This window comes from Leyella stercorea, assembly GCF_021531655.1.
This window is the reverse complement of the sequence record NZ_JADYUF010000001.1, coordinates 1-213,701: the sequence shown is the minus strand read 5'-3', so window position 1 is coordinate 213,701 and position 213,701 is coordinate 1. Positions and strand designations below refer to the sequence as shown.

Annotated in this window: 170 protein-coding genes and 2 pseudogenes; 86 read left to right on the top strand and 86 right to left on the bottom strand. The window is 46.4% G+C overall.

Annotated elements, in window-relative coordinates; translation table 11 throughout:
- The first annotated feature begins 170 nt into the window (after positions 1–170).
- The 4 genes from I6E49_RS00860 to I6E49_RS00845 all read left to right on the top strand — a co-directional run bounded on the left by I6E49_RS00860 (position 171) and on the right by I6E49_RS00845 (position 6,074).
- Positions 171–2,006, top strand: a complete 1,836-nt coding sequence (locus I6E49_RS00860; RefSeq protein WP_235399819.1) for an SLC13 family permease — start codon at positions 171–173, stop codon at positions 2,004–2,006.
- A gap of 60 nt (positions 2,007–2,066) precedes the next feature.
- On the top strand, positions 2,067–2,984 hold the full coding sequence (gene metA, locus I6E49_RS00855) for a homoserine O-acetyltransferase MetA (RefSeq protein ID WP_235399820.1): 918 nt from the start codon (positions 2,067–2,069) through the stop codon (positions 2,982–2,984).
- A gap of 104 nt (positions 2,985–3,088) precedes the next feature.
- A complete protein-coding gene (locus I6E49_RS00850; protein ID WP_235399821.1) occupies positions 3,089–5,038 on the top strand; it encodes a peptidase U32 family protein in 1,950 nt (649 codons plus the stop codon).
- Positions 5,039–5,081: 43 nt separating this feature from the next.
- Complete coding sequence (locus I6E49_RS00845; protein ID WP_235399822.1) at positions 5,082–6,074, top strand: zinc ribbon domain-containing protein; 993 nt, start codon at positions 5,082–5,084, stop codon at positions 6,072–6,074.
- 11 nt (positions 6,075–6,085) lie between these two features.
- Here the strand turns inward: I6E49_RS00845 and I6E49_RS00840 are convergent, their stop codons facing one another.
- The 7 genes from I6E49_RS00840 to I6E49_RS00810 form a co-directional block, all read right to left on the bottom strand.
- Complete coding sequence (locus tag I6E49_RS00840) at positions 6,086–6,538, bottom strand: YqaA family protein (protein ID WP_235399823.1); 453 nt, start codon at positions 6,536–6,538, stop codon at positions 6,086–6,088.
- Complete coding sequence (locus I6E49_RS00835) at positions 6,523–7,455, bottom strand: hypothetical protein (RefSeq protein WP_235399824.1); 933 nt, start codon at positions 7,453–7,455, stop codon at positions 6,523–6,525. Before I6E49_RS00835 ends, I6E49_RS00840 begins: the two co-directional genes overlap by 16 nt.
- A gap of 130 nt (positions 7,456–7,585) precedes the next feature.
- Positions 7,586–8,854, bottom strand: a complete 1,269-nt coding sequence (gene purD, locus I6E49_RS00830; RefSeq protein WP_235399825.1) for a phosphoribosylamine--glycine ligase — start codon at positions 8,852–8,854, stop codon at positions 7,586–7,588.
- Positions 8,855–8,995: 141 nt separating this feature from the next.
- On the bottom strand, positions 8,996–11,218 hold the full coding sequence (locus I6E49_RS00825) for a S9 family peptidase (RefSeq protein WP_235399826.1): 2,223 nt from the start codon (positions 11,216–11,218) through the stop codon (positions 8,996–8,998).
- Positions 11,208–12,728: a THUMP domain-containing protein gene (locus I6E49_RS00820; protein ID WP_235399827.1), complete on the bottom strand. Its 1,521-nt coding sequence runs from the start codon at positions 12,726–12,728 to the stop codon at positions 11,208–11,210. The genes I6E49_RS00825 and I6E49_RS00820 overlap by 11 nt, the downstream gene beginning before the upstream one ends.
- Positions 12,729–12,786: 58 nt before the next feature.
- The gene (locus tag I6E49_RS00815) at positions 12,787–13,698 is read right to left on the bottom strand and encodes a serine O-acetyltransferase (RefSeq protein WP_235399828.1); all 912 of its coding nucleotides are present in this window, start codon (positions 13,696–13,698) and stop codon (positions 12,787–12,789) included.
- Positions 13,699–13,922: 224 nt separating this feature from the next.
- Positions 13,923–17,474, bottom strand: a complete 3,552-nt coding sequence (locus I6E49_RS00810) for a sensor histidine kinase (protein WP_235399829.1) — start codon at positions 17,472–17,474, stop codon at positions 13,923–13,925.
- A gap of 201 nt (positions 17,475–17,675) precedes the next feature.
- Here I6E49_RS00810 and yihA (I6E49_RS00805) point away from each other — a divergent pair, with 201 nt between their 5' ends.
- The 8 genes from yihA (I6E49_RS00805) (at position 17,676) to lpdA (I6E49_RS00770) (ending at position 27,053) form a co-directional block, all read left to right on the top strand.
- Positions 17,676–18,284 carry a ribosome biogenesis GTP-binding protein YihA/YsxC gene (yihA, locus tag I6E49_RS00805; RefSeq protein WP_235399830.1) on the top strand — a complete coding sequence of 203 codons (609 nt, stop codon included), beginning with the start codon at positions 17,676–17,678 and terminating at the stop codon, positions 18,282–18,284.
- Between the two features lie 6 nt (positions 18,285–18,290).
- Positions 18,291–20,066, top strand: coding sequence for an ABC-F family ATP-binding cassette domain-containing protein (locus tag I6E49_RS00800; protein WP_235399831.1), 1,776 nt, complete (start codon positions 18,291–18,293; stop codon positions 20,064–20,066).
- A gap of 117 nt (positions 20,067–20,183) precedes the next feature.
- A complete protein-coding gene (locus I6E49_RS00795) occupies positions 20,184–21,188 on the top strand; it encodes a lipoate--protein ligase (protein ID WP_235399832.1) in 1,005 nt (334 codons plus the stop codon).
- A 24-nt stretch (positions 21,189–21,212) separates the two neighbouring features.
- The gene (gene gcvT / locus I6E49_RS00790) at positions 21,213–22,301 is read left to right on the top strand and encodes a glycine cleavage system aminomethyltransferase GcvT (RefSeq protein WP_235399833.1); all 1,089 of its coding nucleotides are present in this window, start codon (positions 21,213–21,215) and stop codon (positions 22,299–22,301) included.
- A gap of 52 nt (positions 22,302–22,353) precedes the next feature.
- Complete coding sequence (gene gcvH, locus I6E49_RS00785; protein ID WP_235399834.1) at positions 22,354–22,734, top strand: glycine cleavage system protein GcvH; 381 nt, start codon at positions 22,354–22,356, stop codon at positions 22,732–22,734.
- A 153-nt stretch (positions 22,735–22,887) separates the two neighbouring features.
- Positions 22,888–24,216, top strand: a complete 1,329-nt coding sequence (gene gcvPA / locus I6E49_RS00780) for an aminomethyl-transferring glycine dehydrogenase subunit GcvPA (RefSeq protein ID WP_235399835.1) — start codon at positions 22,888–22,890, stop codon at positions 24,214–24,216.
- On the top strand, positions 24,213–25,667 hold the full coding sequence (gene gcvPB, locus I6E49_RS00775; RefSeq protein WP_235399836.1) for an aminomethyl-transferring glycine dehydrogenase subunit GcvPB: 1,455 nt from the start codon (positions 24,213–24,215) through the stop codon (positions 25,665–25,667). The genes gcvPA (I6E49_RS00780) and gcvPB (I6E49_RS00775) overlap by 4 nt, the downstream gene beginning before the upstream one ends.
- Positions 25,668–25,688: 21 nt before the next feature.
- A complete protein-coding gene (gene lpdA / locus I6E49_RS00770) occupies positions 25,689–27,053 on the top strand; it encodes a dihydrolipoyl dehydrogenase (RefSeq protein ID WP_235399837.1) in 1,365 nt (454 codons plus the stop codon).
- A 303-nt stretch (positions 27,054–27,356) separates the two neighbouring features.
- Here lpdA (I6E49_RS00770) and hisC (I6E49_RS00765) read toward each other — a convergent pair whose 3' ends face one another.
- From hisC (I6E49_RS00765) to hisG (I6E49_RS00755), 3 genes are all read right to left on the bottom strand, one after another.
- Positions 27,357–28,394, bottom strand: coding sequence for a histidinol-phosphate transaminase (gene hisC, locus I6E49_RS00765; protein ID WP_235399838.1), 1,038 nt, complete (start codon positions 28,392–28,394; stop codon positions 27,357–27,359).
- Between the two features lie 4 nt (positions 28,395–28,398).
- Positions 28,399–29,691, bottom strand: coding sequence for a histidinol dehydrogenase (gene hisD, locus I6E49_RS00760; RefSeq protein ID WP_235399839.1), 1,293 nt, complete (start codon positions 29,689–29,691; stop codon positions 28,399–28,401).
- A 66-nt stretch (positions 29,692–29,757) separates the two neighbouring features.
- Positions 29,758–30,609, bottom strand: coding sequence for an ATP phosphoribosyltransferase (gene hisG, locus I6E49_RS00755; protein ID WP_235399840.1), 852 nt, complete (start codon positions 30,607–30,609; stop codon positions 29,758–29,760).
- Positions 30,610–30,716: 107 nt separating this feature from the next.
- Here hisG (I6E49_RS00755) and I6E49_RS00750 point away from each other — a divergent pair, with 107 nt between their 5' ends.
- From I6E49_RS00750 to I6E49_RS00720, 7 genes are all read left to right on the top strand, one after another.
- The gene (locus I6E49_RS00750) at positions 30,717–31,910 is read left to right on the top strand and encodes a transglycosylase SLT domain-containing protein (RefSeq protein ID WP_235399841.1); all 1,194 of its coding nucleotides are present in this window, start codon (positions 30,717–30,719) and stop codon (positions 31,908–31,910) included.
- Positions 31,911–32,024: 114 nt separating this feature from the next.
- Positions 32,025–32,846, top strand: a complete 822-nt coding sequence (gene panB / locus I6E49_RS00745; RefSeq protein ID WP_235399842.1) for a 3-methyl-2-oxobutanoate hydroxymethyltransferase — start codon at positions 32,025–32,027, stop codon at positions 32,844–32,846.
- Positions 32,846–34,042, top strand: a complete 1,197-nt coding sequence (locus I6E49_RS00740) for an MFS transporter (RefSeq protein WP_235399843.1) — start codon at positions 32,846–32,848, stop codon at positions 34,040–34,042. The genes panB (I6E49_RS00745) and I6E49_RS00740 overlap by 1 nt, the downstream gene beginning before the upstream one ends.
- A gap of 60 nt (positions 34,043–34,102) precedes the next feature.
- Positions 34,103–34,435, top strand: a complete 333-nt coding sequence (locus I6E49_RS00735; protein ID WP_235399844.1) for a cupin domain-containing protein — start codon at positions 34,103–34,105, stop codon at positions 34,433–34,435.
- Positions 34,436–34,472: 37 nt separating this feature from the next.
- Positions 34,473–35,825 (top strand): MATE family efflux transporter, encoded by a 1,353-nt coding sequence (locus tag I6E49_RS00730; RefSeq protein ID WP_235399845.1) that lies wholly within the window; start codon positions 34,473–34,475, stop codon positions 35,823–35,825.
- Between the two features lie 197 nt (positions 35,826–36,022).
- The gene (locus I6E49_RS00725; protein ID WP_235399846.1) at positions 36,023–36,313 is read left to right on the top strand and encodes an HU family DNA-binding protein; all 291 of its coding nucleotides are present in this window, start codon (positions 36,023–36,025) and stop codon (positions 36,311–36,313) included.
- Positions 36,314–36,588: 275 nt separating this feature from the next.
- Entirely contained in the window at positions 36,589–38,163 is a 1,575-nt protein-coding gene (locus I6E49_RS00720) for an Rne/Rng family ribonuclease (protein ID WP_235399847.1), read from the top strand.
- Positions 38,164–38,459: 296 nt separating this feature from the next.
- On the opposite strand, the gene I6E49_RS14525 is transcribed toward I6E49_RS00720, so the two are convergent.
- The 8 genes from I6E49_RS14525 to I6E49_RS00680 form a co-directional block, all read right to left on the bottom strand.
- Positions 38,460–42,743 (bottom strand): translocation/assembly module TamB domain-containing protein, encoded by a 4,284-nt coding sequence (locus I6E49_RS14525; RefSeq protein ID WP_235399848.1) that lies wholly within the window; start codon positions 42,741–42,743, stop codon positions 38,460–38,462.
- Positions 42,744–43,028: 285 nt separating this feature from the next.
- Positions 43,029–44,189 carry a galactokinase gene (galK, locus tag I6E49_RS00710; protein ID WP_235399849.1) on the bottom strand — a complete coding sequence of 387 codons (1,161 nt, stop codon included), beginning with the start codon at positions 44,187–44,189 and terminating at the stop codon, positions 43,029–43,031.
- Positions 44,190–44,277: 88 nt separating this feature from the next.
- A complete protein-coding gene (locus I6E49_RS00705; protein ID WP_235399850.1) occupies positions 44,278–45,579 on the bottom strand; it encodes an MFS transporter in 1,302 nt (433 codons plus the stop codon).
- A gap of 47 nt (positions 45,580–45,626) precedes the next feature.
- Positions 45,627–46,718, bottom strand: coding sequence for an aldose epimerase family protein (locus I6E49_RS00700; protein ID WP_235393324.1), 1,092 nt, complete (start codon positions 46,716–46,718; stop codon positions 45,627–45,629).
- 425 nt (positions 46,719–47,143) lie between these two features.
- A complete protein-coding gene (locus I6E49_RS00695) occupies positions 47,144–48,439 on the bottom strand; it encodes a bifunctional folylpolyglutamate synthase/dihydrofolate synthase (RefSeq protein WP_235399851.1) in 1,296 nt (431 codons plus the stop codon).
- 94 nt (positions 48,440–48,533) lie between these two features.
- A complete protein-coding gene (gene dnaJ, locus I6E49_RS00690; protein ID WP_235399852.1) occupies positions 48,534–49,706 on the bottom strand; it encodes a molecular chaperone DnaJ in 1,173 nt (390 codons plus the stop codon).
- A 28-nt stretch (positions 49,707–49,734) separates the two neighbouring features.
- The gene (locus I6E49_RS00685) at positions 49,735–50,319 is read right to left on the bottom strand and encodes a nucleotide exchange factor GrpE (protein ID WP_235399853.1); all 585 of its coding nucleotides are present in this window, start codon (positions 50,317–50,319) and stop codon (positions 49,735–49,737) included.
- A 197-nt stretch (positions 50,320–50,516) separates the two neighbouring features.
- Positions 50,517–52,133: an ABC-F family ATP-binding cassette domain-containing protein gene (locus I6E49_RS00680; protein WP_235399854.1), complete on the bottom strand. Its 1,617-nt coding sequence runs from the start codon at positions 52,131–52,133 to the stop codon at positions 50,517–50,519.
- A gap of 225 nt (positions 52,134–52,358) precedes the next feature.
- On the opposite strand from I6E49_RS00680, the gene I6E49_RS00675 reads away from it, so the two are divergent.
- The 4 genes from I6E49_RS00675 to I6E49_RS00660 all read left to right on the top strand — a co-directional run bounded on the left by I6E49_RS00675 (position 52,359) and on the right by I6E49_RS00660 (position 57,793).
- Positions 52,359–53,282 (top strand): RluA family pseudouridine synthase, encoded by a 924-nt coding sequence (locus I6E49_RS00675; protein WP_235399855.1) that lies wholly within the window; start codon positions 52,359–52,361, stop codon positions 53,280–53,282.
- Positions 53,283–53,349: 67 nt separating this feature from the next.
- Positions 53,350–54,066: a DnaJ domain-containing protein gene (locus tag I6E49_RS00670; protein ID WP_235399856.1), complete on the top strand. Its 717-nt coding sequence runs from the start codon at positions 53,350–53,352 to the stop codon at positions 54,064–54,066.
- A gap of 124 nt (positions 54,067–54,190) precedes the next feature.
- Positions 54,191–56,518 (top strand): TonB-dependent receptor, encoded by a 2,328-nt coding sequence (locus I6E49_RS00665; protein WP_235399857.1) that lies wholly within the window; start codon positions 54,191–54,193, stop codon positions 56,516–56,518.
- Between the two features lie 51 nt (positions 56,519–56,569).
- Entirely contained in the window at positions 56,570–57,793 is a 1,224-nt protein-coding gene (locus tag I6E49_RS00660; RefSeq protein ID WP_235399858.1) for a DUF5103 domain-containing protein, read from the top strand.
- Positions 57,794–57,906: 113 nt separating this feature from the next.
- Here I6E49_RS00660 and I6E49_RS00655 read toward each other — a convergent pair whose 3' ends face one another.
- Complete coding sequence (locus I6E49_RS00655; RefSeq protein WP_235399859.1) at positions 57,907–58,713, bottom strand: DUF4738 domain-containing protein; 807 nt, start codon at positions 58,711–58,713, stop codon at positions 57,907–57,909.
- A gap of 186 nt (positions 58,714–58,899) precedes the next feature.
- Here I6E49_RS00655 and I6E49_RS00650 point away from each other — a divergent pair, with 186 nt between their 5' ends.
- Complete coding sequence (locus tag I6E49_RS00650; protein ID WP_235399860.1) at positions 58,900–59,817, top strand: ComEA family DNA-binding protein; 918 nt, start codon at positions 58,900–58,902, stop codon at positions 59,815–59,817.
- 13 nt (positions 59,818–59,830) lie between these two features.
- On the opposite strand, the gene I6E49_RS00645 is transcribed toward I6E49_RS00650, so the two are convergent.
- Positions 59,831–60,457, bottom strand: coding sequence for a TetR/AcrR family transcriptional regulator (locus I6E49_RS00645; protein WP_235399861.1), 627 nt, complete (start codon positions 60,455–60,457; stop codon positions 59,831–59,833).
- 203 nt (positions 60,458–60,660) lie between these two features.
- Between I6E49_RS00645 and I6E49_RS00640 the strand changes: the two genes are divergently transcribed.
- The 3 genes from I6E49_RS00640 to I6E49_RS00630 all read left to right on the top strand — a co-directional run bounded on the left by I6E49_RS00640 (position 60,661) and on the right by I6E49_RS00630 (position 64,485).
- Entirely contained in the window at positions 60,661–62,949 is a 2,289-nt protein-coding gene (locus I6E49_RS00640) for an NADP-dependent malic enzyme (RefSeq protein ID WP_235399862.1), read from the top strand.
- Between the two features lie 94 nt (positions 62,950–63,043).
- The gene (ispE, locus tag I6E49_RS00635; RefSeq protein WP_235399863.1) at positions 63,044–63,889 is read left to right on the top strand and encodes a 4-(cytidine 5'-diphospho)-2-C-methyl-D-erythritol kinase; all 846 of its coding nucleotides are present in this window, start codon (positions 63,044–63,046) and stop codon (positions 63,887–63,889) included.
- Positions 63,890–63,948: 59 nt separating this feature from the next.
- Entirely contained in the window at positions 63,949–64,485 is a 537-nt protein-coding gene (locus tag I6E49_RS00630) for an NUDIX hydrolase (RefSeq protein WP_235399865.1), read from the top strand.
- On the opposite strand, the gene I6E49_RS00625 is transcribed toward I6E49_RS00630, so the two are convergent.
- Both I6E49_RS00625 and I6E49_RS00620 read right to left on the bottom strand, forming a co-directional pair.
- The gene (locus tag I6E49_RS00625) at positions 64,478–65,074 is read right to left on the bottom strand and encodes a hypothetical protein (RefSeq protein WP_235399867.1); all 597 of its coding nucleotides are present in this window, start codon (positions 65,072–65,074) and stop codon (positions 64,478–64,480) included. The genes I6E49_RS00630 and I6E49_RS00625 overlap by 8 nt on opposite strands.
- 7 nt (positions 65,075–65,081) lie before the next feature.
- The gene (locus I6E49_RS00620) at positions 65,082–65,804 is read right to left on the bottom strand and encodes a DUF5932 domain-containing protein (protein ID WP_235399871.1); all 723 of its coding nucleotides are present in this window, start codon (positions 65,802–65,804) and stop codon (positions 65,082–65,084) included.
- Between the two features lie 199 nt (positions 65,805–66,003).
- Between I6E49_RS00620 and I6E49_RS00615 the strand changes: the two genes are divergently transcribed.
- The 5 genes from I6E49_RS00615 to I6E49_RS00595 all read left to right on the top strand — a co-directional run bounded on the left by I6E49_RS00615 (position 66,004) and on the right by I6E49_RS00595 (position 75,448).
- A complete protein-coding gene (locus tag I6E49_RS00615) occupies positions 66,004–68,250 on the top strand; it encodes an inorganic phosphate transporter (protein WP_235399874.1) in 2,247 nt (748 codons plus the stop codon).
- A 289-nt stretch (positions 68,251–68,539) separates the two neighbouring features.
- Positions 68,540–69,403, top strand: a complete 864-nt coding sequence (locus I6E49_RS00610; protein WP_235399877.1) for an ATPase — start codon at positions 68,540–68,542, stop codon at positions 69,401–69,403.
- A gap of 171 nt (positions 69,404–69,574) precedes the next feature.
- Positions 69,575–72,295: a pyruvate, phosphate dikinase gene (gene ppdK / locus I6E49_RS00605; RefSeq protein ID WP_235399881.1), complete on the top strand. Its 2,721-nt coding sequence runs from the start codon at positions 69,575–69,577 to the stop codon at positions 72,293–72,295.
- A 754-nt stretch (positions 72,296–73,049) separates the two neighbouring features.
- On the top strand, positions 73,050–73,784 hold the full coding sequence (locus I6E49_RS00600) for an NUDIX domain-containing protein (RefSeq protein WP_235399889.1): 735 nt from the start codon (positions 73,050–73,052) through the stop codon (positions 73,782–73,784).
- A 41-nt stretch (positions 73,785–73,825) separates the two neighbouring features.
- Positions 73,826–75,448, top strand: coding sequence for an A1S_2505 family phage non-structural protein (locus tag I6E49_RS00595; protein WP_235399893.1), 1,623 nt, complete (start codon positions 73,826–73,828; stop codon positions 75,446–75,448).
- Positions 75,449–75,731: 283 nt separating this feature from the next.
- On the opposite strand, the gene I6E49_RS00590 is transcribed toward I6E49_RS00595, so the two are convergent.
- Entirely contained in the window at positions 75,732–76,826 is a 1,095-nt protein-coding gene (locus tag I6E49_RS00590; protein WP_235399899.1) for a hypothetical protein, read from the bottom strand.
- Between the two features lie 172 nt (positions 76,827–76,998).
- Between I6E49_RS00590 and I6E49_RS00585 the strand changes: the two genes are divergently transcribed.
- The 3 genes from I6E49_RS00585 to I6E49_RS00575 all read left to right on the top strand — a co-directional run bounded on the left by I6E49_RS00585 (position 76,999) and on the right by I6E49_RS00575 (position 80,479).
- On the top strand, positions 76,999–78,033 hold the full coding sequence (locus I6E49_RS00585; protein ID WP_235399903.1) for an alcohol dehydrogenase: 1,035 nt from the start codon (positions 76,999–77,001) through the stop codon (positions 78,031–78,033).
- A 33-nt stretch (positions 78,034–78,066) separates the two neighbouring features.
- Positions 78,067–79,086, top strand: coding sequence for an aminodeoxychorismate synthase component I (locus tag I6E49_RS00580; protein ID WP_235399906.1), 1,020 nt, complete (start codon positions 78,067–78,069; stop codon positions 79,084–79,086).
- A gap of 61 nt (positions 79,087–79,147) precedes the next feature.
- Positions 79,148–80,479 carry a S28 family serine protease gene (locus tag I6E49_RS00575; RefSeq protein ID WP_235399911.1) on the top strand — a complete coding sequence of 444 codons (1,332 nt, stop codon included), beginning with the start codon at positions 79,148–79,150 and terminating at the stop codon, positions 80,477–80,479.
- Between the two features lie 105 nt (positions 80,480–80,584).
- Here the strand turns inward: I6E49_RS00575 and I6E49_RS00570 are convergent.
- The 4 genes and pseudogenes from I6E49_RS00570 to infC (I6E49_RS00555) form a co-directional block, all read right to left on the bottom strand.
- Positions 80,585–80,962 (bottom strand): annotated as a pseudogene (locus I6E49_RS00570) (inositol-3-phosphate synthase); the annotation flags it as partial.
- A gap of 508 nt (positions 80,963–81,470) precedes the next feature.
- The gene (gene rplT / locus I6E49_RS00565; protein ID WP_004370905.1) at positions 81,471–81,815 is read right to left on the bottom strand and encodes a 50S ribosomal protein L20; all 345 of its coding nucleotides are present in this window, start codon (positions 81,813–81,815) and stop codon (positions 81,471–81,473) included.
- A 36-nt stretch (positions 81,816–81,851) separates the two neighbouring features.
- The gene (gene rpmI / locus I6E49_RS00560) at positions 81,852–82,049 is read right to left on the bottom strand and encodes a 50S ribosomal protein L35 (protein WP_106812251.1); all 198 of its coding nucleotides are present in this window, start codon (positions 82,047–82,049) and stop codon (positions 81,852–81,854) included.
- A gap of 100 nt (positions 82,050–82,149) precedes the next feature.
- Positions 82,150–82,833: a translation initiation factor IF-3 gene (infC, locus tag I6E49_RS00555; protein WP_235399920.1), complete on the bottom strand. Its 684-nt coding sequence runs from the start codon at positions 82,831–82,833 to the stop codon at positions 82,150–82,152.
- 166 nt (positions 82,834–82,999) lie between these two features.
- Between infC (I6E49_RS00555) and I6E49_RS00550 the strand changes: the two genes are divergently transcribed.
- The gene (locus tag I6E49_RS00550) at positions 83,000–83,335 is read left to right on the top strand and encodes a DUF4491 family protein (protein WP_235399924.1); all 336 of its coding nucleotides are present in this window, start codon (positions 83,000–83,002) and stop codon (positions 83,333–83,335) included.
- Positions 83,325–83,795, top strand: a complete 471-nt coding sequence (gene rlmH / locus I6E49_RS00545; RefSeq protein WP_235399928.1) for a 23S rRNA (pseudouridine(1915)-N(3))-methyltransferase RlmH — start codon at positions 83,325–83,327, stop codon at positions 83,793–83,795. Before I6E49_RS00550 ends, rlmH (I6E49_RS00545) begins: the two co-directional genes overlap by 11 nt.
- Positions 83,796–84,200: 405 nt before the next feature.
- On the opposite strand, the gene I6E49_RS00540 is transcribed toward rlmH (I6E49_RS00545), so the two are convergent.
- The 13 genes from I6E49_RS00540 to I6E49_RS00480 all read right to left on the bottom strand — a co-directional run bounded on the left by I6E49_RS00540 (position 84,201) and on the right by I6E49_RS00480 (position 95,553).
- Positions 84,201–84,893 (bottom strand): LrgB family protein, encoded by a 693-nt coding sequence (locus I6E49_RS00540; protein WP_235399939.1) that lies wholly within the window; start codon positions 84,891–84,893, stop codon positions 84,201–84,203.
- An 88-nt stretch (positions 84,894–84,981) separates the two neighbouring features.
- Positions 84,982–85,347 carry a CidA/LrgA family protein gene (locus I6E49_RS00535; protein WP_235399959.1) on the bottom strand — a complete coding sequence of 122 codons (366 nt, stop codon included), beginning with the start codon at positions 85,345–85,347 and terminating at the stop codon, positions 84,982–84,984.
- Positions 85,348–85,665: 318 nt separating this feature from the next.
- Positions 85,666–86,640: a F0F1 ATP synthase subunit gamma gene (locus I6E49_RS00530; protein ID WP_235399941.1), complete on the bottom strand. Its 975-nt coding sequence runs from the start codon at positions 86,638–86,640 to the stop codon at positions 85,666–85,668.
- Between the two features lie 6 nt (positions 86,641–86,646).
- Positions 86,647–88,233, bottom strand: a complete 1,587-nt coding sequence (atpA, locus tag I6E49_RS00525; protein WP_235399942.1) for a F0F1 ATP synthase subunit alpha — start codon at positions 88,231–88,233, stop codon at positions 86,647–86,649.
- Positions 88,234–88,253: 20 nt separating this feature from the next.
- The gene (locus I6E49_RS00520; protein ID WP_235399943.1) at positions 88,254–88,787 is read right to left on the bottom strand and encodes a F0F1 ATP synthase subunit delta; all 534 of its coding nucleotides are present in this window, start codon (positions 88,785–88,787) and stop codon (positions 88,254–88,256) included.
- 9 nt (positions 88,788–88,796) lie between these two features.
- On the bottom strand, positions 88,797–89,315 hold the full coding sequence (gene atpF / locus I6E49_RS00515) for a F0F1 ATP synthase subunit B (protein ID WP_235399944.1): 519 nt from the start codon (positions 89,313–89,315) through the stop codon (positions 88,797–88,799).
- Positions 89,316–89,366: 51 nt separating this feature from the next.
- Positions 89,367–89,609, bottom strand: coding sequence for an ATP synthase F0 subunit C (gene atpE / locus I6E49_RS00510; protein WP_094879854.1), 243 nt, complete (start codon positions 89,607–89,609; stop codon positions 89,367–89,369).
- Positions 89,610–89,658: 49 nt separating this feature from the next.
- Entirely contained in the window at positions 89,659–90,714 is a 1,056-nt protein-coding gene (atpB, locus tag I6E49_RS00505; protein ID WP_235399945.1) for a F0F1 ATP synthase subunit A, read from the bottom strand.
- A 6-nt stretch (positions 90,715–90,720) separates the two neighbouring features.
- The gene (locus I6E49_RS00500; protein WP_235399946.1) at positions 90,721–91,149 is read right to left on the bottom strand and encodes a hypothetical protein; all 429 of its coding nucleotides are present in this window, start codon (positions 91,147–91,149) and stop codon (positions 90,721–90,723) included.
- A 15-nt stretch (positions 91,150–91,164) separates the two neighbouring features.
- Positions 91,165–91,407 (bottom strand): ATP synthase F1 subunit epsilon, encoded by a 243-nt coding sequence (gene atpC, locus I6E49_RS00495; protein WP_235399947.1) that lies wholly within the window; start codon positions 91,405–91,407, stop codon positions 91,165–91,167.
- A gap of 29 nt (positions 91,408–91,436) precedes the next feature.
- Positions 91,437–92,963, bottom strand: coding sequence for a F0F1 ATP synthase subunit beta (atpD, locus tag I6E49_RS00490; protein ID WP_106812507.1), 1,527 nt, complete (start codon positions 92,961–92,963; stop codon positions 91,437–91,439).
- A 129-nt stretch (positions 92,964–93,092) separates the two neighbouring features.
- Positions 93,093–94,070, bottom strand: a complete 978-nt coding sequence (gene pfkA, locus I6E49_RS00485; RefSeq protein ID WP_235399948.1) for a 6-phosphofructokinase — start codon at positions 94,068–94,070, stop codon at positions 93,093–93,095.
- A gap of 109 nt (positions 94,071–94,179) precedes the next feature.
- The gene (locus I6E49_RS00480) at positions 94,180–95,553 is read right to left on the bottom strand and encodes an SLC13 family permease (RefSeq protein WP_235399949.1); all 1,374 of its coding nucleotides are present in this window, start codon (positions 95,551–95,553) and stop codon (positions 94,180–94,182) included.
- A 209-nt stretch (positions 95,554–95,762) separates the two neighbouring features.
- Between I6E49_RS00480 and nudC (I6E49_RS00475) the strand changes: the two genes are divergently transcribed.
- The 4 genes from nudC (I6E49_RS00475) to I6E49_RS00460 all read left to right on the top strand — a co-directional run bounded on the left by nudC (I6E49_RS00475) (position 95,763) and on the right by I6E49_RS00460 (position 99,782).
- Positions 95,763–96,542 carry an NAD(+) diphosphatase gene (gene nudC, locus I6E49_RS00475; RefSeq protein ID WP_235399950.1) on the top strand — a complete coding sequence of 260 codons (780 nt, stop codon included), beginning with the start codon at positions 95,763–95,765 and terminating at the stop codon, positions 96,540–96,542.
- 96 nt (positions 96,543–96,638) lie between these two features.
- Positions 96,639–97,622, top strand: coding sequence for a Gfo/Idh/MocA family protein (locus I6E49_RS00470; protein ID WP_235399951.1), 984 nt, complete (start codon positions 96,639–96,641; stop codon positions 97,620–97,622).
- A gap of 55 nt (positions 97,623–97,677) precedes the next feature.
- On the top strand, positions 97,678–98,790 hold the full coding sequence (locus tag I6E49_RS00465; RefSeq protein ID WP_235399952.1) for a DUF4421 domain-containing protein: 1,113 nt from the start codon (positions 97,678–97,680) through the stop codon (positions 98,788–98,790).
- Entirely contained in the window at positions 98,787–99,782 is a 996-nt protein-coding gene (locus tag I6E49_RS00460; protein ID WP_235399953.1) for an N-acetylmuramoyl-L-alanine amidase-like domain-containing protein, read from the top strand. The genes I6E49_RS00465 and I6E49_RS00460 overlap by 4 nt, the downstream gene beginning before the upstream one ends.
- Before the next feature lie 6 nt (positions 99,783–99,788).
- Here the strand turns inward: I6E49_RS00460 and queG (I6E49_RS00455) are convergent, their stop codons facing one another.
- From queG (I6E49_RS00455) to I6E49_RS00445, 3 genes are read right to left on the bottom strand one after another with little or no spacing between them, the layout of a single operon-like run.
- Complete coding sequence (gene queG, locus I6E49_RS00455; RefSeq protein WP_235399954.1) at positions 99,789–100,715, bottom strand: tRNA epoxyqueuosine(34) reductase QueG; 927 nt, start codon at positions 100,713–100,715, stop codon at positions 99,789–99,791.
- A gap of 31 nt (positions 100,716–100,746) precedes the next feature.
- Positions 100,747–101,358 (bottom strand): polysaccharide deacetylase family protein, encoded by a 612-nt coding sequence (locus I6E49_RS00450; RefSeq protein WP_235399955.1) that lies wholly within the window; start codon positions 101,356–101,358, stop codon positions 100,747–100,749.
- The gene (locus I6E49_RS00445) at positions 101,355–104,687 is read right to left on the bottom strand and encodes a glycosyltransferase family 117 protein (RefSeq protein WP_235399956.1); all 3,333 of its coding nucleotides are present in this window, start codon (positions 104,685–104,687) and stop codon (positions 101,355–101,357) included. Before I6E49_RS00445 ends, I6E49_RS00450 begins: the two co-directional genes overlap by 4 nt.
- 181 nt (positions 104,688–104,868) lie before the next feature.
- Between I6E49_RS00445 and I6E49_RS00440 the strand changes: the two genes are divergently transcribed.
- Positions 104,869–105,945, top strand: coding sequence for an SPOR domain-containing protein (locus tag I6E49_RS00440; RefSeq protein WP_235399957.1), 1,077 nt, complete (start codon positions 104,869–104,871; stop codon positions 105,943–105,945).
- A 2-nt stretch (positions 105,946–105,947) separates the two neighbouring features.
- Positions 105,948–106,481, top strand: coding sequence for an FHA domain-containing protein (locus I6E49_RS00435; protein ID WP_235399958.1), 534 nt, complete (start codon positions 105,948–105,950; stop codon positions 106,479–106,481).
- Between the two features lie 739 nt (positions 106,482–107,220).
- Here the strand turns inward: I6E49_RS00435 and I6E49_RS00430 are convergent.
- Together I6E49_RS00430 and I6E49_RS00425 are read right to left on the bottom strand one after the other, a co-directional pair.
- Positions 107,221–107,754, bottom strand: coding sequence for an FHA domain-containing protein (locus I6E49_RS00430; RefSeq protein WP_235399958.1), 534 nt, complete (start codon positions 107,752–107,754; stop codon positions 107,221–107,223).
- A 2-nt stretch (positions 107,755–107,756) separates the two neighbouring features.
- On the bottom strand, positions 107,757–108,833 hold the full coding sequence (locus tag I6E49_RS00425; RefSeq protein WP_235399957.1) for an SPOR domain-containing protein: 1,077 nt from the start codon (positions 108,831–108,833) through the stop codon (positions 107,757–107,759).
- 181 nt (positions 108,834–109,014) lie between these two features.
- On the opposite strand from I6E49_RS00425, the gene I6E49_RS00420 reads away from it, so the two are divergent.
- The 3 genes from I6E49_RS00420 to queG (I6E49_RS00410) are packed head-to-tail and all read left to right on the top strand — an operon-like array spanning position 109,015 to position 113,913.
- On the top strand, positions 109,015–112,347 hold the full coding sequence (locus I6E49_RS00420; RefSeq protein WP_235399956.1) for a glycosyltransferase family 117 protein: 3,333 nt from the start codon (positions 109,015–109,017) through the stop codon (positions 112,345–112,347).
- Positions 112,344–112,955 carry a polysaccharide deacetylase family protein gene (locus tag I6E49_RS00415; protein WP_235399955.1) on the top strand — a complete coding sequence of 204 codons (612 nt, stop codon included), beginning with the start codon at positions 112,344–112,346 and terminating at the stop codon, positions 112,953–112,955. Before I6E49_RS00420 ends, I6E49_RS00415 begins: the two co-directional genes overlap by 4 nt.
- Positions 112,956–112,986: 31 nt before the next feature.
- Complete coding sequence (gene queG / locus I6E49_RS00410; protein WP_235399954.1) at positions 112,987–113,913, top strand: tRNA epoxyqueuosine(34) reductase QueG; 927 nt, start codon at positions 112,987–112,989, stop codon at positions 113,911–113,913.
- 6 nt (positions 113,914–113,919) lie between these two features.
- Here the strand turns inward: queG (I6E49_RS00410) and I6E49_RS00405 are convergent, their stop codons facing one another.
- The 4 genes from I6E49_RS00405 to nudC (I6E49_RS00390) form a co-directional block, all read right to left on the bottom strand.
- On the bottom strand, positions 113,920–114,915 hold the full coding sequence (locus I6E49_RS00405) for an N-acetylmuramoyl-L-alanine amidase-like domain-containing protein (RefSeq protein ID WP_235399953.1): 996 nt from the start codon (positions 114,913–114,915) through the stop codon (positions 113,920–113,922).
- Positions 114,912–116,024, bottom strand: coding sequence for a DUF4421 domain-containing protein (locus I6E49_RS00400; protein ID WP_235399952.1), 1,113 nt, complete (start codon positions 116,022–116,024; stop codon positions 114,912–114,914). The genes I6E49_RS00405 and I6E49_RS00400 overlap by 4 nt, the downstream gene beginning before the upstream one ends.
- Positions 116,025–116,079: 55 nt before the next feature.
- A complete protein-coding gene (locus tag I6E49_RS00395; protein ID WP_235399951.1) occupies positions 116,080–117,063 on the bottom strand; it encodes a Gfo/Idh/MocA family protein in 984 nt (327 codons plus the stop codon).
- A gap of 96 nt (positions 117,064–117,159) precedes the next feature.
- A complete protein-coding gene (nudC, locus tag I6E49_RS00390; protein ID WP_235399950.1) occupies positions 117,160–117,939 on the bottom strand; it encodes an NAD(+) diphosphatase in 780 nt (259 codons plus the stop codon).
- A gap of 209 nt (positions 117,940–118,148) precedes the next feature.
- Between nudC (I6E49_RS00390) and I6E49_RS00385 the strand changes: the two genes are divergently transcribed.
- From I6E49_RS00385 to I6E49_RS00325, 13 genes are all read left to right on the top strand, one after another.
- Complete coding sequence (locus I6E49_RS00385; RefSeq protein ID WP_235399949.1) at positions 118,149–119,522, top strand: SLC13 family permease; 1,374 nt, start codon at positions 118,149–118,151, stop codon at positions 119,520–119,522.
- A 109-nt stretch (positions 119,523–119,631) separates the two neighbouring features.
- Positions 119,632–120,609, top strand: coding sequence for a 6-phosphofructokinase (gene pfkA / locus I6E49_RS00380; protein ID WP_235399948.1), 978 nt, complete (start codon positions 119,632–119,634; stop codon positions 120,607–120,609).
- Between the two features lie 129 nt (positions 120,610–120,738).
- The gene (gene atpD, locus I6E49_RS00375; protein WP_106812507.1) at positions 120,739–122,265 is read left to right on the top strand and encodes a F0F1 ATP synthase subunit beta; all 1,527 of its coding nucleotides are present in this window, start codon (positions 120,739–120,741) and stop codon (positions 122,263–122,265) included.
- A 29-nt stretch (positions 122,266–122,294) separates the two neighbouring features.
- Positions 122,295–122,537, top strand: a complete 243-nt coding sequence (gene atpC / locus I6E49_RS00370; protein ID WP_235399947.1) for an ATP synthase F1 subunit epsilon — start codon at positions 122,295–122,297, stop codon at positions 122,535–122,537.
- A 15-nt stretch (positions 122,538–122,552) separates the two neighbouring features.
- A complete protein-coding gene (locus tag I6E49_RS00365) occupies positions 122,553–122,981 on the top strand; it encodes a hypothetical protein (protein WP_235399946.1) in 429 nt (142 codons plus the stop codon).
- A 6-nt stretch (positions 122,982–122,987) separates the two neighbouring features.
- Positions 122,988–124,043, top strand: coding sequence for a F0F1 ATP synthase subunit A (atpB, locus tag I6E49_RS00360; RefSeq protein ID WP_235399945.1), 1,056 nt, complete (start codon positions 122,988–122,990; stop codon positions 124,041–124,043).
- A gap of 49 nt (positions 124,044–124,092) precedes the next feature.
- Positions 124,093–124,335 (top strand): ATP synthase F0 subunit C, encoded by a 243-nt coding sequence (gene atpE / locus I6E49_RS00355; RefSeq protein ID WP_094879854.1) that lies wholly within the window; start codon positions 124,093–124,095, stop codon positions 124,333–124,335.
- 51 nt (positions 124,336–124,386) lie between these two features.
- The gene (atpF, locus tag I6E49_RS00350; protein ID WP_235399944.1) at positions 124,387–124,905 is read left to right on the top strand and encodes a F0F1 ATP synthase subunit B; all 519 of its coding nucleotides are present in this window, start codon (positions 124,387–124,389) and stop codon (positions 124,903–124,905) included.
- A 9-nt stretch (positions 124,906–124,914) separates the two neighbouring features.
- Positions 124,915–125,448 (top strand): F0F1 ATP synthase subunit delta, encoded by a 534-nt coding sequence (locus I6E49_RS00345; RefSeq protein WP_235399943.1) that lies wholly within the window; start codon positions 124,915–124,917, stop codon positions 125,446–125,448.
- Positions 125,449–125,468: 20 nt separating this feature from the next.
- Positions 125,469–127,055, top strand: coding sequence for a F0F1 ATP synthase subunit alpha (atpA, locus tag I6E49_RS00340; protein WP_235399942.1), 1,587 nt, complete (start codon positions 125,469–125,471; stop codon positions 127,053–127,055).
- Positions 127,056–127,061: 6 nt separating this feature from the next.
- Positions 127,062–128,036 (top strand): F0F1 ATP synthase subunit gamma, encoded by a 975-nt coding sequence (locus I6E49_RS00335; protein WP_235399941.1) that lies wholly within the window; start codon positions 127,062–127,064, stop codon positions 128,034–128,036.
- Positions 128,037–128,354: 318 nt separating this feature from the next.
- On the top strand, positions 128,355–128,720 hold the full coding sequence (locus tag I6E49_RS00330; protein ID WP_235399959.1) for a CidA/LrgA family protein: 366 nt from the start codon (positions 128,355–128,357) through the stop codon (positions 128,718–128,720).
- An 88-nt stretch (positions 128,721–128,808) separates the two neighbouring features.
- Entirely contained in the window at positions 128,809–129,501 is a 693-nt protein-coding gene (locus tag I6E49_RS00325; protein ID WP_235399939.1) for an LrgB family protein, read from the top strand.
- A gap of 405 nt (positions 129,502–129,906) precedes the next feature.
- On the opposite strand, the gene rlmH (I6E49_RS00320) is transcribed toward I6E49_RS00325, so the two are convergent.
- Together rlmH (I6E49_RS00320) and I6E49_RS00315 are read right to left on the bottom strand one after the other, a co-directional pair.
- Positions 129,907–130,377 carry a 23S rRNA (pseudouridine(1915)-N(3))-methyltransferase RlmH gene (gene rlmH / locus I6E49_RS00320; protein WP_235399928.1) on the bottom strand — a complete coding sequence of 157 codons (471 nt, stop codon included), beginning with the start codon at positions 130,375–130,377 and terminating at the stop codon, positions 129,907–129,909.
- On the bottom strand, positions 130,367–130,702 hold the full coding sequence (locus I6E49_RS00315; protein WP_235399924.1) for a DUF4491 family protein: 336 nt from the start codon (positions 130,700–130,702) through the stop codon (positions 130,367–130,369). The genes rlmH (I6E49_RS00320) and I6E49_RS00315 overlap by 11 nt, the downstream gene beginning before the upstream one ends.
- Positions 130,703–130,868: 166 nt before the next feature.
- On the opposite strand from I6E49_RS00315, the gene infC (I6E49_RS00310) reads away from it, so the two are divergent.
- The 4 genes and pseudogenes from infC (I6E49_RS00310) to I6E49_RS00295 form a co-directional block, all read left to right on the top strand.
- Positions 130,869–131,552, top strand: a complete 684-nt coding sequence (infC, locus tag I6E49_RS00310; RefSeq protein WP_235399920.1) for a translation initiation factor IF-3 — start codon at positions 130,869–130,871, stop codon at positions 131,550–131,552.
- A gap of 100 nt (positions 131,553–131,652) precedes the next feature.
- The gene (gene rpmI / locus I6E49_RS00305; RefSeq protein WP_106812251.1) at positions 131,653–131,850 is read left to right on the top strand and encodes a 50S ribosomal protein L35; all 198 of its coding nucleotides are present in this window, start codon (positions 131,653–131,655) and stop codon (positions 131,848–131,850) included.
- Positions 131,851–131,886: 36 nt separating this feature from the next.
- Positions 131,887–132,231 (top strand): 50S ribosomal protein L20, encoded by a 345-nt coding sequence (gene rplT / locus I6E49_RS00300; protein WP_004370905.1) that lies wholly within the window; start codon positions 131,887–131,889, stop codon positions 132,229–132,231.
- Positions 132,232–132,739: 508 nt separating this feature from the next.
- Positions 132,740–133,117: pseudogene (locus I6E49_RS00295) on the top strand (inositol-3-phosphate synthase); the annotation flags it as partial.
- A gap of 105 nt (positions 133,118–133,222) precedes the next feature.
- Here the strand turns inward: I6E49_RS00295 and I6E49_RS00290 are convergent.
- The 3 genes from I6E49_RS00290 to I6E49_RS00280 all read right to left on the bottom strand — a co-directional run bounded on the left by I6E49_RS00290 (position 133,223) and on the right by I6E49_RS00280 (position 136,703).
- Complete coding sequence (locus I6E49_RS00290; RefSeq protein WP_235399911.1) at positions 133,223–134,554, bottom strand: S28 family serine protease; 1,332 nt, start codon at positions 134,552–134,554, stop codon at positions 133,223–133,225.
- 61 nt (positions 134,555–134,615) lie between these two features.
- Positions 134,616–135,635, bottom strand: a complete 1,020-nt coding sequence (locus I6E49_RS00285) for an aminodeoxychorismate synthase component I (RefSeq protein ID WP_235399906.1) — start codon at positions 135,633–135,635, stop codon at positions 134,616–134,618.
- Positions 135,636–135,668: 33 nt separating this feature from the next.
- Positions 135,669–136,703: an alcohol dehydrogenase gene (locus I6E49_RS00280; protein ID WP_235399903.1), complete on the bottom strand. Its 1,035-nt coding sequence runs from the start codon at positions 136,701–136,703 to the stop codon at positions 135,669–135,671.
- 172 nt (positions 136,704–136,875) lie between these two features.
- Between I6E49_RS00280 and I6E49_RS00275 the strand changes: the two genes are divergently transcribed.
- On the top strand, positions 136,876–137,970 hold the full coding sequence (locus I6E49_RS00275) for a hypothetical protein (RefSeq protein WP_235399899.1): 1,095 nt from the start codon (positions 136,876–136,878) through the stop codon (positions 137,968–137,970).
- A gap of 283 nt (positions 137,971–138,253) precedes the next feature.
- On the opposite strand, the gene I6E49_RS00270 is transcribed toward I6E49_RS00275, so the two are convergent.
- The 5 genes from I6E49_RS00270 to I6E49_RS00250 form a co-directional block, all read right to left on the bottom strand.
- Positions 138,254–139,876: an A1S_2505 family phage non-structural protein gene (locus tag I6E49_RS00270; protein WP_235399893.1), complete on the bottom strand. Its 1,623-nt coding sequence runs from the start codon at positions 139,874–139,876 to the stop codon at positions 138,254–138,256.
- 41 nt (positions 139,877–139,917) lie between these two features.
- A complete protein-coding gene (locus I6E49_RS00265) occupies positions 139,918–140,652 on the bottom strand; it encodes an NUDIX domain-containing protein (protein ID WP_235399889.1) in 735 nt (244 codons plus the stop codon).
- A 754-nt stretch (positions 140,653–141,406) separates the two neighbouring features.
- Positions 141,407–144,127: a pyruvate, phosphate dikinase gene (ppdK, locus tag I6E49_RS00260; protein WP_235399881.1), complete on the bottom strand. Its 2,721-nt coding sequence runs from the start codon at positions 144,125–144,127 to the stop codon at positions 141,407–141,409.
- A 171-nt stretch (positions 144,128–144,298) separates the two neighbouring features.
- On the bottom strand, positions 144,299–145,162 hold the full coding sequence (locus tag I6E49_RS00255) for an ATPase (RefSeq protein WP_235399877.1): 864 nt from the start codon (positions 145,160–145,162) through the stop codon (positions 144,299–144,301).
- 289 nt (positions 145,163–145,451) lie between these two features.
- Positions 145,452–147,698 (bottom strand): inorganic phosphate transporter, encoded by a 2,247-nt coding sequence (locus I6E49_RS00250; RefSeq protein ID WP_235399874.1) that lies wholly within the window; start codon positions 147,696–147,698, stop codon positions 145,452–145,454.
- A 199-nt stretch (positions 147,699–147,897) separates the two neighbouring features.
- Between I6E49_RS00250 and I6E49_RS00245 the strand changes: the two genes are divergently transcribed.
- Both I6E49_RS00245 and I6E49_RS00240 read left to right on the top strand, forming a co-directional pair.
- Positions 147,898–148,620, top strand: a complete 723-nt coding sequence (locus I6E49_RS00245) for a DUF5932 domain-containing protein (protein ID WP_235399871.1) — start codon at positions 147,898–147,900, stop codon at positions 148,618–148,620.
- Positions 148,621–148,627: 7 nt separating this feature from the next.
- Entirely contained in the window at positions 148,628–149,224 is a 597-nt protein-coding gene (locus I6E49_RS00240) for a hypothetical protein (RefSeq protein WP_235399867.1), read from the top strand.
- Here I6E49_RS00240 and I6E49_RS00235 read toward each other — a convergent pair.
- The 3 genes from I6E49_RS00235 to I6E49_RS00225 all read right to left on the bottom strand — a co-directional run bounded on the left by I6E49_RS00235 (position 149,217) and on the right by I6E49_RS00225 (position 153,041).
- The gene (locus I6E49_RS00235; RefSeq protein WP_235399865.1) at positions 149,217–149,753 is read right to left on the bottom strand and encodes an NUDIX hydrolase; all 537 of its coding nucleotides are present in this window, start codon (positions 149,751–149,753) and stop codon (positions 149,217–149,219) included. The two genes, I6E49_RS00240 and I6E49_RS00235, sit on opposite strands and share 8 nt — an antisense overlap.
- A gap of 59 nt (positions 149,754–149,812) precedes the next feature.
- Positions 149,813–150,658: a 4-(cytidine 5'-diphospho)-2-C-methyl-D-erythritol kinase gene (gene ispE, locus I6E49_RS00230; RefSeq protein WP_235399863.1), complete on the bottom strand. Its 846-nt coding sequence runs from the start codon at positions 150,656–150,658 to the stop codon at positions 149,813–149,815.
- Between the two features lie 94 nt (positions 150,659–150,752).
- The gene (locus I6E49_RS00225; protein WP_235399862.1) at positions 150,753–153,041 is read right to left on the bottom strand and encodes an NADP-dependent malic enzyme; all 2,289 of its coding nucleotides are present in this window, start codon (positions 153,039–153,041) and stop codon (positions 150,753–150,755) included.
- 203 nt (positions 153,042–153,244) lie between these two features.
- On the opposite strand from I6E49_RS00225, the gene I6E49_RS00220 reads away from it, so the two are divergent.
- On the top strand, positions 153,245–153,871 hold the full coding sequence (locus tag I6E49_RS00220; protein ID WP_235399861.1) for a TetR/AcrR family transcriptional regulator: 627 nt from the start codon (positions 153,245–153,247) through the stop codon (positions 153,869–153,871).
- A 13-nt stretch (positions 153,872–153,884) separates the two neighbouring features.
- Here the strand turns inward: I6E49_RS00220 and I6E49_RS00215 are convergent, their stop codons facing one another.
- Positions 153,885–154,802: a ComEA family DNA-binding protein gene (locus I6E49_RS00215; protein ID WP_235399860.1), complete on the bottom strand. Its 918-nt coding sequence runs from the start codon at positions 154,800–154,802 to the stop codon at positions 153,885–153,887.
- A gap of 186 nt (positions 154,803–154,988) precedes the next feature.
- Between I6E49_RS00215 and I6E49_RS00210 the strand changes: the two genes are divergently transcribed.
- Positions 154,989–155,795: a DUF4738 domain-containing protein gene (locus tag I6E49_RS00210; protein ID WP_235399859.1), complete on the top strand. Its 807-nt coding sequence runs from the start codon at positions 154,989–154,991 to the stop codon at positions 155,793–155,795.
- A gap of 113 nt (positions 155,796–155,908) precedes the next feature.
- On the opposite strand, the gene I6E49_RS00205 is transcribed toward I6E49_RS00210, so the two are convergent.
- From I6E49_RS00205 to I6E49_RS00190, 4 genes are all read right to left on the bottom strand, one after another.
- A complete protein-coding gene (locus tag I6E49_RS00205) occupies positions 155,909–157,132 on the bottom strand; it encodes a DUF5103 domain-containing protein (protein ID WP_235399858.1) in 1,224 nt (407 codons plus the stop codon).
- 51 nt (positions 157,133–157,183) lie between these two features.
- Complete coding sequence (locus tag I6E49_RS00200) at positions 157,184–159,511, bottom strand: TonB-dependent receptor (RefSeq protein ID WP_235399857.1); 2,328 nt, start codon at positions 159,509–159,511, stop codon at positions 157,184–157,186.
- 124 nt (positions 159,512–159,635) lie between these two features.
- Positions 159,636–160,352, bottom strand: a complete 717-nt coding sequence (locus I6E49_RS00195) for a DnaJ domain-containing protein (RefSeq protein ID WP_235399856.1) — start codon at positions 160,350–160,352, stop codon at positions 159,636–159,638.
- Positions 160,353–160,419: 67 nt separating this feature from the next.
- Positions 160,420–161,343, bottom strand: a complete 924-nt coding sequence (locus I6E49_RS00190) for an RluA family pseudouridine synthase (protein ID WP_235399855.1) — start codon at positions 161,341–161,343, stop codon at positions 160,420–160,422.
- Between the two features lie 225 nt (positions 161,344–161,568).
- Between I6E49_RS00190 and I6E49_RS00185 the strand changes: the two genes are divergently transcribed.
- From I6E49_RS00185 to I6E49_RS14520, 8 genes are all read left to right on the top strand, one after another.
- Positions 161,569–163,185: an ABC-F family ATP-binding cassette domain-containing protein gene (locus I6E49_RS00185; protein WP_235399854.1), complete on the top strand. Its 1,617-nt coding sequence runs from the start codon at positions 161,569–161,571 to the stop codon at positions 163,183–163,185.
- Positions 163,186–163,382: 197 nt separating this feature from the next.
- Positions 163,383–163,967: a nucleotide exchange factor GrpE gene (locus tag I6E49_RS00180; RefSeq protein ID WP_235399853.1), complete on the top strand. Its 585-nt coding sequence runs from the start codon at positions 163,383–163,385 to the stop codon at positions 163,965–163,967.
- A 28-nt stretch (positions 163,968–163,995) separates the two neighbouring features.
- The gene (gene dnaJ / locus I6E49_RS00175; protein ID WP_235399852.1) at positions 163,996–165,168 is read left to right on the top strand and encodes a molecular chaperone DnaJ; all 1,173 of its coding nucleotides are present in this window, start codon (positions 163,996–163,998) and stop codon (positions 165,166–165,168) included.
- Between the two features lie 94 nt (positions 165,169–165,262).
- Positions 165,263–166,558 (top strand): bifunctional folylpolyglutamate synthase/dihydrofolate synthase, encoded by a 1,296-nt coding sequence (locus I6E49_RS00170; protein WP_235399851.1) that lies wholly within the window; start codon positions 165,263–165,265, stop codon positions 166,556–166,558.
- Between the two features lie 425 nt (positions 166,559–166,983).
- Positions 166,984–168,075 carry an aldose epimerase family protein gene (locus I6E49_RS00165; RefSeq protein WP_235393324.1) on the top strand — a complete coding sequence of 364 codons (1,092 nt, stop codon included), beginning with the start codon at positions 166,984–166,986 and terminating at the stop codon, positions 168,073–168,075.
- Between the two features lie 47 nt (positions 168,076–168,122).
- Positions 168,123–169,424, top strand: a complete 1,302-nt coding sequence (locus tag I6E49_RS00160; RefSeq protein ID WP_235399850.1) for an MFS transporter — start codon at positions 168,123–168,125, stop codon at positions 169,422–169,424.
- 88 nt (positions 169,425–169,512) lie between these two features.
- A complete protein-coding gene (gene galK, locus I6E49_RS00155; RefSeq protein WP_235399849.1) occupies positions 169,513–170,673 on the top strand; it encodes a galactokinase in 1,161 nt (386 codons plus the stop codon).
- A gap of 285 nt (positions 170,674–170,958) precedes the next feature.
- Complete coding sequence (locus I6E49_RS14520) at positions 170,959–175,242, top strand: translocation/assembly module TamB domain-containing protein (protein WP_235399848.1); 4,284 nt, start codon at positions 170,959–170,961, stop codon at positions 175,240–175,242.
- 296 nt (positions 175,243–175,538) lie between these two features.
- On the opposite strand, the gene I6E49_RS00145 is transcribed toward I6E49_RS14520, so the two are convergent.
- The 7 genes from I6E49_RS00145 to I6E49_RS00115 all read right to left on the bottom strand — a co-directional run bounded on the left by I6E49_RS00145 (position 175,539) and on the right by I6E49_RS00115 (position 182,985).
- Positions 175,539–177,113: an Rne/Rng family ribonuclease gene (locus tag I6E49_RS00145; RefSeq protein WP_235399847.1), complete on the bottom strand. Its 1,575-nt coding sequence runs from the start codon at positions 177,111–177,113 to the stop codon at positions 175,539–175,541.
- 275 nt (positions 177,114–177,388) lie between these two features.
- Positions 177,389–177,679: an HU family DNA-binding protein gene (locus I6E49_RS00140; protein ID WP_235399846.1), complete on the bottom strand. Its 291-nt coding sequence runs from the start codon at positions 177,677–177,679 to the stop codon at positions 177,389–177,391.
- Between the two features lie 197 nt (positions 177,680–177,876).
- Positions 177,877–179,229, bottom strand: coding sequence for an MATE family efflux transporter (locus I6E49_RS00135; RefSeq protein WP_235399845.1), 1,353 nt, complete (start codon positions 179,227–179,229; stop codon positions 177,877–177,879).
- Between the two features lie 37 nt (positions 179,230–179,266).
- Positions 179,267–179,599, bottom strand: coding sequence for a cupin domain-containing protein (locus I6E49_RS00130; protein ID WP_235399844.1), 333 nt, complete (start codon positions 179,597–179,599; stop codon positions 179,267–179,269).
- Between the two features lie 60 nt (positions 179,600–179,659).
- Positions 179,660–180,856: an MFS transporter gene (locus I6E49_RS00125; protein ID WP_235399843.1), complete on the bottom strand. Its 1,197-nt coding sequence runs from the start codon at positions 180,854–180,856 to the stop codon at positions 179,660–179,662.
- Entirely contained in the window at positions 180,856–181,677 is an 822-nt protein-coding gene (gene panB, locus I6E49_RS00120) for a 3-methyl-2-oxobutanoate hydroxymethyltransferase (RefSeq protein WP_235399842.1), read from the bottom strand. The genes I6E49_RS00125 and panB (I6E49_RS00120) overlap by 1 nt, the downstream gene beginning before the upstream one ends.
- A 114-nt stretch (positions 181,678–181,791) precedes the next feature.
- Positions 181,792–182,985 carry a transglycosylase SLT domain-containing protein gene (locus I6E49_RS00115; RefSeq protein WP_235399841.1) on the bottom strand — a complete coding sequence of 398 codons (1,194 nt, stop codon included), beginning with the start codon at positions 182,983–182,985 and terminating at the stop codon, positions 181,792–181,794.
- 107 nt (positions 182,986–183,092) lie between these two features.
- Here I6E49_RS00115 and hisG (I6E49_RS00110) point away from each other — a divergent pair, with 107 nt between their 5' ends.
- The 3 genes from hisG (I6E49_RS00110) to hisC (I6E49_RS00100) all read left to right on the top strand — a co-directional run bounded on the left by hisG (I6E49_RS00110) (position 183,093) and on the right by hisC (I6E49_RS00100) (position 186,345).
- Positions 183,093–183,944, top strand: a complete 852-nt coding sequence (hisG, locus tag I6E49_RS00110; RefSeq protein WP_235399840.1) for an ATP phosphoribosyltransferase — start codon at positions 183,093–183,095, stop codon at positions 183,942–183,944.
- Positions 183,945–184,010: 66 nt separating this feature from the next.
- The gene (hisD, locus tag I6E49_RS00105) at positions 184,011–185,303 is read left to right on the top strand and encodes a histidinol dehydrogenase (RefSeq protein ID WP_235399839.1); all 1,293 of its coding nucleotides are present in this window, start codon (positions 184,011–184,013) and stop codon (positions 185,301–185,303) included.
- 4 nt (positions 185,304–185,307) lie between these two features.
- Positions 185,308–186,345 carry a histidinol-phosphate transaminase gene (gene hisC, locus I6E49_RS00100; protein WP_235399838.1) on the top strand — a complete coding sequence of 346 codons (1,038 nt, stop codon included), beginning with the start codon at positions 185,308–185,310 and terminating at the stop codon, positions 186,343–186,345.
- 303 nt (positions 186,346–186,648) lie between these two features.
- Here the strand turns inward: hisC (I6E49_RS00100) and lpdA (I6E49_RS00095) are convergent, their stop codons facing one another.
- From lpdA (I6E49_RS00095) to yihA (I6E49_RS00060), 8 genes are all read right to left on the bottom strand, one after another.
- Positions 186,649–188,013, bottom strand: a complete 1,365-nt coding sequence (lpdA, locus tag I6E49_RS00095; protein WP_235399837.1) for a dihydrolipoyl dehydrogenase — start codon at positions 188,011–188,013, stop codon at positions 186,649–186,651.
- 21 nt (positions 188,014–188,034) lie between these two features.
- On the bottom strand, positions 188,035–189,489 hold the full coding sequence (gene gcvPB / locus I6E49_RS00090; protein ID WP_235399836.1) for an aminomethyl-transferring glycine dehydrogenase subunit GcvPB: 1,455 nt from the start codon (positions 189,487–189,489) through the stop codon (positions 188,035–188,037).
- Positions 189,486–190,814: an aminomethyl-transferring glycine dehydrogenase subunit GcvPA gene (gene gcvPA / locus I6E49_RS00085; RefSeq protein WP_235399835.1), complete on the bottom strand. Its 1,329-nt coding sequence runs from the start codon at positions 190,812–190,814 to the stop codon at positions 189,486–189,488. The genes gcvPB (I6E49_RS00090) and gcvPA (I6E49_RS00085) overlap by 4 nt, the downstream gene beginning before the upstream one ends.
- Positions 190,815–190,967: 153 nt before the next feature.
- A complete protein-coding gene (gcvH, locus tag I6E49_RS00080; protein ID WP_235399834.1) occupies positions 190,968–191,348 on the bottom strand; it encodes a glycine cleavage system protein GcvH in 381 nt (126 codons plus the stop codon).
- Positions 191,349–191,400: 52 nt separating this feature from the next.
- Positions 191,401–192,489, bottom strand: a complete 1,089-nt coding sequence (gene gcvT, locus I6E49_RS00075; RefSeq protein ID WP_235399833.1) for a glycine cleavage system aminomethyltransferase GcvT — start codon at positions 192,487–192,489, stop codon at positions 191,401–191,403.
- 24 nt (positions 192,490–192,513) lie between these two features.
- The gene (locus I6E49_RS00070) at positions 192,514–193,518 is read right to left on the bottom strand and encodes a lipoate--protein ligase (protein WP_235399832.1); all 1,005 of its coding nucleotides are present in this window, start codon (positions 193,516–193,518) and stop codon (positions 192,514–192,516) included.
- Positions 193,519–193,635: 117 nt separating this feature from the next.
- Positions 193,636–195,411 carry an ABC-F family ATP-binding cassette domain-containing protein gene (locus tag I6E49_RS00065; RefSeq protein ID WP_235399831.1) on the bottom strand — a complete coding sequence of 592 codons (1,776 nt, stop codon included), beginning with the start codon at positions 195,409–195,411 and terminating at the stop codon, positions 193,636–193,638.
- 6 nt (positions 195,412–195,417) lie between these two features.
- A complete protein-coding gene (gene yihA / locus I6E49_RS00060) occupies positions 195,418–196,026 on the bottom strand; it encodes a ribosome biogenesis GTP-binding protein YihA/YsxC (RefSeq protein WP_235399830.1) in 609 nt (202 codons plus the stop codon).
- A 201-nt stretch (positions 196,027–196,227) separates the two neighbouring features.
- On the opposite strand from yihA (I6E49_RS00060), the gene I6E49_RS00055 reads away from it, so the two are divergent.
- The 7 genes from I6E49_RS00055 to I6E49_RS00025 all read left to right on the top strand — a co-directional run bounded on the left by I6E49_RS00055 (position 196,228) and on the right by I6E49_RS00025 (position 207,616).
- The gene (locus I6E49_RS00055) at positions 196,228–199,779 is read left to right on the top strand and encodes a sensor histidine kinase (RefSeq protein ID WP_235399829.1); all 3,552 of its coding nucleotides are present in this window, start codon (positions 196,228–196,230) and stop codon (positions 199,777–199,779) included.
- A gap of 224 nt (positions 199,780–200,003) precedes the next feature.
- On the top strand, positions 200,004–200,915 hold the full coding sequence (locus I6E49_RS00050; RefSeq protein ID WP_235399828.1) for a serine O-acetyltransferase: 912 nt from the start codon (positions 200,004–200,006) through the stop codon (positions 200,913–200,915).
- A gap of 58 nt (positions 200,916–200,973) precedes the next feature.
- The gene (locus I6E49_RS00045) at positions 200,974–202,494 is read left to right on the top strand and encodes a THUMP domain-containing protein (RefSeq protein WP_235399827.1); all 1,521 of its coding nucleotides are present in this window, start codon (positions 200,974–200,976) and stop codon (positions 202,492–202,494) included.
- The gene (locus tag I6E49_RS00040; protein WP_235399826.1) at positions 202,484–204,706 is read left to right on the top strand and encodes a S9 family peptidase; all 2,223 of its coding nucleotides are present in this window, start codon (positions 202,484–202,486) and stop codon (positions 204,704–204,706) included. Before I6E49_RS00045 ends, I6E49_RS00040 begins: the two co-directional genes overlap by 11 nt.
- A gap of 141 nt (positions 204,707–204,847) precedes the next feature.
- Positions 204,848–206,116 (top strand): phosphoribosylamine--glycine ligase, encoded by a 1,269-nt coding sequence (gene purD, locus I6E49_RS00035; RefSeq protein ID WP_235399825.1) that lies wholly within the window; start codon positions 204,848–204,850, stop codon positions 206,114–206,116.
- Positions 206,117–206,246: 130 nt separating this feature from the next.
- Positions 206,247–207,179, top strand: coding sequence for a hypothetical protein (locus tag I6E49_RS00030; RefSeq protein WP_235399824.1), 933 nt, complete (start codon positions 206,247–206,249; stop codon positions 207,177–207,179).
- Positions 207,164–207,616: a YqaA family protein gene (locus tag I6E49_RS00025; protein WP_235399823.1), complete on the top strand. Its 453-nt coding sequence runs from the start codon at positions 207,164–207,166 to the stop codon at positions 207,614–207,616. Before I6E49_RS00030 ends, I6E49_RS00025 begins: the two co-directional genes overlap by 16 nt.
- An 11-nt stretch (positions 207,617–207,627) precedes the next feature.
- Here the strand turns inward: I6E49_RS00025 and I6E49_RS00020 are convergent, their stop codons facing one another.
- The 4 genes from I6E49_RS00020 to I6E49_RS00005 form a co-directional block, all read right to left on the bottom strand.
- The gene (locus I6E49_RS00020) at positions 207,628–208,620 is read right to left on the bottom strand and encodes a zinc ribbon domain-containing protein (protein ID WP_235399822.1); all 993 of its coding nucleotides are present in this window, start codon (positions 208,618–208,620) and stop codon (positions 207,628–207,630) included.
- A 43-nt stretch (positions 208,621–208,663) separates the two neighbouring features.
- The gene (locus I6E49_RS00015; protein WP_235399821.1) at positions 208,664–210,613 is read right to left on the bottom strand and encodes a peptidase U32 family protein; all 1,950 of its coding nucleotides are present in this window, start codon (positions 210,611–210,613) and stop codon (positions 208,664–208,666) included.
- Positions 210,614–210,717: 104 nt separating this feature from the next.
- Complete coding sequence (metA, locus tag I6E49_RS00010) at positions 210,718–211,635, bottom strand: homoserine O-acetyltransferase MetA (RefSeq protein ID WP_235399820.1); 918 nt, start codon at positions 211,633–211,635, stop codon at positions 210,718–210,720.
- Positions 211,636–211,695: 60 nt separating this feature from the next.
- Positions 211,696–213,531 carry an SLC13 family permease gene (locus tag I6E49_RS00005; RefSeq protein WP_235399819.1) on the bottom strand — a complete coding sequence of 612 codons (1,836 nt, stop codon included), beginning with the start codon at positions 213,529–213,531 and terminating at the stop codon, positions 211,696–211,698.
- Between the last annotated feature and the right edge of the window lie 170 nt (positions 213,532–213,701).

Sequence of the window (213,701 nt, the reverse complement as noted above, 5' to 3'; positions counted from 1 at the left end):
CCTTGGCGTCTGTGGGTACGAACTTATTCGTGAATTATTCATATTTGTAAAATTAATTTTGAACAGTTACTTATTACTTTAGAATGGGATAATAAAAAACGCTTTCTTTTTTGTGTTTTCTTCGATTTGCGTTATCTTTGTAAACAAAAAGAAAAGATACAAAAGATCACATGACAACAACCATTATTATCTTAGTTCTTTCGGCTGTGTTCTTCGCCATGGGCAAAGTTCGTTCCGACCTCGTCGCATTGTGCGCCCTCGTCGCCCTACTGCTCACCGGAATACTCACTCCGCAGGAAGCCCTATCGGGATTCTCCAACTCGGTGGTGATAATGATGGTGGGACTGTTTGTTGTAGGAGGCGGCATCGTACAGACCGGACTCGCCAAGAAAGCTTCAGGTAAGTTGATGACATTGGCTGGCGACAACGAACTCTGCCTGTTTCTACTGTTGATGGTAGTGACAGCCGTGATTGGTGCTTTCGTAAGCAATACCGGAACCGTAGCCCTTATGATGCCTATAGTGGTTAGTCTGGCACAAAAAGCCAAGATGCGCGCCAGCCGTCTGCTTATGCCACTTGCCTTTGCCAGCAGTATGGGCGGTATGCTCACACTCATAGGTACCCCACCCAACCTTGTTATTCAGGAAACTCTGACCGAGAACGGTTTTGAGCCACTGAAGTTCTTCAGTTTTTTACCTGTAGGCATTGTGTGCATCATAGTAGGTATTGTAGTACTGCTACCCTTGAGCAAGCGGTTTCTCAATGGTGGTAAGCATCGTCAAGAGGACGAAGCTGGCAAGAAACGCGCCAAGTCGCTTGATGACCTTATGGAAGAATATAACCTGAAAGACAATCTGTCGGTATTTACTGTGGGAAAACTATCGATAGCCAACAACAAGACACTTGCAGAACTTGACATACACCATCGATACGGTCTTACAATACTTGAAGTACGTCGCATCAAACAGCCCCATTCCCCTTTGATGAAGGAAGTTGAGCAACGCCTTGCAGGTCCTGACACCAAGCTTGCTGAAGGCGACATAGTATACGTAAGTGGCGACCCCGAACAAGCTATGAGATTTGCTGTCGATATGAAACTCGGCAAGACAAGCGAGGAACTTGCTTTCTATGATATTGGTATTGCAGAAATAGTACTTATGCACAACTCCCGTTTGTGCGGAAAGACACTGAAGGAGACCGGTTTACGCCGATTGTATAACGTAAATGCTCTTGGCGTGCGTCGTGGTGAAAACTATATCACCGAAGGACTTGCAGACATGAGATTCCGTCAAGGTGACATAATTCTCATACAAGGCAAATGGAAGAACATCTCGCGTATAGCCGACGTCGCCGACGGCATAGTGGTGATGGGACAGCCATTGGAGGAGGCTTCTCGCGTGACTCTCGACTACAAGGCTCCACTTGCAGCTGCCATAATGCTGCTTATGATAATGACTATGGTGTTCGACTTCATCCCTGTAGCACCTGTCACAGCTGTTATGGTGGCTGGTCTGCTGATGGTCATTACTGGTTGTATACGCTCGGTAGAGGCAGCCTATAAAACGATAAATTGGGAGAGTATAGTGCTCATCGCTGCCATGTTGCCAATGTCGGTGGCTCTGGAAAAGACGGGAGCATCGGCAATGGTTGCAAGTCTGCTGGCCGACAACCTCGGACAGGCAAGCCCTTATGCCCTACTCGCCGGTGTCTACTTCACCACATCGCTTTTGACAATGTTCATCAGTAATACTGCTACTGCTGTTCTCATGTCTCCCATAGCCCTTACCTCGGCAGCAGCAATAGGCGTCAGTCCCTATCCCTTACTCTTTGCCGTAACATTAGGAGCGAGTATGTGCTTTGCATCGCCGTTCTCTACACCACCCAATGCACTCGTTATGCAGGCTGGCGGCTACTCGTTTATGGACTACATCAAGGTGGGACTGCCGCTGCAAATCATCATGGGACTGGTGATGATAGTAGTGTTGCCGCTGATTTTCCCGTTCTAAATCAAAATGAAGTGCAAATAATTGCGTAACTTTGCACGACGATATAAAATACAATAATATATGCCATTAAGATTACCAGATAAACTCCCCGCTATCGAACTCCTCAAGCAGGAGAACATATTCGTGATGGACAATTCGCGGGCCACGAGTCAGGATATTCGACCGCTTCGCATTGTAATACTCAATCTCATGCCGCTGAAGATAACGACCGAGACCGATCTCGTGCGTTTGCTTTCAAACACTCCGCTGCAGATGGAGATATACTTTATGAAGCTGAAGAGCCACACATCGAAAAACACTCCTATAGAACACATGATGTTGTTCTACAAAGACTTCGATGTACTCAAGAATGAGAAGTTTGACGGAATGATTATCACAGGTGCGCCTATAGAGCATCTGGAATTTGAAGACGTGGGCTATTGGGACGAAATAACGCGGGTTTTCGAGTGGGCAGACACGCACGTTACAAGTACTATGTACATTTGTTGGGCTGCACAAGCAGGACTTTACTATCATTATGGCGTCCCCAAACATCAACTGCCTAAGAAGAAGTTCGGCGTGTTCCGCCAATTTCCACTTACTCCGCAAATTCCGTTGTTCCGCGGATTCGACGACTCTTTCAATATGCCACACAGCCGCCACACAGAGGTACGACGCGAAGACATAGTGAAGCACCCTGAACTTAACATCATAGCAGAATCGCCCGAGAGTGGCGTTAGCATGGTAATGGCACGTGGCGGACGACAGATATTCGTCACTGGACACATGGAATACTCACCCTATACTCTCGATAGCGAGTACAGAAGAGATATGGGCAAACGCGACGATGTGGAAATGCCTAAAAACTACTACATCGGCGACGACCCGAGCCAGAAACCACATGTGACATGGAGGGCTCACGCCAATCTGCTGTTCAGCAACTGGATTAACTATTATATATATCAGGAAACTCCGTATAATATTGAGGAGATTGAATAAAACATAATAATCAAGTCTTACATTATAAGGCAAAAACAATAGCCCTGCTACTACTCCCCTCTCTACATGGTAGGGACTGTGGACAGGGCTTTTTACCATACTTTATGAATCAAAACAACAACTCTCTCCCTCGTCCAATTGAACTTCTTGCCCCTGCCAAGAATCTTGAGCAAGGCATTATCGCCATTGATCATGGGGCAGATGCCGTGTACATAGGAGCCAATGAATTCGGAGCACGACAAGCTGCAGGCAATAGTATAGATGACATTGCCGAACTTGCCAGATATGCCCACAAGTTCGGAGCACGTGTGTACGTGACAGTCAACACCATCGTCTACGAGCACGAACTGCCAAATGCCAAACAGCTGTTGCGGCATATCGTAAAGGCAGGTGTTGACGCTATTCTTGTACAGGATATGGCTGTGGTGGAGATGATGAGCGAGATAGCCTCAGAACCGGAAATGAAAGGACTGCATATGCCCGAACTGCATGCAAGCACACAGACCGACAATAGAACTGCCGAGAAGGCTGCATGGCTCACAAGCGTAGGGTTCAGTCGTGTAGTGCTGGCTCGTGAACTGTCGCTTGATGAAATACGCGAAGTACATAAAGCTGTACCACAGACCGAGCTTGAAGTGTTTGTGCATGGTGCCTTGTGCGTGAGCTATTCGGGAGCATGCTACGCCTCACACCATTGCTTCGGACGTAGCGCCAACCGTGGCGAATGTGCGCAGTTCTGCCGTCTAGCTTTCGACCTTAAGGACAGCCGAGGAGAAACCATACGCCGTGCAAGCCATCTGCTATCGCTTAAGGACATGATGCAACTTGACCGTCTGGAAGAAATCGTCAAAGCAGGAGCAACATCGCTGAAGATAGAAGGCCGACTGAAGGATGCTGCTTATGTGAAAAACGTGGTAGCAGCCTACAGCCAGCAACTCAACGAGATAATAGAGGCAAATCCAGAAAAGTACCGTCGCAGTTCCTGGGGCAAGGCTGAATATACATTCATACCTAATCTGGACAAGACCTTCAATCGAGGTTTTACTCACTACTTTCTCGATGGCCGACGCGACGACATTTCTTCGTTTGATACTCCGAAGGCAATGGGCGAATACGTAGGCTACGTAAAGGAAATAAGACGTGGCTCGTTCAACGTTGCCGGTACGGCAATGTTTGCCAATGGTGACGGCCTGTGTTTCTTCACACCCGACCGCAAGTTGCATGGTTTCCGTGTGAACCGTGTAGAGAACAACCGTCTCTTTCCGCTCTCAATGCCTGAAGAATTAAAGGCAGGTATGGCTCTCTACCGCAACAACGATATGGTGTTTGAACGGGCTATGCAGAGCAAGACTGCCGAGCGTAAACTGGCGCTCGATATGACAATAAGCGTTGATTGTGGCAAGATTGTACTCGAAGCAGTAGACGAGACAGGACGCAAGGCTTTCACCCCACTCGACGAACCGCTGCAAGATGCCCAGAAGCCACAAACCGACAACATCATACGCCAGCTCGAGAAACTGGGCAACACAATGTTCCGCCCTGGCAATATAAGATTGATGGGTGGCGTGGCAGGATTCTTCATCCCGTCAAGCAAGCTTGCTACGATGCGACGTGAGGTGCTGGCTCAGATTGAAGAACAGCCTATTGATACGGACGAGAATAAAGGCCGACAGAAACAGACTGCCTACGGCATCAACGATAATAATGCTGGTCACAAGCGTTATTTAGAAGCCGAAAAGATTGATGCAGCCAATGTGTCCAACCACCGAGCCGAAGCCTTCTACGAAGAACACGGTGTGAAGCACGCGGCTGCAGCATTTGAATTGACTGACGGAGCACGTTCTGGCGCAAAGACTTACGGTACGCCACGTGCCAACACTCCACTCATGACATGCCGCTACTGTCTGCGCTACGCCATGGGTTTCTGCGTAAAACGAGGTGGCAAGCAACCTACATGGAAAGAACCTCTTTTCCTTGAATCGACGGACGGCAGACAGGTACGCCTGACATTCAATTGCGCAAAATGCCAGATGGAAATTTACGCTACAGACTAACTTTTTTGCAGAAGAAAGAGACGAGAAATAAAAAAGCAAAGAAATGACGAGAACCAGATTGATTATAGCAATGATTGTCGGACTGATGACCTTGTCTGGGTGCTACCACACAAAGACAAGGCATCACGATGCGTACACAACAACCAATACTATGGACTATGCAGACAGTTCGTTCTATAGTACTCATCATTACGCTCAGAACTATAACTTCGTGGTGAAGAGCGATACTTTGTCGTTGCTACGCCAGCAGCCAGAGGAGAAACTCAACGGACTGCACACCGACTCTTTCCTCGTAAAAAAAGGCGACCATCTGGTAGTTGTCGACATACGATTGCTTAAGGATGATCCTGCGGACTCTGTATGGATACAACTGGCGCGCGATCAATATACATTCGGATGGATACACGAGAGCCGGCTAATGCCCTCTGTTGTGCCGGACGATCCGATATCTCAATTCATATCTACATTCTCCGACAAGCACCTGCTCGTGTTTCTTATCATTATAAGCGTAATTGCCATAAGCTATCTGACGTATAGCATCAAGCAGAAACACGTAAAGGCAGTACATTTCAACGACATAAACTCGTTCTATCCCACTTTGCTCGCGTTGACCGTGGCAATGGCAGCCACGTTCTATTCAAGTATACAACTGTTTGCACCCGATGTGTGGCGCCATTTCTATTTCCACCCATCGCTCAATCCTTTCTCCTTGCCTCCGATACTCGCCATTTTCATAGCTTCGGTATGGGCAATGATAGTGATGGCAATAGCAACAATAGATGATGTCTATCACAAGTTGCCATTCGCCCACGCCACATTATATATGTGCGGTCTTGGTGCTGTATGTGCTGCTAACTATATCATATTCAGCGTGAGCACACTATATTATATAGGATACGTATTGCTCGTAGCTTATATGGCAATTGGCATACGACGATATGCCAAGAACAATTATTACCCTTATGTCTGTGGCAACTGCGGAGCAAGACTTCGACATAAGGGTGTATGCGACAATTGCGGAGCTATAAACTCCTAATAGATGAGAGGCTAAATAAATAGTGACGCACCAAAAACAAGAACGGCATAACGCAGGAATTTGCCTAAGCTAATGCTGATGAGTGAGATGACTACATTGGCACGCATCAATCCGAGTGCTATCGTTATGGCACTTCCAAGCAATGGCAGAAAGGCAAAGAATCCCATCCATGCACCTCGACCTGCCATAAACCGCTCAGCCTTTTCGATACTCTCAGGGCTGACGTGCAGATAACGCTCAATCCATGCAAGATTGCCCATTCTACCTACACAATAATTAAATACCGAACCCAAGATGTTGCCTATAGTACCATAGACAACGAGCCATACGGGATTCAAGCCTGCTGCCTGTAAAGCCAGCATCACAGCCTCGCTGCTGAAAGGAAAGAAGCTGCCCGCAAGAAATGCGGCAGCAAGCATACCCCAATAGCCCCAATCTATCAGAAAACTCAGAACTGTATCCATACATTACAAACAGTAAGGGCAAGTGTAGCCACAAGCATAAAACAGAAAATGAGATTTGTAATCAGCGAATTGGTAAGCGATATGAAATGACCTATAAGGGGTGAAGCACTCACAATAAGCATAGCAAGGAGGAAGTGCATGTTGGTAGGCTGAAGAATCATGAATATCATAGTGAATATTATCATCACCGAAAAGAAGTCGAACAGCATACGTGTACGTATCTTGTCACGATAGTTGTTGAGACGGAAATTGATCATTCCGACTACGGCTAAAAGAGCAATGAATACTATGGTAACAATTTGCACCAGAGGGATGTCAAGCCATACCGACTGTGAATCAAAGTCAAGAAGTGCTGTAAAATGATCGCCTATCAGAGAAATCTGGTCGGAAAAGGCATAATAGCCAGTTGCAAACCAATACGGAAGCAACAAACCCAACAAAGACGCTACATAGACACGTGCGCAACCATTCATGATGTTCGTTGCCATCAAAACCCATATTACAGGTATAAAAAACAATATCTGTACATAGTAGATGCTGGCAATGCCAAGCATGGCAAAAGCATAGAACACCCTGCCTACCGAGGCACGACTCTGGTAGGTAGTGAAAAGAAACAGATAGAAAGCAATGAAGCACGTCTGTACAATGCCACACTTAATGTCAACAAACAGAAAGTAAGCCATTACAGCCAATACTATGAATGAACACGACACCATACGACTGTAGATGCGTATCAAGGCATTGGAGTTGTTGAGCTCCATCATTAAAAATGCAGAAACGACGAGCAGAGCAAATTGTATCCACATATGCTCACCCAGCAATCCGCCCAACAAACATACGATAAAAGCATACACGCCCGTTGCTGGCAGCGAGATGCGGCTCTCGGCAACACGATTCTGAAATCTCTTTCTTCTCATTCCTTATTATACTATATAAAATAGCTCGTTTATAATAAATAAAAAAGCCCCACCCCATGTCATTATTATTGACACTTTGCACTCTTCATCGCAAGGAAGAAGGGCATGGGGCGAGGCTGAAAAATATTCTTTACAGGTCCTGACCTATATCACGACGGAAGTACTTGCCTTCGTACTCTATCTTCTGAGCCTCGGCAAACGACTTGGCAAGAGCCTCGTCCTTATCCTTACCATATGAACTAACGGCAATAACACGTCCACCATTGGTCACTACGTTGCCATCCTTCATGGCTGTGCCCGAATGGAATACCACAGAACCTTCTATCTTTTCAAGACCATTAATCACGTAGCCTTTCTGATAAGCTTCAGGATAACCACCGCTAACAAGCATTACGCAGACAGCAGCACGTGGGTCGAATTCAATAGAACGCTTGTCAAGGTCGCCAGCGGCAACACCCTCAAAGAGGTCAACAATATCACTCTTAAGGCGCAGCATTACGCTCTCGGTCTCCGGGTCGCCCATTCGGCAGTTGTACTCGATGACCATCGGCTCGCCCTCAACATTGATGAGTCCGAAGAAGATAAAGCCCTTATAGTCGATACCTTCCTCAGCCAAGCCTTCAACGGTAGGACGAATGATGCGCTCGTCAACCTTCTTCATCCATGCCTCATCGGCAAAAGGAACTGGCGTAACGCTACCCATACCTCCGGTATTCAATCCCGTATCGTGCTCGCCAATACGCTTGTAGTCCTTTGCCTCTGGAAGAATCTTGTAGTTCTTGCCATCGGTAAGAACGAATACCGAGCACTCAATACCGCTAAGGAATTCCTCGATGACTACACGTGCTGAAGCATTGCCGAACATACCGCCAAGCATGTCCTTGAGTTCCTTCTTTGCCTCCTCAAGAGTAGGTACGATAAGTACACCCTTACCGGCGCACAGTCCATCGGCCTTGAGTACATAAGGAGCCTTGAGTGTTTCCAAGAACTTGAGTCCCTCTTCGAGTGTAGTACCGTCGAAAGTTTCATACTTGGCTGTGGGGATGTTGTGACGCTTCATAAAGCGCTTGGCAAAATCCTTGCTTCCCTCAAGTACAGCACCTGCCTTAGAAGGGCCTATTACGGGAATGTTTTTGGTACGCTCGTCGTCGCGGAAATTATCATATACTCCCTTTACCAACGGATCTTCCGGGCCAACAACAACCATGTCAATATTATTCTCGACACAGAATTGCTTAAGAGCCTCAAAATCATCAGCTTTGATAGCCACATTCTCTCCTACAGCAGCCGTTCCGGCATTGCCAGGAGCTATGAACAGCTTCTCACACTTGTCGCTCTGTACTATCTTCCATGCAAGGGCGTGCTCACGGCCGCCGCTTCCCAACAAAAGAATTTTCATCTCTATAATGTTTAATTATTTATTATTAATGTTTAATTGGGGTGCCGACTTACAATATAAAATGTTTAGTGTCTAATGTCGATTGTTAGATTAATATTAAACTCTCAACAATTAAAACATTAAACACTAAACATTAGATATTTACTTCAAGAAGTCGAAGAAATACTGACTGATACGCTCGTGCAGATGCGTGCTCTGATGTCCGCGCATGTTGTGCGGCTCGCCCGGATAAACGAAGAAGTCGGGTTGTGTGCCAGCTGCGATACAAGCCTTGAGGAAAGTAAGGCAATGCTGTGGCACAACTGTTACATCGTTGTAGCCGGTAATAATCTGCAGACGGCCTTTGAGGTCTTTGGCCTTATAGAGCAACGAGGTCTTCTTATAGCCTTCAGGATTGGTCTGCGGAGTGTCCATATAGCGCTCGCCGTACATCACCTCATACCAGTGCCAGTCGATAACCGGACCACCGGCTACGCCTACCTTGAACACATCAGGATAGTTGGTCATAAGTGAGATGGTCATGAATCCGCCAAAGCTCCAGCCGTGTACACCGATACGATCGGCGTCTACATAAGGAAGACTCTTAAGATATTCTACACCCTTCATCTGGTCCTTCATCTCTTCCTGACCAAGCTGACGGAATGTAGCCTGCTCAAACTCCTTGCCACGGTTTTCCGATCCTCGGTTGTCAAGGATAAAGAGCAGATAGCCCTTGCTTGCCATATAAGTCTCCCAGCCACGTGAACCGTAATGATAGCTTGCATCAACATTATGAGCATGAGGGCCACCATATACATATATAATAGTAGGATACTTCTTGTTTGGGTCGAAGTTAGTAGGCTTAACCATACGCCAGTAGAGGTCGGTCTGACCGTCGGCTGCCTTCACAGTACCACAGCTGTATTCAGGCACGTTGTATCCCTTCCATGGATCTTCAGCCTTGAAATAGCTCAGACGCTTGCCGTTTTCTGTATTGACAATGGCAATGTTACGAGGAACAGTAGGTGTTGTGTAACGGTCGAATATGTACTTTCCGCTTGTGCTAAGTGTGGCTGTGTGCCATCCCTTGCCGCCCTCGTCCATAAGAGTACGCTTGCCGTTGCGAGTGTCTACGACAAAGATGTTGCGCTGTATCGGGCTAAGCTCGTTAGATGCTATGACAACACTCTTGCGCTTGGCGTTGAAGCCCAGCACCTCAAGTACAACCCACTTGCCTGAAGTGAGCTGCTTGATTTCGAGCGACTCAGTATTGTGAGCCATACGGCTGCCGTGCTTGCCGAGTGTGCAGAGATAGAGATGATTGTAGCCATCCTTCTGGCTCTGCATAAGGAACTTGGTGTTGTCCCACGGCAAGAACATGATAGGATGTTGAGGTTCGACATACTTCTCGTCGGTCTCGCGATAGAGTTCGCCTGTCTTCTCGCCGGTAGTAGCATCATAGCTTACAAGACGGCAGTCGTTCTGGTCGCGGTTGAGTTCGAACATATATATTGTCTTGTCGTCGGGACTCCATGCGATGTTAGTAAAATAACGGTCGGTAGGGTCGCCTGCCTTAAGATACACGGTATTGCCAGTCTTAGTGTCGAATACGCCTACAGTAACCTTGTGCGAGGTCTCACCCGTCATAGGATACTTATCGGGAGCGGCTTTGGCACAGCAAGTCTGTGTCTCGGGATGCTTGAAATAATCAATCTCGGGAATGTCTACCTGCGGATAATCAGTCACCATCGACTGATCCATGCGGTAGAAAGCCAGTTTGGTACCGCTGTTGCTGAAGTAAGTGCCTTTGTGAATGCCGAACTCATCACGGTGAACGCTCTGTCCGTAAACAATCTCACGTGAACCGTCCTTAGACAGCTGCCACTCCTTTGTGCCAAGACGCATGAAGAGGTTGTTGTCACGAAGGACAGCCATAGCCCCGCTCTTATAGTTCATTTCGAGAACATTGTCGTCCTCGCCTATCTCATGGCTGCTTACAAGGCTGTGCTTCTTGAAGTCGACAACATAAATCTTGCTGCCATTGCCCAACACAACTTCCGGGCGGTCGGCATTGGGGAACTGGCCATTGTAGAGCGAACGCACCTTGATGTCCTTGGTGTTAGAAATCCATTGGTTGATTTCATTTACCGAGAACAGCTTAGTCTCCTTGCCGGTCGATTTGTCTACCAGGTAACATTCGGAAGCGTCCTGACGCACAAGCTGGTCGCCCCACCATGTACAATAGCGGTTCTTGGGCACCATGTTGTGGAAGTTCTTGCCACCGAAGTTCAGGTCTTCAAGTGTAAACTCCTTCTGCTGCTGAGCACTCACAGTCAAGGAGGCAAACAGCCCGAATAACAATGTTGACAGATACTTAATCTTCATTATCAAATCTTTTTTTATTGAAACCTTTGCCACCCTTACGGTCGCTCTTAAATCCTTTGCCAAACGACTTTTCGCCATCGCGTCCACGTCCGAAGGCTCTGTCATCGTCGCGACTGCGTCCAAATGACTTGCCTCCACGTTTGCCGAACGACTTGTCGTCTTCACGGTCGAAACGCTTGCCACCGCCACGACGGTCGTCATTGTCCTTGCGGCGCTCCATTGAGCGGAACTTGAACGAGCGGATGTCGGCTTCTGCATTCTCCTCGTCCTCATCAAGACGCTTCTTGAACTCACGGTTCTTCTTGAAACGATGCTTTTCGGCCATCTGTCGCTTTTCCTCTTCGGTCTTTACGATGCCGCCTTCCTGACGGAAATCCTTCATGGTGCCGTCGAAGATGCTATACTTGCGGAACTCGCACTCCAACGATCCGTTGTAAACGGGAATCTTGATAGAAGGCTTCAATCCTATAGCCTCGAAGCACTCCTGGCGATAGCTAAGCACCCAAGCCTCATTACCCATAAAGGCATGCTTCAGTCGCTCGCCAATCATCTTGTAGGTGTTGAGCAGGTTGGGTGTAGAGATACGCTCGCCGTACGGAGGATTGACCACGATGATGCTCTTCTCTGCGGGTTTTGTGAAATCCTTGAAGTCGGCGCAGTCGATAGTAATGTCGTTGGTAAGACCGGCGGCACGCACATTCAAGCGGGCTGTATTGACAGCCTTCATATCGATGTCGTATCCGTAAATATGGTGTGTGAACTCACGTTCCTGAGAGTCGTCGTTGTAGATGGTGTCGAAAAGTTCAGCATCATAATCGGGCCACTTCTCGAATGCAAATTCCTTGCGGAACACGCCCGGACTCATGTTGTGGGCAATAAGGGCAGCCTCTATGGCAAGTGTACCTGAGCCACACATTGGGTCGATGAAGTCGGTCTCGCCTTGCCATCCGGTCATAAGAATCATACCAGCAGCAAGAACCTCATTGAGCGGAGCCTCTACCGACTCCTGGCGATAGCCACGACGATGAAGCGATTCGCCACTTGAATCGAGCGATAATGTGGCAGCAGTCTCGGCAATATGGATGTTGAGACGGATGTCGGGATTGCTTACTGAGATATTAGGACGGGTGCCTGTCTTCTCACGGAACTGGTCGACTATAGCGTCCTTCACCTTATATGTGACGAAACGCGAGTTACGGAACTCCTCAGAGTATACTACAGAGTCAACCGAGAACGTCTTTCCTTTCTCGATGTACTGGCTCCAGTCTATCTTCTTGATTTCTTCATACACATCATCAGCCGAAGCTGCCTTAAACTTGGCGATAGGCTTAAGAATACGTATGGCTGTGTGAAGTTGGAAATTGGCACGATACATCATCTCCTTGTCGCCGGTAAACGAAACCATTCGACGGCCTATTTCCACATTGTTGGCACCCAATTGGGTGAGTTCTTTTGCCAGGACGGGCTCAAGCCCCATAAATGTCTTGGCAATAAGTTCAAATTCATTCATTTTTATCTCGATAATATTTTATTGTTTCTTACAATTGTTATTTATCAGTTTTTGCTTGTCATTTAGTTTGGTTTTCATTGGGTTGTCTGCCATTGGCTACAATATGATTGGGTTTGACATCTTCGGTCACCCACATATTTGCCCCTATTATACAGCCGTCGCCTATGGTGACGCGTCCCAATATTGTGGCATTGGCGTATATTATTACATCGTTGCCGATGATAGGATGGCGTGGTATTCCCTTTATCGGATTGCCATTGCTGTCAAGCGGGAAGCTCTTGGCTCCAAGCGTTACACCCTGGTATATCTTCACATTGTTGCCGATGACACATGTTGCGCCTATCACTACGCCCGTACCATGGTCGATTGTGAAGTATTTGCCTATAGATGCTTGTGGATGGATGTCGATGCCGGTTTCCGAATGTGCCATTTCTGTCAGCATGCGCGGAATCAGCGGCACGCCCAATATGAAAAGTTCGTGGGCGATACGATAGTTTGCAAGAGCCTTGATGATGGGATAACAAGCTATTACTTCGCCTGTATTGCAGGCCGCGGGGTCGCCATTATATGCAGCTACAACATCTGTGCTCAGTATTTCGCGTATGGTTGGCAAGCGTCTGATCATCTCTGTTGCAACCTCCTTGGCATGTTCTTTAAGACTGTCTGTGGGAATATCCGAATCGGTATCCAGAAAACATAGTCCTGCCAGAATCTGTTCTTTCAGAAGCTGGTACAGACGCTCTATGGAAACACCGATATGAAAGGGAAGCGTGTCGGCATTGACACACGAATTTCCATAATATCCAGGAAACAATATCGCTCTCGACAAGGATACGATTTCCTCAAGAATGGCTCCCGAAGGCAACGGACAATTGTCTTTATGTGAATGAAACATCCCCTTGCAAGAGTCGGGAGACGCAAGACATTCTACCATCGAAGCCAAAAATTGTGTCAAGTTCTTGTTAACCATCAGTTGATTTGAGTATAATTTTTATTATAGAAATTATGGTTACAAAATTAGCAATAAAAATCCACATCGACAGCCATTTTCCCGTTTTTTATTGAGCTCACTCTAAATTTGAAGTAATGAGCCACAATAATCCCCTGCCGAATAGGATATTTTTTCCTCGTGAGAGAATAAAAAAAGGCGTTCGTCCGATATTACGGGTGATAAGACCAGAATGTGACATTTTGTCATTTCGTCATTTTGACTTTCTCCAATATTGTTTGCGGAACGAACATCCTTATCACGAGTTTGGCGCCGGCATCATAATAAGCCTGTATTCCGCTTCCACGCATACCTGTAAAGTCGCCTATGTCACGCATAATCTGGCAACATACGAGATAGTCGAAATCGTCGGTATATGGTGTGAATAGTTTATGGCTGTCTGGTCTTGTGGCGCACTTGTCCAATGTCATGGTCAGTATAGCATAGGAATTGCCATAGGATGAGACGGCACAGCCGGGGGCAACGCCGCCATTTTTACGCTTGATTATGGCAAACATATAATTCATCATCGTCAGAATTTCGTCCGCCGAACCTATGCGATACTGTGTGTGTACGGTCTGATTGATAAGGGCCATGTAGAGCATACGATAGTAGAGGGCAAGTTCGCGCAGGGAGACAATCCCTTCGGCTGTCAATTCGCCGTTGTCGAGCACCTGTCTGATTCTTGACGGATAATACATCGTCTCGTGCTTCAGCGACGACAGGCAGTTGTCTACCACGCTATTTGAAACGTACAAACGGTCGCACTCCATGGTCTGACGGCGCAACTGGTCCCTTACGATTTCCAATTGCACTTGCATTTCTTTCTCGCGATTCAAGTCAGACGACACGCTGTTACGTATGGCTTTCACTACGTCATGCAACTCCTTGGGCCGACGGTCGGCCATGCGTTTCGATAGCTTTGTTTCAGTACTTTCAGGCCACAGCGCGTCAATACGATTTAGTTTCTCCTCTGACGGCATTGTATCGTCGAGCAGCACTCGGTTTATATCAGCAATCTTGCCTATGCAGAGCCGATAATACACACGATGACGGTAATAGAGCAGATAGTAAGCGGGGAATATGCTCACAAACATTACTATGAGCATTATCATAGCCACACTTCGGTTGCTTTCTGCCTGCTGCATAGTTCTCACGTACGTTGCGATTGTATTGTCGGCACTACAATCGCGGAACAGCTGGATGTAAACGGCGTTGTTGTACGAATAAAGGCTCCAGTTGCGCAGAGCCAAAGCAGCCACAGCCGTCTCATTACGAACGTCGAGAATAGTACCGTAATCGGCTTTCACACTATCGCGAAACCATTGCAGTTCGGCTGCGATGGCAGGGTAATCGCCGTTGAGCGTCATCAGTCTGTTTCTTCGGGATGCGTTCGGGATGCGTTCGGGATACAGTTTGTTGAGCAGGCAGATGCAGCTGTCGGCAAATATAATAGTACGCTCATACTGCCCATTGATGTTGCAGTTGTAGGCGCTATCGGCATAAGCTCTGGCTTTGGCTTCCATCGCTGTGACATTAGTCAAATGTCCGGTTGAAGCAGCAATTGTAACGCATTGATACACAAGCATTGCGACAATAGTCAATACACGATGTATGCCTTTGGGCAGACGGAAGAAGAAGCGGCTACCCTTCCCTGCTTCGCTCTCTGCCGAAATAGAGCATACGCTGAATATAGAGCTGGTTTTGCGATACTTGTCGATGATGCCTTTGCAGTTGATTAGTCCGAATCCATGTCCGCCTTCCGCCTTTACGTTGCTTGAGTCCTTTATGATTTTTCGGGTGAACAGACCATCCAACTGTTCCTTTGCCATTCCGCTACCGTTGTCGGCTATTGATATTTCCACATAGTCGTCAGTTTCTTCTGCCGAAACCTTCACCTCGCCGCCTTGTGGAGTGTAGCGACGTGCATTTTCGGCAATGGTATTCACCATGAACAAAGTAAGCACGGGGTCGGCTTTCACTACCGTATCGTTATCCTCGACATGGAGAGTTATTCCATGGCGCTTATAGTCGGATGCGTTTCGTCTGATTACGTCGAATATATCCTTTAGCATGAAACTCTTTATGTTAAGCTGCAGTCCGCCTTGCTTCAGGCGTATCCACTTTGTAAGTTGCTGGTTGCACTCGGCGATAGAGTCGACCAGTTGGCCTGCATAAGCGAGATGTTCGTTGCGTGACTCAGGAGTACATTTGCCTGCCGTCAATACGTCAAACTCACGAGTCAACCGATTGATAAGCGGGATTACGCTCGATGCAATCAATATCTTGGTGCGTTGCTCCACGCTTATCTCGCCATAGTGTTCTTTCTGGCTTTTCTTGACATTCGTCTCGTCTTCTATCTCTTCTATTTCCTCCTGTTTCTCCTCATACTTAGCCTCACACTTCTGCTTCCATTCGTCCAAAGGTGCCAGCAAACGGTCGGTAGACACCATTCTGCGTTGCTTGTGACGCTGGTAACCAAAATACGACAGCAGTCCTATGATGATGGCTATCAGCACCATCACAGCCACAATCATAAAGTCGAGCTGGCGTAACGAGACCGATAACTGCTCGGCTCGTGCCTCAAGCTGGCGGTCCTGTCGGGTGCGTTCCTGAAGGTCAAGATATATGTTGCGATTGTAGTCGCTACGGGGCTTGTCGCCCATGGCCGAGCACACTATCGACATTTGTTCGCGTATGGAGGCCACAAGGTCGGGGGCGGCATTTATTGCCGTGTCCTTCTCCAGAGCGTTGGTTAGACAGGCATAAGCCGAGTTGTAGTCGCCTATATTACGATAGGACATAGAAAGCGTACGCCATGCTCCAGCCGTCTGATACACGTCGCCATAAGCCTCGAAAAGCGACAACGCCCGTTGTGCCAGATTGCCAGACAGCAGACTGTCTGGCATTTGGTCGACATTTATAAAGTCGATTTCCTGCATATTGTCGGCTGTCAAGCGCTGTCGGTCGTCGTCATTCTGCAGATGTTCGCTAATGGCCTGCAAGGAATTGGCCTCCCAGTACTGGTACCGATACTGTCGCGACAACAGATAGCACCTCATAAGATTGTCGAATTCGGCTTGTACCACTCGCTCATGAGTCTTGCCCGAAAGTATTCCCCCAGAGCCAACATTGTAATAATAAGCCAGCAGCTGGGCAGTATCTCTCACCACTTCGCCACCTGCATCTATCGCCATCAAGGCTTCGGTAGACAGGCGCAGCTGCCCCAAGTAATAAAGATAAGCCGAATAGACTATGGCATACTCGCTACGGGCATAGACAAGTCGGGCACGCTGGCGCTCGTCAAGCAACTCTTCGTCCTCGTTCAAACGCTTCAGACAACCTTGTGCATGCTGCAGATAATGATAGAAATTCTTGTTTTCCGACCTGCGCTGGCAAAGGCGCATAAGCTGAACGTCACATACGAGCTGTTCTATCTGATTGTCAGTCTGTTCGGGAATGCTTGTAAGAATCTTGAACGCCTTGGCGTATTTCATACGGGCTATCTCTACAAACGCCAGATTGTTCATCGCCTCTGCACGTCCGTCGCCATAATTATGCGAGTGTTCGAATGCGCGTTTGGCGTACACTTGTGTAGAGTCAAGATTTCTGTAGTGATAGCTGTACGAAATATCGTTCAGCCTGTCTACCTCAGCACGATTGCTTGTGTCGTAGCAAGCCACAGCCAGCAAGACAATTATTGCAAATGGCAATATCATCAGAAGATTATGAATATGTTTGTAGGGTATTATCTGCATCTGTGTTAGTTGTTAAAGAGAAGCGTAAGTTGTTATAAACAAGTGTTCTTGACCATGGTCAGTTAATGCAAATTTAACTATAAAAATCGGAAATGACATTGTCTGAATACATAAAAAATACGGTTTCCAATATGTACGCCACGGAAATTGGGCTTTTTTTATTAATTTTGCACGATAGAACACAATAAAGACATTATTATTATGGATATAAAGAAATCGGAATTTACAATATCAGCAGCTACAGTAAGCCAATGTCCTAAGGACACAAAGCCCGAATTCGCCTTCATCGGCCGTTCCAACGTTGGCAAGTCGAGCCTTATCAATATGCTCTGCAATCACAAGGGACTTGCCAAGACTTCGGCCACCCCAGGCAAGACGCTGCTCATCAATCATTTCGTAATCAACAACGACTGGTATCTTGTAGACCTTCCTGGCTACGGATTTGCCAAGCGCTCGAAGACTGTGCAGAAGAAACTCGACCAAATGATAACGTCGTATATCCTTCAGCGTGAACAGCTTATCAATACATTTGTGCTCATAGACATACGCCACGACCCGATGAAGATTGACACCGATTTCATCAACTGGCTGGGCGAAAGCTCTGTGCCATTTGCCATAATCTTCACCAAGGCCGACAAACTCGGACCGGTCAAGGCCAAGCAGAATGCCGCCAAATGGATGAACTCACTCAAAGAGCAATGGGAAGAACTGCCACCTTATTTCATTACAAGTTCGGAGAAGAAGACCGGACGTGACGAGGTGCTTACTTACATCGAGGATATTCTGAAATCACTTAAGGAGGGAGAATAACTGAAAATGACACCATTACTTGACGTTCAAAATGTATCGAAGGCTTTCGGGGCACATGTGCTGTTCGAGAACATCTCGTTTTCGATAGGCGAAGGCCAGCACGTAGGACTCATAGCCAAGAACGGTACGGGCAAGACTACACTCCTCTCGCTCCTCTCGGGCAAGGAATCGGTTGATTCGGGCAGCATCATATATCGCAAGGATATACGTGTGGGATTTCTTGAGCAGCAGCCCAAGTTCGACCCTGAAGAGTCGGTACTCGACGCTTGCTTCAACCACAACGGCGACCCTGACAAGATACTCAAGGCCAAACAGATACTTACGCAGCTGCGCATTACCGACCTCAATCAGCCTATGGGCCAATTGAGCGGCGGACAGCAGAAGCGCATAGCTCTTGCCAATGTGCTCATAACCGAGCCCGACCTGCTCATACTCGACGAGCCGACCAATCACCTCGACCTTGAGATGATAGAATGGCTCGAAGGCTACCTCTCAAGAGGCAACAAGACGCTGCTGATGGTTACGCACGACCGATACTTCCTCGACCGCGTGTGCAACTTGATTCTCGAACTCGACAACCACACCATATATGCCTATCGCGGCAATTTCCGCTACTATATGGAAAAGCGACAGGAGCGTATTGACACCACACGTGCCGAAATAGAACGTGCCAACAATCTGTATCGACGCGAACTGGAATGGATGCGCCGACAGCCTCAGGCACGTGGACACAAGGCCCGTTATCGCGAGGAGGCTTTCTACGACCTTGAAGCCAAGGCAAAGCAGCGCATGGAAGAACGGCAGATGCGACTCAAGTCGAAGAATGTGTACATCGGCTCCAAGATATTCGAGTGCCAATATGTATCTAAGGCTTTCGACGAGAAGGTCATACTGAAAGACTTCTACTACAACTTCCAGCGCTTCGAGAAGATGGGTATCGTAGGCAACAACGGTACAGGAAAATCCACCTTCATCAAGATGCTGCTCGGCGAGACAGAACCCGACAGCGGACAGTTTGACATAGGCGACACGGTAAGGTTCGGCTATTTCTCGCAGGACGGCATGAAGTTCAACGACCAGCAACGCGTAATAGACGTAATATCTGACATAGCCGAATATGTCGACTATGGTGGAGGCAAGCATATCACGGCAGGACAGTTGCTACAACACTTCCTCTTCACCCCCGAGCAGCAATACGACTATGTGTACAAACTGTCGGGTGGCGAGCGCCGAAAGCTCTATCTGTGTACAGTACTGATGCGCAACCCCAACTTCCTCGTACTCGACGAGCCTACCAACGACCTCGACATACAGACGCTGGAGGTGCTGGAGGAGTATCTGCAGGACTTCCCTGGATGCGTCATCATAGTGTCGCACGACCGATTCTTTATGGACAAGATTGTCGACCACCTGCTCGTATTCCGTGGCAACGGCGAGATAAAGGACTTTCCTGGCAATTATACCCAGTTCCGCGAATGGGAGTCGTTAAAGCCCAAGGCCGAAGCAGCCGACAAGCCTAACGCCACCTCAGAGAAGAAGGAGAAAAGAGAGTTTGTAGGCGAGCAACGACGCAAAAAGACGTATAAGGAGAAGTGCGAATTCGAGTGCCTTGAGAAGGAAATTGCGGCACTTGAACAAGAGCAGAAGGCGATAGAAGAAGAACTTTGCAGCGGAACGTTATCGATAGAACTGCTTACCGAGAAAAGCAAACGCCTGCCTATCGTAAAAGAAAACCTCGAAGAAAAGGAAATGAGGTGGCTCGAATTGTCTGAAATAGACTAATCGATGCGCTTTTTTCAGAATTATTAAAAATAAAAGTGCTTAAAGATTAACGCATATAAATATTTTTGTGTAAGTTTGCAGTTGTTACCAATAACCTAACGAGATTACACATTATATATGATATACGTAACTTTAAATAATACCAAACCTAAAAGAAGGCTCACCTTCTATCTTGCCATGGAAGAATACATTGCCCGACATCTCGAAAAGGGCGAGTATTTCTTCATGTGGCAGGTAGACCCGACGGTTATCTTCGGGCGCAACCAACTCATACAAAACGAGGTGAACATAGACTACTGTCGACAGCACAACATACAGACATATCGTCGGAAAAGCGGAGGAGGCTGCGTATATGCTGATATGACCAACATTATGTTCTCCTACATCACCCCCGACGAGAATGTAAGCCTCACATTCAGCAAATATATAAATATGGTGTCAGAAATGCTACGCAAACTCGGAATACCTGCCGAAACAAGCGGACGCAACGACATAATGATAGATGGACGCAAGGTGTCGGGCAACGCTTTCTATCACATACCCGGACGAAGCATAGTGCATGGCACAATGCTCTACGACACCAATATAGAGAATATGGTAGGCGCAATAACACCTTCGTGCGAGAAACTTGTGTCGAAAGGAATACAAAGCGTGCGCCAACACATCACACTCCTCAAGGACCACATAAGCCTTGACATCGAAGAGTTTAAAGACTTCACACGACGCAACCTATGCAATGGCGAAATCGTACTATATGACGACGCAATAGCCCAGATAGCACACATCGAAGAAGAATATCTCACCCCAGAATTCATCTACGGCAATAACCCAAGTTACAACATAATCCGTAGCGGACGTATAGAGGGCGTTGGCGACTTCGTGATAAGCATGGAGATGAAGAACGACGTGATAAAAGACATCGACATCAAGGGCGACTTCTTCCTGGTGGGCGACATCGGGCAACAGATTATAGCCAAACTGCAAGGTACAGCCTACACAGCAGATGCCATAAGCGCAGCCCTGCCACAGCAGCTTGACAACGTGATACTCAATCTGAAGAAGGACGACTTTGTCAGCCTTATAATGAAAAAAACACCAACTGACGTAAAGAAAAAACAATAAACCTTACAAAAATACTAATCTTTTATGGAAAAGAAAACGTGCCTTTATGACAAACATGTAGCTCTCGGAGCCTTGATGCAGCCCTTTGGCGGCTTCATCATGCCAATCCAGTATTCAAACATCGCCGACGAGCACTACGCTGTGCGCCGGCATTGTGGAGTGTTTGACGTCTCGCACATGGGCGAAGTGACCGTAAAGGGCCCTGATGCCGAACGATACGTCAACCACATCTTTACCAACGACGTGCGCGGAGCCGAACCAGGCAAGATTTTCTACGGAATGATGTGCTATGAAAATGGCGGAACAGTAGACGACCTGCTCGTATACAAGATGGCAGAGAACGACTTCTTCCTCGTTATCAATGCTGCCAACATCGACAAGGACGTAGCATGGATGGAAAGCCATCTGGAGGGATACGACGTAGAGTTCAAAAACTGCTCGGAAGACTACGGACAGCTTGCCGTGCAAGGCCCTGAGGCCGAGCAAGTGGTAGAGGAAGTATTGGGTCTGGCATGCAAGGAACTGATATTCTACACCACCAAGACCATCGACGTGGCTGGCGAGACAATCATCATCAGTCGTACAGGCTACACAGGCGAGGACGGATTTGAAATATACGCTTCGCACGCATACATCAACGAGCAATGGGACAAGCTCCTTGCATCGGGACGTTGCAAGCCTTGCGGACTCGGATGTCGCGACACATTGCGCTTTGAGGTAGGACTCCCGCTCTATGGCGACGAACTCTCTAACGAAATATCACCCGTTATGGCAGGATTAAGCATGTTCTGCAAGCTTGACAAACCCGAATTCATCGGCAAGGAGGCTCTTGTAGAGCAGAAGACCAACGGCGTGAGCAAGCGGGTGATAGGCATCGAACTCAGCGACCGTGCCATTCCACGCCATGGCTACAAAATTCTGCACGAAGGCGAAGAGGTCGGCGAGGTTACTACCGGCTATCACACTATTTCTACCGACAAGTCGGTATGTATGGCACTTGTAGATGCACGCTATGCCAAGCTTGGCACAGAGCTTGAGGTGCAAATCCGCAAAAAGACATTCCCTGGCGTAGTAGTGAAAAAGCGCTTCTACGACAAGCATTACAAGAAATAATAGATAATTAGTGAACTAATAACTTATAAATAACTAACAACTAATAACATTTATGGCAAAAGTAATTGAAGGACTCTACTATTCAGAGTCACACGAATATGTAAAGGTAGAAGGCGAATTCGCATATGTAGGCATCACAGATTATGCCCAGAACGCACTCGGCAACGTCGTGTATGTTGACCTTCCCGAAGTAGACGACGAAGTAGAGGCTGACGAGGATTTCGGCGCAGTAGAGAGCGTAAAGGCTGCAAGCGACCTTATCTCACCTGTATCTGGTACTGTAGTTGAGGTGAACGAAGCTCTCGAAGACAAGCCTGAATTGCTCAATGAAGATCCGTTCGAAAACTGGATTATCAAGGTTCAGCTCTCTGATACAGCCGAGCTCGACAACCTTATGGATGCACAGGGCTACGAGGATTTCTGCAAAGCATAAAGAAGTCTGATTTTAAGGAAACAATAATATAGGAAGTCGGGAATTAGGAGAATAGCTAAGCATTTTTCAATCACAATGTTTCAGCCTCCTGATTCCCTGCTTATGATTTATTGGATTTCCGAATATTCAATTACTAAAATCCCCAATCAAACTATGAACTTCAAGTATTTTCCACATACCGAGGAAGAAATAAAGCAGATGCTTGCAAAGGCGGGAATGGAGTCGCTGGACGATCTCTACTCTGACGTGCCCGAACAGATACGTTTCAAGGGAGAGTATGACTTGCCCGAACCCTTGAGCGAAGCAGGCATACGTACATTCTTCGAGAAAATCGGCAACAAAAACCAGCGTCTCACAGTATTTGCCGGAGCAGGATGCTACGACCATTACACTCCGGCTATAGTGCCCAACATCATCTCACGCTCTGAATTTCTCACGAGCTACACCCCTTATCAGGCAGAAATTTCGCAGGGAACACTCCATTATATCTTCGAATATCAGAGTATGATGGCCGAATTGACCGGTATGGACATCTCCAACGCGTCAATGTACGACGGTTCTACCGCTACTGCCGAAGCTGCAATCATGGCTATGGCTTCGACAAAGAAGACTGATACCGTGCTTGTTTCGACCACAGTAGACCCAAAAATCGTAAATGTTGTGAAAACTTACGCCCATTTCCACGGATTTAACGTAGAAATGATTGCCCAAAACGAGGGTGTTACCGACAAGGCACAGATGAGCGAGCGTCTTGACAAAGGTGGCGTGGCAGGCGTAATCGTACAGCAGCCCAACTATTACGGCATCGTGGAAGACTATGCCGGATATGCCGATTCGTGCCACACCAACAAGGCCCTGTTCGTTATCAACAGCGTAGCTGCCGACCTCGCCCTGCTCAAGACTCCAGGCGAATGGGGAGCCGACATTGCAGTAGGCGACGGACAGTCGCTTGGCATTCCTATGGCATTCGGAGGACCGTCTGTTGGCTATATGTGCTGCACCGAGAAGCTTATGCGCAAGATGCCGGGACGCATCGTAGGACAGAGTCTCGACAACCGCGGACAGCGAGTTTTCGTGCTCACTCTCCAGGCACGCGAACAGCACATACGTCGCCAGAAGGCTACTTCAAACATCTGCTCTAACGAGTCGCTCATGGCCCTGTTTGTCACCATATACATGTCGGTAATGGGCAAGGAAGGGCTCAAGGAGGCTGCACAGCTGTCGTACGACGGAGCACACTATCTGCACGACCAACTGATAGCTACAGGCAAGTTTGAGGACAAATACACACAGGGCTTCTTCAACGAGTTCTGTGTACGCTATAAGGGCAATGTCGACAGCCTGCAGAAACGCTTCATCGAATACGGAATCTTGGGCGGAATAAAGGTTGATGAGGACACACTTATGTTTGCCGTAACAGAGAAACGTACAAAGCAAGAAATTGACAAACTCGTAAATATTGTAAAGGAGGAAACGCTATGAACAACCGTCTTTATGGAAATCTGATTTTTGAATTGTCGCATCCCGGCAGACGCGGTTATTCACTACCAAACAACGAGTTTGGACATTATGAATTGCCTGAAGCAATGCGACGCAACGAAGACGCACAATTGCCTGAGTGCGATGAGCTTACCGTAATTCGTCACTACACCAATCTTAGTGCTAACAACTTCGGTGTCAACAACGGATTCTATCCGCTGGGCAGCTGCACAATGAAGTACAACCCCATCATCAATGAAGAGGTGGCTGCCATGCCTCAGTTTGCCGCATTGCACCCACTCCAGTCCGAACAGACATGCCAGGGAGCATTGCAGGTGTACTACGAGATGCAGAAAAGTCTGGCTGCCATCACCGGACTCTCAGAATTCACTCTGAACCCGTTTGCCGGTGCTCATGGCGAGCTTACCGGACTCATGATCATACGTGCCTACCACCAGAGCCGTGGCGACATGAAGCGAACAAAGGTGATTGTGCCTGACTCGGCTCACGGCACCAACCCTGCTTCGGCTGCTGTATGCGGACTGGAGATTGTTGAGGTGAAATCTACAGCCGATGGCGTTGTAGATACCGAAGACCTGCGCGGTCTGCTTGACGACACCGTAGCTGCAATGATGATGACCAATCCTAATACTCTCGGACTTTTCGAGTGCAAGATACCAGAAATTCAGCAGCTCGTACACGAATGTGGCGGACTGATGTATTACGATGGAGCCAATCTCAATCCGATGCTCGGCGTATGTCGCCCGGGCGATATGGGATTCGACGTGATGCACATAAATCTGCACAAGACTTTCTCGACACCTCATGGAGGTGGCGGACCTGGTTCGGGTCCGGTAGGCGTGCGCAAGGGACTGGAGCAGTTCCTGCCCGTGCCTAAGGTGGCTAAGGATGGTGACACATACAAGATTGTAGGTTGCGACGAGGGCAATATACACGTGGGCGAATTCTTCGGCAACTTTGCCGTAATGATGCGTGCTTATGCCTATATCCTCTCGCTCGGCAAGGAGCACATACGCATGGTAGGACCACTCGCAACTCTCAATGCCAACTATGTCAAGGAGTCGCTCAAGGACGTTTATGCACTACCTATCCCCACCGTTTGCAAACACGAGTTTGTATTTGACGGACTCAAGGACAAGTCGACAGGTGTGACAACTATGGACGTGGCAAAGCGCCTGCTCGACTACGGCTACCACGCTCCCACAATCTATTTCCCGCTGCTCTTCCACGAGGCAATGATGATAGAACCTACCGAGAGCGAAAGCAAGGAAACTATCGACGCATTTATCGAAGTGCTGCGACTTATTGCCGACGAAGCCAAGAACAATCCTGAGGAAGTGAAGACGGCTCCACACAATACTCCTGTAGGACGTGTTGACGACGTTCTGGCAGCCAAGCACCCTATACTCACTTGGAAACAGATGAATCAATAGCATTCGTACACAACAATATATATGATACATTCGGATATAATTATCATAGGCTCTGGACCGGGCGGCTATCGTGCCGCCCATCATGCTGCCCTGCACGGGCTCTCGGTCACAATAATTGAGAAATCGGAGGCTGGCGGCACCTGTCTCAACCGTGGTTGCATACCTACCAAGACGCTCTGTCGCAACGCTGAAATAGTAGATATATTGCGTCATGCAGATACCTTCGGCCTTAATGGCGAAGGCTATGCTCTCAACTTCGGCAGAGTGATGCAACGCAAACTGGAGGTTGTAAACCAACTGCGTAGCGGTGTGGAGACGCTCATGCAGACACCCGGCATAACATTTGTGCGAGGTGCAGCCTCGTTTGCCGATGCTCACACAGTTGTAGTTGGCGACGAGCAATACACAGCCGATAACATAATAATAGCCACTGGCAGCGACTCTAAATGCCCACCCATCGAGGGTACTACACTACCGGGAGTTGTCACCTCTACCGAGCTTCTCGACATCGACCACCTGCCCAAACGCCTATGCATAATAGGTGCAGGAGTCATAGGTATGGAATTCGCTTCTGTGTTCAGCAGTTTTGGCAGCAACGTCACGGTGATAGAATTCCTTAAGGAATGTCTGCCTGTTCTTGACTCTGACATAGCCAAGCGTCTGCGCCAGACCATAGGCAAGCGTGGTGTCGAATTCTACATGCAGTCGGCTGTCAAGTGTATAACTCAAACTGAGGGTGAGGAAGGTGCCAAACAACTGACAGTCAACTTCGAAAAGAAGGGCAAACCTGTCAGCATTGATGCCGACGTAGTGCTCATAGCCACAGGTCGTAAGCCGTGCACGGAGGGTCTAGCTTTGGAGAATGCCGGCATAGAATACTCTCCAAAGGGTATCGTTGTCGATGACAACTTCCAAACCAACGTCAGCGGCGTATACGCTATTGGCGATGTAAACGGACGCTGTTTGCTGGCACATGCTGCCACTTTCCAGGGCCTGCACGTGGTAAATAGCATACTCAACCGCCCCAACGACATTCAGTTCGACATCATGCCTTCTGCCATATTCACCAATCCTGAAGCAGCAAGCGTAGGCTTGAGCGAAGACCAGCTGAAGGCCTCACAGCATCCATACGAGTGTCGTAAGGGCTTCTACCGCTCCAACGGCAAGGCGCTCGCCATGAACGAAACTGACGGAATGATAAAACTGCTCATCGACACAGCCGAAAATCAGCGTATCATAGGATGCCACGCCTTTGGCGCACACTCGGCAGATATGGTTCAGGAGATTTCTGCCTTGATGAACAGCGGCACTACATTGCCACAACTTGCCAATATCATACACATCCACCCCACTCTTTCTGAGATTCTACACGATATGGCTTTGTAATAATAAACTATACAAATATTCAAGTAGGAGGTAAATACTAATTATTGGTATTTACCTCCTACTTGAATATACTTAACCTCAGTACTTACGACAAGTACTGTAGTAATCCTATTAAAGTACTGTAGTAAAACCAACGAAGATACTATAGCATCAATAGAAAGTAAGGAATAAAACGTAACAAAACAAAAACTCGTTGCACACCTACAATAGGAGAATATACAACGAGTTTTTTGTAATTACAAATAAATTTTAGCTTTATCTTTACATTTTCATACGGAACATATGTTTCTATCTATATGTTCTTTATGAATATTGTCTCAATGCAGCCAGCAATTCATTATTCTCCTTCTTCGACCCTACCGTTATACGCAGACAGTTATGGCAAAGCTGCACATTGTTGCGATTGCGCACTACGATGCCACGGTCGATGAGGTAAGTGTAGATGTTGGGAGCATCGCTCACCTTGGCGAGGAAGAAATTGGCATCGGTAGGATAAACCTTCTCGCAGATGGGCAGCTGGCTGAACGCCACTACCATTCGCTCACGCTCCACAACGATTGTACGCACCCACTTCTCTACCTCAAAAGCATCCGAAAGACGCTGCAGGGCAAAATTCTGAGTCAGTTCGTTGACATTGTACGGATACTTCACCTTGTTGAACAGCCCGATAATCTCCTTGCTGGCAAACGCCATACCGAGTCGTATGGCTGCACTTCCCCAAGCCTTGCTCATAGTGTTAAGCACAATCATATTAGGGAATTCGGCCAAACGGGTACGCCAGGCACGAGCCTTGGTGAAATCTGAGTAAGCCTCGTCAATTACAACAATGCCCTCAAAGGCCGTAAGAATCTTTTCTATCTCGATAGAGTTAATGAGATTTCCCGTAGGATTGTTGGGCGAGCAAATCCATATAACTTTTGTGCGGTCGTCGCAGGCAGAAAGCATGGTATCGGCAGAGATCTGAAAATGCTCGTCGAGCAACACTTTGCGATACTCCACATCGTTGACATCGGCACAAACCTTATACATGCCATAGGTAGGTTCTATGGCCACCACGTTGTCGATACCAGGCCGACAGAAGCATCGGTAAACAAGGTCGATAGTCTCATCGCTACCGTTGCCCAAGCACATATTATCGGGCGCAATACCCTTGATGCGTTCCAGTTTCTCCTTCACCTTCATCTGCAAAGGGTCAGGATAACGATTGAAGGGCGAGTTGTAAGGACTCTCGTTGGCATCGAGAAAAACATGGGCATCCCTACCCTTGAATTCATCACGGGCGCAACTGTAAGGTGCCAGACTCCAAATGTTGGGTCTGACAAGTTCGCTAAGAGTTTTCATATTTTTAATGAATAGAGTTCAATTTGGTCATGCGCACACTCATGGCGTTACGATGAGCGTCAAGATGTTCGGCGGCAGCCATCACCTCCACGGCTCTACCTATAGAACTGATGCCCTCGGCTGTGAGGTGCTGGAACGTAACCTTACGCATGAAGCTGTCGAGATTGACGCCATTGTATGCCGTAGCATAGCCGTGTGTGGGCAGGGTGTGATTGGTACCGCTGGCATAATCGCCGGCACTCTCGCAAGCATACTCTCCGAGGAAGACGCTGCCAGCATTCACCACCTTGTCAGCCAAGTGCTCATAGTCGGCAGTTGCAATGATGAGGTGTTCGGGGGCATAAACATTGCTTAGGGTGATGGCCTCATCTGTATCTCGCACAAGCACAGCTTTGCTGTTCTGGAGCGTCTGCACAGCTATTTCGCGGCGTGGAAACTTGGCCAGCTGCATTTCTATCTGCTGCTGCACAGCGACTATTTTCTCCTCAGATGTACTGATAAGCAATACCTGCGAATCGATGCCATGTTCTGCCTGCGAGAGAAGGTCGGCAGCCACAAACTCGGCATTGCTCGCTGCATCGGCAATTACGCATACCTCTGAAGGACCAGCGGGCATATCGATTGCTACCTCATGCAACGACACATGCTGTTTGGCTGCCATGACATACTGGTTGCCTGGGCCAAAAATCTTGTACACCTTTGGCACCGACTGCGTACCGTATGCCATTGCACCAATAGCCTGCACACCGCCTATCTTGAACACCTTGTCTACACCCACCACATTGGCGGCTGCCAGAATCGCAGGGTTCACCTTGCCGTCAGTCATAGGAGGCGTGCAGAGTACAATCTCGCTACAACCGGCTATCTTGGCGGGTGTGGCAAGCATCAACACCGTAGAGAAGAGCGGAGCCGTGCCACCCGGTATGTACAATCCTACGCGCTCTATAGGCAACTGCTTTTGCCAGCACACGACTCCAGGCGATGTCTCCACCTTGCAAGCCGTCATCGACTGAGCCTTATGAAACTTGTAAATATTGTCGTGGGCAAGTTTTATGGCATCAAGCAATTCGCTGTCAATGACAGCCATTGCCTCTGCCTTTTCCTCCTCGTTTACCAGCAGTTCACCCAGCATGGCATGATCGAACTTGGCCTCATACTCTATTGCTGCCTCGTCGCCTCTGAGGCGCACATCGTCGAGAATGCCAGCTACGGCACTATTGAGACTCGAAACGTCCAAGTGCGGACGCTGGCAGATTTCTGCCCATTCCAATCGTTCGGGATATTTATATAGCTTCATATTCAATATACGTCAATTATATACGTCGATTATTTTTTTAGATAGATTCTATCAGTCTGGATTCCTCTAGAGAATCATTTTCTCGATAGGCGTAACAAGTATGCCCTGCGCTCCCAAATCCTTAAGTTTGGCTATAATTGACCAGAAGCGCTTCTCGTCGAGAACGGTATGTACAGAACACCACCCTTCTTCGGCTAGAGGAATTACTGTAGGACTCTTGATGCCAGGCAACACCTTGATTATTTCAGGTACGCTCGCCCTTGGCGCATTCATCATCACATACTTCTTGTCCTGTGCCGAACGTACTGCCGAGAAGCGGAAGAGCATTTCGTTGAGTATCTGATGCTTCTCGTCGTCAAGATTCCAGTTGCCTACAAGCAACGCTTCGCTATGGGTGACGATTTCTACCTCACGCAGATTGTTGCTCACCAGCGTGCTACCAGAACTTACAATGTCGAATATGCCATCGGCAAGACCAATACCTGGGCTAATCTCCACGCTGCCCGTAATTACATGTATATCAGCGTTTATTCCGTTTTGGCGCAAGTATTTACTTAAGATGTTAGGATAAGAAGTTGCTATGCGCTTGCCGTTGAACCATTGAGGTCCAGTGTAGTTCACCTCCTTGGAAATGGCGAGCGACAGACGACACTTGCTGAATCCAAGACGTGACAATATCTGAACATTCTCGCCACGCTCCTGATACTCATTCTCTCCTACTATGCCTATGTCGGCAACGCCCGAAGCTACGCTCTGTGGAATGTCGTCGTCACGCAGAAACAGAACCTCAAGAGGAAAGTTGGATGCTTGTACTAAAAGTGTGCGCTTGCTTGTGCTTACCTTAATATCGGCCTCTGCAAGCAAATTCATGGTATCGTCAAACAGACGACCCTTAGATTGGACTGCAATTCTTAACATACTCTGAAAAATTAGATTTCTTACCTTAAAGTGTCGCAAAAGTAACCTATTTTTAGGTATTATGCAAGAATTATTGTACTTTTGTAAGCAAAATAGACGTATATTCTATGCAATTACAATATTTATACATTATTTTGGTCGCAATATGCATTTGCGGATGCAGCGAGAAAAAGAACAAGGAAATGACCCCTTGGGGCGAACCGATTGATGCCGACACTAATGCCATCAGTACCAATCTCTCTATGGACGACATGATGCAGAACGGCGAACTGATAATGCTGACGATGAGCGGTCCTGACACTTATTTCGAATATCACGGACGTGGCATGGGTACTCAGTTTCTGCTGTGCGAGAAGTTTGCCCAGCACTTAGGCGTATCGCTCAGAGTTGAGGTGTGCAAGAGTACCGATGAAATGCTCAGACGACTTAAGGACGGTGAAGCCGACCTCATCGCCTGCCAGATGCCAAAGGCTACAAAAGGTACTATCCCATGCGGATATGCTGTAGATTCGCTGAAGACTTCGTGGCTGACCGGCAAGGATTCGAAGGAATTGGCAGACTCAATCAATCGCTGGTACACACCCAAACTGATAGCACAAATACAGAACGAAGAGCGACTGCGATACTCCACACAGAGCGTACATCGACACACTTACGCTCCTATGCTCAACGCCAAGTCTGGTATAATATCGCAATACGACCATCTCTTCATCAAGTATTCGCCAATAGCACGATGGGATTGGCGACTGCTCGCAGCGCAATGCTATCAAGAGTCGTGCTTCGACCCAAAGGCTTACTCGTGGGCTGGAGCTTGCGGACTGATGCAGATAATGCCTTCTACTGCAGCCGAGCTTGGATTACCGACATCAAAGATTTACGACCCCGAGGAAAATATCTATGCGTCAACACGTTATATAAATAAATTAAACTCTTGCTTCCAAGATGTAAGAGATCCCTTGGAGCGCCAGTCATTTGTACTCGGCAGCTACAACGGTGGGGCGTTTCATATACGCGACGCAATGGCATTGACAAGGAAATACGGCAAAAACCAATATAAATGGTCTGACGTGGCAGAGTTTGTTCTGAAACTCAGCACTCCACAATATTATAATGACCCAGTGGTGAAACACGGATATATGCGCGGACACGAAACCGTGACGTATGTAGCACGCATTCATGACAGATGGCGCCAGTATCGTGGTGCTGTCAGAGGAAACGGAGCAACTAAATTCTTGCCCGGAATCACACCTGGCGGCGACATTCCACACAAAGCAGCAAGAAAACACAGGTTTAAATTGTAGTATTTGAAGCGCAAAAGAAGGTCTGCCGAATTTAATATCGGATAACCTTTGCCCGATTAACAAAAAAAATGTAATTTTGTAAATCGTTTAAAACAAATTATACAAAAAAATAACATGTCTGAATATTTAAGCACAAGCAAGAAGAAGATTACAGCCCCACTGTTTTTTGATATGAAACGCAACGGCGAGAAGATAAGCTGGCTCACCGCTTACGACTATACTTCAGCATCAATAGTTGACGCTGGCGGAGTAGACGCTATACTTGTAGGCGACTCGGCTTCTAACGTTATGGACGGCAATATGACAACGCTGCCCATCACGGTAGACGAAATGATCTATCACGCACGCTCAGTGGCTCGCGCTGTAAGCCACGCTCTCGTAATATGCGACATGCCTTTCGGCAGCTATCAGGTTTCGGAAGAAGACGGTCTGCGCAACGCTATACGCATAATGAAGGAGACCGGTGTAGATGCCGTTAAGATAGAAGGCGGAGCCGAGATTGCCCCGATGATAAAGCGAATGGTTGATGCAGGAATACCCGTGAGCGGACATCTCGGACTCACACCTCAGAGTGTACATAAATTCGGCGGATACGGACTGCGCGCCAAGGATGAAGCCGAGGCAGAGAAACTGATGTCTGACGCCAAAGCTTTGGACGAAGCCGGATGCTTCTGTATCGTACTTGAGAAGGTCCCGGCTGCACTTGCACAGAAGGTGACCGAAAGCGTAAGCTGTGCCACCATAGGCATAGGTGCAGGCAACAACTGCGACGGACAGGTGCTTGTGTACACCGATATGTTAGGCATGGACCCAAACTTCAAGCCAAAGTTTGTAAGAAAATACGCCGATTTGTACAATGTCATGACTACTGCCATCGCCCAGTACGTCAGCGATGTCAAGTCGACCGACTTCCCTAACGAAACTGAATCATATTAATGGACAATACGTACACGCCGACATACCACAAAATGTGGAATCGCGACTTCTCGCTCCTGATAATAGCCGAGTTGCTGCTATGTGTAGCCTGCTATATGACAATACCATTCTTGCCATGCAGGCTATACTGGAACAACTATGTAGATGCAGAATGGGCATGTCTGACAATGGCGGCTTTTGTCGCTGGCATTGTAATCTCCGGATTCTTCGGCAGCTGGCTCATACAACGCTACCGTCGCAACAAGGTTTTTCTTGTATCGACATTCTGTCTAAGCGCTACAATACTCGCTATGTCTACATTTGACGTATCTGTCAACAAACGGATTGACACCACGCAGATAGCATGGCTGATGGCGGCGTGCATTTGGGGAGGCTTTGTGTTTGGTCACGCCAAACGCGTTCTCTCGTGTACATTATTGATAGATAAGACAGAGTCGTGCCACCGCACCGAAGCTAATTATGCAGCTATATGGATATCGCGTCTGGCTGTGGCGGCAGGCCCTATAGCTGCCATACTTATACGCCAAGAGACGCAAGGTACAGTATATTACGCCATCGGAGCCGCTACAGCCCTTGTGGCGGCAATATTGGTAATGATGGTGAAATTTCCATTCCGTGCCCCTGAAGAAGGTACTCACATTATTTCAATCGACCGCTTCTTCCTGCCACAAGGCTGGAACGTTGCTATTGTCATAACACTTATGGGTGCATCACTCGGAATAGTGATGGCCACACATATGAACATCGAATTTCTTTCGTCAATTGCCGTAGGATTCGTAATAGCTATAATACTGCTAAAATATAAGGCTGTACGCACTGGCAAATTTACGTCTGCCGTGGGCAATGCCTGCATTCTCGTGGCTATAGGAGCAATGGCAATACATAACGGAATGCTCGATGACACGCTAAAACCAATGGTATTGGGCTTGGGATACGGAATGACTTGCTCCGAACAGCTATACAAGCTGCTCGACCACAGCAGCCACTGCCAGCGAAGCACCGTAGAAAGTACATACTTCATGGCAAGCGACGGAGGACTGTTTGTAGGTATAGCCATAGGATGGGCTGGCGAGTATGGACTGGGAAGCCAAGCCGCTTACGGTGCTCATCTGGCACTCATGCTGTTTGTTGTGGCCACTTTGATGTGCTGTGTCAACGCCATTGTCAAAAAAGGTCATAAGGACTATCATGCATAATACTAAGCGCCAAACTACAGACGGCGCACTAAAACACATAATAAAAAAGGAGGATATATTATGATTATCAATTTCAAGGAGATTGAAGCCAAGCACGTTGATGGCTTCAAAGGTGGTAAAGGCGACTTCGTAACCAAGCTTGCTGACGACGGAAAGGTGAAGATTATGCTCAATACGCTGCCGGCAGGAAGTTCAATAGGCATACATACACACAACGGCAACTGCGAGGTGATGTACATATTAAAAGGTGAAATAACTTTTATATACGACGATAAGGAAGAGACGGCATATGCAGGCGACGTACACTACTGTCCATGCAACCACACACACACAGCCGAAAACCGTACCAACGAAGACGCAGAGTTCTTTGCTATTGTACCCGAAACGAAGTAGATGCCAACCTGGTACAAACAAGGATAAATCGCAGAAGATGGCTAAATCCAATGAAATAGATATGCTTCACGGACCGCTGTTCCTGAAGATTCTGATGTTCTCACTACCGCTTGCCGCAAGCAGCGTGCTGCAGCAAATCTTCAACTCGGTGGACGTGGCTGTAGTCGGACACTTTGCCAGCAAGCAGGCACTGGCTGCCGTAGGAAGTAACGGTCCGGTAATAAGCCTGCTTATCAATCTTTTTCTTGGCGTGTCTATGGGAGCCAATGTGATTATATCCAACCACATCGGTCAAAACGATACCGACAGCATACAGAAATCAATAAGGACTATTGAGATGGTGTCAGTTGTGAGCGGACTCATACTAATGGTCATTGGAATAGCTGCAGCAAAGCCCATTTTGACACTTATGGGTACTCCTGACGACGTACTTCCAATGGCCATCAAATACCTGCAGATTTATTTTCTTAGTATCCCTTTCTTTCTCGTTTTCAACTTCGGAGCAGCAATACTACGCAGTATGGGCGACACACGACGTCCCTTATATATTCTTGTTGTAGCGGGAGTTGCCAACGCCATACTCAACCTTTTCTTTGTCATTGTACTGAAAATGGGGGTTGAAGGAGTGGCCATAGCTACTGGTATTGCCAATGCAATAAGCGCTATGCTCATTATACATCTGCTGCAAAACGAAAAGGAACCATATAGAATACATATTAGAGACGCTAAGATATATTGGAGCGAACTGAAGAGGATGCTTATCATTGGCATACCAGCCGGACTGCAAGGCATGGTGTTCTCCATATCAAATGTTCTGCTTCAGTCGGCAATAAACAGTCACGGTGCCGATGCAATAGCTGGCTCGGCAGCAGCGTTGAACTTTGAATACTACTGCTATTTTGTGATATGCGCATTCAATGGTGCCGCAATAACATTCATCGGACAGAATTATGGAGCAGGAAATACAGAGCGCGTAAAACGCATATTCTGGATATGTATGGGCATGAGCATTGTGTGTTGCGGGGGGTTGAACGGTCTGTTCACCTGGCAGCACAAATTCTTCCTGTCATTCTTCTCAAGCGATCCTACAGTACAGGCTTATGGCAAAATACGTATGGAGACGGTGCTCGCATTCCAGTTCATAGCCTGCAGCTATGAAATATCAGCCTCTGCCCTGCGAGGTATGGGCAAGTCGATGCAGCCGACAATACTGACTGTTTTCGGCACCTGTCTGCTGCGCATTATATGGGTGTACGCAGTATGTCCCGTATGGACTGGTTTCGGCACAATAATGCTTGTCTATCCCGTATCATGGATAGCTACCGGAATGATGGTGAGCATAGCGTTTTATCTTACGGCAAGAAAACATATGTCGACACGTACAGCCTAAAATCACCCTCCAACAACTACCCTATTTAGTTAATGATATGAAAACAAATGAGTTCGGACTATGAATAAAGCGTCTGAACTCAAAAAAAAGTAGGCAATATATTTTCATATCACACGAAAAACTCGTATCTTTGCACGTCCTTAGAGTAAAGTAAAGGGCTAATTTTATACGTAAAATATAAAAACATATACATTCAAATGACTAAAGCAGATATCATTAACAAAATTGCCGAAAGCACAGGATTACAAAAGAAGGACGTTTCGGTTGTCGTAGAAAGTTTCATGGAGAATATCAAGGACAGCTTGTTGTCAAACAAGGAAAATGTTTACCTGCGTGGATTTGGAAGTTTTATCATTAAGCATCGCGCTGCCAAAACAGCTCGCAATATCTTGAAAAAGACTACAATGAAAATAGGAGCACACGACCAGCCGAGCTTCAAGCCTGCAAAGTGCTTTGTAGAGGAGATGAAGAACGCAACAATGGAATAAGAGAAAACATAAAAAACATTATTCAGTAATATATTAACAATAAAAAATTAAAGTTATGCCAAACGGAAAGAAAAAAAAGGGACACAAGATGGCTACTCACAAGCGTAAAAAAAGATTACGTAAGAACAGACATAAGAGCAAGTAAGCAAGCCTGCCCATAAAGGGTAAGTTCCAAAAAACAATGGGGGCGCGTCAATCACAATGCATACGCAGTGGCTTTGGCGCGCCCCCAATCTTTTAAAGTAAAGTCACCTAAATAATAAACTAAAAGAGAAATGACTAGCGAAGTTGTAATTGACGTTCAACAGAAAGAGATTTCCATAGCCCTGCTTGAAGACAAGCGACTTGTGGAATATCAGACAGAACCACGCTCTGCCTCTTTCTCTGTTGGCAACATCTATATTGCAAAAGTAAAGAAACTTATGCCCGGATTGAACGCCAGTTTCGTGGACGTAGGTTACGAACGTGACGCTTTTCTCCATTATCTTGATTTAGGCAATCAATTCAACTCTTACGAGAAGTATCTCAAGCAAGTACAGAGCGACCGCAAGAAACTCTATCCTTTCGCTAAAGCCACTCGCCTACCCGACCTTAAGAAAGAAGGAAGCGTGCAAAACACATTGAAGGTTGGCGAGGAAGTACTGGTGCAAATCGTAAAAGAACCGATTTCTACCAAAGGTCCACGACTTACTGGCGAACTAAGTTTCGCAGGACGCTATCTCGTACTTATGCCTTTCGGCGACAAGGTTTCTGTATCATCAAAAATCAAAAGCGGCGAAGAACGCGCACGACTGAAACAACTCATCAACAGCATCAAACCAAAGAATTGCGGAGTAATTGTACGCACTGTTGCTGAGGGAAAACGTGTCGCTGAACTTGACGCAGAAATGAAGATTCTCACCAAGCGATGGGAAGACGCACTCATAAAAGTGCAGAAAACACAGAAGCGCCCACAACTGATATTCGAAGAGACAGGACGTGCCGTAGCAATGCTACGCGACTTATTCAACCCCACATACGAAAACATATACGTCAATGACGAGGATGTTTTTCATGAAGTAAAACACTATGTATCACTCATCGCCCCAGAGAAAGCAGGCATAGTGAAATTATATACTGGTACGGTTCCTATCTTCGACAATTTTAATGTTACCAAACAGATTAAGTCAAGCTTTGGTAAAACCGTTAATTATAAGCATGGTGCGTATCTGATTATAGAACATACAGAAGCCCTTCACGTAGTCGACGTAAACAGCGGCAACCGATCACACTCGGACAACGGACAAGAAGCCAATGCCCTTGATGTTAACCTTGGCGCTGCCGACGAATTGGCAAGACAGTTACGATTGCGCGACATGGGAGGTATCATTGTTGTCGACTTCATCGACATGAACCTTGCGGAAGACCGTCAACTTCTCTACGAACGCATGTGCAAGAACATGCAGAAGGACAGAGCCCGACACAACATTCTGCCATTAAGCAAGTTCGGCTTAATGCAGATTACACGCCAGCGTGTACGTCCGGCAATGGACGTAAATGTTGAGGAGGTATGCCCTACATGCTTCGGCAAGGGAAAGATAAAGCCGAGCATTATCTTTACAGATCAGCTTGAGAGTAAGATTGACAGACTTGTCAAGAAGATTGGAGTTAAGACTTTCTACCTGCACGTTCATCCCTATGTAGCGGCTTACATCAACAAAGGCGTATGGTCGCTCAAGAGAAAATGGCAGTTGAAATATGGTCTTGGCGTTCATATCGTTCCTTCACAGAAACTGGCTTTCCTGCAGTACGAATTCTACGACAGCAAGCGACAGTTCATTGATATGAAGGAAGAGATTGAAACCAAATAATTCCATCATCATTAATACCAAATACAATAAAGCCCTGGCTCTATTACGAGAACCAGGGCTTTATTGTTATGGTCATTCATGTTTTGTTTCTTAATTATGTATTACAATAAGCTTGATGCACGCTTCCAGTACCGTTTTCAGTACCGCCTAACTGGTACTGGAGTTTCATATAGGTGGTACTGGAGTTTCACTTGACTGGTACTGGAGTGTTACTTATGTGATACTGACAAATAACTTATATGCATAAATCAGGCATCCCAATTGATGTGATTTTTGCATTCACCATTAGTTCTCCGTCACTTTGCTTCCTTTGCCTTATTACGCTTTCTCCAGAAGAACAAGTCGGAGATACGCTTGAAGTCTTTCTTCATGATAATACCCAAACCTTGAGTATTAAGACTGTTGCGTGTGAAGTAACGGTCGTTGGTCTTGTTGTAGACGTTGATGGCAAGATTACCGTTGGGGAATAGCAAATACTTGATGTCAAAGTCGCCTATAAAGCTGGTTGTAGCATTATCATTGTCGCGATAACCGAACTGCCCGTTGATAAGCAGACGATTGTTAAGCAAACGACCCGACAGCAGTCCTTCGTACTCCGCATTGTTGAAACCCTCAGTTCCGGTAGAGATATTAGCGCCGAAATTCCAGTTGTTGTTGTTTATCACGTTGCTAAGTACGGTATTTATCTGCTGGCTTATAGTACCGCTCAAGAAACTCTGCATCGCAAGTGATGTCTGGCTATACTGAGGCGTACTTCCATCGGCATTGTTATTGTTTTGAGCATAGAAACGTCCGACTGCAAGCAGATACAGCACCTGTTGCTTTTTCTCTTCCTCTGCATTGAGCAGACTATATACCATTTGCTTTACATCATTACTCAGCGATGGCATATCGAGGTCAAAGTCGACTTTGGGAGCGTATGGACTGCCCGTTATGTTCATCACACAGTTGACACGTACATTATTGTTGGTGAACGAGCGGCCGATATTGAGGTCGGCAAGACTCACACTATTCAATACGTACTGTGCCTTAAGGTCGAGTACGGCATTGTAAGGGTCGCCACCAAACGTTATGGTACCGCCCTTGACAAAATCGAAGTCTTTCTTCAGAATATTCTGAATAGTCAATTTATACACTCCATGGTCGACAGTATAATTGCCAAACATCTGGAAAGCACCCTTGTTAAAGTACGATGCCCTGAGCATTCCGTCGCCATTGAGCGTAATATAGTCACCAGTCTGCAGGTCCATCAGCAACTTCAAGGTTACATCCGGATTGCAATTGATTAGGAAGTTAAGGCGGATATTTGTAGAAATATCATCCGTTTCGGCTTCCTTTTCGTCTCTTGCCACATACGAAGAGTCAGAGGCAGCATTGCCATTCTTGGTCCACTTGATGAAGTCATTCGAACCGATAGACCCTTGGTCGCTAACATTATACACCAGCATGCTGTTCTTCTCTGGCGTGCCATCAACATCTATTACAACTTCGCCACTCCTACCCTTAATGCTACAATCGCCTGTAAAATAAGCTGTACCATAGAAGGTATTGTCACCAAATGTCTTAGTGTCGTAAGCCAGAAGATTACGTGTCTTTATGTTAAGGTCGTACGACAAGTTGGTGAGATGTTGATGGTGAAGGCTTCCGGTCAGTATGCCTGTATTGCCATTATGATCGTATATTGTATTGCCATTGAATATTATCTCGTCGGGAATGAAAGTCACCGAGTCGCCACGCAGCCAGTATGTAGTGTTGAGAGCTGTCATGCGCATAGAGCCGTTTACAGCAGCTTTTCCTACAAGGTTGATGTTGTTCAGTGGTCCTACTACGTTCACCTTACCATTTATATCGGCATCTACGTTATCCATAAACGAGCCACAGAAGCTTTCCATAAACTCGGCACGTGTTCGATGTGCATCAATGCCAAGGTCGATGTAGTTGTGCTTAGGCGACACATAGCCATTTATGTCAGTATGACGACCGTCTTCGTCCTGTGCCACAGCGTCGATATTGATGTTACCTTCGTCGAAGTCGTAGTCAACATTGGCAAAGAGCGTACCCATTCGTCCTGATTCAAACTTAAAGTCGCTGACCCTAAGGTTGGCTGCCAGTTGCGGTTTGCCACTGAATACTCCTGCCACACGGGCATTGCCCGAAGCCATACCAAAGAAGTCGACCGAATGGAAGTTGACAAGATTAAGGACATAGCTCACATCTATATCGTTGAGCGTTACAAGCAACGAGTCTTCGTAGTTGTTAGTCGCAGTTCCATCTATGGCAAGCATCTGGTTGCCATGGCTTATCGAGAAGCCGTTCACCTCAAGATGGTTCTTGCTATACACTATTGTGGATGGAGCCACGTGCCAGGTAGTGTCGCCTATCGTAGCACGTGAAGGCAGGACATCTACATAAGCAGTTGACACACCATCAATGTTCTTGGCGAAAACAGTACTGGCATTTATAACGCCCTTGAGAGGGTGACGTTCATTATTGCCGAAACTCAACGACGTATTCAGATGATTGTCTGAAGCCCCTGCACTAAGTTGCAATGACATATACTTGCCCTTGTCAGCAAGTTTCTTTATACGTATGTCGGCCTTAAGAGTATCGTTAGGCGACTCAATGTTCACAAAAGCATCGCTAAAACGGTTGCCATCGTATGCAAACGATGGTACGTCACACCACAAGTCTATCTTCTCGTGTTTGTCATTAAGCTCACCGCTGATATTAAGCGGGCTGTAAATCTCGAGCGGAATACCGAGCAGATACTTCATCCAATCCGTATTTGAAATGGAAGCGTTAATAGTGAAATCGTTAACTTCCTTTTGTGGTTGACGCGTTAGTCCAGGAATAGTAGGCAACTTAGCAGCCACCATATTCAATACACTACGGGCAATAGTATTGTAATTGAAGTGTCCATTGATATTAACCTGTCCAAAGTCGCTATTGAGATTGAGAAAGTGATTGTCGCCATCAAATCCTGTCCTTACAGTTACGTTTCGCAATCCATACTCGGTTTTTGGCGAAAGCATTGAAAAATCACGAATCTCTACTGTACCGTCTGCATCGTTGACGCTGCTGCCATTTATATCGCATGAAATATTGGCAGCAAAAGCCGTCGACTGCCACTTTTGTGTTAGATGCAATGAATTGGGAGCAAAACGACCTACTGATACATTTGCCTTAAGCAATGGTGTCTCGCTTGCAATATTCAATTGCCCGGAAGCTGAAATCTGTGCATTAGGATCGTCAATCTCCACCCTTCCCTCTACAACCTTGAAGCGATAGGATGCATCAAGATTGATGTCGCGGTATTTGTATCCGTTATAGTCAAAGTTATAAACACGACCTATGGCAGACATATTATCCTCCGACTGACCATGTATGTTTATGTTAGCTGAGAGATGGCCGAGTTTGTTGTCATCTGCCAGCTTTCCAACATTAAAATCGACTGTTTCTATATGCCCTGTGATACTATTCTTACACTTATCCACAGCTGCTCTTATGTTGCCGAGCGAAGTAGACACACGGACATTGGCAGCCAACTTATTGTGCTCGCCTCCTATATAACCGGTCAAGCTGACATCTCCTATACGCGATATTATGGCAGGAACATCCTTGCCAATTGCAGTAGACACAACTGAAGCTATGGCAGCATGATTGGCGCTGAACTGGTGAACATCAGCAAACCAAGCAGCATCGGCAGGATAATTCTTTATGCCACCGTCAGCCAGCAGATGGAAATCATCATCGTTGGTACCAAGTTCCAGACGCGTCACATTGAGCGATGACCCGGTACCATAAAAATCAGCAGCAAGTGTCATGCACTGCTTAATATCTGACAATTTCGGCACAAAGCCAGCGAAATCAGCAAAACTGATGCTTGGCGCTTCAATACTGCCTTTGAATTGTATAGTAGGCATCTCTATCTTGCCATTCTTCTGACTGAAAGAGCATGTTATATTCTCTGATTGAACAAGTGTTGCTGGCAGCTCAAGTCGGAAATTGCTGACGCTTGCTCCAGTAGGACCGTATACGGCATGCAGTGAGAGCGACTTCATCCTAAATCCACATCGTTCGTCAAAAGCTATGCGCTTCACTTTAACGTTGAGCGAGTCGTCGGTGATGCGGTTTACTATAATATGAGCGCTTATATTGCGAGCATTAATATTCTCGGGCGAGAACTTACGTGAATTGTTGACATGCGAAAGCACACGATAGCGCATAGCACCATTGCGAATGATAAGAGAATTGATTTGCAGGTCAAGCGGTGTCTTCTGTTTTGTCGAGTCCTTAGAAGCAAGCGAATCCACTACAAACTGGAAATTAGGCTTTGATGCAGGTGTCGTTTTATAAAGATTTGCCTGGAGTCCGAAGAACTGTGCTGACGTTACATCAATCTGCCCCTTAGCAAGTGCCAAGAGATTTATCTTCACCGATATTCGCGATACACGCAGCATCTGCTTGCCTTGTTGGTCCTGCATCTCGGAATCATCAATAATAAGGCGGTTGATGAAACCGAGATCTACCCGACCTACACTTACATGAGTGTCGAATTTCTCGCATAGAACATTAGCCACACATTCTCCTATATACGTCTGTACAACGGGTATGTGCAGCAAAACAATGACAGAAGTGTAGAGACCTATTAAGGTCCATATAGTTATATTTATTATGCGTTTGAACACGTGAAAATCCTATGGTTTGTTCTTAGTCAAATATATTTACAAAATTACAGAAAATCATTGGATTTGACAAATAAATGATTTGAAAACAAACAATAGAAAAATCCCTCTGTTTGTCATCAGACAATCAGAGGGATAAATATAGGTTAATCATTATGGCTGTATCGACCTCTTACTTGATTAGCAAACCTTGTGTGAACCGTCGCTGATAACAACGTCAATCACCTTAGGCTCCTTGCCGTACTTGGCAGAGTACTTAGCCTTGGCATCAGCGATGAACTTATCGTAAAGTTCCTCCTTAACGAGGTTGATGGTGCAGCCACCAAAGCCACCACCCATGATACGGCTACCAGTAACTCCATTTTCCTTGGCAATGTCGTTGAGGAAGTCGAGCTCCTCGCAAGAAACTTCATACTCCTTGCTCAGACCCTCATGAGTCTCATACATCTTCTTGCCTACAGTCTCGTAGTCGCCAGCGTTGAGTGCGTCACAAACAGCAAGTACACGGTCTTTCTCGCCAAGCACAAAGTGAGCACGCTTGTAGTCTTCCTCGCCTACTTCAGCCTTAACCTCCTCAAGCTGCTCCCATGTGCAGTCGCGCAGAGTGTCAAATTTAGCTTCAGGATGCTTTGCAGCGATGTGCTTTACAACATTCTCGCAGCTGTTGCGACGGTCGTTGTAAGGAGAGCCGGCAAGTTCGTGCTTAACACAAGAATTGAGCAATACGAGCTTATAGCCTACAGGACGGAATGGGAAGTATTCAAACTCACGGCTGTTGCAGTCGAGACGCATGAGGCAACCCTCTTTTCCGAATACACTTGCAAACTGGTCCATGATACCACAGTTAACGCCACAATAGTTGTGCTCTGTAGCCTGACCTGCAAGCGCCATATCCCACTTGCTCACCTTATTGTCACCAAACAAGTCGTTCAAAGCAAATGCAAAGCAGCTCTCAAGAGCAGCCGATGAAGACATACCGGCCCCAAGGGGAACATCACCGGCAAATGCAGTATTAAAACCCTTAACGTCAACACCCAACTTGCGCATTTCCTGCACAACACCATAAATATAACGTGCCCAGCTTGCGCGCGGTCCCTGAGGATCGTCAACCTTGAACTCTACGCGGTCCTTAAGGTCGATAGAGTAACACATAATTGTGTTTGTACCATTCGGACGAAGTTCTGCCATAATACCCTTGTCCACTGCACCAGGGAATACAAATCCGCCATTATAGTCAGTGTGCTCACCAATGAGGTTTATACGACCTGGTGACTGATAAATATTTCCAGTCTTACCGTCAAAATGCTTGATAAAGCGGCTTCTTACAAATTCGATATCCATAATAAATTGTGTTTTTAGTTAATATTGAGATTAAAATATTGGGCTTGCCGTCAAGACTGAAACCTTGAAATGCAAGCCCATATAATTATTATTCTACAGGAATGTCTGTATTAACGTTCTTTGAGCCCCAAAGTGCGAAATAGAAGATATATGCTGCACTAAGCAATACAACGATGAAGCTGGTGATGTAACTGTGAGTAAAGTCAACAACCTTAGCCTGAACACCGATCATTACAGCAAAACCTACAACCATCATCATGAATGCGCCAGAAGCCTTTGCTGTGTACTTGCCAAGACCCTCTGTTGCAAGGTTGAAGATACCACCCCACATTACTGAAGCACACAAACCGATGAGCAGGAAAGCGAAGATACCAGCCGGAACCTCACCCCATACAAAGCTCATAGTTGTATAGTCAATACCAGGACATCTAACTGTCATAGATGTAGGAAGAACCATACCCACAGCAACAAGAACCATAGCTACAAAGCTTACAGTAGCAATCATTGCCTTTGGCGATACCTTACCACCAATTACGCCACCAACGAAACGGCCGATGAGCATAAAGATAAAGTAAACAGCAGCAAGAGTACCGCAATAACCAGCATCCATACCCATACCTGGGTTAACAGCATCCTTTGCAGATGTAAGATATCCAAGTATATAAGTAGGAGGGCCTACCTCTACTGCACCATAAACAGCAATAGCAAGCATTCCCAACTTGAAGTGACGGAATGAATAGCAGCTATACTTGTCGTTCACATCCTTTACAGTATTGCTTGAAGCATGCTGAGGCTCCTGAATCTTGGTGAAGAAGATTACAACAAGAGCAAAGATGAAGATGGCAAGAGCGATGAAAAGTGCAGGAGCAGCATCGGCAACCTTAGCCTTCGATGCGTCGCCGATAAGGCTACCCATAAGCATGTATACACATACAGCAGCTGCTGAGTTGAATACACCACCAATCTGGATAAGCTGGTTACCTGTACTACCACCACCACCGAGAAGGTTAAGCATCGGGTTTACTACTGTATTAAGCATACACATGCAAAGACCCGAGATGAAAGCACCGATAAGGTAAACAACGAAGCCCATTGAACCGCTGACCCACTGGATAAGCAGACCGATAACACCTACTACGAGAGCAGCAAGTGCTGTCTTCTTATAACCAATCTTGTCGATAAGCATACCTGCAGGAACACCCATAAGAAGGTAAGCGCCAAAGTTGCCATAGTTGCCAACCTGTGCCAAGCTCTCAGGCACCTGGAAAGCATTTTTCAATATGATGGCCATTGGTGAACAGAGGTTTGTCACAAAGGCAATCATTGCAAAGAGAAATATCATTGCAAAAATAGCAATAATACTGCCTTGTTTTTTTTTGGAATTTTCCATTGTTTTGTTTGTTGTTTTAGTTATGTTATGATTTATTTAGATTATTGTTATAAAGAAACTCCAAACTTATAGATTGTCTTCTGTGTGTACTCCTCACCAGGATTAAGCACTACAGACGGGAAGTAAGGACGATTGGGACTGTCGGGGAAATGCTGTGCCTCGAAGCAGATAGCACTACGACGCGGGAATGTAGCTCCATTCTGTCCCTTGTAGCCGTCGGCCCAGTTGTCTGTATAAACCTGCACTCCAGGTTCTGTTGTATAAACTTCCATTGTTCGGCCACTCACTGGTTCCTTGATTTTTGCAGCAAAGCTCAACTCACCTTCTTCAGCCTTGTTAAGTACAAAGCAATGGTCGTAGCCTGCGCCATTCTTTATCTGCTCATCGTCAGCATCAATATCCTGGCCTACTGGTTTCGGCGAACGGAAATCGAACGGAGTTCCCTTAACCATGCGAATTTCACCAGTTGGTATTGATGTATCGTCAATAGGCAGATAGAAGTCGGCATTGATCTCGCACTCGAGATTGTCAATGGCAGGTGTCGGGTTGGCAATGCCAGCAAGTGAGAAGAATCCATGGCTTGTAAGGTTAATCACGGTCTTCTTGTTTGTCTTTGCCATATACTCTATTACAAGCTCGTTGTCGTCGGTGAACGAATATTCTACAGTCACCTTCACCTCTCCCGAGAAGCCTTCTTCGCCATAGGGGCTTGTGTACTTCAGCACCAATGTCTGTGCGTTCATCTGTAATGCTTCCCAAACCTTGGCATTGTAGCCTTTCTTGCCGCCATGCAGACAGTTAGGACCATTGTTGATGGGGAGATGATATACCTTGCCGTTGAGCTGGAACTGTCCTTTGCAGATTCTGTTGCCGTAGCGTCCAACAAGTGTTGAAAGATAAGGCTCGGGCGAATTGATTACATCCTGAATGTTGTCATGGCCCTGGATAACATTGGCGTGTTTTCCATTCTTATCCGGCACCATAATAGCAACGATTGCTCCACCATAGTTGGTTATAGCAACTTCATTGCCCTGACTGTTCTTGAGTATATAAAGATCAGTTTGCTTACCGCCGATAGTAGTCTGAAAGTCACTTCTTTTCAGACCACAGATGTTTTCTGTCTCTGTAGTGTTATTCATAATTCAAGTTTTTAGTTTGTTAACGTTGTTGCAAAGTAACCAAAAAAAAACGTATTGCCCAAGGGAAAGGCACAAAAAAGTCAACAAACGTTCGTTAAAAACAATTAATTGCAACTCTTCCTTATGATTAAATGACTGAAGTGTAAAAATGTCAATATATTTAAAGCTATAATTTCTATTATAAATCCAATCGTTCCTCCTTCATTAGCTCTTCGCTACATCTCCGTTATGCATTCGTTATACGTCCGTTATGTCTTCGTTTTGCCTTCGTTATGTTTTCGCTCCGCTAACGAAGGATGATCGAGTTCACTACGGAGGATGATCGAGTTCACTACGGAGAATGAACGAAGCACGAACGAAGGCATAACGGAGATGTAGCAAAGTAAAATACCTAAAGAATAACAAAACAAAGCAGGACTCCTACCCTACTTGTTTTGCTGCAAATGCTCCAGGAAATCAGCAACAACATAGCTGCTGCCTCCTACGAAGATGAAATCCTTCGGGTCTGCATCCGACAAGGCCGCCTCGTACGCTTCGGCTACGCTACCATAACAATTGCCGTGCAGATTGTGCCGTTTGCCATATTCCTGCACCTTAGTCTCGGGTATAGCCCTGTGTGTGGTGGCTCTGGTGAAGTAGTAAGCAGCATCATTAGGGAGGTGGTTCATCACATGGTCGATATCCTTGTCGTCTACCATTCCGAAGACGATACGACGTGTCTTGCATTCAGGTTGAAGTATCTGCTTGCCCAAATACTGCCATCCCCCTTCATTATGTCCGGTGTCACACACCACAAGTGGTTCATGACATACTGTCTGCCATCGTCCCATAAGACCGGTAAGTCTGCACACCTCCTCAAATCCCTTTTGCACATTGGCTGTAGATAGGTTTATATTCCGTGTGCGAAGCATGTCTACAACGTGTAGTACTGTGTTGGCATTCTTCACTTGATAAGAGCCTCCTAAGGAGCCCTTAAAGTTGCCATAACCAGTTGTGATATAATCTATTCCGCATAATCCGTCAATCTTTGCTGAAACTACGTCAGAAGAGTCTTCTGCAAATACTATTGAGGAATTCCGTTCATATGCCACACGTTCAAAAACGGGACGAGTTTCATCGTTGGCTTCCCCGATAACAACTGGCACGTTATGCTTGATTATTCCTGCTTTCTCTGCCGCAATCTTAGCCAGTGTATCTCCAAGAAACATGGTATGGTCCAGACTGATATTGGTAATGACAGATATAATAGGCGTGATGATATTGGTACAATCGAGGCGTCCACCCAAGCCTACTTCTATAATGGCGATATCCACCTTCTGTTCGGCAAAATACTTGAATGCCAGAGCCGTTGTCAGTTCGAAGAATGAAGGATGCAGAGGTTCGAAGAAATCACGCTCATTCTCTACGAAATCTATTACGTATTGCTCGTCTATACATAGCCCATTGACACGTATGCGCTCACGAAAATCCACAAGATGTGGCGATGTGTAGAGTCCCACCCTATACCCAGCCAACTGCAGAATGGCAGCAAGCGTATGCGAGCACGAACCCTTGCCGTTGGTTCCGGCAATATGTATTGACTTGAAATTTCTATGAGGATGTCCGAAATGCTCATCCAAAGCCAAAGTATTGAACAATCCTTCCTTGTAAGCCGAAGCTCCCACCTTCTCAAATACAGGAGTTGAGTTGAAGAGATATTCAACCGTTTGCTTGTAATCCATTGTGTTTCTTTATTTATAGATACAAAAAAGGATGCACCATAAGTCAACTGGAGCATAGCCCAATCGCATTTGGCACATCCGTTTTTATGATGATTTAGTTAAAGTAATTCTTGAAACGGTCAAAAATAGACTTCTTTGTCTCTTTGTCACCCTTGAAGTTGTCGCTATCGCGGAAGGATTCAATAGCCTTCTTCTCGCTTGACGAGAGTTCCTTAGGAATGTACACGCTGATGTTGACAACCAAGTCGCCAGTACCATTACCATAGCCCTGTACAGATGGTAAGCCCTTGCCACGTAAGCGTAACGTCTTGCCGGGCTGTGTTCCGGCTTCAATCTTTATCTTCACCTTACCTCCGTCAATAGTCGGTACTTCTACTGTTCCACCAAGAACAGCAGTCGGGAAGTCAAGAAGGAGATTGTAAATCACATCGTTTCCGTCACGAACGAAAGTGTCGTTAGGCTCTTCCGTGATATAAACCTGTATGTTGCCATTCACACCATTGTGCTGACCAGCATTTCCCTTACCAGGAACATTGACCACCATACCCTCAGCTACGCCGGCAGGAATCTTTATCTCAACAACTTCCTCGCCTTTTACGATGCCACTACCGCCACATTCCTTACATTTGTTCTTTATAATAGTGCCTTCACCATTACATGTAGGACATTCCGACTGGGTCTGCATCATACCGAGCATTGTTCTGACAGTACGTGTCACTACTCCGCTACCATGGCATGTGGGACAGGTCTCGCTGCCGCTTCCGCCTTCAGCTCCAGTACCATGACAATGCTGACATTGCACATATTTCTTAACCTTGAATTTCTTGGTGACACCAGTTGCTATTTCCTGAAGTGTCAGATTAACCTTTATGCGCAAATCGGCTCCACGATATTGTGGCTTTTGTCTTTGTCCGCCTCCACCGAAGCCTTCAAATCCTCCAAAGCCACCCCCATGTCCGCCAAATACATCGCCAAACATAGAGAAGATGTCGTCCATTGAGAAGCTGCCGCCTCCGCCGAAACCTCCAAAGCCGCTACCACCACCGGGAGCGTCAAAGCCGAACTGGTCATACTGCTGGCGCTTGTTAGCATCATGCAGCACATCATAAGCCTCGGCAGCCTCCTTGAATTTCTCCTCAGCCTCCTTGTCGCCTGGATTCTTGTCTGGATGATACTTTATGGCTATTTTGCGGTAAGCCTTCTTTATCTCGTCATCTGTGGCAGTCTTGCTAACGCCAAGTACTTCGTAATAGTCTCTTTTTGCCATTGCATTAATATTGAAGATTGTTTACTACTTACTGTCCGACAGCCACCTTGGCGTGACGTATCACTTTGTCATTAAGCTTATATCCTGTCTGCAGACAATCTATAACCTTGCCTTTATTGTCGTCGCCCATACCCGGAACCATAGCAACAGCCTCATGATAGTCGACGTTAAAGTCCTGCCCTTCGGTTTCAATTTTCTTTACACCGATTGACTCAAGAACCTTCTTGAACTTGTTGAATATAAGCTGCATGCCATCCCTAACAGCCTGAGCATCGCCGGTATCGGTAGCAAGTGCACGCTCGAAATCGTCCAATACTGGAAGAACAGCGCAAACAGTCTTCTCGCTTCCGTTAAGCAGCAATTCTGCTTTCTCCTTAAGTGTACGCTTCTTGTAATTGTCAAACTCGGCTGCTGTACGCAAATAGCGGTCGCGCAATTGCTCAATCTCTTTTTCGGCTGCCTCAAGTTTGGCATTCACGTCACTGTTTTCTTCTGTCATTTCCTCGTTACGGTCAGTTGTTTCTGCCTCATTGGCACCTTCAGTTGCTGTAGCTTCTACATTTCCGTCCTTAACTTCAATGTCTTTCTCTTCTGTTTTATCGTTATTTTTCATTTCGCTTTTGTTCTTAGTAAAATACGTTTTCTAAAGTACACTACAAAATCCTTGCCAAATTGAAACATATGCACAGAAAAACATACGAGTAGACAAAGATACAGACTGTCACATTAATTATACGTCTGCATAAAGTTGCCTACTCGTATTATATTTCACATATCAGCATGTCTGCGACACACTATATTACTTATACATTATTTATTATACATCTGTGCCTTCAGGGCCTTGATGTCTTCGCTGTATATATAGTCGTCATAATCCATAAGCTTATCGATTGTACCATTCGGTGTAAGCTCGATTATGCGGTTAGCAACAGTCTGGATAAACTCGTGGTCGTGGCTTGAGAAAAGAATGTTTCCCTTGAATCCTACGAGGTTGTTGTTGAAAGCCTGGATACTCTCCAAGTCCAAGTGGTTGGTAGGAGTGTCCAGAATCAGACAGTTGGCATTCTTCAGCTGCATGCGTGCTATCATACATCTCATACGCTCGCCTCCCGAGAGTACGTTCACCTTCTTGAGCACATCTTCGCCAGAGAAGAGCATACGTCCAAGGAATCCCTTCATCACGACCTCATTGCCCGGACCGTACTGTGAGAGCCAGTCTACGAGGTTCTTGTCGCTCTTGAAGAATTCGGTATTGTCAAGTGGCAGGTAGGCAGTTGTTATTGTCACGCCCCACTTGAATGTACCGGCAGCAGCTTCACGATTGCCGTTTATTATCTCAAAGAGAGCTGTCATAGCCTTAGGGTTATGGCTAAGGAACACTACCTTCTCTCCCTTCTCGATGTTGAAGTTAACATTGTCGAACAATACAGTTCCATCCTCGTCAACAGCCTTAAGTCCTTCTACCTCAAGAATCTGATTGCCCGGCTCGCGCTCCATCTGGAAGATGATGCCTGGATATTTACGGCTTGACGGACGGATTTCCTCAACGTTAAGCTTCTCAAGCATTTTCTTACGCGAAGTGGTCTGCTTACTCTTTGCCACATTGGCAGAGAAACGACGAATAAACTCCTCAAGCTCCTTACGCTTCTCTTCAGCCTTCTGGCGCTGGTTCTGCTGCTGACGCAAAGCCAACTGTGAGCTCTCATACCAGAAAGAATAGTTTCCGGCAAATACCGTAACCTTACCAAAGTCGATATCTACAGTCTGTGTACTTACAGCGTCAAGGAAGTGACGGTCGTGACTAACCACAAGCACAGTCTGCTCCACATTGCTAAGATATTCCTCAAGCCACTGTACGGTGTCGAGGTCAAGGTCGTTGGTAGGCTCGTCGAGCAAGAGGTTGTCTGGATTGCCAAAGAGAGCCTTTGCAAGCATGACACGTACCTTCTCATTATTAGAAAGTTCGCTCATCTGCTTCTCGTGCAATGCCTCAGGTATGCCAAGATTGGCAAGCATCTGGGCAGCATTGCTCTCTGCCTCCCAGCCATCCATTTCGGCAAACTTGAGTTCAAGATCAGCAGCACGGTTGCCGTCCTCTTCGGTCATTTCCAACTTTGAGTAAAGCGCCTCACGCTCCTTCATGTTATTCCAAAGTGGCTCATGACCCATAAGAACAGTATCGAGAACACGATATTCGTCAAATTTGAAGTGGTCCTGTTCAAGCACTGAGAGACGCTCGCCTGGGCCAAGTTCTACCGAACCCTTATTAGGCTCCAGATCGCCGCTAATTGCGCGCAGAAGTGTAGATTTGCCGGCGCCATTGGCACCAATAACACCATAAATATTACCTGCTGTAAATTTCAGATTAACATCCTTGTATAATACTCTCTTACCGAACTGTATCGCGAGATTGCTAACTGTTATCATTGACTATTATTTGTAATTAATTGAATTTTAATAAATAACCAAGTATTTGCATGCAAAGTTACTCATTTTTTTTCGTACCGGCAAATTGTATATATATATATTGTACGGGCTCTAAGCATAGAATACAGACTTTAATTAACAGATTTTCGCAAATGAAGTTTTACTCATATTGTTAAGTTGCGAACAAAAATATGTACCTTTGCAACATATAATTCAAATTATTTTATGGCATCAAATAAAAACAACACACGAAATAGTTCTGGTATACAGAGAAGCAACTCTGACAGTACTTTGTACACTTTCAATGGTAGCCAACCAGCCCCTCTGCTTGAATACCTTCTCAATACTATAGGCGAAAGCCGCTCCAAGACCAAGGCCATACTGCAGGGACATGGAATCAGAATCAACGGCAAGGTAGTCACACAGTTTGACACCCCATTGAAGGCCGGCGACACAATAAGCGTTAGCCGCCATAAACGCAAGAGCGATTTCAAGAACAAGTTTGTCAAGATTGTATATGAAGACCGTTGGATTGTAGTAATAGAAAAGAACATAGGCATCCTCTCTATGGCGGCAGGCCACTCTTCGTTAAATGTAAAGTCGGTACTCGACGATTACTTTGCCAAGTCGCACCAGAAATGTCGCGCACATGTGGTACACCGTCTTGACCGCGATACTTCTGGCCTTATGATTTACGCCAAAGACATTGACACCGAACAGATACTTGAGCACAACTGGCACCAGATAGTGTACGACCGCCGCTATGTAGCTGTGACAAGTGGCGAGATGAAGGACGATAACGGCACTATAGCCAATTGGCTTAAGGACAGCAAAGCCTACATCACATATTCATCACCCGTTGACAATGGAGGCAAATATGCGGTGACACACTACCACGTACTCAACCGCACTACTGAGCACACTCTGGTAGAATACAAACTTGAAACTGGCAGAAAGAATCAGATACGTGTACATTCTGCCGACATGGGACATCCTGTCTGTGGTGACATAAAATATGGCAATGGTGACGACCCGTTGCATCGTCTTTGCCTACATGCGTATATGCTGTGTTTCACCCACCCCGTAACGGGCGAACGTATGGACTTTACCACACCTATACCTACCGCATTCCGCAGTCTGTTCAAATAGTAGCATGTGCTTGTAGTCGTGGCATAAAATTTGCATCGGTGAATAATAAAGAAAGGAGATATTCATTATGGCATTTATTGACTACTATAAGATTCTTGGAGTTGACCGCAACATACCTCAAGATCAAGTACGCGAAGCCTATCGCAAGCGTGCCAAATTGTTCCATCCAGACTTGCATCCAAACGACCCTAAGGCAAAGGCAAAGTTCCAGGCTCTGAATGAAGCCTACGACGTAATATCCGACCCTGAAAAGCGTAAGAAATACGATCAGTATGGCGAGAAATGGCGAGAGGCTGACGCTTTTGCACAAAATGGCGGTGCAGCAGGCAATGACAACGGCAGCTACTATTGGAGTTCTAACACAGGAACTGGTGGAGGTTCCCCATTCGAAGGATTCGACTTCTCGGGATTCGGAACTGAGGGAAGTGGTTTCTCAAGTTTCTTTCAAGACCTATTCGGGTCAAAAGCAGGCAGAAGCCGTACTTCACGCTCACGCAGCACAATGCGGCAGAACAGCGGTGAGATGACCGCCAACGTCAACATCGACCTCTATACTGCGCTGCTTGGCGGCGAGGTGATAATCCAACTGGGCAACGGTTCGAAAATCAAGCTTAAGGTTAAACCCGAGACACAGAACGGCACAAAGGTACGTTTGCGTGGCAAAGGCTACGACCGAGGAGACGGCACAATGGGCGACCTCATCATAACTTACAACGTGAAACTGCCTACCAACTTGACAGACAAACAGAAACAATGCCTCATGCAAATGCGCGACTCTATCTAAACGACTGCATTTTTAATAAGGCATTAAGGCAATAATAGTTTTACAAGGACGTTTATTAAGTATGAAAAATAAGAAAATTCTATTCATACTAATAAACGTCCTTGTTTTTTTTGCACCTGCCATTATGCAGGCGCAATCATTCACCCTACACGGACGCGTCATCGACGAGAGCAATAATCCTATAGAATTTGCCACAGTATCATGTGCCAAACAAGGCAAAATGACAATGACATCATTGAAGGGCGAATATACCCTGCAACTTCACTCAGCCGACTCGGTAGAGATACGCTTCTCAATGATTGGCTATCGCACCAAGACGAGAATACTCAGAAAACCACGCGGTAAGCAGACGCTGCAGACCGTTCTTTACAGCAATGTAGGAGAGATAGAAGGAGTGACCGTGACTGGTACAAAAATCCAGACCGGACAGATGCAGCAGCTTAAGAAAGACGATATCAAGAACATGCCGTCAGTTAGCGGCAATGCTGTTGAGGAAATGTTGCAGGGTCAGGCTGGCGTGTCTACTCATAACGAATTGTCTTCGAAGTATAACGTACGAGGCGGTTCGTTCGACGAGAATAGCGTATATATAAATAATGTGGAAATATACCGTCCGTTCCTGGTTAGAAGCGGACAGCAGGAAGGCATCTCTATCATCAATCCCGAGATGGTTGAAAAGATAGAGTTTTCTACAGGAGGATACGAGGTACGATATGGCGACAAAATGTCATCGGCCCTTAATATAACATACCGCCAACCTTCAAGATTAGAAGCGTCAGCCTATGCAAGTCTGCTGGGCGACGGTATTTATGTAGACTACGGCAATAAGAAATTTGCATGGAGCAACAGCGTGAGATACAAGACAACACGCAATCTGCTTGGTTCATTGGACACTAAGGGCGAATACCGCCCCACCTTCGTCGACTACCAGACTTTTCTTACACTCAAGCCCAACAAGCGTTGGGAGATAAACATATTGGGCAATATCTCAAACAACAACTATAACTTCTATCCCGAAGACCGCGAAACCAGATTCGGAACGAGCGAAGACGTAAAGTCTTTTCGCGTATTTTTTGACGGACAGGAGAAAGATGTCTTCCGTACTTATTTCGGCTCGGCTGGATTGACATACAAGATTTGCAACGCAACAAAAGTGTCGCTGATGGCTTCGGCATTCAAGACCCACGAACAGGAACGTTACGACATTCAGGGACAATACTGGCTTACACAAACCGAGACAAGTGAAAATCTCGGTGTCGGCACATTCTTCCAGCACGCTCGCAACTATCTCGATGCTCATGTTGAAAGCCTGAAGATGATGTTCAACACTAAGGCGAAAAAGCACGACATTGAAGCCGCTTTCACCATAAAGAACGAACACATCACCGAGAATTCGGCCGAGTATGAGATGCGCGACTCAAGCAATTACAATATTCCGCACACAGGCAGCGACCTCAAGATGATTTACAGTATGCGTGCCAAAAATTCGCTTAGTGCACGACGCATGGAGGCCTACATCCAGGACACTTATCGCTTTGCCAGCGCAGGCAAGAAGACTCTTTACACTCTCAATTACGGTGTACGCATTGCCCATTGGAGCTACAATAAGGAGACGATATTAAGTCCGCGCGTCTCACTCGGCATAATTCCGGCTTTCAACGAGAATGTAACCATGCGACTTGCTACAGGACTTTACTATCAGTCGCCTTTCTTTAAAGAGATACGCGACACATCTACCGTCAATGGTGTGACATATGCCACACTCAACCGCAAGGCTAAGAGCCAACGCTCCATCCATCTTATTGCCGGTTACGACTATCGTTTCAAGATAAACAACCGACAATTTCGTTTTTCGGCAGAGGCTTACTACAAGATTCTCGGCAATCTTATCCCTTATAGTGTCAACAACGTCAAGGTAGTATACTATGGAGGCAATGAATGTTCCGGACACGCTGCCGGACTTGACATGAAACTCTATGGAGAATTCGTGCCCGGAGCCGACTCGTGGCTGTCGTTCTCGTTGATGGACACAAGTATGAAACTCAACAACAAATCGATACCGCTTCCCACTGACCAGCGGTTTGCCGTAAGCCTGTTCTTTACCGACTATTTCCCCGGAACACAACGTTGGAAGATGTCATTAAAACTGGCTTATGCCGACGGCCTGCCTTTCTCGGCTCCACATCAGGAACTGGAGACCAACTCGTTTCGTGCTCCTGCCTACAAGCGTGTGGATATGGGACTCAGCTACCGGCTTATTGACAACACCTGTCATAACAGCAAGCTTAATCCGCTGCGCAATGTATGGCTGGGCATAGAGTGTCTCAATCTGTTGGGCATAAGCAATGTCAACTCCTACTACTGGGTCACCGACGTCACCGCACAACAATATGCGGTACCCAATTATCTGACTGGTCGTCAGTTGAATTTCAAAGTTTCAGTTGATTTATAATCTATATTTATTTTGACAGATATGTTGTCAAGCATACCCATAAGACTATTAATGGCAGGGCTGGTCGTGTGCTTCAGCACGACAGCCACTGCCCAAAGGGATGTTGTGTTATCCAAAAACATTGCCTCGTTGCAGGTCGTTGCCGGCAATAGGTGGCTTTCTATGCCTATAATCAACATAAAGGACGGCACTCCGATAAATATCCATTTTGACGACCTTACACACGACTATCACAGATATGTCTATAAATTACAGCATTGCGAAGCCGACTGGTCAGCATCAGAAGGCATTTTCGACACTGACTTCTGCGACGGATTTGCCGATGGCGACGTTATTGACAGCTACACAAAGTCGGTCAATACCAATAGCATATACACCCATTACGAACTGTCAATACCCAACGAACGATGCCGGCTGAATATGAGCGGCAACTATAGGCTCGCTGTTTATGACGACAACGATAAGGACACCATTCTATATGCTCATTTTATGGTGGTAGATCCATTTGTAAAAATTGAAGCAAGCGTATCGTCAAATACCGATATTGACGCAAATGCAACCCACCAACAAGTGTCAGGCAGCGTGGACTTTTCAGGATTAAGAATATCCAATCCCGAAAAAGAGCTAACGACAATAATAATGCAAAACGGTGTATGGAGCACAGCCCGTTACAACACCAAGCCTCAGACTGTGCTCTCAAATAAGATGATATTCAGCCACAACCGCGAACTGATTTTCGATGGTGGCAACGAATACCGCAAGTTTGAGATTCTTGACGTTGAGCGTCCTTCTATGGGTGTGGAGTCAATGTATTGGGATGGCACCAATTATTGTGCCGACCTATGGACCGATGAGCCACGACGTAATTATATATACGACGAAGATGCCAACGGACATTTCTACATTCGCAATAGCGACAACGTAGAGAACGACATTGCTTCTGACTATGTCAATGTGAAGTTTGCATTAAGCATCCAAAAGCAGCCTGGTCCGGTTTACATTAATGGAGTATGGACAAGCATTATGGGCAAGCACGGCATTAAGATGGAATACAATGACGATGCAAAACGATATGAAGCGTATGCGCTGTTGAAGCAAGGCTACTATTCATACCGATATATTACAACTACCCTTGACGGTTCTACGGTATTGCCATTGACAGATGAAGGTAATTTCCATCAGACAGAAAATGAATACCAGATACTCGTATATTACCGACAGTTCGGACAAAGGGCTGACCAGCTTGTGGGCTATAAGAATATCAAAACAAGGTAAAAAAAGTAATATATATCAAATGGCAAAGTAATATATATTAAATGGCAAAGTAATATATATTACTTGGTCAAGTATTATTATATTACTTTGCCATCATTCTTTCATTCTTATATTTACTTCTTTATTCTGAAGAAAACCTTACCGTCGTAAGTGACAACAGTTTCTACATAATAGCTTATGGAGGTTTCAGGAATAGCAAGAACAGCAAAGAAATGTATTCCCTCACTATCCGCCTTGTCGAATGTCATATCGCTGAATACAGCCTGACGCAGGAACTGGCTTGGCACTTCATTTTTGAAGCATTCCTTACGCATATCGTTTGAATAAAGCTTATTGGCTCCTTTGTAGACATTAAGATTGACAATATTGTCGTAATATACATTGTCCACCTCTACACCATCCTCATTGCACGAGCTCTTGGCTACCTTATAAGTAGTAGGGTTTACCTGAACGTAGCAATGATACTTGTCATTATTATTAAAGAAAACAGTATCGCGCTTAACAACCTTATTTTGATTGATTGTCAACACCGTCTTGGCAGCAAACATGTCCAAATAAGATTTGTCACTTGTCTTGCACAGCTTTACCTTCTCGCCATTCTGGTTGACAAATATAAACAGGTGGGGCGTCTGCTTCACAATATGATAGCTAATAGTGTTGCCGCCTACAATTATAAACGAGTCCTTCTCGATACGGAAATAAGCTGGCATACTTGTAGAGTCTGGAAAATAGACGGTATCACCCTTTATGCGAAAGACGACATCCTCGTCCTCGTCATCAAGCCATATACCTTGAAGATTCTTCTTTGCTACAAGATCTTCTGCTGCTTCTGATGTTTTGTTATTACGTGAGTTGCATCCTAAAACAAGGAAGAAACCTAAGATGAAACTTAATATTTTTACACTATTGTTTGTAATCATGCTTATTGCCTCTAATGAAGACGGATGTTAATAATTTGCACACAAAGGTAATGCTTTAGCTCAAAACAGCAAAACATTAGGCTTTATTTTATTATAAATCTTTATTCTTTTTGATGATAATCTTGCAACGAACCATTACATTTACTATCTTTGTGCCAAAACTAGTAATACCTTAAACTATATATTATGCATAAATCTGACAGAAGAGGCTTGCTGTTCCTTTTGAGCCTGTTTGTTATCTTTGCCGTTCTTACAGGCTATTTCGCTGATACGGAATACAGCAATGATATTGTCAACAATTCTGCTGACACCACTCTACATAAGAACCCATCACAACATAAGGAAGAAACTGCCGACGCATATGCCGTGCCTACACGCAAAGTAGAAACGTTCTGCTTCGATCCCAATACAGCCGACAGCACACAACTGCTGCGTCTTGGACTACAACCATGGCAGGTTCGCAACATTTACAAATTCCGCGCTCGTGGTGGCGTATACCAATGCAAGGAAGACTTTGCCTACGTCTATGGTCTGACAGCCAAGGACTACAAGCGTTTGGCTCCATACATACACATCTCAAGTGACTATCTTCCAGCCTCGTCATTGACCGAAGTCAGAAATGGCAGGCAGCGTACATACAGCCAAAGAGCCCAATACCATAATCACTCTATTGAATACAACTTTAAGGAGAAAGGGTACACACCCAAGATAAAGGATGGCGAGACATTGAAGATAAACAGCTCAGACACAACCGAACTGAAGAAGATTCCTGGAATAGGCAGCTACTACGCCCGACGCATAGTAGACTACCGCACACGTCTCGGTGGATACGTTTCGAAAGAACAACTGTTAGAAATTGATGATTTTCCTGCCAAGGCTATAGCCTACATAAATATCGACAGCGACAATATCAAGAAAATAAACATTAACAAGAGTTCTCTCGCACAGATCAAGCATCATCCATACATTAATTATTATCAAGCAAGTGCTATCGTCAACTACCGTCGGTTGCATGGTATGATTAAATCCATAAACGAACTGCATCTAATGAAAGAATTCTCACAAGAAGATCTCAAAAGAATAGAACCTTATGTGACATACTAAACCCAGATAGCCCCTACTCGACTATAGACGAGTCAAGCAGAGCAATACCTTCAGCTGTGCATAAGCCACGCAGGAATAGGAACAAAATGTTGTGCAATAAATCTTTCATTCCATATTTTTCATACATTTCAGTCTTCATAGCATACTCCATTGAAGCTGCACCTATCTGCGACACGATGTCAAAATCGACATCCTTACGGAAATGACCCTCACTCACAGCACGCGCAAAAAACTCATTGGCATTGGCATTACGCTTAATGCGTTTCTGGTTGAGATACTCCATCACATGTCCATACTTTGATAGTTCTTGATAGAAAACCGGAGACACGTCACTGACATTTTGCATCTGAAATCTGTAGAACTCGAGGATAATGTCAATTGAACTGTGGCTATTGTCATTGCTGAATTCTATCATATGCTTTTCAAATGCCTCCTCTTGCATACGGACACATTCCAAAAGCAATTCTTCCTTATTGGAAAATATTTCATATAAAGTACGCTTCGATATGCTCAGGCGGCTCGCTATATCATCCATTTTGACAGCCTTGACCCCGCAACGTCTGAACTCACGCATAGCAACATGCATTATTTTGGCAGGCAGCTCCATACGGTAGTTGGTCTGTAAATTGTCTTTATGCATCTGTATGTTTTATCAGTATATTTTTATGTGTATATTTAAAGCGATGCAAAGTTACAAAAACTTTCGATTGGTTCAAAGTTTTCTAAATAAAAACACCAATAAAGTTGTATATTTTCTTGTTTTTAGTTACTTTTGTATCGTATTATAAGTTAATATTAGTAATTTGTAAAAAATGCACATAAAACAATAAAAACAGAATAAAAATGGTAAAAATTACAAAAGAAAACGCTTTGGAATATCACCAAAGCGGTCGTCCTGGCAAGATTGAAGTCAAGCCGACAAAACCTTACCACACCCAAACCGACCTTAGTCTTGCATATTCTCCTGGAGTGGCTTTCCCATGCTTGGAAATCCAGAGCAATCCTGACGATGTGTACAAGTACACCGATAAAGGCAACCTTGTTGCTGTGATATCAAATGGTACTGCAGTACTTGGCCTTGGCGACATTGGTGCCATGAGTGGCAAGCCAGTAATGGAAGGCAAGGGACTTCTGTTTAAGATTTACGGAGGCATCGATGTGTTTGACATAGAGGTCGACGAGAAAGACCCAGAGAAGTTCTGTGAGGCTGTAGAGAAGATCGCTCCTACTTTTGGTGGTATCAACCTTGAGGACATCAAGGCACCAGAATGCTTCTATATTGAAGAACGTCTGAAGAAGACTCTCGACATTCCGGTTATGCACGACGACCAGCATGGTACTGCCATCATATCGGCTGCAGGATTGAAGAATGCTCTTGAAGTTGCTGGCAAGGACATTGCAAATGTGCACATCGTTGTGAATGGTGCAGGTGCTGCCGCCATAAGCTGTACAAAGCTTTATGTGGCTTTGGGCGCGAAGATTGAGAATATCGTAATGCTCGACTCTAAAGGCGTTATCACAGCCGACCGTCCCAACCTTACCACACAGAAGCAGATGTTCGCCACTCACCGAACTGACATCCACACTCTTGAGGAGGCTATCAAAGGTGCCGATGTATTCGTAGGTCTGTCAAAGGGCAACGTGCTTTCGCAGGATATGATACGCTCAATGTCTGATTCGCCTATCGTGTTTGCTCTTGCCAACCCCGTACCAGAAATCAGCTATGAGGACGCTATGGCAAGCCGTCCTGACGTGCTCATGTCAACAGGTCGTAGCGACTATCCCAACCAGATTAACAACGTTATCGGTTTCCCATACATCTTCCGCGGTGCTCTTGACGTTCATGCCAAGGCTATCAACGAGGAGATGAAGATGGCTGCCGTACATGCTATTGCCGACTTGGCTAAGCAGCCTGTTCCCGATATCGTAAATGAGGTTTACCATGTCAACGACCTTAGCTTCGGACCTAAGTATTTCATTCCGAAACCTGTCGACCCGCGTCTTATCACAGAGGTTAGTGCTGCTGTGGCAAAGGCAGCTATCGAAAGTGGAGTTGCAAGAAAGACCATAACCGACTGGGATTCGTACAAGAAGAACCTTATGGAGCTGCTCGGTCAGGAAACCAAGCTCACACGCAATCTGCATGATACAGCACGCATGCACCCACAGCGTGTAGTATTTGCCGAGGGTGCCCATCCTTCAATGATGAAAGCTGCAGTACAGGCCAAGACCGAAGGCTTCTGCTACCCTATTCTATTGGGCAACCCCGACCGCTTGCGCCGTGTTGCAGAGCGTTTGAAGCTTAATCTTGATGGTATTGAGTTGATTGATATGCGTGCCGATCAGGAACAGGGCAGACGTGCTACATATGCCAAACATCTGGCAAAGAAGCGTGCTCGTCAAGGTTACACATTCGAGGAGGCTTATGACAAGATGTACGAGCGCAACTACTTCGGTATGATGATGGTTGAAACTGGCGACGCAGACGCATTCATTACCGGCTTGTATACCAAATACTCAAACACAATCAAGGTGGCAAAGGAGGTTATCGGTATACGTCCCGAATTCAATACATTCGCCACAATGCATATCCTCAACACCAAGAAGGGCGTGTTCTTCCTCTCGGATACACTCATCAACCGCCATCCGGACGAGAACATACTTATCGACATTGCACGTCTTTCGGCCAATACAGTTCAGTTCTTCAACGAGGAGCCACACATTGCTATGATTAGCTACTCTAACTTTGGTACAGACGAAATTGGCAGCCCCGTGAAGGTTCATAACGCTGTAGAAACATTGCAATCACGTTATCCCGATATGGTCATCGATGGTGAGATGCAGGTTAATTTCGCTCTCAACAAGCAGCTTCGTGACGGCAAGTATCCGTTCACACGCCTGAAGGGACTGGATGTAAACACTCTTGTATTCCCCAATATGAGCAGTGCTCAGGGTAGCTACAAATTGTTGCAGGCATTGGATCCTGACGCCGAAATCATCGGTCCGATTCAGATGGGTCTCAACAAGCCTATCCACTTCACCGACTTCGAAAGTTCGGTACGCGACATTGTCAACATCACAGCTGTGGCTGTAATCGATGCTTACGTTGACAAGATAAAGAAAGAAAAATAATATATTTACCAAAAACCTGAGGGGATATGCTTCATGCAATGAATGTGTGAGCACATCCCCTCTTGCATTTATCCCTAAATACACCTTATATAATATGATTGATTTTCCTTGTGCAAAAATAAATCTCGGACTAAATATTGTCGAGAAACGAAACGATGGTTACCACAATCTGCAGACTGTTTTCCTGCCAGTACAGCTTTGTGATGCATTGGAGATAAAGACAATGAGCGAGCTGTTCCCATCAGATACAAATTGCGACCTTAAGGTAAGTGGCGACGGAATATGCTGCAACGAGGCTGACAATCTTGTAGTGAAAGCCTACAATATGCTGGCAGCCGACTATGAAATACCGCGTATTCATACACACCTGTACAAACGAATACCGAGCCAGGCCGGACTCGGAGGAGGTTCGAGCGATGCTGCTTTTATGCTGAAGTTGCTCGACCAGCGTTTTCGCATCAACGCAGGTAATGCCGAACTGGAGAAGTATGCTGCACGCTTGGGTGCTGACTGTCCTTTCTTCATCAATGCCGAACCTGCCTATGCCGAGGGTATTGGCGAGATTCTGTCGCCTGTAGAAATCACTGACAACGCATTAAGCGGCTACACACTTGTGATAGTAAAGCCACAAGTGTCCGTATCTACCAAGGAGGCCTTTGCAGGAATTACTCCACATATGCCCAAGGTGTCGTGCCGTGAAATTGTAGCTATGCCAATAGAAGAATGGAAGGGATTGCTGACCAACGATTTCGAAGATAGCGTATTTGCCCAATATCCCGAATTACAGACCATAAAAAACAAACTATATGAAGCAGGAGCGGCATATGCTCAGATGAGTGGAAGCGGCAGCTCTATTTTCGGAATATTCAAAACTAAGCCTTGCAACGACTCTATTCACAAAACTTTCGTCGGAAGCAAGATCTACATTCTCAGTTTGTAATTAGCTTAAAAGCAATAAGAAAGTTGAAAAACATAAGAGCGAAAGAAGGTTAAGTAAATATGAAAAAGGACAATAGCAATGAATGTTTCCCACACGTAGACGAAAGCGGAAATGTTATAGGCCGAATTTCAAGGGGCGAAGCACACAATGGTTCAAAACTACTTCACCCAGTTGTTCATCTGCATGTCTTCAACCGTTCTAAAGGACTTTATCTGCAAAAGCGTCCTGAATGGAAAGACATACAGCCAGGCAAATGGGACACAGCATGCGGTGGACACGTTGACTATGGCGAGACTATTGATGAGGCTTTACGACGTGAGGTATCTGAAGAACTGGGCATAAAACAATTCACCCCCGTATTCATAAAATCGTACGTATTTGAAAGCCTTGTTGAGAAAGAACTTGTCAATGTGTTTTGCACCATTTACGATGAACCGATACATCCAAGCACAGAAGAACTTGATGGCGGACGTTATTGGTCAGTCAACGAGATAGTCGAGAATATCGGCAACTCGGTATTTACCCCAAACTTCGAGAACGAGTTTGCCAAAGTGTTGCAAAAAGGACTTATCTTTGACAAACTCGATATTAAGTAAATACCCAAACAACCGAGCAGTACAATTCTGCAGCCAATAAATACACAATAACCAATGGTGCTGTCGTAGCTACACCTGATGCGGCAGCACCATAAGCATCTACAAACGATGCGTACCGACCTGTAACCATACCGTAAGTCAACGACATTATGCACACTCCTAGTATGAGCATTATAACGAAACTGTCCAAATAAGAATTAGGCGTAATCGTACCAAGTGCGCTAAGCAATACGGCATGCGGAACAAAAGCAAGCAAGAAAAGCACTATAAACATAGCCACTAATTCCCAAGCCACAACCATCAGAGCCATCCGTTCATAATCTGTTGTTTGCTTATAGGAAACAATAGCTTTGGACAATCCGCCACCCACAAACAGTTCAGTCATCGCACCCGACAATAGAAGCCATACCAATATTGTGGACGACATATTGTCGGCCAAAGTGCTCCAAAACCATCTTACGCTTTCGCCTACAAACATCGAACGTATTGCAAGTTCAGGATAAAGCACTGATGCCACCCATGAACCCATCACCACCGCTATCTGCAAAACGAAAAGTACCAAGCATGTGTAAGCCGATATTATAGTCATCAGCCTTCTACTCATCGGCATAAAGATTCTGCACATCAAGTATTTGAAGCTCAAATGCCTTTACCACAAGCCGGGTGGCATTTATGCCCATTCCTTGATTGCCATTAGGGAACAACTTCTGTACAAGTTCGTTCTGGCGTTTCTCCAGACTCTTAACTCCAAAAGGCATTGTTCGCAGATTGGAGATTTGTTCTTTAGTATAGCCAAGGGCAAGATGTCGCAAAAAGCGCTCGTCATACTCGTCAATCTCATAACGTATCATGGCATCATTGTGCTGCATAACATTACGTACCGACTCGCAGAAGCGTTCAACCACCTTTTCTAAAATAGGCTGGTTGAATACATATTTCTTTCCTTCCAATACTCGTACTATGTCGCTACGGGTGAGCATTTCGCCGCTCTTGAGTATTATACCATTGCATCCGGCATCAATTGCATCAACCCACAAACGCTCATTCAGTATTTCGCCGGTGAAGATAAGCACCTTCATTTCCGGATGCTCGTTTTTCAGTTTACGGCATATTTCCACGCCTACAGTTGTGCTGCCACCAAGTCCTAAGTCAAGCAATACCAAATCGGGCTTGTTCTGACGAAACTGTTTCCAAAATTCTTCTTCCGAATCGGCTGTTGCTATGACGTCTGCCTCAGGCATTTCATTATGCAGAATACCTTCAGTACCTTTAAGTTCTAAAGGCACGTCTTCTACTATGATAACTTTAAATCTTTCCATTGTTATTATTATTGCTTCACTAAATTACGATGTTATTGCCAAAGTACAATACTTTAGCAGAAATTATTAACAGACATTAACTCCAAATAGAATTTGTAACATGATTGTAATATGTGTTTAAACCACGTGTAATATTGCAATTATAATTTTGCAGCGTAAAAAAATACAAAACAAACCCATTCATACTATAAAAAGCAATATGGAAACAATGTATCTCGTTATTGTGGCATTCTTGCTGTGTCTGGCTATATTCGACCTTTTTGTCGGAGTCAGCAACGATGCCGTGAATTTTTTAAACAGTGCAATAGGTGCCAAGGTGGCCAAGTTTCGGACAGTATTAATAGTAGCATCAGCTGGTGTGGCCATAGGTGCAGTTATGTCATCGGGAATGATGGACGTTGCAAGACACGGAATCATGCAACCTTCCAACTTCTCATTCTACGACGTAATGACAATCTTCCTTGCCGTAATGGTTACGGATGTAATTATTCTTGATATCTTCAACTCATTAGGAATGCCTACATCAACAACAGTATCGCTTGTGTTTGAGCTGTTAGGCGGAACATTCATTTTAGCTGCCATCAAGATTGTAGGCGATCCTTCGCTCTCATTCGGTGACCTGCTCAATACAGATAAAGCATTGAGCGTAATCGTTGCTATCTTTGTAAGCGTTGCCATTGCATTCGTCTTCGGTATCGTTGTACAGTGGCTATCACGTATCGTGTTTACATTCAACTATCGCAAGCACTCACGCTGGTCAATAGCAATATTTGGCGGTATCGCCTTCACCGCACTTTCTTACTTCATTTTTCTTAAAGGAATGGGCAAGTCGCGCTTTATCGCTGAAGACACAAGGATGTGGATTGAAAACAACATATCGGCTCTGATTGTATATACATTCATCGGTTCGACTATTATCATGGAGGTGATTCACCTGCTTAAGGTAAATGTATTCAAGTTTATCGTGCTTATGGGTACATTCGCCCTTGCTATGGCTTTTGCCGGCAACGACCTTGTCAACTTCATCGGTGTGCCCCTCGCTGGTCTCGACTCTTATCAGGACTTCGTCGCCAACTCCAACTCCGTAGGTGCCACCAACTATATGATGCACTCGCTTAACGGTTCGGCAAAGACTCCCCCACTCTTCCTGCTTGCAGCTGGTGTCATCATGATTATTGCAATGGCAACATCGAAGAAGGCTCGCAACGTCATCAAGACATCAGTAGACTTGAGTCGTCAAGATGAAGGCGACGAGATGTTCGGTTCGTCACGTGTAGCTCGTGGTGTAGTAAGAATTACACAAGATTCCAGCTCAAGCCTTACCCAAATCCTGCCTGTGGGTCTAAGAAGATGGATCGACTCACGCTTCAACAAGCAGGAGGCTGAACTTAACGACGGGGCAGCATTCGACGTAGTGAGAGCTGCCATCAATCTTGTTCTGGCATCAATGCTTATCACAATCGGAACAAACTATAAATTGCCTCTGTCTACGACTTACGTGACATTTATGGTTGCAATGGGTTCGTCTCTGGCCGACCGTGCCTGGAGCCGCGAAAGCGCAGTATTCCGTGTCACTGGTGTGATAAGCGTAATCGGTGGATGGTTCATTACAGCCGGTGTTGCATTCGCCACTTGTGCCATTGTATGCTTGTTGATGTTCTATGGAGGTGCCTTTGCCAAGATTCTGTTAATGGGACTGGTGATTTTCCTGCTTATCCGCAGCAACAGAAACTATAAGCGCAAGGAGCAGGAGGCAGGCAAGGAGGAGGTATTCCAGCTTATGATGCGCACCCGCGACCCCGAGATTGTTTGGGACTTGCTCAAGAAGCATGTATCTCGCACACAAAGTTTCATGACTCGTTTCACCTTAACCCAGTTCAACGAGATTATCAACGGATTGGAGAGTGAGAGTCCTAAGATATTACGACACGTGCTTTCTAATCTTGACAAGGAAATGGAAATTCTGAAAAAGTACAGACGCCAGGAACTTCTCGCCCTAAAACGCGTACCTACAGATATTGCCATTGAACGTAACACATGGTTCCATTTGGGCATCAACTCATCCGAGCAATACCTATACTGCTTGCGTCGTATGCTCGATCCTATCAAGGAGCATGTTGACAACAACTTCAATCCACTGCCACAGGTTTACGCTGACGAATTCATGGCAGTTCGCAACAGCATAAACGATCTAATGCAGCAAACTGAAGCTCAGATTTCAACAACACGTTTCGAGCACTATCGCGACACATTGGCTATGGCCGACCAATGCAAGGACAACCTTTCAGTAGTGAGAAAGCATCACATTGACCGCATCCAGCAAGCTAAAGACAATAACAACTTGAAAGTATCGCTCGTATATCTGAACGTACTTCAGGAGAGCCAGCAGCTACTTAGCAACATGCGCCATCAGTTGCGTGCCGCAAAGAAATTTATGGAGAACTAATAGAATAATATCCTCAGGAGGGTATGGCTACAAAAAGGTCATACCCTTCTTTCTTTTTATAAAGAAAATCGGACGAACCGATTTTTTGTTGTATCTTTGCAAAAAAAACAAAAAGTGTAAATTATGTCTTCTAATTTTGGTTATTACGTTTTCATTATAGTAGCTATAGTCTTTGGTTTCCTGGTTTTTAAAAAAGTGACCGGTTGCCTTATCAAACTTGTTTTAACGTCAATAGTAGTCATCACTTTGGCTGCGATTTACTATCTATACTTAAAATAAAATAGAAAATATGATACTCATTGTAGACAGTGGAAGCACCAAAACCGACTGGTGCTTCGTATACGACAAATATACTACACATATAATACAGACTAAAGGTATCAATCCAGTTGTACAGTCGCAAGAAGATATCAAGCAAACGATAGAGGACGAATTTGTCAACAAGTCTAGACATAAAGAGATTGATCTACATGACGTACACCATATATATTACTATGGTGCAGGCTGCGTAGCTGATAAAAAATACATTATCGAACAATTGCTGAAGAAAGTCTTCCACAATAATACAACAATAAGTGTAGAAAGCGACATCATGGCAGCATGCCACGCCTTATGCGGAAAAGAGGAAGGTTTGGTTTGCATACTTGGCACAGGCTCCAACTCGTGTCTGTACGACGGGCAGAAAATGACACTACAAACTTCTCCACTTGGCTTTATTCTAGGTGATGAAGGCAGCGGGGCTGCTCTTGGCAAACTAATTGTCAATGCTGTATTCAAGGGATTACTGCCCAAACAACTTTGCAAGAGTTTTACGGAAGAAACACAACTTCAATTGTCTGATATAATAAATAATGTATATAGGCAGCCTGCTCCCAATAGATTTCTGGCATCGCTATCGCAGTTTGCTGCACGACATATCGATGACGACAACATCGAACAACTTGTAATAATGAATTTCGAGCAATTCATCAAGAATAATTTGAGACAATATGTAAGCTATGGAGCGAAACCAGTGATTAATGCCATAGGCAGCATTGCATATTACTATAGCCAACAATTACAAAAGGCTGCAGAAAGTAATGGATATACTGTCGGAAAGATATTGAAAAGCCCGATGAGCGGATTGATAGAATATTACACAATGACATTATGACATTTACAAAAACTATTGAATTTGTTTGCGATAACAGAAACGAACATATAAAAATGCAACATAGACATTACATTTTATGCTAAATTATTTGGAAAATTCCGAAATTGGAATTATCTTTGCAGATAGAAAAAACATAAAAAATAGAATATATAAAACAAACCTAATTAACTTATGAACGAAAAAAGAGTTTATACCTTCGGTAATGGACAGGCCGAAGGTAATGCTTCAATGCGTGAGGTACTCGGTGGTAAGGGCGCGAACCTTGCTGAGATGAACCATATTGGTGTTCCTGTACCTCCTGGTTTTACAATAACAACTGACACTTGCAATGAGTATTATAAGGTAGGTCAGCAGAAGATTGTTGAGTTGCTTGCTGACGAAGTCAATGCTGCAGTCGCTCACACTGAAGAACTGATGAATTGCAAGTTTGGTGATCCTAAAAATCCTCTCTTGGTTTCAGTACGTTCAGGTGCTCGCGCTTCTATGCCGGGTATGATGGACACCATCCTCAACCTTGGTTTGAATGATGAGGTTGCTGCTGGTATGGTAGAGAAAACAGGCAACCCACACTTCGTTTATGATAGCTATCGTCGTTTCGTACAGATGTACGGTGACGTTGTTCTTGGTATGAAGCCTGAGAACAAGGAAGATATTGACCCATTCGAGGCTATCATAGAGAAAGTAAAGGAGGAGCAGGGTGTTGTTCTTGACAAGGACCTCTCTGTAGAGTCACTCAAGAAACTCGTTGAACTCTTCAAGAAGGCTATCAAGGAGCAGACAGGCAACGACTTCCCGACCGATCCAAAGGAGCAGCTTTGGGGTGCTATCTGCGCAGTATTCCGCAGCTGGATGAACGAGCGTGCTATTCTCTATCGTAAGATGGAAGGTATTCCTGACGAGTGGGGAACTGCAGTTTCTGTTATGGCTATGGTATTCGGCAATATGGGCGAGACATCAGCTACGGGTGTTTGCTTCAGCCGTGACGCAGGCAATGGCGAGAACCTCTTCAATGGTGAGTACCTGATTAACGCTCAGGGCGAGGACGTTGTTGCTGGTATCCGCACTCCACAGCAGATTACAAAGATTGGTTCACAGCGCTGGGCTGAGCGTGCAGGAATCTCTGAAGAAGAGCGTGCTGCCAACTATCCTTCTATGGAGGAAGCTATGCCTGAGCTTTACAAGGAACTTGATGCACTTCAGGACAAGCTCGAGAAGCACTATCGCGATATGCAGGATATGGAGTTCACTGTTCAGGAGGGCAAGCTTTGGTTCCTCCAGACACGTAACGGCAAGCGTACAGGTACTGCTATGGTTAAGATTGCTATGGATCTCCTCCACGAGGGTCTGATTGACGAGAAGACAGCTATCCTTCGTTGCGAACCGCAGAAGCTCGACGAGCTCTTGCACCCTGTATTCGACAAGTTGGCTCTCTCTAAGGCTAAGGTTATCACACAGGGTCTTCCTGCTTCTCCTGGTGCCGCTTGCGGTCAGATTGTATTCCATGCTGATGACGCTGAGGAATGGCACGATGATGGCAAGAAGGTAATCATGGTTCGTATCGAAACTTCACCTGAGGACCTCGCTGGTATGTCAGCTGCTGAGGGTATCCTTACAGCTCGTGGCGGTATGACTTCTCACGCTGCTGTTGTTGCTCGTGGTATGGGTAAGTGCTGCGTTTCAGGTGCAGGCTCAATCAACGTCGACTACAAGACTAAGACTGTTGAGATTGAGGGGGTTGTTTACAAGGAGGGCGACTACATCTCATTGAACGGTACTACAGGTCAGGTTTACGCTGGTCAGATTGAGACAAAGGCTGCAGAACTTTCTGGCGATTTCAAGGAGCTTATGGACCTCTGCGACAAGTATACAAAGATGGAAATCCGTACCAATGCCGATACTCCACACGACGCTAAGGTGGCTCGTCAGTTCGGTGCCAAGGGTATCGGTCTGACACGTACAGAGCATATGTTCTTTGACGACCAGAAGATTGTAGCTATGCGTGAGATGATTTTGGCTGACTCTGTAGAGGGTCGCGAAAAAGCTCTTGCCAAACTCCTCCCCTATCAGAAAGCAGACTTCTACGGTATCCTTAAGGCTATGGACGGCTGCCATGTAAACATCCGTTTGCTTGACCCACCTCTCCACGAGTTCGTACCACACGATAAGGCAGGTCAGGAGACTATGGCTAACGAGATGGGCGTAAGCGTATCAGAAATCAAGAAGCGTGTCAACTCACTTGCTGAGAATAACCCAATGCTCGGTCACCGTGGTTGCCGTCTTGGTATTACATTCCCAGAAATCACAGCTATGCAGACACGTGCCATCCTCGGCGCAGCTTGTCAGCTCAAGAAGGAAGGCTTCAACCCACGTCCTGAGATTATGGTTCCGCTCATCGGTACTGTTCAAGAGCTCAAGCAGCAGAAGTCTATTATCCTTGCTACTTCTAAGGAGGTATTCGCAGAGTATGGTGTAGAGGTTGAGTTTGAGGTAGGTACAATGATTGAGATTCCGCGTGCTGCCCTTACAGCTGCTAAGATTGCAGAGGAGGCTCAGTACTTCTCATTCGGTACCAACGACTTGACACAGATGACCTTCGGTTATTCTCGTGACGACATCGCTTCATTCCTCCCTGCATACATGGAGAAGAAGATTTTGAAGGTTGACCCGTTCCAGGTTCTCGATCAGGAAGGTGTTGGCCAGCTCATCAAGATGGCTGTAGAGAATGGTCGTGCTACTCGTCCTAATCTCCGCACTGGTATCTGCGGTGAGCACGGTGGCGAACCTTCATCAGTTAAGTTCTGCGCAAAGGTTGGTATGAACTACGCTTCATGCTCTCCGTTTAGAGTACCTATAGCCAGACTTGCTGCGGCCCAGGCTGCAGTAGAGGAATAATAGCAAATATTTGACTCTCAATAAATTAAGTGGAAAGTCCTTGTAACAGAGGACTTTCCACTTAATTCGTTTTTAGCGCATGTATCACTGAAATGCCACAAATGATGATAGATGTTTTACATATGTTTTACAATTTCCAAGGACATGTTTTACACATGTTTTACAACTTTCAGAATGATTCTAAGAACAATTTAAGCATAAAAGTAAACTGAGTTCTGTTCAAAAAAAACGGTGAGCTGGGCAAAAAGGTATTTGTCTTGGAACATAACAGTCATTTGATTTTGACTGCTATGTTACGAAATCAAATCCGTTTCATTCTAAAATACCACCTAATAGACTGTATTTCAATTAATTTAAAGAGCGATTAGTTCACTTTAACGGGACAGTAGTGAAGAGATATGCAAGAAGGTGCCCGTCTAAAGCTTTACTATGCCAATCGTAACTTTTAGCACAATCCCTACAATGGTAGATTGTTTCAGTTGCGATTGGCTTTATTTGTTTTCTTTGGGGGCTGAGCGTATAATCAAAAATATAGTTATGATTGTCGTCTAAATCCTCTTGATACTTCTCTTTGCAGAAGGTGCTTGCTCAACCATTGTATATAACTTATAGTTGTTGTCAACGAAGACAGTTATGAGGATTAAAAGTTATAGAGTATTAAAAAACGTCCTATTGCGTCATTTTTACGCAAACGGTTTTGCTTGCGTCATTTTTACGCAGTATATTTGCAGCATCAAATTAAAAATCTCATTTTATGTACACATACAAATATCCACATCCTGCTGTTACTACAGATTGTGTTATCTTTGGTTTTGATGGCACAAGTATCAACATACTTCTCATAGAACGTGGTATAGAACCATACAAAGGCACATGGGCCCTGCCAGGTGGCTTTATGAATATGGACGAGACCGTTGAAGAGTGCGCAAAGAGGGAGTTGTATGAAGAAACCAATGTAGAGGATGTCTATTTGGAGCAAATCCATGTGTTCAGTACAGTTGACAGAGACCCTCGTGAGCGTGTGCTCACAGTTGCTTTCTTTGCACTTGTCAGCAAGGACAAGTTTGAGATAATAGCCGGTGACGATGCTAACAAGGCACAGTGGTATGAATGGAATAATCTGCCTCCTCTCGCATTCGACCATGCTGAAATCATAAGAATGGCAAGGGAAAAGCTACAGGAAAAACTTCGCATTTCTCCTATAGCCTTCAAACTCTTGGACAAGATATTTAAGATGGATGAACTGCAACGCATCTATGAGCTCATACATGAGAGGAAATACGACAGACGTAATTTTATGCGTAAAATGGAAGCGTCTGGCTTTCTCACGAAAATGGAGATGGAAGATGAACGTTGTTGTTCAACATCTCCATATATAGAAAAAGCCTCTCCTGCAACGAGGTCTCTCTATGTATATTCGTTTAATGAAATGGCATTCAATGAAGCCAAAGCTTCTAAAGAATGGCGCAAATATCCCTTTGATTTTTAATCATAAATACTTGTCAACATCCTAAAACACTAAGTAAGAATATGAGCAAGAATAGAACAGACAATCCAAATACAGCTTCGGGCAAAATAGATTTCCTCGAAAAAGATGAGATTTTCGTCTTTGGTAGTAACCTTGAAGGTAAACATCTTGGTGGTGCAGCTAAAGCAGCATACAATAAATTTGGAGCCCAATGGGGTGTCGGTGTGGGATTAACTGGCAAGTCGTATGCCATACCAACCATGCAAGGAGGTGTCAAGACAATAAAACCATACGTTGACCAATTTATAGAATATGCCAAGGAACATCAGGATAAGAAGTTCCTCGTTACTCGTATAGGTTGTGGCATCGCAGGTTTTAAGGATGAAGAGATAGCCCCGCTTTTCAAGAAGGCAGCGACCGTCTGTAACATATATCTGCCTAAGGAGTTCTTTAACATAATTGCAGCTCCTTATCTGAAACATTGTTTCTACTATGGCAAAGATATTCCAGAGGATTGCGGAGCCCATGTGGGTCATCAATATGAAGGATATTGGGTTAGATTCCATCTTAATAATGATGATTATCTATTGAATGAAACTCTGTGTTACATAAGAGAAGGACTTGGCGACTTCTGCGCTGATGATGGAGTGCCAATCTCAATGAAGGCTCTTCTTTACAACCGTTTCTGTCATTGGGGATGGTGCGAGACTCCTGACACATTTCGTAGTTGGTACGAAGCCATCGACTATACCAATGTGACAAGAAAAAGCTCTACTACTCAGAAAAAGTCTGGCAATTTGTACTGTCCTATGCTCATGGGGGCTGTGTTGGGTGACATTGTAGGAAGCATATATGAGTTTAACCCTCACAAATCAACCGATCTTGACCTTAAAGACAAGAGGATGGATTACACTGACGACACTATCATGACCATTGCTGTGGCAGACTGGATTCTGAACGACAAGTTGCATACCAAGAAGGGACTTGTGGCTTGTATGCAGAAATGGGGGCGCCGTTATCCTCATCCTATGGGAGCATACGGCAATATGTTCTCACAATGGTTGCGCTCGGACGCTCCCAAGCCCTACAACTCATGGGGTAACGGTTCCGCCATGCGCGTATCGGCGGTAGGTTTCGCATTCGATACACTTGAACTTACAATGAAGATAGCGAAGAAATGTGCAGAAGTGACACACAACCATCCCGAAGGCATCAAGGGAGCACAAGCCACAGCTGCTGCTATTTTTATGGCAAGGACAGGTAGCACTAAGGATGAAATACGTCGCTTTATCAGCGAAACATTCGGCTATGACCTTAACAGAAGTTGCGATGACATACGTCCTACATACGGATTTGATGGCAGTTGTCAAGGAACCGTACCAGAATCCATCATTGCCTTCCTCGATGGCAAGGATTATGAAGATGCACTGCGCCTGTGCATCTCGTTGGGTGGAGATGCAGACACTATGGGAGCCATAACTGGAGCCATAGCTGGAGCTTATTATAATAAATTGCCATATACTCTGTATGAATTTGGCATAAATAAACTGCCAGACGATATCCAAAAAATAATTGGGGATTTTGATAGCAAATATGAGCGTAACGTGTCGTGTAGATGGCGGAATGCAGAGTTTGATGCAACCGAACTTATAAGAAAAGTAAAATCGGGCGAAATATTCATTTAAGTTATATGGACACATATAGTATTCAAAGACCTATATTCGGCATCAGTCGGCATCGTATGGGCATAGATGGAAATGGGATTACTACGCTCGTTGCCTTCATGGGATGCCCATTGATAAGCTTGACGCACGCTTCCAGTACCGTTTTCAGTACCACCTAACAGGTACTGGAGTTTCATATAGGTGGTACTGGAGTTTCACTTAACTGGTACTGGAGTGTTACTCATGTGGTACTGACAAAGAACTTATATGCATACCCTCATAGATATTTTCGAGGGTATATAATTTAATAGTCGTGGTAAGCATTCTCGTGTGAGCGCAAATCTGCAGCATTGGAAAAGGTTGCGCCACATGATCTGCATACATTTTGGCCATTACCGCCTCCAGTTGCTATGCCAAGACCCAATCCCGTCATAGCATCCAGTTGCTCTTTGGTAAAATGTTGATTGTACCATTCAAGCTCCTGTTTGGTAAATACCTTGGAACGAATGAAGTCAAAAAGCATACTCCTCAAGCTTACATTAGAATTGGTACTGCGATTTGTTGTTAACGGTGTGGCACTATAGATATCCAGATTTCCATCATTTTTGTTTATTTGGAAAAGTTTCCATTTAGATGACGGATTTCCAACAGTATTGACTCCGTATGCGATAAGTTTAGAACAAATATAATCTTCTTTCAGCTTTCTTGGATAGTTACCGGAAATGGAATAATTTACTTCATCCATTTCTTCTTTGGAAATTTCTCTGTAATAATACTGGTTTGCATAATTTCTGTTAGTCTGTACTATAATGCCACAATCACCCCTCTTTTGTACGTTGTACGCCATCTCTAAATGGGTTATCCCTGCAGCCTGTGGCAGAAGATCCGTCAGAACATTTTCAAAGCCCGAGGGTCGTCCGAAATATTTATCCTTAGTATCTTCACTTGTTATGACTTTATCAAATCCAGAAGGATATATATAATGCTTATCGTCAACGTCAAATACTATTGCGTCATGCCATCTCTGTCCGTTGAACATCAAATAACCGTATTTGTTTTGTGTACAACCTAACGACAGCAAGTAGTTTTTCATAATTGCTCTTTTCTGGACTATGCTTCCCCTGCCCCAAACTTTTGAAATAAGTTCCTCGACCTCGAAATTCATTAGGCGTATGAACTCTGTTTCTTCACGAGCATTGTCTTTCTTTGCAATTAGTGTATGGAAACCATTTGGGTATGGTTTTTCCAAGGTCAACTTGATTATGCCTTTTGGGGCTACAGCTTTCAAATCAATCTTATCAGGTATTAACATACCCCTTTTGTAGTCCAATCTGATTTGAGCGATTGCTGCTATCGATAAAGATAGTAATAAAACAGCAAATAAGAATCTTTTCTTCATAATTTATATCTAAATTAATAATATTACAAAAGTACAAAATCTTTTTGATGGTGTAGACAAGATTATTATATTTAAAGAATCTTATCCGAAATATCAAGCTAATAAATCTGTATTTGTCTTCGAAAAACACTACCTTTGTACGTAAAACAAATTAAAGAAAACTATAATCATTATGAAAGCATACACATACATTGAGAAAGGTAACTTTGCCTTAATTGAGAAACATAAACCTGAATTGCAAGCCTCTACAGATGCTATAGTACGAGTGTCGCTGAGCAGTATCTGCTCAAGCGACCTCCATATAAAGCATGGCAGCGTACCAAGAGCTGTACCTGGTATTACGGTAGGTCATGAGATGGTGGGCGTTGTAGAAGAGACTGGAAGCGACGTTAAAGGTGTGAAGACAGGCGACCGCGTGACTGTGAACGTAGAGACATTCTGTGGCGAGTGCTTCTATTGCCAACACGGATATGTCAACAACTGCACGTCGCCTCATGGCGGTTGGGCTCTCGGTTGCCGTATAGACGGAGGCCAGACAGAGTATGTACGTGTGCCATTGGCAACACAAGGGTTGAACCGCATTCCTGACAACGTTACTGACGAGCAGGCCCTGTTTGTGGGCGACGTATTGGCAACCGGCTTTTGGGCTGCACGCATAAGTGAGATAACCGAGGAGGATACGGTGCTAATTATTGGTGCAGGCCCTACAGGAATATGCGCTCTGCTCTGCGTCATGCTCAAACAACCAAAGCGCATTGTTGTGTGCGAGCCGTCTGAAGAACGCCGCAATTTTGTCAAGAAGCATTATCCAGAAGTGCTGCTCACTACTCCCGACGAATGTCTGGACTTCGTTAAGGCCAACAGCGACCATAACGGTGCCGATCGTGTACTGGAGGTGGCAGGAGCAAAGACTACATTCGAGTTGGCATGGCAATGCGCTCGTCCTAATGCCATTGTAACGGTCGTTGCTCTCTACGACGAGGCTCAGACGCTTCCATTGCCCAACATGTATGGCAAGAACCTAACATTCAAGACGGGTGGAGTGGACGGATGCGACTGCGAAGAAGTGCTCCGATTTATCGAACAGGGAAAAATTGACACTACCCCACTCATCACCCATCGTTTTCCGTTGAGCCAGATTGAAGAAGCTTACCGTATATTCGAAAACAAGGAAGACGGAGTAATCAAGATTGCTATAAATTGTTGATCCTGACGACTGGGAAAAGAGCCTTACCTTAGTATGAAACAAGAAATTATCAACAGCATAAACATTCTTGCAAAAGAAAACGAACCTTTCCTGTTTGTCATCAGCTACGATGGTGACGATGCTTACGTCAGCCGACTGACAGACATCGACCCACAATTCTGTATGTACGACTTTGAAGGTATCAGCAATATTGCTGGCTGTGACACCAACAACTCCCCTCTCCCATCGACAATTCGCTGGGAGGTTGATACTCCTGCTTACGAGGATTATGCCCATAGCTTCAACATAGTCAAGAGCAATATGCTGGCAGGCAACAGCTATCTGGCTAATCTCACCTGCAGAGTGCCGATTAGGTGCAATCTCTCGATTTATGATATTTTCGCCCATTCCAAAGGCAAATACAAACTACTGCTAAGAGGCGAAAAGAAACAAGGAAAGCGCTTTGTATGCTTCTCGCCCGAGAGTTTTCTGCGTATCAGAAACGGGCGCATATATTCCTACCCGATGAAAGGAACGATTGACGCTTCCTTGCCCAACGCTGGGCAAGAACTGATAAACGACAAGAAGGAGGCAGCCGAACATGCCACTATTGTAGACCTTATCCGCAACGACTTGAGTCGTGTGGCTACAGACGTAAGGGTTGACAAATACCGCTACATTGACACTCTGTACACCAACAAGGGCGATATTCTGCAAACAAGTTCCGAGATAAGCGGACTGCTGCCTGACAACTATAGTGAGCATCTGGGCGAGATTATAGCCGCACAACTTCCTGCCGGATCAATAACCGGTGCTCCCAAAAAGAAAACCATAGAGATAATCAATGAAGCGGAAGTCTATGACCGTGGTTTCTACACAGGTGTGATGGGAATCTTCAGCAACGGTGAACTCAATTCAGCCGTAATGATAAGGTTTGTAGAGGAAGACAAGCAAGGCATAGTATTTAAGGCAGGTGGTGGCATTACAGCCAAGAGCGATTGCCGTAAGGAGTTCGAAGAGGTGCTGCAAAAGATTTATCTGCCCATCGCAGTAGATAAAGTAGCTGGAACGTAATTATCAGACAAAGAAATAATAAAGGCAAAAATGCGAATATTCATTTTAAATGACTACAATTATGAACAAAACTTCATTTAGTGTGAAGTCAGCCCTATGGCTGATACTGTTGCTTCTCTTGCCTTTGCAGATTATAGCTGCAGAACTTGGAGAGGCAGGCAAACGTCTTACTGCGTTGCCAGGAGTAAGTGATGTCGAGTCGTTGAAGAGCAAGCATTTTCAGGAGAAGTACGTGTTCTTCATCAAGCAGCAACTTGATGCCAAGGATTCTGCTAAGGGCAATTTCGAACAGAGAGTGATATTGTGCCATCGCGGATTCAGCCGTCCCACAGTACTGGTTACTGAGGGCTATAATGCCAACTATGGATTGCGCGAAGACTATATTGAGGAACTGTCACAGATATTCAATACAAACATCGTACTGGTGGAATATCGCTACTTCGACAAGTCAATGCCTACACCTTGCAACTGGGACTATCTTACCGTAGAAAACTCGCTCTATGACCTGCATAATGTCAACCAGACACTGCACGCTCTGTACAAAGGAAAATGGATTGCTACGGGAATAAGCAAGGGCGGACAGACCACAATGTTCTATCGCTCTTACTTCCCCGACGACGTTGATATTTCGGTGCCATACGTAGCTCCGCTTAATAGAAGTGTGGAAGACGGCCGACACGAAAAGTTCCTGCAGCACAAGGTATCGACTAAAGAAAATCGTAAAAAAGTGCTCGACTTTCAGTTTCTGCTATTCAAGCGCAAGTCAACACTATTGCCTATGTTCGAAGAATACTGCCACAAACAACATTACACATTCAATGCACCCATAGGCGAGATTTTCGACTTCTCCGTGTTTGAATATGCTTTTGCCTTTTGGCAGTGGGGCTACGACATAAACGAGATTCCCACTATCGAAGCTACAGACAAACAGGTGTTCGACTATTGGATAAATATATGTGATCCTAACTATTTCTCCAATCAGAATGTCTTTATGTCGTTTAACGTTCAGGCTGCAAAAGAACTCGGATATTACGGCTATTACACTAAGCCTTTCAGGAGATTCTTCAAACGTAATCTAAGCATTAAAACTGCCAAGGGCTATCTCAGATACTTGATATTGCCTAAGGGCACGGAGAACACTAAGTTCTCATCATCGCTCTACAAATTCACGGTAGACTATCTCACACACAACGACCCTAAAATGGTTTATATATATGGCGACATCGACCCCTGGACCGCCTCCGGCATATACGGCCTACCATTCACTAAGAGCAAAAAAAATCTGCATGTATATATGCATAAGGGAGGCTCACACCTAACACGTATACTCTCATTCCCCGAGTCTGAGCGACAGGAAATCATCAATCTCATTGACAAGTGGTTGAAAGAATAGCAAAAGTCAAAAAAAAAATAGCAAACGCCATGTAAAGGTAAAGCATAAATCATAAATGCTTAAATCTTTACAGGGCGTAAGTTTTGAATGTGGAATGTGAAATGTTTAGTCTATCTCCTCGTCAGCCTCATAACCTCCCATTTCGCGAATGACATTCTTCAGCGTTGTATATTGCTGATAAAGGTGGTTAACGGGTTCCTCACCCTTAGTATAGTCGTGCATCGGAGCCTTGAGGAAGAAGCTGAGGAAGCGCTGTGTACCGTAAGCACGTGCAGCGAGGTCGCTCAGCATAGTAAGGTCGAGCAGCAATGGAGCGGCAAGAATAGAGTCACGACAGAGGAAGTTTATCTTAATCTGCATAGGATAGCCAATCCATCCGAAGATGTCGATGTTGTCCCATCCCTCCTTGTTGTCGTTACGAGGCGGATAGTAGTTGATGCGTACCTTGTGATAGTACTGTGTGTCCTCGTCCTCGCCATAGCCTAAGCAGTTGACGATAGCGCAATCTTTTAGTCACGAATTTATCATGAATTGACCATGAAGTATTGGGGAAAACATTAGCTTCCCGTGTTGCTTGCTCAGACTATGGCGAGGACGCCATAGCCTCCTACATTACCAAGCAATAGCACCTCCAACATTCGTGAGATTAGCGAAATTCGTGGTGAAAAACTCAACACGAATCGCACGAATCACACGAATTATCCGCATCTAAATTCATGGACGATTCATGATAAATTCGTGACTAAAACGCACCCAACATTCGTGAGATTAGTGAAATTTGTGGTGAAGCAACACAACACGAATCACACGAATTATCCACATCTAAATTCATGGTCAATTCATGATAAATTCGTGACTAAAACGCACCCAACATTCGTGGTGAGATAGCGAGCGTACGCAGACGAAAAAAGGAGACCAAGCCAGTTGAATGACTTAGTCTCCTTTGCCCTATATAGATGGTTATAGGATTCCCTTAATTGTGAGGCGAATTTTACTTCACCTTCTCAACGATGGCCTTGAAAGCCTCAGGGTTGTTGACAGCGAGGTCAGCGAGCACCTTGCGGTTGATCTCGATGCCTGCCTTGTGCAGAGCGCCCATGAGAGTAGAGTAGCTCATGTTCTCAAGACGAGCTGCAGCGTTGATACGCTGGATCCACAGAGCGCGGAAGTTGCGCTTCTTGTTGCGGCGGTCACGATATGCGTATGTGAGACCCTTCTCCCAGGTATTCTTGGCTACTGTCCAAACATTCTTGCGTGCACCATAGTAACCCTTGGTGAGTTTCAGGATTCTTGTTCTCTTTGCTTTAGAAGCAACATGATTGACTGATCTTGGCATAGTTTCTTTTTTCCTTTAAATGTTTGACTAATTAAATTAACGGAGGCAGAGCAAGTCGCGAACCTGCTTCAAGTTTGAACGGTCTACGATAGTCTCACCAAGGAGATTTCTCTTCTGCTTCTTTGTCTTCTTAGTCAGGATGTGACTGTGGAAAGCGTGATGACGCTTGATCTTACCTGTTCCGGTAAAGCGGAATCTCTTCTTTGCACCGGAGTTAGTCTTAACTTTTGGCATTTTTTTGTTTGTTTAAATTGTTATTTATTTATGTGTGGCAACGCATATACCAGGGCGTTACGCACAACGTATCATGTTGTCTTTCTAATATTGGGACGGCTTATTCCTCACCCTTGAGAGCCTTGAGGGCCTCTGCGCTCACCTTGGCGTTGGCAAGGAGTCCGCCGTTTGCCGGCATTGCATTCTCCTCAATGTCCTTGGTGGTCTTGGCTTCTGCCTCACGCTTTTCGCGGTCGAGCTTCTGCTGGCTCTTCTTCACCACGCCTGCCTTCTTCGGAGCGAGATAGAGGAACATCTTCTTGCCGTCGAGCTTAGGCAGCTGCTCTACCTTGGCGTACTCCTCCAGGTCGTTGGCAAAACGCAGCAAGAGAACTTCGCCCTGCTCCTTGAAGAGGATTGAACGGCCACGGAAGAAAACGTATGCACGTACCTTGTTGCCCTCGCTGAGGAACTCCTGCGCATGCTTGAGCTTGAAGTTGTAGTCGTGCTCATCGGTCTGAGGTCCGAAACGGATTTCCTTCACCTCAACCTTCACCTGCTTAGCCTTCATCTCCTTGGCATGTTTCTTCTGCTGATAGAGGAACTTGCTGTAGTCAATGAGACGACAAACCGGGGGCTGGGCATTGGGTGAAATCTCAACAAGGTCTACACCTTGCTCTCTCGCCATGTCCAAAGCATGACGTGTAGGCATAACGGTAGAGTTACCGTCACTTACTATACGTACTTCCCGAACGCGAATCTGCTCGTTCACGCGGTACTGGTTTTTCATTTTGTCATTCTTCATTAAACTATTTTTGATAAAGCTGTATTTAAAAGCGGGTGCAAAGTTACCCTTTTTCAGTCAATCAGCAAAATATTTGTTGTGTTTTTTTGCCTTTCTGCCCCAAAGTTCGGAGTTTTTAATTAATTTTGCATTATCTTCAAGCAATATTCATACATATTTATATAAAATGATGCAATCTATATTTATGGACATTATGCCGTCGCTCCATTTCACGGGCCTTGTGCTGGCGGTCGGCACATTTCTCATCATTGGGCTGTTCCACCCTATCGTCATCAAGATTGAATACCATTTCGGCACTCGCCTGTGGTGGGTGTTCCTGCTTGCAGGCATAGGCTTCATAGCCACAGCCATGATTGTTGCCAATGTCATTATCTCTGCCCTGCTGGGCGTGGTGGGTGCCTCGTGCCTGTGGAGCATAGGCGAGATTATTGAGCAGCGCCAGCGTGTCAAGAAGGGATGGTTTCCGATGAACCCCAAGCGAAAGGAGGAGTATGAAGACTGAACTCATTATGGTGGGCAAGACCGTTGACAAACTCTACACAAAGGGCATCAGCGACTATCAGGAGCGCATAGGCCACTACATACCGTTCAACATCACCGTGATTCCGGCGCTCAAGAACACAAAGAGCCTGTCGGAAGACCAGCAGAAACAGGCCGAGGGCGAGCTCATCCTGCGACTCATCCAGCCGTCGGACACGGTGGTTCTGCTCGACGAGCACGGAGCCGAACGCACAAGCATGGAGATGGCTGCATGGCTGACACGCAAGCAGCAGACAGCACGCCGACTGGTGTTCATCATAGGCGGTCCGTACGGATTCTCAGCCGACGTGTACAGCCGTGCCGACGAGAAGATTTCGCTCTCGCGCATGACGTTCTCTCACCAGATGGTACGCCTGATCTTCACCGAGCAACTCTACCGCGCCTGCACCATCATTCGCGGCGAAAGCTACCACCATGAGTAATAAGGAATCTTGACTTGAAGAATTTTGTTAACCATAGGAGGCTATGGCGTCCTCGCCGTAGCCTAAGCAGTTGACGATAACACATTCTTTAAGTCACGAATTATCCATGAATTATTCATGAATTTTGGGAAAGACATTAGCTTCCCCATTATGCTTGCTCAGACTATGGAGAGGACGCCATAGCCTCCTACATTACCAAGCAATAGCACCTCCAGCATTCGTGTGATTAGTGAAATTCGTGGTGAAGCAAACACAACACGAATCACACGAATAATTCATGGTCAATTCGTGATAATTCGTGACCGATACCCAACGTCGTCTTTTGTCACGAATTAAGCAAGCTGTAGGATGCCATGCCCTACTACAGCTTGTTTCACGTCTTAACAATTCAAAACTCAAAATTCTTCACACTCCCAACAGCGGCAGTATCGACGGGGTGAGAAGCGAGGTGAAGATGCCGTTGAGCGTGAGTCCCAGACTGGCGTAGGCACCATGCACCTGACTGCGGTCCATCGACGTGGCTGTGCCTATGGCGTGGGCTGCCGTTCCCATCGACAGACCCTGTGCCACGGGATTCTTGACACGTGCAAAACCCATTGTGCGATAGCCACATACTGCACACATCAGTCCAACCGAAACCACAACGGCAGCCGTGAGCGACGGAATGCCGCCTACAGCCTTGGTCACCTCCATGGCGATAGGCGTTGTGACCGACTTGGAAGCGAGCGACAGAATCACCTCGCGCGAGGCTCCCAACTCCTTGGCTATCCATACCACGGACACCACGCCCACAACGCAACCTGCCAGTTCGGAAAGAAGAATCGGCGTGAGCTGCTTCTTTATCGTAGACAGCTGCATGTACAAAGGCACACCCAATGCCACTACTGCCGGACGCAACCAGAACTCTATCATATGACCACCCTTGTTGTACGTCTCATAGCTCACTCCCGTCAACTTCAGGAAGGCTATTATGCACACTATCGACACAAGCACGGGGTTCATTATCACCCAACCAGTCATCCGACGCAGCAACTTACCCACAAAGTAAGAGCCGAACGTAAGGGCTATCAGAAAAAAATCGTTTGAGAAATATTCCATTGTTTTCGTTATCCTTTTTTTATATCTATCCCCCCTGGGGACTTCTATCTTAGTTTACTGAATTTTCGCTTGCGAAACTTATATTAGTTTATTCCTTTGTCTCGCCCTTTATCTTGTCCTTCGCCTTGCCGTAGCACTGGTGAACCCATCCCGTCACGGCGAGAACAAGCACGGTAGAGATAACCGAAGCTGCCACAATAGGCACAAACTCAGCCTTGATAATGTCGAAGTAGAGCATCACAGCCACTCCTGGCGGCACAAAGAAGAACCCGATGTTGCTGACAAGGAAGTCGCTTATGCTGCGCACCCACTCAAGGCGTATTATCTTGAGCTGGAGCAAGAGCGTGAGCAGAAGCATGCCGATTATGCTCGACGGCAGAGGGATGTGGGTGAGGTAAATCAAGAGTTCACCCACAGCAAGGCAACCGAAGAGGATTGCCAACTGACGAATCATCATAGTGTTTGGGATTATAAGTGTTGATTATTCCTGTGAAAACTAATGTTATGGACGGCAAAGGTAAGGATTTACGTCCAATGAAGACAATGGAATGCAAATATAATACAGCAGGACACAAATATAGTGATATAAATCAAAAAAAAACACCACTTCTATCATTATCACCCGAAATAACAGATGAACATAAAAACCCGTCGCATAGCTGAAATGAACTATACAACGGGTTCTCTATAATATCTGGCGGAGAGCTGCCCCTGCCCTAAACATCAGTAGGATAATTGTCCCCTGCCCTATTCCTATTGGCTCATTAGCGGTTTAGTTGTTGACGCTACCGCCCACAATATCGAGCAGTTCGTTGGTAATAGCCTGCTGACGGCTCTTGTTGTACTGAAGATTAAGCTCGCGCAGAATCTCGTCGGCATTGTCGGTAGCGGTCTGCATAGCCACCATACGGGCGGCATGCTCGCTTGCGATGCTGTCGAGCAAGGCTGTGTAGAGCATCAAGTGAAGATACTTGGGAATGAGCTGCGAGAGTACTGTGTTCATGTCGGGCTCTACGATGAAGTTGTCGTTGAGCGGACGAACATTCTCCTCCTGCTTCTGCTCCGCAGCCGAAGCGTTCTTCTTGAGATACTCCTGCGCCTCTTTCGAGGTCACGGTAGAGTTGAGGTCGCGAGTGCGGTCGCGCTTCAACTCCTCGGTGATGTCGATAGGCAGGAAGGTCTTACGGGTGAGAATCTGCGAACCGGCACTCTTGAAATGGTGGTAGACCATCTCAACGCGGTCAATCTCGCCGCTTACGAACTTCTGTTCTATCTCGCGGGCTATATCAATACATTGCTTCACGTTAGGCTTTTCGGCAAGACCGGTGAAGTCGCCAGCCACATGAAGCCCCATTTTAGCCGTCTTCTCAGCAACTTTGCGTCCTATCGGGTAGACAACGATGTTGTCCTTGCCCCCCAGACTCTCCGAATACTCGTCAACAATGTGCTGGAGCAGACGGATGACATTGGCATTGAATCCGCCACACAGACTGCTGTTCGACGCGTAAACCACCAAGGCGACACGCTTCACAGGGCGCTCCACGTTGAACACGGTAGAAGCGTCGGCCTCTGAGGCGAGGAATGTCTTGAGGATGTGCTCGAGCATCGTCTCGTAGGGAAGCATGTTCTCAATCATCTGCTGGGCATGATGGAGCTTTGACGAAGCCACCATCTTCATGGCACTCGTAATCTTGCGGGTGCTATTGACGGATGTGAGTCGGTTCTTGATTTCTTTGAGTGACGGCATAAGCTATTACTTTTTAAACTGACCTGCTACGTCAGCCATGGTCTGTTCGAGAACAGCTGTGAGCGAGTCGTCAATCTTACCACTTGCCAGAGCCTCGATAACGTCGGCATGCTGCGAGCGAATCTTGTCGAGGAACGTCTCCTGACACTCGCGCACCTTCTCTACGGGCACGTCGTGCATCAAGCCGTGTGTTCCACAATAGATGATGGCTACCTGCTCGCCTACCGGCATCGGGCTGTACTGCGGCTGGATGAGAAGCTGGTTGTTCTTGCGGCCACGGTCGATGGTCATGGCTGTCACGGCATCCATGTCGCTTGAGAACTTGGAGAATGCCTCAAGCTCACGATACTGAGCCATGTCAATCTTCAGCGTACCGGCAACCTTCTTCATACTCTTGATCTGAGCCGAACCACCTACACGCGATACGGAAATACCTACGTTGACGGCAGGACGGAAACCCTGGTTGAAGAGGTCGCTCTCAAGATAAATCTGTCCGTCGGTGATTGAAATCACGTTGGTCGGGATGTAGGCAGAAACGTCGCCTGCCTGGGTCTCGATGATAGGCAGGGCTGTGAGCGAACCGCCACCCTTGACATGACCCTTCATGCACTCGGGCAGGTCGTTCATCTGCTCGGCTACCTCCTGCTGATCGTTGATACGTGCTGCACGCTCCAACAGACGTGAGTGGAGATAGAACACGTCGCCAGGATATGCCTCACGTCCAGAAGGACGACGCAGAATCAACGATACCTCACGGTAGGCAACAGCCTGCTTCGAAAGGTCATCGTACACAACGAGTGCCGAATAGCCACGGTCGCGGAAGTACTCGCCTATGGCGGCTCCTGCGAACGGTGCGTAATACTGCATGGCAGCCGGGTCGGCAGCTGTAGCCGCTACAATGATTGTGTAGGGCATGGCGCCGTGCTGCTTGAGGTTCTCGACAAGAGCGGCAACGGTAGAAGCCTTCTGGCCGATGGCTACATAGATACAGTATACGGGCTTGCCAGCCTCGTAGAAACTCTTCTGATTGATGATTGTATCGACAGCGATGGCAGTCTTACCTGTCTGACGGTCGCCGATGATAAGCTCACGCTGTCCACGTCCGATAGGAATCATTGAGTCGACCGACTTCAAGCCTGTCTGCAACGGTTCCTTAACGGGCTGGCGATAGATAACGCCCGGAGCCTTGCGGTCGAGCGGCATCTCGAAAGCACCTGTCATGTCAATCTCGCCCTTGCCGTCGATGGCCTGTCCGAGCGGATTGATGACACGTCCGAGCATATTGTCGTTGACACGGATAGAAGCGATGCGCTTGGTACGCTTTACTACCATGCCCTCCTTGATGCCTTCGGTAGAACCCAGAAGCACACAACCCACGTTGTCCTCCTCAAGGTTCATCACGATAGCCATAGTGCCGTTCTCGAACTCGAGAAGCTCGTTGGCCTCGGCGTTGCGGAGTCCGTAGATACGGGCCACACCGTCGCTCACCTCAAGCACAGTACCCACCTCGTCAAACTGCTGGCTGTTGTTGATGCCCTGTAGCTGCTCGAGAAGTACCTGTGACACTTCGCTTGGTTTTATTTTATCTGACATATACTTCTGAAAAAAGTTAATTAATTAAGCTGTGACAGAATGGTGTTGAGCTGCTTCTTTACGCTGGCATCCATACGATAGGTGTCGTACTCGAGCACGAATCCACCTATGATGTTAGGATTTACCTCGGTCTGGAACTCAACCGTACCATTTGTCCTTCCCTCAACCAACTGTCGCATCTTCTTCTCCGTAGCGGAGTCGATGGTGCAGGCAGTCGTTAGTTTAGCACTGATTAGATTGTTATGCTTTCTGTACAGAGTAACAAACGAGTTGGCGATGAATTGCATGATACTCTCACGGTCTTCTTTGAGCACAAGGGCGACAAAACGCTTTGTCAGGTCGCACGATCCTCCGGCTGCAGCCGTGAGGAGCAGACTCTCCTTCTGCTTCTTCGAGAGCATGGGATTATCTATCGTAATCCTCAGCGCAGGCGTCGTGGAGTAGCAATGGGCAAGGCTCTGCATGTCGGCATACACCTTGTCGGCCTCCTTAGCCTCAATGCCCGCCTTGAGCAAGGCGCGTGCATATCTGACCGATATTAATCCTAAATCCATAGCTTATACTTATTTATTATTGGCTGTAACTTCATCAAGCATCTGGTTAATGTAATCCATCTGTGCCTTATCAGTGCCGAGCTTCTGGCGCAAGACCTTCTCCGAAATCTCAACACTCAACGCAGCTACCTGCTGGCGAATCTCGCTGATTGCAGCCTGTTTTTGGCTTTCAATCTCGGCCTTGGCATCGTTGATGATGCGGACACTCTCCTCGCGAGCCTTCTCCTGTGCCTGTGCCACGATAGCCTCACGGGTTGTGGCGGCCTCCTTGAGTATTACGGCCTGCTTCTCCCGTGCTTCCTGAAGCATCGCGTCGCTCTCCTGCTTGATGTTCTCAAGCTGGGCAGCGGCCTTCTGCGCCTTGGACAGGCTCTCGTCGATGTACTTCTTGCGCTTGTCTACCATGATTATGATAGACGGGAAGCCGAACTTGGCGAGCACGAAGAACACCACAAGGAATGCCAAAAGCATCCAAAAGAGGAGTCCAAGGTCAGGAGTCAATATTGATGGCAATGTACTAAAATCCATTTGCAATATTTTACGAACTCTTTGTTGCTATTTACGTAAGAGCGCAACACCTTACTTGATAAGGAAGGCGCAGGCTACGATAGCAAACAATGCACAACCCTCAACGAATGCTGAGGTTAGAATCATGTTGGTCTGAATCTTGCCAGAAGCCTCAGGCTGACGTGCAATAGCGTCCATGGCGCTGCCGCCAATCTTGCCAATACCCAAACCTGCGCCAATTACTGCAATACCTGCTCCGAGACCGCAGCCCAGCTGTGCCAGACCTTCAGCAGCCAAAAGTGATGAAATAATCATAGTTGTTTAATTTTTTTAAGTTGTTATTTTTTTATTGTTTATTCTGTTGTTAAGCCTCTGCCTCCTCTTCCTTCTGAGCCAGACCGATGAACACGGCACTCAACAAGGTGAAGACATAAGCCTGAATGAATGCCACAAGCACTTCAAGACAGTTCATGAAGAGCATCATTATGGCACTTACGAGGTTCAAACCTATACCGTAGCCAACGCCCATCGACCATCCGAGGAAGATGACGCATGTGAAGCTCAGGATGATTGCGTGACCTGCCATCATGTTGGCAAAGAGACGAACCATAAGAGCGAACGGCTTGGTGAAAACGCCGAAGAACTCTATGACTGGCATCAAAGGCACCGGATAAGCCTTGAGGAATACCGGCACATGGGGCCAGAAGATATCTTTCCAATACGCCTTGTTGCCGAAGAGGTTGATGGCAATCATGGTGCAGATGGCAAGGAAGAACGTAACGTTGATGTTGCCCGTAACGTTGGCGCCACCCGGGAATATCGGAAGCAAACCGAGAATGTTTGTCGTGAAGATGAAGAAGAACACCGTGAGCAGGTATGGTGCGAACGGCTTGAAGTGCTTCTCGCCTATCGACGCCTTGATAACGTCGTCGTAGATGGTCATGACGAACATCTCCATCATTCCGACAAATCCGCCAGGAGCCTCACTTCTCTCGTCCTTGCCCTTGTACCAGCGAGCACATGAAAGGAACACGGCTATCAGAATGAACACTACTATCCATATCTGAGCCACGGTCTTGGTGATGCTGAGGTCGAGCGGGCGCACCTTTGAGCCATCGGGCATGTTCTCGTAGATTTTGCCGTGATGCTCTGCGTCGAAGTAATAGTTCTCCGGCAGACTGCTCTCTGTGCAGAACGTCCACTCTCCGGTATTGGAGCTTCTGACGATTATCGGCAACGGAATGCTCAGACTCTTGCCCTCGTAAGAAGCTATGTGCCACTCATACGAGTCGGACAGGTGCTCAAGTACCGTTGTAGGGATGTCGAGCGACTTGCCGTCGTGGCCTGCTTCTCCCGCTGAAGCGAAGGCTGGCATCAATGCCAATACCAAGAGAAGTAATAATGACTTTATCTGTTTCATTATCGTTTATTTATTATCTTTGTCACACTCAATATGCGAATTGGTGACGTGCGAGAAGAATGCTGAATGGTGGAAAATCATCCATAAATAGAAAGCCATAAACACCAGACAGTATTCGAGCATCGCATCGCGACCTACGGCAATGTAGCATCCTACAAGCGTGAAGAGAGCCAACAACATACGGAATCCGGACACGGCCGAAAAGAATGTCGGAAGCATATTCTGATTTGCCACGGCTATCCTTTTCCATATGAAAATGTCGGCAAGCTCCACCACAAGGGCGAACAATGCACTCACTACAAGAGGCGGGACAAGTCCGTCAACATGAGCGAACATCTGCAGGGAAAGAACTGCCAACGACAATACCGCAACAGCCACAACGGTCTGCACAGCATAGCGTCGGCTCAATTTAGCTATCTCTGTATTTTTCAACATGTCAACCGGGTTTCATTAAAGTTCAACACAAACATTGACGCTGTTCTTCTGCACTTCAACGAAACCGCCCATTGCCTTCACCTCATGCTCGCCTTCAGAGTCAAAAAAAGCAATACGTCCGCTGTTGAGTGTAGAGATTATAGGAGCGTGATTGGGGAGTATCTCAAACTCGCCGCTTGCACCCGGCACGACAACACGGTCGACCGTTCCTACAAACTCCACCTTCTCTGGAGAGACGATTCTTAAACTCAAACTCATAGTTTACAAGTATTTAGTGTGTAAGCAGATTATCCCTTAGCTGCCTCAAGAAGCTTCTTGCCCTTGGCAATAGCGTCCTCGATAGTACCAACGTTTAGGAATGCCTGCTCTGGCAGGTCGTCTACCTCGCCGTCGAGAATCATGTTGAAGCCCTTGATGGTGTCTTCGATTGATACCATCACACCCTTTACACCGGTGAACTGCTCGGCAACGGCAAACGGCTGAGAGAGGAAACGCTGCACACGACGTGCACGGTTCACAGTCAGCTTGTCCTCGTCTGAGAGTTCGTCCATACCAAGGATGGCGATGATGTCCTGAAGTTCCTTATAGCGCTGGAGAATCTGCTTGACGCGCTGTGCACACTCGTAGTGCTCCTTACCCACAATCAGCGGGTCGAGAATACGTGAGGTTGAGCCCAGCGGGTCAACGGCAGGATAGATACCAAGCTCGGTAATCTTACGCGAAAGCTCGGTAGTTGCGTCGAGGTGGGTAAAGGTTGTAGCCGGAGCAGGGTCGGTCAAGTCGTCGGCAGGCACATATACAGCCTGTACTGATGTGATAGAACCCTTCTTGGTAGAGGTAATACGCTCCTGCATCTGTCCCATCTCACTTGCCAGAGTAGGCTGATAACCTACGGCTGAAGGCATACGGCCGAGAAGAGCCGAAACCTCCGAACCGGCCTGGGTGAAACGGAAGATATTATCAATAAAGAACATGATGTCGGCAGCTTCGCCGTCCTTGCCTCCGTGGTCGCGGAACTCCTCGGCTACGGTCAGACCAGACAATGCTACAGAAGCACGTGCTCCAGGCGGCTCATTCATCTGTCCGTAGACAAGTGTTGCCTGACTCTTCTTAAGCTCCTCGGGGTCTACAAGCGAGAGGTCCCACTTGCCTTCCTCCATTGCCTTCTTGAACTTCTCGCCGTAGCGGATAACGCCCGACTCAAGCATATCGCGGATAAGGTCGTTACCCTCACGAGTACGCTCGCCGACTCCGGCAAATACCGAGTAGCCGTTGTGTCCCTTGGCAATGTTGTTGATAAGCTCCATGATGAGCACGGTCTTGCCTACACCGGCACCGCCGAACAGACCAATCTTACCACCCTTCATGTAAGGCTCCAATAGGTCAATCACCTTGATACCAGTTGCGAGCATTTCCTTGTGAGTGGAAAGGTCCTCAAACTTAGGAGCCTCACGATGGATAGGATAAGCGCCCTCCATATTGAGCGTACTCATACCATCGATAGGCTGACCGATGACATTCATCATACGGCCCTTGATCTGTTCACCTGCTGGCATCATGATAGCGTTGCCGGTAGGAACAACCTCCAGGCCACGCTGCAATCCGTCAGTATTGTCCATTGCGACGCAGCGAACGGTGTCTTCACCAATATGCTGCTGCACCTCAATGATAAGCTCCTGTCCGTTAGGACGCTTCAGCTTCAGAGCTTCGTGGATTTTAGGCAACACCTCTTCAGGATTCTTGCCGGCTGTATCGAAGTAAACGTCGATAACCGGACCAATAATCTGCGAGATGCGCCCGTTGATTTGTGACATAGTATATTTGATTTTGATTTTAAATTCTGATGCAAATATAACAACTATATTTTATACGAAAGAATATTTAATCTTTATTGTACTTTTTCTTTCCAAATATGCCATTTTTGTAGTGTAAATCGACCACTTTTAGATGCTCAGTTCGTCGAGCACCTTGATGAGCTTGCGGTCGAACGGCTTGTCACTACGAATGGCTTCGCTCAGGGGTACGTACACTATCTCGTTGTTGCGCACACCAATCATCACGTTGCGCTGGCCCTGTAGTATTGCCTCGATGGCACCTACACCAGTACGGGAAGCAAGGATACGGTCGTGAGCGCTTGGACGTCCGCCACGCTGCAAGTGTCCGAGAATAGACACACGTACATCGTACTGCGGGAACTCGTTCTTCACGCGCTCGGCATAATACATGGCGCCACACTTCGGGCTTTCCGAAACGATTACGATGCAGCTCTTCTTCGACTTACGGATGCCACGCTCCATGAAGCGTGCCAACTGGTCAACGTCGGTAGAGTCTTCAGGAATAATGGCTGCCTCGGCACCACTTGCAATGGCAGAGTTCTGTGCGAGGAAACCAGCATCACGTCCCATCACCTCAATAAAGAAAATACGCTCATGGCTCTGGGCTGTGTCGCGGATGCGGTCAACACATTCTACGATGGTATTCATAGTAGTGTCGTAACCAATGGTTGAATCTGTACCATAGAGGTCGTTGTCGATAGTGCCCGGCAAGCCAATGCAGCAGATGTCATACTTTTTGGCAAACTCCATAGCACCAGTCAACGAACCGTTACCACCGATAACAACCAAAGCATCAATACCATGAGCCTTAATCTGCTCATAAGCCTTCTCCTTGCCCTCATCGGTAGTAAATTCCTTGCAACGTGCTGTCTTAAGGATTGTACCACCCGACATAATTATACCACTAACGTTTTCGGTTGTAAAATCCTCAATATCGCCATTTATAAGACCATCGTAACCACGATAGATACCTTTTATATTAAATCCATTGCATATACCCGCACGAGTCACGGCACGAATTGCAGCATTCATTCCCGGGGCATCGCCACCGGAAGTCAAGATTCCAATTGTCTGAATTTTAGCCATACGATTTTTTTGTATTTAAGATTATTAAATTTTCCGTTAAAGTATTAGGGTGTTTTTTTATGGGGTGTTAATAGGGTATTTATATAAGAGCATTCATAATGTAAGGGCATTATACCAGCAGCCACAAACAAACCATACCTGCTATAGACGCAACGAACGAAACCCAACCCACATTGACGAAGTACCAATTGAGCTTTATGCGTTCCATCTTCATCAGGGCAAGTCCGCTCATAGATCCTATACACAGAATGTTGCCTCCCATAGCAGCCGCATATGCTACAATCTTCCAATAGGCTCCATTCTGTCCATAAAGCGCAAGATTACTGCCCGTTTCGGCAACATCGTGCAACGAAACCATAGACATAAGTGTTGCGAAATTGTCCAATACGCTACCTACAATCTGAGTGGCAAAACCCACTACCAGCATATTGTCGGCAATACCACCCATAAAAGCATCCACTCTGTTCAGGAATCCCGTCTCGCGTACCACTCCAAGCGCAAGCATAATGCCCAGTACGAACAGTATCATCTGAATTACGCCATATTGTAGCACTCGCGGCACACGACGCTGTATCATCTGGTCGGCATTCATCAGCTTGCGATTCATCAGTTCGTTGACAATCCACAATAGCGACAGTACGCACATCGCACCAAGGAACGGACTAAGCTTAGTAATGTTATGGAATGTAGGAATAAACCACAATCCGCCAATCCCGACAAACAGCATCAAGGCTCTCTGCCACAGGTTAAGATTGGTATCATCGCCACGATAAGGCATCGTAATCCATTCGGTCTCAATACGTCGCGGCAAGCCACGTTGCAGCCAAAGTATCGGGAAGAGCCATGCTATAAGACACGGCAGAGCCATCGTCAAAGAATAGTTGGTAGCTGTTACTGCGCCGATATTCCAAAGCACGAGCCCCGTAGGGTCGCCTATAACCGTAAGTGCACCACCACAATTTGCCGACAAAACAATGGCACATCCGAAGATGACACGCTGCCTCTGTCTGCTCACAATGGCATGCATAATGGTAAGCATCATAACAGTCGCCGTAAGGTTGTCGAGGTTTGCCGAAATCAAGAATGTAATTGCCGACAAGGTCCAAAGCATCCTCTTGCCGCTACGCGTACGCAGCATCTGTGAGATAAAGTCGAAGCATCCGTTGTTCTGCAATATCTCCACTATCGTCATAGTAGAAAGCAAGAAGAGAACAATCTCAGACGCTCTGCCCACATATTTCAAGAAAAGATTCTGAAAAATATACTGCTTTACGGCAGCCGACGAAGCCGGTGCGCCATCCAAGAACGAAGCGTAGTCCTTGGCGTGCTGTCCCATAACAAAATCCGATCCATAACAAATGTAAAGTATCCAGCCAAGCGTCCCTACAAAGATGGCAACCGCAGCTTTGTTTACATTGGTAAATTTCTCTGTCGCTATCAAGAAATAGCCAATTAGTATTATTGTTATGATGACAAGAGTCATAAGCTGTATATTAGATTTATCGGTTGCAAAGGTACAAAAATATCTGAACTGCACAAGTTTTAAATCTAAAAAATAAAAATAGTTAACAGAGATTTGATTCAAATGCAATAAGCCTCTATCTTTTAATAAAATATAGGTCATGTTTTTATTCTTAATATAAAAAAATAAGTACCTTTGTATTTAAAATATAACCTTTTTAAAACATTACTATGTACTACTGGTTTGTATTCAACAATAAAGGGGAGCTTCTCCTACAAAAATGTGCGGATGGTACTTTTACCATCCCGTATTGCGAGCAAGCACCCGTCACGACCACTCACAATACTCATATTATGGACATTTCGCCTATGGACAGCGGGCAGAAGGTGAAAGCCTTGCAGATAGACGATGTGCAGACTTGTACAGACGGCACATTCGAATTGTGCGGTCTCCGACAGTCGTTCTACAAACTTTCGCATCCTCTTTATCTGAAAGCCGGCAAATGCCATGAGCTGCTCTACTGGGACCGCAACACGCAATATTGTGGCGTATGCGGGTCGCCTATGGTGATGGATACAGACATTTCAAAGAAATGCCCTAATTGCGGCAAGACCATTTGGCCCCAACTGGCTACTGCCATAATCGTACTCATAAACCGTGGCGACGACCTGCTGTTGGTACACGCCAAAAACTTCAAGACCGACTTCTACGGATGTATTGCCGGATTTGTAGAGACTGGCGAATCGCTCGAAGAGGCAGTAAGACGTGAGGTATGGGAAGAGGCGTCCATCTCAATAAAAAATCTGAGATACTTCAAGTCGCAGCCATGGCCCTACCCTTGCGGCCTCATGGTTGGCTTCTTTGCCGAATACGACGGAGGCGGCCTTAAGTTACAGGAGTCGGAATTGTCGCGCGGCAACTGGTTTAACAAGAACAATCTGCCTACAATTCCCGAAAAACTCAGCCTTGCAAGAATGCTGATTGACAAATGGCTGGAAGAACACGAGTGAATTTTGAATGTTGAGTGTTGAATTATAGGAGGCTATGGCGTCCTCGCCGTAGCCTGAGCAGTTGACAATAATGAGTTTTGATTTAGTTATTAAGATATGAAACAAATAGGATGGGGATTTATCGGATGCGGCGAGGTGACCGAGAAGAAATCCGGACCGGCATTCAACGAGGTGCCTGGCTCAAGCGTGGTGGCAGTAATGAGCCGTAATGAAGCAAAGGCAAAGTCGTACGCCAAACGCCATAATATAAAAAAGTGGTACACAGACCCACAGGAACTTATCGACGACCCTAACGTAAATGCCGTATATATAGCCACTCCGCCTTCAAGCCACGCTACATTTGCAATAATGGCAATGAAGGCTGGCAAACCCGTGTATATAGAAAAACCATTAGCTGCAAGCTATGAAGACTGCGCCCGCATCAACCGCATAAGCGAGATTACGGGTGTGCCGTGCTTTGTGGCTTACTATAGACGTTATCTGCCTTATTTTCAGAAGGTAAAGAACATTATCAATTCAGGAACTATAGGCACAATCGTAAATGTCCAGATACGTTTCTCTGTTCCGCCAAGAGACCTTGACTATCAGGATGCCCACAACCTGCCGTGGCGACTACAACCGGACATTGCCGGAGGAGGCTACTTCTACGACCTGGCTCCTCATCAGCTCGATCTCTTGCAGGATATATTCGGAGTCATCACACGAGCTCACGGATATTGCTCCAACAGAGCACATCTGTACAAGGCAGAGGACTCCATAAGTGCCAGTTTCTTCTTCGAGAACGGATTGCCAGGCAGCGGTTCATGGTGCTTCGTAGGCCATCAAAGCGCCAAGGAAGACCGTATAGAGGTTATTGGCGACAAAGGCATGTTGTCGTTTTCGGTTTACGACTACGCCCCTATACAACTGGTGACAAGTGCAGGCCGGACAAACATCGTCGTGCCTAATCCTTCTTACGTACAGCTACCTATCATTCGCTCTGTAATTGAACACCTCCAAGGCTTGGGAGTGTGCCAATGCACAAGCGTGAGCGCCACACCAGTCAATTGGGTGATGGACAGAATTCTGGGTAAGCTATAAGCGAAACCGTTGTAGAGAGCGAGAAAACCACATAACAATCTTATAGGATTTGTATTTGAAAAGAACCATAACAATATTGTTGTCCGTATGTGTTTCGGGAATGTCTGCCAAGGCTCAAACTGCGGCAGACACCATTAGTGCGCCTCAAAAATACCGTCACAACACTTTTTTCCGTGTAGTAGGCCGAACCCTGGGTAGGTTTATGAGGAATTTCAGCGAAGTAGACACGTGCTATATCGAACCTCAAAAGTTCAACTACACAGCTATGCTACAAAACACCAACACTTATGAGATTTACCGCATAGCGTCGACTATGGGTAACGACTTCACCTTCGCCCCGCTCCCGACCTTCAAACTCGGACCGTACTTAGGTTGGCGATGGGTTTTCCTGGGCTACACATTCGACTTGAAGAACATCAACAGCGGAGACAAGCGAACCGAACTTGACCTCTCTATCTATAGTTCACAACTTGGCGTAGACCTGTTCTATCGTAAGACGGGCAACGACTACAAGATTTCGAAAGCCCAACTTGATAGCGAAGGCAAGGTGAACACACGTACGTTAAACGGCACGAATTACGACGGTATCAACGTGAGTATCAAGGGATTCAACATGTATTACATCTTCAATCACAAGCGATTCTCCTACCCTGCCGCCTTCAGCCAATCGACAATACAACGCAAGTCGTGCGGTTCTGCCTTGTGCGGCATAGGCTACACCCGCCACTCGCTAAGCATAGACTGGGAGAAACTGTACGACATCGTTGCCGAAAACCTTGGCGAGGAGACTGCCAAGCGCTACATGGACCCCGAATTGAAATTCAAGAAGATTAAATATACCGATGTTTCGTTGTCGGGTGGATACGGCTACAACTGGGTATTTGCCCGCAACTGGCTGGCGGCTGCCTCGTTGTCGTTGGCTCTGGGCTACAAAAGTTCGTCGAGCGACACCAATCACTCTACATTCACACTCAAGGACTTCTCTTTCCACAACTTCAATATCGACGGAGTGGGACGCTTCGGAATTGTATGGAACAATATGCGATGGTACTATGGTGCCAACGCCATAATCCACACGTACAACTACCATAAGCCGAAGTTCTCGACCAACAATATATTCGGTAGCCTTAACATTTATGTAGGAGTTAACTTTGGAAGAATGAAATGAAAAATCACTTTATCATGACAACAGCTTTTCTATCACTTGCCGTGGCATTACTCGCCCAATGCGGCAGCCCTTCGGCCAACAAAAAGAATCCACAAATACAGCATAACGCTGACACACAGCAGATTACACAACAGCAGAAGCTTTCAACGGCATATAAAGAAGCCCCCAGGTCCTCGTCTTACACCGACGACTCTGTCTCTATCACCTATTATAATGAGACGGAAGACAAGGCAAGGATTGGGCAAATCGTCAATAAATACGCACAACATACAGCCAATCCTGACCTTATAATCGCTATAGCCCGCCAACTGCGTGGCATTCCGTATGTGGCAAAGACGCTTGAGGTGAACAAGCAGGAGAAGCTTGTGATAAATCTTAGCCAACTCGACTGTACCACTTATGTGGAGAACGTTCTTGCCATATATCTTTGCATCAAAAACGGCAAGACCGCATTCGACGACTACGCTCATTACTTGCGTATGGTGAGATACCAGAACGGAGAGGTGAGCTATCCTGCCCGCCAGCATTATTTTACCGACTGGATCTACGAGAACACCCAGAAGGGATTCGTCCAAGAGATACAGTCGCCCAACCCTCCATTCACAGCAATACAGACCCTGCGTATCGACTTCATGAGCACACACGCTTCGCTTTATCCTATGCTGAAGAACAATCCGCAAATGATAGAACGGATAGCCAAGACCGAGCAACTCCTCTCCGGCAAGAAGTTCAGCTACATTCCCAAATCAGCCATCCACAACACCAAGTTGCTGCGCTCGTCCATACACGATGGCGACATCATCGCTATAACTACATCCAAGGCTGGGCTCGACACTTCGCACATAGGTATAGCCGTGTGGCACAAAGACGGGCTACACATGCTCAACGCATCGCAAATACACAAGAAGGTTGTTGAAGAGCCTATGACACTCTACCAATATATGCAGAAACATCCGTCGCAGACCGGAATAAGAATAGTAAGGATAAAGTAGACTGCTCTACTCCTTGTCAAGGGCCGTGTGGATATTTCGCATAAGCCCCGAATATTTGGCTCGTTTCACGGCACTCCCCTTAAACAAATGACGATAGTCGTCCTCAGTTAGCGACAGCCAGTCCTCACGCTTCATGTCAAGCAGGTCTTGCGATGGCTGAAGTTCGGGAGTAGTGTTGGGTTGCGCAAAACGGTTCCACGGACAGGCCTTCTGACAGCAGTCGCAGCCATATATCGTATCGCCCATTTTTTCGGACAAGTCGGAGGGAATGTCGCCACGGTTCTCTATTGTCTGATAGCTCAGGCACAAGCGGGCGTCAAAATCCGACCTTCCCTCCCCCATCGTCAGAGCGTGCGACGGACAAGCGTCGATACATGCGTGGCAATTGCCGCAACGCGGCTTCATCTCCTCATCATACTCCAATTCTACGGGCAGGAACAGCTCACCCAAGAAGAACATACTACCGGCATGAGGTATTATCAGCTGGTGGTTTCGTCCGGTCCATCCAAGCCCAGCCTTCACAGCCCAATAGCGTTCGAGCACGGGAGCCGAATCGCAAAACGCTCTATACTCCTCAAATCCAAGCCGTTCGGCAAGCATGCGCAATTTTCCCTTCACCACATCATGATAGTCTTTGCCAAGTGCATAGGCAGCAAACTGCGGTTCGCCTTCGGGCAGAGTATGCGACGGCGCATAGTTCAACGCAACAGACACAATACTCTTGAGTCCGTCCATCAACAGCCGTGGGTCGAAACGCTTGTCGGGATAATTCTCAAGATAATTCATCGTAGCATGCTCGCCATTGTCAATCCATTTGCGGTACGAATCCACAACATCCTTGTCCACAGCCGCGGCCTTGGCTATGCCACAAGCAAAAAAGCCGAGGTTCTTTGCCTCGGCTTTTATTTTAAGAGATAATTGTCGTTTGTCCATTATCTTTAATTACGTTTTTGTTTCCACGACTTCAGTCGAAAGTCTTAAACTCATACCCCTGCTCCTTAAGCCATTTGAGCGACTTCGGAAGTGCGGTACGCAGCTTGTCGATACTCTTTACCGAATCATGGAAAGTAATGATTGAACCATTACGGGCATATCGCCTTACATTATTGAACACGTCGTCCGCACTAAGCCACTTGGAATAGTCACGTGTCACGAGGTCCCACATCACGATGCGATACTTGCAACGCAACCAGATGTACTGGCTGTAGCTCATAGCGCCATGTGGCGGACGGAAGAGGTGGGCGCCTATAAGGTCGTTGGCACGCTCCACATCGTCAATATATGTCTTGGCAAAATGCTTGAAGCCTCCAAGATGATGATAGGTATGATTGCCCACTTGATGGCCCTCCGCAACAATACTTCTGTAGAGGTCGGGATACTTGCGCACATTGTCTCCTACCATGAAGAAAGTGGCGTGTATCCCAAACTCTTTCAATGTTTGCAGAATGAACGGCGTCGACTCAGGTATAGGTCCGTCGTCAAACGTGAGATATACCGAACGTTCGTTGCGGTTCATTCTCCAGGTTGCACCTGGAAACAACCAACGCAACCATATTGAAGGCTGTTCAATTATCATCGCGATTCAAAAGGTTGTCCGCCCTTGGCCTGATAGACGGCATAGATGGCATTGGCAGTCTTGAGCCATTCGTTAGCCATTTTCGCGTCCACAAGCTGGGCTATATCCGAAATACCCTGCATATAATAGAGCTGGCGCATTACATCTGTCTGACACATGTCGAAGCGCGAGCCTTCCTGCGATACATAGTAGTCGGCATATTGCTTGGCGTTGTTCCAAACCTGTCGCAATATGCGGGCTGCATCAGCCTTGCATCCTATCAGAGCATAGGCACGAGCCAGATCTGCCGAACCCGAAACAAAAGTATTGGGCACATTATATTCAGGTATTGACTTCTCCGCCTTGCGCAGCACCTTCAGAGCCTTGTCGTTCTTGCCCTCCCGAATGAGTGCGAGAGCCAGCTGTGCAAAGAGATTGCGATGGGTGTAGCACATACGCATTACGGTCTCGTCAATATAGAGTCCCTTCTTGTCCAAGCCGCCGAACTTATATCGGTTCATTACATTATTATATGTCTTCTCGGTGTCGAAGTTCTTTGCACCCGGCTTGTTGGTGGTGAACGGAGTGATGCGGTAAGCCAGACCCTCCTGCACGAAGTTGTCGCCAAGGTTCATGTAGTTGTCCGAACCTACGGTTGCCGCAACATACAGCGGACGTGTCCAGTTGCATTGTGCGAGCATCTCGAGCATCATGAGGTCGTTCTTGTACAGAGCGCGCTTGCCTGCGAGCGAGATTACCATACGGTCGGGTATAGTGTCGCTTGCCATCATCATTCCGCTCTTCTTTACAGCCTCCTTGTCGATGGTCAGATAGAGTGTGTCGGTCGGAATGACGTGCATTTCCTTGTTCTTAGTACGAACCCAGTTATTCAGTACGTTTTTCAACTCGAATGGGTTTTCGCCAAATTGCTCCTTTGCCTCAGCCGGATGTTCTTTATAGAAATCCATTATCTGCTGCTTGAGCGACGGATCCACCTGCACATAGTCGTTGGTTCCCGAACAGAAGTCAAGGCGCGGCCAAGTGATAGGCACAGAAGGCGAATCGTAAGCCGGACGCTTCATCTGGTCGATATACCAGTCGGTCTGCAGATAAGAGAGGTTGCATACGCGGGCATCTGTACGGAATCCTTCGGTCTCCTGGTTATACCACAATGGGAACGTGTCGTTGTCGCCATTGGTGAAGATTATCGGGTAGCCCTTGTCCTGGAGCGTCATCAGATAGTTCTGTCCGAAGTCGCGACAAGTGTAGCGTCCGCTGCGGTCGTGGTCGTCCCAAGTCTGCGAAGCCATCTGTACGGGCACAAGCAGACAGGCTACGCCAAGCACGCTGGCAAGAGCCACATCGTTGGTCTTAAGCTTCTTCTTGAGCATATCGTACAACGCCAATACACCAAGTCCACACCAGATGGCATAAGCATAGAACGAACCTGCATAAGCATAGTCGCGCTCACGAGGCTGCTGCGGAGTCTGGTTCAGATAGAGCACAATGGCAAGACCCGTCATAAAGAAGAGGAAGAACACTACCCAGAACTGACGTATGCCTCGTTGTCCGCGCCATGCCTGCCAGAAGAGTCCGATAAGACCCAGCAACAGAGGCAGACAATAGAACACGTTGTGTCCCTTGTTCTCCTTCAACTCCTGCGGCAGCTTGCTCTGGTCGCCAAGCATCCAGTTGTCGATAAACGAGATGCCCGTTATCCAGTTGCCGTGCTCGGGTTCGCCGCTACCCTGCAGGTCGTTCTGTCTTCCTGCGAAGTTCCACATGAAGTAGCGCCAGTACATGAAGTTGCATTGGTAAGAGAGGAAGAAGCGTATGTTGTCCCATTGTGTAGGCATCTTCACGGTCACCTGCTCGCCACAGCGGTCGTAAGGCACGTTTGTACCCGTGACGCCACCCAGCCAATTCTCATAAGCCTGAGCGTGAGCCGACGAATGCATACGCGGGAACAGCATGTTCTGTGCGTAAACGAGCTTGTCCTTGTGCGAAACGACGAAGTACGAATCCTTCTCATTTTCAGATGCCTTCTCCTTACGTTGCCAGATGGCAGCACCTTCCTTATGCTTGGGGATGCACATGTTGCCCTCTACGTCAAATGCCACCTGCGAGGTGTAAGCCTGGCCATAAAGCAACGGAGAGTCGCCATACTGGTCGCGGCTCAGATACGAACCGAGGGTGAACACATCCTCAGGCGAGTTCTGGTCCATCGGCGGGTTGGCAGCCGAACGGATTACGATAACAGCATAGCTCGAATAGCCGATCATCAGCATAAGCATGCACAGCAAGGCAGTATTCTTGAAGCGTGCCGACACTACGGGCACAAGCTGCTTGTCCGCCTTCTTGCGATAGTTCAGTCCGAAGTATATGGCTACAAGAATGACGATGCCTACCAAGGCTGCGCCCCATCCCATACCACGGAACGGAATGCCCAACATACCTACAGCGAGTGTGAACGATATGTTCTGACGCTTGAAGTTGCGGTCGGTATACGACTCGTATATAGCCCATATCACGATGGCAACAAGCAGGATGATGTATATTATCTCACCCGTATTGAACGGACAGCCCAACTGGTTGACAAACAGCAGTTCAAACCATCCTGCCACATTAATGATGCCCGGCACTACGCCATACAGCACACCTGCCACAATAACGAACGAGACAAGCAGAGCCAGCAACGAGCCCTTCAGCTCGATATGCGGATAGCGACGATAGCAATATACCAATACTATAGCCGGAATACAGAGCAAGTTCAAGAGGTGAACGCCTATCGACAGACCCGTCATATACGCTATAAGCACAAGCCAGCGGTCGCTATGAGGCTCGTCGGCATGGTCTTCCCATTTCAGGATGAGCCAGAACACGATGGCAGTAAATGCCGACGAATAGGCATAAACCTCGCCCTCCACAGCCGAGAACCAGAATGTATCGGAGAAGGTGTAGATGAGAGCGCCTACAAGTCCTGATGCCTCAATGGCAATAAGCTTGCCCGTTGTCATCTCGCTCCAGTCCTTCAATATCAGCTTGCGCGCCAAATGAGTGATACTCCAGAACAGGAAAAGAATGGTAGTAGCACTCAGCAAAGCGCTCATAGTATTTACCATTTTAGCCACCTGCGTCGGGTCGCTCGCAAACTGCGAGAACAAGTTGGCCGTGAGCATAAAGAAAGGTGCTCCAGGCGGGTGACCTACTTCCAGCTTATAGCCGGTTGTAATGAACTCAGGACAGTCCCAGAAGCTGGCTGTCGGTTCAATCGTCGAGCAATATACGAAAGCAGCCACCAGGAAGGTAAGCCACCCCAATACATTGTTCACTAATTTGTACTGTTTCATTTAATAATGAGAAATATAAAAAATTAAACGTGTATTATCACTACAATCGCATTCCAAGATGCAAAGATAATATTTTTTCGCCATAACATATTATATTATCACCAACTTTATCATTTTATATTTTGCTTTACAGTTTTTTATTTGTATTTTTGTACATTGAAACAAAATCAGCCAACGTATTATGACAGAATTGGAAAGACATATAGCTAAATTGTTGTTGGACAACGACTGCGTCATTGTCCCCGGATTCGGAGGCTTTATGGCACACCATATCGCCGCATCATACGATGAGAAGAACCACATATTCCTGCCTCCGACAAGAACTGTCGGATTCAATCCCCGACTCACCATGAACGATTCGGTACTGGCGCAGGACTATGTCAACTGCTACGACTTGAGCTATCCCGAAGCCCTGAAGCGCATAGAAAGCGAGGTGGACGAATTCCGTCAGATGATAATGAGCGAGGATGGCGGCCACGAACTCTGCGGCATCGGGCGGCTCTACGTATTGGACAACGGCGAATACGACTTCATCCCTAACGACAACGGCATAACGACTCCTGCCACATACGGCTTCCAGGCATTCGAGCTTGACACCTTGCCCGCCGACGAGTCGCAACCGGCAAGCACACAAGCCGCCTCCGTAGCCGGCATCCGCAGGAGCGAACCCTCGCCGTTCGCAGCCTACAACCCTATGGCCGAGAGCGCCGTTCCTGCTCAGACACATACTACCGAAGAGGCCGACCAGGAGCAACAGACCGACTCGCCCAACATTCCGGTCAAGATGCTGCGCCACATGGCAGCAGCCTGCATCGTGCTGTTCATCATGCTTTCCATCCCCTCACGACTGGGCGATGCAAGCACAGGAACAGTAAGCCATAGCGCCATCGACACCAACTGGCTATACGAGATAATGCCCAAGGAGATGACAAGCGGCAAGCCCGAGAGCCTCGTCCCTTCAGGGCAAAGCACACAAGCCGAGGCCATCACGCCGACAGACGAGCCAAGCGCCCTGCCATACTACACTATAGTACTCGCAAGCCGCGTCTCGATAAGTAACGCCCAACAGTATGTAGACCACCTGCACAAGCAGGGAATGACCGAGGCAAGAGTATGCCACAACAACGGATTCACAAAAGTAATATACAGGAAATTCGCCAGCAGAGCAGAGGCCAACAACGCCTTGAACAAGCTCAAGACCGACAAATCATTTGCCGACTGCTGGATAACAGAAATAAAACAGAACGACAAACATTAAGAATGAAAAGAGTAAGATGCCCTAAATGTGACAACTACATCACATTCGACGAAAAGAAATATACCGACGGACAGTCGCTCGTGTTCCAATGCCCACAATGCGGCAAGCAGTTCGGCATACGCATTGGCGTTTCCAAGCTGCGCAAGACACAGAAGGAGGACACGCCCGAAGAGAATGCCGAGGGCAACGAATACGGCTATATAACAGTCATAGAGAACGTCTTCCACTACAAGCAGGTCATACCCCTTCAAATGGGCGTCAACACCATAGGACGCTACATGAAGAACAGCGGCGTCAACTGCGCCATCGAGACCAACGACCCGAGCATCGACATCAACCATTGTACAATAACCGTCAGCCGTGACAAGAACGGCAGCCTGAAGTACATCCTCAAAGACGGCCCGAGCTATACCGGAACATTCGTAGACAACGTTATCCTGGGCGACCGCGAACAAAGACGCATCGAAGACGGCACATTGTTCACCATAGGCGCAACAAGCATCATACTACATGCGCCCTCTACCAGTCAGGAGTAGAAAACATAATAAACTGGACCAAGGAGAATATGGAAGAAACAATGGCAGACAGAGCGAAGAACGCTTGACAAGCCTTCATTTCTGTGCCATATATGAAACTGCTAACTTTGTAGATGACGGAATGTAAATGGGCATGCAAGGACGGAAATGGGCATGCAAGGACGGGCTGAACCAAAGGTCGCCGGCGCGAAGCGGAAAGGCAAAGCCCAATGACCTCCATAGGAGAGTGTGTCATAACTCAATTATGCGGGCTGAAAGCCCAATAAGCACATAGGAGGGCGTGTCAAAAGTCACAGCAGTACGCCCCGAAGGGGCAGAAGCTCATAGCCCAGGGCAACACCCTGGGTAAAAGTATCGCAAATCATAATGCGCCCTGTAAGGGCAAAAGCGTTAATTATCAATGCTTTTGCCCTTACAGGGCGTTTTTGCTATTTTCAATCCGTACACCCAAGGCGCTGCCTTGGGCTATGTGCTTATTGGGCTTTCAGCCCGCATAATTGAGTTATGACACACTCTCCTATGGAGGTCATTGGGCTTTGCCTTTCCGCTTCGCGCCGGCGACCTTTGGTTCAGCCCGTCCTTGCATGCCCATTTCCGTCCTTGCATGCCCATTTACATTCCGTCATCTACAAAGTTAGCAGTTTCATATATGGCACAGAAATGAAGGCTTGTCAAGCGTTCTTCGCTCTGTCTGCCATTGTTTCTTCCATATTCTCCTTGGTCCAGTTTATTATGTTTTCTACTCCTGACTGGTAGAGGGCGCATGTAGTATGATGCTTGTTGCGCCTATGGTGAACAATGTGCCGTCTTCGATGCGTCTTTGTTCGCGGTCGCCCAGGATAACGTTGTCTACGAATGTTCCGGTATAGCTCGGGCCGTCTTTGAGGATGTACTTCAGGCTGCCGTTCTTGTCACGGCTGACGGTTATTGTACAATGGTTGATGTCGATGCTCGGGTCGTTGGTCTCGATGGCGCAGTTGACGCCGCTGTTCTTCATGTAGCGTCCTATGGTGTTGACGCCCATTTGAAGGGGTATGACCTGCTTGTAGTGGAAGACGTTCTCTATGACTGTTATATAGCCGTATTCGTTGCCCTCGGCATTCTCTTCGGGCGTGTCCTCCTTCTGTGTCTTGCGCAGCTTGGAAACGCCAATGCGTATGCCGAACTGCTTGCCGCATTGTGGGCATTGGAACACGAGCGACTGTCCGTCGGTATATTTCTTTTCGTCGAATGTGATGTAGTTGTCACATTTAGGGCATCTTACTCTTTTCATTCTTAATGTTTGTCGTTCTGTTTTATTTCTGTTATCCAGCAGTCGGCAAATGATTTGTCGGTCTTGAGCTTGTTCAAGGCGTTGTTGGCCTCTGCTCTGCTGGCGAATTTCCTGTATATTACTTTTGTGAATCCGTTGTTGTGGCATACTCTTGCCTCGGTCATTCCCTGCTTGTGCAGGTGGTCTACATACTGTTGGGCGTTACTTATCGAGACGCGGCTTGCGAGTACTATAGTGTAGTATGGCAGGGCGCTTGGCTCGTCTGTCGGCGTGATGGCCTCGGCTTGTGTGCTTTGCCCTGAAGGGACGAGGCTCTCGGGCTTGCCGCTTGTCATCTCCTTGGGCATTATCTCGTATAGCCAGTTGGTGTCGATGGCGCTATGGCTTACTGTTCCTGTGCTTGCATCGCCCAGTCGTGAGGGGATGGAAAGCATGATGAACAGCACGATGCAGGCTGCTGCCATGTGGCGCAGCATCTTGACCGGAATGTTGGGCGAGTCGGTCTGTTGCTCCTGGTCGGCCTCTTCGGTAGTATGTGTCTGAGCAGGAACGGCGCTCTCGGCCATAGGGTTGTAGGCTGCGAACGGCGAGGGTTCGCTCCTGCGGATGCCGGCTACGGAGGCGGCTTGTGTGCTTGCCGGTTGCGACTCGTCGGCGGGCAAGGTGTCAAGCTCGAATGCCTGGAAGCCGTATGTGGCAGGAGTCGTTATGCCGTTGTCGTTAGGGATGAAGTCGTATTCGCCGTTGTCCAATACGTAGAGCCGCCCGATGCCGCAGAGTTCGTGGCCGCCATCCTCGCTCATTATCATCTGACGGAATTCGTCCACCTCGCTTTCTATGCGCTTCAGGGCTTCGGGATAGCTCAAGTCGTAGCAGTTGACATAGTCCTGCGCCAGTACCGAATCGTTCATGGTGAGTCGGGGATTGAATCCGACAGTTCTTGTCGGAGGCAGGAATATGTGGTTCTTCTCATCGTATGATGCGGCGATATGGTGTGCCATAAAGCCTCCGAATCCGGGGACAATGACGCAGTCGTTGTCCAACAACAATTTAGCTATATGTCTTTCCAATTCTGTCATAATACGTTGGCTGATTTTGTTTCAATGTACAAAAATACAAATAAAAAACTGTAAAGCAAAATATAAAATGATAAAGTTGGTGATAATATAATATGTTATGGCGAAAAAATATTATCTTTGCATCTTGGAATGCGATTGTAGTGATAATACACGTTTAATTTTTTATATTTCTCATTATTAAATGAAACAGTACAAATTAGTGAACAATGTATTGGGGTGGCTTACCTTCCTGGTGGCTGCTTTCGTATATTGCTCGACGATTGAACCGACAGCCAGCTTCTGGGACTGTCCTGAGTTCATTACAACCGGCTATAAGCTGGAAGTAGGTCACCCGCCTGGAGCACCTTTCTTTATGCTCACGGCCAACTTGTTCTCGCAGTTTGCGAGCGACCCGACGCAGGTGGCTAAAATGGTAAATACTATGAGCGCTTTGCTGAGTGCTACTACCATTCTTTTCCTGTTCTGGAGTATCACTCATTTGGCGCGCAAGCTGATATTGAAGGACTGGAGCGAGATGACAACGGGCAAGCTTATTGCCATTGAGGCATCAGGACTTGTAGGCGCTCTCATCTACACCTTCTCCGATACATTCTGGTTCTCGGCTGTGGAGGGCGAGGTTTATGCCTATTCGTCGGCATTTACTGCCATCGTGTTCTGGCTCATCCTGAAATGGGAAGACCATGCCGACGAGCCTCATAGCGACCGCTGGCTTGTGCTTATAGCGTATATGACGGGTCTGTCGATAGGCGTTCACCTCTTGAACTTGCTCTGTATTCCGGCTATAGTATTGGTATATTGCTATCGTCGCTATCCGCATATCGAGCTGAAGGGCTCGTTGCTGGCTCTGCTTGTCTCGTTCGTTATTGTGGCAGGTGTGCTGTATGGCGTAGTGCCGGGCATCATTAATGTGGCAGGATGGTTTGAACTGCTGTTTGTCAACCAGTTGGGCTGTCCGTTCAATACGGGTGAGATAATATACATCATCCTGCTTGTTGCCATCGTGATATGGGCTATATACGAGTCGTATACCGACCGCAACTTCAAGCGTCAGAACATATCGTTCACACTCGCTGTAGGTATGTTGGGCATTCCGTTCCGTGGTATGGGATGGGGCGCAGCCTTGGTAGGCATCGTCATTCTTGTAGCCATATACTTCGGACTGAACTATCGCAAGAAGGCGGACAAGCAGCTTGTGCCCGTAGTGTCGGCACGCTTCAAGAATACTGCCTTGCTGTGCATGCTTATGCTGATGATCGGCTATTCGAGCTATGCTGTTATCGTAATCCGTTCGGCTGCCAACCCGCCGATGGACCAGAACTCGCCTGAGGATGTGTTCACCCTCGGTTCGTATCTGAGCCGCGACCAGTATGGCGACTCTCCGTTGCTTTATGGCCAGGCTTACACCTCGCAGGTGGCATTTGACGTAGAGGGCAACATGTGCATCCCCAAGCATAAGGAAGGTGCTGCCATCTGGCAACGTAAGGAGAAGGCATCTGAAAATGAGAAGGATTCGTACTTCGTCGTTTCGCACAAGGACAAGCTCGTTTACGCACAGAACATGCTGTTCCCGCGTATGCATTCGTCGGCTCACGCTCAGGCTTATGAGAATTGGCTGGGTGGCGTCACGGGTACAAACGTGCCTTACGACCGCTGTGGCGAGCAGGTGACCGTGAAGATGCCTACACAATGGGACAACATACGCTTCTTCCTCTCTTACCAATGCAACTTCATGTACTGGCGCTACTTCATGTGGAACTTCGCAGGAAGACAGAACGACCTGCAGGGTAGCGGCGAACCCGAGCACGGCAACTGGATAACGGGCATCTCGTTTATCGACAACTGGATGCTTGGCGACCAGAGCAAGCTGCCGCAGGAGTTGAAGGAGAACAAGGGACACAACGTGTTCTATTGTCTGCCTCTGTTGCTGGGTCTTATCGGACTCTTCTGGCAGGCATGGCGCGGACAACGAGGCATACGTCAGTTCTGGGTAGTGTTCTTCCTCTTCTTTATGACGGGTCTTGCCATTGTGCTCTATCTGAACCAGACTCCGCAGCAGCCTCGTGAGCGCGACTATGCTTATGCAGGTTCGTTCTATGCTTATGCCATCTGGTGTGGACTTGGTGTATTGGCGTTGTACGATATGCTCAAGAAGAAGCTTAAGACCAACGATGTGGCTCTTGCCAGCGTGCTTGGCGTAGCCTGTCTGCTTGTGCCCGTACAGATGGCTTCGCAGACTTGGGACGACCACGACCGCAGCGGACGCTACACTTGTCGCGACTTCGGACAGAACTATCTGATGACGCTCCAGGACAAGGGCTACCCGATAATCTTCACCAATGGCGACAACGACACGTTCCCATTGTGGTATAACCAGGAGACCGAAGGATTCCGTACAGATGCCCGCGTATGCAACCTCTCTTATCTGCAGACCGACTGGTATATCGACCAGATGAAGCGTCCGGCTTACGATTCGCCTTCTGTGCCTATCACTTGGCCGCGCCTTGACTTCTGTTCGGGAACCAACGACTATGTGCAGGTGGATCCGTCGCTCAAGCAGCAGATAATGGATTTCTATAAAGAACATCCGGCTGAGGCAAAGGAGCAATTTGGCGAAAACCCATTCGAGTTGAAAAACGTACTGAATAACTGGGTTCGTACTAAGAACAAGGAAATGCACGTCATTCCGACCGACACACTCTATCTGACCATCGACAAGGAGGCTGTAAAGAAGAGCGGAATGATGATGGCAAGCGACACTATACCCGACCGTATGGTAATCTCGCTCGCAGGCAAGCGCGCTCTGTACAAGAACGACCTCATGATGCTCGAGATGCTCGCACAATGCAACTGGACACGTCCGCTGTATGTTGCGGCAACCGTAGGTTCGGACAACTACATGAACCTTGGCGACAACTTCGTGCAGGAGGGTCTGGCTTACCGCATCACTCCGTTCACCACCAACAAGCCGGGTGCAAAGAACTTCGACACCGAGAAGACATATAATAATGTAATGAACCGATATAAGTTCGGCGGCTTGGACAAGAAGGGACTCTATATTGACGAGACCGTAATGCGTATGTGCTACACCCATCGCAATCTCTTTGCACAGCTGGCTCTCGCACTCATTCGGGAGGGCAAGAACGACAAGGCTCTGAAGGTGCTGCGCAAGGCGGAGAAGTCAATACCTGAATATAATGTGCCCAATACTTTTGTTTCGGGTTCGGCAGATCTGGCTCGTGCCTATGCTCTGATAGGATGCAAGGCTGATGCAGCCCGCATATTGCGACAGGTTTGGAACAACGCCAAGCAATATGCCGACTACTATGTATCGCAGGAAGGCTCGCGCTTCGACATGTGTCAGACAGATGTAATGCGCCAGCTCTATTATATGCAGGGTATTTCGGATATAGCCCAGCTTGTGGACGCGAAAATGGCTAACGAATGGCTCAAGACTGCCAATGCCATCTATGCCGTCTATCAGGCCAAGGGCGGACAACCTTTTGAATCGCGATGATAATTGAACAGCCTTCAATATGGTTGCGTTGGTTGTTTCCAGGTGCAACCTGGAGAATGAACCGCAACGAACGTTCGGTATATCTCACGTTTGACGACGGACCTATACCTGAGTCGACGCCGTTCATTCTGCAAACATTGAAAGAGTTTGGGATACACGCCACTTTCTTCATGGTAGGAGACAATGTGCGCAAGTATCCCGACCTCTACAGAAGTATTGTTGCGGAGGGCCATCAAGTGGGCAATCATACCTATCATCATCTTGGAGGCTTCAAGCATTTTGCCAAGACATATATTGACGATGTGGAGCGTGCCAACGACCTTATAGGCGCCCACCTCTTCCGTCCGCCACATGGCGCTATGAGCTACAGCCAGTACATCTGGTTGCGTTGCAAGTATCGCATCGTGATGTGGGACCTCGTGACACGTGACTATTCCAAGTGGCTTAGTGCGGACGACGTGTTCAATAATGTAAGGCGATATGCCCGTAATGGTTCAATCATTACTTTCCATGATTCGGTAAAGAGTATCGACAAGCTGCGTACCGCACTTCCGAAGTCGCTCAAATGGCTTAAGGAGCAGGGGTATGAGTTTAAGACTTTCGACTGAAGTCGTGGAAACAAAAACGTAATTAAAGATAATGGACAAACGACAATTATCTCTTAAAATAAAAGCCGAGGCAAAGAACCTCGGCTTTTTTGCTTGTGGCATAGCCAAGGCCGCGGCTGTGGACAAGGATGTTGTGGATTCGTACCGCAAATGGATTGACAATGGCGAGCATGCTACGATGAATTATCTTGAGAATTATCCCGACAAGCGTTTCGACCCACGGCTGTTGATGGACGGACTCAAGAGTATTGTGTCTGTTGCGTTGAACTATGCGCCGTCGCATACTCTGCCCGAAGGCGAACCGCAGTTTGCTGCCTATGCACTTGGCAAAGACTATCATGATGTGGTGAAGGGAAAATTGCGCATGCTTGCCGAACGGCTTGGATTTGAGGAGTATAGAGCGTTTTGCGATTCGGCTCCCGTGCTCGAACGCTATTGGGCTGTGAAGGCTGGGCTTGGATGGACCGGACGAAACCACCAGCTGATAATACCTCATGCCGGTAGTATGTTCTTCTTGGGTGAGCTGTTCCTGCCCGTAGAATTGGAGTATGATGAGGAGATGAAGCCGCGTTGCGGCAATTGCCACGCATGTATCGACGCTTGTCCGTCGCACGCTCTGACGATGGGGGAGGGAAGGTCGGATTTTGACGCCCGCTTGTGCCTGAGCTATCAGACAATAGAGAACCGTGGCGACATTCCCTCCGACTTGTCCGAAAAAATGGGCGATACGATATATGGCTGCGACTGCTGTCAGAAGGCCTGTCCGTGGAACCGTTTTGCGCAACCCAACACTACTCCCGAACTTCAGCCATCGCAAGACCTGCTTGACATGAAGCGTGAGGACTGGCTGTCGCTAACTGAGGACGACTATCGTCATTTGTTTAAGGGGAGTGCCGTGAAACGAGCCAAATATTCGGGGCTTATGCGAAATATCCACACGGCCCTTGACAAGGAGTAGAGCAGTCTACTTTATCCTTACTATTCTTATTCCGGTCTGCGACGGATGTTTCTGCATATATTGGTAGAGTGTCATAGGCTCTTCAACAACCTTCTTGTGTATTTGCGATGCGTTGAGCATGTGTAGCCCGTCTTTGTGCCACACGGCTATACCTATGTGCGAAGTGTCGAGCCCAGCCTTGGATGTAGTTATAGCGATGATGTCGCCATCGTGTATGGACGAGCGCAGCAACTTGGTGTTGTGGATGGCTGATTTGGGAATGTAGCTGAACTTCTTGCCGGAGAGGAGTTGCTCGGTCTTGGCTATCCGTTCTATCATTTGCGGATTGTTCTTCAGCATAGGATAAAGCGAAGCGTGTGTGCTCATGAAGTCGATACGCAGGGTCTGTATTGCTGTGAATGGAGGGTTGGGCGACTGTATCTCTTGGACGAATCCCTTCTGGGTGTTCTCGTAGATCCAGTCGGTAAAATAATGCTGGCGGGCAGGATAGCTCACCTCTCCGTTCTGGTATCTCACCATACGCAAGTAATGAGCGTAGTCGTCGAATGCGGTCTTGCCGTTTTTGATGCAAAGATATATGGCAAGAACGTTCTCCACATAAGTGGTACAGTCGAGTTGGCTAAGATTTATCACAAGCTTCTCCTGCTTGTTCACCTCAAGCGTCTTTGCCACATACGGAATGCCACGCAGTTGGCGGGCTATAGCGATTATAAGGTCAGGATTGGCTGTATGTTGTGCGTATTTATTGACGATTTGCCCAATCCTTGCCTTGTCTTCCGTCTCATTATAATAGGTGATAGAGACAGAGTCGTCGGTGTAAGACGAGGACCTGGGGGCTTCTTTATATGCCGTTGAAAGCTTCTGCTGTTGTGTAATCTGCTGTGTGTCAGCGTTATGCTGTATTTGTGGATTCTTTTTGTTGGCCGAAGGGCTGCCGCATTGGGCGAGTAATGCCACGGCAAGTGATAGAAAAGCTGTTGTCATGATAAAGTGATTTTTCATTTCATTCTTCCAAAGTTAACTCCTACATAAATGTTAAGGCTACCGAATATATTGTTGGTCGAGAACTTCGGCTTATGGTAGTTGTACGTGTGGATTATGGCGTTGGCACCATAGTACCATCGCATATTGTTCCATACAATTCCGAAGCGTCCCACTCCGTCGATATTGAAGTTGTGGAAAGAGAAGTCCTTGAGTGTGAATGTAGAGTGATTGGTGTCGCTCGACGAACTTTTGTAGCCCAGAGCCAACGACAACGAGGCAGCCGCCAGCCAGTTGCGGGCAAATACCCAGTTGTAGCCGTATCCACCCGACAACGAAACATCGGTATATTTAATCTTCTTGAATTTCAATTCGGGGTCCATGTAGCGCTTGGCAGTCTCCTCGCCAAGGTTTTCGGCAACGATGTCGTACAGTTTCTCCCAGTCTATGCTTAGCGAGTGGCGGGTGTAGCCTATGCCGCACAAGGCAGAACCGCACGACTTGCGTTGTATTGTCGATTGGCTGAAGGCGGCAGGGTAGGAGAATCGCTTGTGATTGAAGATGTAATACATGTTGAATCCCTTGATACTCACGTTGATACCGTCGTAATTCGTGCCGTTTAACGTACGTGTGTTCACCTTGCCTTCGCTATCAAGTTGGGCTTTCGAAATCTTGTAGTCGTTGCCCGTCTTACGATAGAACAGGTCTACGCCAAGTTGTGAACTATAGATAGAGAGGTCAAGTTCGGTTCGCTTGTCTCCGCTGTTGATGTTCTTCAAGTCGAATGTGTAGCCCAGGAAAACCCATCGCCAACCTAAGTACGGTCCGAGTTTGAAGGTCGGGAGCGGGGCGAAGGTGAAGTCGTTACCCATAGTCGACGCTATGCGGTAAATCTCATAAGTGTTGGTGTTTTGTAGCATAGCTGTGTAGTTGAACTTTTGAGGTTCGATATAGCACGTGTCTACTTCGCTGAAATTCCTCATAAACCTACCCAGGGTTCGGCCTACTACACGGAAAAAAGTGTTGTGACGGTATTTTTGAGGCGCACTAATGGTGTCTGCCGCAGTTTGAGCCTTGGCAGACATTCCCGAAACACATACGGACAACAATATTGTTATGGTTCTTTTCAAATACAAATCCTATAAGATTGTTATGTGGTTTTCTCGCTCTCTACAACGGTTTCGCTTATAGCTTACCCAGAATTCTGTCCATCACCCAATTGACTGGTGTGGCGCTCACGCTTGTGCATTGGCACACTCCCAAGCCTTGGAGGTGTTCAATTACAGAGCGAATGATAGGTAGCTGTACGTAAGAAGGATTAGGCACGACGATGTTTGTCCGGCCTGCACTTGTCACCAGTTGTATAGGGGCGTAGTCGTAAACCGAAAACGACAACATGCCTTTGTCGCCAATAACCTCTATACGGTCTTCCTTGGCGCTTTGATGGCCTACGAAGCACCATGAACCGCTGCCTGGCAATCCGTTCTCGAAGAAGAAACTGGCACTTATGGAGTCCTCTGCCTTGTACAGATGTGCTCTGTTGGAGCAATATCCGTGAGCTCGTGTGATGACTCCGAATATATCCTGCAAGAGATCGAGCTGATGAGGAGCCAGGTCGTAGAAGTAGCCTCCTCCGGCAATGTCCGGTTGTAGTCGCCACGGCAGGTTGTGGGCATCCTGATAGTCAAGGTCTCTTGGCGGAACAGAGAAACGTATCTGGACATTTACGATTGTGCCTATAGTTCCTGAATTGATAATGTTCTTTACCTTCTGAAAATAAGGCAGATAACGTCTATAGTAAGCCACAAAGCACGGCACACCCGTAATCTCGCTTATGCGGTTGATGCGGGCGCAGTCTTCATAGCTTGCAGCTAATGGTTTTTCTATATACACGGGTTTGCCAGCCTTCATTGCCATTATTGCAAATGTAGCGTGGCTTGAAGGCGGAGTGGCTATATATACGGCATTTACGTTAGGGTCGTCGATAAGTTCCTGTGGGTCTGTGTACCACTTTTTTATATTATGGCGTTTGGCGTACGACTTTGCCTTTGCTTCATTACGGCTCATTACTGCCACCACGCTTGAGCCAGGCACCTCGTTGAATGCCGGTCCGGATTTCTTCTCGGTCACCTCGCCGCATCCGATAAATCCCCATCCTATTTGTTTCATATCTTAATAACTAAATCAAAACTCATTATTGTCAACTGCTCAGGCTACGGCGAGGACGCCATAGCCTCCTATAATTCAACACTCAACATTCAAAATTCACTCGTGTTCTTCCAGCCATTTGTCAATCAGCATTCTTGCAAGGCTGAGTTTTTCGGGAATTGTAGGCAGATTGTTCTTGTTAAACCAGTTGCCGCGCGACAATTCCGACTCCTGTAACTTAAGGCCGCCTCCGTCGTATTCGGCAAAGAAGCCAACCATGAGGCCGCAAGGGTAGGGCCATGGCTGCGACTTGAAGTATCTCAGATTTTTTATTGAGATGGACGCCTCTTCCCATACCTCACGTCTTACTGCCTCTTCGAGCGATTCGCCAGTCTCTACAAATCCGGCAATACATCCGTAGAAGTCGGTCTTGAAGTTTTTGGCGTGTACCAACAGCAGGTCGTCGCCACGGTTTATGAGTACGATTATGGCAGTAGCCAGTTGGGGCCAAATGGTCTTGCCGCAATTAGGGCATTTCTTTGAAATGTCTGTATCCATCACCATAGGCGACCCGCATACGCCACAATATTGCGTGTTGCGGTCCCAGTAGAGCAGCTCATGGCATTTGCCGGCTTTCAGATAAAGAGGATGCGAAAGTTTGTAGAACGACTGTCGGAGACCGCACAATTCGAATGTGCCGTCTGTACAAGTCTGCACATCGTCTATCTGCAAGGCTTTCACCTTCTGCCCGCTGTCCATAGGCGAAATGTCCATAATATGAGTATTGTGAGTGGTCGTGACGGGTGCTTGCTCGCAATACGGGATGGTAAAAGTACCATCCGCACATTTTTGTAGGAGAAGCTCCCCTTTATTGTTGAATACAAACCAGTAGTACATAGTAATGTTTTAAAAAGGTTATATTTTAAATACAAAGGTACTTATTTTTTTATATTAAGAATAAAAACATGACCTATATTTTATTAAAAGATAGAGGCTTATTGCATTTGAATCAAATCTCTGTTAACTATTTTTATTTTTTAGATTTAAAACTTGTGCAGTTCAGATATTTTTGTACCTTTGCAACCGATAAATCTAATATACAGCTTATGACTCTTGTCATCATAACAATAATACTAATTGGCTATTTCTTGATAGCGACAGAGAAATTTACCAATGTAAACAAAGCTGCGGTTGCCATCTTTGTAGGGACGCTTGGCTGGATACTTTACATTTGTTATGGATCGGATTTTGTTATGGGACAGCACGCCAAGGACTACGCTTCGTTCTTGGATGGCGCACCGGCTTCGTCGGCTGCCGTAAAGCAGTATATTTTTCAGAATCTTTTCTTGAAATATGTGGGCAGAGCGTCTGAGATTGTTCTCTTCTTGCTTTCTACTATGACGATAGTGGAGATATTGCAGAACAACGGATGCTTCGACTTTATCTCACAGATGCTGCGTACGCGTAGCGGCAAGAGGATGCTTTGGACCTTGTCGGCAATTACATTCTTGATTTCGGCAAACCTCGACAACCTTACGGCGACTGTTATGATGCTTACCATTATGCATGCCATTGTGAGCAGACAGAGGCAGCGTGTCATCTTCGGATGTGCCATTGTTTTGTCGGCAAATTGTGGTGGTGCACTTACGGTTATAGGCGACCCTACGGGGCTCGTGCTTTGGAATATCGGCGCAGTAACAGCTACCAACTATTCTTTGACGATGGCTCTGCCGTGTCTTATAGCATGGCTCTTCCCGATACTTTGGCTGCAACGTGGCTTGCCGCGACGTATTGAGACCGAATGGATTACGATGCCTTATCGTGGCGATGATACCAATCTTAACCTGTGGCAGAGAGCCTTGATGCTGTTTGTCGGGATTGGCGGATTGTGGTTTATTCCTACATTCCATAACATTACTAAGCTTAGTCCGTTCCTTGGTGCGATGTGCGTACTGTCGCTATTGTGGATTGTCAACGAACTGATGAATCGCAAGCTGATGAATGCCGACCAGATGATACAGCGTCGTGTGCCGCGAGTGCTACAATATGGCGTAATTCAGATGATACTGTTCGTACTGGGCATTATGCTTGCGCTTGGAGTGGTACGCGAGACGGGATTCCTGAACAGAGTGGATGCTTTTATGGGTGGTATTGCCGACAATATGCTGGTAGTGGGTTTTGCCACTCAGATTGTAGGTAGCGTATTGGACAATTTCGCAACACTTATGTCTATGGTTTCGTTGCACGATGTTGCCGAAACGGGCAGTAATCTTGCGCTTTATGGACAGAATGGAGCCTATTGGAAGATTGTAGCATATGCGGCTGCTATGGGAGGCAACATTCTGTGTATAGGATCTATGAGCGGACTTGCCCTGATGAAGATGGAACGCATAAAGCTCAATTGGTACTTCGTCAATGTGGGTTGGGTTTCGTTCGTTGCGTCTATAGCAGGTATGGTTTGTTTGTGGCTGCTGGTATAATGCCCTTACATTATGAATGCTCTTATATAAATACCCTATTAACACCCCATAAAAAAACACCCTAATACTTTAACGGAAAATTTAATAATCTTAAATACAAAAAAATCGTATGGCTAAAATTCAGACAATTGGAATCTTGACTTCCGGTGGCGATGCCCCGGGAATGAATGCTGCAATTCGTGCCGTGACTCGTGCGGGTATATGCAATGGATTTAATATAAAAGGTATCTATCGTGGTTACGATGGTCTTATAAATGGCGATATTGAGGATTTTACAACCGAAAACGTTAGTGGTATAATTATGTCGGGTGGTACAATCCTTAAGACAGCACGTTGCAAGGAATTTACTACCGATGAGGGCAAGGAGAAGGCTTATGAGCAGATTAAGGCTCATGGTATTGATGCTTTGGTTGTTATCGGTGGTAACGGTTCGTTGACTGGTGCTATGGAGTTTGCCAAAAAGTATGACATCTGCTGCATTGGCTTGCCGGGCACTATCGACAACGACCTCTATGGTACAGATTCAACCATTGGTTACGACACTACTATGAATACCATCGTAGAATGTGTTGACCGCATCCGCGACACAGCCCAGAGCCATGAGCGTATTTTCTTTATTGAGGTGATGGGACGTGATGCTGGTTTCCTCGCACAGAACTCTGCCATTGCAAGTGGTGCCGAGGCAGCCATTATTCCTGAAGACTCTACCGACGTTGACCAGTTGGCACGCTTCATGGAGCGTGGCATCCGTAAGTCGAAGAAGAGCTGCATCGTAATCGTTTCGGAAAGCCCGAAGTGTGGCGCCATGTATTATGCCGAGCGCGTGAAGAACGAGTTCCCGCAGTACGATGTACGTGTGTCTATTCTCGGACACTTGCAGCGTGGCGGACGTCCAAGCGCTCACGACCGTATCCTTGCTTCCCGTACTGGTGTAGGTGCCATCGAGGCAATACTACAGGGCCAGCGCAACGTGATGATTGGTGTGCGCAACAACGAGATAGTGTACGTACCCCTGAGCGAAGCCATTCGTAGTGACAAGCCGTTCGACCGCAAGCTCATCAAGGTGCTCGACGAACTGAGCATCTAAAAGTGGTCGATTTACACTACAAAAATGGCATATTTGGAAAGAAAAAGTACAATAAAGATTAAATATTCTTTCGTATAAAATATAGTTGTTATATTTGCATCAGAATTTAAAATCAAAATCAAATATACTATGTCACAAATCAACGGGCGCATCTCGCAGATTATTGGTCCGGTTATCGACGTTTACTTCGATACAGCCGGCAAGAATCCTGAAGAGGTGTTGCCTAAAATCCACGAAGCTCTGAAGCTGAAGCGTCCTAACGGACAGGAGCTTATCATTGAGGTGCAGCAGCATATTGGTGAAGACACCGTTCGCTGCGTCGCAATGGACAATACTGACGGATTGCAGCGTGGCCTGGAGGTTGTTCCTACCGGCAACGCTATCATGATGCCAGCAGGTGAACAGATCAAGGGCCGTATGATGAATGTCATCGGTCAGCCTATCGATGGTATGAGTACGCTCAATATGGAGGGCGCTTATCCTATCCATCGTGAGGCTCCTAAGTTTGAGGACCTTTCCACTCACAAGGAAATGCTCGCAACTGGTATCAAGGTGATTGACCTATTGGAGCCTTACATGAAGGGTGGTAAGATTGGTCTGTTCGGCGGTGCCGGTGTAGGCAAGACCGTGCTCATCATGGAGCTTATCAACAACATTGCCAAGGGACACAACGGCTACTCGGTATTTGCCGGAGTCGGCGAGCGTACTCGTGAGGGTAACGACCTTATCCGCGATATGCTTGAGTCGGGCGTTATCCGCTACGGCGAGAAGTTCAAGAAGGCAATGGAGGAAGGCAAGTGGGACCTCTCGCTTGTAGACCCCGAGGAGCTTAAGAAGAGTCAGGCAACACTTGTCTACGGACAGATGAATGAGCCGCCTGGAGCACGTGCTTCTGTAGCATTGTCTGGTCTGACCGTAGCCGAGGAGTTCCGCGACCACGGAGGCAAGGACGGCGAAGCTGCCGACATCATGTTCTTTATTGATAATATCTTCCGTTTCACCCAGGCCGGTTCGGAGGTTTCGGCTCTTCTCGGCCGTATGCCTTCAGCCGTAGGTTATCAGCCTACTCTGGCAAGTGAGATGGGACAGATGCAGGAGCGTATTACCTCTACCAAGAAGGGTTCTATCACATCAGTACAGGCTGTATATGTGCCTGCCGACGACTTGACCGACCCTGCTCCGGCTACAACCTTTACCCACCTCGACGCAACTACCGAGCTTTCGCGTAAGATTACCGAGCTTGGTATCTATCCTGCCGTTGACCCGCTGGGCTCAACCTCACGTATTCTCGACCCGCTGATTGTGGGTAAGGAGCACTACGAGTGTGCACAGCGCGTCAAGCAGATTCTCCAGCGCTATAAGGAACTTCAGGACATCATCGCCATCCTTGGTATGGACGAACTCTCAGACGAGGACAAGCTGACTGTGAACCGTGCACGTCGTGTGCAGCGTTTCCTCTCTCAGCCGTTTGCCGTTGCCGAGCAGTTCACCGGTGTAAAGGGTGTGATGGTATCAATCGAAGACACCATCAAGGGCTTCAACATGATTCTCGACGGCGAGGTAGACGACCTGCCAGAGCAGGCATTCCTAAACGTTGGTACTATCGAGGACGCTATTGCCAAGGGCAAGAAGCTTCTTGAGGCAGCTAAGGGATAATCTGCTTACACACTAAATACTTGTAAACTATGAGTTTGAGTTTAAGAATCGTCTCTCCAGAGAAGGTGGAGTTTGTAGGAACGGTCGACCGTGTTGTCGTGCCGGGTGCAAGCGGCGAGTTTGAGATACTCCCCAATCACGCTCCTATAATCTCTACACTCAACAGCGGACGTATTGCTTTTTTTGACTCTGAAGGCGAGCATGAGGTGAAGGCAATGGGCGGTTTCGTTGAAGTGCAGAAGAACAGCGTCAATGTTTGTGTTGAACTTTAATGAAACCCGGTTGACATGTTGAAAAATACAGAGATAGCTAAATTGAGCCGACGCTATGCTGTGCAGACCGTTGTGGCTGTTGCGGTATTGTCGTTGGCAGTTCTTTCCCTGCAGATGTTCGCTCATGTTGACGGACTTGTCCCGCCTCTTGTAGTGAGTGCATTGTTCGCCCTTGTGGTGGAGCTTGCCGACATTTTCATATGGAAAAGGATAGCCGTGGCAAATCAGAATATGCTTCCGACATTCTTTTCGGCCGTGTCCGGATTCCGTATGTTGTTGGCTCTCTTCACGCTTGTAGGATGCTACATTGCCGTAGGTCGCGATGCGATGCTCGAATACTGTCTGGTGTTTATGGCTTTCTATTTATGGATGATTTTCCACCATTCAGCATTCTTCTCGCACGTCACCAATTCGCATATTGAGTGTGACAAAGATAATAAATAAACGATAATGAAACAGATAAAGTCATTATTACTTCTCTTGGTATTGGCATTGATGCCAGCCTTCGCTTCAGCGGGAGAAGCAGGCCACGACGGCAAGTCGCTCGACATCCCTACAACGGTACTTGAGCACCTGTCCGACTCGTATGAGTGGCACATAGCTTCTTACGAGGGCAAGAGTCTGAGCATTCCGTTGCCGATAATCGTCAGAAGCTCCAATACCGGAGAGTGGACGTTCTGCACAGAGAGCAGTCTGCCGGAGAACTATTACTTCGACGCAGAGCATCACGGCAAAATCTACGAGAACATGCCCGATGGCTCAAAGGTGCGCCCGCTCGACCTCAGCATCACCAAGACCGTGGCTCAGATATGGATAGTAGTGTTCATTCTGATAGCCGTGTTCCTTTCATGTGCTCGCTGGTACAAGGGCAAGGACGAGAGAAGTGAGGCTCCTGGCGGATTTGTCGGAATGATGGAGATGTTCGTCATGACCATCTACGACGACGTTATCAAGGCGTCGATAGGCGAGAAGCACTTCAAGCCGTTCGCACCATACCTGCTCACGGTGTTCTTCTTCATCTTCACGACAAACATTCTCGGTTTGCTTCCGATATTCCCGGGTGGCGCCAACGTTACGGGCAACATCAACGTTACGTTCTTCCTTGCCATCTGCACCATGATTGCCATCAACCTCTTCGGCAACAAGGCGTATTGGAAAGATATCTTCTGGCCCCATGTGCCGGTATTCCTCAAGGCTTATCCGGTGCCTTTGATGCCAGTCATAGAGTTCTTCGGCGTTTTCACCAAGCCGTTCGCTCTTATGGTTCGTCTCTTTGCCAACATGATGGCAGGTCACGCAATCATCCTGAGCTTCACATGCGTCATCTTCCTCGGATGGTCGATGGGCGTTGGCTACGGTATAGGTTTGAACCTCGTAAGTGCCATAATGATGCTCTTCATGAACTGTCTTGAAGTGCTTGTGGCATTCATTCAGGCTTATGTCTTCACCTTGTTGAGTGCCGTGTTCATCGGTCTGGCTCAGAAGGAAGAGGAGGCAGAGGCTTAACAACAGAATAAACAATAAAAAAATAACAACTTAAAAAAATTAAACAACTATGATTATTTCATCACTTTTGGCTGCTGAAGGTCTGGCACAGCTGGGCTGCGGTCTCGGAGCAGGTATTGCAGTAATTGGCGCAGGTTTGGGTATTGGCAAGATTGGCGGCAGCGCCATGGACGCTATTGCACGTCAGCCTGAGGCTTCTGGCAAGATTCAGACCAACATGATTCTAACCTCAGCATTCGTTGAGGGTTGTGCATTGTTTGCTATCGTAGCCTGCGCCTTCCTTATCAAGTAAGGTGTTGCGCTCTTACGTAAATAGCAACAAAGAGTTCGTAAAATATTGCAAATGGATTTTAGTACATTGCCATCAATATTGACTCCTGACCTTGGACTCCTCTTTTGGATGCTTTTGGCATTCCTTGTGGTGTTCTTCGTGCTCGCCAAGTTCGGCTTCCCGTCTATCATAATCATGGTAGACAAGCGCAAGAAGTACATCGACGAGAGCCTGTCCAAGGCGCAGAAGGCCGCTGCCCAGCTTGAGAACATCAAGCAGGAGAGCGACGCGATGCTTCAGGAAGCACGGGAGAAGCAGGCCGTAATACTCAAGGAGGCCGCCACAACCCGTGAGGCTATCGTGGCACAGGCACAGGAGAAGGCTCGCGAGGAGAGTGTCCGCATCATCAACGATGCCAAGGCCGAGATTGAAAGCCAAAAACAGGCTGCAATCAGCGAGATTCGCCAGCAGGTAGCTGCGTTGAGTGTTGAGATTTCGGAGAAGGTCTTGCGCCAGAAGCTCGGCACTGATAAGGCACAGATGGATTACATTAACCAGATGCTTGATGAAGTTACAGCCAATAATAAATAAGTATAAGCTATGGATTTAGGATTAATATCGGTCAGATATGCACGCGCCTTGCTCAAGGCGGGCATTGAGGCTAAGGAGGCCGACAAGGTGTATGCCGACATGCAGAGCCTTGCCCATTGCTACTCCACGACGCCTGCGCTGAGGATTACGATAGATAATCCCATGCTCTCGAAGAAGCAGAAGGAGAGTCTGCTCCTCACGGCTGCAGCCGGAGGATCGTGCGACCTGACAAAGCGTTTTGTCGCCCTTGTGCTCAAAGAAGACCGTGAGAGTATCATGCAATTCATCGCCAACTCGTTTGTTACTCTGTACAGAAAGCATAACAATCTAATCAGTGCTAAACTAACGACTGCCTGCACCATCGACTCCGCTACGGAGAAGAAGATGCGACAGTTGGTTGAGGGAAGGACAAATGGTACGGTTGAGTTCCAGACCGAGGTAAATCCTAACATCATAGGTGGATTCGTGCTCGAGTACGACACCTATCGTATGGATGCCAGCGTAAAGAAGCAGCTCAACACCATTCTGTCACAGCTTAATTAATTAACTTTTTTCAGAAGTATATGTCAGATAAAATAAAACCAAGCGAAGTGTCACAGGTACTTCTCGAGCAGCTACAGGGCATCAACAACAGCCAGCAGTTTGACGAGGTGGGTACTGTGCTTGAGGTGAGCGACGGTGTGGCCCGTATCTACGGACTCCGCAACGCCGAGGCCAACGAGCTTCTCGAGTTCGAGAACGGCACTATGGCTATCGTGATGAACCTTGAGGAGGACAACGTGGGTTGTGTGCTTCTGGGTTCTACCGAAGGCATCAAGGAGGGCATGGTAGTAAAGCGTACCAAGCGCATCGCTTCTATCCGTGTCAACGACAATATGCTCGGACGTGTCATCAATCCGCTCGGACAGGCCATCGACGGCAAGGGCGAGATTGACATGACAGGTGCTTTCGAGATGCCGCTCGACCGCAAGGCTCCGGGCGTTATCTATCGCCAGCCCGTTAAGGAACCGTTGCAGACAGGCTTGAAGTCGGTCGACTCAATGATTCCTATCGGACGTGGACAGCGTGAGCTTATCATCGGCGACCGTCAGACAGGTAAGACTGCCATCGCTGTCGATACAATCATCAATCAGAAGAGTTTCTACGAGGCTGGCAAGCCCGTATACTGTATCTATGTAGCCATCGGCCAGAAGGCTTCTACCGTTGCCGCTCTTGTCGAGAACCTCAAGCAGCACGGCGCCATGCCCTACACAATCATTGTAGCGGCTACAGCTGCCGACCCGGCTGCCATGCAGTATTACGCACCGTTCGCAGGAGCCGCCATAGGCGAGTACTTCCGCGACCGTGGCTATTCGGCACTCGTTGTGTACGATGACCTTTCGAAGCAGGCTGTTGCCTACCGTGAGGTATCGTTGATTCTGCGTCGTCCTTCTGGACGTGAGGCATATCCTGGCGACGTGTTCTATCTCCACTCACGTCTGTTGGAGCGTGCAGCACGTATCAACGATCAGCAGGAGGTAGCCGAGCAGATGAACGACCTGCCCGAGTGCATGAAGGGTCATGTCAAGGGTGGCGGTTCGCTCACAGCCCTGCCTATCATCGAGACCCAGGCAGGCGACGTTTCTGCCTACATCCCGACCAACGTGATTTCAATCACCGACGGACAGATTTATCTTGAGAGCGACCTCTTCAACCAGGGTTTCCGTCCTGCCGTCAACGTAGGTATTTCCGTATCGCGTGTAGGTGGTTCGGCTCAGATCAAGAGTATGAAGAAGGTTGCCGGTACGCTGAAGATTGACATGGCTCAGTATCGTGAGCTTGAGGCATTCTCCAAGTTCTCAAGCGACATGGATGCCGTGACAGCCATGACCATCGACCGTGGCCGCAAGAACAACCAGCTTCTCATCCAGCCGCAGTACAGCCCGATGCCGGTAGGCGAGCAGGTAGCCATCATCTATTGTGGAACACACGGCTTGATGCACGACGTGCCCGTAGAGAAGGTGCGCGAGTGTCAGGAGACGTTCCTCGACAAGATTCGCTCGCAGCATGCCGACGTTATCGAGGCTCTGGCAAGTGGTAAGATTGACGACTCGCTCACAGCTGTTCTCGAACAGACCATGGCTGACGTAGCAGGTCAGTTTAAAAAGTAATAGCTTATGCCGTCACTCAAAGAAATCAAGAACCGACTCACATCCGTCAATAGCACCCGCAAGATTACGAGTGCCATGAAGATGGTGGCTTCGTCAAAGCTCCATCATGCCCAGCAGATGATTGAGAACATGCTTCCCTACGAGACGATGCTCGAGCACATCCTCAAGACATTCCTCGCCTCAGAGGCCGACGCTTCTACCGTGTTCAACGTGGAGCGCCCTGTGAAGCGTGTCGCCTTGGTGGTTTACGCGTCGAACAGCAGTCTGTGTGGCGGATTCAATGCCAATGTCATCCGTCTGCTCCAGCACATTGTTGACGAGTATTCGGAGAGTCTGGGGGGCAAGGACAACATCGTTGTCTACCCGATAGGACGCAAAGTTGCTGAGAAGACGGCTAAAATGGGGCTTCATGTGGCTGGCGACTTCACCGGTCTTGCCGAAAAGCCTAACGTGAAGCAATGTATTGATATAGCCCGCGAGATAGAACAGAAGTTCGTAAGCGGCGAGATTGACCGCGTTGAGATGGTCTACCACCATTTCAAGAGTGCCGGTTCGCAGATTCTCACCCGTAAGACCTTCCTGCCTATCGACATCACCGAGGAGTTGAAGCGCGACCGCACTCGCGACCTCAACTCTACCGTGACCTCGAAAGAGGCGCAGGAGTATCTCAAGAAGAACGCTTCGGCTGCGGAGCAGAAGCAGGAGGAGAATGTTCGTCCGCTCAACGACAACTTCATCGTAGAGCCCGACATGAACACAGTACTCTCGCAGCTCATTCCCAAGTATCTTCACTTGATGCTCTACACAGCCTTGCTCGACAGCATCGCAAGCGAGCATGCCGCCCGTATGGTGGCTATGCAGACCGCTACCGACAATGCCGACGAGATTCTGCGCGAGCTTAATCTTCAGTACAACAAGAGCCGTCAGCAGGCTATTACCAACGAACTGCTCGATATTGTGGGCGGTAGCGTCAACAACTAAACCGCTAATGAGCCAATAGGAATAGGGCAGGGGACAATTATCCTACTGATGTTTAGGGCAGGGGCAGCTCTCCGCCAGATATTATAGAGAACCCGTTGTATAGTTCATTTCAGCTATGCGACGGGTTTTTATGTTCATCTGTTATTTCGGGTGATAATGATAGAAGTGGTGTTTTTTTTTGATTTATATCACTATATTTGTGTCCTGCTGTATTATATTTGCATTCCATTGTCTTCATTGGACGTAAATCCTTACCTTTGCCGTCCATAACATTAGTTTTCACAGGAATAATCAACACTTATAATCCCAAACACTATGATGATTCGTCAGTTGGCAATCCTCTTCGGTTGCCTTGCTGTGGGTGAACTCTTGATTTACCTCACCCACATCCCTCTGCCGTCGAGCATAATCGGCATGCTTCTGCTCACGCTCTTGCTCCAGCTCAAGATAATACGCCTTGAGTGGGTGCGCAGCATAAGCGACTTCCTTGTCAGCAACATCGGGTTCTTCTTTGTGCCGCCAGGAGTGGCTGTGATGCTCTACTTCGACATTATCAAGGCTGAGTTTGTGCCTATTGTGGCAGCTTCGGTTATCTCTACCGTGCTTGTTCTCGCCGTGACGGGATGGGTTCACCAGTGCTACGGCAAGGCGAAGGACAAGATAAAGGGCGAGACAAAGGAATAAACTAATATAAGTTTCGCAAGCGAAAATTCAGTAAACTAAGATAGAAGTCCCCAGGGGGGATAGATATAAAAAAAGGATAACGAAAACAATGGAATATTTCTCAAACGATTTTTTTCTGATAGCCCTTACGTTCGGCTCTTACTTTGTGGGTAAGTTGCTGCGTCGGATGACTGGTTGGGTGATAATGAACCCCGTGCTTGTGTCGATAGTGTGCATAATAGCCTTCCTGAAGTTGACGGGAGTGAGCTATGAGACGTACAACAAGGGTGGTCATATGATAGAGTTCTGGTTGCGTCCGGCAGTAGTGGCATTGGGTGTGCCTTTGTACATGCAGCTGTCTACGATAAAGAAGCAGCTCACGCCGATTCTTCTTTCCGAACTGGCAGGTTGCGTTGTGGGCGTGGTGTCCGTGGTATGGATAGCCAAGGAGTTGGGAGCCTCGCGCGAGGTGATTCTGTCGCTCGCTTCCAAGTCGGTCACAACGCCTATCGCCATGGAGGTGACCAAGGCTGTAGGCGGCATTCCGTCGCTCACGGCTGCCGTTGTGGTTTCGGTTGGACTGATGTGTGCAGTATGTGGCTATCGCACAATGGGTTTTGCACGTGTCAAGAATCCCGTGGCACAGGGTCTGTCGATGGGAACGGCAGCCCACGCCATAGGCACAGCCACGTCGATGGACCGCAGTCAGGTGCATGGTGCCTACGCCAGTCTGGGACTCACGCTCAACGGCATCTTCACCTCGCTTCTCACCCCGTCGATACTGCCGCTGTTGGGAGTGTGAAGAATTTTGAGTTTTGAATTGTTAAGACGTGAAACAAGCTGTAGTAGGGCATGGCATCCTACAGCTTGCTTAATTCGTGACAAAAGACGACGTTGGGTATCGGTCACGAATTATCACGAATTGACCATGAATTATTCGTGTGATTCGTGTTGTGTTTGCTTCACCACGAATTTCACTAATCACACGAATGCTGGAGGTGCTATTGCTTGGTAATGTAGGAGGCTATGGCGTCCTCTCCATAGTCTGAGCAAGCATAATGGGGAAGCTAATGTCTTTCCCAAAATTCATGAATAATTCATGGATAATTCGTGACTTAAAGAATGTGTTATCGTCAACTGCTTAGGCTACGGCGAGGACGCCATAGCCTCCTATGGTTAACAAAATTCTTCAAGTCAAGATTCCTTATTACTCATGGTGGTAGCTTTCGCCGCGAATGATGGTGCAGGCGCGGTAGAGTTGCTCGGTGAAGATCAGGCGTACCATCTGGTGAGAGAACGTCATGCGCGAGAGCGAAATCTTCTCGTCGGCACGGCTGTACACGTCGGCTGAGAATCCGTACGGACCGCCTATGATGAACACCAGTCGGCGTGCTGTCTGCTGCTTGCGTGTCAGCCATGCAGCCATCTCCATGCTTGTGCGTTCGGCTCCGTGCTCGTCGAGCAGAACCACCGTGTCCGACGGCTGGATGAGTCGCAGGATGAGCTCGCCCTCGGCCTGTTTCTGCTGGTCTTCCGACAGGCTCTTTGTGTTCTTGAGCGCCGGAATCACGGTGATGTTGAACGGTATGTAGTGGCCTATGCGCTCCTGATAGTCGCTGATGCCCTTTGTGTAGAGTTTGTCAACGGTCTTGCCCACCATAATGAGTTCAGTCTTCATACTCCTCCTTTCGCTTGGGGTTCATCGGAAACCATCCCTTCTTGACACGCTGGCGCTGCTCAATAATCTCGCCTATGCTCCACAGGCACGAGGCACCCACCACGCCCAGCAGGGCAGAGATAATGACATTGGCAACAATCATGGCTGTGGCTATGAAGCCTATGCCTGCAAGCAGGAACACCCACCACAGGCGAGTGCCGAAATGGTATTCAATCTTGATGACGATAGGGTGGAACAGCCCAATGATGAGAAATGTGCCGACCGCCAGCACAAGGCCCGTGAAATGGAGCGACGGCATAATGTCCATAAATATAGATTGCATCATTTTATATAAATATGTATGAATATTGCTTGAAGATAATGCAAAATTAATTAAAAACTCCGAACTTTGGGGCAGAAAGGCAAAAAAACACAACAAATATTTTGCTGATTGACTGAAAAAGGGTAACTTTGCACCCGCTTTTAAATACAGCTTTATCAAAAATAGTTTAATGAAGAATGACAAAATGAAAAACCAGTACCGCGTGAACGAGCAGATTCGCGTTCGGGAAGTACGTATAGTAAGTGACGGTAACTCTACCGTTATGCCTACACGTCATGCTTTGGACATGGCGAGAGAGCAAGGTGTAGACCTTGTTGAGATTTCACCCAATGCCCAGCCCCCGGTTTGTCGTCTCATTGACTACAGCAAGTTCCTCTATCAGCAGAAGAAACATGCCAAGGAGATGAAGGCTAAGCAGGTGAAGGTTGAGGTGAAGGAAATCCGTTTCGGACCTCAGACCGATGAGCACGACTACAACTTCAAGCTCAAGCATGCGCAGGAGTTCCTCAGCGAGGGCAACAAGGTACGTGCATACGTTTTCTTCCGTGGCCGTTCAATCCTCTTCAAGGAGCAGGGCGAAGTTCTCTTGCTGCGTTTTGCCAACGACCTGGAGGAGTACGCCAAGGTAGAGCAGCTGCCTAAGCTCGACGGCAAGAAGATGTTCCTCTATCTCGCTCCGAAGAAGGCAGGCGTGGTGAAGAAGAGCCAGCAGAAGCTCGACCGCGAAAAGCGTGAGGCAGAAGCCAAGACCACCAAGGACATTGAGGAGAATGCAATGCCGGCAAACGGCGGACTCCTTGCCAACGCCAAGGTGAGCGCAGAGGCCCTCAAGGCTCTCAAGGGTGAGGAATAAGCCGTCCCAATATTAGAAAGACAACATGATACGTTGTGCGTAACGCCCTGGTATATGCGTTGCCACACATAAATAAATAACAATTTAAACAAACAAAAAAATGCCAAAAGTTAAGACTAACTCCGGTGCAAAGAAGAGATTCCGCTTTACCGGAACAGGTAAGATCAAGCGTCATCACGCTTTCCACAGTCACATCCTGACTAAGAAGACAAAGAAGCAGAAGAGAAATCTCCTTGGTGAGACTATCGTAGACCGTTCAAACTTGAAGCAGGTTCGCGACTTGCTCTGCCTCCGTTAATTTAATTAGTCAAACATTTAAAGGAAAAAAGAAACTATGCCAAGATCAGTCAATCATGTTGCTTCTAAAGCAAAGAGAACAAGAATCCTGAAACTCACCAAGGGTTACTATGGTGCACGCAAGAATGTTTGGACAGTAGCCAAGAATACCTGGGAGAAGGGTCTCACATACGCATATCGTGACCGCCGCAACAAGAAGCGCAACTTCCGCGCTCTGTGGATCCAGCGTATCAACGCTGCAGCTCGTCTTGAGAACATGAGCTACTCTACTCTCATGGGCGCTCTGCACAAGGCAGGCATCGAGATCAACCGCAAGGTGCTCGCTGACCTCGCTGTCAACAACCCTGAGGCTTTCAAGGCCATCGTTGAGAAGGTGAAGTAAAATTCGCCTCACAATTAAGGGAATCCTATAACCATCTATATAGGGCAAAGGAGACTAAGTCATTCAACTGGCTTGGTCTCCTTTTTTCGTCTGCGTACGCTCGCTATCTCACCACGAATGTTGGGTGCGTTTTAGTCACGAATTTATCATGAATTGACCATGAATTTAGATGTGGATAATTCGTGTGATTCGTGTTGTGTTGCTTCACCACAAATTTCACTAATCTCACGAATGTTGGGTGCGTTTTAGTCACGAATTTATCATGAATCGTCCATGAATTTAGATGCGGATAATTCGTGTGATTCGTGCGATTCGTGTTGAGTTTTTCACCACGAATTTCGCTAATCTCACGAATGTTGGAGGTGCTATTGCTTGGTAATGTAGGAGGCTATGGCGTCCTCGCCATAGTCTGAGCAAGCAACACGGGAAGCTAATGTTTTCCCCAATACTTCATGGTCAATTCATGATAAATTCGTGACTAAAAGATTGCGCTATCGTCAACTGCTTAGGCTATGGCGAGGACGAGGACACACAGTACTATCACAAGGTACGCATCAACTACTATCCGCCTCGTAACGACAACAAGGAGGGATGGGACAACATCGACATCTTCGGATGGATTGGCTATCCTATGCAGATTAAGATAAACTTCCTCTGTCGTGACTCTATTCTTGCCGCTCCATTGCTGCTCGACCTTACTATGCTGAGCGACCTCGCTGCACGTGCTTACGGTACACAGCGCTTCCTCAGCTTCTTCCTCAAGGCTCCGATGCACGACTATACTAAGGGTGAGGAACCCGTTAACCACCTTTATCAGCAATATACAACGCTGAAGAATGTCATTCGCGAAATGGGAGGTTATGAGGCTGACGAGGAGATAGACTAAACATTTCACATTCCACATTCAAAACTTACGCCCTGTAAAGATTTAAGCATTTATGATTTATGCTTTACCTTTACATGGCGTTTGCTATTTTTTTTTTGACTTTTGCTATTCTTTCAACCACTTGTCAATGAGATTGATGATTTCCTGTCGCTCAGACTCGGGGAATGAGAGTATACGTGTTAGGTGTGAGCCTCCCTTATGCATATATACATGCAGATTTTTTTTGCTCTTAGTGAATGGTAGGCCGTATATGCCGGAGGCGGTCCAGGGGTCGATGTCGCCATATATATAAACCATTTTAGGGTCGTTGTGTGTGAGATAGTCTACCGTGAATTTGTAGAGCGATGATGAGAACTTAGTGTTCTCCGTGCCCTTAGGCAATATCAAGTATCTGAGATAGCCCTTGGCAGTTTTAATGCTTAGATTACGTTTGAAGAATCTCCTGAAAGGCTTAGTGTAATAGCCGTAATATCCGAGTTCTTTTGCAGCCTGAACGTTAAACGACATAAAGACATTCTGATTGGAGAAATAGTTAGGATCACATATATTTATCCAATAGTCGAACACCTGTTTGTCTGTAGCTTCGATAGTGGGAATCTCGTTTATGTCGTAGCCCCACTGCCAAAAGGCAAAAGCATATTCAAACACGGAGAAGTCGAAAATCTCGCCTATGGGTGCATTGAATGTGTAATGTTGTTTGTGGCAGTATTCTTCGAACATAGGCAATAGTGTTGACTTGCGCTTGAATAGCAGAAACTGAAAGTCGAGCACTTTTTTACGATTTTCTTTAGTCGATACCTTGTGCTGCAGGAACTTTTCGTGTCGGCCGTCTTCCACACTTCTATTAAGCGGAGCTACGTATGGCACCGAAATATCAACGTCGTCGGGGAAGTAAGAGCGATAGAACATTGTGGTCTGTCCGCCCTTGCTTATTCCCGTAGCAATCCATTTTCCTTTGTACAGAGCGTGCAGTGTCTGGTTGACATTATGCAGGTCATAGAGCGAGTTTTCTACGGTAAGATAGTCCCAGTTGCAAGGTGTAGGCATTGACTTGTCGAAGTAGCGATATTCCACCAGTACGATGTTTGTATTGAATATCTGTGACAGTTCCTCAATATAGTCTTCGCGCAATCCATAGTTGGCATTATAGCCCTCAGTAACCAGTACTGTGGGACGGCTGAATCCGCGATGGCACAATATCACTCTCTGTTCGAAATTGCCCTTAGCAGAATCCTTGGCATCAAGTTGCTGCTTGATGAAGAACACGTACTTCTCCTGAAAATGCTTGCTCTTCAACGACTCGACATCACTTACTCCTGGCAACGCAGTAAGACGTTTGCCTGCCTCTCCAAGTTCTGCAGCTATAATCTGCAAAGGCAAGAGAAGCAACAGTATCAGCCATAGGGCTGACTTCACACTAAATGAAGTTTTGTTCATAATTGTAGTCATTTAAAATGAATATTCGCATTTTTGCCTTTATTATTTCTTTGTCTGATAATTACGTTCCAGCTACTTTATCTACTGCGATGGGCAGATAAATCTTTTGCAGCACCTCTTCGAACTCCTTACGGCAATCGCTCTTGGCTGTAATGCCACCACCTGCCTTAAATACTATGCCTTGCTTGTCTTCCTCTACAAACCTTATCATTACGGCTGAATTGAGTTCACCGTTGCTGAAGATTCCCATCACACCTGTGTAGAAACCACGGTCATAGACTTCCGCTTCATTGATTATCTCTATGGTTTTCTTTTTGGGAGCACCGGTTATTGATCCGGCAGGAAGTTGTGCGGCTATAATCTCGCCCAGATGCTCACTATAGTTGTCAGGCAGCAGTCCGCTTATCTCGGAACTTGTTTGCAGAATATCGCCCTTGTTGGTGTACAGAGTGTCAATGTAGCGGTATTTGTCAACCCTTACGTCTGTAGCCACACGACTCAAGTCGTTGCGGATAAGGTCTACAATAGTGGCATGTTCGGCTGCCTCCTTCTTGTCGTTTATCAGTTCTTGCCCAGCGTTGGGCAAGGAAGCGTCAATCGTTCCTTTCATCGGGTAGGAATATATGCGCCCGTTTCTGATACGCAGAAAACTCTCGGGCGAGAAGCATACAAAGCGCTTTCCTTGTTTCTTTTCGCCTCTTAGCAGTAGTTTGTATTTGCCTTTGGAATGGGCGAAAATATCATAAATCGAGAGATTGCACCTAATCGGCACTCTGCAGGTGAGATTAGCCAGATAGCTGTTGCCTGCCAGCATATTGCTCTTGACTATGTTGAAGCTATGGGCATAATCCTCGTAAGCAGGAGTATCAACCTCCCAGCGAATTGTCGATGGGAGAGGGGAGTTGTTGGTGTCACAGCCAGCAATATTGCTGATACCTTCAAAGTCGTACATACAGAATTGTGGGTCGATGTCTGTCAGTCGGCTGACGTAAGCATCGTCACCATCGTAGCTGATGACAAACAGGAAAGGTTCGTTTTCTTTTGCAAGAATGTTTATGCTGTTGATAATTTCTTGTTTCATACTAAGGTAAGGCTCTTTTCCCAGTCGTCAGGATCAACAATTTATAGCAATCTTGATTACTCCGTCTTCCTTGTTTTCGAATATACGGTAAGCTTCTTCAATCTGGCTCAACGGAAAACGATGGGTGATGAGTGGGGTAGTGTCAATTTTTCCCTGTTCGATAAATCGGAGCACTTCTTCGCAGTCGCATCCGTCCACTCCACCCGTCTTGAATGTTAGGTTCTTGCCATACATGTTGGGCAATGGAAGCGTCTGAGCCTCGTCGTAGAGAGCAACGACCGTTACAATGGCATTAGGACGAGCGCATTGCCATGCCAACTCGAATGTAGTCTTTGCTCCTGCCACCTCCAGTACACGATCGGCACCGTTATGGTCGCTGTTGGCCTTAACGAAGTCCAGACATTCGTCGGGAGTAGTGAGCAGCACTTCTGGATAATGCTTCTTGACAAAATTGCGGCGTTCTTCAGACGGCTCGCACACAACAATGCGCTTTGGTTGTTTGAGCATGACGCAGAGCAGAGCGCATATTCCTGTAGGGCCTGCACCAATAATTAGCACCGTATCCTCCTCGGTTATCTCACTTATGCGTGCAGCCCAAAAGCCGGTTGCCAATACGTCGCCCACAAACAGGGCCTGCTCGTCAGTAACGTTGTCAGGAATGCGGTTCAACCCTTGTGTTGCCAATGGCACACGTACATACTCTGTCTGGCCTCCGTCTATACGGCAACCGAGAGCCCAACCGCCATGAGGCGACGTGCAGTTGTTGACATATCCGTGTTGGCAATAGAAGCACTCGCCACAGAATGTCTCTACGTTCACAGTCACGCGGTCGCCTGTCTTCACACCTTTAACGTCGCTTCCAGTCTCTTCTACAACGCCCACCATCTCATGACCTACCGTAATACCAGGTACAGCTCTTGGTACGCTGCCATGCTTTATATGGAGGTCGCTTGAGCAGATACTGCTCAGCGACACTCGTACTATAGCATCTGTAGAGGCTTGCAATTCAGGTTTATGTTTCTCAATTAAGGCAAAGTTACCTTTCTCAATGTATGTGTATGCTTTCATAATGATTATAGTTTTCTTTAATTTGTTTTACGTACAAAGGTAGTGTTTTTCGAAGACAAATACAGATTTATTAGCTTGATATTTCGGATAAGATTCTTTAAATATAATAATCTTGTCTACACCATCAAAAAGATTTTGTACTTTTGTAATATTATTAATTTAGATATAAATTATGAAGAAAAGATTCTTATTTGCTGTTTTATTACTATCTTTATCGATAGCAGCAATCGCTCAAATCAGATTGGACTACAAAAGGGGTATGTTAATACCTGATAAGATTGATTTGAAAGCTGTAGCCCCAAAAGGCATAATCAAGTTGACCTTGGAAAAACCATACCCAAATGGTTTCCATACACTAATTGCAAAGAAAGACAATGCTCGTGAAGAAACAGAGTTCATACGCCTAATGAATTTCGAGGTCGAGGAACTTATTTCAAAAGTTTGGGGCAGGGGAAGCATAGTCCAGAAAAGAGCAATTATGAAAAACTACTTGCTGTCGTTAGGTTGTACACAAAACAAATACGGTTATTTGATGTTCAACGGACAGAGATGGCATGACGCAATAGTATTTGACGTTGACGATAAGCATTATATATATCCTTCTGGATTTGATAAAGTCATAACAAGTGAAGATACTAAGGATAAATATTTCGGACGACCCTCGGGCTTTGAAAATGTTCTGACGGATCTTCTGCCACAGGCTGCAGGGATAACCCATTTAGAGATGGCGTACAACGTACAAAAGAGGGGTGATTGTGGCATTATAGTACAGACTAACAGAAATTATGCAAACCAGTATTATTACAGAGAAATTTCCAAAGAAGAAATGGATGAAGTAAATTATTCCATTTCCGGTAACTATCCAAGAAAGCTGAAAGAAGATTATATTTGTTCTAAACTTATCGCATACGGAGTCAATACTGTTGGAAATCCGTCATCTAAATGGAAACTTTTCCAAATAAACAAAAATGATGGAAATCTGGATATCTATAGTGCCACACCGTTAACAACAAATCGCAGTACCAATTCTAATGTAAGCTTGAGGAGTATGCTTTTTGACTTCATTCGTTCCAAGGTATTTACCAAACAGGAGCTTGAATGGTACAATCAACATTTTACCAAAGAGCAACTGGATGCTATGACGGGATTGGGTCTTGGCATAGCAACTGGAGGCGGTAATGGCCAAAATGTATGCAGATCATGTGGCGCAACCTTTTCCAATGCTGCAGATTTGCGCTCACACGAGAATGCTTACCACGACTATTAAATTATATACCCTCGAAAATATCTATGAGGGTATGCATATAAGTTCTTTGTCAGTACCACATGAGTAACACTCCAGTACCAGTTAAGTGAAACTCCAGTACCACCTATATGAAACTCCAGTACCTGTTAGGTGGTACTGAAAACGGTACTGGAAGCGTGCGTCAAGCTTATCAATGGGCATCCCATGAAGGCAACGAGCGTAGTAATCCCATTTCCATCTATGCCCATACGATGCCGACTGATGCCGAATATAGGTCTTTGAATACTATATGTGTCCATATAACTTAAATGAATATTTCGCCCGATTTTACTTTTCTTATAAGTTCGGTTGCATCAAACTCTGCATTCCGCCATCTACACGACACGTTACGCTCATATTTGCTATCAAAATCCCCAATTATTTTTTGGATATCGTCTGGCAGTTTATTTATGCCAAATTCATACAGAGTATATGGCAATTTATTATAATAAGCTCCAGCTATGGCTCCAGTTATGGCTCCCATAGTGTCTGCATCTCCACCCAACGAGATGCACAGGCGCAGTGCATCTTCATAATCCTTGCCATCGAGGAAGGCAATGATGGATTCTGGTACGGTTCCTTGACAACTGCCATCAAATCCGTATGTAGGACGTATGTCATCGCAACTTCTGTTAAGGTCATAGCCGAATGTTTCGCTGATAAAGCGACGTATTTCATCCTTAGTGCTACCTGTCCTTGCCATAAAAATAGCAGCAGCTGTGGCTTGTGCTCCCTTGATGCCTTCGGGATGGTTGTGTGTCACTTCTGCACATTTCTTCGCTATCTTCATTGTAAGTTCAAGTGTATCGAATGCGAAACCTACCGCCGATACGCGCATGGCGGAACCGTTACCCCATGAGTTGTAGGGCTTGGGAGCGTCCGAGCGCAACCATTGTGAGAACATATTGCCGTATGCTCCCATAGGATGAGGATAACGGCGCCCCCATTTCTGCATACAAGCCACAAGTCCCTTCTTGGTATGCAACTTGTCGTTCAGAATCCAGTCTGCCACAGCAATGGTCATGATAGTGTCGTCAGTGTAATCCATCCTCTTGTCTTTAAGGTCAAGATCGGTTGATTTGTGAGGGTTAAACTCATATATGCTTCCTACAATGTCACCCAACACAGCCCCCATGAGCATAGGACAGTACAAATTGCCAGACTTTTTCTGAGTAGTAGAGCTTTTTCTTGTCACATTGGTATAGTCGATGGCTTCGTACCAACTACGAAATGTGTCAGGAGTCTCGCACCATCCCCAATGACAGAAACGGTTGTAAAGAAGAGCCTTCATTGAGATTGGCACTCCATCATCAGCGCAGAAGTCGCCAAGTCCTTCTCTTATGTAACACAGAGTTTCATTCAATAGATAATCATCATTATTAAGATGGAATCTAACCCAATATCCTTCATATTGATGACCCACATGGGCTCCGCAATCCTCTGGAATATCTTTGCCATAGTAGAAACAATGTTTCAGATAAGGAGCTGCAATTATGTTAAAGAACTCCTTAGGCAGATATATGTTACAGACGGTCGCTGCCTTCTTGAAAAGCGGGGCTATCTCTTCATCCTTAAAACCTGCGATGCCACAACCTATACGAGTAACGAGGAACTTCTTATCCTGATGTTCCTTGGCATATTCTATAAATTGGTCAACGTATGGTTTTATTGTCTTGACACCTCCTTGCATGGTTGGTATGGCATACGACTTGCCAGTTAATCCCACACCGACACCCCATTGGGCTCCAAATTTATTGTATGCTGCTTTAGCTGCACCACCAAGATGTTTACCTTCAAGGTTACTACCAAAGACGAAAATCTCATCTTTTTCGAGGAAATCTATTTTGCCCGAAGCTGTATTTGGATTGTCTGTTCTATTCTTGCTCATATTCTTACTTAGTGTTTTAGGATGTTGACAAGTATTTATGATTAAAAATCAAAGGGATATTTGCGCCATTCTTTAGAAGCTTTGGCTTCATTGAATGCCATTTCATTAAACGAATATACATAGAGAGACCTCGTTGCAGGAGAGGCTTTTTCTATATATGGAGATGTTGAACAACAACGTTCATCTTCCATCTCCATTTTCGTGAGAAAGCCAGACGCTTCCATTTTACGCATAAAATTACGTCTGTCGTATTTCCTCTCATGTATGAGCTCATAGATGCGTTGCAGTTCATCCATCTTAAATATCTTGTCCAAGAGTTTGAAGGCTATAGGAGAAATGCGAAGTTTTTCCTGTAGCTTTTCCCTTGCCATTCTTATGATTTCAGCATGGTCGAATGCGAGAGGAGGCAGATTATTCCATTCATACCACTGTGCCTTGTTAGCATCGTCACCGGCTATTATCTCAAACTTGTCCTTGCTGACAAGTGCAAAGAAAGCAACTGTGAGCACACGCTCACGAGGGTCTCTGTCAACTGTACTGAACACATGGATTTGCTCCAAATAGACATCCTCTACATTGGTTTCTTCATACAACTCCCTCTTTGCGCACTCTTCAACGGTCTCGTCCATATTCATAAAGCCACCTGGCAGGGCCCATGTGCCTTTGTATGGTTCTATACCACGTTCTATGAGAAGTATGTTGATACTTGTGCCATCAAAACCAAAGATAACACAATCTGTAGTAACAGCAGGATGTGGATATTTGTATGTGTACATAAAATGAGATTTTTAATTTGATGCTGCAAATATACTGCGTAAAAATGACGCAAGCAAAACCGTTTGCGTAAAAATGACGCAATAGGACGTTTTTTAATACTCTATAACTTTTAATCCTCATAACTGTCTTCGTTGACAACAACTATAAGTTATATACAATGGTTGAGCAAGCACCTTCTGCAAAGAGAAGTATCAAGAGGATTTAGACGACAATCATAACTATATTTTTGATTATACGCTCAGCCCCCAAAGAAAACAAATAAAGCCAATCGCAACTGAAACAATCTACCATTGTAGGGATTGTGCTAAAAGTTACGATTGGCATAGTAAAGCTTTAGACGGGCACCTTCTTGCATATCTCTTCACTACTGTCCCGTTAAAGTGAACTAATCGCTCTTTAAATTAATTGAAATACAGTCTATTAGGTGGTATTTTAGAATGAAACGGATTTGATTTCGTAACATAGCAGTCAAAATCAAATGACTGTTATGTTCCAAGACAAATACCTTTTTGCCCAGCTCACCGTTTTTTTTGAACAGAACTCAGTTTACTTTTATGCTTAAATTGTTCTTAGAATCATTCTGAAAGTTGTAAAACATGTGTAAAACATGTCCTTGGAAATTGTAAAACATATGTAAAACATCTATCATCATTTGTGGCATTTCAGTGATACATGCGCTAAAAACGAATTAAGTGGAAAGTCCTCTGTTACAAGGACTTTCCACTTAATTTATTGAGAGTCAAATATTTGCTATTATTCCTCTACTGCAGCCTGGGCCGCAGCAAGTCTGGCTATAGGTACTCTAAACGGAGAGCATGAAGCGTAGTTCATACCAACCTTTGCGCAGAACTTAACTGATGAAGGTTCGCCACCGTGCTCACCGCAGATACCAGTGCGGAGATTAGGACGAGTAGCACGACCATTCTCTACAGCCATCTTGATGAGCTGGCCAACACCTTCCTGATCGAGAACCTGGAACGGGTCAACCTTCAAAATCTTCTTCTCCATGTATGCAGGGAGGAATGAAGCGATGTCGTCACGAGAATAACCGAAGGTCATCTGTGTCAAGTCGTTGGTACCGAATGAGAAGTACTGAGCCTCCTCTGCAATCTTAGCAGCTGTAAGGGCAGCACGCGGAATCTCAATCATTGTACCTACCTCAAACTCAACCTCTACACCATACTCTGCGAATACCTCCTTAGAAGTAGCAAGGATAATAGACTTCTGCTGCTTGAGCTCTTGAACAGTACCGATGAGCGGAACCATAATCTCAGGACGTGGGTTGAAGCCTTCCTTCTTGAGCTGACAAGCTGCGCCGAGGATGGCACGTGTCTGCATAGCTGTGATTTCTGGGAATGTAATACCAAGACGGCAACCACGGTGACCGAGCATTGGGTTATTCTCAGCAAGTGAGTTGACACGCTTCTTGATTTCTGATACGCTTACGCCCATCTCGTTAGCCATAGTCTCCTGACCTGCCTTATCGTGTGGTACGAACTCGTGGAGAGGTGGGTCAAGCAAACGGATGTTTACATGGCAGCCGTCCATAGCCTTAAGGATACCGTAGAAGTCTGCTTTCTGATAGGGGAGGAGTTTGGCAAGAGCTTTTTCGCGACCCTCTACAGAGTCAGCCAAAATCATCTCACGCATAGCTACAATCTTCTGGTCGTCAAAGAACATATGCTCTGTACGTGTCAGACCGATACCCTTGGCACCGAACTGACGAGCCACCTTAGCGTCGTGTGGAGTATCGGCATTGGTACGGATTTCCATCTTTGTATACTTGTCGCAGAGGTCCATAAGCTCCTTGAAATCGCCAGAAAGTTCTGCAGCCTTTGTCTCAATCTGACCAGCGTAAACCTGACCTGTAGTACCGTTCAATGAGATGTAGTCGCCCTCCTTGTAAACAACCCCCTCAATCTCAACAGTCTTAGTCTTGTAGTCGACGTTGATTGAGCCTGCACCTGAAACGCAGCACTTACCCATACCACGAGCAACAACAGCAGCGTGAGAAGTCATACCGCCACGAGCTGTAAGGATACCCTCAGCAGCTGACATACCAGCGAGGTCCTCAGGTGAAGTTTCGATACGAACCATGATTACCTTCTTGCCATCATCGTGCCATTCCTCAGCGTCATCAGCATGGAATACAATCTGACCGCAAGCGGCACCAGGAGAAGCAGGAAGACCCTGTGTGATAACCTTAGCCTTAGAGAGAGCCAACTTGTCGAATACAGGGTGCAAGAGCTCGTCGAGCTTCTGCGGTTCGCAACGAAGGATAGCTGTCTTCTCGTCAATCAGACCCTCGTGGAGGAGATCCATAGCAATCTTAACCATAGCAGTACCTGTACGCTTGCCGTTACGTGTCTGGAGGAACCAAAGCTTGCCCTCCTGAACAGTGAACTCCATATCCTGCATATCGCGATAGTGCTTCTCGAGCTTGTCCTGAAGTGCATCAAGTTCCTTGTAAAGCTCAGGCATAGCTTCCTCCATAGAAGGATAGTTGGCAGCACGCTCTTCTTCAGAGATTCCTGCACGCTCAGCCCAGCGCTGTGAACCAATCTTTGTAATCTGCTGTGGAGTGCGGATACCAGCAACAACGTCCTCGCCCTGAGCGTTAATCAGGTACTCACCATTGAAGAGGTTCTCGCCATTGCCTGCGTCACGGCTGAAGCAAACACCCGTAGCTGATGTCTCGCCCATATTGCCGAATACCATAGCCATAACAGAAACTGCAGTTCCCCACTCGTCAGGAATACCTTCCATCTTACGATAGAGAATAGCACGCTCGTTCATCCAGCTGCGGAATACTGCGCAGATAGCACCCCAAAGCTGCTCCTTTGGATCGGTCGGGAAGTCGTTGCCTGTCTGCTCCTTGATAGCCTTCTTGAAGAGTTCAACGAGTTTCTTGAGTGACTCTACAGAGAGGTCCTTGTCAAGAACAACACCCTGCTCCTCCTTTACTTTCTCTATGATAGCCTCGAATGGGTCAATATCTTCCTTGTTCTCAGGCTTCATACCAAGAACAACGTCACCGTACATCTGTACGAAACGACGATAGCTATCATAAACGAAGTGTGGGTTGCCTGTTTTCTCTACCATACCAGCAGCAACCTCATCATTCAAACCAAGGTTGAGGATGGTGTCCATCATACCCGGCATAGAAGCGCGAGCACCTGAACGTACTGAAACCAAGAGAGGATTTTTAGGATCACCAAACTTGCAATTCATCAGTTCTTCAGTGTGAGCGACTGCAGCATTGACTTCGTCAGCAAGCAACTCAACAATCTTCTGCTGACCTACCTTATAATACTCATTGCAAGTGTCAGTTGTTATTGTAAAACCAGGAGGTACAGGAACACCAATATGGTTCATCTCAGCAAGGTTCGCGCCCTTACCACCGAGTACCTCACGCATTGAAGCATTACCTTCGGCCTGTCCATTACCGAAGGTATAAACTCTTTTTTCGTTCATAAGTTAATTAGGTTTGTTTTATATATTCTATTTTTTATGTTTTTTCTATCTGCAAAGATAATTCCAATTTCGGAATTTTCCAAATAATTTAGCATAAAATGTAATGTCTATGTTGCATTTTTATATGTTCGTTTCTGTTATCGCAAACAAATTCAATAGTTTTTGTAAATGTCATAATGTCATTGTGTAATATTCTATCAATCCGCTCATCGGGCTTTTCAATATCTTTCCGACAGTATATCCATTACTTTCTGCAGCCTTTTGTAATTGTTGGCTATAGTAATATGCAATGCTGCCTATGGCATTAATCACTGGTTTCGCTCCATAGCTTACATATTGTCTCAAATTATTCTTGATGAATTGCTCGAAATTCATTATTACAAGTTGTTCGATGTTGTCGTCATCGATATGTCGTGCAGCAAACTGCGATAGCGATGCCAGAAATCTATTGGGAGCAGGCTGCCTATATACATTATTTATTATATCAGACAATTGAAGTTGTGTTTCTTCCGTAAAACTCTTGCAAAGTTGTTTGGGCAGTAATCCCTTGAATACAGCATTGACAATTAGTTTGCCAAGAGCAGCCCCGCTGCCTTCATCACCTAGAATAAAGCCAAGTGGAGAAGTTTGTAGTGTCATTTTCTGCCCGTCGTACAGACACGAGTTGGAGCCTGTGCCAAGTATGCAAACCAAACCTTCCTCTTTTCCGCATAAGGCGTGGCATGCTGCCATGATGTCGCTTTCTACACTTATTGTTGTATTATTGTGGAAGACTTTCTTCAGCAATTGTTCGATAATGTATTTTTTATCAGCTACGCAGCCTGCACCATAGTAATATATATGGTGTACGTCATGTAGATCAATCTCTTTATGTCTAGACTTGTTGACAAATTCGTCCTCTATCGTTTGCTTGATATCTTCTTGCGACTGTACAACTGGATTGATACCTTTAGTCTGTATTATATGTGTAGTATATTTGTCGTATACGAAGCACCAGTCGGTTTTGGTGCTTCCACTGTCTACAATGAGTATCATATTTTCTATTTTATTTTAAGTATAGATAGTAAATCGCAGCCAAAGTGATGACTACTATTGACGTTAAAACAAGTTTGATAAGGCAACCGGTCACTTTTTTAAAAACCAGGAAACCAAAGACTATAGCTACTATAATGAAAACGTAATAACCAAAATTAGAAGACATAATTTACACTTTTTGTTTTTTTTGCAAAGATACAACAAAAAATCGGTTCGTCCGATTTTCTTTATAAAAAGAAAGAAGGGTATGACCTTTTTGTAGCCATACCCTCCTGAGGATATTATTCTATTAGTTCTCCATAAATTTCTTTGCGGCACGCAACTGATGGCGCATGTTGCTAAGTAGCTGCTGGCTCTCCTGAAGTACGTTCAGATATACGAGCGATACTTTCAAGTTGTTATTGTCTTTAGCTTGCTGGATGCGGTCAATGTGATGCTTTCTCACTACTGAAAGGTTGTCCTTGCATTGGTCGGCCATAGCCAATGTGTCGCGATAGTGCTCGAAACGTGTTGTTGAAATCTGAGCTTCAGTTTGCTGCATTAGATCGTTTATGCTGTTGCGAACTGCCATGAATTCGTCAGCGTAAACCTGTGGCAGTGGATTGAAGTTGTTGTCAACATGCTCCTTGATAGGATCGAGCATACGACGCAAGCAGTATAGGTATTGCTCGGATGAGTTGATGCCCAAATGGAACCATGTGTTACGTTCAATGGCAATATCTGTAGGTACGCGTTTTAGGGCGAGAAGTTCCTGGCGTCTGTACTTTTTCAGAATTTCCATTTCCTTGTCAAGATTAGAAAGCACGTGTCGTAATATCTTAGGACTCTCACTCTCCAATCCGTTGATAATCTCGTTGAACTGGGTTAAGGTGAAACGAGTCATGAAACTTTGTGTGCGAGATACATGCTTCTTGAGCAAGTCCCAAACAATCTCGGGGTCGCGGGTGCGCATCATAAGCTGGAATACCTCCTCCTTGCCTGCCTCCTGCTCCTTGCGCTTATAGTTTCTGTTGCTGCGGATAAGCAGGAAAATCACCAGTCCCATTAACAGAATCTTGGCAAAGGCACCTCCATAGAACATCAACAAGCATACAATGGCACAAGTGGCGAATGCAACACCGGCTGTAATGAACCATCCACCGATTACGCTTATCACACCAGTGACACGGAATACTGCGCTTTCGCGGCTCCAGGCACGGTCGGCCAGAGACGAACCCATTGCAACCATAAATGTCACGTAAGTCGTAGACAGAGGCAATTTATAGTTTGTTCCGATTGTGATAAGCATTGATGCCAGAACAAGATTGATGGCAGCTCTCACTACGTCGAATGCTGCCCCGTCGTTAAGTTCAGCCTCCTGCTTGTTGAAGCGTGAGTCGATCCATCTTCTTAGACCCACAGGCAGGATTTGGGTAAGGCTTGAGCTGGAATCTTGTGTAATTCTTACTACACCACGAGCTACACGTGACGAACCGAACATCTCGTCGCCTTCATCTTGACGACTCAAGTCTACTGATGTCTTGATGACGTTGCGAGCCTTCTTCGATGTTGCCATTGCAATAATCATGATGACACCAGCTGCAAGCAGGAAGAGTGGGGGAGTCTTTGCCGAACCGTTAAGCGAGTGCATCATATAGTTGGTGGCACCTACGGAGTTGGAGTTGGCGACGAAGTCCTGATAAGAGTCGAGACCAGCGAGGGGCACACCGATGAAGTTGACAAGGTCGTTGCCGGCAAAAGCCATAGCAAGGGCGAATGTACCCATAAGCACGATAAACTTGAATACATTTACCTTAAGCAGGTGAATCACCTCCATGATAATAGTCGAACCGATGAATGTATATACAATCAGAGCCGATATGTTGTTTTCAATCCACATCCTTGTGTCTTCAGCGATAAAGCGCGACTTGCCCATTCCTTTAAGAAAAATGAAGTAAGAAAGTGCGGTGAAGGCGATACCGCCAAATATTGCTATTGACCAGCGTGAGTGCTTGCGATAGTTGAATGTAAACACGATACGTGATAGCCACTGTACAACGATACCGAAGACGAATGCAATGGCAACGCTTACAAAGATAGCAACGATTACGCTCAATGCTTTATCTGTATTGAGCAGGTCACCGAATGAGAGCGAAGGATCGCCTACAATCTTGATGGCAGCTAAAATGAATGTTCCGCCTAACAGCTCAAACACAAGCGATACTGTTGTTGATGTAGGCATTCCTAATGAGTTGAAGATATCAAGAATAATTACATCCGTAACCATTACGGCAAGGAAGATTGTCATTACGTCGTAGAATGAGAAGTTGGAAGGTTGCATGATTCCGTGTCTTGCAACGTCCATCATTCCCGATGACATAACTGCACCTATGGCCACACCAGCTGATGCTACTATTAATACTGTCCGAAACTTGGCCACCTTGGCACCTATTGCACTGTTTAAAAAATTCACGGCATCGTTGCTGACTCCGACAAAAAGGTCGAATATAGCCAGACACAGCAAGAATGCCACAATAACGAGATACATTGTTTCCATATTGCTTTTTATAGTATGAATGGGTTTGTTTTGTATTTTTTTACGCTGCAAAATTATAATTGCAATATTACACGTGGTTTAAACACATATTACAATCATGTTACAAATTCTATTTGGAGTTAATGTCTGTTAATAATTTCTGCTAAAGTATTGTACTTTGGCAATAACATCGTAATTTAGTGAAGCAATAATAATAACAATGGAAAGATTTAAAGTTATCATAGTAGAAGACGTGCCTTTAGAACTTAAAGGTACTGAAGGTATTCTGCATAATGAAATGCCTGAGGCAGACGTCATAGCAACAGCCGATTCGGAAGAAGAATTTTGGAAACAGTTTCGTCAGAACAAGCCCGATTTGGTATTGCTTGACTTAGGACTTGGTGGCAGCACAACTGTAGGCGTGGAAATATGCCGTAAACTGAAAAACGAGCATCCGGAAATGAAGGTGCTTATCTTCACCGGCGAAATACTGAATGAGCGTTTGTGGGTTGATGCAATTGATGCCGGATGCAATGGTATAATACTCAAGAGCGGCGAAATGCTCACCCGTAGCGACATAGTACGAGTATTGGAAGGAAAGAAATATGTATTCAACCAGCCTATTTTAGAAAAGGTGGTTGAACGCTTCTGCGAGTCGGTACGTAATGTTATGCAGCACAATGATGCCATGATACGTTATGAGATTGACGAGTATGACGAGCGCTTTTTGCGACATCTTGCCCTTGGCTATACTAAAGAACAAATCTCCAATCTGCGAACAATGCCTTTTGGAGTTAAGAGTCTGGAGAAACGCCAGAACGAACTTGTACAGAAGTTGTTCCCTAATGGCAATCAAGGAATGGGCATAAATGCCACCCGGCTTGTGGTAAAGGCATTTGAGCTTCAAATACTTGATGTGCAGAATCTTTATGCCGATGAGTAGAAGGCTGATGACTATAATATCGGCTTACACATGCTTGGTACTTTTCGTTTTGCAGATAGCGGTGGTGATGGGTTCATGGGTGGCATCAGTGCTTTATCCTGAACTTGCAATACGTTCGATGTTTGTAGGCGAAAGCGTAAGATGGTTTTGGAGCACTTTGGCCGACAATATGTCGTCCACAATATTGGTATGGCTTCTATTGTCGGGTGCGATGACTGAACTGTTTGTGGGTGGCGGATTGTCCAAAGCTATTGTTTCCTATAAGCAAACAACAGATTATGAACGGATGGCTCTGATGGTTGTGGCTTGGGAATTAGTGGCTATGTTTATAGTGCTTTTCTTGCTTGCTTTTGTTCCGCATGCCGTATTGCTTAGCGCACTTGGTACGATTACGCCTAATTCTTATTTGGACAGTTTCGTTATAATGCTCATACTAGGAGTGTGCATAATGTCGTTGACTTACGGTATGGTTACAGGTCGGTACGCATCGTTTGTAGATGCTTATGGTGCTGCCGCATCAGGTGTAGCTACGACAGCACCATTGGTTATTGTGTATTTATTGGCTGCAGAATTGTACTGCTCGGTTGTTTGGGTATTTACTTAATATCGAGTTTGTCAAAGATAAGTCCTTTTTGCAACACTTTGGCAAACTCGTTCTCGAAGTTTGGGGTAAATACCGAGTTGCCGATATTCTCGACTATCTCGTTGACTGACCAATAACGTCCGCCATCAAGTTCTTCTGTGCTTGGATGTATCGGTTCATCGTAAATGGTGCAAAACACATTGACAAGTTCTTTCTCAACAAGGCTTTCAAATACGTACGATTTTATGAATACGGGGGTGAATTGTTTTATGCCCAGTTCTTCAGATACCTCACGTCGTAAAGCCTCATCAATAGTCTCGCCATAGTCAACGTGTCCACCGCATGCTGTGTCCCATTTGCCTGGCTGTATGTCTTTCCATTCAGGACGCTTTTGCAGATAAAGTCCTTTAGAACGGTTGAAGACATGCAGATGAACAACTGGGTGAAGTAGTTTTGAACCATTGTGTGCTTCGCCCCTTGAAATTCGGCCTATAACATTTCCGCTTTCGTCTACGTGTGGGAAACATTCATTGCTATTGTCCTTTTTCATATTTACTTAACCTTCTTTCGCTCTTATGTTTTTCAACTTTCTTATTGCTTTTAAGCTAATTACAAACTGAGAATGTAGATCTTGCTTCCGACGAAAGTTTTGTGAATAGAGTCGTTGCAAGGCTTAGTTTTGAATATTCCGAAAATAGAGCTGCCGCTTCCACTCATCTGAGCATATGCCGCTCCTGCTTCATATAGTTTGTTTTTTATGGTCTGTAATTCGGGATATTGGGCAAATACGCTATCTTCGAAATCGTTGGTCAGCAATCCCTTCCATTCTTCTATTGGCATAGCTACAATTTCACGGCACGACACCTTGGGCATATGTGGAGTAATTCCTGCAAAGGCCTCCTTGGTAGATACGGACACTTGTGGCTTTACTATCACAAGTGTGTAGCCGCTTAATGCGTTGTCAGTGATTTCTACAGGCGACAGAATCTCGCCAATACCCTCGGCATAGGCAGGTTCGGCATTGATGAAGAAAGGACAGTCAGCACCCAAGCGTGCAGCATACTTCTCCAGTTCGGCATTACCTGCGTTGATGCGAAAACGCTGGTCGAGCAACTTCAGCATAAAAGCAGCATCGCTCGAACCTCCTCCGAGTCCGGCCTGGCTCGGTATTCGTTTGTACAGGTGTGTATGAATACGCGGTATTTCATAGTCGGCTGCCAGCATATTGTAGGCTTTCACTACAAGATTGTCAGCCTCGTTGCAGCATATTCCGTCGCCACTTACCTTAAGGTCGCAATTTGTATCTGATGGGAACAGCTCGCTCATTGTCTTTATCTCCAATGCATCACAAAGCTGTACTGGCAGGAAAACAGTCTGCAGATTGTGGTAACCATCGTTTCGTTTCTCGACAATATTTAGTCCGAGATTTATTTTTGCACAAGGAAAATCAATCATATTATATAAGGTGTATTTAGGGATAAATGCAAGAGGGGATGTGCTCACACATTCATTGCATGAAGCATATCCCCTCAGGTTTTTGGTAAATATATTATTTTTCTTTCTTTATCTTGTCAACGTAAGCATCGATTACAGCCACAGCTGTGATGTTGACAATGTCGCGTACCGAACTTTCGAAGTCGGTGAAGTGGATAGGCTTGTTGAGACCCATCTGAATCGGACCGATGATTTCGGCGTCAGGATCCAATGCCTGCAACAATTTGTAGCTACCCTGAGCACTGCTCATATTGGGGAATACAAGAGTGTTTACATCCAGTCCCTTCAGGCGTGTGAACGGATACTTGCCGTCACGAAGCTGCTTGTTGAGAGCGAAATTAACCTGCATCTCACCATCGATGACCATATCGGGATAACGTGATTGCAATGTTTCTACAGCGTTATGAACCTTCACGGGGCTGCCAATTTCGTCTGTACCAAAGTTAGAGTAGCTAATCATAGCAATGTGTGGCTCCTCGTTGAAGAACTGAACTGTATTGGCCGAAAGACGTGCAATGTCGATAAGTATGTTCTCGTCCGGATGGCGGTTGATGAGTGTATCCGAGAGGAAGAACACGCCCTTCTTGGTGTTGAGGATATGCATTGTGGCGAATGTATTGAATTCGGGACGTATACCGATAACCTCCTTTGCCACCTTGATTGTGTTTGAGTATTTGGTATACAAGCCGGTAATGAATGCGTCTGCGTCGCCAGTTTCAACCATCATCATACCGAAGTAGTTGCGCTCGTACATCTTGTCATAAGCCTCCTCGAATGTGTAACCTTGACGAGCACGCTTCTTTGCCAGATGTTTGGCATATGTAGCACGTCTGCCCTGTTCCTGATCGGCACGCATATCAATCAACTCAATACCATCAAGATTAAGCTTCAAACGCTCTGCAACACGGCGCAAGCGGTCGGGGTTGCCCAATAGAATAGGGTAGCAGAAGCCTTCGGTCTTGGCCTGTACTGCAGCTTTCATCATTGAAGGATGGGCACCCTCGGCAAATACTACACGCTGTGGGTGCATGCGTGCTGTATCATGCAGATTGCGTGTGAGCTTGGTTTCCTGACCGAGCAGCTCCATAAGGTTCTTCTTGTACGAATCCCAGTCGGTTATGGTCTTTCTTGCAACTCCACTTTCGATAGCTGCCTTTGCCACAGCAGCACTAACCTCTGTGATAAGACGCGGGTCGACAGGTTTCGGAATGAAATACTTAGGTCCGAAGCTAAGGTCGTTGACATGGTAAACCTCATTTACGATATCGGGAACAGGCTGCTTAGCCAAGTCGGCAATAGCATGTACGGCAGCCATCTTCATCTCCTCGTTGATAGCCTTGGCATGAACGTCAAGAGCACCGCGGAAGATGTATGGGAAACCGATAACGTTGTTAATCTGGTTGGGATAGTCGCTACGACCTGTTGACATGAGCACGTCAGGACGGCTTGCCATAGCGTCCTCATAGCTGATTTCTGGTACGGGGTTGGCAAGAGCAAACACGATAGGCGAATCAGACATTGAGCGTATCATATCCTGCGAAAGCACGTTGCCCTTTGACAGACCTACGAATACATCGGCACCTTTGATAGCCTCCTCAAGAGTGTGGATGTCAGTTCGGTGAGTGGCGAACATCTGCTTCTGTGTGGTAAGGTTGGGACGGTCGGCTGTGATAACGCCTTTAGAGTCGAGCATTACGATATTCTCAATCTTCGCGCCCAAAGCCACATAAAGCTTTGTACAGCTTATGGCGGCAGCACCTGCACCATTCACAACGATGTGCACATTTGCAATGTCCTTGCCAGCAACTTCAAGAGCATTCTTCAATCCTGCAGCCGATATGATGGCAGTACCATGCTGGTCGTCGTGCATAACCGGAATGTCGAGAGTCTTCTTCAGACGTTCTTCAATATAGAAGCATTCTGGTGCCTTGATGTCCTCAAGGTTGATACCACCAAAAGTAGGAGCGATCTTCTCTACAGCCTCACAGAACTTCTCTGGGTCTTTCTCGTCGACCTCTATGTCAAACACATCGATGCCTCCGTAAATCTTAAACAGAAGTCCCTTGCCTTCCATTACTGGCTTGCCACTCATGGCACCAATGTCGCCAAGGCCAAGTACTGCAGTACCATTTGATATCACAGCAACAAGGTTGCCTTTATCGGTGTACTTGTACACATCGTCAGGATTGCTCTGGATTTCCAAGCATGGGAAAGCCACTCCAGGAGAATATGCAAGACTAAGGTCGGTTTGGGTGTGGTAAGGTTTTGTCGGCTTGACTTCAATCTTGCCAGGACGACCGCTTTGGTGATATTCCAAAGCGTTTTCTTTTGTAATTTTTACCATTTTTATTCTGTTTTTATTGTTTTATGTGCATTTTTTACAAATTACTAATATTAACTTATAATACGATACAAAAGTAACTAAAAACAAGAAAATATACAACTTTATTGGTGTTTTTATTTAGAAAACTTTGAACCAATCGAAAGTTTTTGTAACTTTGCATCGCTTTAAATATACACATAAAAATATACTGATAAAACATACAGATGCATAAAGACAATTTACAGACCAACTACCGTATGGAGCTGCCTGCCAAAATAATGCATGTTGCTATGCGTGAGTTCAGACGTTGCGGGGTCAAGGCTGTCAAAATGGATGATATAGCGAGCCGCCTGAGCATATCGAAGCGTACTTTATATGAAATATTTTCCAATAAGGAAGAATTGCTTTTGGAATGTGTCCGTATGCAAGAGGAGGCATTTGAAAAGCATATGATAGAATTCAGCAATGACAATAGCCACAGTTCAATTGACATTATCCTCGAGTTCTACAGATTTCAGATGCAAAATGTCAGTGACGTGTCTCCGGTTTTCTATCAAGAACTATCAAAGTATGGACATGTGATGGAGTATCTCAACCAGAAACGCATTAAGCGTAATGCCAATGCCAATGAGTTTTTTGCGCGTGCTGTGAGTGAGGGTCATTTCCGTAAGGATGTCGATTTTGACATCGTGTCGCAGATAGGTGCAGCTTCAATGGAGTATGCTATGAAGACTGAAATGTATGAAAAATATGGAATGAAAGATTTATTGCACAACATTTTGTTCCTATTCCTGCGTGGCTTATGCACAGCTGAAGGTATTGCTCTGCTTGACTCGTCTATAGTCGAGTAGGGGCTATCTGGGTTTAGTATGTCACATAAGGTTCTATTCTTTTGAGATCTTCTTGTGAGAATTCTTTCATTAGATGCAGTTCGTTTATGGATTTAATCATACCATGCAACCGACGGTAGTTGACGATAGCACTTGCTTGATAATAATTAATGTATGGATGATGCTTGATCTGTGCGAGAGAACTCTTGTTAATGTTTATTTTCTTGATATTGTCGCTGTCGATATTTATGTAGGCTATAGCCTTGGCAGGAAAATCATCAATTTCTAACAGTTGTTCTTTCGAAACGTATCCACCGAGACGTGTGCGGTAGTCTACTATGCGTCGGGCGTAGTAGCTGCCTATTCCAGGAATCTTCTTCAGTTCGGTTGTGTCTGAGCTGTTTATCTTCAATGTCTCGCCATCCTTTATCTTGGGTGTGTACCCTTTCTCCTTAAAGTTGTATTCAATAGAGTGATTATGGTATTGGGCTCTTTGGCTGTATGTACGCTGCCTGCCATTTCTGACTTCGGTCAATGACGAGGCTGGAAGATAGTCACTTGAGATGTGTATGTATGGAGCCAAACGCTTGTAGTCCTTGGCTGTCAGACCATAGACGTAGGCAAAGTCTTCCTTGCATTGGTATACGCCACCACGAGCGCGGAATTTGTAAATGTTGCGAACCTGCCATGGTTGTAGTCCAAGACGCAGCAGTTGTGTGCTGTCGGCTGTATTGGGATCGAAGCAGAACGTTTCTACTTTGCGTGTAGGCACGGCATATGCGTCGGCAGTTTCTTCCTTATGTTGTGATGGGTTCTTATGTAGAGTGGTGTCAGCAGAATTGTTGACAATATCATTGCTGTATTCCGTATCAGCGAAATAGCCTGTAAGAACGGCAAAGATAACAAACAGGCTCAAAAGGAACAGCAAGCCTCTTCTGTCAGATTTATGCATAATATATAGTTTAAGGTATTACTAGTTTTGGCACAAAGATAGTAAATGTAATGGTTCGTTGCAAGATTATCATCAAAAAGAATAAAGATTTATAATAAAATAAAGCCTAATGTTTTGCTGTTTTGAGCTAAAGCATTACCTTTGTGTGCAAATTATTAACATCCGTCTTCATTAGAGGCAATAAGCATGATTACAAACAATAGTGTAAAAATATTAAGTTTCATCTTAGGTTTCTTCCTTGTTTTAGGATGCAACTCACGTAATAACAAAACATCAGAAGCAGCAGAAGATCTTGTAGCAAAGAAGAATCTTCAAGGTATATGGCTTGATGACGAGGACGAGGATGTCGTCTTTCGCATAAAGGGTGATACCGTCTATTTTCCAGACTCTACAAGTATGCCAGCTTATTTCCGTATCGAGAAGGACTCGTTTATAATTGTAGGCGGCAACACTATTAGCTATCATATTGTGAAGCAGACGCCCCACCTGTTTATATTTGTCAACCAGAATGGCGAGAAGGTAAAGCTGTGCAAGACAAGTGACAAATCTTATTTGGACATGTTTGCTGCCAAGACGGTGTTGACAATCAATCAAAATAAGGTTGTTAAGCGCGATACTGTTTTCTTTAATAATAATGACAAGTATCATTGCTACGTTCAGGTAAACCCTACTACTTATAAGGTAGCCAAGAGCTCGTGCAATGAGGATGGTGTAGAGGTGGACAATGTATATTACGACAATATTGTCAATCTTAATGTCTACAAAGGAGCCAATAAGCTTTATTCAAACGATATGCGTAAGGAATGCTTCAAAAATGAAGTGCCAAGCCAGTTCCTGCGTCAGGCTGTATTCAGCGATATGACATTCGACAAGGCGGATAGTGAGGGAATACATTTCTTTGCTGTTCTTGCTATTCCTGAAACCTCCATAAGCTATTATGTAGAAACTGTTGTCACTTACGACGGTAAGGTTTTCTTCAGAATAAAGAAGTAAATATAAGAATGAAAGAATGATGGCAAAGTAATATAATAATACTTGACCAAGTAATATATATTACTTTGCCATTTAATATATATTACTTTGCCATTTGATATATATTACTTTTTTTACCTTGTTTTGATATTCTTATAGCCCACAAGCTGGTCAGCCCTTTGTCCGAACTGTCGGTAATATACGAGTATCTGGTATTCATTTTCTGTCTGATGGAAATTACCTTCATCTGTCAATGGCAATACCGTAGAACCGTCAAGGGTAGTTGTAATATATCGGTATGAATAGTAGCCTTGCTTCAACAGCGCATACGCTTCATATCGTTTTGCATCGTCATTGTATTCCATCTTAATGCCGTGCTTGCCCATAATGCTTGTCCATACTCCATTAATGTAAACCGGACCAGGCTGCTTTTGGATGCTTAATGCAAACTTCACATTGACATAGTCAGAAGCAATGTCGTTCTCTACGTTGTCGCTATTGCGAATGTAGAAATGTCCGTTGGCATCTTCGTCGTATATATAATTACGTCGTGGCTCATCGGTCCATAGGTCGGCACAATAATTGGTGCCATCCCAATACATTGACTCCACACCCATAGAAGGACGCTCAACGTCAAGAATCTCAAACTTGCGGTATTCGTTGCCACCATCGAAAATCAGTTCGCGGTTGTGGCTGAATATCATCTTATTTGAGAGCACAGTCTGAGGCTTGGTGTTGTAACGGGCTGTGCTCCATACACCGTTTTGCATTATTATTGTCGTTAGCTCTTTTTCGGGATTGGATATTCTTAATCCTGAAAAGTCCACGCTGCCTGACACTTGTTGGTGGGTTGCATTTGCGTCAATATCGGTATTTGACGATACGCTTGCTTCAATTTTTACAAATGGATCTACCACCATAAAATGAGCATATAGAATGGTGTCCTTATCGTTGTCGTCATAAACAGCGAGCCTATAGTTGCCGCTCATATTCAGCCGGCATCGTTCGTTGGGTATTGACAGTTCGTAATGGGTGTATATGCTATTGGTATTGACCGACTTTGTGTAGCTGTCAATAACGTCGCCATCGGCAAATCCGTCGCAGAAGTCAGTGTCGAAAATGCCTTCTGATGCTGACCAGTCGGCTTCGCAATGCTGTAATTTATAGACATATCTGTGATAGTCGTGTGTAAGGTCGTCAAAATGGATATTTATCGGAGTGCCGTCCTTTATGTTGATTATAGGCATAGAAAGCCACCTATTGCCGGCAACGACCTGCAACGAGGCAATGTTTTTGGATAACACAACATCCCTTTGGGCAGTGGCTGTCGTGCTGAAGCACACGACCAGCCCTGCCATTAATAGTCTTATGGGTATGCTTGACAACATATCTGTCAAAATAAATATAGATTATAAATCAACTGAAACTTTGAAATTCAACTGACGACCAGTCAGATAATTGGGTACCGCATATTGTTGTGCGGTGACGTCGGTGACCCAGTAGTAGGAGTTGACATTGCTTATGCCCAACAGATTGAGACACTCTATGCCCAGCCATACATTGCGCAGCGGATTAAGCTTGCTGTTATGACAGGTGTTGTCAATAAGCCGGTAGCTGAGTCCCATATCCACACGCTTGTAGGCAGGAGCACGAAACGAGTTGGTCTCCAGTTCCTGATGTGGAGCCGAGAAAGGCAGGCCGTCGGCATAAGCCAGTTTTAATGACATCTTCCAACGTTGTGTTCCGGGGAAATAGTCGGTAAAGAACAGGCTTACGGCAAACCGCTGGTCAGTGGGAAGCGGTATCGATTTGTTGTTGAGTTTCATACTTGTGTCCATCAACGAGAACGACAGCCACGAGTCGGCTCCGGGCACGAATTCTCCATAGAGTTTCATGTCAAGTCCGGCAGCGTGTCCGGAACATTCATTGCCTCCATAGTATACTACCTTGACGTTGTTGACACTATAAGGGATAAGATTGCCGAGAATCTTGTAGTAAGCCTCTGCCGAAAAACGAAATTGTCGGTTGTTTATCTTGAAACGATAGTCGTAACCGGCAATAAGATGGATGGAGCGTTGGCTCTTAGCCTTGCGGTTGAGTGTGGCATATGTCACACCATTGACGGTAGATGTGTCGCGTATCTCTTTAAAGAAAGGCGACTGATAGTAAAGTCCTGTAGCAAGTCGCATGGTTACATTCTCGTTGAAAGCCGGAATTATGCCGAGTGAGACGCGCGGACTTAATATCGTCTCCTTATTGTAGCTCCAATGGGCAATGCGTACACCGTAATTGAGAGTGTAAAGAGTCTTCTTGCCTGCGCTGGCAAAGCGATAAGTGTCCTGGATGTAGGCCTCCATGCGTCGTGCACTAAGCGAATTTTTGGCACGCATACTGTAAATCATCTTGAGGTCGCTGCCTGTGTGCGGAATATTGTAATTGCTTGAGTCGCGCATCTCATACTCGGCCGAATTCTCGGTGATGTGTTCGTTCTTTATGGTGAAAGCGGCTTCAATGTCGTGCTTTTTCGCCTTAGTGTTGAACATCATCTTCAGGCTTTCAACATGAGCATCGAGATAGTTGCGAGCGTGCTGGAAGAATGTGCCGACACCGAGATTTTCACTTGTCTCGGTTTGTGTAAGCCAGTATTGTCCCTGAATGTCGTAACGTTCCTGTTCGTGGGTCTTGAATGCCGAAGCCATCAGCGACACTTTTGTTGCGTTGCAAATCTTGTATGTCAATCCAGCCGAGCCGAAATAAGTACGGAAGACATCTTTCTCCTGTCCGTCAAAAAATACGCGAAAAGACTTTACGTCTTCGCTCGTTCCGAATCTGGTTTCGCGGTCTTCGGGATAGAAGTTATAGTTGTTGTTTGAGATATTGCCCAATATGTTTATCTCCCAACGCTTGTTGGGCTTGAGTGTAAGAAAAGTCTGGTAGTCGACGAAGGTGGGGCGGTATTCGCCCTTAGTGTCCAATGAACCAAGCAGATTGCGTGTTGTCTTGTATCTCACGCTGTTGCTCCATGCAAATTTCTTATTGCCGTAGTCTACATAAATACCGTCGCCCAGCAGACTTGCATAGGCTGACGCTTCTAATCTTGAAGGTTGGCGGTATGTTATATTAAGGGCCGATGACATTTTGTCGCCATATCGTACCTCGTATCCTCCTGTAGAAAACTCTATCTTTTCAACCATCTCGGGATTGATGATAGAGATGCCTTCCTGCTGTCCGCTTCTAACCAGGAACGGACGGTATATTTCCACATTATTTATATATACGCTATTCTCGTCGAACGAACCGCCTCGTACGTTATACTTCGAAGACAATTCGTTATGAGTAGACACGCCAGCCTGACCCTGCAACATTTCCTCAACAGCATTGCCGCTAACTGACGGCATGTTCTTGATATCGTCTTTCTTAAGCTGCTGCATCTGTCCGGTCTGGATTTTTGTACCAGTCACGGTCACTCCTTCTATCTCTCCTACATTGCTGTAAAGAACGGTCTGCAGCGTCTGCTTACCGCGTGGTTTTCTGAGTATTCTCGTCTTGGTGCGATAGCCAATCATTGAGAAGCGTATCTCTACCGAGTCGGCTGAGTGAAGTTGCAGGGTATATTCGCCCTTCAATGATGTCATTGTCATTTTGCCTTGTTTGGCACATGATACTGTGGCAAATTCTATAGGATTATTGCTCTCGTCGATGACGCGTCCGTGTAGGGTGAATGATTGCGCCTGCATAATGGCAGGTGCAAAAAAAACAAGGACGTTTATTAGTATGAATAGAATTTTCTTATTTTTCATACTTAATAAACGTCCTTGTAAAACTATTATTGCCTTAATGCCTTATTAAAAATGCAGTCGTTTAGATAGAGTCGCGCATTTGCATGAGGCATTGTTTCTGTTTGTCTGTCAAGTTGGTAGGCAGTTTCACGTTGTAAGTTATGATGAGGTCGCCCATTGTGCCGTCTCCTCGGTCGTAGCCTTTGCCACGCAAACGTACCTTTGTGCCGTTCTGTGTCTCGGGTTTAACCTTAAGCTTGATTTTCGAACCGTTGCCCAGTTGGATTATCACCTCGCCGCCAAGCAGCGCAGTATAGAGGTCGATGTTGACGTTGGCGGTCATCTCACCGCTGTTCTGCCGCATTGTGCTGCGTGAGCGTGAAGTACGGCTTCTGCCTGCTTTTGACCCGAATAGGTCTTGAAAGAAACTTGAGAAACCACTTCCCTCAGTTCCGAATCCCGAGAAGTCGAATCCTTCGAATGGGGAACCTCCACCAGTTCCTGTGTTAGAACTCCAATAGTAGCTGCCGTTGTCATTGCCTGCTGCACCGCCATTTTGTGCAAAAGCGTCAGCCTCTCGCCATTTCTCGCCATACTGATCGTATTTCTTACGCTTTTCAGGGTCGGATATTACGTCGTAGGCTTCATTCAGAGCCTGGAACTTTGCCTTTGCCTTAGGGTCGTTTGGATGCAAGTCTGGATGGAACAATTTGGCACGCTTGCGATAGGCTTCGCGTACTTGATCTTGAGGTATGTTGCGGTCAACTCCAAGAATCTTATAGTAGTCAATAAATGCCATAATGAATATCTCCTTTCTTTATTATTCACCGATGCAAATTTTATGCCACGACTACAAGCACATGCTACTATTTGAACAGACTGCGGAATGCGGTAGGTATAGGTGTGGTAAAGTCCATACGTTCGCCCGTTACGGGGTGGGTGAAACACAGCATATACGCATGTAGGCAAAGACGATGCAACGGGTCGTCACCATTGCCATATTTTATGTCACCACAGACAGGATGTCCCATGTCGGCAGAATGTACACGTATCTGATTCTTTCTGCCAGTTTCAAGTTTGTATTCTACCAGAGTGTGCTCAGTAGTGCGGTTGAGTACGTGGTAGTGTGTCACCGCATATTTGCCTCCATTGTCAACGGGTGATGAATATGTGATGTAGGCTTTGCTGTCCTTAAGCCAATTGGCTATAGTGCCGTTATCGTCCTTCATCTCGCCACTTGTCACAGCTACATAGCGGCGGTCGTACACTATCTGGTGCCAGTTGTGCTCAAGTATCTGTTCGGTGTCAATGTCTTTGGCGTAAATCATAAGGCCAGAAGTATCGCGGTCAAGACGGTGTACCACATGTGCGCGACATTTCTGGTGCGACTTGGCAAAGTAATCGTCGAGTACCGACTTTACATTTAACGAAGAGTGGCCTGCCGCCATAGAGAGGATGCCTATGTTCTTTTCTATTACTACAATCCAACGGTCTTCATATACAATCTTGACAAACTTGTTCTTGAAATCGCTCTTGCGTTTATGGCGGCTAACGCTTATTGTGTCGCCGGCCTTCAATGGGGTGTCAAACTGTGTGACTACCTTGCCGTTGATTCTGATTCCATGTCCCTGCAGTATGGCCTTGGTCTTGGAGCGGCTTTCGCCTATAGTATTGAGAAGGTATTCAAGCAGAGGGGCTGGTTGGCTACCATTGAAAGTGTACAAAGTACTGTCAGAGTTGCTTCTCTGTATACCAGAACTATTTCGTGTGTTGTTTTTATTTGATGCCATAAAATAATTTGAATTATATGTTGCAAAGGTACATATTTTTGTTCGCAACTTAACAATATGAGTAAAACTTCATTTGCGAAAATCTGTTAATTAAAGTCTGTATTCTATGCTTAGAGCCCGTACAATATATATATATACAATTTGCCGGTACGAAAAAAAATGAGTAACTTTGCATGCAAATACTTGGTTATTTATTAAAATTCAATTAATTACAAATAATAGTCAATGATAACAGTTAGCAATCTCGCGATACAGTTCGGTAAGAGAGTATTATACAAGGATGTTAATCTGAAATTTACAGCAGGTAATATTTATGGTGTTATTGGTGCCAATGGCGCCGGCAAATCTACACTTCTGCGCGCAATTAGCGGCGATCTGGAGCCTAATAAGGGTTCGGTAGAACTTGGCCCAGGCGAGCGTCTCTCAGTGCTTGAACAGGACCACTTCAAATTTGACGAATATCGTGTTCTCGATACTGTTCTTATGGGTCATGAGCCACTTTGGAATAACATGAAGGAGCGTGAGGCGCTTTACTCAAAGTTGGAAATGACCGAAGAGGACGGCAACCGTGCTGCTGATCTTGAACTCAAGTTTGCCGAAATGGATGGCTGGGAGGCAGAGAGCAATGCTGCCCAGATGCTTGCCAATCTTGGCATACCTGAGGCATTGCACGAGAAGCAGATGAGCGAACTTTCTAATAATGAGAAGGTACGTGTCATGCTTGCAAAGGCTCTCTTTGGCAATCCAGACAACCTCTTGCTCGACGAGCCTACCAACGACCTTGACCTCGACACCGTACAGTGGCTTGAGGAATATCTTAGCAATGTGGAGCAGACTGTGCTTGTGGTTAGTCACGACCGTCACTTCCTTGACGCTGTAAGTACACAGACTGTAGATATCGACTTTGGTAAGGTTACGGTATTTGCCGGAAACTATTCTTTCTGGTATGAGAGCTCACAGTTGGCTTTGCGTCAGCAGCAGAACCAGCGCCAGAAGGCTGAAGAGAAGCGTAAGGAGCTTGAGGAGTTTATTCGTCGTTTCTCTGCCAATGTGGCAAAGAGTAAGCAGACCACTTCGCGTAAGAAAATGCTTGAGAAGCTTAACGTTGAGGAAATCCGTCCGTCAAGCCGTAAATATCCAGGCATCATCTTCCAGATGGAGCGCGAGCCGGGCAATCAGATTCTTGAGGTAGAAGGACTTAAGGCTGTTGACGAGGATGGAACTGTATTGTTCGACAATGTTAACTTCAACATCGAGAAGGGAGAGAAGGTAGTGTTCCTTAGCCATAACCCTAAGGCTATGACAGCTCTCTTTGAGATAATAAACGGCAATCGTGAAGCTGCTGCCGGTACATTCAAGTGGGGCGTGACAATAACAACTGCCTACCTGCCACTTGACAATACCGAATTCTTCAAGAGCGACAAGAACCTCGTAGACTGGCTCTCACAGTACGGTCCGGGCAATGAGGTCGTGATGAAGGGATTCCTTGGACGTATGCTCTTCTCTGGCGAAGATGTGCTCAAGAAGGTGAACGTACTCTCGGGAGGCGAGCGTATGAGATGTATGATAGCACGCATGCAGCTGAAGAATGCCAACTGTCTGATTCTGGACACTCCTACCAACCACTTGGACTTGGAGAGTATCCAGGCTTTCAACAACAACCTCGTAGGATTCAAGGGAAACATTCTTTTCTCAAGCCACGACCACGAGTTTATCCAGACTGTTGCTAACCGCATAATCGAGCTTACACCGAATGGTACAATCGATAAGCTTATGGATTATGACGACTATATATACAGCGAAGACATCAAGGCCCTGAAGGCACAGATGTATAATAAATAATGTATAAGTAATATAGTGTGTCGCAGACATGCTGATATGTGAAATATAATACGAGTAGGCAACTTTATGCAGACGTATAATTAATGTGACAGTCTGTATCTTTGTCTACTCGTATGTTTTTCTGTGCATATGTTTCAATTTGGCAAGGATTTTGTAGTGTACTTTAGAAAACGTATTTTACTAAGAACAAAAGCGAAATGAAAAATAACGATAAAACAGAAGAGAAAGACATTGAAGTTAAGGACGGAAATGTAGAAGCTACAGCAACTGAAGGTGCCAATGAGGCAGAAACAACTGACCGTAACGAGGAAATGACAGAAGAAAACAGTGACGTGAATGCCAAACTTGAGGCAGCCGAAAAAGAGATTGAGCAATTGCGCGACCGCTATTTGCGTACAGCAGCCGAGTTTGACAATTACAAGAAGCGTACACTTAAGGAGAAAGCAGAATTGCTGCTTAACGGAAGCGAGAAGACTGTTTGCGCTGTTCTTCCAGTATTGGACGATTTCGAGCGTGCACTTGCTACCGATACCGGCGATGCTCAGGCTGTTAGGGATGGCATGCAGCTTATATTCAACAAGTTCAAGAAGGTTCTTGAGTCAATCGGTGTAAAGAAAATTGAAACCGAAGGGCAGGACTTTAACGTCGACTATCATGAGGCTGTTGCTATGGTTCCGGGTATGGGCGACGACAATAAAGGCAAGGTTATAGATTGTCTGCAGACAGGATATAAGCTTAATGACAAAGTGATACGTCACGCCAAGGTGGCTGTCGGACAGTAAGTAGTAAACAATCTTCAATATTAATGCAATGGCAAAAAGAGACTATTACGAAGTACTTGGCGTTAGCAAGACTGCCACAGATGACGAGATAAAGAAGGCTTACCGCAAAATAGCCATAAAGTATCATCCAGACAAGAATCCAGGCGACAAGGAGGCTGAGGAGAAATTCAAGGAGGCTGCCGAGGCTTATGATGTGCTGCATGATGCTAACAAGCGCCAGCAGTATGACCAGTTCGGCTTTGACGCTCCCGGTGGTGGTAGCGGCTTTGGAGGTTTCGGCGGAGGCGGCAGCTTCTCAATGGACGACATCTTCTCTATGTTTGGCGATGTATTTGGCGGACATGGGGGTGGCTTTGGAGGATTTGAAGGCTTCGGTGGAGGCGGACAAAGACAAAAGCCACAATATCGTGGAGCCGATTTGCGCATAAAGGTTAATCTGACACTTCAGGAAATAGCAACTGGTGTCACCAAGAAATTCAAGGTTAAGAAATATGTGCAATGTCAGCATTGTCATGGTACTGGAGCTGAAGGCGGAAGCGGCAGCGAGACCTGTCCCACATGCCATGGTAGCGGAGTAGTGACACGTACTGTCAGAACAATGCTCGGTATGATGCAGACCCAGTCGGAATGTCCTACATGTAATGGTGAAGGCACTATTATAAAGAACAAATGTAAGGAATGTGGCGGTAGTGGCATCGTAAAAGGCGAGGAAGTTGTTGAGATAAAGATTCCTGCCGGCGTAGCTGAGGGTATGGTGGTCAATGTTCCTGGTAAGGGAAATGCTGGTCAGCACAATGGTGTGAATGGCAACATACAGGTTTATATCACGGAAGAGCCTAACGACACTTTCGTTCGTGACGGAAACGATGTGATTTACAATCTCCTTCTTGACTTCCCGACTGCTGTTCTTGGTGGAACAGTAGAAGTACCGACTATTGACGGAGGTAAGGTGAAGATAAAGATTGAAGCCGGAACACAGCCCGGCAAGACGTTACGCTTACGTGGCAAGGGCTTACCATCTGTACAGGGCTATGGTAATGGTACTGGCGACTTGGTTGTCAACATCAGCGTGTACATTCCTAAGGAACTCTCGTCAAGCGAGAAGAAGGCTATTGAATCCTTCCGCGATAGCGACAACTTCAAGGGTGACAAAGAGACAAAGAAGTCTATTTTTGACCGTTTCAAGAATTACTTTAACTAAATCATCATAAAAACGGATGTGCCAAATGCGATTGGGCTATGCTCCAGTTGACTTATGGTGCATCCTTTTTTGTATCTATAAATAAAGAAACACAATGGATTACAAGCAAACGGTTGAATATCTCTTCAACTCAACTCCTGTATTTGAGAAGGTGGGAGCTTCGGCTTACAAGGAAGGATTGTTCAATACTTTGGCTTTGGATGAGCATTTCGGACATCCTCATAGAAATTTCAAGTCAATACATATTGCCGGAACCAACGGCAAGGGTTCGTGCTCGCATACGCTTGCTGCCATTCTGCAGTTGGCTGGGTATAGGGTGGGACTCTACACATCGCCACATCTTGTGGATTTTCGTGAGCGCATACGTGTCAATGGGCTATGTATAGACGAGCAATACGTAATAGATTTCGTAGAGAATGAGCGTGATTTCTTCGAACCTCTGCATCCTTCATTCTTCGAACTGACAACGGCTCTGGCATTCAAGTATTTTGCCGAACAGAAGGTGGATATCGCCATTATAGAAGTAGGCTTGGGTGGACGCCTCGATTGTACCAATATCATCACGCCTATTATATCTGTCATTACCAATATCAGTCTGGACCATACCATGTTTCTTGGAGATACACTGGCTAAGATTGCGGCAGAGAAAGCAGGAATAATCAAGCATAACGTGCCAGTTGTTATCGGGGAAGCCAACGATGAAACTCGTCCCGTTTTTGAACGTGTGGCATATGAACGGAATTCCTCAATAGTATTTGCAGAAGACTCTTCTGACGTAGTTTCAGCAAAGATTGACGGATTATGCGGAATAGATTATATCACAACTGGTTATGGCAACTTTAAGGGCTCCTTAGGAGGCTCTTATCAAGTGAAGAATGCCAACACAGTACTACACGTTGTAGACATGCTTCGCACACGGAATATAAACCTATCTACAGCCAATGTGCAAAAGGGATTTGAGGAGGTGTGCAGACTTACCGGTCTTATGGGACGATGGCAGACAGTATGTCATGAACCACTTGTGGTGTGTGACACCGGACATAATGAAGGGGGATGGCAGTATTTGGGCAAGCAGATACTTCAACCTGAATGCAAGACACGTCGTATCGTCTTCGGAATGGTAGACGACAAGGATATCGACCATGTGATGAACCACCTCCCTAATGATGCTGCTTACTACTTCACCAGAGCCACCACACACAGGGCTATACCCGAGACTAAGGTGCAGGAATATGGCAAACGGCACAATCTGCACGGCAATTGTTATGGTAGCGTAGCCGAAGCGTACGAGGCGGCCTTGTCGGATGCAGACCCGAAGGATTTCATCTTCGTAGGAGGCAGCAGCTATGTTGTTGCTGATTTCCTGGAGCATTTGCAGCAAAACAAGTAGGGTAGGAGTCCTGCTTTGTTTTGTTATTCTTTAGGTATTTTACTTTGCTACATCTCCGTTATGCCTTCGTTCGTGCTTCGTTCATTCTCCGTAGTGAACTCGATCATCCTCCGTAGTGAACTCGATCATCCTTCGTTAGCGGAGCGAAAACATAACGAAGGCAAAACGAAGACATAACGGACGTATAACGAATGCATAACGGAGATGTAGCGAAGAGCTAATGAAGGAGGAACGATTGGATTTATAATAGAAATTATAGCTTTAAATATATTGACATTTTTACACTTCAGTCATTTAATCATAAGGAAGAGTTGCAATTAATTGTTTTTAACGAACGTTTGTTGACTTTTTTGTGCCTTTCCCTTGGGCAATACGTTTTTTTTTGGTTACTTTGCAACAACGTTAACAAACTAAAAACTTGAATTATGAATAACACTACAGAGACAGAAAACATCTGTGGTCTGAAAAGAAGTGACTTTCAGACTACTATCGGCGGTAAGCAAACTGATCTTTATATACTCAAGAACAGTCAGGGCAATGAAGTTGCTATAACCAACTATGGTGGAGCAATCGTTGCTATTATGGTGCCGGATAAGAATGGAAAACACGCCAATGTTATCCAGGGCCATGACAACATTCAGGATGTAATCAATTCGCCCGAGCCTTATCTTTCAACACTTGTTGGACGCTACGGCAACAGAATCTGCAAAGGACAGTTCCAGCTCAACGGCAAGGTATATCATCTCCCCATCAACAATGGTCCTAACTGTCTGCATGGCGGCAAGAAAGGCTACAATGCCAAGGTTTGGGAAGCATTACAGATGAACGCACAGACATTGGTGCTGAAGTACACAAGCCCCTATGGCGAAGAAGGCTTCTCGGGAGAGGTGAAGGTGACTGTAGAATATTCGTTCACCGACGACAACGAGCTTGTAATAGAGTATATGGCAAAGACAAACAAGAAGACCGTGATTAACCTTACAAGCCATGGATTCTTCTCACTTGCTGGCATTGCCAACCCGACACCTGCCATTGACAATCTCGAGTGCGAGATCAATGCCGACTTCTATCTGCCTATTGACGATACATCAATACCAACTGGTGAAATTCGCATGGTTAAGGGAACTCCGTTCGATTTCCGTTCGCCGAAACCAGTAGGCCAGGATATTGATGCTGACGATGAGCAGATAAAGAATGGCGCAGGCTACGACCATTGCTTTGTACTTAACAAGGCTGAAGAAGGTGAGTTGAGCTTTGCTGCAAAAATCAAGGAACCAGTGAGTGGCCGAACAATGGAAGTTTATACAACAGAACCTGGAGTGCAGGTTTATACAGACAACTGGGCCGACGGCTACAAGGGACAGAATGGAGCTACATTCCCGCGTCGTAGTGCTATCTGCTTCGAGGCACAGCATTTCCCCGACAGTCCCAATCGTCCTTACTTCCCGTCTGTAGTGCTTAATCCTGGTGAGGAGTACACACAGAAGACAATCTATAAGTTTGGAGTTTCTTTATAACAATAATCTAAATAAATCATAACATAACTAAAACAACAAACAAAACAATGGAAAATTCCAAAAAAAAACAAGGCAGTATTATTGCTATTTTTGCAATGATATTTCTCTTTGCAATGATTGCCTTTGTGACAAACCTCTGTTCACCAATGGCCATCATATTGAAAAATGCTTTCCAGGTGCCTGAGAGCTTGGCACAGGTTGGCAACTATGGCAACTTTGGCGCTTACCTTCTTATGGGTGTTCCTGCAGGTATGCTTATCGACAAGATTGGTTATAAGAAGACAGCACTTGCTGCTCTCGTAGTAGGTGTTATCGGTCTGCTTATCCAGTGGGTCAGCGGTTCAATGGGCTTCGTTGTTTACCTTATCGGTGCTTTCATCTCGGGTCTTTGCATGTGTATGCTTAATACAGTAGTAAACCCGATGCTTAACCTTCTCGGTGGTGGTGGTAGTACAGGTAACCAGCTTATCCAGATTGGTGGTGTATTCAACTCAGCAGCTGCTGTATGTGTATACATGCTTATGGGTAGCCTTATCGGCGACGCATCGAAGGCTAAGGTTGCCGATGCTGCTCCTGCACTTTTCATCGCTCTTGCCATCTTCATCTTTGCTCTTGTTGTAATCTTCTTCACCAAGATTCAGGAGCCTCAGCATGCTTCAAGCAATACTGTAAAGGATGTGAACGACAAGTATAGCTGCTATTCATTCCGTCACTTCAAGTTGGGAATGCTTGCTATTGCTGTTTATGGTGCAGTAGAGGTAGGCCCTCCTACTTATATACTTGGATATCTTACATCTGCAAAGGATGCTGTTAACCCAGGTATGGGTATGGATGCTGGTTATTGCGGTACTCTTGCTGCTGTTTACTTTATCTTTATGCTCATCGGCCGTTTCGTTGGTGGCGTAATTGGTGGTAAGGTATCGCCAAAGGCAATGATTGCTACTGTAAGCTTTGTAGCTATGGTTCTTGTTGCTGTGGGTATGGTTCTTCCTACATCTATGACAGTTAGATGTCCTGGTATTGACTATACAACTATGAGCTTTGTATGGGGTGAGGTTCCGGCTGGTATCTTCGCTTTCCTGCTCATCGGTTTGTGTGCTTCAGTAATGTGGGGTGGTATCTTCAACCTTGCAACAGAGGGTCTTGGCAAGTACACAGCAAAGGCTTCTGGCGCATTCATGATGATGGTTGTAGGTTTTGCTGTAATGATCGGTGTTCAGGCTAAGGTTGTTGACTTTACTCACAGTTACATCACCAGCTTCATCGTTGTATTGCTTAGTGCAGCATATATCTTCTATTTCGCACTTTGGGGCTCAAAGAACGTTAATACAGACATTCCTGTAGAATAATAATTATATGGGCTTGCATTTCAAGGTTTCAGTCTTGACGGCAAGCCCAATATTTTAATCTCAATATTAACTAAAAACACAATTTATTATGGATATCGAATTTGTAAGAAGCCGCTTTATCAAGCATTTTGACGGTAAGACTGGAAATATTTATCAGTCACCAGGTCGTATAAACCTCATTGGTGAGCACACTGACTATAATGGCGGATTTGTATTCCCTGGTGCAGTGGACAAGGGTATTATGGCAGAACTTCGTCCGAATGGTACAAACACAATTATGTGTTACTCTATCGACCTTAAGGACCGCGTAGAGTTCAAGGTTGACGATCCTCAGGGACCGCGCGCAAGCTGGGCACGTTATATTTATGGTGTTGTGCAGGAAATGCGCAAGTTGGGTGTTGACGTTAAGGGTTTTAATACTGCATTTGCCGGTGATGTTCCCCTTGGGGCCGGTATGTCTTCATCGGCTGCTCTTGAGAGCTGCTTTGCATTTGCTTTGAACGACTTGTTTGGTGACAATAAGGTGAGCAAGTGGGATATGGCGCTTGCAGGTCAGGCTACAGAGCACAACTATTGTGGCGTTAACTGTGGTATCATGGACCAGTTTGCAAGTGTATTCGGAAAAGAGGGTTGCCTCATGCGTCTCGACTGCAACAGCCGTGAGTTTGAATACTTCCCATTCCGTCCTGTAGGCTATAAGCTCGTATTGCTCAATTCTTGTGTTAAGCACGAACTTGCCGGCTCTCCTTACAACGACCGTCGCAACAGCTGCGAGAATGTTGTAAAGCACATCGCTGCAAAGCATCCTGAAGCTAAATTTGACACTCTGCGCGACTGCACATGGGAGCAGCTTGAGGAGGTTAAGGCTGAAGTAGGCGAGGAAGACTACAAGCGTGCTCACTTTGTGCTTGGCGAGAAAGACCGTGTACTTGCTGTTTGTGACGCACTCAACGCTGGCGACTACGAGACTGTAGGCAAGAAGATGTATGAGACTCATGAGGGTCTGAGCAAGGAGTATGAAGTTTCTTGCGAGGAGCTCGACTTCCTCAACGACATTGCCAAGGAAAATGGAGTTACTGGTAGCCGTATCATGGGTGGTGGCTTTGGTGGCTGCACCATCAACCTCGTTAAGGAGGAACTTTACGATAAGTTCATCGCTGATGCCAAGGCTAAGTACTCTGCCAAGTACGGCAAGGAGCCTAAGGTGATTGACGTTGTTATCAGCGACGGTTCACACAAGGTTTGCTAATCAAGTAAGAGGTCGATACAGCCATAATGATTAACCTATATTTATCCCTCTGATTGTCTGATGACAAACAGAGGGATTTTTCTATTGTTTGTTTTCAAATCATTTATTTGTCAAATCCAATGATTTTCTGTAATTTTGTAAATATATTTGACTAAGAACAAACCATAGGATTTTCACGTGTTCAAACGCATAATAAATATAACTATATGGACCTTAATAGGTCTCTACACTTCTGTCATTGTTTTGCTGCACATACCCGTTGTACAGACGTATATAGGAGAATGTGTGGCTAATGTTCTATGCGAGAAATTCGACACTCATGTAAGTGTAGGTCGGGTAGATCTCGGTTTCATCAACCGCCTTATTATTGATGATTCCGAGATGCAGGACCAACAAGGCAAGCAGATGCTGCGTGTATCGCGAATATCGGTGAAGATAAATCTCTTGGCACTTGCTAAGGGGCAGATTGATGTAACGTCAGCACAGTTCTTCGGACTCCAGGCAAATCTTTATAAAACGACACCTGCATCAAAGCCTAATTTCCAGTTTGTAGTGGATTCGCTTGCTTCTAAGGACTCGACAAAACAGAAGACACCGCTTGACCTGCAAATCAATTCTCTTATCATTCGCAATGGTGCTATGCGCTATCGTGTGCTTTCGCATGTCAACAATTCACGTAAGTTCTCGCCCGAGAATATTAATGCTCGCAATATAAGCGCTCATATTATAGTAAACCGCATCACCGACGACTCGCTCAACGTTAAAGTGAAGCGCATAGCTTTTGACGAACGATGTGGATTTAGGATGAAGTCGCTCTCACTGCATGCCGTATACGGTCCTACTGGAGCAAGCGTCAGCAATTTCCGACTTGAGCTGCCAGCAACACTTGTTCAATCAGAGAATATAACATGCTCTTTCAGTCAGAAGAATGGCAAGATAGAGATGCCTACTATACAATTCAAAGGCAGTATTGAAGCGCCAAGCATCAGTTTTGCTGATTTCGCTGGCTTTGTGCCGAAATTGTCAGATATTAAGCAGTGCATGACACTTGCTGCTGATTTTTATGGTACCGGGTCATCGCTCAATGTGACGCGTCTGGAACTTGGTACCAACGATGATGATTTCCATCTGCTGGCTGACGGTGGCATAAAGAATTATCCTGCCGATGCTGCTTGGTTTGCTGATGTTCACCAGTTCAGCGCCAATCATGCTGCCATAGCTTCAGTTGTGTCTACTGCAATTGGCAAGGATGTTCCTGCCATAATATCGCGTATAGGAGATGTCAGCTTGACCGGTTATATAGGAGGCGAGCACAATAAGTTGGCTGCCAATGTCCGTGTGTCTACTTCGCTCGGCAACATAAGAGCAGCTGTGGATAAGTGTAAGAATAGTATCACAGGGCATATAGAAACAGTCGATTTTAATGTTGGAAAGCTGGCAGATGACAACAAACTCGGCCATCTCTCAGCTAACATAAACATACATGGTCAGTCGGAGGATAATATGTCTGCCATAGGTCGTGTTTATAACTTTGACTATAACGGATACAAATACCGCGACATCAATCTTGATGCATCCTATCGCTTCAAGGTTGTAGAGGGAAGGGTGGAGATTGACGATCCTAATGCACAGATTTCAGCTTCCGGGCAATTGAATATTGCAAGCGAGACACCATTGCTTAAGGCAAATGTATCAGTAGGTCGTTTTGCTCCCAATTCATTGCATCTAACACAAAAGTGGCAGTCGACGGCTTTTGCTGCCAATATTTCATGCGATATAAATGGCAGCAGCGTCAACGATGCAGACGGTACAGTAGAGATTCGTGATTTTTCAATGCTTTCGCCAAAAACCGAGTATGGATTGCGAAACGTAACTGTAAGGACAGGATTTGATGGCGACAATCACTTTCTCAATCTCAATAGCGACTTTGGACAGGTTAATATCAATGGACACTTCAATTACAATACTATTGCCCGTAGTGTATTGAATATGGTGGCTGCTAAGTTGCCTACTATTCCTGGACTAACGCGTCAACCACAAAAGGAAGTTAACGATTTCACTATTAACGCTTCCATTTCAAATACGGATTGGATGAAGTATCTGCTCGGTATTCCGCTCGAGATTTACAGCCCGCTTAATATCAGCGGTGAGCTTAATGACAAACACGAGAAGATAGACTTGTGGTGTGACGTACCATCGTTTGCATACGATGGCAACCGTTTTAGCGATGCTTTTGTGAACATTGAGTCGCCTAACGATACTCTTAAGGCCGACATACGTATAAAGAAACTTGCTGACAAGGGCAAGTATATGTCATTGCAACTTAGTGCAGGGGCTTCAGACAATCATCTGAATACGTCGTTGAGTTTCGGCAATAATGAACGTCACCCTCTCAAGGGCGTTATAAATGCCAGTACTGTTTTCGCCAAGAACATTGATGGTGTGTCAACTGCTTATGTAGATGTCCTGCCTTCACGTGCTACGATAGGCGACACTACCTGGCACGTGGCTCCATCCACAATAGTGTATAGCAAGAACCATCTTGAGGTGAACGGCTTCTCGATAAGCCATGGCAACCAGATGCTTGCCATAGATGGAACTGCGACTAACAACTACGAAGACTCGTTGCTTGTAACGCTCAACGATATAGATGTGAGCTATGTCCTTAATCTTGTCAACTTCCATTCGGTCGACTTCTTTGGTATGGCTTCGGGCAATGCCCGTGTGGCAGGAGTATTCAGTGGCAAACCGCAACTGGCAGCCAACCTTAGGGTCAGCGACTTTAAGTTTGAATCAGGACGAATGGGTACGCTCTTTGCCAATGTTGACTACGACTTCGACGAAGGTAACATCAATATCGACGCTGTGGCACAGGACGAAGACGGTCGTCATACTGACATAAATGGCTATGTGTCGCCTAAGCACAACTACATCGACCTTGGCATTGATGCACATCGAACACGTGCCGAGTTTATGGAAAGCTTCTGTGGCTCGTTTATGGATAACGTAGATGCCGATATAAATGGTAAGGTGAACGTAGTAGGACCACTGAACAACATCAACCTTGTAGGAAAAGCTGCTGTAAACGGCTCTATGCGCATGACAGCTCTCAACACTACATACTGGCTGCGTGGCGACTCGGTGACTTTCATTCCCGACGAGATAATATTCAATGGCAATACAATATACGATCATAATGGCAATACAGGCATACTGACCGGAAGCCTTCACCATCAACATCTCACCAACTTGTCGTACGACCTTAACATAAAGACACGTAATCTTCTGGCTTACGACACTAAGACATTTGGTGACAATACCTTCTATGGTACAGCTTATTTTACAGGCGATTGTAGCATTAAGGGTAGGAGTGGCGAAGTTGTAATAGATGTTGATGGCACGCCAGAGAAGAACAGCATGCTGGTGTATAATGTTAGCGACCAAGGGTCTATCGGTTCGAATGACTTCATCAAGTGGACCAAGAATGGCAATGCTGCCTCTGACTCTTCGTATGTGGCAAGAGACGAAAAGGAAGCCGAAACGGATGATATTTCTACAAATATCCGCCTTAACTTCCTAATCAATTGCAATCCGGATGTAACCTTGAAGTTGCTGATGGACCTGCAGACTGGTGACTATATTACGCTCAATGGCGACGGAATGCTCAGGGCATCGTACTTTAACAAGGGTGCTTTCCAGATGTTTGGCAATTATACTGTCGACCATGGAGTGTATAAATTGACTATTCAGAATATTCTGAAGAAAGACTTCGATTTTGTCAAGGGCGGTACCATAACGTTTGGTGGCGACCCTTACAATGCCGTACTCGACCTTAAGGCACAGTACGTATTGAATAGTGTGAGTCTTGCCGACCTCAATATCGGCCGCTCGTTCACCAACAATAATGTACGTGTCAACTGTGTGATGAACATAACGGGCAGTCCATACGCTCCCAAAGTCGACTTTGACCTCGATATGCCATCGCTGAGTAATGATGTAAAGCAAATGGTATATAGTCTGCTCAATGCAGAGGAAGAGAAAAAGCAACAGGTGCTGTATCTGCTTGCAGTCGGACGTTTCTATGCTCAAAACAATAACAATGCCGATGGAAGTACGCCTCAGTATAGCCAGACATCACTTGCGATGCAGAGTTTCTTGAGCGGTACTATAAGCCAGCAGATAAATACCGTACTTAGCAACGTGATAAACAACAACAACTGGAATTTCGGCGCTAATATCTCTACCGGAACTGAGGGTTTCAACAATGCGGAGTACGAAGGACTGCTGTCGGGTCGTTTGCTTAACAATCGTCTGCTTATCAACGGGCAGTTCGGTTATCGCGACAATGATAATGCTACAACCAGCTTTATAGGCGACTTTGACATCAAGTATTTGCTATTCCCCAACGGTAATCTTGCCATCAACGTCTACAACAAGACCAACGACCGTTACTTCACACGCAACAGTCTTAATACTCAAGGTTTGGGTATTATCATGAAGAAAGACTTCAAGCGTATCTCCGACTTGTTCTTCTGGAGAAAGCGTAATAAGGCAAAGGAAGCAAAGTGACGGAGAACTAATGGTGAATGCAAAAATCACATCAATTGGGATGCCTGATTTATGCATATAAGTTATTTGTCAGTATCACATAAGTAACACTCCAGTACCAGTCAAGTGAAACTCCAGTACCACCTATATGAAACTCCAGTACCAGTTAGGCGGTACTGAAAACGGTACTGGAAGCGTGCATCAAGCTTATTGTAATACATAATTAAGAAACAAAACATGAATGACCATAACAATAAAGCCCTGGTTCTCGTAATAGAGCCAGGGCTTTATTGTATTTGGTATTAATGATGATGGAATTATTTGGTTTCAATCTCTTCCTTCATATCAATGAACTGTCGCTTGCTGTCGTAGAATTCGTACTGCAGGAAAGCCAGTTTCTGTGAAGGAACGATATGAACGCCAAGACCATATTTCAACTGCCATTTTCTCTTGAGCGACCATACGCCTTTGTTGATGTAAGCCGCTACATAGGGATGAACGTGCAGGTAGAAAGTCTTAACTCCAATCTTCTTGACAAGTCTGTCAATCTTACTCTCAAGCTGATCTGTAAAGATAATGCTCGGCTTTATCTTTCCCTTGCCGAAGCATGTAGGGCATACCTCCTCAACATTTACGTCCATTGCCGGACGTACACGCTGGCGTGTAATCTGCATTAAGCCGAACTTGCTTAATGGCAGAATGTTGTGTCGGGCTCTGTCCTTCTGCATGTTCTTGCACATGCGTTCGTAGAGAAGTTGACGGTCTTCCGCAAGGTTCATGTCGATGAAGTCGACAACAATGATACCTCCCATGTCGCGCAATCGTAACTGTCTTGCCAATTCGTCGGCAGCGCCAAGGTTAACATCAAGGGCATTGGCTTCTTGTCCGTTGTCCGAGTGTGATCGGTTGCCGCTGTTTACGTCGACTACGTGAAGGGCTTCTGTATGTTCTATAATCAGATACGCACCATGCTTATAATTAACGGTTTTACCAAAGCTTGACTTAATCTGTTTGGTAACATTAAAATTGTCGAAGATAGGAACCGTACCAGTATATAATTTCACTATGCCTGCTTTCTCTGGGGCGATGAGTGATACATAGTGTTTTACTTCATGAAAAACATCCTCGTCATTGACGTATATGTTTTCGTATGTGGGGTTGAATAAGTCGCGTAGCATTGCTACGGCACGTCCTGTCTCTTCGAATATCAGTTGTGGGCGCTTCTGTGTTTTCTGCACTTTTATGAGTGCGTCTTCCCATCGCTTGGTGAGAATCTTCATTTCTGCGTCAAGTTCAGCGACACGTTTTCCCTCAGCAACAGTGCGTACAATTACTCCGCAATTCTTTGGTTTGATGCTGTTGATGAGTTGTTTCAGTCGTGCGCGTTCTTCGCCGCTTTTGATTTTTGATGATACAGAAACCTTGTCGCCGAAAGGCATAAGTACGAGATAGCGTCCTGCGAAACTTAGTTCGCCAGTAAGTCGTGGACCTTTGGTAGAAATCGGTTCTTTTACGATTTGCACCAGTACTTCCTCGCCAACCTTCAATGTGTTTTGCACGCTTCCTTCTTTCTTAAGGTCGGGTAGGCGAGTGGCTTTAGCGAAAGGATAGAGTTTCTTGCGGTCGCTCTGTACTTGCTTGAGATACTTCTCGTAAGAGTTGAATTGATTGCCTAAATCAAGATAATGGAGAAAAGCGTCACGTTCGTAACCTACGTCCACGAAACTGGCGTTCAATCCGGGCATAAGTTTCTTTACTTTTGCAATATAGATGTTGCCAACAGAGAAAGAGGCAGAGCGTGGTTCTGTCTGATATTCCACAAGTCGCTTGTCTTCAAGCAGGGCTATGGAAATCTCTTTCTGTTGAACGTCAATTACAACTTCGCTAGTCATTTCTCTTTTAGTTTATTATTTAGGTGACTTTACTTTAAAAGATTGGGGGCGCGCCAAAGCCACTGCGTATGCATTGTGATTGACGCGCCCCCATTGTTTTTTGGAACTTACCCTTTATGGGCAGGCTTGCTTACTTGCTCTTATGTCTGTTCTTACGTAATCTTTTTTTACGCTTGTGAGTAGCCATCTTGTGTCCCTTTTTTTTCTTTCCGTTTGGCATAACTTTAATTTTTTATTGTTAATATATTACTGAATAATGTTTTTTATGTTTTCTCTTATTCCATTGTTGCGTTCTTCATCTCCTCTACAAAGCACTTTGCAGGCTTGAAGCTCGGCTGGTCGTGTGCTCCTATTTTCATTGTAGTCTTTTTCAAGATATTGCGAGCTGTTTTGGCAGCGCGATGCTTAATGATAAAACTTCCAAATCCACGCAGGTAAACATTTTCCTTGTTTGACAACAAGCTGTCCTTGATATTCTCCATGAAACTTTCTACGACAACCGAAACGTCCTTCTTTTGTAATCCTGTGCTTTCGGCAATTTTGTTAATGATATCTGCTTTAGTCATTTGAATGTATATGTTTTTATATTTTACGTATAAAATTAGCCCTTTACTTTACTCTAAGGACGTGCAAAGATACGAGTTTTTCGTGTGATATGAAAATATATTGCCTACTTTTTTTTGAGTTCAGACGCTTTATTCATAGTCCGAACTCATTTGTTTTCATATCATTAACTAAATAGGGTAGTTGTTGGAGGGTGATTTTAGGCTGTACGTGTCGACATATGTTTTCTTGCCGTAAGATAAAACGCTATGCTCACCATCATTCCGGTAGCTATCCATGATACGGGATAGACAAGCATTATTGTGCCGAAACCAGTCCATACGGGACATACTGCGTACACCCATATAATGCGCAGCAGACAGGTGCCGAAAACAGTCAGTATTGTCGGCTGCATCGACTTGCCCATACCTCGCAGGGCAGAGGCTGATATTTCATAGCTGCAGGCTATGAACTGGAATGCGAGCACCGTCTCCATACGTATTTTGCCATAAGCCTGTACTGTAGGATCGCTTGAGAAGAATGACAGGAAGAATTTGTGCTGCCAGGTGAACAGACCGTTCAACCCCCCGCAACACACAATGCTCATGCCCATACATATCCAGAATATGCGTTTTACGCGCTCTGTATTTCCTGCTCCATAATTCTGTCCGATGAATGTTATTGCGGCACCATTGAATGCGCATATCACAAAATAGCAGTAGTATTCAAAGTTCAACGCTGCTGCCGAGCCAGCTATTGCATCGGCACCGTGACTGTTTATTGCCGACTGAAGCAGAACATTTGATATGGAGAACACCATGCCTTGCAGTCCGGCTGGTATGCCAATGATAAGCATCCTCTTCAGTTCGCTCCAATATATCTTAGCGTCTCTAATATGTATTCTATATGGTTCCTTTTCGTTTTGCAGCAGATGTATAATGAGCATAGCGCTTATTGCATTGGCAATACCAGTAGCTATGGCCACTCCTTCAACCCCCATTTTCAGTACAATGACAAAGAAAAGGTTGAGTATGGCGTTGGCAACTCCCGCTACAACAAGAATATATAAGGGACGTCGTGTGTCGCCCATACTGCGTAGTATTGCTGCTCCGAAGTTGAAAACGAGAAAGAAAGGGATACTAAGAAAATAAATCTGCAGGTATTTGATGGCCATTGGAAGTACGTCGTCAGGAGTACCCATAAGTGTCAAAATGGGCTTTGCTGCAGCTATTCCAATGACCATTAGTATGAGTCCGCTCACAACTGACACCATCTCAATAGTCCTTATTGATTTCTGTATGCTGTCGGTATCGTTTTGACCGATGTGGTTGGATATAATCACATTGGCTCCCATAGACACGCCAAGAAAAAGATTGATAAGCAGGCTTATTACCGGACCGTTACTTCCTACGGCAGCCAGTGCCTGCTTGCTGGCAAAGTGTCCGACTACAGCCACGTCCACCGAGTTGAAGATTTGCTGCAGCACGCTGCTTGCGGCAAGCGGTAGTGAGAACATCAGAATCTTCAGGAACAGCGGTCCGTGAAGCATATCTATTTCATTGGATTTAGCCATCTTCTGCGATTTATCCTTGTTTGTACCAGGTTGGCATCTACTTCGTTTCGGGTACAATAGCAAAGAACTCTGCGTCTTCGTTGGTACGGTTTTCGGCTGTGTGTGTGTGGTTGCATGGACAGTAGTGTACGTCGCCTGCATATGCCGTCTCTTCCTTATCGTCGTATATAAAAGTTATTTCACCTTTTAATATGTACATCACCTCGCAGTTGCCGTTGTGTGTATGTATGCCTATTGAACTTCCTGCCGGCAGCGTATTGAGCATAATCTTCACCTTTCCGTCGTCAGCAAGCTTGGTTACGAAGTCGCCTTTACCACCTTTGAAGCCATCAACGTGCTTGGCTTCAATCTCCTTGAAATTGATAATCATAATATATCCTCCTTTTTTATTATGTGTTTTAGTGCGCCGTCTGTAGTTTGGCGCTTAGTATTATGCATGATAGTCCTTATGACCTTTTTTGACAATGGCGTTGACACAGCACATCAAAGTGGCCACAACAAACAGCATGAGTGCCAGATGAGCACCGTAAGCGGCTTGGCTTCCCAGTCCATACTCGCCAGCCCATCCTATGGCTATACCTACAAACAGTCCTCCGTCGCTTGCCATGAAGTATGTACTTTCTACGGTGCTTCGCTGGCAGTGGCTGCTGTGGTCGAGCAGCTTGTATAGCTGTTCGGAGCAAGTCATTCCGTATCCCAAGCCCAATACCATTGGTTTTAGCGTGTCATCGAGCATTCCGTTATGTATTGCCATTGCTCCTATAGCCACGAGAATGCAGGCATTGCCCACGGCAGACGTAAATTTGCCAGTGCGTACAGCCTTATATTTTAGCAGTATTATAGCTATTACGAATCCTACGGCAATTGACGAAAGAAATTCGATGTTCATATGTGTGGCCATCACTATTCCGAGTGATGCACCCATAAGTGTTATGACAATAGCAACGTTCCAGCCTTGTGGCAGGAAGAAGCGGTCGATTGAAATAATGTGAGTACCTTCTTCAGGGGCACGGAATGGAAATTTCACCATCATTACCAATATTGCCGCCACAAGGGCTGTAGCGGCTCCGATGGCGTAATATACTGTACCTTGCGTCTCTTGGCGTATAAGTATGGCAGCTATAGGGCCTGCCGCCACAGCCAGACGCGATATCCATATAGCTGCATAATTAGCTTCGGTGCGGTGGCACGACTCTGTCTTATCTATCAATAATGTACACGAGAGAACGCGTTTGGCGTGACCAAACACAAAGCCTCCCCAAATGCACGCCGCCATCAGCCATGCTATCTGCGTGGTGTCAATCCGTTTGTTGACAGATACGTCAAATGTAGACATAGCGAGTATTGTAGCGCTTAGACAGAATGTCGATACAAGAAAAACCTTGTTGCGACGGTAGCGTTGTATGAGCCAGCTGCCGAAGAATCCGGAGATTACAATGCCAGCGACAAAAGCCGCCATTGTCAGACATGCCCATTCTGCATCTACATAGTTGTTCCAGTATAGCCTGCATGGCAAGAATGGTATTGTCATATAGCAGGCTACACATAGCAGCAACTCGGCTATTATCAGGAGCGAGAAGTCGCGATTCCACATTTTGTGGTATGTCGGCGTGTACGTATTGTCCATTAATATGATTCAGTTTCGTTAGGGAAGTCGGTCGACTTGACATCGCTGACGTACTGGGCGATGGCAGTAGTCATGACATTGTACAAATCGGCGTATTTTCTTACAAACTTTGGCTTGAAGTTTGGGTCCATGCCTAACATATCGGTGTACACAAGCACCTGTCCGTCGCAGTTGTTGCCTGCACCTATGCCTATGGTGGCACAGCTTACGCTTTCGGTCACCTTCTGTGCAAGTGCAGCCGGGACCTTCTCAAGTACGATACAGAAGCATCCGGCTTCGTCCAAAGCTTTGGCGTCAGACATCAGTTTCTCTGCCTCGGCTTCATCCTTGGCGCGCAGTCCGTATCCGCCGAATTTATGTACACTCTGAGGTGTGAGTCCGAGATGTCCGCTCACGGGTATTCCTGCATCAACCATTCGCTTTATCATCGGGGCAATCTCGGCTCCGCCTTCTATCTTAACGGCATCTACACCGGTCTCCTTCATTATGCGTATAGCGTTGCGCAGACCGTCTTCTTCCGAAACCTGATAGCTGCCGAAAGGCATGTCGCATATTACGAGAGCGTGGCTTACAGCGCGAGCCACTGAGCGTGCGTGATAGATCATTTCGTCTACCGTGATGGGCAGCGTTGTCATATTGCCGTCCATAACGTTAGAAGCCGAGTCGCCTACAAGTATAGCGTCTACTCCGCCAGCGTCAACTATTGATGCTGAAGTATAGTCGTAAGCGGTGAGCCAGCTTATCTTCTCGCCGTTGCGTTTCATATCAAAAAACAGTGGGGCTGTAATCTTCTTCTTGCTTGTGCTTAAATATTCAGACATGTTATTTTTTTGTATAATTTGTTTTAAACGATTTACAAAATTACATTTTTTTTGTTAATCGGGCAAAGGTTATCCGATATTAAATTCGGCAGACCTTCTTTTGCGCTTCAAATACTACAATTTAAACCTGTGTTTTCTTGCTGCTTTGTGTGGAATGTCGCCGCCAGGTGTGATTCCGGGCAAGAATTTAGTTGCTCCGTTTCCTCTGACAGCACCACGATACTGGCGCCATCTGTCATGAATGCGTGCTACATACGTCACGGTTTCGTGTCCGCGCATATATCCGTGTTTCACCACTGGGTCATTATAATATTGTGGAGTGCTGAGTTTCAGAACAAACTCTGCCACGTCAGACCATTTATATTGGTTTTTGCCGTATTTCCTTGTCAATGCCATTGCGTCGCGTATATGAAACGCCCCACCGTTGTAGCTGCCGAGTACAAATGACTGGCGCTCCAAGGGATCTCTTACATCTTGGAAGCAAGAGTTTAATTTATTTATATAACGTGTTGACGCATAGATATTTTCCTCGGGGTCGTAAATCTTTGATGTCGGTAATCCAAGCTCGGCTGCAGTAGAAGGCATTATCTGCATCAGTCCGCAAGCTCCAGCCCACGAGTAAGCCTTTGGGTCGAAGCACGACTCTTGATAGCATTGCGCTGCGAGCAGTCGCCAATCCCATCGTGCTATTGGCGAATACTTGATGAAGAGATGGTCGTATTGCGATATTATACCAGACTTGGCGTTGAGCATAGGAGCGTAAGTGTGTCGATGTACGCTCTGTGTGGAGTATCGCAGTCGCTCTTCGTTCTGTATTTGTGCTATCAGTTTGGGTGTGTACCAGCGATTGATTGAGTCTGCCAATTCCTTCGAATCCTTGCCGGTCAGCCACGAAGTCTTCAGCGAATCTACAGCATATCCGCATGGGATAGTACCTTTTGTAGCCTTTGGCATCTGGCAGGCGATGAGGTCGGCTTCACCGTCCTTAAGTCGTCTGAGCATTTCATCGGTACTCTTGCACACCTCAACTCTGAGCGATACGCCTAAGTGCTGGGCAAACTTCTCGCACAGCAGAAACTGAGTACCCATGCCACGTCCGTGATATTCGAAATAAGTGTCAGGACCGCTCATCGTCAGCATTATCAGTTCGCCGTTCTGCATCATGTCGTCCATAGAGAGATTGGTACTGATGGCATTAGTGTCGGCATCAATCGGTTCGCCCCAAGGGGTCATTTCCTTGTTCTTTTTCTCGCTGCATCCGCAAATGCATATTGCGACCAAAATAATGTATAAATATTGTAATTGCATAGAATATACGTCTATTTTGCTTACAAAAGTACAATAATTCTTGCATAATACCTAAAAATAGGTTACTTTTGCGACACTTTAAGGTAAGAAATCTAATTTTTCAGAGTATGTTAAGAATTGCAGTCCAATCTAAGGGTCGTCTGTTTGACGATACCATGAATTTGCTTGCAGAGGCCGATATTAAGGTAAGCACAAGCAAGCGCACACTTTTAGTACAAGCATCCAACTTTCCTCTTGAGGTTCTGTTTCTGCGTGACGACGACATTCCACAGAGCGTAGCTTCGGGCGTTGCCGACATAGGCATAGTAGGAGAGAATGAGTATCAGGAGCGTGGCGAGAATGTTCAGATATTGTCACGTCTTGGATTCAGCAAGTGTCGTCTGTCGCTCGCCATTTCCAAGGAGGTGAACTACACTGGACCTCAATGGTTCAACGGCAAGCGCATAGCAACTTCTTATCCTAACATCTTAAGTAAATACTTGCGCCAAAACGGAATAAACGCTGATATACATGTAATTACGGGCAGCGTGGAGATTAGCCCAGGTATTGGTCTTGCCGATGGCATATTCGACATTGTAAGTTCTGGTAGCACGCTGGTGAGCAACAATCTGCGTGAGGTAGAAATCGTCACCCATAGCGAAGCGTTGCTTGTAGGCAACTGGAATCTTGACGACGAGAAGCATCAGATACTCAACGAAATGCTCTTCCGCTTCTCGGCAGTACGTTCGGCACAGGACAAGAAGTATGTGATGATGAATGCGCCAAGGGCGAGCGTACCTGAAATAATCAAGGTGTTGCCTGGCATCAAGAGTCCTACAGTAATTCCTCTAGCCGAAGAAGGGTGGTGTTCTGTACATACCGTTCTCGACGAGAAGCGCTTCTGGTCAATTATAGCCAAACTTAAGGATTTGGGAGCGCAGGGCATACTTGTTACGCCTATCGAGAAAATGATTCTCTAGAGGAATCCAGACTGATAGAATCTATCTAAAAAAATAATCGACGTATATAATTGACGTATATTGAATATGAAGCTATATAAATATCCCGAACGATTGGAATGGGCAGAAATCTGCCAGCGTCCGCACTTGGACGTTTCGAGTCTCAATAGTGCCGTAGCTGGCATTCTCGACGATGTGCGCCTCAGAGGCGACGAGGCAGCAATAGAGTATGAGGCCAAGTTCGATCATGCCATGCTGGGTGAACTGCTGGTAAACGAGGAGGAAAAGGCAGAGGCAATGGCTGTCATTGACAGCGAATTGCTTGATGCCATAAAACTTGCCCACGACAATATTTACAAGTTTCATAAGGCTCAGTCGATGACGGCTTGCAAGGTGGAGACATCGCCTGGAGTCGTGTGCTGGCAAAAGCAGTTGCCTATAGAGCGCGTAGGATTGTACATACCGGGTGGCACGGCTCCGCTCTTCTCTACGGTGTTGATGCTTGCCACACCCGCCAAGATAGCCGGTTGTAGCGAGATTGTACTCTGCACGCCTCCTATGACTGACGGCAAGGTGAACCCTGCGATTCTGGCAGCCGCCAATGTGGTGGGTGTAGACAAGGTGTTCAAGATAGGCGGTGTGCAGGCTATTGGTGCAATGGCATACGGTACGCAGTCGGTGCCAAAGGTGTACAAGATTTTTGGCCCAGGCAACCAGTATGTCATGGCAGCCAAACAGCATGTGTCGTTGCATGAGGTAGCAATCGATATGCCCGCTGGTCCTTCAGAGGTATGCGTAATTGCCGATGCAGCGAGCAATGCCGAGTTTGTGGCTGCCGACCTTCTCTCGCAGGCAGAACATGGCATCGATTCGCAGGTATTGCTTATCAGTACATCTGAGGAGAAAATAGTCGCTGTGCAGCAGCAGATAGAAATGCAGCTGGCCAAGTTTCCACGCCGCGAAATAGCTGTGCAGACGCTCCAGAACAGCAAAGCTGTGCTTGTGCGAGATACAGATGAGGCCATCACCCTAAGCAATGTTTATGCCCCCGAACACCTCATCATTGCAACTGCCGACTATGAGCACTTGGCTGACAAGGTGGTGAATGCTGGCAGCGTCTTCCTCGGAGAGTATGCTTGCGAGAGTGCCGGCGATTATGCCAGCGGTACCAATCACACCCTGCCCACACACGGCTATGCTACGGCATACAATGGCGTCAATCTCGACAGCTTCATGCGTAAGGTTACGTTCCAGCACCTCACAGCCGAGGGCATCAGTTCTATAGGTAGAGCCGTGGAGGTGATGGCTGCCGCCGAACATCTTGACGCTCATCGTAACGCCATGAGTGTGCGCATGACCAAATTGAACTCTATTCATTAAAAATATGAAAACTCTTAGCGAACTTGTCAGACCCAACATTTGGAGTCTGGCACCTTACAGTTGCGCCCGTGATGAATTCAAGGGTAGGGATGCCCATGTTTTTCTCGATGCCAACGAGAGTCCTTACAACTCGCCCTTCAATCGTTATCCTGACCCTTTGCAGATGAAGGTGAAGGAGAAACTGGAACGCATCAAGGGTATTGCGCCCGATAATATGTGCTTGGGCAACGGTAGCGATGAGACTATCGACCTTGTTTACCGATGCTTCTGTCGGCCTGGTATCGACAACGTGGTGGCCATAGAACCTACCTATGGCATGTATAAGGTTTGTGCCGATGTCAACGATGTGGAGTATCGCAAAGTGTTGCTCGACGAGCATTTTCAGATCTCTGCCGATACCATGCTTTCTGCCTGCGACGACCGCACAAAAGTTATATGGATTTGCTCGCCCAACAATCCTACGGGAAATCTCATTAACTCTATCGAGATAGAAAAGATTCTTACGGCCTTTGAGGGCATTGTTGTAATTGACGAGGCTTACTCAGATTTCACCAAGGCTCGTGCCTGGCGTACCCGTTTGGCCGAATTCCCTAATATGATTGTGCTTAACACTATGAGCAAGGCTTGGGGAAGTGCAGCCATACGACTCGGTATGGCGTTTGCCAGCAAGGAGATTATCGGGCTGTTCAACAAGGTGAAGTATCCGTACAATGTCAACGAACTGACTCAGAATTTTGCCCTGCAGCGTCTTTCGGATGCTTTTGAGGTAGAGAAGTGGGTGCGTACAATCGTTGTGGAGCGTGAGCGAATGGTAGTGGCGTTCAGCCAGCTGCCCATCTGCGAGAAGGTTTATCCTACCGATGCCAATTTCTTCCTCGCCAAGGTGAGCGATGCTCCCAACATCTACACTTACCTCATCGACCGTGGCATCGTAGTGCGCAATCGCAACAATGTGCAGCTTTGCCATAACTGTCTGCGTATAACGGTAGGGTCGAAGAAGGAGAATAATGAATTGCTGGCTGCATTGAGACAATATTCATAAAGAACATATAGATAGAAACATATGTTCCGTATGAAAATGTAAAGATAAAGCTAAAATTTATTTGTAATTACAAAAAACTCGTTGTATATTCTCCTATTGTAGGTGTGCAACGAGTTTTTGTTTTGTTACGTTTTATTCCTTACTTTCTATTGATGCTATAGTATCTTCGTTGGTTTTACTACAGTACTTTAATAGGATTACTACAGTACTTGTCGTAAGTACTGAGGTTAAGTATATTCAAGTAGGAGGTAAATACCAATAATTAGTATTTACCTCCTACTTGAATATTTGTATAGTTTATTATTACAAAGCCATATCGTGTAGAATCTCAGAAAGAGTGGGGTGGATGTGTATGATATTGGCAAGTTGTGGCAATGTAGTGCCGCTGTTCATCAAGGCAGAAATCTCCTGAACCATATCTGCCGAGTGTGCGCCAAAGGCGTGGCATCCTATGATACGCTGATTTTCGGCTGTGTCGATGAGCAGTTTTATCATTCCGTCAGTTTCGTTCATGGCGAGCGCCTTGCCGTTGGAGCGGTAGAAGCCCTTACGACACTCGTATGGATGCTGTGAGGCCTTCAGCTGGTCTTCGCTCAAGCCTACGCTTGCTGCTTCAGGATTGGTGAATATGGCAGAAGGCATGATGTCGAACTGAATGTCGTTGGGGCGGTTGAGTATGCTATTTACCACGTGCAGGCCCTGGAAAGTGGCAGCATGTGCCAGCAAACAGCGTCCGTTTACATCGCCAATAGCGTATACGCCGCTGACGTTGGTTTGGAAGTTGTCATCGACAACGATACCCTTTGGAGAGTATTCTATGCCGGCATTCTCCAAAGCTAGACCCTCCGTGCACGGCTTACGACCTGTGGCTATGAGCACTACGTCGGCATCAATGCTGACAGGTTTGCCCTTCTTTTCGAAGTTGACTGTCAGTTGTTTGGCACCTTCCTCACCCTCAGTTTGAGTTATACACTTGACAGCCGACTGCATGTAGAATTCGACACCACGCTTGCCTATGGTCTGGCGCAGACGCTTGGCTATGTCAGAGTCAAGAACAGGCAGACATTCCTTAAGGAATTCTATCACCGTGACGTTGCTGCCAAAACTGCTGAACACAGAAGCGAATTCCATACCTATGACTCCTGCACCTATTATGCATAGGCGTTTGGGCAGGTGGTCGATGTCGAGAAGCTCGGTAGAGGTGACAACTCCCGGTAGTGTAGTACCCTCGATGGGTGGGCATTTAGAGTCGCTGCCAGTGGCTATTATTATGTTATCGGCTGTGTATTGCTCGTCGCCAACTACAACTGTGTGAGCATCGGCAAACGAGGCTGCACCTCGCACAAATGTTATGCCGGGTGTCTGCATGAGCGTCTCCACACCGCTACGCAGTTGGTTTACAACCTCCAGTTTGCGTTGCATCACTCTGCCGAAGTTGAGAGCATAGCCTTCGCCATTAAGGCCGAAGGTATCTGCATGACGCAATATATCTACTATTTCAGCGTTGCGACAGAGCGTCTTGGTAGGTATGCAACCACGGTTGAGACAGGTGCCGCCAGCCTCCGATTTCTCAATTATTGTGACCGAGAGCCCGTGCAGGGCAGCATGATGGGCGGCACGATAGCCGCCCGGTCCAGAGCCTATGATAATTATATCCGAATGTATCATATATATTGTTGTGTACGAATGCTATTGATTCATCTGTTTCCAAGTGAGTATAGGGTGCTTGGCTGCCAGAACGTCGTCAACACGTCCTACAGGAGTATTGTGTGGAGCCGTCTTCACTTCCTCAGGATTGTTCTTGGCTTCGTCGGCAATAAGTCGCAGCACTTCGATAAATGCGTCGATAGTTTCCTTGCTTTCGCTCTCGGTAGGTTCTATCATCATTGCCTCGTGGAAGAGCAGCGGGAAATAGATTGTGGGAGCGTGGTAGCCGTAGTCGAGCAGGCGCTTTGCCACGTCCATAGTTGTCACACCTGTCGACTTGTCCTTGAGTCCGTCAAATACAAACTCGTGTTTGCAAACGGTGGGGATAGGTAGTGCATAAACGTCCTTGAGCGACTCCTTGACATAGTTGGCATTGAGAGTTGCGAGTGGTCCTACCATGCGTATGTGCTCCTTGCCGAGCGAGAGGATATAGGCATAAGCACGCATCATTACGGCAAAGTTGCCGAAGAATTCGCCCACGTGTATATTGCCCTCGTCGCAACCTACAATCTTGTATGTGTCACCATCCTTAGCCACCTTAGGCACGGGCAGGAACTGCTCCAGTCCCTTGCGCACGCCTACCGGACCCGAACCAGGTCCGCCACCTCCATGAGGTGTCGAGAAAGTCTTGTGCAGATTTATGTGCATCACGTCGAATCCCATATCGCCCGGGCGACATACGCCGAGCATCGGATTGAGATTGGCTCCATCGTAATACATCAGTCCGCCACATTCGTGTACGAGCTGCTGAATTTCTGGTATCTTGCACTCGAAAAGTCCGAGAGTATTAGGATTGGTCATCATCATTGCAGCTACGGTGTCGTCAAGCAGACCGCGCAGGTCTTCGGTATCTACAACGCCATCGGCTGTAGATTTCACCTCAACAATCTCCAGTCCGCATACAGCAGCCGAAGCAGGGTTGGTGCCGTGAGCCGAGTCAGGCACAATCACCTTTGTTCGCTTCATGTCGCCACGGCTCTGGTGGTAGGCACGTATGATCATGAGTCCGGTAAGCTCGCCATGAGCACCGGCAAACGGGTTCAGAGTGAATTCTGAGAGTCCGGTGATGGCAGCCAGACTTTTCTGCATCTCGTAGTACACCTGCAATGCTCCCTGGCATGTCTGTTCGGACTGGAGTGGGTGCAATGCGGCAAACTGAGGCATGGCAGCCACCTCTTCATTGATGATGGGGTTGTACTTCATTGTGCAGCTGCCCAGCGGATAGAATCCGTTGTTGACACCGAAGTTGTTAGCACTAAGATTGGTGTAGTGACGAATTACGGTAAGCTCATCGCACTCAGGCAATTGTGCGTCTTCGTTGCGTCGCATTGCTTCAGGCAATTCATAATGTCCAAACTCGTTGTTTGGTAGTGAATAACCGCGTCTGCCGGGATGCGACAATTCAAAAATCAGATTTCCATAAAGACGGTTGTTCATAGCGTTTCCTCCTTTACAATATTTACGAGTTTGTCAATTTCTTGCTTTGTACGTTTCTCTGTTACGGCAAACATAAGTGTGTCCTCATCAACCTTTATTCCGCCCAAGATTCCGTATTCGATGAAGCGTTTCTGCAGGCTGTCGACATTGCCCTTATAGCGTACACAGAACTCGTTGAAGAAGCCCTGTGTGTATTTGTCCTCAAACTTGCCTGTAGCTATCAGTTGGTCGTGCAGATAGTGTGCTCCGTCGTACGACAGCTGTGCAGCCTCCTTGAGCCCTTCCTTGCCCATTACCGACATGTATATGGTGACAAACAGGGCCATGAGCGACTCGTTAGAGCAGATGTTTGAAGTAGCCTTCTGGCGACGTATGTGCTGTTCGCGTGCCTGGAGAGTGAGCACGAAAACTCGCTGTCCGCGGTTGTCGAGACTCTGTCCTACGATGCGTCCCGGCATCTTGCGCATAAGCTTCTCGGTGCAGCACATATAGCCAACAGACGGTCCTCCGAATGCCATAGGAATGCCAAGCGACTGTCCGTCGCCTACTGCAATGTCGGCTCCCCATTCGCCTGGAGTCTTGAGCAGGGCGAGGTCGGCAGCTACGCTGTTGATAACGAACAGGGCCTTGTTGGTGTGGCACGAATCGGCATATCCGGCATAGTCTTCCACGATGCCGTAATAGTTGGGCTGCTGTACGATTACGCCTGCCACGCCACCTTTGTCAAGACGCTCGCTCATCTGTGCCTTGTCGGTAACACCCTCGTTTTGGGCAATCATTTCTACGTTAAATCCGTGGAAATGGGCGTAAGTTTTCACAACATTTACGATTTTTGGGTCTACTGTGGTCGAAACAAGCACGGTATCAGTCTTCTTTGTCGAAGCCATAGCCATGATTGCAGCTTCGGCAGTAGCGGTAGAACCGTCGTACATTGACGCGTTGGAGATGTCCATACCGGTCAATTCGGCCATCATACTCTGATATTCGAAGATATAATGGAGTGTTCCCTGCGAAATTTCTGCCTGATAAGGGGTGTAGCTCGTGAGAAATTCAGAGCGTGAGATGATGTTGGGCACTATAGCCGGAGTGTAATGGTCGTAGCATCCTGCTCCGGCAAATACTGTGAGACGCTGGTTTTTGTTGCCGATTTTCTCGAAGAATGTACGTATGCCTGCTTCGCTCAAGGGTTCGGGCAAGTCATACTCTCCCTTGAAACGTATCTGTTCGGGCACGTCAGAGTAGAGATCGTCCAGCGACTCCATTCCCGCCTTTGCAAGCATCTGCTTTATTTCTTCCTCGGTATGTGGAAAATACTTGAAGTTCATAGTTTGATTGGGGATTTTAGTAATTGAATATTCGGAAATCCAATAAATCATAAGCAGGGAATCAGGAGGCTGAAACATTGTGATTGAAAAATGCTTAGCTATTCTCCTAATTCCCGACTTCCTATATTATTGTTTCCTTAAAATCAGACTTCTTTATGCTTTGCAGAAATCCTCGTAGCCCTGTGCATCCATAAGGTTGTCGAGCTCGGCTGTATCAGAGAGCTGAACCTTGATAATCCAGTTTTCGAACGGATCTTCATTGAGCAATTCAGGCTTGTCTTCGAGAGCTTCGTTCACCTCAACTACAGTACCAGATACAGGTGAGATAAGGTCGCTTGCAGCCTTTACGCTCTCTACTGCGCCGAAATCCTCGTCAGCCTCTACTTCGTCGTCTACTTCGGGAAGGTCAACATACACGACGTTGCCGAGTGCGTTCTGGGCATAATCTGTGATGCCTACATATGCGAATTCGCCTTCTACCTTTACATATTCGTGTGACTCTGAATAGTAGAGTCCTTCAATTACTTTTGCCATAAATGTTATTAGTTGTTAGTTATTTATAAGTTATTAGTTCACTAATTATCTATTATTTCTTGTAATGCTTGTCGTAGAAGCGCTTTTTCACTACTACGCCAGGGAATGTCTTTTTGCGGATTTGCACCTCAAGCTCTGTGCCAAGCTTGGCATAGCGTGCATCTACAAGTGCCATACATACCGACTTGTCGGTAGAAATAGTGTGATAGCCGGTAGTAACCTCGCCGACCTCTTCGCCTTCGTGCAGAATTTTGTAGCCATGGCGTGGAATGGCACGGTCGCTGAGTTCGATGCCTATCACCCGCTTGCTCACGCCGTTGGTCTTCTGCTCTACAAGAGCCTCCTTGCCGATGAATTCGGGTTTGTCAAGCTTGCAGAACATGCTTAATCCTGCCATAACGGGTGATATTTCGTTAGAGAGTTCGTCGCCATAGAGCGGGAGTCCTACCTCAAAGCGCAATGTGTCGCGACATCCGAGTCCGCAAGGCTTGCAACGTCCCGATGCAAGGAGCTTGTCCCATTGCTCGTTGATGTATGCGTGCGAAGCGTATATTTCAAATCCGTCCTCGCCTGTGTAGCCTGTACGACTGATGATGATTGTCTCGCCAGCCACGTCGATGGTCTTGGTGGTGTAGAATATCAGTTCCTTGCATGCCAGACCCAATACTTCCTCTACCACTTGCTCGGCCTCAGGGCCTTGCACGGCAAGCTGTCCGTAGTCTTCCGAGCAGTTTTTGAACTCTACGTCGTATCCCTCCAGATGGCTTTCCATCCATGCTACGTCCTTGTCGATGTTGGCAGCATTGATAACGAGGAAGAAGTCGTTCTCTGCCATCTTGTATACGAGCAGGTCGTCTACTGTTCCGCCATTTTCATAGCACATCATTCCGTAGAAAATCTTGCCTGGTTCGGCTCCGCGCACGTCGTTGGTAAAGATGTGGTTGACGTATCGTTCGGCATCAGGGCCCTTTACGGTCACTTCGCCCATGTGCGAGACGTCAAACACTCCACAATGCCGGCGCACAGCGTAGTGCTCGTCGGCGATGTTTGAATACTGGATTGGCATGATGAAGCCGCCAAAGGGCTGCATCAAGGCTCCGAGAGCTACATGTTTGTCATAAAGGCACGTTTTCTTTTCCATAAAAGATTAGTATTTTTGTAAGGTTTATTGTTTTTTCTTTACGTCAGTTGGTGTTTTTTTCATTATAAGGCTGACAAAGTCGTCCTTCTTCAGATTGAGTATCACGTTGTCAAGCTGCTGTGGCAGGGCTGCGCTTATGGCATCTGCTGTGTAGGCTGTACCTTGCAGTTTGGCTATAATCTGTTGCCCGATGTCGCCCACCAGGAAGAAGTCGCCCTTGATGTCGATGTCTTTTATCACGTCGTTCTTCATCTCCATGCTTATCACGAAGTCGCCAACGCCCTCTATACGTCCGCTACGGATTATGTTGTAACTTGGGTTATTGCCGTAGATGAATTCTGGGGTGAGATATTCTTCTTCGATGTGTGCTATCTGGGCTATTGCGTCGTCATATAGTACGATTTCGCCATTGCATAGGTTGCGTCGTGTGAAGTCTTTAAACTCTTCGATGTCAAGGCTTATGTGGTCCTTGAGGAGTGTGATGTGTTGGCGCACGCTTTGTATTCCTTTCGACACAAGTTTCTCGCACGAAGGTGTTATTGCGCCTACCATATTCTCTATATTGGTGTCGTAGAGCATTGTGCCATGCACTATGCTTCGTCCGGGTATGTGATAGAAAGCGTTGCCCGACACCTTGCGTCCATCTATCATTATGTCGTTGCGTCCGCTTGTTTCGGCAGGTATTCCGAGTTTGCGTAGCATTTCTGACACCATATTTATATATTTGCTGAATGTGAGGCTTACATTCTCGTCGGGGGTGATGTAGGAGAACATAATGTTGGTCATATCAGCATATACGCAGCCTCCTCCGCTTTTCCGACGATATGTCTGTATGTTGTGCTGTCGACAGTAGTCTATGTTCACCTCGTTTTGTATGAGTTGGTTGCGCCCGAAGATAACCGTCGGGTCTACCTGCCACATGAAGAAATACTCGCCCTTTTCGAGATGTCGGGCAATGTATTCTTCCATGGCAAGATAGAAGGTGAGCCTTCTTTTAGGTTTGGTATTATTTAAAGTTACGTATATCATATATAATGTGTAATCTCGTTAGGTTATTGGTAACAACTGCAAACTTACACAAAAATATTTATATGCGTTAATCTTTAAGCACTTTTATTTTTAATAATTCTGAAAAAAGCGCATCGATTAGTCTATTTCAGACAATTCGAGCCACCTCATTTCCTTTTCTTCGAGGTTTTCTTTTACGATAGGCAGGCGTTTGCTTTTCTCGGTAAGCAGTTCTATCGATAACGTTCCGCTGCAAAGTTCTTCTTCTATCGCCTTCTGCTCTTGTTCAAGTGCCGCAATTTCCTTCTCAAGGCACTCGAATTCGCACTTCTCCTTATACGTCTTTTTGCGTCGTTGCTCGCCTACAAACTCTCTTTTCTCCTTCTTCTCTGAGGTGGCGTTAGGCTTGTCGGCTGCTTCGGCCTTGGGCTTTAACGACTCCCATTCGCGGAACTGGGTATAATTGCCAGGAAAGTCCTTTATCTCGCCGTTGCCACGGAATACGAGCAGGTGGTCGACAATCTTGTCCATAAAGAATCGGTCGTGCGACACTATGATGACGCATCCAGGGAAGTCCTGCAGATACTCCTCCAGCACCTCCAGCGTCTGTATGTCGAGGTCGTTGGTAGGCTCGTCGAGTACGAGGAAGTTGGGGTTGCGCATCAGTACTGTACACAGATAGAGCTTTCGGCGCTCGCCACCCGACAGTTTGTACACATAGTCGTATTGCTGCTCGGGGGTGAAGAGGAAGTGTTGTAGCAACTGTCCTGCCGTGATATGCTTGCCTCCACCATAGTCGACATATTCGGCTATGTCAGATATTACGTCTATTACGCGTTGCTGGTCGTTGAACTTCATGCCGTCCTGCGAGAAATAGCCGAACCTTACCGTGTCGCCTATGTCAAACTGTCCGCTGTCGGGTTCTGTCTCGCCGAGCAGCATCTTGATGAAGGTGGATTTTCCTGTACCGTTGTTGCCTACGATACCCATCTTCTCGAAGCGCTGGAAGTTGTAGTAGAAGTCTTTCAGTATGACCTTCTCGTCGAAAGCCTTAGATACATATTGGCACTCGAATATCTTGGAGCCGATGTACACATTCTTCGACTTGAGTCGCATCTGCCGTTCTTCCATGCGCTGCTTTGCCTTGGCTTCAAGGTCGTAGAAAGCCTCCTCGCGATAACGGGCCTTGTGTCCACGTGCCTGAGGCTGTCGGCGCATCCATTCCAGTTCGCGTCGATACAGATTGTTGGCACGTTCTATTTCGGCACGTGTGGTGTCAATACGCTCCTGTCGCTTTTCCATATAGTAGCGGAAATTGCCGCGATAGGCATATATGGTGTGGTTGTCGAGTTCGAGAATCAAGTTGCACACGCGGTCGAGGAAGTATCGGTCGTGCGTAACCATCAGCAGCGTCTTGTTGCCTCTTGAGAGGTAGCCTTCGAGCCATTCTATCATCTCAAGGTCGAGGTGATTGGTCGGCTCGTCGAGTATGAGCAGGTCGGGCTCGGTTATGAGCACATTGGCAAGAGCTATGCGCTTCTGCTGTCCGCCGCTCAATTGGCCCATAGGCTGATTGAGGTCGGTAATGCGCAGCTGCGTAAGTATCTGTTTGGCCTTGAGTATCTTGTCAGGGTCGCCGTTGTGGTTGAAGCAAGCGTCGAGTACCGACTCTTCAGGGTCGAACTTGGGCTGCTGCTCAAGAAATCCCACACGTATATCCTTGCGATATATGATGCTGCCCGAATCAACCGATTCCTTGCCCGAGAGGAGCGAGAGGAGTGTAGTCTTGCCCGTACCGTTCTTGGCTATGAGTCCTACGTGCTGGCCTTCGCCTATCGAAAACGAGATGTTCTCGAACAGCACATGTGCCCCGAAAGCCTTCGATACATTTTGAACGTCAAGTAATGGTGTCATTTTCAGTTATTCTCCCTCCTTAAGTGATTTCAGAATATCCTCGATGTAAGTAAGCACCTCGTCACGTCCGGTCTTCTTCTCCGAACTTGTAATGAAATAAGGTGGCAGTTCTTCCCATTGCTCTTTGAGTGAGTTCATCCATTTGGCGGCATTCTGCTTGGCCTTGACCGGTCCGAGTTTGTCGGCCTTGGTGAAGATTATGGCAAATGGCACAGAGCTTTCGCCCAGCCAGTTGATGAAATCGGTGTCAATCTTCATCGGGTCGTGGCGTATGTCTATGAGCACAAATGTATTGATAAGCTGTTCACGCTGAAGGATATACGACGTTATCATTTGGTCGAGTTTCTTCTGCACAGTCTTCGAGCGCTTGGCAAATCCGTAGCCAGGAAGGTCTACAAGATACCAGTCGTTGTTGATTACGAAATGATTGATGAGCAGCGTCTTGCCTGGGGTGGCCGAAGTCTTGGCAAGTCCCTTGTGATTGCAGAGCATATTGATAAGGCTCGACTTGCCAACGTTGGAACGGCCGATGAAGGCGAATTCGGGCTTTGTGTCCTTAGGACATTGGCTTACTGTAGCTGCTGATATTGTAAATTCCGATTTCTTTATATCCATAATAATAATGTCTTTATTGTGTTCTATCGTGCAAAATTAATAAAAAAAGCCCAATTTCCGTGGCGTACATATTGGAAACCGTATTTTTTATGTATTCAGACAATGTCATTTCCGATTTTTATAGTTAAATTTGCATTAACTGACCATGGTCAAGAACACTTGTTTATAACAACTTACGCTTCTCTTTAACAACTAACACAGATGCAGATAATACCCTACAAACATATTCATAATCTTCTGATGATATTGCCATTTGCAATAATTGTCTTGCTGGCTGTGGCTTGCTACGACACAAGCAATCGTGCTGAGGTAGACAGGCTGAACGATATTTCGTACAGCTATCACTACAGAAATCTTGACTCTACACAAGTGTACGCCAAACGCGCATTCGAACACTCGCATAATTATGGCGACGGACGTGCAGAGGCGATGAACAATCTGGCGTTTGTAGAGATAGCCCGTATGAAATACGCCAAGGCGTTCAAGATTCTTACAAGCATTCCCGAACAGACTGACAATCAGATAGAACAGCTCGTATGTGACGTTCAGCTTATGCGCCTTTGCCAGCGCAGGTCGGAAAACAAGAATTTCTATCATTATCTGCAGCATGCACAAGGTTGTCTGAAGCGTTTGAACGAGGACGAAGAGTTGCTTGACGAGCGCCAGCGTGCCCGACTTGTCTATGCCCGTAGCGAGTATGCCATAGTCTATTCGGCTTATCTTTATTACTTGGGGCAGCTGCGCCTGTCTACCGAAGCCTTGATGGCGATAGATGCAGGTGGCGAAGTGGTGAGAGATACTGCCCAGCTGCTGGCTTATTATTACAATGTTGGCTCTGGGGGAATACTTTCGGGCAAGACTCATGAGCGAGTGGTACAAGCCGAATTCGACAATCTTATGAGGTGCTATCTGTTGTCGCGACAGTATCGGTACCAGTACTGGGAGGCCAATTCCTTGCAGGCCATTAGCGAACATCTGCAGAATGACGACGACCGACAGCGCTTGACAGCCGACAATATGCAGGAAATCGACTTTATAAATGTCGACCAAATGCCAGACAGTCTGCTGTCTGGCAATCTGGCACAACGGGCGTTGTCGCTTTTCGAGGCTTATGGCGACGTGTATCAGACGGCTGGAGCATGGCGTACGCTTTCTATGTCCTATCGTAATATAGGCGACTACAACTCGGCTTATGCCTGTCTAACCAACGCTCTGGAGAAGGACACGGCAATAAATGCCGCCCCCGACCTTGTGGCCTCCATACGCGAACAAATGTCGATAGTGTGCTCGGCCATGGGCGACAAGCCCCGTAGCGACTACAATCGCAACATATATCTTGACCTTCAGGAACGCACCCGACAGGACCGCCAGCTTGAGGCACGAGCCGAGCAGTTATCGGTCTCGTTACGCCAGCTCGACTTTATGATTGTGGCTGTGATGGTGCTGATAGCCATCATCATAGGACTGCTGTCGTATTTTGGTTACCAGCGTCACAAGCAACGCAGAATGGTGTCTACCGACCGTTTGCTGGCACCTTTGGACGAATGGAAGCAGAAGTGTGAGGCTAAGTATGAGGAGAAACAGGAGGAAATAGAAGAGATAGAAGACGAGACGAATGTCAAGAAAAGCCAGAAAGAACACTATGGCGAGATAAGCGTGGAGCAACGCACCAAGATATTGATTGCATCGAGCGTAATCCCGCTTATCAATCGGTTGACTCGTGAGTTTGACGTATTGACGGCAGGCAAATGTACTCCTGAGTCACGCAACGAACATCTCGCTTATGCAGGCCAACTGGTCGACTCTATCGCCGAGTGCAACCAGCAACTTACAAAGTGGATACGCCTGAAGCAAGGCGGACTGCAGCTTAACATAAAGAGTTTCATGCTAAAGGATATATTCGACGTAATCAGACGAAACGCATCCGACTATAAGCGCCATGGAATAACTCTCCATGTCGAGGATAACGATACGGTAGTGAAAGCCGACCCCGTGCTTACTTTGTTCATGGTGAATACCATTGCCGAAAATGCACGTCGCTACACTCCACAAGGCGGCGAGGTGAAGGTTTCGGCAGAAGAAACTGACGACTATGTGGAAATATCAATAGCCGACAACGGTAGCGGAATGGCAAAGGAACAGTTGGATGGTCTGTTCACCCGAAAAATCATAAAGGACTCAAGCAACGTAAAGGCGGAAGGCGGACATGGATTCGGACTAATCAACTGCAAAGGCATCATCGACAAGTATCGCAAAACCAGCTCTATATTCAGCGTATGCTCTATTTCGGCAGAGAGCGAAGCAGGGAAGGGTAGCCGCTTCTTCTTCCGTCTGCCCAAAGGCATACATCGTGTATTGACTATTGTCGCAATGCTTGTGTATCAATGCGTTACAATTGCTGCTTCAACCGGACATTTGACTAATGTCACAGCGATGGAAGCCAAAGCCAGAGCTTATGCCGATAGCGCCTACAACTGCAACATCAATGGGCAGTATGAGCGTACTATTATATTTGCCGACAGCTGCATCTGCCTGCTCAACAAACTGTATCCCGAACGCATCCCGAACGCATCCCGAAGAAACAGACTGATGACGCTCAACGGCGATTACCCTGCCATCGCAGCCGAACTGCAATGGTTTCGCGATAGTGTGAAAGCCGATTACGGTACTATTCTCGACGTTCGTAATGAGACGGCTGTGGCTGCTTTGGCTCTGCGCAACTGGAGCCTTTATTCGTACAACAACGCCGTTTACATCCAGCTGTTCCGCGATTGTAGTGCCGACAATACAATCGCAACGTACGTGAGAACTATGCAGCAGGCAGAAAGCAACCGAAGTGTGGCTATGATAATGCTCATAGTAATGTTTGTGAGCATATTCCCCGCTTACTATCTGCTCTATTACCGTCATCGTGTGTATTATCGGCTCTGCATAGGCAAGATTGCTGATATAAACCGAGTGCTGCTCGACGATACAATGCCGTCAGAGGAGAAACTAAATCGTATTGACGCGCTGTGGCCTGAAAGTACTGAAACAAAGCTATCGAAACGCATGGCCGACCGTCGGCCCAAGGAGTTGCATGACGTAGTGAAAGCCATACGTAACAGCGTGTCGTCTGACTTGAATCGCGAGAAAGAAATGCAAGTGCAATTGGAAATCGTAAGGGACCAGTTGCGCCGTCAGACCATGGAGTGCGACCGTTTGTACGTTTCAAATAGCGTGGTAGACAACTGCCTGTCGTCGCTGAAGCACGAGACGATGTATTATCCGTCAAGAATCAGACAGGTGCTCGACAACGGCGAATTGACAGCCGAAGGGATTGTCTCCCTGCGCGAACTTGCCCTCTACTATCGTATGCTCTACATGGCCCTTATCAATCAGACCGTACACACACAGTATCGCATAGGTTCGGCGGACGAAATTCTGACGATGATGAATTATATGTTTGCCATAATCAAGCGTAAAAATGGCGGCGTTGCCCCCGGCTGTGCCGTCTCATCCTATGGCAATTCCTATGCTATACTGACCATGACATTGGACAAGTGCGCCACAAGACCAGACAGCCATAAACTATTCACACCATATACCGACGATTTCGACTATCTCGTATGTTGCCAGATTATGCGTGACATAGGCGACTTTACAGGTATGCGTGGAAGCGGAATACAGGCTTATTATGATGCCGGCGCCAAACTCGTGATAAGGATGTTCGTTCCGCAAACAATATTGGAGAAAGTCAAAATGACGAAATGACAAAATGTCACATTCTGGTCTTATCACCCGTAATATCGGACGAACGCCTTTTTTTATTCTCTCACGAGGAAAAAATATCCTATTCGGCAGGGGATTATTGTGGCTCATTACTTCAAATTTAGAGTGAGCTCAATAAAAAACGGGAAAATGGCTGTCGATGTGGATTTTTATTGCTAATTTTGTAACCATAATTTCTATAATAAAAATTATACTCAAATCAACTGATGGTTAACAAGAACTTGACACAATTTTTGGCTTCGATGGTAGAATGTCTTGCGTCTCCCGACTCTTGCAAGGGGATGTTTCATTCACATAAAGACAATTGTCCGTTGCCTTCGGGAGCCATTCTTGAGGAAATCGTATCCTTGTCGAGAGCGATATTGTTTCCTGGATATTATGGAAATTCGTGTGTCAATGCCGACACGCTTCCCTTTCATATCGGTGTTTCCATAGAGCGTCTGTACCAGCTTCTGAAAGAACAGATTCTGGCAGGACTATGTTTTCTGGATACCGATTCGGATATTCCCACAGACAGTCTTAAAGAACATGCCAAGGAGGTTGCAACAGAGATGATCAGACGCTTGCCAACCATACGCGAAATACTGAGCACAGATGTTGTAGCTGCATATAATGGCGACCCCGCGGCCTGCAATACAGGCGAAGTAATAGCTTGTTATCCCATCATCAAGGCTCTTGCAAACTATCGTATCGCCCACGAACTTTTCATATTGGGCGTGCCGCTGATTCCGCGCATGCTGACAGAAATGGCACATTCGGAAACCGGCATCGACATCCATCCACAAGCATCTATAGGCAAATACTTCACAATCGACCATGGTACGGGCGTAGTGATAGGCGCAACATGTGTCATCGGCAACAATGTGAAGATATACCAGGGTGTAACGCTTGGAGCCAAGAGCTTCCCGCTTGACAGCAATGGCAATCCGATAAAGGGAATACCACGCCATCCTATCATCGGCAACGATGTAATAATATACGCCAATGCCACAATATTGGGACGCGTCACCATAGGCGACGGCTGTATAATAGGGGCAAATATGTGGGTGACCGAAGATGTCAAACCCAATCATATTGTAGCCAATGGCAGACAACCCAATGAAAACCAAACTAAATGACAAGCAAAAACTGATAAATAACAATTGTAAGAAACAATAAAATATTATCGAGATAAAAATGAATGAATTTGAACTTATTGCCAAGACATTTATGGGGCTTGAGCCCGTCCTGGCAAAAGAACTCACCCAATTGGGTGCCAACAATGTGGAAATAGGCCGTCGAATGGTTTCGTTTACCGGCGACAAGGAGATGATGTATCGTGCCAATTTCCAACTTCACACAGCCATACGTATTCTTAAGCCTATCGCCAAGTTTAAGGCAGCTTCGGCTGATGATGTGTATGAAGAAATCAAGAAGATAGACTGGAGCCAGTACATCGAGAAAGGAAAGACGTTCTCGGTTGACTCTGTAGTATACTCTGAGGAGTTCCGTAACTCGCGTTTCGTCACATATAAGGTGAAGGACGCTATAGTCGACCAGTTCCGTGAGAAGACAGGCACCCGTCCTAATATCTCAGTAAGCAATCCCGACATCCGTCTCAACATCCATATTGCCGAGACTGCTGCCACATTATCGCTCGATTCAAGTGGCGAATCGCTTCATCGTCGTGGCTATCGCCAGGAGTCGGTAGAGGCTCCGCTCAATGAGGTTCTTGCTGCTGGTATGATTCTTATGACCGGATGGCAAGGCGAGACCGACTTCATCGACCCAATGTGTGGCTCAGGTACACTTGCCATAGAGGCTGCCCTTATTGCCCACAACATGAGTCCGGGCGTGTTCCGCAAGGAATTTGCATTCGAGAAGTGGCCCGATTATGATGCTGAACTTTTCGACACCATCTACAACGACGACTCTCAGGAACGTGAGTTCACACACCATATTTACGGATACGACATCGATATGAAGGCTGTCAATACAGCCCGCTTGAATGTGCGTGCCGCCGGTCTTACCAACGACATTACTATCGACTGCGCCGACTTCAAGGATTTCACAAAACCCGCAGAGAAGAGCATCATCGTGGTCAATCCTCCGTACGGCGAGCGTATCTCTACACCCAACCTGCTCAACACCTACAAGATGATTGGCGAGCGACTGAAGCATGCCTTTATGGGTAATGAGGCTTGGGTGCTTAGCTATCGCCAGGAGTGCTTCGAGGCTATAGGATTGAAGCCTTCTATCAAGATTCCCGTTTACAACGGATCGTTGGAGTGCGAGTTCCGCAAGTATAGCATCTTCGACGGCACCATGAAGGATTTCCGTCAGGAAGGCGGCATCGTAAAGACCGAAGAGGAAAAGCGACAGATGGCCGAAAAGCATCGTTTCAAGAAGAACCGTGAGTTCAAGAAGCGTCTTGATGAGGACGAGGAGAATGCAGAAGCCGACATCCGCTCGTTCAAGTTCCGCTCAATGGAGCGCCGCAAGGACAATGACGACCGTCGTGGCGGTGGCAAGCGTTTCGACCGTGAAGACGACAAGTCGTTCGGCAAACGTGGAGGCAAGTCATTTGGACGCAGTCGCGACGATGACAGAGCCTTCGGACGTGGACGCGATGGCGAAAAGTCGTTTGGCAAAGGATTTAAGAGCGACCGTAAGGGTGGCAAAGGTTTCAATAAAAAAAGATTTGATAATGAAGATTAAGTATCTGTCAACATTGTTATTCGGGCTGTTTGCCTCCTTGACTGTGAGTGCTCAGCAGCAGAAGGAGTTTACACTTGAAGACCTGAACTTCGGTGGCAAGAACTTCCACAACATGGTGCCCAAGAACCGCTATTGTACATGGTGGGGCGACCAGCTTGTGCGTCAGGACGCTTCCGAATGTTACCTGGTAGACAAATCGACCGGCAAGGAGACTAAGCTGTTCTCGGTAAATGAAATCAACCAATGGATTTCTAACACCAAGGACATCAAGGTGCGTTCGCTCTACAATGGCCAGTTCCCCAATGCCGACCGCCCGGAAGTTGTGTTGGGCAATGGCAGCAAGATTTATGTTGTCGACTTCAAGAAGCACAGCCTTGTAAGCAGCCATGAGATAGGCGAGGACGACAATGTTCTCGAAATGAACTATAAGAGCGGGGCTATGGCTGTCCTTCGTGACAACAACCTCTTCATGCGTCTTGGCACAAAGGAGTGGCAGCTGTCTAAGGACGGTTCACGTGAGATTGTTTACGGACAGAGCGTTCACCGTGATGAGTTCGGCATTCACAAAGGCACTTACTTCAGCAACAGCGGTACCAAACTGGCTTTCTACCGCATGGATCAGTCGATGGTGACTGATTATCCGCAGGTAGACATTCCCGAGATTGATTATTTCAAGCATCCCGAGACACAGACTTGCTGTGCCAAAGCCGCTCCCGATAAGTATCCTATGACGGGTGAGACCTCGCACAAGGTTACTGTAGGCGTATTCGACACTAAGACTGGCAATACCGTGTATCTTAAGGCAGGCGACCCTACCGACCGTTATTTTACTAACATCGCATGGAGTCCCGACGACAAGACAATATATATGTTCGAACTCAACCGCGACCAGAACGACTGCCGTCTTGTAAGCTATGATGCTACTACCGGCGAGAAGACAGGCGAACTCTATCGCGAGACCGACGAGAAGTATGTCGAACCTCAACATCCTATCATGTTCTTGCCGTGGGACAACACCAAGTTCCTTATGCAGAGCCAGAAGGATGGCTACAATCATCTCTATCTCTGCACACTCGGCAAGCACGGCAGCCGTATGGCTCACAATACTGAGTCGCTCGAAATCAAGCAGCTCACTTCAGGCAAGTGGGTTGTACTTGAGGTGCTGGGCTTCAACGCCAAGCGCAAGAGTGTTGTCATAGCATCTAACGAGCTTAGCCCGATACAGCGCAACATCTTTGTCGTAGACACTCGCAACGGCAAGCGTACTCTTATGGACGAGGGCGGCAAGGGATGGCACACAGCCACACTTAGCACAAGCGGAAAGTACATATTCGACCGTTACACAACACCTACTGTTCCTCGTAACATTGCCATTGTCAATACAGAAAACGGCAAGCGTCTGAGCTATTTCAAGGCTGAAGATCCATGGAAGGGATACAACGTGCCTGAATACAGCTGTGGTACTGTGAAGGCAGCCGACGGTCAGACCGACCTCTACTGGCGTATGGTTAAGCCTACTAACTTCGACCCAAACAAGAAGTATCCTACTATTATATATGTATATGGTGGCCCTCATGCTCATAATGTTGATGCAAGCTATCATTACGGTTCACGTGGCTGGGAGACTTATATGGCAAGCAAGGGCTATCTGCTCTTTATCCTTGACAACCGAGGATCGGAAAACCGTGGCAAGGAGTTTGAGCAGGCTACATTCCGTCAGCTTGGTCAGGAAGAGATGAAGGACCAGATGAAGGGTGTAGAATATCTTAAGAGTCTTCCTTATGTAGACGCCGATCGTATCGGTGTACACGGCTGGAGCTTTGGCGGATTCATGACCATCTCACTTATGACCAACTATCCTGATGTGTTCAAGGTAGGCGTAGCCGGTGGTCCGGTTATCGACTGGCACTGGTATGAGGTGATGTACGGCGAGCGCTATATGGACACTCCGCAGACCAATCCTGAAGGCTATAAGAAGACCTCGTTGCTCTATAAGGCCAAAGACCTCAAAGGCCGTCTGCAGATTATTACCGGCTACAACGATGTAACAGTTGTGCCACAGCATTGCCTTACTTTCCTCAAGGCTTGTATCGCAGCTGGCACACAACCCGACTTCTTCGTTTATCCGGGCGAGCCGCACAACATGCGCGGACATCAGAGCACGCATCTGCACGAGCGTATCAGTCAGTATTTCTTCGACTTCTTGAAGTAAATATCTAATGTTTAGTGTTTAATGTTTTAATTGTTGAGAGTTTAATATTAATCTAACAATCGACATTAGACACTAAACATTTTATATTGTAAGTCGGCACCCCAATTAAACATTAATAATAAATAATTAAACATTATAGAGATGAAAATTCTTTTGTTGGGAAGCGGCGGCCGTGAGCACGCCCTTGCATGGAAGATAGTACAGAGCGACAAGTGTGAGAAGCTGTTCATAGCTCCTGGCAATGCCGGAACGGCTGCTGTAGGAGAGAATGTGGCTATCAAAGCTGATGATTTTGAGGCTCTTAAGCAATTCTGTGTCGAGAATAATATTGACATGGTTGTTGTTGGCCCGGAAGATCCGTTGGTAAAGGGAGTATATGATAATTTCCGCGACGACGAGCGTACCAAAAACATTCCCGTAATAGGCCCTTCTAAGGCAGGTGCTGTACTTGAGGGAAGCAAGGATTTTGCCAAGCGCTTTATGAAGCGTCACAACATCCCCACAGCCAAGTATGAAACTTTCGACGGTACTACACTCGAAGAGGGACTCAAGTTCTTGGAAACACTCAAGGCTCCTTATGTACTCAAGGCCGATGGACTGTGCGCCGGTAAGGGTGTACTTATCGTACCTACTCTTGAGGAGGCAAAGAAGGAACTCAAGGACATGCTTGGCGGTATGTTCGGCAATGCTTCAGCACGTGTAGTCATCGAGGAATTCCTTAGCGGTATTGAGTGCTCGGTATTCGTTCTTACCGATGGCAAGAACTACAAGATTCTTCCAGAGGCAAAGGACTACAAGCGTATTGGCGAGCACGATACGGGATTGAATACCGGAGGTATGGGTAGCGTTACGCCAGTTCCTTTTGCCGATGAGGCATGGATGAAGAAGGTTGACGAGCGCATCATTCGTCCTACCGTTGAAGGCTTGGCTGAGGAAGGTATCGACTATAAGGGCTTTATCTTCTTCGGACTCATCAATGTTGAGGGCGAGCCGATGGTCATCGAGTACAACTGCCGAATGGGCGACCCGGAGACCGAGAGCGTAATGCTGCGCCTTAAGAGTGATATTGTTGACCTCTTTGAGGGTGTTGCCGCTGGCGACCTTGACAAGCGTTCTATTGAATTCGACCCACGTGCTGCTGTCTGCGTAATGCTTGTTAGCGGTGGTTATCCTGAAGCTTATCAGAAAGGCTACGTGATTAATGGTCTTGAAAAGATAGAAGGTTCTGTGGTATTCCATTCGGGCACAGCCATGAAGGATGGCAACGTAGTGACCAATGGTGGACGTGTTATTGCCGTTAGTTCATATGGTAAGGATAAGGACGAGGCTCTTGCCAAGTCGTTTGCCGAGGCTCAGAAGATAGAGTACGAAGGCAAGTACTTCCGTCGTGATATAGGTCAGGACCTGTAAAGAATATTTTTCAGCCTCGCCCCATGCCCTTCTTCCTTGCGATGAAGAGTGCAAAGTGTCAATAATAATGACATGGGGTGGGGCTTTTTTATTTATTATAAACGAGCTATTTTATATAGTATAATAAGGAATGAGAAGAAAGAGATTTCAGAATCGTGTTGCCGAGAGCCGCATCTCGCTGCCAGCAACGGGCGTGTATGCTTTTATCGTATGTTTGTTGGGCGGATTGCTGGGTGAGCATATGTGGATACAATTTGCTCTGCTCGTCGTTTCTGCATTTTTAATGATGGAGCTCAACAACTCCAATGCCTTGATACGCATCTACAGTCGTATGGTGTCGTGTTCATTCATAGTATTGGCTGTAATGGCTTACTTTCTGTTTGTTGACATTAAGTGTGGCATTGTACAGACGTGCTTCATTGCTTTCTATCTGTTTCTTTTCACTACCTACCAGAGTCGTGCCTCGGTAGGCAGGGTGTTCTATGCTTTTGCCATGCTTGGCATTGCCAGCATCTACTATGTACAGATATTGTTTTTTATACCTGTAATATGGGTTTTGATGGCAACGAACATCATGAATGGTTGCGCACGTGTCTATGTAGCGTCTTTGTTGGGTTTGTTGCTTCCGTATTGGTTTGCAACTGGCTATTATGCCTTTTCCGACCAGATTTCTCTGATAGGCGATCATTTTACAGCACTTCTTGACTTTGATTCACAGTCGGTATGGCTTGACATCCCTCTGGTGCAAATTGTTACCATAGTATTCATTGCTCTTTTAGCCGTAGTCGGAATGATCAATTTCCGTCTCAACAACTATCGTGACAAGATACGTACACGTATGCTGTTCGACTTCTTTTCGGTGATGATAATATTCACTATGATATTCATGATTCTTCAGCCTACCAACATGCACTTCCTCCTTGCTATGCTTATTGTGAGTGCTTCACCCCTTATAGGTCATTTCATATCGCTTACCAATTCGCTGATTACAAATCTCATTTTCTGTTTTATGCTTGTGGCTACACTTGCCCTTACTGTTTGTAATGTATGGATACAGTTCTGAGTTTTCTGATAGATTGGGGCTATTGGGGTATGCTTGCTGCCGCATTTCTTGCGGGCAGCTTCTTTCCTTTCAGCAGCGAGGCTGTGATGCTGGCTTTACAGGCAGCAGGCTTGAATCCCGTATGGCTCGTTGTCTATGGTACTATAGGCAACATCTTGGGTTCGGTATTTAATTATTGTGTAGGTAGAATGGGCAATCTTGCATGGATTGAGCGTTATCTGCACGTCAGCCCTGAGAGTATCGAAAAGGCTGAGCGGTTTATGGCAGGTCGAGGTGCATGGATGGGATTCTTTGCCTTTCTGCCATTGCTTGGAAGTGCCATAACGATAGCACTCGGATTGATGCGTGCCAATGTAGTCATCTCACTCATCAGCATTAGCTTAGGCAAATTCCTGCGTTATGCCGTTCTTGTTTTTGGTGCGTCACTATTTATTTAGCCTCTCATCTATTAGGAGTTTATAGCTCCGCAATTGTCGCATACACCCTTATGTCGAAGTCTTGCTCCGCAGTTGCCACAGACATAAGGGTAATAATTGTTCTTGGCATATCGTCGTATGCCAATTGCCATATAAGCTACGAGCAATACGTATCCTATATAATATAGTGTGCTCACGCTGAATATGATATAGTTAGCAGCACATACAGCACCAAGACCGCACATATATAATGTGGCGTGGGCGAATGGCAACTTGTGATAGACATCATCTATTGTTGCTATTGCCATCACTATCATTGCCCATACCGAAGCTATGAAAATGGCGAGTATCGGAGGCAAGGAGAAAGGATTGAGCGATGGGTGGAAATAGAAATGGCGCCACACATCGGGTGCAAACAGTTGTATACTTGAATAGAACGTGGCTGCCATTGCCACGGTCAACGCGAGCAAAGTGGGATAGAACGAGTTTATGTCGTTGAAATGTACTGCCTTTACGTGTTTCTGCTTGATGCTATACGTCAGATAGCTTATGGCAATTACGCTTATAATGATAAGAAACACGAGCAGGTGCTTGTCGGAGAATGTAGATATGAATTGAGATATCGGATCGTCCGGCACAACAGAGGGCATTAGCCGGCTCTCGTGTATCCATCCGAATGTATATTGATCGCGCGCCAGTTGTATCCATACAGAGTCCGCAGGATCATCCTTAAGCAATCGTATGTCGACAACTACCAGATGGTCGCCTTTTTTTACGAGGAAAGAGTCGGTGTGCAGTCCGTTGAGTTTCTCCTCTGGCTGCTGGCGTAGCAACGACAAAGTATCGCTCTTCACCACGAAGTTATAGTTCTGAGCGTAATGATGAGTACTATAGAACGAACTGTCTGCATAGTCCATAGTATTGGTTGTTGTGTACGCATCGTGATGCCTTGTCTTTGTGTGGTAGCACCCAGACAAGGTCATCAGTCCGACAATCATTGCTATAATCAATCTGGTTCTCGTCATTTCTTTGCTTTTTTATTTCTCGTCTCTTTCTTCTGCAAAAAAGTTAGTCTGTAGCGTAAATTTCCATCTGGCATTTTGCGCAATTGAATGTCAGGCGTACCTGTCTGCCGTCCGTCGATTCAAGGAAAAGAGGTTCTTTCCATGTAGGTTGCTTGCCACCTCGTTTTACGCAGAAACCCATGGCGTAGCGCAGACAGTAGCGGCATGTCATGAGTGGAGTGTTGGCACGTGGCGTACCGTAAGTCTTTGCGCCAGAACGTGCTCCGTCAGTCAATTCAAATGCTGCAGCCGCGTGCTTCACACCGTGTTCTTCGTAGAAGGCTTCGGCTCGGTGGTTGGACACATTGGCTGCATCAATCTTTTCGGCTTCTAAATAACGCTTGTGACCAGCATTATTATCGTTGATGCCGTAGGCAGTCTGTTTCTGTCGGCCTTTATTCTCGTCCGTATCAATAGGCTGTTCTTCAATCTGAGCCAGCACCTCACGTCGCATCGTAGCAAGCTTGCTTGACGGGATGAAGAATCCTGCCACGCCACCCATCAATCTTATATTGCCAGGGCGGAACATTGTGTTGCCCAGTTTCTCGAGCTGGCGTATGATGTTGTCGGTTTGTGGCTTCTGGGCATCTTGCAGCGGTTCGTCGAGTGGGGTGAAAGCCTTGCGTCCTGTCTCGTCTACTGCTTCGAGTACAATCTTGCCACAATCAACGCTTATTGTCATATCGAGCGCCAGTTTACGCTCGGCAGTCTTGCTCTGCATAGCCCGTTCAAACACCATATCGTTGTTGCGGTAGAGAGCCATACCTGCCTTTAATTCTTCAGGCATTGAGAGCGGAAAGAGACGGTTGTTCTCTACACGGTTCACACGGAAACCATGCAACTTGCGGTCGGGTGTGAAGAAACACAGGCCGTCACCATTGGCAAACATTGCCGTACCGGCAACGTTGAACGAGCCACGTCTTATTTCCTTTACGTAGCCTACGTATTCGCCCATTGCCTTCGGAGTATCAAACGAAGAAATGTCGTCGCGTCGGCCATCGAGAAAGTAGTGAGTAAAACCTCGATTGAAGGTCTTGTCCAGATTAGGTATGAATGTATATTCAGCCTTGCCCCAGGAACTGCGACGGTACTTTTCTGGATTTGCCTCTATTATCTCGTTGAGTTGCTGGCTGTAGGCTGCTACCACGTTTTTCACATAAGCAGCATCCTTCAGTCGGCCTTCTATCTTCAGCGATGTTGCTCCTGCTTTGACGATTTCTTCCAGACGGTCAAGTTGCATCATGTCCTTAAGCGATAGCAGATGGCTTGCACGGCGTATGGTTTCTCCTCGGCTGTCCTTAAGGTCGAAAGCTAGACGGCAGAACTGCGCACATTCGCCACGGTTGGCGCTACGTCCGAAGCAATGGTGTGAGGCGTAGCATGCTCCCGAATAGCTCACGCACAAGGCACCATGCACAAACACTTCAAGCTCGGTCTGTGGTACAGCTTTATGTACTTCGCGTATTTCATCAAGCGACAGTTCACGAGCCAGCACTACACGACTGAACCCTACGCTTGTGAGCCATGCAGCCTTCTCGGCAGTTCTATTGTCGGTCTGTGTGCTTGCATGCAGTTCGGGCATATGCAGTCCTTTCATTTCCGGTTCTGAGGCTATCTCGCTCATCATCTCCACCACAGCCATATCCTGTACAAGAATAGCGTCAACACCTGCCTTTACGATATGCCGCAACAGCTGTTTGGCATTTGGCAGTTCGTGCTCGTAGACGATGGTGTTGACTGTCACGTACACACGTGCTCCGAACTTGTGGGCATATCTGGCAAGTTCGGCAATGTCATCTATACTATTGCCTGCAGCTTGTCGTGCTCCGAATTCATTGGCTCCTATGTACACGGCATCTGCCCCATGATCAATGGCGATAATGCCTTGCTCAAGATTCTTGGCAGGGGCAAGAAGTTCAATTGGACGAGGGAGAGAGTTGTTGTTTTGATTCATAAAGTATGGTAAAAAGCCCTGTCCACAGTCCCTACCATGTAGAGAGGGGAGTAGTAGCAGGGCTATTGTTTTTGCCTTATAATGTAAGACTTGATTATTATGTTTTATTCAATCTCCTCAATATTATACGGAGTTTCCTGATATATATAATAGTTAATCCAGTTGCTGAACAGCAGATTGGCGTGAGCCCTCCATGTCACATGTGGTTTCTGGCTCGGGTCGTCGCCGATGTAGTAGTTTTTAGGCATTTCCACATCGTCGCGTTTGCCCATATCTCTTCTGTACTCGCTATCGAGAGTATAGGGTGAGTATTCCATGTGTCCAGTGACGAATATCTGTCGTCCGCCACGTGCCATTACCATGCTAACGCCACTCTCGGGCGATTCTGCTATGATGTTAAGTTCAGGGTGCTTCACTATGTCTTCGCGTCGTACCTCTGTGTGGCGGCTGTGTGGCATATTGAAAGAGTCGTCGAATCCGCGGAACAACGGAATTTGCGGAGTAAGTGGAAATTGGCGGAACACGCCGAACTTCTTCTTAGGCAGTTGATGTTTGGGGACGCCATAATGATAGTAAAGTCCTGCTTGTGCAGCCCAACAAATGTACATAGTACTTGTAACGTGCGTGTCTGCCCACTCGAAAACCCGCGTTATTTCGTCCCAATAGCCCACGTCTTCAAATTCCAGATGCTCTATAGGCGCACCTGTGATAATCATTCCGTCAAACTTCTCATTCTTGAGTACATCGAAGTCTTTGTAGAACAACATCATGTGTTCTATAGGAGTGTTTTTCGATGTGTGGCTCTTCAGCTTCATAAAGTATATCTCCATCTGCAGCGGAGTGTTTGAAAGCAAACGCACGAGATCGGTCTCGGTCGTTATCTTCAGCGGCATGAGATTGAGTATTACAATGCGAAGCGGTCGAATATCCTGACTCGTGGCCCGCGAATTGTCCATCACGAATATGTTCTCCTGCTTGAGGAGTTCGATAGCGGGGAGTTTATCTGGTAATCTTAATGGCATATATTATTGTATTTTATATCGTCGTGCAAAGTTACGCAATTATTTGCACTTCATTTTGATTTAGAACGGGAAAATCAGCGGCAACACTACTATCATCACCAGTCCCATGATGATTTGCAGCGGCAGTCCCACCTTGATGTAGTCCATAAACGAGTAGCCGCCAGCCTGCATAACGAGTGCATTGGGTGGTGTAGAGAACGGCGATGCAAAGCACATACTCGCTCCTAATGTTACGGCAAAGAGTAAGGGATAGGGACTGACGCCTATTGCTGCTGCCGAGGTAAGGGCTATGGGAGACATGAGAACAGCAGTAGCAGTATTACTGATGAACATTGTCAAAAGCGATGTGGTGAAGTAGACACCGGCGAGTAGGGCATAAGGGCTTGCCTGTCCGAGGTTGTCGGCCAGCAGACTTGCAACCATTGCCGATGCTCCCGTCTTTTCCAGAGCCACCGACATTGGCAACATGGCAGCGATGAGCACTATACTCTCCCAATTTATCGTTTTATAGGCTGCCTCTACCGAGCGTATACAACCAGTAATGACCATCAGCAGACCAGCCACCATAACAGCTGTGACAGGTGCTACAGGGATGAAGTCGAACACCATAGTCATTATCATAAGCAGCATTATGGCAGCTGCAAGTGGAGCCTTGTAGTCGAGAGTCACGCGAGAAGCCTCCTCCAATGGCTGTCCCATCACCACTATGCCGTCGGCGACGTCGGCTATACGCGAGATGTTCTTCCATTTGCCTTGTATGAGAATTATGTCACCTTGACGGAATCTCATGTCTGCAAGTCCTTCGGTGATATAGTTTTCACCACGACGCACGCCAAGAGCATTTACGTTATACAATCGGCGTAAACCGGTCTCCTTCAGTGTCTTTCCGCACAAACGGGAGTTGTGCATAAGTACTATTTCTGCAATACCAATATCATAGAAAGCAAGTTCCTCGCTTGTCTTGCCGAGTTTCATATCGACAGCAAATCTCATAGCTTGTTCGGGGTCGCCACTTACGTATACTATGTCGCCTTCAGCAAGCTTGGTGTCAGGACCTGCAAGGCGTTGCTCAACTTCCTTCATCAAAGGGGAATGGGGCTGTTTGATGCGACGTACTTCAAGTATTGTAAGACCGTATCGATGGTGTATGTCAAGTTCTGCAAGTGTCTTGTTGTTGGCTATCGATAGTTTTCCCACAGTAAATACCGACAGATTGTCTTTCAGGTTATATTCTTCCATAAGGTCATCAAGCGACTTGGCGCGTTTCTTGCCAGCTTCGTCCTCTTGACGATGCTTACCACCATTGAGAAACCGCTTGCTCAAGGGTAGCAGTACTACAATACCTACTATGATGCACACAATGCCTACAGGTAAAAAACTGAAGAACTTCAGTGGCTCAAAACCGTTCTCGGTCAGAGTTTCCTGAATAACAAGGTTGGGTGGGGTACCTATGAGTGTGAGCATACCGCCCATACTGCTGGCAAAGGCAAGTGGCATAAGCAGACGGCTGGCGCGCATCTTGGCTTTTTGTGCCAGACTAACCACTATAGGCATCATAAGGGCTACGGTTCCGGTATTGCTTACGAAAGCACCAATCACGGCTGTCACTACCATCAACAGTAGAAACAGGCAGAGTTCGTTGTCGCCAGCCAATGTCATCAACTTACCTGAAGCTTTCTTGGCGAGTCCGGTCTGTACGATGCCGCCTCCTACAACAAACAGTCCCACCATCATTATCACCACCGAGTTGGAGAATCCCGATAGGGCTTCCTGCGGAGTGAGTATTCCGGTGAGCAGTAGGGCGACGAGGGCGCACAATGCGACGAGGTCGGAACGAACTTTGCCCATGGCGAAGAACACAGCCGAAAGAACTAAGATAATAATGGTTGTTGTCATGTGATCTTTTGTATCTTTTCTTTTTGTTTACAAAGATAACGCAAATCGAAGAAAACACAAAAAAGAAAGCGTTTTTTATTATCCCATTCTAAAGTAATAAGTAACTGTTCAAAATTAATTTTACAAATATGAATAATTCACGAATAAGTTCGTACCCACAGACGCCAAGG

Bases quoted from the DNA above. Each gene is read 5' to 3' on its own strand.
- I6E49_RS00860 (WP_235399819.1), top strand. From the start codon at position 171: ATGACAACAACCATTATTATCTTAGTTCTTTCGGCTGTGTTCTTCGCC.
- metA (WP_235399820.1), top strand. From the start codon at position 2,067: ATGCCATTAAGATTACCAGATAAACTCCCCGCTATCGAACTCCTCAAG.
- I6E49_RS00850 (WP_235399821.1), top strand. From the start codon at position 3,089: ATGAATCAAAACAACAACTCTCTCCCTCGTCCAATTGAACTTCTTGCC.
- I6E49_RS00845 (WP_235399822.1), top strand. From the start codon at position 5,082: ATGACGAGAACCAGATTGATTATAGCAATGATTGTCGGACTGATGACC.
- I6E49_RS00840 (WP_235399823.1), bottom strand. From the start codon at position 6,538: ATGGATACAGTTCTGAGTTTTCTGATAGATTGGGGCTATTGGGGTATG.
- I6E49_RS00835 (WP_235399824.1), bottom strand. From the start codon at position 7,455: ATGAGAAGAAAGAGATTTCAGAATCGTGTTGCCGAGAGCCGCATCTCG.
- purD (WP_235399825.1), bottom strand. From the start codon at position 8,854: ATGAAAATTCTTTTGTTGGGAAGCGGCGGCCGTGAGCACGCCCTTGCA.
- I6E49_RS00825 (WP_235399826.1), bottom strand. From the start codon at position 11,218: ATGAAGATTAAGTATCTGTCAACATTGTTATTCGGGCTGTTTGCCTCC.
- I6E49_RS00820 (WP_235399827.1), bottom strand. From the start codon at position 12,728: ATGAATGAATTTGAACTTATTGCCAAGACATTTATGGGGCTTGAGCCC.
- I6E49_RS00815 (WP_235399828.1), bottom strand. From the start codon at position 13,698: ATGGTTAACAAGAACTTGACACAATTTTTGGCTTCGATGGTAGAATGT.
- I6E49_RS00810 (WP_235399829.1), bottom strand. From the start codon at position 17,474: ATGCAGATAATACCCTACAAACATATTCATAATCTTCTGATGATATTG.
- yihA (WP_235399830.1), top strand. From the start codon at position 17,676: ATGGATATAAAGAAATCGGAATTTACAATATCAGCAGCTACAGTAAGC.
- I6E49_RS00800 (WP_235399831.1), top strand. From the start codon at position 18,291: ATGACACCATTACTTGACGTTCAAAATGTATCGAAGGCTTTCGGGGCA.
- I6E49_RS00795 (WP_235399832.1), top strand. From the start codon at position 20,184: ATGATATACGTAACTTTAAATAATACCAAACCTAAAAGAAGGCTCACC.
- gcvT (WP_235399833.1), top strand. From the start codon at position 21,213: ATGGAAAAGAAAACGTGCCTTTATGACAAACATGTAGCTCTCGGAGCC.
- gcvH (WP_235399834.1), top strand. From the start codon at position 22,354: ATGGCAAAAGTAATTGAAGGACTCTACTATTCAGAGTCACACGAATAT.
- gcvPA (WP_235399835.1), top strand. From the start codon at position 22,888: ATGAACTTCAAGTATTTTCCACATACCGAGGAAGAAATAAAGCAGATG.
- gcvPB (WP_235399836.1), top strand. From the start codon at position 24,213: ATGAACAACCGTCTTTATGGAAATCTGATTTTTGAATTGTCGCATCCC.
- lpdA (WP_235399837.1), top strand. From the start codon at position 25,689: ATGATACATTCGGATATAATTATCATAGGCTCTGGACCGGGCGGCTAT.
- hisC (WP_235399838.1), bottom strand. From the start codon at position 28,394: ATGAAAACTCTTAGCGAACTTGTCAGACCCAACATTTGGAGTCTGGCA.
- hisD (WP_235399839.1), bottom strand. From the start codon at position 29,691: ATGAAGCTATATAAATATCCCGAACGATTGGAATGGGCAGAAATCTGC.
- hisG (WP_235399840.1), bottom strand. From the start codon at position 30,609: ATGTTAAGAATTGCAGTCCAATCTAAGGGTCGTCTGTTTGACGATACC.
- I6E49_RS00750 (WP_235399841.1), top strand. From the start codon at position 30,717: ATGCAATTACAATATTTATACATTATTTTGGTCGCAATATGCATTTGC.
- panB (WP_235399842.1), top strand. From the start codon at position 32,025: ATGTCTGAATATTTAAGCACAAGCAAGAAGAAGATTACAGCCCCACTG.
- I6E49_RS00740 (WP_235399843.1), top strand. From the start codon at position 32,846: ATGGACAATACGTACACGCCGACATACCACAAAATGTGGAATCGCGAC.
- I6E49_RS00735 (WP_235399844.1), top strand. From the start codon at position 34,103: ATGATTATCAATTTCAAGGAGATTGAAGCCAAGCACGTTGATGGCTTC.
- I6E49_RS00730 (WP_235399845.1), top strand. From the start codon at position 34,473: ATGGCTAAATCCAATGAAATAGATATGCTTCACGGACCGCTGTTCCTG.
- I6E49_RS00725 (WP_235399846.1), top strand. From the start codon at position 36,023: ATGACTAAAGCAGATATCATTAACAAAATTGCCGAAAGCACAGGATTA.
- I6E49_RS00720 (WP_235399847.1), top strand. From the start codon at position 36,589: ATGACTAGCGAAGTTGTAATTGACGTTCAACAGAAAGAGATTTCCATA.
- galK (WP_235399849.1), bottom strand. From the start codon at position 44,189: ATGGATATCGAATTTGTAAGAAGCCGCTTTATCAAGCATTTTGACGGT.
- I6E49_RS00705 (WP_235399850.1), bottom strand. From the start codon at position 45,579: ATGGAAAATTCCAAAAAAAAACAAGGCAGTATTATTGCTATTTTTGCA.
- I6E49_RS00700 (WP_235393324.1), bottom strand. From the start codon at position 46,718: ATGAATAACACTACAGAGACAGAAAACATCTGTGGTCTGAAAAGAAGT.
- I6E49_RS00695 (WP_235399851.1), bottom strand. From the start codon at position 48,439: ATGGATTACAAGCAAACGGTTGAATATCTCTTCAACTCAACTCCTGTA.
- dnaJ (WP_235399852.1), bottom strand. From the start codon at position 49,706: ATGGCAAAAAGAGACTATTACGAAGTACTTGGCGTTAGCAAGACTGCC.
- I6E49_RS00685 (WP_235399853.1), bottom strand. From the start codon at position 50,319: ATGAAAAATAACGATAAAACAGAAGAGAAAGACATTGAAGTTAAGGAC.
- I6E49_RS00680 (WP_235399854.1), bottom strand. From the start codon at position 52,133: ATGATAACAGTTAGCAATCTCGCGATACAGTTCGGTAAGAGAGTATTA.
- I6E49_RS00675 (WP_235399855.1), top strand. From the start codon at position 52,359: ATGGCATCAAATAAAAACAACACACGAAATAGTTCTGGTATACAGAGA.
- I6E49_RS00670 (WP_235399856.1), top strand. From the start codon at position 53,350: ATGGCATTTATTGACTACTATAAGATTCTTGGAGTTGACCGCAACATA.
- I6E49_RS00665 (WP_235399857.1), top strand. From the start codon at position 54,191: ATGCAGGCGCAATCATTCACCCTACACGGACGCGTCATCGACGAGAGC.
- I6E49_RS00660 (WP_235399858.1), top strand. From the start codon at position 56,570: ATGGCAGGGCTGGTCGTGTGCTTCAGCACGACAGCCACTGCCCAAAGG.
- I6E49_RS00655 (WP_235399859.1), bottom strand. From the start codon at position 58,713: ATGATTACAAACAATAGTGTAAAAATATTAAGTTTCATCTTAGGTTTC.
- I6E49_RS00650 (WP_235399860.1), top strand. From the start codon at position 58,900: ATGCATAAATCTGACAGAAGAGGCTTGCTGTTCCTTTTGAGCCTGTTT.
- I6E49_RS00645 (WP_235399861.1), bottom strand. From the start codon at position 60,457: ATGCATAAAGACAATTTACAGACCAACTACCGTATGGAGCTGCCTGCC.
- I6E49_RS00640 (WP_235399862.1), top strand. From the start codon at position 60,661: ATGGTAAAAATTACAAAAGAAAACGCTTTGGAATATCACCAAAGCGGT.
- ispE (WP_235399863.1), top strand. From the start codon at position 63,044: ATGATTGATTTTCCTTGTGCAAAAATAAATCTCGGACTAAATATTGTC.
- I6E49_RS00630 (WP_235399865.1), top strand. From the start codon at position 63,949: ATGAAAAAGGACAATAGCAATGAATGTTTCCCACACGTAGACGAAAGC.
- I6E49_RS00625 (WP_235399867.1), bottom strand. From the start codon at position 65,074: ATGACTATAATATCGGCTTACACATGCTTGGTACTTTTCGTTTTGCAG.
- I6E49_RS00620 (WP_235399871.1), bottom strand. From the start codon at position 65,804: ATGGAAAGATTTAAAGTTATCATAGTAGAAGACGTGCCTTTAGAACTT.
- I6E49_RS00615 (WP_235399874.1), top strand. From the start codon at position 66,004: ATGGAAACAATGTATCTCGTTATTGTGGCATTCTTGCTGTGTCTGGCT.
- I6E49_RS00610 (WP_235399877.1), top strand. From the start codon at position 68,540: ATGATACTCATTGTAGACAGTGGAAGCACCAAAACCGACTGGTGCTTC.
- ppdK (WP_235399881.1), top strand. From the start codon at position 69,575: ATGAACGAAAAAAGAGTTTATACCTTCGGTAATGGACAGGCCGAAGGT.
- I6E49_RS00600 (WP_235399889.1), top strand. From the start codon at position 73,050: ATGTACACATACAAATATCCACATCCTGCTGTTACTACAGATTGTGTT.
- I6E49_RS00595 (WP_235399893.1), top strand. From the start codon at position 73,826: ATGAGCAAGAATAGAACAGACAATCCAAATACAGCTTCGGGCAAAATA.
- I6E49_RS00590 (WP_235399899.1), bottom strand. From the start codon at position 76,826: ATGAAGAAAAGATTCTTATTTGCTGTTTTATTACTATCTTTATCGATA.
- I6E49_RS00585 (WP_235399903.1), top strand. From the start codon at position 76,999: ATGAAAGCATACACATACATTGAGAAAGGTAACTTTGCCTTAATTGAG.
- I6E49_RS00580 (WP_235399906.1), top strand. From the start codon at position 78,067: ATGAAACAAGAAATTATCAACAGCATAAACATTCTTGCAAAAGAAAAC.
- I6E49_RS00575 (WP_235399911.1), top strand. From the start codon at position 79,148: ATGAACAAAACTTCATTTAGTGTGAAGTCAGCCCTATGGCTGATACTG.
- rplT (WP_004370905.1), bottom strand. From the start codon at position 81,815: ATGCCAAGATCAGTCAATCATGTTGCTTCTAAAGCAAAGAGAACAAGA.
- rpmI (WP_106812251.1), bottom strand. From the start codon at position 82,049: ATGCCAAAAGTTAAGACTAACTCCGGTGCAAAGAAGAGATTCCGCTTT.
- infC (WP_235399920.1), bottom strand. From the start codon at position 82,833: ATGAAGAATGACAAAATGAAAAACCAGTACCGCGTGAACGAGCAGATT.
- I6E49_RS00550 (WP_235399924.1), top strand. From the start codon at position 83,000: ATGATGCAATCTATATTTATGGACATTATGCCGTCGCTCCATTTCACG.
- rlmH (WP_235399928.1), top strand. From the start codon at position 83,325: ATGAAGACTGAACTCATTATGGTGGGCAAGACCGTTGACAAACTCTAC.
- I6E49_RS00540 (WP_235399939.1), bottom strand. From the start codon at position 84,893: ATGGAATATTTCTCAAACGATTTTTTTCTGATAGCCCTTACGTTCGGC.
- I6E49_RS00535 (WP_235399959.1), bottom strand. From the start codon at position 85,347: ATGATTCGTCAGTTGGCAATCCTCTTCGGTTGCCTTGCTGTGGGTGAA.
- I6E49_RS00530 (WP_235399941.1), bottom strand. From the start codon at position 86,640: ATGCCGTCACTCAAAGAAATCAAGAACCGACTCACATCCGTCAATAGC.
- atpA (WP_235399942.1), bottom strand. From the start codon at position 88,233: ATGTCAGATAAAATAAAACCAAGCGAAGTGTCACAGGTACTTCTCGAG.
- I6E49_RS00520 (WP_235399943.1), bottom strand. From the start codon at position 88,787: ATGGATTTAGGATTAATATCGGTCAGATATGCACGCGCCTTGCTCAAG.
- atpF (WP_235399944.1), bottom strand. From the start codon at position 89,315: ATGGATTTTAGTACATTGCCATCAATATTGACTCCTGACCTTGGACTC.
- atpE (WP_094879854.1), bottom strand. From the start codon at position 89,609: ATGATTATTTCATCACTTTTGGCTGCTGAAGGTCTGGCACAGCTGGGC.
- atpB (WP_235399945.1), bottom strand. From the start codon at position 90,714: ATGAAACAGATAAAGTCATTATTACTTCTCTTGGTATTGGCATTGATG.
- I6E49_RS00500 (WP_235399946.1), bottom strand. From the start codon at position 91,149: ATGTTGAAAAATACAGAGATAGCTAAATTGAGCCGACGCTATGCTGTG.
- atpC (WP_235399947.1), bottom strand. From the start codon at position 91,407: ATGAGTTTGAGTTTAAGAATCGTCTCTCCAGAGAAGGTGGAGTTTGTA.
- atpD (WP_106812507.1), bottom strand. From the start codon at position 92,963: ATGTCACAAATCAACGGGCGCATCTCGCAGATTATTGGTCCGGTTATC.
- pfkA (WP_235399948.1), bottom strand. From the start codon at position 94,070: ATGGCTAAAATTCAGACAATTGGAATCTTGACTTCCGGTGGCGATGCC.
- I6E49_RS00480 (WP_235399949.1), bottom strand. From the start codon at position 95,553: ATGACTCTTGTCATCATAACAATAATACTAATTGGCTATTTCTTGATA.
- nudC (WP_235399950.1), top strand. From the start codon at position 95,763: ATGTACTACTGGTTTGTATTCAACAATAAAGGGGAGCTTCTCCTACAA.
- I6E49_RS00470 (WP_235399951.1), top strand. From the start codon at position 96,639: ATGAAACAAATAGGATGGGGATTTATCGGATGCGGCGAGGTGACCGAG.
- I6E49_RS00460 (WP_235399953.1), top strand. From the start codon at position 98,787: ATGAAAAATCACTTTATCATGACAACAGCTTTTCTATCACTTGCCGTG.
- queG (WP_235399954.1), bottom strand. From the start codon at position 100,715: ATGGACAAACGACAATTATCTCTTAAAATAAAAGCCGAGGCAAAGAAC.
- I6E49_RS00450 (WP_235399955.1), bottom strand. From the start codon at position 101,358: ATGATAATTGAACAGCCTTCAATATGGTTGCGTTGGTTGTTTCCAGGT.
- I6E49_RS00445 (WP_235399956.1), bottom strand. From the start codon at position 104,687: ATGAAACAGTACAAATTAGTGAACAATGTATTGGGGTGGCTTACCTTC.
- I6E49_RS00440 (WP_235399957.1), top strand. From the start codon at position 104,869: ATGACAGAATTGGAAAGACATATAGCTAAATTGTTGTTGGACAACGAC.
- I6E49_RS00435 (WP_235399958.1), top strand. From the start codon at position 105,948: ATGAAAAGAGTAAGATGCCCTAAATGTGACAACTACATCACATTCGAC.
- I6E49_RS00430 (WP_235399958.1), bottom strand. From the start codon at position 107,754: ATGAAAAGAGTAAGATGCCCTAAATGTGACAACTACATCACATTCGAC.
- I6E49_RS00425 (WP_235399957.1), bottom strand. From the start codon at position 108,833: ATGACAGAATTGGAAAGACATATAGCTAAATTGTTGTTGGACAACGAC.
- I6E49_RS00420 (WP_235399956.1), top strand. From the start codon at position 109,015: ATGAAACAGTACAAATTAGTGAACAATGTATTGGGGTGGCTTACCTTC.
- I6E49_RS00415 (WP_235399955.1), top strand. From the start codon at position 112,344: ATGATAATTGAACAGCCTTCAATATGGTTGCGTTGGTTGTTTCCAGGT.
- queG (WP_235399954.1), top strand. From the start codon at position 112,987: ATGGACAAACGACAATTATCTCTTAAAATAAAAGCCGAGGCAAAGAAC.
- I6E49_RS00405 (WP_235399953.1), bottom strand. From the start codon at position 114,915: ATGAAAAATCACTTTATCATGACAACAGCTTTTCTATCACTTGCCGTG.
- I6E49_RS00395 (WP_235399951.1), bottom strand. From the start codon at position 117,063: ATGAAACAAATAGGATGGGGATTTATCGGATGCGGCGAGGTGACCGAG.
- nudC (WP_235399950.1), bottom strand. From the start codon at position 117,939: ATGTACTACTGGTTTGTATTCAACAATAAAGGGGAGCTTCTCCTACAA.
- I6E49_RS00385 (WP_235399949.1), top strand. From the start codon at position 118,149: ATGACTCTTGTCATCATAACAATAATACTAATTGGCTATTTCTTGATA.
- pfkA (WP_235399948.1), top strand. From the start codon at position 119,632: ATGGCTAAAATTCAGACAATTGGAATCTTGACTTCCGGTGGCGATGCC.
- atpD (WP_106812507.1), top strand. From the start codon at position 120,739: ATGTCACAAATCAACGGGCGCATCTCGCAGATTATTGGTCCGGTTATC.
- atpC (WP_235399947.1), top strand. From the start codon at position 122,295: ATGAGTTTGAGTTTAAGAATCGTCTCTCCAGAGAAGGTGGAGTTTGTA.
- I6E49_RS00365 (WP_235399946.1), top strand. From the start codon at position 122,553: ATGTTGAAAAATACAGAGATAGCTAAATTGAGCCGACGCTATGCTGTG.
- atpB (WP_235399945.1), top strand. From the start codon at position 122,988: ATGAAACAGATAAAGTCATTATTACTTCTCTTGGTATTGGCATTGATG.
- atpE (WP_094879854.1), top strand. From the start codon at position 124,093: ATGATTATTTCATCACTTTTGGCTGCTGAAGGTCTGGCACAGCTGGGC.
- atpF (WP_235399944.1), top strand. From the start codon at position 124,387: ATGGATTTTAGTACATTGCCATCAATATTGACTCCTGACCTTGGACTC.
- I6E49_RS00345 (WP_235399943.1), top strand. From the start codon at position 124,915: ATGGATTTAGGATTAATATCGGTCAGATATGCACGCGCCTTGCTCAAG.
- atpA (WP_235399942.1), top strand. From the start codon at position 125,469: ATGTCAGATAAAATAAAACCAAGCGAAGTGTCACAGGTACTTCTCGAG.
- I6E49_RS00335 (WP_235399941.1), top strand. From the start codon at position 127,062: ATGCCGTCACTCAAAGAAATCAAGAACCGACTCACATCCGTCAATAGC.
- I6E49_RS00330 (WP_235399959.1), top strand. From the start codon at position 128,355: ATGATTCGTCAGTTGGCAATCCTCTTCGGTTGCCTTGCTGTGGGTGAA.
- I6E49_RS00325 (WP_235399939.1), top strand. From the start codon at position 128,809: ATGGAATATTTCTCAAACGATTTTTTTCTGATAGCCCTTACGTTCGGC.
- rlmH (WP_235399928.1), bottom strand. From the start codon at position 130,377: ATGAAGACTGAACTCATTATGGTGGGCAAGACCGTTGACAAACTCTAC.
- I6E49_RS00315 (WP_235399924.1), bottom strand. From the start codon at position 130,702: ATGATGCAATCTATATTTATGGACATTATGCCGTCGCTCCATTTCACG.
- infC (WP_235399920.1), top strand. From the start codon at position 130,869: ATGAAGAATGACAAAATGAAAAACCAGTACCGCGTGAACGAGCAGATT.
- rpmI (WP_106812251.1), top strand. From the start codon at position 131,653: ATGCCAAAAGTTAAGACTAACTCCGGTGCAAAGAAGAGATTCCGCTTT.
- rplT (WP_004370905.1), top strand. From the start codon at position 131,887: ATGCCAAGATCAGTCAATCATGTTGCTTCTAAAGCAAAGAGAACAAGA.
- I6E49_RS00290 (WP_235399911.1), bottom strand. From the start codon at position 134,554: ATGAACAAAACTTCATTTAGTGTGAAGTCAGCCCTATGGCTGATACTG.
- I6E49_RS00285 (WP_235399906.1), bottom strand. From the start codon at position 135,635: ATGAAACAAGAAATTATCAACAGCATAAACATTCTTGCAAAAGAAAAC.
- I6E49_RS00280 (WP_235399903.1), bottom strand. From the start codon at position 136,703: ATGAAAGCATACACATACATTGAGAAAGGTAACTTTGCCTTAATTGAG.
- I6E49_RS00275 (WP_235399899.1), top strand. From the start codon at position 136,876: ATGAAGAAAAGATTCTTATTTGCTGTTTTATTACTATCTTTATCGATA.
- I6E49_RS00270 (WP_235399893.1), bottom strand. From the start codon at position 139,876: ATGAGCAAGAATAGAACAGACAATCCAAATACAGCTTCGGGCAAAATA.
- I6E49_RS00265 (WP_235399889.1), bottom strand. From the start codon at position 140,652: ATGTACACATACAAATATCCACATCCTGCTGTTACTACAGATTGTGTT.
- ppdK (WP_235399881.1), bottom strand. From the start codon at position 144,127: ATGAACGAAAAAAGAGTTTATACCTTCGGTAATGGACAGGCCGAAGGT.
- I6E49_RS00255 (WP_235399877.1), bottom strand. From the start codon at position 145,162: ATGATACTCATTGTAGACAGTGGAAGCACCAAAACCGACTGGTGCTTC.
- I6E49_RS00250 (WP_235399874.1), bottom strand. From the start codon at position 147,698: ATGGAAACAATGTATCTCGTTATTGTGGCATTCTTGCTGTGTCTGGCT.
- I6E49_RS00245 (WP_235399871.1), top strand. From the start codon at position 147,898: ATGGAAAGATTTAAAGTTATCATAGTAGAAGACGTGCCTTTAGAACTT.
- I6E49_RS00240 (WP_235399867.1), top strand. From the start codon at position 148,628: ATGACTATAATATCGGCTTACACATGCTTGGTACTTTTCGTTTTGCAG.
- I6E49_RS00235 (WP_235399865.1), bottom strand. From the start codon at position 149,753: ATGAAAAAGGACAATAGCAATGAATGTTTCCCACACGTAGACGAAAGC.
- ispE (WP_235399863.1), bottom strand. From the start codon at position 150,658: ATGATTGATTTTCCTTGTGCAAAAATAAATCTCGGACTAAATATTGTC.
- I6E49_RS00225 (WP_235399862.1), bottom strand. From the start codon at position 153,041: ATGGTAAAAATTACAAAAGAAAACGCTTTGGAATATCACCAAAGCGGT.
- I6E49_RS00220 (WP_235399861.1), top strand. From the start codon at position 153,245: ATGCATAAAGACAATTTACAGACCAACTACCGTATGGAGCTGCCTGCC.
- I6E49_RS00215 (WP_235399860.1), bottom strand. From the start codon at position 154,802: ATGCATAAATCTGACAGAAGAGGCTTGCTGTTCCTTTTGAGCCTGTTT.
- I6E49_RS00210 (WP_235399859.1), top strand. From the start codon at position 154,989: ATGATTACAAACAATAGTGTAAAAATATTAAGTTTCATCTTAGGTTTC.
- I6E49_RS00205 (WP_235399858.1), bottom strand. From the start codon at position 157,132: ATGGCAGGGCTGGTCGTGTGCTTCAGCACGACAGCCACTGCCCAAAGG.
- I6E49_RS00200 (WP_235399857.1), bottom strand. From the start codon at position 159,511: ATGCAGGCGCAATCATTCACCCTACACGGACGCGTCATCGACGAGAGC.
- I6E49_RS00195 (WP_235399856.1), bottom strand. From the start codon at position 160,352: ATGGCATTTATTGACTACTATAAGATTCTTGGAGTTGACCGCAACATA.
- I6E49_RS00190 (WP_235399855.1), bottom strand. From the start codon at position 161,343: ATGGCATCAAATAAAAACAACACACGAAATAGTTCTGGTATACAGAGA.
- I6E49_RS00185 (WP_235399854.1), top strand. From the start codon at position 161,569: ATGATAACAGTTAGCAATCTCGCGATACAGTTCGGTAAGAGAGTATTA.
- I6E49_RS00180 (WP_235399853.1), top strand. From the start codon at position 163,383: ATGAAAAATAACGATAAAACAGAAGAGAAAGACATTGAAGTTAAGGAC.
- dnaJ (WP_235399852.1), top strand. From the start codon at position 163,996: ATGGCAAAAAGAGACTATTACGAAGTACTTGGCGTTAGCAAGACTGCC.
- I6E49_RS00170 (WP_235399851.1), top strand. From the start codon at position 165,263: ATGGATTACAAGCAAACGGTTGAATATCTCTTCAACTCAACTCCTGTA.
- I6E49_RS00165 (WP_235393324.1), top strand. From the start codon at position 166,984: ATGAATAACACTACAGAGACAGAAAACATCTGTGGTCTGAAAAGAAGT.
- I6E49_RS00160 (WP_235399850.1), top strand. From the start codon at position 168,123: ATGGAAAATTCCAAAAAAAAACAAGGCAGTATTATTGCTATTTTTGCA.
- galK (WP_235399849.1), top strand. From the start codon at position 169,513: ATGGATATCGAATTTGTAAGAAGCCGCTTTATCAAGCATTTTGACGGT.
- I6E49_RS00145 (WP_235399847.1), bottom strand. From the start codon at position 177,113: ATGACTAGCGAAGTTGTAATTGACGTTCAACAGAAAGAGATTTCCATA.
- I6E49_RS00140 (WP_235399846.1), bottom strand. From the start codon at position 177,679: ATGACTAAAGCAGATATCATTAACAAAATTGCCGAAAGCACAGGATTA.
- I6E49_RS00135 (WP_235399845.1), bottom strand. From the start codon at position 179,229: ATGGCTAAATCCAATGAAATAGATATGCTTCACGGACCGCTGTTCCTG.
- I6E49_RS00130 (WP_235399844.1), bottom strand. From the start codon at position 179,599: ATGATTATCAATTTCAAGGAGATTGAAGCCAAGCACGTTGATGGCTTC.
- I6E49_RS00125 (WP_235399843.1), bottom strand. From the start codon at position 180,856: ATGGACAATACGTACACGCCGACATACCACAAAATGTGGAATCGCGAC.
- panB (WP_235399842.1), bottom strand. From the start codon at position 181,677: ATGTCTGAATATTTAAGCACAAGCAAGAAGAAGATTACAGCCCCACTG.
- I6E49_RS00115 (WP_235399841.1), bottom strand. From the start codon at position 182,985: ATGCAATTACAATATTTATACATTATTTTGGTCGCAATATGCATTTGC.
- hisG (WP_235399840.1), top strand. From the start codon at position 183,093: ATGTTAAGAATTGCAGTCCAATCTAAGGGTCGTCTGTTTGACGATACC.
- hisD (WP_235399839.1), top strand. From the start codon at position 184,011: ATGAAGCTATATAAATATCCCGAACGATTGGAATGGGCAGAAATCTGC.
- hisC (WP_235399838.1), top strand. From the start codon at position 185,308: ATGAAAACTCTTAGCGAACTTGTCAGACCCAACATTTGGAGTCTGGCA.
- lpdA (WP_235399837.1), bottom strand. From the start codon at position 188,013: ATGATACATTCGGATATAATTATCATAGGCTCTGGACCGGGCGGCTAT.
- gcvPB (WP_235399836.1), bottom strand. From the start codon at position 189,489: ATGAACAACCGTCTTTATGGAAATCTGATTTTTGAATTGTCGCATCCC.
- gcvPA (WP_235399835.1), bottom strand. From the start codon at position 190,814: ATGAACTTCAAGTATTTTCCACATACCGAGGAAGAAATAAAGCAGATG.
- gcvH (WP_235399834.1), bottom strand. From the start codon at position 191,348: ATGGCAAAAGTAATTGAAGGACTCTACTATTCAGAGTCACACGAATAT.
- gcvT (WP_235399833.1), bottom strand. From the start codon at position 192,489: ATGGAAAAGAAAACGTGCCTTTATGACAAACATGTAGCTCTCGGAGCC.
- I6E49_RS00070 (WP_235399832.1), bottom strand. From the start codon at position 193,518: ATGATATACGTAACTTTAAATAATACCAAACCTAAAAGAAGGCTCACC.
- I6E49_RS00065 (WP_235399831.1), bottom strand. From the start codon at position 195,411: ATGACACCATTACTTGACGTTCAAAATGTATCGAAGGCTTTCGGGGCA.
- yihA (WP_235399830.1), bottom strand. From the start codon at position 196,026: ATGGATATAAAGAAATCGGAATTTACAATATCAGCAGCTACAGTAAGC.
- I6E49_RS00055 (WP_235399829.1), top strand. From the start codon at position 196,228: ATGCAGATAATACCCTACAAACATATTCATAATCTTCTGATGATATTG.
- I6E49_RS00050 (WP_235399828.1), top strand. From the start codon at position 200,004: ATGGTTAACAAGAACTTGACACAATTTTTGGCTTCGATGGTAGAATGT.
- I6E49_RS00045 (WP_235399827.1), top strand. From the start codon at position 200,974: ATGAATGAATTTGAACTTATTGCCAAGACATTTATGGGGCTTGAGCCC.
- I6E49_RS00040 (WP_235399826.1), top strand. From the start codon at position 202,484: ATGAAGATTAAGTATCTGTCAACATTGTTATTCGGGCTGTTTGCCTCC.
- purD (WP_235399825.1), top strand. From the start codon at position 204,848: ATGAAAATTCTTTTGTTGGGAAGCGGCGGCCGTGAGCACGCCCTTGCA.
- I6E49_RS00030 (WP_235399824.1), top strand. From the start codon at position 206,247: ATGAGAAGAAAGAGATTTCAGAATCGTGTTGCCGAGAGCCGCATCTCG.
- I6E49_RS00025 (WP_235399823.1), top strand. From the start codon at position 207,164: ATGGATACAGTTCTGAGTTTTCTGATAGATTGGGGCTATTGGGGTATG.
- I6E49_RS00020 (WP_235399822.1), bottom strand. From the start codon at position 208,620: ATGACGAGAACCAGATTGATTATAGCAATGATTGTCGGACTGATGACC.
- I6E49_RS00015 (WP_235399821.1), bottom strand. From the start codon at position 210,613: ATGAATCAAAACAACAACTCTCTCCCTCGTCCAATTGAACTTCTTGCC.
- metA (WP_235399820.1), bottom strand. From the start codon at position 211,635: ATGCCATTAAGATTACCAGATAAACTCCCCGCTATCGAACTCCTCAAG.
- I6E49_RS00005 (WP_235399819.1), bottom strand. From the start codon at position 213,531: ATGACAACAACCATTATTATCTTAGTTCTTTCGGCTGTGTTCTTCGCC.